Source organism: Nesterenkonia sp. Act20, assembly GCF_019173455.1.
Classification (GTDB): Bacteria; Actinomycetota; Actinomycetes; order Actinomycetales; family Micrococcaceae; genus Nesterenkonia.
Genome location: NZ_JADPQH010000001.1, coordinates 1,662,547 through 1,893,232, shown reverse-complemented (window position 1 = coordinate 1,893,232; position 230,686 = coordinate 1,662,547). Strand labels below are relative to the sequence as shown.

213 protein-coding genes, 3 tRNA genes and 3 pseudogenes (2 of these 219 running past the window's edge) are annotated in these 230,686 nt (G+C 64.5%); 109 read left to right on the top strand and 110 right to left on the bottom strand.

The genetic code is table 11. The features are described from left to right. The 4 genes in view from rhaS to IY716_RS08705 are tightly spaced (at most 14 nt apart) and all read right to left on the bottom strand, a layout consistent with a single transcriptional unit that may run on beyond the window. Positions 1-414: the beginning of a rhamnose ABC transporter substrate-binding protein gene (gene rhaS, locus IY716_RS08720; RefSeq protein WP_218221138.1), read on the bottom strand. It extends 627 nt beyond the left edge of the window; only the first 414 of its 1,041 coding nucleotides appear in the window; the start codon lies at positions 412-414; the stop codon falls past the left edge of the window. 14 nt (positions 415-428) lie between these two features. Continuing rightward, positions 429-1,649 carry an ABC transporter permease gene (locus IY716_RS08715; protein ID WP_218221137.1) on the bottom strand — a complete coding sequence of 407 codons (1,221 nt, stop codon included), beginning with the start codon at positions 1,647-1,649 and terminating at the stop codon, positions 429-431. Continuing rightward, on the bottom strand, positions 1,646-2,680 hold the full coding sequence (locus tag IY716_RS08710; protein ID WP_218221136.1) for an ABC transporter permease: 1,035 nt from the start codon (positions 2,678-2,680) through the stop codon (positions 1,646-1,648). Before IY716_RS08710 ends, IY716_RS08715 begins: the two co-directional genes overlap by 4 nt. Continuing rightward, positions 2,677-4,206, bottom strand: coding sequence for a sugar ABC transporter ATP-binding protein (locus IY716_RS08705; RefSeq protein WP_218221135.1), 1,530 nt, complete (start codon positions 4,204-4,206; stop codon positions 2,677-2,679). Before IY716_RS08705 ends, IY716_RS08710 begins: the two co-directional genes overlap by 4 nt. Before the next feature lie 169 nt (positions 4,207-4,375). On the opposite strand from IY716_RS08705, the gene IY716_RS08700 reads away from it, so the two are divergent. Continuing rightward, on the top strand, positions 4,376-5,389 hold the full coding sequence (locus IY716_RS08700; protein ID WP_218221134.1) for a LacI family DNA-binding transcriptional regulator: 1,014 nt from the start codon (positions 4,376-4,378) through the stop codon (positions 5,387-5,389). Positions 5,390-5,405: 16 nt separating this feature from the next. Here the strand turns inward: IY716_RS08700 and IY716_RS08695 are convergent, their stop codons facing one another. The 18 genes from IY716_RS08695 to IY716_RS08610 all read right to left on the bottom strand — a co-directional run bounded on the left by IY716_RS08695 (position 5,406) and on the right by IY716_RS08610 (position 27,115). Then, positions 5,406-6,959, bottom strand: coding sequence for an alpha-N-arabinofuranosidase (locus IY716_RS08695; protein WP_218221133.1), 1,554 nt, complete (start codon positions 6,957-6,959; stop codon positions 5,406-5,408). 100 nt (positions 6,960-7,059) lie between these two features. Further along, entirely contained in the window at positions 7,060-7,989 is a 930-nt protein-coding gene (locus tag IY716_RS08690; RefSeq protein WP_218221132.1) for a carbohydrate ABC transporter permease, read from the bottom strand. Further along, positions 7,986-8,960, bottom strand: a complete 975-nt coding sequence (locus IY716_RS08685; RefSeq protein ID WP_218221131.1) for a carbohydrate ABC transporter permease — start codon at positions 8,958-8,960, stop codon at positions 7,986-7,988. Before IY716_RS08685 ends, IY716_RS08690 begins: the two co-directional genes overlap by 4 nt. Then, positions 8,957-10,282, bottom strand: coding sequence for an extracellular solute-binding protein (locus IY716_RS08680; RefSeq protein ID WP_255316478.1), 1,326 nt, complete (start codon positions 10,280-10,282; stop codon positions 8,957-8,959). The genes IY716_RS08685 and IY716_RS08680 overlap by 4 nt, the downstream gene beginning before the upstream one ends. A gap of 111 nt (positions 10,283-10,393) precedes the next feature. Continuing rightward, positions 10,394-11,428, bottom strand: coding sequence for a LacI family DNA-binding transcriptional regulator (locus IY716_RS08675; RefSeq protein ID WP_369699675.1), 1,035 nt, complete (start codon positions 11,426-11,428; stop codon positions 10,394-10,396). A gap of 150 nt (positions 11,429-11,578) precedes the next feature. Then, positions 11,579-12,700, bottom strand: coding sequence for a Gfo/Idh/MocA family protein (locus tag IY716_RS08670; protein ID WP_218221129.1), 1,122 nt, complete (start codon positions 12,698-12,700; stop codon positions 11,579-11,581). After that, positions 12,697-13,389 carry a ThuA domain-containing protein gene (locus tag IY716_RS08665; protein ID WP_218221128.1) on the bottom strand — a complete coding sequence of 231 codons (693 nt, stop codon included), beginning with the start codon at positions 13,387-13,389 and terminating at the stop codon, positions 12,697-12,699. Before IY716_RS08665 ends, IY716_RS08670 begins: the two co-directional genes overlap by 4 nt. A 49-nt stretch (positions 13,390-13,438) precedes the next feature. Further along, entirely contained in the window at positions 13,439-14,662 is a 1,224-nt protein-coding gene (locus IY716_RS08660) for a Gfo/Idh/MocA family protein (protein WP_369699647.1), read from the bottom strand. A gap of 148 nt (positions 14,663-14,810) precedes the next feature. Beyond that, positions 14,811-15,314 (bottom strand): DUF421 domain-containing protein, encoded by a 504-nt coding sequence (locus tag IY716_RS08655; RefSeq protein WP_218221127.1) that lies wholly within the window; start codon positions 15,312-15,314, stop codon positions 14,811-14,813. 13 nt (positions 15,315-15,327) lie between these two features. Continuing rightward, the gene (locus IY716_RS08650) at positions 15,328-16,599 is read right to left on the bottom strand and encodes an FAD-binding protein (protein WP_369699646.1); all 1,272 of its coding nucleotides are present in this window, start codon (positions 16,597-16,599) and stop codon (positions 15,328-15,330) included. A gap of 89 nt (positions 16,600-16,688) precedes the next feature. After that, positions 16,689-17,669 carry an SMP-30/gluconolactonase/LRE family protein gene (locus tag IY716_RS08645; protein WP_218221125.1) on the bottom strand — a complete coding sequence of 327 codons (981 nt, stop codon included), beginning with the start codon at positions 17,667-17,669 and terminating at the stop codon, positions 16,689-16,691. Positions 17,670-17,821: 152 nt separating this feature from the next. Further along, complete coding sequence (mmsB, locus tag IY716_RS08640; protein ID WP_218221124.1) at positions 17,822-19,003, bottom strand: multiple monosaccharide ABC transporter permease; 1,182 nt, start codon at positions 19,001-19,003, stop codon at positions 17,822-17,824. 3 nt (positions 19,004-19,006) lie between these two features. Further along, positions 19,007-20,548, bottom strand: coding sequence for a multiple monosaccharide ABC transporter ATP-binding protein (mmsA, locus tag IY716_RS08635; RefSeq protein WP_218221123.1), 1,542 nt, complete (start codon positions 20,546-20,548; stop codon positions 19,007-19,009). Positions 20,549-20,681: 133 nt separating this feature from the next. Continuing rightward, a complete protein-coding gene (chvE, locus tag IY716_RS08630; RefSeq protein WP_218221122.1) occupies positions 20,682-21,836 on the bottom strand; it encodes a multiple monosaccharide ABC transporter substrate-binding protein in 1,155 nt (384 codons plus the stop codon). A gap of 79 nt (positions 21,837-21,915) precedes the next feature. Beyond that, complete coding sequence (gene araA / locus IY716_RS08625; RefSeq protein WP_218221121.1) at positions 21,916-23,457, bottom strand: L-arabinose isomerase; 1,542 nt, start codon at positions 23,455-23,457, stop codon at positions 21,916-21,918. Further along, the gene (locus IY716_RS08620) at positions 23,454-24,206 is read right to left on the bottom strand and encodes an L-ribulose-5-phosphate 4-epimerase (RefSeq protein WP_218221120.1); all 753 of its coding nucleotides are present in this window, start codon (positions 24,204-24,206) and stop codon (positions 23,454-23,456) included. Before IY716_RS08620 ends, araA begins: the two co-directional genes overlap by 4 nt. Continuing rightward, positions 24,203-25,900, bottom strand: a complete 1,698-nt coding sequence (araB, locus tag IY716_RS08615) for a ribulokinase (RefSeq protein ID WP_218221119.1) — start codon at positions 25,898-25,900, stop codon at positions 24,203-24,205. The genes IY716_RS08620 and araB overlap by 4 nt, the downstream gene beginning before the upstream one ends. 186 nt (positions 25,901-26,086) lie before the next feature. Next, positions 26,087-27,115, bottom strand: a complete 1,029-nt coding sequence (locus tag IY716_RS08610) for a LacI family DNA-binding transcriptional regulator (RefSeq protein ID WP_218221118.1) — start codon at positions 27,113-27,115, stop codon at positions 26,087-26,089. Between the two features lie 148 nt (positions 27,116-27,263). On the opposite strand from IY716_RS08610, the gene IY716_RS08605 reads away from it, so the two are divergent. Together IY716_RS08605 and IY716_RS08600 are read left to right on the top strand one after the other, a co-directional pair. Next, a complete protein-coding gene (locus IY716_RS08605; protein ID WP_218221117.1) occupies positions 27,264-27,692 on the top strand; it encodes a universal stress protein in 429 nt (142 codons plus the stop codon). Between the two features lie 35 nt (positions 27,693-27,727). After that, positions 27,728-28,861: a glycerate kinase gene (locus IY716_RS08600; protein ID WP_369699645.1), complete on the top strand. Its 1,134-nt coding sequence runs from the start codon at positions 27,728-27,730 to the stop codon at positions 28,859-28,861. A 44-nt stretch (positions 28,862-28,905) separates the two neighbouring features. On the opposite strand, the gene IY716_RS08595 is transcribed toward IY716_RS08600, so the two are convergent. The 5 genes and pseudogenes from IY716_RS08595 to IY716_RS08575 all read right to left on the bottom strand — a co-directional run bounded on the left by IY716_RS08595 (position 28,906) and on the right by IY716_RS08575 (position 32,263). Continuing rightward, on the bottom strand, positions 28,906-29,685 hold the full coding sequence (locus IY716_RS08595) for a SurA N-terminal domain-containing protein (RefSeq protein ID WP_218221116.1): 780 nt from the start codon (positions 29,683-29,685) through the stop codon (positions 28,906-28,908). 84 nt (positions 29,686-29,769) lie between these two features. Beyond that, positions 29,770-30,096 carry a DUF202 domain-containing protein gene (locus tag IY716_RS08590; RefSeq protein ID WP_218221115.1) on the bottom strand — a complete coding sequence of 109 codons (327 nt, stop codon included), beginning with the start codon at positions 30,094-30,096 and terminating at the stop codon, positions 29,770-29,772. Beyond that, positions 30,096-30,473, bottom strand: a complete 378-nt coding sequence (locus IY716_RS08585) for a DUF202 domain-containing protein (RefSeq protein ID WP_218221114.1) — start codon at positions 30,471-30,473, stop codon at positions 30,096-30,098. Before IY716_RS08585 ends, IY716_RS08590 begins: the two co-directional genes overlap by 1 nt. Positions 30,474-30,552: 79 nt before the next feature. Next, positions 30,553-31,743 (bottom strand): pirin family protein, encoded by a 1,191-nt coding sequence (locus IY716_RS08580; RefSeq protein WP_218221113.1) that lies wholly within the window; start codon positions 31,741-31,743, stop codon positions 30,553-30,555. Positions 31,744-31,841: 98 nt separating this feature from the next. Beyond that, positions 31,842-32,263, bottom strand: a pseudogene (locus IY716_RS08575) (organic hydroperoxide resistance protein). A 118-nt stretch (positions 32,264-32,381) separates the two neighbouring features. Between IY716_RS08575 and IY716_RS08570 the strand changes: the two are divergent. After that, positions 32,382-33,743 (top strand): galactokinase family protein, encoded by a 1,362-nt coding sequence (locus tag IY716_RS08570; RefSeq protein ID WP_218221112.1) that lies wholly within the window; start codon positions 32,382-32,384, stop codon positions 33,741-33,743. 137 nt (positions 33,744-33,880) lie between these two features. Next, positions 33,881-34,072 carry a hypothetical protein gene (locus IY716_RS08565; RefSeq protein ID WP_218221111.1) on the top strand — a complete coding sequence of 64 codons (192 nt, stop codon included), beginning with the start codon at positions 33,881-33,883 and terminating at the stop codon, positions 34,070-34,072. 45 nt (positions 34,073-34,117) lie between these two features. On the opposite strand, the gene IY716_RS08560 is transcribed toward IY716_RS08565, so the two are convergent. Further along, positions 34,118-34,417: a hypothetical protein gene (locus tag IY716_RS08560; RefSeq protein ID WP_218221110.1), complete on the bottom strand. Its 300-nt coding sequence runs from the start codon at positions 34,415-34,417 to the stop codon at positions 34,118-34,120. On the opposite strand from IY716_RS08560, the gene IY716_RS08555 reads away from it, so the two are divergent. Next, on the top strand, positions 34,416-34,730 hold the full coding sequence (locus IY716_RS08555; protein WP_218221109.1) for a hypothetical protein: 315 nt from the start codon (positions 34,416-34,418) through the stop codon (positions 34,728-34,730). The two genes, IY716_RS08560 and IY716_RS08555, sit on opposite strands and share 2 nt — an antisense overlap. Here IY716_RS08555 and IY716_RS08550 read toward each other — a convergent pair. Continuing rightward, positions 34,711-35,709, bottom strand: coding sequence for a YafY family protein (locus IY716_RS08550; protein WP_218221108.1), 999 nt, complete (start codon positions 35,707-35,709; stop codon positions 34,711-34,713). The genes IY716_RS08555 and IY716_RS08550 overlap by 20 nt on opposite strands. 85 nt (positions 35,710-35,794) lie before the next feature. Here IY716_RS08550 and IY716_RS08545 point away from each other — a divergent pair, with 85 nt between their 5' ends. Further along, the gene (locus IY716_RS08545; protein WP_218221107.1) at positions 35,795-36,751 is read left to right on the top strand and encodes an SDR family oxidoreductase; all 957 of its coding nucleotides are present in this window, start codon (positions 35,795-35,797) and stop codon (positions 36,749-36,751) included. 49 nt (positions 36,752-36,800) lie between these two features. Here the strand turns inward: IY716_RS08545 and dnaB are convergent, their stop codons facing one another. Together dnaB and IY716_RS08535 are read right to left on the bottom strand one after the other, a co-directional pair. Further along, entirely contained in the window at positions 36,801-38,162 is a 1,362-nt protein-coding gene (dnaB, locus tag IY716_RS08540; protein ID WP_218221106.1) for a replicative DNA helicase, read from the bottom strand. Beyond that, a complete protein-coding gene (locus tag IY716_RS08535; protein ID WP_218221105.1) occupies positions 38,159-39,760 on the bottom strand; it encodes a peptide synthetase in 1,602 nt (533 codons plus the stop codon). Before IY716_RS08535 ends, dnaB begins: the two co-directional genes overlap by 4 nt. Before the next feature lie 84 nt (positions 39,761-39,844). Between IY716_RS08535 and IY716_RS08530 the strand changes: the two genes are divergently transcribed. Beyond that, positions 39,845-40,627: an alpha/beta fold hydrolase gene (locus IY716_RS08530; protein ID WP_369699644.1), complete on the top strand. Its 783-nt coding sequence runs from the start codon at positions 39,845-39,847 to the stop codon at positions 40,625-40,627. 701 nt (positions 40,628-41,328) lie between these two features. Continuing rightward, positions 41,329-42,339 (top strand): glutaminase A, encoded by a 1,011-nt coding sequence (gene glsA / locus IY716_RS08525; RefSeq protein ID WP_218221104.1) that lies wholly within the window; start codon positions 41,329-41,331, stop codon positions 42,337-42,339. A 67-nt stretch (positions 42,340-42,406) separates the two neighbouring features. Here glsA and IY716_RS08520 read toward each other — a convergent pair whose 3' ends face one another. The 6 genes from IY716_RS08520 to IY716_RS08495 all read right to left on the bottom strand — a co-directional run bounded on the left by IY716_RS08520 (position 42,407) and on the right by IY716_RS08495 (position 47,062). Then, positions 42,407-43,528: an LLM class flavin-dependent oxidoreductase gene (locus IY716_RS08520; protein ID WP_218221103.1), complete on the bottom strand. Its 1,122-nt coding sequence runs from the start codon at positions 43,526-43,528 to the stop codon at positions 42,407-42,409. 229 nt (positions 43,529-43,757) lie between these two features. Continuing rightward, the gene (gene rplI, locus IY716_RS08515) at positions 43,758-44,210 is read right to left on the bottom strand and encodes a 50S ribosomal protein L9 (RefSeq protein WP_218221102.1); all 453 of its coding nucleotides are present in this window, start codon (positions 44,208-44,210) and stop codon (positions 43,758-43,760) included. A 34-nt stretch (positions 44,211-44,244) separates the two neighbouring features. Then, entirely contained in the window at positions 44,245-44,484 is a 240-nt protein-coding gene (gene rpsR / locus IY716_RS08510) for a 30S ribosomal protein S18 (RefSeq protein ID WP_036475751.1), read from the bottom strand. A 110-nt stretch (positions 44,485-44,594) separates the two neighbouring features. Beyond that, entirely contained in the window at positions 44,595-45,152 is a 558-nt protein-coding gene (locus IY716_RS08505) for a single-stranded DNA-binding protein (RefSeq protein ID WP_218221101.1), read from the bottom strand. A gap of 57 nt (positions 45,153-45,209) precedes the next feature. After that, positions 45,210-45,509 carry a 30S ribosomal protein S6 gene (gene rpsF, locus IY716_RS08500; RefSeq protein WP_218221100.1) on the bottom strand — a complete coding sequence of 100 codons (300 nt, stop codon included), beginning with the start codon at positions 45,507-45,509 and terminating at the stop codon, positions 45,210-45,212. Between the two features lie 233 nt (positions 45,510-45,742). Next, a complete protein-coding gene (locus tag IY716_RS08495) occupies positions 45,743-47,062 on the bottom strand; it encodes a M18 family aminopeptidase (protein WP_255316477.1) in 1,320 nt (439 codons plus the stop codon). Between the two features lie 39 nt (positions 47,063-47,101). On the opposite strand from IY716_RS08495, the gene IY716_RS08490 reads away from it, so the two are divergent. Further along, the gene (locus IY716_RS08490) at positions 47,102-47,293 is read left to right on the top strand and encodes a hypothetical protein (protein ID WP_218221098.1); all 192 of its coding nucleotides are present in this window, start codon (positions 47,102-47,104) and stop codon (positions 47,291-47,293) included. 38 nt (positions 47,294-47,331) lie between these two features. Here IY716_RS08490 and IY716_RS08485 read toward each other — a convergent pair whose 3' ends face one another. From IY716_RS08485 to IY716_RS08465, 5 genes are all read right to left on the bottom strand, one after another. After that, positions 47,332-48,117 carry a response regulator transcription factor gene (locus tag IY716_RS08485; protein WP_255316698.1) on the bottom strand — a complete coding sequence of 262 codons (786 nt, stop codon included), beginning with the start codon at positions 48,115-48,117 and terminating at the stop codon, positions 47,332-47,334. Between the two features lie 92 nt (positions 48,118-48,209). Then, entirely contained in the window at positions 48,210-49,589 is a 1,380-nt protein-coding gene (locus IY716_RS08480; protein WP_218221097.1) for a histidine kinase, read from the bottom strand. Between the two features lie 64 nt (positions 49,590-49,653). After that, positions 49,654-50,535 carry an ABC transporter permease gene (locus tag IY716_RS08475; protein WP_218221096.1) on the bottom strand — a complete coding sequence of 294 codons (882 nt, stop codon included), beginning with the start codon at positions 50,533-50,535 and terminating at the stop codon, positions 49,654-49,656. Next, the gene (locus IY716_RS08470) at positions 50,532-51,443 is read right to left on the bottom strand and encodes an ABC transporter ATP-binding protein (RefSeq protein WP_218221095.1); all 912 of its coding nucleotides are present in this window, start codon (positions 51,441-51,443) and stop codon (positions 50,532-50,534) included. Before IY716_RS08470 ends, IY716_RS08475 begins: the two co-directional genes overlap by 4 nt. A gap of 34 nt (positions 51,444-51,477) precedes the next feature. Beyond that, positions 51,478-52,734, bottom strand: a complete 1,257-nt coding sequence (locus tag IY716_RS08465) for a DUF418 domain-containing protein (RefSeq protein WP_218221094.1) — start codon at positions 52,732-52,734, stop codon at positions 51,478-51,480. A gap of 75 nt (positions 52,735-52,809) precedes the next feature. On the opposite strand from IY716_RS08465, the gene IY716_RS08460 reads away from it, so the two are divergent. After that, a complete protein-coding gene (locus IY716_RS08460) occupies positions 52,810-53,676 on the top strand; it encodes a potassium channel family protein (protein WP_218221093.1) in 867 nt (288 codons plus the stop codon). A gap of 103 nt (positions 53,677-53,779) precedes the next feature. On the opposite strand, the gene IY716_RS08455 is transcribed toward IY716_RS08460, so the two are convergent. Further along, a complete protein-coding gene (locus IY716_RS08455) occupies positions 53,780-54,865 on the bottom strand; it encodes an inositol-3-phosphate synthase (RefSeq protein WP_218221092.1) in 1,086 nt (361 codons plus the stop codon). 144 nt (positions 54,866-55,009) lie between these two features. Here IY716_RS08455 and IY716_RS08450 point away from each other — a divergent pair, with 144 nt between their 5' ends. Continuing rightward, complete coding sequence (locus tag IY716_RS08450) at positions 55,010-56,431, top strand: glycosyltransferase family 87 protein (protein WP_218221091.1); 1,422 nt, start codon at positions 55,010-55,012, stop codon at positions 56,429-56,431. Here IY716_RS08450 and IY716_RS08445 read toward each other — a convergent pair. Continuing rightward, the gene (locus tag IY716_RS08445) at positions 56,403-57,827 is read right to left on the bottom strand and encodes a CCA tRNA nucleotidyltransferase (RefSeq protein ID WP_218221090.1); all 1,425 of its coding nucleotides are present in this window, start codon (positions 57,825-57,827) and stop codon (positions 56,403-56,405) included. The two genes, IY716_RS08450 and IY716_RS08445, sit on opposite strands and share 29 nt — an antisense overlap. A gap of 76 nt (positions 57,828-57,903) precedes the next feature. Between IY716_RS08445 and IY716_RS08440 the strand changes: the two genes are divergently transcribed. From IY716_RS08440 to trxA, 5 genes are all read left to right on the top strand, one after another. Further along, positions 57,904-58,458: an NUDIX hydrolase gene (locus tag IY716_RS08440; protein ID WP_218221089.1), complete on the top strand. Its 555-nt coding sequence runs from the start codon at positions 57,904-57,906 to the stop codon at positions 58,456-58,458. Positions 58,459-58,512: 54 nt separating this feature from the next. After that, positions 58,513-60,267: a murein biosynthesis integral membrane protein MurJ gene (gene murJ / locus IY716_RS08435; RefSeq protein ID WP_255316476.1), complete on the top strand. Its 1,755-nt coding sequence runs from the start codon at positions 58,513-58,515 to the stop codon at positions 60,265-60,267. 70 nt (positions 60,268-60,337) lie between these two features. Then, positions 60,338-62,191, top strand: a complete 1,854-nt coding sequence (locus tag IY716_RS08430; protein ID WP_218221088.1) for a discoidin domain-containing protein — start codon at positions 60,338-60,340, stop codon at positions 62,189-62,191. Positions 62,192-62,322: 131 nt separating this feature from the next. Continuing rightward, positions 62,323-63,333: a thioredoxin-disulfide reductase gene (trxB, locus tag IY716_RS08425; protein WP_369699643.1), complete on the top strand. Its 1,011-nt coding sequence runs from the start codon at positions 62,323-62,325 to the stop codon at positions 63,331-63,333. Between the two features lie 14 nt (positions 63,334-63,347). Continuing rightward, positions 63,348-63,674, top strand: coding sequence for a thioredoxin (trxA, locus tag IY716_RS08420; RefSeq protein ID WP_192591660.1), 327 nt, complete (start codon positions 63,348-63,350; stop codon positions 63,672-63,674). Positions 63,675-63,759: 85 nt separating this feature from the next. Here trxA and IY716_RS08415 read toward each other — a convergent pair whose 3' ends face one another. The 8 genes from IY716_RS08415 to rpmH form a co-directional block, all read right to left on the bottom strand. Further along, positions 63,760-65,094, bottom strand: a complete 1,335-nt coding sequence (locus tag IY716_RS08415) for a ParB/RepB/Spo0J family partition protein (RefSeq protein ID WP_218221086.1) — start codon at positions 65,092-65,094, stop codon at positions 63,760-63,762. A 423-nt stretch (positions 65,095-65,517) separates the two neighbouring features. Next, complete coding sequence (locus IY716_RS08410) at positions 65,518-66,567, bottom strand: ParA family protein (protein WP_255316475.1); 1,050 nt, start codon at positions 66,565-66,567, stop codon at positions 65,518-65,520. A gap of 8 nt (positions 66,568-66,575) precedes the next feature. Further along, complete coding sequence (gene rsmG, locus IY716_RS08405) at positions 66,576-67,232, bottom strand: 16S rRNA (guanine(527)-N(7))-methyltransferase RsmG (protein WP_218221486.1); 657 nt, start codon at positions 67,230-67,232, stop codon at positions 66,576-66,578. A 92-nt stretch (positions 67,233-67,324) separates the two neighbouring features. Then, positions 67,325-67,966 (bottom strand): R3H domain-containing nucleic acid-binding protein, encoded by a 642-nt coding sequence (locus IY716_RS08400; protein WP_218221085.1) that lies wholly within the window; start codon positions 67,964-67,966, stop codon positions 67,325-67,327. Positions 67,967-67,968: 2 nt separating this feature from the next. Beyond that, a complete protein-coding gene (yidC, locus tag IY716_RS08395) occupies positions 67,969-68,928 on the bottom strand; it encodes a membrane protein insertase YidC (protein ID WP_218221084.1) in 960 nt (319 codons plus the stop codon). Positions 68,929-68,996: 68 nt separating this feature from the next. Further along, positions 68,997-69,284 (bottom strand): membrane protein insertion efficiency factor YidD, encoded by a 288-nt coding sequence (gene yidD, locus IY716_RS08390; protein ID WP_218221485.1) that lies wholly within the window; start codon positions 69,282-69,284, stop codon positions 68,997-68,999. A gap of 182 nt (positions 69,285-69,466) precedes the next feature. Further along, a complete protein-coding gene (gene rnpA / locus IY716_RS08385; RefSeq protein WP_369699642.1) occupies positions 69,467-69,862 on the bottom strand; it encodes a ribonuclease P protein component in 396 nt (131 codons plus the stop codon). Positions 69,863-70,040: 178 nt separating this feature from the next. Then, positions 70,041-70,178, bottom strand: a complete 138-nt coding sequence (gene rpmH, locus IY716_RS08380) for a 50S ribosomal protein L34 (RefSeq protein WP_192591653.1) — start codon at positions 70,176-70,178, stop codon at positions 70,041-70,043. A gap of 213 nt (positions 70,179-70,391) precedes the next feature. On the opposite strand from rpmH, the pseudogene IY716_RS08375 reads away from it, so the two are divergent. From IY716_RS08375 to IY716_RS08315, 13 genes and pseudogenes are all read left to right on the top strand, one after another. Beyond that, positions 70,392-71,371, top strand: a pseudogene (locus IY716_RS08375) (ABC transporter ATP-binding protein). Continuing rightward, positions 71,368-73,020 carry a hypothetical protein gene (locus IY716_RS08370; RefSeq protein WP_218221082.1) on the top strand — a complete coding sequence of 551 codons (1,653 nt, stop codon included), beginning with the start codon at positions 71,368-71,370 and terminating at the stop codon, positions 73,018-73,020. Before IY716_RS08375 ends, IY716_RS08370 begins: the two are co-directional and overlap by 4 nt. Next, positions 73,017-74,804, top strand: a complete 1,788-nt coding sequence (gene dnaA / locus IY716_RS08365; protein WP_304413975.1) for a chromosomal replication initiator protein DnaA — start codon at positions 73,017-73,019, stop codon at positions 74,802-74,804. The genes IY716_RS08370 and dnaA overlap by 4 nt, the downstream gene beginning before the upstream one ends. Before the next feature lie 654 nt (positions 74,805-75,458). Further along, the gene (gene dnaN / locus IY716_RS08360; RefSeq protein WP_218221081.1) at positions 75,459-76,586 is read left to right on the top strand and encodes a DNA polymerase III subunit beta; all 1,128 of its coding nucleotides are present in this window, start codon (positions 75,459-75,461) and stop codon (positions 76,584-76,586) included. Positions 76,587-76,607: 21 nt separating this feature from the next. Further along, entirely contained in the window at positions 76,608-77,831 is a 1,224-nt protein-coding gene (gene recF / locus IY716_RS08355) for a DNA replication/repair protein RecF (protein WP_218221080.1), read from the top strand. Further along, on the top strand, positions 77,818-78,375 hold the full coding sequence (locus IY716_RS08350) for a DUF721 domain-containing protein (protein WP_218221079.1): 558 nt from the start codon (positions 77,818-77,820) through the stop codon (positions 78,373-78,375). Before recF ends, IY716_RS08350 begins: the two co-directional genes overlap by 14 nt. A 311-nt stretch (positions 78,376-78,686) precedes the next feature. Next, a complete protein-coding gene (gene gyrB / locus IY716_RS08345; RefSeq protein WP_218221078.1) occupies positions 78,687-80,768 on the top strand; it encodes a DNA topoisomerase (ATP-hydrolyzing) subunit B in 2,082 nt (693 codons plus the stop codon). 70 nt (positions 80,769-80,838) lie between these two features. Further along, positions 80,839-83,514: a DNA gyrase subunit A gene (gene gyrA / locus IY716_RS08340; protein ID WP_218221077.1), complete on the top strand. Its 2,676-nt coding sequence runs from the start codon at positions 80,839-80,841 to the stop codon at positions 83,512-83,514. Between the two features lie 12 nt (positions 83,515-83,526). Beyond that, positions 83,527-84,165: a DUF3566 domain-containing protein gene (locus tag IY716_RS14035; protein ID WP_218221076.1), complete on the top strand. Its 639-nt coding sequence runs from the start codon at positions 83,527-83,529 to the stop codon at positions 84,163-84,165. A gap of 127 nt (positions 84,166-84,292) precedes the next feature. Beyond that, positions 84,293-84,366: transfer RNA gene (locus IY716_RS08330), tRNA-Ile, on the top strand. 153 nt (positions 84,367-84,519) lie between these two features. Then, positions 84,520-84,592: transfer RNA gene (locus IY716_RS08325), tRNA-Ala, on the top strand. 286 nt (positions 84,593-84,878) lie between these two features. Beyond that, on the top strand, positions 84,879-86,240 hold the full coding sequence (locus tag IY716_RS08320; protein ID WP_369699641.1) for a hemolysin family protein: 1,362 nt from the start codon (positions 84,879-84,881) through the stop codon (positions 86,238-86,240). Beyond that, positions 86,237-87,313, top strand: a complete 1,077-nt coding sequence (locus IY716_RS08315) for a CNNM domain-containing protein (protein WP_218221075.1) — start codon at positions 86,237-86,239, stop codon at positions 87,311-87,313. Before IY716_RS08320 ends, IY716_RS08315 begins: the two co-directional genes overlap by 4 nt. 214 nt (positions 87,314-87,527) lie before the next feature. On the opposite strand, the gene IY716_RS08310 is transcribed toward IY716_RS08315, so the two are convergent. Both IY716_RS08310 and IY716_RS08305 read right to left on the bottom strand, forming a co-directional pair. Next, the gene (locus IY716_RS08310; protein ID WP_369699640.1) at positions 87,528-88,283 is read right to left on the bottom strand and encodes a rhomboid family intramembrane serine protease; all 756 of its coding nucleotides are present in this window, start codon (positions 88,281-88,283) and stop codon (positions 87,528-87,530) included. A 127-nt stretch (positions 88,284-88,410) separates the two neighbouring features. Beyond that, positions 88,411-88,944, bottom strand: a complete 534-nt coding sequence (locus IY716_RS08305) for a peptidylprolyl isomerase (RefSeq protein WP_218221074.1) — start codon at positions 88,942-88,944, stop codon at positions 88,411-88,413. Between the two features lie 137 nt (positions 88,945-89,081). Here IY716_RS08305 and IY716_RS08300 point away from each other — a divergent pair, with 137 nt between their 5' ends. Further along, positions 89,082-89,993, top strand: coding sequence for a hypothetical protein (locus IY716_RS08300; RefSeq protein ID WP_218221073.1), 912 nt, complete (start codon positions 89,082-89,084; stop codon positions 89,991-89,993). Positions 89,994-90,187: 194 nt separating this feature from the next. Here the strand turns inward: IY716_RS08300 and IY716_RS08295 are convergent, their stop codons facing one another. Genes IY716_RS08295 through IY716_RS08285 form a run of 3 tightly spaced genes read right to left on the bottom strand, consistent with a single transcriptional unit; the run spans position 90,188 to position 91,782 of the window. Continuing rightward, positions 90,188-90,835 (bottom strand): aminodeoxychorismate/anthranilate synthase component II, encoded by a 648-nt coding sequence (locus tag IY716_RS08295; protein WP_218221072.1) that lies wholly within the window; start codon positions 90,833-90,835, stop codon positions 90,188-90,190. Beyond that, complete coding sequence (locus IY716_RS08290; protein ID WP_218221071.1) at positions 90,828-91,031, bottom strand: hypothetical protein; 204 nt, start codon at positions 91,029-91,031, stop codon at positions 90,828-90,830. The genes IY716_RS08295 and IY716_RS08290 overlap by 8 nt, the downstream gene beginning before the upstream one ends. 1 nt (position 91,032) lies before the next feature. Beyond that, positions 91,033-91,782, bottom strand: coding sequence for a class E sortase (locus tag IY716_RS08285; RefSeq protein ID WP_218221070.1), 750 nt, complete (start codon positions 91,780-91,782; stop codon positions 91,033-91,035). A gap of 145 nt (positions 91,783-91,927) precedes the next feature. On the opposite strand from IY716_RS08285, the gene IY716_RS08280 reads away from it, so the two are divergent. Beyond that, positions 91,928-92,224, top strand: coding sequence for a cell division protein CrgA (locus IY716_RS08280; protein ID WP_369699639.1), 297 nt, complete (start codon positions 91,928-91,930; stop codon positions 92,222-92,224). A 13-nt stretch (positions 92,225-92,237) separates the two neighbouring features. On the opposite strand, the gene IY716_RS08275 is transcribed toward IY716_RS08280, so the two are convergent. Genes IY716_RS08275 through IY716_RS13890 form a run of 9 tightly spaced genes read right to left on the bottom strand, consistent with a single transcriptional unit; the run spans position 92,238 to position 104,378 of the window. Then, positions 92,238-92,990: a type 1 glutamine amidotransferase gene (locus IY716_RS08275; RefSeq protein WP_218221068.1), complete on the bottom strand. Its 753-nt coding sequence runs from the start codon at positions 92,988-92,990 to the stop codon at positions 92,238-92,240. After that, on the bottom strand, positions 92,990-94,330 hold the full coding sequence (locus IY716_RS08270; RefSeq protein WP_218221067.1) for a Mur ligase family protein: 1,341 nt from the start codon (positions 94,328-94,330) through the stop codon (positions 92,990-92,992). The genes IY716_RS08275 and IY716_RS08270 overlap by 1 nt, the downstream gene beginning before the upstream one ends. Next, positions 94,320-96,599, bottom strand: a complete 2,280-nt coding sequence (locus tag IY716_RS08265) for a PASTA domain-containing protein (RefSeq protein WP_218221066.1) — start codon at positions 96,597-96,599, stop codon at positions 94,320-94,322. Before IY716_RS08265 ends, IY716_RS08270 begins: the two co-directional genes overlap by 11 nt. Next, positions 96,596-98,428: a protein kinase gene (locus tag IY716_RS08260; RefSeq protein ID WP_218221065.1), complete on the bottom strand. Its 1,833-nt coding sequence runs from the start codon at positions 98,426-98,428 to the stop codon at positions 96,596-96,598. Before IY716_RS08260 ends, IY716_RS08265 begins: the two co-directional genes overlap by 4 nt. Then, on the bottom strand, positions 98,425-99,867 hold the full coding sequence (locus IY716_RS08255) for a penicillin-binding transpeptidase domain-containing protein (RefSeq protein WP_218221064.1): 1,443 nt from the start codon (positions 99,865-99,867) through the stop codon (positions 98,425-98,427). The genes IY716_RS08260 and IY716_RS08255 overlap by 4 nt, the downstream gene beginning before the upstream one ends. Beyond that, positions 99,864-101,306: an FtsW/RodA/SpoVE family cell cycle protein gene (locus IY716_RS08250; RefSeq protein WP_218221481.1), complete on the bottom strand. Its 1,443-nt coding sequence runs from the start codon at positions 101,304-101,306 to the stop codon at positions 99,864-99,866. The genes IY716_RS08255 and IY716_RS08250 overlap by 4 nt, the downstream gene beginning before the upstream one ends. Positions 101,307-101,365: 59 nt before the next feature. Continuing rightward, on the bottom strand, positions 101,366-103,063 hold the full coding sequence (locus IY716_RS08245) for a protein phosphatase 2C domain-containing protein (RefSeq protein ID WP_218221063.1): 1,698 nt from the start codon (positions 103,061-103,063) through the stop codon (positions 101,366-101,368). Positions 103,064-103,066: 3 nt separating this feature from the next. Next, positions 103,067-103,573, bottom strand: coding sequence for an FHA domain-containing protein (locus tag IY716_RS08240; protein WP_218221062.1), 507 nt, complete (start codon positions 103,571-103,573; stop codon positions 103,067-103,069). A gap of 13 nt (positions 103,574-103,586) precedes the next feature. Next, positions 103,587-104,378 (bottom strand): DUF3662 and FHA domain-containing protein, encoded by a 792-nt coding sequence (locus IY716_RS13890; RefSeq protein WP_218221061.1) that lies wholly within the window; start codon positions 104,376-104,378, stop codon positions 103,587-103,589. 259 nt (positions 104,379-104,637) lie between these two features. On the opposite strand from IY716_RS13890, the gene IY716_RS08230 reads away from it, so the two are divergent. The 7 genes from IY716_RS08230 to IY716_RS08200 all read left to right on the top strand — a co-directional run bounded on the left by IY716_RS08230 (position 104,638) and on the right by IY716_RS08200 (position 113,095). Next, complete coding sequence (locus IY716_RS08230; protein ID WP_255316473.1) at positions 104,638-106,020, top strand: ABC transporter substrate-binding protein; 1,383 nt, start codon at positions 104,638-104,640, stop codon at positions 106,018-106,020. A gap of 2 nt (positions 106,021-106,022) precedes the next feature. Continuing rightward, positions 106,023-107,024, top strand: a complete 1,002-nt coding sequence (locus IY716_RS08225; RefSeq protein ID WP_218221060.1) for a carbohydrate ABC transporter permease — start codon at positions 106,023-106,025, stop codon at positions 107,022-107,024. Next, positions 107,021-107,998, top strand: coding sequence for a carbohydrate ABC transporter permease (locus IY716_RS08220; RefSeq protein ID WP_218221059.1), 978 nt, complete (start codon positions 107,021-107,023; stop codon positions 107,996-107,998). Before IY716_RS08225 ends, IY716_RS08220 begins: the two co-directional genes overlap by 4 nt. Beyond that, on the top strand, positions 107,995-109,440 hold the full coding sequence (locus tag IY716_RS08215; protein ID WP_218221058.1) for a GH1 family beta-glucosidase: 1,446 nt from the start codon (positions 107,995-107,997) through the stop codon (positions 109,438-109,440). Before IY716_RS08220 ends, IY716_RS08215 begins: the two co-directional genes overlap by 4 nt. A 62-nt stretch (positions 109,441-109,502) precedes the next feature. Next, positions 109,503-110,510 carry a LacI family DNA-binding transcriptional regulator gene (locus tag IY716_RS08210; RefSeq protein ID WP_218221057.1) on the top strand — a complete coding sequence of 336 codons (1,008 nt, stop codon included), beginning with the start codon at positions 109,503-109,505 and terminating at the stop codon, positions 110,508-110,510. Positions 110,511-110,630: 120 nt separating this feature from the next. Beyond that, a complete protein-coding gene (locus tag IY716_RS08205) occupies positions 110,631-111,164 on the top strand; it encodes a YceI family protein (protein ID WP_218221056.1) in 534 nt (177 codons plus the stop codon). A 617-nt stretch (positions 111,165-111,781) separates the two neighbouring features. Then, on the top strand, positions 111,782-113,095 hold the full coding sequence (locus tag IY716_RS08200) for an ice-binding family protein (protein WP_218221055.1): 1,314 nt from the start codon (positions 111,782-111,784) through the stop codon (positions 113,093-113,095). 63 nt (positions 113,096-113,158) lie between these two features. Here IY716_RS08200 and IY716_RS08195 read toward each other — a convergent pair whose 3' ends face one another. The 6 genes from IY716_RS08195 to IY716_RS08170 all read right to left on the bottom strand — a co-directional run bounded on the left by IY716_RS08195 (position 113,159) and on the right by IY716_RS08170 (position 120,448). Further along, a complete protein-coding gene (locus tag IY716_RS08195; RefSeq protein WP_218221054.1) occupies positions 113,159-114,487 on the bottom strand; it encodes an APC family permease in 1,329 nt (442 codons plus the stop codon). A gap of 48 nt (positions 114,488-114,535) precedes the next feature. Further along, positions 114,536-115,543 (bottom strand): sugar phosphate isomerase/epimerase, encoded by a 1,008-nt coding sequence (locus IY716_RS08190; RefSeq protein ID WP_218221053.1) that lies wholly within the window; start codon positions 115,541-115,543, stop codon positions 114,536-114,538. Between the two features lie 4 nt (positions 115,544-115,547). After that, complete coding sequence (locus tag IY716_RS08185) at positions 115,548-116,753, bottom strand: Gfo/Idh/MocA family protein (RefSeq protein ID WP_255316472.1); 1,206 nt, start codon at positions 116,751-116,753, stop codon at positions 115,548-115,550. 11 nt (positions 116,754-116,764) lie between these two features. Next, positions 116,765-117,817 carry a substrate-binding domain-containing protein gene (locus IY716_RS08180; protein WP_218221052.1) on the bottom strand — a complete coding sequence of 351 codons (1,053 nt, stop codon included), beginning with the start codon at positions 117,815-117,817 and terminating at the stop codon, positions 116,765-116,767. A 64-nt stretch (positions 117,818-117,881) separates the two neighbouring features. Further along, positions 117,882-118,931, bottom strand: a complete 1,050-nt coding sequence (locus IY716_RS08175) for an ABC transporter permease (RefSeq protein ID WP_218221051.1) — start codon at positions 118,929-118,931, stop codon at positions 117,882-117,884. Beyond that, positions 118,928-120,448: a sugar ABC transporter ATP-binding protein gene (locus tag IY716_RS08170; RefSeq protein ID WP_218221050.1), complete on the bottom strand. Its 1,521-nt coding sequence runs from the start codon at positions 120,446-120,448 to the stop codon at positions 118,928-118,930. Before IY716_RS08170 ends, IY716_RS08175 begins: the two co-directional genes overlap by 4 nt. Before the next feature lie 106 nt (positions 120,449-120,554). Here IY716_RS08170 and IY716_RS08165 point away from each other — a divergent pair, with 106 nt between their 5' ends. Further along, positions 120,555-121,772: an ROK family protein gene (locus IY716_RS08165; protein ID WP_218221049.1), complete on the top strand. Its 1,218-nt coding sequence runs from the start codon at positions 120,555-120,557 to the stop codon at positions 121,770-121,772. On the opposite strand, the gene IY716_RS08160 is transcribed toward IY716_RS08165, so the two are convergent. Then, entirely contained in the window at positions 121,762-122,028 is a 267-nt protein-coding gene (locus IY716_RS08160; protein ID WP_218221048.1) for a hypothetical protein, read from the bottom strand. The genes IY716_RS08165 and IY716_RS08160 overlap by 11 nt on opposite strands. A 71-nt stretch (positions 122,029-122,099) precedes the next feature. On the opposite strand from IY716_RS08160, the gene IY716_RS08155 reads away from it, so the two are divergent. Then, positions 122,100-122,813: a dienelactone hydrolase family protein gene (locus tag IY716_RS08155; protein WP_218221047.1), complete on the top strand. Its 714-nt coding sequence runs from the start codon at positions 122,100-122,102 to the stop codon at positions 122,811-122,813. Further along, entirely contained in the window at positions 122,806-123,690 is an 885-nt protein-coding gene (locus tag IY716_RS08150) for a LysR family substrate-binding domain-containing protein (RefSeq protein WP_218221046.1), read from the top strand. Before IY716_RS08155 ends, IY716_RS08150 begins: the two co-directional genes overlap by 8 nt. On the opposite strand, the gene thiE is transcribed toward IY716_RS08150, so the two are convergent. From thiE to IY716_RS08130, 4 genes are all read right to left on the bottom strand, one after another. Beyond that, positions 123,587-124,315: a thiamine phosphate synthase gene (gene thiE / locus IY716_RS08145; RefSeq protein WP_218221045.1), complete on the bottom strand. Its 729-nt coding sequence runs from the start codon at positions 124,313-124,315 to the stop codon at positions 123,587-123,589. The genes IY716_RS08150 and thiE overlap by 104 nt on opposite strands. A gap of 109 nt (positions 124,316-124,424) precedes the next feature. Next, a complete protein-coding gene (locus IY716_RS08140) occupies positions 124,425-124,979 on the bottom strand; it encodes a type 1 glutamine amidotransferase domain-containing protein (protein ID WP_218221044.1) in 555 nt (184 codons plus the stop codon). A gap of 100 nt (positions 124,980-125,079) precedes the next feature. Further along, on the bottom strand, positions 125,080-125,691 hold the full coding sequence (locus IY716_RS08135; protein WP_255316471.1) for a malonic semialdehyde reductase: 612 nt from the start codon (positions 125,689-125,691) through the stop codon (positions 125,080-125,082). A gap of 106 nt (positions 125,692-125,797) precedes the next feature. After that, entirely contained in the window at positions 125,798-127,060 is a 1,263-nt protein-coding gene (locus IY716_RS08130) for a phosphatidylserine/phosphatidylglycerophosphate/cardiolipin synthase family protein (protein WP_218221042.1), read from the bottom strand. Between the two features lie 131 nt (positions 127,061-127,191). On the opposite strand from IY716_RS08130, the gene IY716_RS08125 reads away from it, so the two are divergent. From IY716_RS08125 to IY716_RS08115, 3 genes are all read left to right on the top strand, one after another. Next, positions 127,192-127,262: transfer RNA gene (locus tag IY716_RS08125), tRNA-Gly, on the top strand. Between the two features lie 467 nt (positions 127,263-127,729). Further along, a complete protein-coding gene (locus IY716_RS08120; protein ID WP_218221041.1) occupies positions 127,730-128,092 on the top strand; it encodes a hypothetical protein in 363 nt (120 codons plus the stop codon). After that, on the top strand, positions 128,082-128,768 hold the full coding sequence (locus IY716_RS08115; protein ID WP_218221040.1) for an RES family NAD+ phosphorylase: 687 nt from the start codon (positions 128,082-128,084) through the stop codon (positions 128,766-128,768). Before IY716_RS08120 ends, IY716_RS08115 begins: the two co-directional genes overlap by 11 nt. 80 nt (positions 128,769-128,848) lie before the next feature. Here IY716_RS08115 and IY716_RS08110 read toward each other — a convergent pair whose 3' ends face one another. Further along, entirely contained in the window at positions 128,849-129,151 is a 303-nt protein-coding gene (locus tag IY716_RS08110) for an Lsr2 family protein (protein WP_218221039.1), read from the bottom strand. A gap of 480 nt (positions 129,152-129,631) precedes the next feature. On the opposite strand from IY716_RS08110, the gene IY716_RS08105 reads away from it, so the two are divergent. After that, entirely contained in the window at positions 129,632-130,189 is a 558-nt protein-coding gene (locus IY716_RS08105) for a MarR family winged helix-turn-helix transcriptional regulator (RefSeq protein WP_369699638.1), read from the top strand. A gap of 237 nt (positions 130,190-130,426) precedes the next feature. On the opposite strand, the gene IY716_RS08100 is transcribed toward IY716_RS08105, so the two are convergent. Further along, the gene (locus IY716_RS08100) at positions 130,427-130,846 is read right to left on the bottom strand and encodes an ATP-binding protein (protein ID WP_218221038.1); all 420 of its coding nucleotides are present in this window, start codon (positions 130,844-130,846) and stop codon (positions 130,427-130,429) included. A 144-nt stretch (positions 130,847-130,990) separates the two neighbouring features. Continuing rightward, a complete protein-coding gene (locus IY716_RS08095; RefSeq protein ID WP_369699637.1) occupies positions 130,991-132,139 on the bottom strand; it encodes a PP2C family protein-serine/threonine phosphatase in 1,149 nt (382 codons plus the stop codon). A 317-nt stretch (positions 132,140-132,456) separates the two neighbouring features. On the opposite strand from IY716_RS08095, the gene IY716_RS08090 reads away from it, so the two are divergent. Then, a complete protein-coding gene (locus tag IY716_RS08090) occupies positions 132,457-133,032 on the top strand; it encodes a recombinase family protein (RefSeq protein WP_218221036.1) in 576 nt (191 codons plus the stop codon). Positions 133,033-133,061: 29 nt separating this feature from the next. On the opposite strand, the gene IY716_RS08085 is transcribed toward IY716_RS08090, so the two are convergent. Continuing rightward, the gene (locus tag IY716_RS08085; RefSeq protein WP_218221035.1) at positions 133,062-135,401 is read right to left on the bottom strand and encodes an AAA family ATPase; all 2,340 of its coding nucleotides are present in this window, start codon (positions 135,399-135,401) and stop codon (positions 133,062-133,064) included. A 682-nt stretch (positions 135,402-136,083) separates the two neighbouring features. Between IY716_RS08085 and IY716_RS08080 the strand changes: the two genes are divergently transcribed. After that, positions 136,084-136,659 carry a DUF3887 domain-containing protein gene (locus IY716_RS08080; protein WP_218221034.1) on the top strand — a complete coding sequence of 192 codons (576 nt, stop codon included), beginning with the start codon at positions 136,084-136,086 and terminating at the stop codon, positions 136,657-136,659. A gap of 27 nt (positions 136,660-136,686) precedes the next feature. Continuing rightward, complete coding sequence (locus tag IY716_RS08075; protein WP_218221033.1) at positions 136,687-137,136, top strand: hypothetical protein; 450 nt, start codon at positions 136,687-136,689, stop codon at positions 137,134-137,136. Between the two features lie 415 nt (positions 137,137-137,551). Here the strand turns inward: IY716_RS08075 and IY716_RS08070 are convergent, their stop codons facing one another. From IY716_RS08070 to IY716_RS08035, 8 genes are all read right to left on the bottom strand, one after another. Then, entirely contained in the window at positions 137,552-138,349 is a 798-nt protein-coding gene (locus IY716_RS08070; RefSeq protein ID WP_218221032.1) for a cytochrome c oxidase assembly protein, read from the bottom strand. A 27-nt stretch (positions 138,350-138,376) separates the two neighbouring features. Further along, positions 138,377-138,868, bottom strand: a complete 492-nt coding sequence (locus tag IY716_RS08065) for a DUF2243 domain-containing protein (RefSeq protein ID WP_218221031.1) — start codon at positions 138,866-138,868, stop codon at positions 138,377-138,379. Positions 138,869-138,985: 117 nt separating this feature from the next. Continuing rightward, positions 138,986-139,171: a hypothetical protein gene (locus IY716_RS08060; RefSeq protein WP_218221030.1), complete on the bottom strand. Its 186-nt coding sequence runs from the start codon at positions 139,169-139,171 to the stop codon at positions 138,986-138,988. Positions 139,172-139,243: 72 nt separating this feature from the next. Beyond that, entirely contained in the window at positions 139,244-139,705 is a 462-nt protein-coding gene (locus IY716_RS08055) for a DUF2892 domain-containing protein (RefSeq protein ID WP_218221029.1), read from the bottom strand. A 702-nt stretch (positions 139,706-140,407) separates the two neighbouring features. Further along, positions 140,408-141,073, bottom strand: a complete 666-nt coding sequence (locus tag IY716_RS08050; protein ID WP_218221028.1) for a haloacid dehalogenase type II — start codon at positions 141,071-141,073, stop codon at positions 140,408-140,410. A gap of 539 nt (positions 141,074-141,612) precedes the next feature. Then, a complete protein-coding gene (locus IY716_RS08045) occupies positions 141,613-142,884 on the bottom strand; it encodes a hypothetical protein (RefSeq protein WP_218221027.1) in 1,272 nt (423 codons plus the stop codon). After that, the gene (locus IY716_RS08040; protein WP_218221026.1) at positions 142,881-143,753 is read right to left on the bottom strand and encodes a cytochrome c biogenesis CcdA family protein; all 873 of its coding nucleotides are present in this window, start codon (positions 143,751-143,753) and stop codon (positions 142,881-142,883) included. The genes IY716_RS08045 and IY716_RS08040 overlap by 4 nt, the downstream gene beginning before the upstream one ends. Next, positions 143,753-144,538 carry a thioredoxin domain-containing protein gene (locus IY716_RS08035; protein WP_255316470.1) on the bottom strand — a complete coding sequence of 262 codons (786 nt, stop codon included), beginning with the start codon at positions 144,536-144,538 and terminating at the stop codon, positions 143,753-143,755. Before IY716_RS08035 ends, IY716_RS08040 begins: the two co-directional genes overlap by 1 nt. A 110-nt stretch (positions 144,539-144,648) precedes the next feature. On the opposite strand from IY716_RS08035, the gene IY716_RS08030 reads away from it, so the two are divergent. The 4 genes from IY716_RS08030 to IY716_RS08015 are packed head-to-tail and all read left to right on the top strand — an operon-like array spanning position 144,649 to position 147,115. Next, the gene (locus tag IY716_RS08030) at positions 144,649-145,248 is read left to right on the top strand and encodes a hypothetical protein (RefSeq protein ID WP_218221024.1); all 600 of its coding nucleotides are present in this window, start codon (positions 144,649-144,651) and stop codon (positions 145,246-145,248) included. Continuing rightward, positions 145,245-145,643 (top strand): BlaI/MecI/CopY family transcriptional regulator, encoded by a 399-nt coding sequence (locus IY716_RS08025; RefSeq protein ID WP_218221023.1) that lies wholly within the window; start codon positions 145,245-145,247, stop codon positions 145,641-145,643. The genes IY716_RS08030 and IY716_RS08025 overlap by 4 nt, the downstream gene beginning before the upstream one ends. Before the next feature lie 5 nt (positions 145,644-145,648). Beyond that, complete coding sequence (locus tag IY716_RS08020) at positions 145,649-146,635, top strand: M56 family metallopeptidase (protein ID WP_255316685.1); 987 nt, start codon at positions 145,649-145,651, stop codon at positions 146,633-146,635. 60 nt (positions 146,636-146,695) lie between these two features. Then, on the top strand, positions 146,696-147,115 hold the full coding sequence (locus tag IY716_RS08015; protein WP_218221021.1) for a DUF302 domain-containing protein: 420 nt from the start codon (positions 146,696-146,698) through the stop codon (positions 147,113-147,115). A gap of 65 nt (positions 147,116-147,180) precedes the next feature. Here the strand turns inward: IY716_RS08015 and IY716_RS08010 are convergent, their stop codons facing one another. Beyond that, complete coding sequence (locus IY716_RS08010; RefSeq protein ID WP_218221477.1) at positions 147,181-148,473, bottom strand: MFS transporter; 1,293 nt, start codon at positions 148,471-148,473, stop codon at positions 147,181-147,183. A 117-nt stretch (positions 148,474-148,590) separates the two neighbouring features. Between IY716_RS08010 and IY716_RS08005 the strand changes: the two genes are divergently transcribed. The 6 genes from IY716_RS08005 (at position 148,591) to IY716_RS07980 (ending at position 153,507) form a co-directional block, all read left to right on the top strand. Next, positions 148,591-149,310: a metalloregulator ArsR/SmtB family transcription factor gene (locus IY716_RS08005; protein ID WP_218221020.1), complete on the top strand. Its 720-nt coding sequence runs from the start codon at positions 148,591-148,593 to the stop codon at positions 149,308-149,310. 263 nt (positions 149,311-149,573) lie between these two features. Then, complete coding sequence (locus tag IY716_RS08000; protein WP_218221019.1) at positions 149,574-150,965, top strand: rhodanese-like domain-containing protein; 1,392 nt, start codon at positions 149,574-149,576, stop codon at positions 150,963-150,965. An 88-nt stretch (positions 150,966-151,053) separates the two neighbouring features. Next, a complete protein-coding gene (locus IY716_RS07995) occupies positions 151,054-151,722 on the top strand; it encodes a rhodanese-like domain-containing protein (protein WP_218221018.1) in 669 nt (222 codons plus the stop codon). Continuing rightward, entirely contained in the window at positions 151,719-152,669 is a 951-nt protein-coding gene (locus IY716_RS07990; protein WP_218221017.1) for a sulfite exporter TauE/SafE family protein, read from the top strand. The genes IY716_RS07995 and IY716_RS07990 overlap by 4 nt, the downstream gene beginning before the upstream one ends. Positions 152,670-152,774: 105 nt before the next feature. Further along, positions 152,775-153,053, top strand: a complete 279-nt coding sequence (locus IY716_RS07985; protein ID WP_218221476.1) for a metal-sensitive transcriptional regulator — start codon at positions 152,775-152,777, stop codon at positions 153,051-153,053. Positions 153,054-153,204: 151 nt separating this feature from the next. Continuing rightward, positions 153,205-153,507 (top strand): rhodanese-like domain-containing protein, encoded by a 303-nt coding sequence (locus tag IY716_RS07980; protein ID WP_218221016.1) that lies wholly within the window; start codon positions 153,205-153,207, stop codon positions 153,505-153,507. 435 nt (positions 153,508-153,942) lie between these two features. Here the strand turns inward: IY716_RS07980 and IY716_RS07975 are convergent, their stop codons facing one another. From IY716_RS07975 to IY716_RS07965, 3 genes are all read right to left on the bottom strand, one after another. After that, a complete protein-coding gene (locus IY716_RS07975) occupies positions 153,943-154,125 on the bottom strand; it encodes an alpha/beta fold hydrolase (protein WP_218221015.1) in 183 nt (60 codons plus the stop codon). A 304-nt stretch (positions 154,126-154,429) separates the two neighbouring features. Beyond that, positions 154,430-155,065 (bottom strand): alpha/beta fold hydrolase, encoded by a 636-nt coding sequence (locus tag IY716_RS07970; protein ID WP_369699636.1) that lies wholly within the window; start codon positions 155,063-155,065, stop codon positions 154,430-154,432. Between the two features lie 182 nt (positions 155,066-155,247). Further along, entirely contained in the window at positions 155,248-155,712 is a 465-nt protein-coding gene (locus tag IY716_RS07965; protein WP_218221013.1) for a CBS domain-containing protein, read from the bottom strand. Positions 155,713-156,169: 457 nt separating this feature from the next. Between IY716_RS07965 and IY716_RS07960 the strand changes: the two genes are divergently transcribed. Continuing rightward, positions 156,170-156,688: a DUF4383 domain-containing protein gene (locus tag IY716_RS07960; RefSeq protein WP_218221012.1), complete on the top strand. Its 519-nt coding sequence runs from the start codon at positions 156,170-156,172 to the stop codon at positions 156,686-156,688. Positions 156,689-156,862: 174 nt separating this feature from the next. Further along, positions 156,863-157,306 (top strand): CBS domain-containing protein, encoded by a 444-nt coding sequence (locus IY716_RS07955; RefSeq protein ID WP_218221011.1) that lies wholly within the window; start codon positions 156,863-156,865, stop codon positions 157,304-157,306. 487 nt (positions 157,307-157,793) lie between these two features. Here IY716_RS07955 and IY716_RS07950 read toward each other — a convergent pair whose 3' ends face one another. Both IY716_RS07950 and IY716_RS07945 read right to left on the bottom strand, forming a co-directional pair. Then, a complete protein-coding gene (locus IY716_RS07950) occupies positions 157,794-159,230 on the bottom strand; it encodes a sodium:solute symporter (protein ID WP_218221010.1) in 1,437 nt (478 codons plus the stop codon). Between the two features lie 123 nt (positions 159,231-159,353). Then, entirely contained in the window at positions 159,354-160,196 is an 843-nt protein-coding gene (locus IY716_RS07945) for a MurR/RpiR family transcriptional regulator (protein ID WP_218221009.1), read from the bottom strand. A gap of 84 nt (positions 160,197-160,280) precedes the next feature. Between IY716_RS07945 and IY716_RS07940 the strand changes: the two genes are divergently transcribed. Further along, positions 160,281-161,504 carry an amidohydrolase family protein gene (locus tag IY716_RS07940; protein ID WP_218221008.1) on the top strand — a complete coding sequence of 408 codons (1,224 nt, stop codon included), beginning with the start codon at positions 160,281-160,283 and terminating at the stop codon, positions 161,502-161,504. 124 nt (positions 161,505-161,628) lie between these two features. Here IY716_RS07940 and IY716_RS13780 read toward each other — a convergent pair whose 3' ends face one another. Continuing rightward, on the bottom strand, positions 161,629-161,943 hold the full coding sequence (locus tag IY716_RS13780) for an EcsC family protein (RefSeq protein ID WP_369699635.1): 315 nt from the start codon (positions 161,941-161,943) through the stop codon (positions 161,629-161,631). 906 nt (positions 161,944-162,849) lie between these two features. Here IY716_RS13780 and IY716_RS07930 point away from each other — a divergent pair. Both IY716_RS07930 and IY716_RS07925 read left to right on the top strand, forming a co-directional pair. Next, the gene (locus IY716_RS07930) at positions 162,850-163,152 is read left to right on the top strand and encodes a transposase (RefSeq protein WP_218221007.1); all 303 of its coding nucleotides are present in this window, start codon (positions 162,850-162,852) and stop codon (positions 163,150-163,152) included. Continuing rightward, entirely contained in the window at positions 163,149-163,535 is a 387-nt protein-coding gene (locus IY716_RS07925) for an IS3 family transposase (protein ID WP_218221006.1), read from the top strand. The genes IY716_RS07930 and IY716_RS07925 overlap by 4 nt, the downstream gene beginning before the upstream one ends. Positions 163,536-163,967: 432 nt before the next feature. Here the strand turns inward: IY716_RS07925 and IY716_RS07920 are convergent, their stop codons facing one another. The 4 genes from IY716_RS07920 to IY716_RS07905 are packed head-to-tail and all read right to left on the bottom strand — an operon-like array spanning position 163,968 to position 168,987. Further along, positions 163,968-165,635, bottom strand: a complete 1,668-nt coding sequence (locus IY716_RS07920; protein WP_218221005.1) for an ABC transporter ATP-binding protein — start codon at positions 165,633-165,635, stop codon at positions 163,968-163,970. Then, positions 165,635-166,474, bottom strand: coding sequence for an ABC transporter permease (locus IY716_RS07915; protein WP_218221004.1), 840 nt, complete (start codon positions 166,472-166,474; stop codon positions 165,635-165,637). Before IY716_RS07915 ends, IY716_RS07920 begins: the two co-directional genes overlap by 1 nt. After that, positions 166,467-167,408, bottom strand: a complete 942-nt coding sequence (locus IY716_RS07910) for an ABC transporter permease (protein WP_218221003.1) — start codon at positions 167,406-167,408, stop codon at positions 166,467-166,469. Before IY716_RS07910 ends, IY716_RS07915 begins: the two co-directional genes overlap by 8 nt. Positions 167,409-167,430: 22 nt before the next feature. Next, complete coding sequence (locus IY716_RS07905; protein ID WP_369699634.1) at positions 167,431-168,987, bottom strand: ABC transporter substrate-binding protein; 1,557 nt, start codon at positions 168,985-168,987, stop codon at positions 167,431-167,433. A gap of 168 nt (positions 168,988-169,155) precedes the next feature. Between IY716_RS07905 and IY716_RS13775 the strand changes: the two are divergent. From IY716_RS13775 to IY716_RS14030, 22 genes and pseudogenes are all read left to right on the top strand, one after another. Further along, positions 169,156-169,709, top strand: a pseudogene (locus IY716_RS13775) (IS3 family transposase); the annotation flags it as partial. 354 nt (positions 169,710-170,063) lie between these two features. Beyond that, positions 170,064-171,014: a LysR family transcriptional regulator gene (locus tag IY716_RS07895; protein ID WP_369699633.1), complete on the top strand. Its 951-nt coding sequence runs from the start codon at positions 170,064-170,066 to the stop codon at positions 171,012-171,014. A 146-nt stretch (positions 171,015-171,160) separates the two neighbouring features. Further along, positions 171,161-172,444 (top strand): ABC transporter substrate-binding protein, encoded by a 1,284-nt coding sequence (locus tag IY716_RS07890; protein ID WP_218221001.1) that lies wholly within the window; start codon positions 171,161-171,163, stop codon positions 172,442-172,444. Between the two features lie 216 nt (positions 172,445-172,660). Continuing rightward, positions 172,661-173,488: a carbohydrate ABC transporter permease gene (locus IY716_RS07885; protein WP_255316469.1), complete on the top strand. Its 828-nt coding sequence runs from the start codon at positions 172,661-172,663 to the stop codon at positions 173,486-173,488. A 2-nt stretch (positions 173,489-173,490) separates the two neighbouring features. Further along, positions 173,491-174,330, top strand: a complete 840-nt coding sequence (locus IY716_RS07880; protein WP_218220999.1) for a carbohydrate ABC transporter permease — start codon at positions 173,491-173,493, stop codon at positions 174,328-174,330. Positions 174,331-174,396: 66 nt separating this feature from the next. Beyond that, a complete protein-coding gene (locus IY716_RS07875) occupies positions 174,397-175,191 on the top strand; it encodes a TIM barrel protein (RefSeq protein ID WP_218220998.1) in 795 nt (264 codons plus the stop codon). Next, on the top strand, positions 175,188-176,735 hold the full coding sequence (locus IY716_RS07870) for a GMC oxidoreductase (RefSeq protein WP_218220997.1): 1,548 nt from the start codon (positions 175,188-175,190) through the stop codon (positions 176,733-176,735). The genes IY716_RS07875 and IY716_RS07870 overlap by 4 nt, the downstream gene beginning before the upstream one ends. A gap of 78 nt (positions 176,736-176,813) precedes the next feature. Beyond that, positions 176,814-177,218 (top strand): DUF6379 domain-containing protein, encoded by a 405-nt coding sequence (locus IY716_RS07865; protein ID WP_218220996.1) that lies wholly within the window; start codon positions 176,814-176,816, stop codon positions 177,216-177,218. Continuing rightward, entirely contained in the window at positions 177,215-178,330 is a 1,116-nt protein-coding gene (locus IY716_RS07860) for a sugar phosphate isomerase/epimerase (protein ID WP_218220995.1), read from the top strand. The genes IY716_RS07865 and IY716_RS07860 overlap by 4 nt, the downstream gene beginning before the upstream one ends. A gap of 5 nt (positions 178,331-178,335) precedes the next feature. After that, entirely contained in the window at positions 178,336-179,364 is a 1,029-nt protein-coding gene (locus tag IY716_RS07855) for a sugar phosphate isomerase/epimerase (protein ID WP_218221472.1), read from the top strand. Between the two features lie 14 nt (positions 179,365-179,378). Continuing rightward, the gene (locus IY716_RS07850) at positions 179,379-179,795 is read left to right on the top strand and encodes a DUF6379 domain-containing protein (RefSeq protein WP_218220994.1); all 417 of its coding nucleotides are present in this window, start codon (positions 179,379-179,381) and stop codon (positions 179,793-179,795) included. A 20-nt stretch (positions 179,796-179,815) separates the two neighbouring features. After that, positions 179,816-180,976 carry a Gfo/Idh/MocA family protein gene (locus IY716_RS07845; protein WP_218221471.1) on the top strand — a complete coding sequence of 387 codons (1,161 nt, stop codon included), beginning with the start codon at positions 179,816-179,818 and terminating at the stop codon, positions 180,974-180,976. Next, positions 180,973-181,977: a sugar phosphate isomerase/epimerase gene (locus tag IY716_RS07840; RefSeq protein WP_218220993.1), complete on the top strand. Its 1,005-nt coding sequence runs from the start codon at positions 180,973-180,975 to the stop codon at positions 181,975-181,977. The genes IY716_RS07845 and IY716_RS07840 overlap by 4 nt, the downstream gene beginning before the upstream one ends. Before the next feature lie 114 nt (positions 181,978-182,091). Then, entirely contained in the window at positions 182,092-183,108 is a 1,017-nt protein-coding gene (locus IY716_RS07835) for a VOC family protein (protein ID WP_218220992.1), read from the top strand. 60 nt (positions 183,109-183,168) lie between these two features. Then, on the top strand, positions 183,169-184,119 hold the full coding sequence (locus IY716_RS07830; RefSeq protein WP_218220991.1) for a fumarylacetoacetate hydrolase family protein: 951 nt from the start codon (positions 183,169-183,171) through the stop codon (positions 184,117-184,119). Further along, positions 184,116-185,123, top strand: a complete 1,008-nt coding sequence (locus IY716_RS07825) for a cyclase family protein (protein WP_218220990.1) — start codon at positions 184,116-184,118, stop codon at positions 185,121-185,123. The genes IY716_RS07830 and IY716_RS07825 overlap by 4 nt, the downstream gene beginning before the upstream one ends. Positions 185,124-185,149: 26 nt before the next feature. Beyond that, positions 185,150-186,283: an FAD-dependent monooxygenase gene (locus tag IY716_RS07820; RefSeq protein WP_218220989.1), complete on the top strand. Its 1,134-nt coding sequence runs from the start codon at positions 185,150-185,152 to the stop codon at positions 186,281-186,283. Next, positions 186,280-187,314: an amidohydrolase family protein gene (locus IY716_RS07815; protein WP_218220988.1), complete on the top strand. Its 1,035-nt coding sequence runs from the start codon at positions 186,280-186,282 to the stop codon at positions 187,312-187,314. The genes IY716_RS07820 and IY716_RS07815 overlap by 4 nt, the downstream gene beginning before the upstream one ends. After that, positions 187,311-188,285: a fumarylacetoacetate hydrolase family protein gene (locus IY716_RS07810; RefSeq protein ID WP_218220987.1), complete on the top strand. Its 975-nt coding sequence runs from the start codon at positions 187,311-187,313 to the stop codon at positions 188,283-188,285. Before IY716_RS07815 ends, IY716_RS07810 begins: the two co-directional genes overlap by 4 nt. Before the next feature lie 24 nt (positions 188,286-188,309). Then, complete coding sequence (locus IY716_RS07805) at positions 188,310-189,809, top strand: DUF6379 domain-containing protein (RefSeq protein WP_218220986.1); 1,500 nt, start codon at positions 188,310-188,312, stop codon at positions 189,807-189,809. Next, complete coding sequence (locus tag IY716_RS07800; RefSeq protein WP_218220985.1) at positions 189,799-191,328, top strand: MDR family MFS transporter; 1,530 nt, start codon at positions 189,799-189,801, stop codon at positions 191,326-191,328. The genes IY716_RS07805 and IY716_RS07800 overlap by 11 nt, the downstream gene beginning before the upstream one ends. After that, a complete protein-coding gene (locus tag IY716_RS14030) occupies positions 191,325-192,890 on the top strand; it encodes a GMC oxidoreductase (protein ID WP_218220984.1) in 1,566 nt (521 codons plus the stop codon). The genes IY716_RS07800 and IY716_RS14030 overlap by 4 nt, the downstream gene beginning before the upstream one ends. Here the strand turns inward: IY716_RS14030 and IY716_RS07790 are convergent. The 4 genes from IY716_RS07790 to IY716_RS07775 form a co-directional block, all read right to left on the bottom strand. Next, positions 192,870-193,817 (bottom strand): LysR family transcriptional regulator, encoded by a 948-nt coding sequence (locus tag IY716_RS07790; RefSeq protein WP_218220983.1) that lies wholly within the window; start codon positions 193,815-193,817, stop codon positions 192,870-192,872. The genes IY716_RS14030 and IY716_RS07790 overlap by 21 nt on opposite strands. Positions 193,818-194,063: 246 nt before the next feature. Beyond that, positions 194,064-195,233 (bottom strand): acetyl-CoA C-acyltransferase, encoded by a 1,170-nt coding sequence (locus tag IY716_RS07785; RefSeq protein WP_218220982.1) that lies wholly within the window; start codon positions 195,231-195,233, stop codon positions 194,064-194,066. Beyond that, positions 195,230-195,880, bottom strand: a complete 651-nt coding sequence (locus IY716_RS07780; RefSeq protein WP_218220981.1) for a CoA transferase subunit B — start codon at positions 195,878-195,880, stop codon at positions 195,230-195,232. Before IY716_RS07780 ends, IY716_RS07785 begins: the two co-directional genes overlap by 4 nt. Before the next feature lie 4 nt (positions 195,881-195,884). Then, a complete protein-coding gene (locus tag IY716_RS07775; protein WP_369699674.1) occupies positions 195,885-196,529 on the bottom strand; it encodes a CoA transferase subunit A in 645 nt (214 codons plus the stop codon). Between the two features lie 207 nt (positions 196,530-196,736). On the opposite strand from IY716_RS07775, the gene IY716_RS07770 reads away from it, so the two are divergent. Then, positions 196,737-197,504, top strand: a complete 768-nt coding sequence (locus tag IY716_RS07770) for an IclR family transcriptional regulator (protein ID WP_369699632.1) — start codon at positions 196,737-196,739, stop codon at positions 197,502-197,504. Between the two features lie 522 nt (positions 197,505-198,026). Here IY716_RS07770 and IY716_RS07765 read toward each other — a convergent pair. After that, complete coding sequence (locus IY716_RS07765) at positions 198,027-200,384, bottom strand: FdhF/YdeP family oxidoreductase (RefSeq protein ID WP_218220978.1); 2,358 nt, start codon at positions 200,382-200,384, stop codon at positions 198,027-198,029. Between the two features lie 310 nt (positions 200,385-200,694). Here IY716_RS07765 and thiO point away from each other — a divergent pair, with 310 nt between their 5' ends. The 17 genes from thiO to cydC all read left to right on the top strand — a co-directional run bounded on the left by thiO (position 200,695) and on the right by cydC (position 220,373). After that, positions 200,695-201,978: a glycine oxidase ThiO gene (thiO, locus tag IY716_RS07760; protein WP_255316468.1), complete on the top strand. Its 1,284-nt coding sequence runs from the start codon at positions 200,695-200,697 to the stop codon at positions 201,976-201,978. Positions 201,979-202,095: 117 nt separating this feature from the next. Further along, the gene (gene thiS / locus IY716_RS07755) at positions 202,096-202,335 is read left to right on the top strand and encodes a sulfur carrier protein ThiS (protein ID WP_218220977.1); all 240 of its coding nucleotides are present in this window, start codon (positions 202,096-202,098) and stop codon (positions 202,333-202,335) included. Positions 202,336-202,345: 10 nt separating this feature from the next. Next, positions 202,346-203,161: a thiazole synthase gene (locus IY716_RS07750; protein ID WP_369699631.1), complete on the top strand. Its 816-nt coding sequence runs from the start codon at positions 202,346-202,348 to the stop codon at positions 203,159-203,161. 14 nt (positions 203,162-203,175) lie between these two features. Then, complete coding sequence (gene moeB / locus IY716_RS07745; RefSeq protein ID WP_218220976.1) at positions 203,176-204,357, top strand: molybdopterin-synthase adenylyltransferase MoeB; 1,182 nt, start codon at positions 203,176-203,178, stop codon at positions 204,355-204,357. Positions 204,358-204,385: 28 nt separating this feature from the next. Continuing rightward, positions 204,386-205,408: a carbohydrate kinase gene (locus IY716_RS07740; protein WP_218220975.1), complete on the top strand. Its 1,023-nt coding sequence runs from the start codon at positions 204,386-204,388 to the stop codon at positions 205,406-205,408. A 4-nt stretch (positions 205,409-205,412) separates the two neighbouring features. Then, positions 205,413-206,363: an HAD family hydrolase gene (locus IY716_RS07735; RefSeq protein ID WP_255316467.1), complete on the top strand. Its 951-nt coding sequence runs from the start codon at positions 205,413-205,415 to the stop codon at positions 206,361-206,363. Further along, the gene (locus IY716_RS07730) at positions 206,364-207,197 is read left to right on the top strand and encodes a glycerophosphodiester phosphodiesterase (RefSeq protein WP_218220974.1); all 834 of its coding nucleotides are present in this window, start codon (positions 206,364-206,366) and stop codon (positions 207,195-207,197) included. A 133-nt stretch (positions 207,198-207,330) separates the two neighbouring features. Continuing rightward, on the top strand, positions 207,331-207,708 hold the full coding sequence (locus IY716_RS07725; RefSeq protein ID WP_218220973.1) for a PLD nuclease N-terminal domain-containing protein: 378 nt from the start codon (positions 207,331-207,333) through the stop codon (positions 207,706-207,708). 3 nt (positions 207,709-207,711) lie between these two features. Next, a complete protein-coding gene (locus IY716_RS07720; RefSeq protein ID WP_218220972.1) occupies positions 207,712-209,121 on the top strand; it encodes a sensor histidine kinase in 1,410 nt (469 codons plus the stop codon). Then, positions 209,118-209,807: a response regulator transcription factor gene (locus tag IY716_RS07715; protein WP_218220971.1), complete on the top strand. Its 690-nt coding sequence runs from the start codon at positions 209,118-209,120 to the stop codon at positions 209,805-209,807. The genes IY716_RS07720 and IY716_RS07715 overlap by 4 nt, the downstream gene beginning before the upstream one ends. A gap of 129 nt (positions 209,808-209,936) precedes the next feature. Then, positions 209,937-210,593 carry a cyclodeaminase/cyclohydrolase family protein gene (locus IY716_RS07710; protein ID WP_218220970.1) on the top strand — a complete coding sequence of 219 codons (657 nt, stop codon included), beginning with the start codon at positions 209,937-209,939 and terminating at the stop codon, positions 210,591-210,593. A 120-nt stretch (positions 210,594-210,713) separates the two neighbouring features. Next, positions 210,714-211,463, top strand: a complete 750-nt coding sequence (locus IY716_RS07705) for an ABC transporter ATP-binding protein (RefSeq protein WP_218220969.1) — start codon at positions 210,714-210,716, stop codon at positions 211,461-211,463. Beyond that, positions 211,460-214,093, top strand: coding sequence for an FtsX-like permease family protein (locus IY716_RS07700; RefSeq protein ID WP_218220968.1), 2,634 nt, complete (start codon positions 211,460-211,462; stop codon positions 214,091-214,093). The genes IY716_RS07705 and IY716_RS07700 overlap by 4 nt, the downstream gene beginning before the upstream one ends. A 251-nt stretch (positions 214,094-214,344) precedes the next feature. After that, complete coding sequence (locus IY716_RS07695) at positions 214,345-215,763, top strand: cytochrome ubiquinol oxidase subunit I (protein ID WP_218220967.1); 1,419 nt, start codon at positions 214,345-214,347, stop codon at positions 215,761-215,763. Between the two features lie 54 nt (positions 215,764-215,817). Continuing rightward, complete coding sequence (gene cydB / locus IY716_RS07690; protein WP_218220966.1) at positions 215,818-216,834, top strand: cytochrome d ubiquinol oxidase subunit II; 1,017 nt, start codon at positions 215,818-215,820, stop codon at positions 216,832-216,834. Positions 216,835-216,849: 15 nt separating this feature from the next. After that, complete coding sequence (gene cydD / locus IY716_RS07685; RefSeq protein ID WP_218220965.1) at positions 216,850-218,571, top strand: thiol reductant ABC exporter subunit CydD; 1,722 nt, start codon at positions 216,850-216,852, stop codon at positions 218,569-218,571. Continuing rightward, the gene (gene cydC / locus IY716_RS07680; RefSeq protein WP_218220964.1) at positions 218,568-220,373 is read left to right on the top strand and encodes a thiol reductant ABC exporter subunit CydC; all 1,806 of its coding nucleotides are present in this window, start codon (positions 218,568-218,570) and stop codon (positions 220,371-220,373) included. Before cydD ends, cydC begins: the two co-directional genes overlap by 4 nt. 287 nt (positions 220,374-220,660) lie before the next feature. Here cydC and IY716_RS07675 read toward each other — a convergent pair whose 3' ends face one another. From IY716_RS07675 to ectA, 4 genes are all read right to left on the bottom strand, one after another. Further along, the gene (locus tag IY716_RS07675) at positions 220,661-221,809 is read right to left on the bottom strand and encodes an ABC transporter ATP-binding protein (protein WP_218220963.1); all 1,149 of its coding nucleotides are present in this window, start codon (positions 221,807-221,809) and stop codon (positions 220,661-220,663) included. Positions 221,810-222,077: 268 nt separating this feature from the next. Beyond that, on the bottom strand, positions 222,078-222,476 hold the full coding sequence (locus IY716_RS07670) for an ectoine synthase (RefSeq protein WP_218220962.1): 399 nt from the start codon (positions 222,474-222,476) through the stop codon (positions 222,078-222,080). Between the two features lie 58 nt (positions 222,477-222,534). After that, positions 222,535-223,821, bottom strand: a complete 1,287-nt coding sequence (gene ectB / locus IY716_RS07665; RefSeq protein WP_218220961.1) for a diaminobutyrate--2-oxoglutarate transaminase — start codon at positions 223,819-223,821, stop codon at positions 222,535-222,537. A gap of 60 nt (positions 223,822-223,881) precedes the next feature. Then, complete coding sequence (gene ectA / locus IY716_RS07660; protein WP_218220960.1) at positions 223,882-224,439, bottom strand: diaminobutyrate acetyltransferase; 558 nt, start codon at positions 224,437-224,439, stop codon at positions 223,882-223,884. A gap of 285 nt (positions 224,440-224,724) precedes the next feature. On the opposite strand from ectA, the gene IY716_RS07655 reads away from it, so the two are divergent. Together IY716_RS07655 and IY716_RS07650 are read left to right on the top strand one after the other, a co-directional pair. Then, the gene (locus IY716_RS07655; protein ID WP_218220959.1) at positions 224,725-226,101 is read left to right on the top strand and encodes a uracil-xanthine permease family protein; all 1,377 of its coding nucleotides are present in this window, start codon (positions 224,725-224,727) and stop codon (positions 226,099-226,101) included. Between the two features lie 113 nt (positions 226,102-226,214). Next, positions 226,215-226,409 (top strand): CsbD family protein, encoded by a 195-nt coding sequence (locus tag IY716_RS07650; protein WP_218220958.1) that lies wholly within the window; start codon positions 226,215-226,217, stop codon positions 226,407-226,409. Between the two features lie 151 nt (positions 226,410-226,560). Here IY716_RS07650 and IY716_RS07645 read toward each other — a convergent pair whose 3' ends face one another. Beyond that, positions 226,561-228,030: an amidase gene (locus tag IY716_RS07645; RefSeq protein WP_218220957.1), complete on the bottom strand. Its 1,470-nt coding sequence runs from the start codon at positions 228,028-228,030 to the stop codon at positions 226,561-226,563. A gap of 86 nt (positions 228,031-228,116) precedes the next feature. Here IY716_RS07645 and IY716_RS07640 point away from each other — a divergent pair, with 86 nt between their 5' ends. The 3 genes from IY716_RS07640 to IY716_RS07630 form a co-directional block, all read left to right on the top strand. Beyond that, positions 228,117-228,446, top strand: coding sequence for a rhodanese-like domain-containing protein (locus IY716_RS07640; RefSeq protein ID WP_218220956.1), 330 nt, complete (start codon positions 228,117-228,119; stop codon positions 228,444-228,446). Beyond that, positions 228,443-229,393, top strand: coding sequence for a prephenate dehydratase (gene pheA / locus IY716_RS07635; RefSeq protein ID WP_218220955.1), 951 nt, complete (start codon positions 228,443-228,445; stop codon positions 229,391-229,393). Before IY716_RS07640 ends, pheA begins: the two co-directional genes overlap by 4 nt. Before the next feature lie 270 nt (positions 229,394-229,663). After that, positions 229,664-230,686, top strand: the 5' portion of a protein-coding gene (locus IY716_RS07630; protein ID WP_218220954.1) for an endo-1,4-beta-xylanase. Its footprint extends 435 nt past the window's final position; only the first 1,023 of its 1,458 coding nucleotides appear in the window; the start codon lies at positions 229,664-229,666; the stop codon falls past the right edge of the window.

Below are 230,686 nucleotides of genomic sequence, written 5' to 3'. Positions count from 1 at the left end.
GGCGTCGGTGTCCGAGTCGAAGGTGACCACGGCGACATCGACATCACGCGCTTCATTCAAGGCACCGCAGATCGCGCTGGGATCGTTGGCGGAAAGGACGAGAGCGTCCTCCCCCTGCTGAGCCGCGGTGTTGATGTACTCGACCTGACCATCTGGTGTGGCCTCCTGCGGGCCGACCTCGGAATAGGTGCCGCCGAACTCTTCCACGGCCTCCTCGCCGCCGGCGTTGGAGGTCTCGAAGTAGGGGTTGCCCAGGTTCTTCGGCAGGAAGGTGACGCTCAGCGCTTCTCCTCCCGAATCACTTTCGCCCGAGTCGCCTTCCGCGGAGTCGCCCCCGCAAGAGGTCAGCGCAAGTGCTCCGACCGCGAAGACCGCCAGTGCTGGGATGGACCGCTTATGTGTTGTGGTGCGCATGGTATTTCCTTTCATCAAGGCGTAGCAGTCGGCTTCGATGCCGAATCTGCTGGAGCCGATTCTCGGTTTGCTGTTTCTCGTGATGTTGTCTCGTGCGGTGTTGAGTTCTGCTGTGCCGGAGCATCCGGCGATTCAGAGGGTTCAGAGCTGGGCGGCAAACCGTCCGGTCTCGCAGAGGGTCCGCTGAGGCGCGCGCGGATCCGCTGGACGCCTGCCACCAGAGTGGGGGCGAGAACCGAGATCACGAGCAGCAGGCCGATGATGATGTTGATGACATTGACCGTCACCCCCTCCAGGCGCAGAGCCGAGGAGAGCACTCCGATCAGCAGGGCACCGGCGAGGACGCCGTGGATGGCGCCGCGACCGCCGAAGATGAGCACTCCGCCCAGCAGCACGGCGGCGATGACCTCAAGTTCGAGCCCGGTGGCGTTGTCTCCGCGGGAGTTGCCGAAGCGCAATGTGTAGAAGATGCCGGCCGCGGCGGAGACCGAGCCGGTGAGAATGAAGGTGGTCATCTGTGAGCGGGCCACATTCACACCACTGAAACGCGCGGCCTGTTCGTTGTGGCCGATGTCGTAGAGTCCTCGACCGAAGGGCGTGAAGTGCAGCAGCACCACGAAGATCAGGATGAGGATCGCTACCGGGATCATGATCGCCGGGATGCGTGACTCGCCGACGCTGGAGGTCGCCAGATCTGACCACCCCTGGTCGAAGTCGGTCAGCGCAGTGGTGCCCAGCAGGCCTACGGCGATCCCTCTGTAAAGCGCGAGGGTGCCGATGGTCACAGCCAGCGATGGCAGTTTCACGTAGGCGACGAGGAATCCGTTGAACATCCCGCAGAGCACGCCCACCAGGATGGCGAGCAGGCCTGAGATGGGGATGCTCAACCCGACCTGGACATGAAGGATGCCGACGATCACGGTGGAGAGCCCCATGGTGCTCGCCACCGACAGGTCAATCTGACCGGTGATGATCACCAGGGTCATGGGCAGCGCGATCATCATCAGAGGGGCGATGTCCATGAGCAGGTAACGCACGGTCAGCGGGCCCGAGAAGTTGTCCACCGAGGTGGTGGCAATGATCCATACCAGGACCAGCAGGGCGATGATCAGGAATTCGGCGCTGATGAAAGTGCGGAACCACCAGGGGCGATGGTAGGCGGCGTAGGTGCGGCTCTCCTCAGCGGGACGTTCGGTCGTGGAGGTGCGCGTGTGGGCGCGAGTTGCAGCGGTCATGCCTTGTCCCTCGCTTCTTGCAGCTTGCGGTGTCGTCTCACGGAGAGATAGCGATCAAGCACGATCGCGCCGATGATCAGCGCGCCGACCACGGCGCGCTGCCAGAAGTCCGGGATTCCGACGATGGGAAGTGTGCGGTTGATCGTCATCAGCAGAATGGCGCCGAAAGCCGCCCCCCAGACGCTGCCAGAGCCGCCGAAGATGGCGACCCCGCCAATGACGGCGGCGCCGATGGCGTCGAACTCCCAGCCCATTCCGGCCCCTGAGCTGACGGTGCCGTAGCGAGCGGCGTACATGACGCCTGCCAGACCGGCCAGGGCGCCACCCAGGATGAACGCCGTGATCACTCGCTTGGTCGTCGGTAGCCCGTAGAGCTTTGCCGCCTCCGGGTCCGAGCCGATGGCGTACATCTCGCGTCCGCTGCGCGTGGAGGAGAGCCAGTACCCCGCGACGATCAGCACCAGAACTGCCACGATCGTGAGGAGCGGAATGCTGAGGATCTGCATGGTGCCGAGGTTGAGAAAGTTCCCCGGCATGTCAGAGGCGTTGATGCGGTCGCTTCCCGCCCAGGTAAGCACCACGCCGCGGTAGATGTACATGGTGCCGAGGGTGACGACGAGCGCGGGAACCTTGCCGAAAGCGACCAGGGCTCCGTTGATCAACCCCAGGCCCGCCCCGACGAGGATGCCGAGCAGGACCACGATGAAGATCGGCATCCCCGGCACGTCGACGAAGAGCCGCCCGGTCATATAGGCGGTGATGGCAAGCGTGGATCCCACAGAGAGGTCCACGTTGCGGGTGATGATGACGACTGCCGAGCCGACCGCCATCACCATCAGGATCGAGGGCGTGAGCAGCAGGTCCCGCCAGCCCTGACCAGTGAAGAGGAAAGATTGGTTGAAGGAGGTGGCCACCGCGATGATCAAAAGGATGACCACCACGATCGCCGTCTCGCGGGAGGCCAGCAGGGCGCGGACCGTGCGCATCGATGCGCTCTGCCGCTTGGCGGGGGTGAGAGTCTCGGCGCTCATGCGGCGGCCTCCTGTCGGTTCTTCTCATGCCGCGCCGTCGCAGCGTGCATGACCTTCTCGGCGGTGGCTTCCTCACGGTCCAGCTCAGCACTGATGCGACCCTCTCCGACGACCAGGATCCGATCTGCCATCCCCATGACTTCGGGAAGCTCTGAGGAGATCATCAGGATGGCCATGCCCTCGCCGGCCAGCTGGGAGAGCAGACGGTGCACTTCAGCTTTGGTGCCGACGTCGATCCCCCGGGTGGGTTCGTCGATGATCAGCAGACTGGGATCGGTGGCGAGCCACTTCGCGATCGCGACCTTCTGCTGATTGCCTCCACTCATCGTTGCGGCATTCATGGACAGCGCAGAGGTCTTGACCTCCAGGCGCCCGGCCCACGGACCGGCCGCGCGATTCTCCGCCGAGGTGGTGATCAGACCGAAGCGGGAGAGCCGGCGTCGCATCGCTGCCCCGATGTTGCGGGCCAAGGAGGCATCCACCACCAGCCCCTGCTGACGCCGGTCCTCGGGCACCAGCGCCATCCCGGCGCGGATGGCGGCGGATGGTCGACCTTTCGGGACGGGACTTCCGTTGAGCGTGACCGTGCCCGAGTCATAGGAGTCGACGCCGAAGACCGCGCGAACGATCTCGCTTCGCCCGGCACCGACGAGGCCCGCGAGACCCACAATCTCCCCGGCACGCACGGTGAAGCTGACGTCGGAGAAGGTACCGGCTGACTTCAGGTTCTCCACCTCGAGCACAACCTCACCGAGTTCTGCTGGGGTCTTCGGGTAGAGGTCTGAGACCTCCCGCCCGACCATCATGGTGACGAGCTCGTCGTTGCTGGTCTCGGCGGTAGGAGTGGTGGCCACATAGGAGCCGTCGCGCATCACGGTGATGGTGTCGCAGAGGCTGAAGATCTCATCGAAGCGGTGGGAGATGAAGACGATCCCGCGGCCTTCGTCGCGCAGGCTCCGCGCCACGGCAAAGAGCCGTTCGACCTCCACTCCGGAGAGTGCGGCGGTCGGCTCGTCCATGATCAGCAGGTGTGCGTCCAGCGAGATGGCCTTGGCGATCTCGATGATCTGCTGGTCGGCGATCGACAGTCCGTCGGCTGGACGGTTCAGATCCAGGTTCACTCCGAGCCGGGCGAAGATCTCGGTGGCCTCCTCCTGCATCGCCTGCTTGTCGATCCGTCCACCGCGGGACCTCGGCTGCCGCCCCATGAAGATGTTCTCGGTCACCGAGAGGTCTGGGAAGAGCGTGGGCTCCTGATAGATCACCGCGATGCCGGCGCTCTTGGCCTCTGCGGTGGAGCTGAAGGCGGCGTCTGCGCCTCGAAAGCGGAAGGTGCCGCGGTCACGGCGATGAAGACCGGCGACGACCTTGATCAGCGTTGACTTGCCGGCGCCGTTCTCCCCGACCAGCGCGTGGATCGACCCGGGATAGACGGTGATGCTGCCGTCAGCAAGCGCTGTGACGCTGCCGAACGTCTTGCGCACGCCCTCAAGTTCCAGCACGGGTGTGGAATCGCTGAGCGACATGGGACCTCCAGGGACGACAAGAATTAAATCGTTTCAATTAGTGATGCTGATCATATGATTCAGCTCACAGCGTGTCAACACCCGGATGCATTCTTGAAAACCACGGTGTGGGCCGCAGACGCAATACTGTGCGGTCCTGGGCCCCGAGACGAAAGGTATTCTGAGGCCCATGGCAGTGGCGCAGGTGAGAGACGTGGCAGCTCGGGCCGGGGTGTCCCCTGCGACCGTCTCGAACGCGCTGAACCACCCGGACAAGGTCTCGGAGAAGACCCGGCTGCGAGTCCACCGCGCCATCGAGGAGCTTGGCTACGTCCGCAATGATGCGGCTCGCCAGCTGAGACAGCAGCAGAACCTGGCTGTGGGGATGATCGTGCTGGACATCGGCAACCCGTTCTTCGCGGACGTCGCCCGGGGCGCGGAGAACAGCCTCGCCGCTCTTCATCGACCGCTGCTGCTCGGGAACTCGAGTCAGAATGCCGAACGGGAATTGACTCAGCTTCGGCTGTTCGAGGAACAGCGCGTCGACGGAATACTCATCACGCCCGTCGGAGATGTGTTGGCTCGCCTGGCCCAGATCAAGCAGCGAGGAATCGCCGTGGTGATCGTGGACCGCGAAGCGGGCGCAGACCAGTTCTCCTCGGTGTCCACCAACGACCGGCTAGGAGGGCGACTTGCGGTCCAACACCTTCTGGACCTGGGTCGACGTCGTATCTCGGTCATCGGTGGCCCGCAGATTATCCGCCAGGTCGCCCACCGCCATCAGGGCGCTCAAGACGCCGCTGCCGGCGTGGAGGGTGCGCAGGTATCGCTCTTCGACACCGGCACCATGGATTCACAGGCAGGGCGGGAGGCGACCCGAGCTGTGCTTGACCTCCCCCGCGGCGAACGCCCCGATGCAGTCTTCGCCACCAACGACCTGGTCGCTCTGGGCGTGCTCCAGGAACTCTCGCGAGCAGGGGCGAAGGTGCCTGAGGACATCGCACTGATCGGCTACGACGACATCCAGTTCGCGGCATCGGCCACCGTCCCCATCAGCTCGATCCGTCAGCCGGCTCAAGAGATGGGCGCGAAGGCGGCCCGACTGTTGGTGGCAGCCATTGAGGACCCTTCTGCTCCCGTGCAGCATCCGGTGTTCACCCCGGCCCTGGTGGCACGGGAGTCGACTCTGGGACATCGCGAGTGATCAGCTGCCCACCCCCTCAGCTCACCTTCAGCTGCACCACCGACCAGGAGAGCGCCGGAAGACTCAGCCGCACGCCACCCTCGGCGGAGTCCTCGATCCGGACCCCCTCCAGCGCCACCAGACCCACGGCGTCCTGCTGGGTGAGGTCGTTGGCGGTATGCCGGTCTCCGCCCTCAGGAATACGCAGCACCTCGGCGCGGAGGATCTCCGTGGCAGTCAGCCCGCGCAGATCCAGAGTCACCTCCGCGTCCTCGTCCAGCCCACGGTTCGCCACGAAGATCGACACCGTCCCGGCCTGTGCGTCATAGGTGCTCGCGGCGTCGATGACGTCCACGTTCCCGTACCGCTCGGTGTGCATCTGATCCGCGTGCACCGCGAGTCGCATGATCTCTCCGGTGGCCAGCTCGGCGATCCGCGCGAAGGGCCAGAAGATGCTCTGCCGCCACGCAGGTCCGCCCTCTTCGGAACGGATCGGGGCGATCACGTTGACCAGTTGGGCCTGGTTCGCGATCCGCACACGGTCACCATGGCGCAGCAGCGAATGCATGAGCGTCCCGACGACGACGGCGTCCGTGACCGAGTACTTGTCTTCGATGAGCCGCGGATGGGTCTTCCACCCCTTGGCCACCTGATCTGGTTGGTCCTCGGAGTCCAGGCCCTCCTGGTACCAGACGTTCCACTCGTCGAAGGAGATGTCGATCTGCTTCGAATGCTTGCCAGCCGCCTTGACTGCATCGACGGTGGCGATCACGCCCTCGATGAAGCCGTCCATGTCCACCGCCTCGGCCAGGAACGAAGCGGCGTCGCCGTCATGCTCCTGGTAGTAGGCATGCATGGAGATGTAGTCGACCTCCTCGTAGGCGTGGGTGAGCACCGTGTGCTCCCAGGAACCAAAGGTGGGCATCCGTCGGTTTGAGGAGCCGACGGCAACCAGCTCGATGTCCGGGTCCACGAGCTTCATCGCCTTGGCCGCCTCCTGAGCGATCCTTCCGTACTCTTCAGCGGTCTTGTGACCGATCTGCCAGGGTCCGTCCAGCTCATTTCCCAGGCACCACAGCTTGATCCCGAACGGCTCTCCGCTGGTCCCCATCGCTGCGGCGTTCTTGCGGCGAAGATCGGACCAGTAGGTCCCGGAGGGGTGGTTGGCGTACTCCACCAGCGCTCGGGCTTCATCGACCCCTCGCGTGCCGAGGTTGATCGCCTCCATGACCTCCATGTCAGCGCGCCGCGCCCACTCGACGAACTCATGCAGGCCGAAGGCGTTGGTCTCGATGGTGTGCCAGGCACCGTCGATCCGTACCGGGCGATCCTCCCGCGGACCGACTCCGTCCTCCCAGTTGTAGCCCGAGACGAAGTTGCCCCCTGGATAGCGCACCACGGTGGCCCCGAGTTCCTTGGCCAGGGCCATCACGTCCTTGCGGTATCCCTGGTCATCGGCTTCCGGGTGTCCGGGCTCGTAGATCCCGGTGTAGACGCAGCGGCCCATGTGTTCCACGAAGGAGCCGAACAGGCGGGGCGGAACATCGGCGATGGTGAAGTCACGGTCGAGGGTGATGCGTGCGTGAGACATGGGGCTCCTTGGATCGGCAGTGCTCGTGAAGAAGGCAGTGCTGGTGAAGAGGGCAGTGCTGATGGGTGCGGGGGTGCGGTGTTCGTGCAGCTTCGACGGCTCACTGTCCGCCGAAGCCGGTGGTGGCGACCCCCTTGACGATCTGACGCTGGTAGAACAGGAAGACGATGACCAATGGAAGGGCAGCAAGCACCGCCTGCGCCATGACCTGGGAGTACTGCACGCCATAGGCGCTCAACACAGTCTGCAGCCCCACCGGGAGCGTCATCAGCGTGGTGTCGTTGATGATCAGGAAGGGCCAGAGGAAGTTGTTCCAGGCCTGGATGAACACGAAGATCGAGACGGCCCCGAGGATCGGACGCGAGAGGGGCAGCACCACTGAGAAGAACACGCGCAGCCGCCCGGCGCCGTCGACACGGGCCGCATCTTCGAGCTCCACGGGTACCGCGTCGAAGAACTTCTTGAGGATGAAGATGATCGGTGCCATGACGATCTGCGGAAGGATCAAACCCCAGTACGTGTCCACCATGTTGAACGTCAGCATCTGGTAGTACAGCGGGATGATCAGCGCCTGCGGGGGCACGATGATCGAGGCGATGACCGCCAGGAAGATCCAGCGGCTGCCCTTGAAGTCGAGCCGGGAGAACGCATAGGCGGCCAGCGCGGAGATCGAGACCGTGATCAGCGTGATCACCGCGGAGGTCCACAGGCTGTTGAGTGCCCAGACATAGACATTGCCCTCGGCGAGGATCGCTTCGTAGGCCTGGGTGGTGACCCCGTTGGGACCGATCAGGTTCAGACCCCCGGAGGCGGCGTCGGTCTCGGTCTTGAAGGAGGTCACGATGGCCCAGAGCATCGGCAGCAGCCAGAGCAGCGCCATGAACGCCAGGGCGATGAAGGCCAGGATGCGCGCCGGGCCTAGCGGCCTCTCCCCCGGCATCCGGTTGGTGCGTCTGACCTTGGTGACATCGACCGGTGTGATGTCGACCTGCGCGTCGTCGGTCCTCGTGGCGGTGGCTGTGGAACTCATGAGTTTCCCTTTCGATTCCGAAGCACGACCATCTGGAAGATCCCGACGATGAGGATCAGCACGAAGAAGATGTACGAGATGGCGGAGGCATAGCCGAATCGGTAGCCGACGAAGCCCGCCTCAAAGATGTATTGGACGATGGGGCGGGAGGTCTCGGAGGAGCCGCCCTCCATCATCTGATAGGCCTGGTCGAAGAGCTTCAGCGAGGCCAGCATCTGCAGCACCAGGATGACTCCGGTGACCGGTCCGAGCTGAGGGATCGTGATCGAGAACAGCTGACGCCAGCGGCCCGCACCGTCCACGGCCGCGGCTTCATACTGGAGATCGGGGATGTTCTGCAGCGCCGCGAGATAGAGCAGGAAGTTGAACCCCACGGTCCACCAGATCGTGGCGATCGCGATCGAGATCAGATCGACGTGCGCGGTCTGCAGCCAGGCGATCGGCTCGATGCCGATCGCTGAGAGGATGTCGTTCGCCGCGCCGATCTGTGGATTGAAGATCCACACCCAGATCTGCGAGATCACCGTGGAGGCGAGCAGGAAGGGCATGAAGAAGGAGAGCCGCCAGAGCCACTGACCCGGCAGTCCGGTGTTGACCAACAGCGCCATGATCAGCGCGAGCAGCACCAGCGGCACGGTGGTGATGACCGTGAACCAGACGGTGTTCCCGATGGAGCTCCACATCACCGGGTCGGAGAGCGCCTCGGAATAGTTCTCGAGCCCGACGAAGCTGCCACCCGCTCCGGTGAGCGACTGGTCGGTCAGGGAGAGGTAGATTCCGTGGATCAGCGGCCAGATCACGAAGAGCAGGAAGGCCGCCATGAACGGGCCAAGAAAGGCCCAGGCGACAAGCTGCCCACGTCGGCTCGCCTGCCCTCGGGTGGGTGAGGTGCGGCGACCCTTGGAATCCTCTCCCGGAGTCACTCGGGGCTCGGGACCCGCAGCGCTGCGACCTGCCATCACGTCTGTCATGACCGTCCTCCCTGTGGGTTGGCCGGATTGGGCTGGGCGAGAAGGTTATTCACGTAGCGACGGAACTCCTCCAGCGCCCGGTCATATCCGCTTCCGGAGGTGATCGCACTGCCGACGATCTGGCCGAACTGCTGGACGAAGTTGGACCCCGAACCGGTGAACCAGGCCACCGGGTCATAGACCAGGTAGTCCGCCGCCTCGGCGTACTCCGCCTGCGGTGTGAGCTCGGCGTAGTCCTCGTTCTCGGTCACGGGAAGATAGGCGGGTATATGCCCGGCTCCGGCCCAGGTGATGGAGTTCTTCAACAGCTCGGCGACCACGGTGTAAGTGTCGCGGCGCATCTGTTCATCCGGATCAGCCTGGTGCGGCAGGACGAACGAGTGGGAGTCCGCATAGACGGCCTCGTCTCCGAAGATCGGCGGGATCATCGTCGCACCCACTGGAACCCCGGCCTCCTTCATCGGAGGGAGCTCCCAGACGCCCGTGAAATGCATCCCCGTCCGCTGTGCGGCGAATTCTGCGACGGCGGCGTCGATGGTCCCGCGTGGCGAGGCGACCTCGCCGTCGACCAGGCGATGCATGAACTCCAGCACAGCGGTGAACGCGTCGCCATCCACCTCGACAGAGCCTCCTTGGGGGAAGGTCATCTGTTGACCGTGCTGGCAGTAGAGCGTGTAGAAGAGCCGCCACATCTGGTTCCCGTCTCCGATGAACCCGTAGGAGAGTCCATAGGTGCCGGTGACACCGGCGATCTCCCGACACATCTCGAGGAAGTCCTCTGGATTGTTGGGACGCATGAGCTGCCCGTCGGAGTTCAACACTCCGGCTTCCTCGCAGATCTCAGTGTTGTACAGCGCGATGAAGGGGTGCGCGTCCAGTGCGACGCTGTAGAGCTCCCCGTCGACCACGCTTGAGTTCCAGACGGGATCAGTGAAAGTGGACTCCGAGACTCCGAGTTCATTCAGCTGCGTCAGGTCCCAGGGATCGAGAAGTCCCCCGGGGACATAGCCGGGGACCCGCGAGGAGTGCATGACTGCGAGATCCGGTGCCCGTCCACCGGCACCCGCCATGGCCAGCTTGGTGTAATACGGGGCACCCCAGGCCAGCACGGTGGGTCGCACGTGAAAACCACCGTGTGCCGCATTGACGCGGTCGATCATGCCCTGCATCGTGATGCCGTCACCACCGCTGAGCAGATGCCAGAACTGCAATGTCGTCGTCTGTGAACCCTGAGCCGGGGTGCAGCCCGAGAGGGCCGCCAGACCTGCCGTCGCCAGGCCCCCGGCAAGGACGCTTCGGCGGTTGATGCGTGTGTCGATCATGAGTCACCACTTACGGACGTACGCGGAGTCAAGCTCCGCCACCCGGAGCCTGCGTCTTTTACATCGTTGTAAAGACTGCGCCCATCCTACATAAATGTGTGCTGAATCACACTACTTCTGAGATTTTCTTCTGCCGGCTCCCGCGGGAGGGCCGAGCGTGCTTGAACGGATCAGCAGCTGGTGGGGAATCTTGTGCGCCCGTGGCTCCAGGGTTCGGTCCCCCATGCGCGAGGAGAGCAGATCCAAGGCGGCGGCCGCGTAGCGCTCGTGATCGAAGCCGATGGTGGTCAGTGGTGTCCCCGCGTATCGGGCATGTTCAACGTCATCAAACCCGCAGATCAACACGTCCTCAGGCACGCGGATTCCTGCATTGTTGAGCTCATGCAGGGCCCCGAGGGCGATCGAATCGGTGAAGGCGAGCACTGCATCGAACTCGACTCCGCTGGCAAGGAACTCCCGCATGCCGATCGCGCCGCCAGCGATCGTCCAGTCCGGCACCTCCAGCTCCAGGGCAGCGCTGGAGCTCAAACCGGATTCCGTCAGTGCATCCCGATAGCCCTGCAGTCGCTGCCCCACCGTCGCTTTGCCCAAGACCGCTCCAGCTTCCGCACCGCCGAGCGCCAGGATGCGCTGCGCTCCGTTGGACACCAGATGAAGCACCGCCTCACGGGCCGCCGCCCGGGAATCGATGAAGACACGGTCGGTGCGATGCTGCTCCACCTCACCGATCAGCACGATCGGGGGCAGATGGTCCAGATGCTCGACCACGCTGTCCTCGAGCCGCACCGGGTTCAGGATCATCCCGTCGATCTGGTGCGTGCGTGCGCGCGTGACAAGGTCGTGCTCACGGGCAGGCTCGGCAGCGGTCTCCTCCACCTGCACCACCAGTCCCCGCGCGTGAGCGGCCTCCACCACCGCGTGGGTGATGCTCGCGGAGAACGCCGTCCCCAGGTCGGGCAGCGCCAGACCGATCACCCCGGTCCTGCCGTTGCGGAGTCCACGAGCGCTGAAGTTCGGGACGAAGTCCAGCTCCCGCATGGCCTGTTCCACCCGAAGTCGAGTGGGCTCACGGACCTGCGCGGTGCCAGTCAGCACATTCGAGACCGTCTTCGGAGACACCCCCGCACGCTCGGCAACATGGCGCATCGTCGGCCGAGCGCTCGGAGGAGTCATAGGGTCAAGCTTAGGCGGGTACGGCGACACCAGCGACGCCTGACCACCGGCTCCCCGCTGGCCGCCGCGTCACGGCGGATTTCGGTGTCACGGCCGAGCCCGGTGTCGCGGCAGACCGCTGCGTCACCGCTGATCCAGAGGCACCGCGCTCGGTCGCTCGGCTCGCGAGGTGATCGCCACCGAAGTTCCGGTCTCGGCGGCAGTGAGCACGCCGGCCATCACCTCGAGCACATGCAGCCCCAGCGCACCCTGCGTCCGGCCGAGCGTGGGGTCGCCGTCGAAGGCTCCGGACCACAGCAGATCCGCCAGGCCATAGCCGCGCGCAGCACCGACATAGCCGCCGGCGACCTCCAAGGACTCCCATTCGCCCCGATCCCGGGCCAGCTGCACCTCTCCAGCGAAGTGGTTAGGATCCGGGACCGCCAGGGAGGCCTCGGTGCCATGCACCTCGATCGGTGGGGCCTGACTGGCAGTGCCGTCGAAGCTCATCACGAGAGTGGAGATGGCGCCGGACTCATGGATCAGCGCACCGGTGATGTGGCTCGGCGTGGAGACCGGCAGGCGTTCCCCGGCGCGCGGGCCCGAGCCGATCTCACGTTCGGTGCGCAGCGCGCTGGCCGCACCGATGACAGAGACCACAGGACCGAGCAGGGTGACCAGACTGGTGACGTAGTACGGCCCCATGTCCAGCAGCGGGCCGCCGCCGGGCTGATAGTAGAAGTCCGGATTCGGGTGCCAGCGCTCATGGCCCGGGGTGACCATCGTGGCCACCGCGCTCATGGGCGTCCCGATCCGACCTGCGTCCACCGCCGCGCGGGCGGTCTGGATGCCCGTGCCGAGCACGGTGTCCGGGGCGCTGCCCATCACGACGCCGGCTCCCTCTGCCGCAGCGAGCATCTGCTGACCCTCGGCCACCGTGGCGGCGAAGGGCTTCTCCACATAGACGCCCTTGCCCGCAGCGATGGCCGCGAGCGAGGTCTCGGCGTGGGCGCGCGGGATCGTCAGGTTGATCACGGCCTCGACCTCGGGGTCGGCCAGGAGCTGATCCACGCTCACCCCCCTGGCTCCGCCGGTCTCAGCGACCTGCCGGGCGCGGTCGAGATTCAGGTCTGCCACGGCGAGCAGGTTCAGATCCTCCACGCGGTTCAGCGTCTCGATGTACTGGCTGCTGATATTGCCGGCACCGATGAGACCGACGTTGAGCCGACGCTGAGGTGCTTGCGATCCCTCCGCTGCCCCGCTCATCGGCTCGCCCACAGCATGCCGCGCTCGATCATGGTGCGCACATTCGGATTCTCCAGCACCTCGACCCGGTGCCCCGGGGTGGAGACGAACACGCGACCGCTGCCCCAGCGTCGGGTCCAGATTGCCGGGTTCACATGCGGCTTCTCCCAGTCATCGAACTCGCGCTTCGGCAGAGTCGTGGTGGCGAGGACGTCGATGAGCTGATCATGGAGCACCCAATACTGCTCAGTGACCAGATCGAAGCTCTCGATCCCCCGCGTGATGGGATGATCCGCGGCCTCAGGGAGGATATCGATGCGGTGCGGGGTGTAGTAGTCGGACTGCTCACCGGTGCGCTCATCGGGGTGCACCGCGGGATGGTGGGCGAACTGCCCGCCCACCAGCTGCAGGTACGCATCACTCGCACGGTAGGAGTCAGCGATCCCGCCGTGCCATCCGGCCAGCCCGGCGCCGCCGGCCACGGCGGCGCGCAGCCCGGCGACCTGGTCCTTCTCAATGGTGGACATCGTCATGCACTGCACGATCAGATCGACCGAGTCCATAGTCGAGGAGTCGGCGTAGATCTCCGGGGACTCATGGATCTCGGTCTCGTAGCCGTTCTCCTTAAGGAATGGCAGGAACATCTCGGTGGCCTCCACGGGCTGATGCCCGTCCCAGCCGCCGCGGACGATGAGTGCTCTTTTGGTCATGTTCTCTCTCAGTGTCGTGTTCTCGCTGTTGATCGGTTTCCGCTCCGAGCTACACGGACCGGTCCACCAGGGTGTACCGGCTGCCGTCGCCGGCGCTGGCCTCTACGGCGTGGAGCACGCGCTGGACGGTCAGGGCGTCGCCGAAGTCGGGGCGCGGGCTGAAGTCTGACTCCAGAGCGGCGACGACGTCGGCCACCTGGTGCACGAAGAGGTCTCCGTAACCCAGTCCATGCCCCACCGGCCACCAGTGATCGGTATAGGGGTGGACAGCGTCGGTGACCTGGATCGTGCGGAATCCCTGTGCCGCCTGATCCTCGCGTCCGTCGAAGTACTCGAGCTGGTTCATCCGCTCGAAATCGAAGGCGATCGACCCAAGGCTGCCGTTGATCTCGAGGCGGTTGGCGTTGCGTCGTCCCAGCGCGAAGCGGGTGGACTCGAAGACGCCGATCGCTCCGCCGCTGAACCGTGCGGTGAAGGCAGCCGCGTCGTCGACCGTCACCGGGCCGCGCTGCGCTCCTGCCGCTGCGCTGCCGCCCAGGCCTTCGGCGGTGCCCGCCACCGGACGGGTCTCGACGAAGGTGTGCATCATCGCGGAGACGCCCTCGATCTGCTGCCCGGAGACCCACTGGGCGGCGTCGACAGAATGCGCACCGATGTCACCGAGCGCGCCGCTTCCTGCCTTGTCCTTGTCCAGCCGCCAGTTCAGCGGGGCGTCAGCATCGCTGAGCCAGTCCTGCAGGTACTGCGCGCGCACGTGGCGGATCTCCCCGAGCCGGCCTTCTTCGACGAAGCGCTTCGCCAGAGCCAGCGCCGGGGTGCGGCGGTAGCTGAACCCGCAGAAGCTGCGCACACCATGGGCTGCCGCCCTTTCTGCCGCCGCGGTCATGGCTTCAGCCTCGCTGACCGAGTTCGCCAGCGGCTTCTCGCAGAGCACGTGCTTGCCGGCGGCGAGGGCCGCCAGGGCGATCTCAGCATGTGTGTTGCCGGGCGTGCAGATATCGACGACGTCGATGTCCTCGCGTTCCACGGCGCGGCGCCAATCGGTCTCGATCTCGGCGATCTCCAGACGCTGAGCAGCTGCGCGGGTGCGTGCTTCGTCGCGACCGACCAGCAGAGCGACCTCCGGGACGGCGGCCATCGGAAAGAAGCGTGGCGCCGTGCGCCAGGCGTGGGTATGCGCCACTCCCATGAACGCATGACCGATGATCGCGACGCGCAGTCCAGATGTTTCGGTTCGTACACTCGACGGCTGGTTTTCTGTCGGCTCAGTCACTCAGACTCCCTTGCATCGGCAGGACTGTTCTCTGAAACAACCTTACGCTCTGTGGCGCGAGACACGTTGCCGTGAAACTCGATGCGGTGAAACGCGTGTCCTGCGCTTTCGGGTGATCCCGGCGACCGGCGTCACCGGTCGCCCACGCTCAGGCGAGGTCCTCGAGCGCTGAGCCGTCTCCGAGGTTCTGTGCCGAGATCACGCTCAGCTTGCCGTTGGTCTCGAGCACCACCGCGGCGACCGAGGACAGATCCCCGGCACCGCTGCTGCGCACCGCCTGGTAGACCTCGGACTCCGCCAACCGGTTTCTGCGCAGCGCCTCGTGGCGCAGCTCCCCGTGCCAGACCACCACTGCTGGGCGCGCCGTGACGACAGTGCGGAACGCGGGTGCCCGGGAGGAGATCCACGCCAGCACGAACTGCAGGCCGGCGAGCAGGATCAGCGCCAAGGCGCCTTCGGTCCAGGAGACGTCGCTGCTGAGCAGGATGGTGGCCAGCGTGGAGCCCAGGGCGACCGTCACGATGAAGTCGAAGGCATTGAGCTGACTCAGGGTTCGTTTGCCCGAGAGCCGAATCACGAGGACGAGCACCGCGTAGGCGGCGACTCCGACAAACAGGATCCGTCCCAGGTCCGCCCAGGTGTCAAACCACATAATGCACCTGCTCCTATTCTGTCGAGGCGGCGCCGAAGAGCATCCGCTCCAGGAAGTCATTGCGGAAGGTGCCGGTGGGATCCAGGCGCCCCGCGAGTTCTGTGAACTGGTCCAGCTGCGGATACAGCGCGGCGATGTCGGTGGTGACGAAGCGCTTGCCCCAGTGCGGCCGCGCACCCAGCGGAAGCAGCTGCTCCTCGATCTTCACCAGCACCTCGGCGACCTCTTCCGGGAGCTGACGCCAGGTGAAGTGGAAGCCGACGGTGTCGCGGCCCGAAGCCCCGCTCATCCACTGCTCATCGGCCGCCATCGTCCGGATCTCGGTGATCAGCAGCAGAGGCTCGATATCTGCGGCGAGCTGGCGGACCTTGCGCAGCCCCTCCTTCGCATGCTCGCGCGGCAGCAGGTACTCGCTCTGCAGCTCCTCGCCGTTGCTCGGTGTGAAGTCCAGCCGGAAATGCGGCAGGCGCTGGTCCCAGCTGCCCCACTGACCACACTGGTCCGTGGCGTACTCGGCGGGCCCCTCGGCGAGACCGATGTCCTGGGTCAGGGCCGAGACCCCGAGCACCTCGGCGGGCGGCTCCTGCGTGGACTTCATCCACACCATCCCGAAATCCTCCCCGGCCCACCGGGTGAACAGGCTCACGCTGTACGCGGAGCTGGTCAGGTCATCGAACTCGGCCAGCACGCCGTCCCAGCTGACTCCTGCATAGACGTCCTGGCGCACCTGGAAGCTGGGAATGACATCGAGGGTGAGCTGGGTGACCACGCCCAGGGCGCCGAGGCTGACCACCGCGCCGTCGAAATCTGGTTCTCCGCGGGTGAAGGTGCGCAGGCTGCCGTCGGCGAGGACCATCTCCAGACTGCGCACGGAGGAGGCCAGCGGCTGATTGCCGTCCCCGGAACCATGTGTTCCGGTGGCGACGGTGCCCGCCACGGTGATGTGCGGGAGGGAAGCCATGTTCGGCAGCGCCCAGCCTTCGGCCTGGAGCGCGGCAGCGAGGTCACCGTACCGGGTGGAGGCGTCAAGGGTGACCGTGCGCGCTTCCGCGTCCAGTTCGAAGATCCGCGGCATCTCCATGAGTTCGATCAGCGTGCCGGTCGTATCTGCCACGGAACTGAAGCTGTGCCTGCTGCCCAGGGCCTTGACCCGGGAGCAAGCGGCGACGATTTCGCTGAGCTCGGCCACGGAACGTGGCCGCTCCAGTCGACTGGCGGAGTACGTCAGGTTCTTCGCCCAGTTCAACTGGATCTCCTGCGGGTCCTGGCTGCTGCTCTTATCCACGCGGTTCCTTCCTGGAACGTTCAGCTCATCAAGTTCTTCGGGCCGGTCGCAGCTCACCCGTGACGGGGACGCCATCGGATGCGACGGACCTACTGGGGCCTGCGGTTGTAGCTTACGGCGGGTCGGCCCGCGACGCTGACCTCGGCGGTGATCACGCGCCCATCATGACGCGTGGGTGCATCGAGGTGCTGCGTGGCGGAGGTGACGATGGCCCGGTAGGGAGCCACGGAGGTGATCGCGATGCTCGTGGGTTGACGCACCGGCACCTCGATGCGCTCGAGGAGCTCCCCCTCCGGTGAATACCGATGCAGACAGGACCCGCCCCAGATGGCGGACCACAGGCACCCCGCGGCGTCCACGGTCATCCCGTCGGGTCCACCCTCGCTGACGTGGACGAACTTTTCACCGGGGCCCAGGTCTCCGGTGGCCGGGTCCACGGGGAAGCGGCGGATCCAGCCCGTGGTGGTCTCCGCGAGGTACATGGTGGCGCCGTCGGCGGTGAAGGCCGGCCCGTTCGGGATGGCCAGGTCCTCCAGGATGATGTGGATCGAGCCGTCCGGGTCCAGACGCAGCAGGAAGCCGTGGGCAGGGTCGCCGTCGTAGGTCATGGCGCCGGCCCAGAACCGTCCGTGCGGATCAGCCACCGCGTCATTCATGCGCAGCGGAACTTCGGCTCGGTCAGCCGCCGGCTCGCCGAGTCGCTGCACGATCTGCAGTCCTGCGCCACCGCGCTGACCGAGCAGCACAAGCCCCTCGCCGAGCGCGGCCACCCAGCTGGCAGACGCCTCGGCAGGATCCCCTTCCTGATGCAGGGGTGCGACGGCGCCCAGCGGCTCGCTCAGCGCAGCGCGCTTCGTGAGCCCGGATCCGGGACGGCCGGTGGTGGAATAGAGGCCGCCATCGATGATGTCGACGACCACGAACTGGTGTTGATCTCCGACACCAGCGTCTATTCCCGGAAGTCCAGTCTCGAGGAAGCGCGCTCCCTCACCGAGGTGGAGCCGTCGGTCATCCACCGGCGTCCATTCGGAGGTGACCACGGAGGGCTGTGACGCGTCATGGGTATTCACGAGATCATCCTGTCAGACGGCTCACGCATCGAGGTGAGCCAGAGATGGAAATTTCAAGCCGGCCTGGGCACCGGATCGGGGGGTCATCTGCCCCGCACGCACGAGGCCGCCCCCGTGACTTCACCGGGGGCGGCCTCGCACACAGAGAAGGATCAGCTGCTCACGGATGCCTTCTTCTTGCTCCAGACGTCGTAGGCCACGGCGAGCACGAGGACCACGCCGCGCACCACGTTCTGCGTGGACTGGTCGATGCCCATGATCTGCATGCCGTTGGACATCACCGCCATGATCAGGCCGCCGATGATGGCGCCCTGGACCTTGCCGACACCACCGGTGACCGCCGCGCCGCCGATGAAGGCCGCAGCGATCGCGTCCAGCTCGAACATGTTGCCCGCCGCGGGTTGCGCCGAGTTCGAGCGGGCCGAGTAGACGATGCCGGCGATGGCTGCCAGCACGCCCATGTTCACGAAGAGCATGAAGTTCACGCGGCGAGTCTTCACACCGGAGAGCTTGGCCGCCTCAAGGTTGCCGCCCATGGCGTAGATATGACGACCGAAGACGGTGCGCTGGGTGACGAATCCGTAGATCAGCACCAGCGCTGCCAGCAGGACCAGCACATAGGGCATGCCGCGCGAGTTGGCGAGCTGCCAGCCGAAGGCCATGATGACCGCGACCACCAGCACCACCTTGACGGCGAAGAGCCACAGGGCCTCCACCGTCTGCTTGTACTCGAGCTTGCGCATCCGCGCCCGCCACTGCTGCACAGCGAAGCCGACCGAGGCCAGCGCGAAGATGACCAGCGTGAAGAGGTCGTAGCCGGGTCCGCCCAGAAGGCCGTTGGAGAACCCGCCAGCGATCTGTCGGTACTCCTCCGGGAACGGGGAGAGCGAGACATTGTCGAGCACCTGCATGGCCAGACCGCGGAAGATCAACATGCCGGCGAGTGTCACGATGAACGCTGGGATCCCCACGATCGCGACCCAGAAGCCCTGCCAGATGCCGACCAGAACGCCGGTGATCAGGGCCGCGATGACGCCGACCCACCAGGGCATCCCCTCGCGGATCACCACGACGGCGGCCACACCACCGGTGAGTGCCACCACCGAACCGACGGAGAGGTCGATATGACCGGCGACGATGATCATCACCATGCCGATGGCGAGGATCAGGATGTACGAATACTGCAGCACCAGGTTCGTGATGTTTCCTGGGCTCAGCAGCGTGCCCCCCGTGAGCACCGTGAAGAGCAGGACGATGAGCACGAAGGCGATGTAGATGCCGCTCTGACGCAGATTCCGCGTCAAGAGCTCAATGATGTTTGATGTACCGGTCATGCCTCAGTCCTTCTCCATAGTCATGAGCTCCATGAGGCGCTCCTGGGTGGCATCTTCCACGGGGACCTGCCCGGTGATCCGACCAGAGGACAGCGTGTAGACGCGGTCGCACATGCCCAGCACCTCGGGCAGCTCGGAGGAGATCACGATGATCGCCTTCCCGGAGGCCGCCAACTTATTGATGATTGAGTAGATCTCGTACTTCGCGCCGACGTCGATGCCACGGGTGGGCTCGTCGAGGATCAGCAGCTCGGGCTCGGTGTAGAGCCATTTGCTCAGCACCACCTTCTGCTGGTTGCCTCCGGAGAGCTTTCCGATGACCGACATGACCGTGGGCGCCTTGATGTTCATCGAAGTGCGGTAGCGATCGGCCACCGCGATCTCCTCGTTCTCGTTGATCCACCCGCGCGGAGCGATCCGCTTCAGGGCCGAAGCGCTGACGTTGCGGCGGATGTCATCGATCAGGTTCAGCCCGTAGCGCTTGCGGTCCTCACTGACATAGGCGATGCCGGCATTGATCGCGTCGGAGACGCTCTCGATCTTGACCGGCTTCCCATGCATGTAGACGGTGCCTGAGATGTCGCGGCCGTAGGACTTGCCGAACACGCTCATGGCCAGCTCGGTGCGTCCGGCACCCATGAGCCCGGCGATTCCGACCACCTCGCCGGCGCGGACGTTGAGGGACGCACCGTCCACCACCTTGCGATCGCGCTGCGTCGGATGACTCACGTGCCAGTCCTCGATGCGGAAGACCTCCTCGCCGAGCGTCACGTCCCGTCCGGGGTACATGTTCTCCATGTCACGGCCGACCATGTCGCGGATGATGCGCCGGGTGAGATCCTCGCCGTTGTTCGAGGCCTCCGCCATATCGATGGTCTCCACCGTGCTCCCGTCACGGATGACAGTGGTGGAGTCCGCCACGGCAGCGATCTCGCCAAGCTTGTGCGAGATGATGATGCAGGTGACGCCCTCCTCGCGCAGGTCTCGGATGAGACCGAGCAGATGTGCGGAATCGTCGTCGTTCAGTGCGGCGGTGGGTTCGTCCAGGATGAGCAGCTTCACGTCCTTGCTCAACGCCTTGGCGATCTCCACCAGCTGCTGCTTACCCACACCGAGGTGGCCCACGGGGGTGACCGGGTTCTCACGGAGCCCGACCTTCTCCAGCAGGGCAGCGGCCGCCAGGTTGACCTCGTGCCAGTTGATGATCCCAGCTCGACTCTTCTCATTGCCGAGGAAGATGTTCTCTGCGACCGAGAGGTGGGGCACCAGCGCGAGCTCCTGGTGGATGATGACGATTCCGAGTTCCTCGGAGTCGTTCAGCGAGGAGAAGCTCACCTGCTTGGACTCGAAGTGGATCTCGCCCTCGTAGGTGCCGGCGGGGTGTACGCCGGAAAGCACCTTCATCAGAGTGGACTTTCCTGCACCGTTCTCCCCACAGACGGCGTGGATCTCGCCGCGACGCACCTGCAGGTTCACGTCTTGGAGCGCCACCACACCGGGGAATCGCTTGGTGATGGAGCGCATCTCAAGGATGTTCTCATTCATGGGCCCTCCTTAGGACCTCTGCCGAAAGTCGGGCCCGGGGCATTCACCCCGGACCCGAACGGCGAAACTGGTGAGCAGTGCTCAGCTCAGTGATGGATCAGCATCCCGGCCTGAGCAGGGTCGCTGATTCGAATCACTGCTGACCGGACTCGACCTGCTCCTCGGTGTAGAAGCCCGAGTCCACGAGGATCTCCTCATAGTTCTCCTCGAGGATCATCTCCACCGGCAGCAGGAAGGAGGGGATCACCGCGGAGCCGTTGTCGTAGCTCTCGGTGTCGTTGGCTTCGGGCTCTTCCCCGTTGAGGAAGGCGTCCGCTGCCTTGACTGCCTCGTCCGCCAGGTTGCGGGTGTCCTTGAAGATGGTGGAGTGCTGCACGCCCTCCGCGATCAGCGAGACGGACGCGATCTCAGCATCCTGGCCGGTCACGATCGGCAGTCCATCTTCGATGGTGTCACCCATTCCGGCACTGCGCAGGGCGTTGATGATGCCACGGGACAGCGGGTCTGCCGGGGAGAGAACTCCGTCGAGCTCCTCCTCACCGCGGTAGTCACTGGTGAGCAGGTTCTCCATGCGCTCCTGGGCAGTCTCCTGCTCCCAGCGCTGAGTGGCAGCCTGCTCGATCGTGGTCTGGCCGGAGGGAACTGCAAGCGTCCCGTCCTCGATGTACGGCTCCAGGACGTCCATCGCACCGTCCCAGAAGAAGCGAGCGTTGTTGTCATCCAGGGATCCTGCGAAGAGCTCCACGTTCAGCGTCTCCTCGGGGGCGTCGTCCGCGGGCTCGAAGTTCTCATCCAGCACGCCGAGCCCATAGAGCAGGGCGTTGGCCTGATTCTGACCCACCGCGAAGTTGTCGAAGGTGACGTAGAAGTCGACGTTCTCGCTGTTCGTCAGCAGTCGGTCGTAGGAGATCACCGGGATGCCTGCTGCCTCGGCGGCGTCGAGCTGACTGGTCAGCGCCGAGCCGTCGATGGAGGCGATGATCAGCGCGTCGTATTCCTGGGTGATCATCTGGTCGATCTGCTGCTGCTGGGTGGGGATGTCATCATCGGCGAACTGCAGATCAGCGGTGTAGCCCAGCTCCTCGAGGCCTTCCTCGACCGAGGCGCCGTCATTGAGCCAGCGCTCGTAGGTCTGCGTCGGCATGGCCACGCCGACTGTCATGTCCTCCGGTGCGGCGTCCCCTCCGCCGTCACCCTCGTCGCTTCCGGCCCCTCCGCCTGAACAAGCGGTGAGTCCCAAAACCAGGGCAGCCGAGGCGCCCAGCATCTTCATTGATCGGTTTTGCATCGTGTTTTCCTCCTGAGTTGGTGCCTGCCCCTGCGGTAGGCACTTGGTGCGAATGAGTGGGTTCGTGCTGCGCGAGGGGTCAGAGCCCCTGCGCAAGTCGGTAGTACGCCGCGTTGTGTCGCAGCTCGCGGGCGAAGCCCCGGGCCGTGGTGTCCGCGTCGATGATGGCGAGCTCCATGCCGGCGATCTCGGCCAGATCTTCGAAGGCCTCAAGCCCGGCAGCGGTGGAGAGCACCGTGTGGTGCGCCGCCCCGGCAGTGAGCCAGCAAGCAGCCGAGGTCGCGAAGTCAGGCTGTGGCTCCCAGACCGCGCGGGCCACGGGGAGGTTCGGCAGCGGCTCGTCCGGAGCCACCACGTCGACCAGGTTCGCGGTGAGTCGGAAGCGTTCGCGCAGATCAGACATCGCGACGACGACGCCCTCGCCGGGGTCGGTGTCGAAGACCATGCGGACCGGGTCCTCGCGGTCGCCGATGCCCAGCGGATGGATCTCGATCCGCGGCGTCGTGGTGGTCAGCGAGGGGCAGATCTCGAGCATGTGCGCCCCGAGGATCTTCTCCCTGCCCGGGGTCATCTCATAGGTGTAGTCCTCCATCAGCGAGGCACCCCCGTCCAGGCCATGTCCCATGACTTTCGCGGCGCGGACCAGCAGCGCCGTCTTCCAGTCGCCCTCCGCACCGAACCCGTAGCCGGCGGCCATGAGGCGCTGCACTGCCAGACCGGGAAGCTGGCGCAGTCCGCCGAGGTCTTCAAAGTTGGTGGTGAAGGCCTCGAACCCGCCCTCTTCAAGGAAGGACCGCATTCCGGCCTCCTGCCGGGCCGCGTAGGCCAGCGACTCGCGGCGCGCCCCGCCTGCCTGCAGCTCCTCAGCGACCTCGTACTCGGCGTCGTATTCGGCCAGCAGCGCGTCCACCTGGTCCTGGCTGACCGACTCGACGCGTTCGACCAGGTCGTTGACCGCCCAGGTGTTGATCGAGGTGCCCAGCCGGATCTCTGCCTCGGTCTTGTCCCCCTCGGTGACGGCGACGTTGCGCATGTTGTCCCCGAAGCGGCACACCCGCATGTTCTGCAAGGCGTTCCATCCGGCGGCGGCGCGGGCCCAGCTGGCCACCTCGGTCTGGACCCGGGGGTCGGTGCTGTGTCCGACCACGGTCTTCCGGCGCACCCCGGTGCGGGTGGCGATGTAGCCGAACTCGCGGTCGCCATGGGCGGCCTGGTTCAGGTTCATGAAGTCCATGTCGATGTCCGCCCAGGGCAGCGTCATGTTCGCCTGGGTGTGGAAGTGCAGCATCGGCTTGGCCAGGGCTTCGAGCCCGGCGATCCACATCTTCGCCGGGGAGAATGTGTGCATCCACACGATCACGCCCAGGCAGTTCTCATCAGCATTGGCTTCAAGCGCGGCGGTGCGGATCGCGTCGCGCTCGGTGAGCACCGGCTTCCACACGATCTCCACCGGGATCTGGTCTGCGGCATCCAGGGCAGCGGCGACCTGCTGGGACTGCTCCGCGACCTGATCCAGCGTCTCGGGCCCGTAAAGCCCCTGCGATCCGGTGAGGAACCAGAGGGTCTTCGCCTCGAACGGAGAGGTGGTCGGGTTCGTGGTCTGTGAAGTACCGGCGCTCATGTGTTGTCTTTCTGTCCATAGACGTTCTGATACCGCGCATAGAGCGCGTCGACCTGATGTTGTGCGATGCGCTCGGGCTCCCCGTAGGCACGGGCCAGGTGCACGGTCCGCGCGACCTCTTCACAGAGGACCGCCGCCTTGACCGCGTCCTTGGCATCGGCACCGATGGTGAAGGGACCATGACGATCCATCAGCACGGCCCGGGATCGGGAGTCCTCCAGGGTCTCCACGATGCCGCGACCGATGGAGTCATCCCCGATCAGCGCGAACGGCCCGATCGGGATATCACCGCCGAACTCATCGGCCATCATGGTCAGCACGCACGGGATGGGCTCCCCGCGGGCCGCCCAGGAGGTCGCATAGGGCGAGTGGGTGTGCACCACTCCCCCCACGGCGGGCATGTTCCGATACACATAGGCGTGGGCCGCAGTGTCGGAGGAGGGGGAGAGCCCGATGGAGGTGTCGTCGTCGATCTTGGTGCCGTCCAGGGTGCAGACCACCATGTTCGCAGGCGCCAGCTCGTCATAGCTGACCCCGGAGGGCTTGATCACGAAGACCCCCGCCACGGGTTCATCGGCGGTGGGTCCCTCGGTTCCGGACAGCTCCACCTTCTGTGAGACGTTGCCCGCGGTCCAGGCCACCAGGTCATTGCGCGGCAGCTCGGCATGAAGTCGGGCCACGGTCTCCCGCGCCGCCGCGATGGCCTGGCTGGCCGAGTCGGAGAAATCATTCAGGTGCAGGGTGCTCATGCGGTCACCACCTCCTCATGGGGCGCACTCTTGCTGTGCGCGTTGCGCCGGATCGCCTTGAGTCGACGCATCACATCGTTGGTGCCCCGGCCGAAGTAGTCGTGCAGCGTGCGGTATTCGGCGAAGAGCTCGTCATAGGCCGCCGCCGCCTCGGGCTGCGGGGTGTAGGCATTCTTGCGCCGTCCGCCCATGAGCGACCCGGCGGTGGGGACGTCGGGATGCGCGCCTGCTGCCACCGCGGCGTGGATCGCAGAGCCCAGGGCCGGTCCCTGCGCGGAGGTGATGGTGGAGATCGGCAGTCCGGTGATGTCCGCGTAGGTCTGCATCAGGAACGGATTCTTGAGCAGTCCTCCGGCGACCACCAGTTCGGTCACCGGGACGCCGGAGGCGTTGAAGGCTTCGATGATGGTGCGCGTGCCGAAGGCGGTGGCTTCGAGCAGCGCCCGGTAGCCGTCCTCAGGCTTGGTGGCCAGAGTGGCACCGAGCATCAGCCCGGAGAGTTCATGATCCACCAGCACGGAGCGGTTTCCGGAGTGCCAGTCCAGAGCGATCAGGCCGTGGGCTCCCACGGCCTGTGCCGCGGACTTCTCAGTGAGCAGCTCGTGGATGCTGATGCCACGCGATTTCGCCTCTGCGCTGTAGCTGCCCGGGACCTGGTTCTCCACGTACCAGGCGAAGATGTCCCCGACCCCGGACTGGCCGGCCTCGTAGCCCCAGAGCCCCTCGGTGATGCCGCCCTGGACCGCGCCGCACATCCCGGGCACCTCGGCAAGGCGCTCTCCGTTCATCACGTGGCAGGTGGAGGTGCCCATGATCGCGACCATCTGTCCGGGAGCGACGGCGTCCGCCGCCGGTGCGGTGACGTGCGCGTCGACATTGCCCACGGCCACGGCGATGCCCTCGGGGAGACCTGTCCATCCGGCGGCCTCGGCGGAGAGCCCGCCGGCGCGGGCGCCGAGCTGACCGATCTCATGGTCGAGCTTCTCGGCCACAAAACCGGAGAACTCGGGATTCAGCGCGCGCAGGAAGTCAGCATCCGGGTAGGAGCCGTCCTGGTAGATGCCCTTATAGCCGGCGGTACAGGCGTTGCGCAGGTATTCGCCGGTGAGCTGCCAGACGATCCAGTCGGCGGCCTCGACCCAATGATCCATGGCGGCGTAGATCTCTGGGTCCTCTTCCAGGATCTGCAGGCCCTTGGCGAACTCCCACTCGGAAGAGATGAATCCGCCGTAGCGCCCGATCCAGGGTTCGTTCCTGGAATGGGCGAGCTCGTTGATGCGGTCCGCCTGGGCCTGCGCCGCGTGGTGCTTCCACAGCTTGACGTAGGCGTGGGGGCGATCGGCGTACTCGGGGAGTTCGCTCAGCGGCGTACCGTCCGTCGTCGTCGGCACCATGGTGCAGGCGGTGAAGTCTGTGGCGATGCCGATGACGTCCCCCGGGTTGACGCCGGCCTCGCGCAGCGCCTCGGGCACCGCGTTCTTGAGCACCTCCACGTAGTCTCCGGGGACCTGAAGAGCCCACTCGGGGGGCAGCGCCTCGCCGTGGTGAGCGGTGAGGCGCTCATCCATCACCGCGTGGGAGTAGGGGTGCACGGCCGAACCCAGCTCAGCGCCATCGCTGACCCGGACCACAAGTGCGCGTCCGGAGAGCGTCCCGTAGTCGACTCCGATGACGACCGCATCCGCAGCTGGCATTGAACACCGTTCTTCCTTGCACTGAATCGGACCGTGGACGGTCTGGCGTGGGAACTGCCTGTCTGACGCGCGAACCGGTGTCTTGGAGTACGGCCGCTGATCGGGTGAGCTGAGTCACGTGATCCACGTCTCAGTCATGTTAACGTTAACATCACAGGTTTCGTCAAGCCACGCCCAAGATTTTTTTCAGCTGCGGAATGCGGTGGAGCCACGCTCGATGAGTTCGGGGGAGATGAAGTTCGGGACGTGGGTCAAGCCGTCACTGACATCGAGCAGCAGCTCCAGGGCGGCCCACCCTGCTTCTTCAAACGGCTGACGCACGGTGGTCAGCGGCGGAGAGAAATAGCCGGCGGCGTCGACATCGTCGAATCCGACCACGGAGATGTCGTCCGGGACGTTGAGGCCGTGCTCCTGCAGGGCGCGGATCAGCCCGAGCGCGATGAAGTCGTTGGCGGCGAAGACAGCGTCGGGCAGCTCATCGACGTCGAGGAGCCGCTGGGCAGCCTCGTAGCCGGCTTCGGCGGTCCACCCGCCCGCGCGGATCATCTGCGGCGCGCTGAGATCGGCGACGGCGAGCGCCTGCCGCCACCCGACCACTCGGCCGCGCGCATCGAACCAGTCCATCGGCCCGGCGATATGGGCGATCGAGCGGTGGCCGCGGTCGATCAGGTGCTGGGTGGCGCGGCGCGCGCCGAGTTCCTGGTCGATTCCCGCCACGTTCATGTTGTCCGCAGGCCACAGCCCGGAGGTCACCAGGACCAGCGGCAACTGGGCGGAGAGCTGTTTGGCGGCCTCGGCCAGCGCCGGGACAGGGGTGATCACCACGATGCCGTCGATCCCGTGGCTGAGGAAGAAGTCGAGGGTGGAGTCGATGGTCTCCGGACGCGGATCGCGCACGACGCTCAGCGCCGTGGCGTATCCCCGCTCCCGAGCGGCGTTCTCGATCGCCCAGGTCATCCGGGTCGGTCCGAAGTCCGTGTCTCCCTGCCCGACGACGCCGATCAATCCGTTGCTCTGCGTCTTCAGTGCGCGGGCCTGGCTGTTGCGCCGATAGCCCAGCGCGGCCATCGAGCGTTCGATCCGCTCGCGGGTGTCGGGAAGCACAGCCTCGGGGGTGTTCAGCACCCGGGAGACGCTCTGATGCGAGACGCCAGCATGCTTGGCGACGTCGACCATCGACGGCCGCCTGGCACCTTTGCGCTTCGCCCCGCTCACCGGCAGCTCCTCTCCCTCGCTGCAGATGATCCTGTCATACCAAGAGTGTGGGCCTCGCCACTGCGGGGCACCAGCCTGAGCGGCACGTGGGGCGCGGCTGGTCTAGGCTGTTTCGTGGCATTCGTCACTCGTCGACAAGGAGTTCATCATGACCGGATCGATCATCGTCGGTGTGGACGGCAGTCCCACTGCAGAGAAGGCTGCCCAGAAGGCCCGGGACCTGGCGCGTCGCCTGGAGGTGCCGCTGCACGTGGTCTCCGCGCACACCGATGCGACCATCGAGCACGTCAACAGTGGTTCCGATCAGTGGGTCGTTTCGGGTGCGGACAATGCGCTCTACATCGCGGAGCAGGTGGTCAAGGGACTGCGCACGCCCGGACTGAAGATCGTGGCAGGCTCCACGCACGGCAAACCCGCCGAGGCGCTCATCGCCTACGCCGAGAAGGTCGGCGCGGAGATGATCGTGGTGGGCAACCAGCGCATGCGCGGAGCCCGCCGGGTACTGGGCAGCGTGGCCAATTCGGTGTCCCACAACGCCAGCTGCGACGTGTACATCGCGAACACCTATTCGGAGTGAGCATCGGCTCGACCGGACCCCGCCGCGTCGTCTGCGTGCCTGACTCCTTCAAGGGTTCGGCCTCGGCGTCCGAGGCGGCGACCGCCATGGCGCGCGGGGTCCGTCAGGTCTTCGCGGAGGCGGAGGTTCTGCAGCTGCCTTTCGCCGACGGCGGTGAGGGCACGCTGGACGCGCTGCTCGCAGCCTGGGGAAGGACGGCGGAATCCGTCGAGGTCTTCGACGCGATCGGCAGGCCGGTGACCGCTCGGTACGGCCGCTCCTCCGACGGTCGGATCGGTGTCATCGAGGCTGCGCAGGCCAACGGGCTTCCGCAGGTGGCCGATCAGCCGCTTCAGCCGTTGCGCGCCGACAGCTGGGGAGTGGGTCTCATCGCTCGCGAGCTGCTCGCGGACCCACACTGCGAAGAGATCCTGCTCTGCATCGGCGGCTCGGCCACCACCGACGGCGGCACTGGGCTGCTCGGCGCCTTGGGCGTGAGGTTCCTCGATGAAGAAGCGCAGCCGGTGCGCCCCGGCGGTGAGGGGCTTGCTCGGATCGCCGCAATCGACACCGCCGAACTGGATCCACGGGCGCGGGCAGTCCGCTGGCGCATCGCGGTGGACGTGGAGAACCCGCTCACCGGGCCGCGTGGGGCGGCTGCGGTCTTCGGACCACAGAAGGGGGCGACGGCGGAGCAGGTCCAGCTCCTCGACACCGGCCTGGAGAATCTGGCCGGCTCCCTGGCGACGCTGGGCGAACTGGACCCGCAGCAGCTGCAGACTGCCCCGGGCTTCGGTGCCGCGGGCGGAATGCCCGTGAGCCTGTCGGTCCTGCTCGGTGCCGAGATCCTGCCAGGGGCGCAGATGGTCGCTGAGGCGGTGGGACTCGAAGCGGCTCTCGCTCAGGCGGACCTGGTGCTCACCGGGGAGGGGTCGCTGGACACGCAGTCACTGGACGGAAAGGTGGTCCACGCGGTGCGCCGCTACGCCCCGGCGAGCGCCGCCGTCGTCGTCATCGCTGGTGCCGTCCAGCTCAGTCCTGCCCAGTGTCGCGCCGCGGGGCTTGCCGGGGCTTTTTCGATCGCCGCGGGGCCGGCGGGGCTCGATGAGCTGCTCTGCCGGGCGCCCGAGCTGATCGAAGATGCCGCTGCACAGGTCTGTGGGCTGCTGCAGCACAGCGTCGGCAGCTAGCATCCGCTCCTAGAAACGGGACGGTGCGCCCCAGTCTCAGACGCTCAGAGGTGCGTCTCGATATCACCTTCGGAGCGGAGCTTCTCAACCAGGTCGATGGCGGCCTCGTTGCGTGCATCGGAGGTCGCCTGTTCCTCCACATCCTCACGCGCGTCCTCGAAGGAGGGCAGCTCGGCCTGTTCTTCGCTGTCCGACTCTTCCTGGGCGGCGACGGCCTCATCATAGATCTCGCGGAGCTCCTCCTCGGAGGGCTCCTCGACCTTGAGGTCCTCAAGCAGCTGGTTGATCAGCACCTGGCTGCGCGCGTCCTCGGTCAGCTGCTCCGCCGACATTCCCTGCTCTTCGTAGGCCTCGATGAACTCATCGGCTGATTCCATGCCGTTGGACTCGGCCTGCTCGGTGATCAGCGCATCAACATCTTCTTCAGAGGCCTCGAATCCCTGCTCCCGGGCTTCCTGGAGCAGCAGCTCATTGCCGATCATGGACTCCAGGGTCTGCTTCTTGAGCTCATCCTGGTCCAGCTCCTCGCCGGTCATCTGTGACTGCATGGCGAGCTGCTGGAACTGGGACTCGTAGAGCACGGTGAAGTCTTCGCCGCTGATCTCATCACCGTTGACCTCGGCGACGACGTCCGGGATGTCCTCGGTGGCGGCCTCAGGCATTTCGGGCTGCTCCCCTGCGGCGCCTTCTTCTGCGCCCTGTCCCTCCTCCGAGGCGCTCTGGGACGCGGCAGCGTCCTCAGGCTCGGACTCGGATGCGTCGCCGCATGCGGCGAGGGCCAGCACTCCGGCCAGGGCAAAACTTGTCATCAGTTTCTTCGACATGACAAGGACCTCCTCATTGGTAGTCGAGCGGGAAACGTAGCACTCCAGCCACAACGGTCAAACCAGCCAACGTCCTGCTGGCGTTCAGGCCAGGACTGCGAGCAGGCCCATGACTCCCAGCGCGATCGTGGCGCAGGTGGTGGCCAGCACAGCACGAACATCAGCCTCCACCCGGCCCTCGGCGATTCCGCGGGACTGCCGCGAATAGCGCAGCTTCTGTGTGAGATAGATCCCGCCGGCCACCAGGGCGCAGCCTGCCGCAAGCGCGAGGGTCCATAACCCGTAATAGGGCATCCAGCGCAGGAACACCGCTCCGACCAGGGCGAACAGCAGCATCGTCCGACCCCAGGACAGCACGGTCCGTTCGGGCTGGAGGCCCGGGTCGGCATGCAGCGGGACCGCTGGGCGCATCAGGTCAGAACCACCAGCACGATGACCACAGCCATCGCGACGCCGCAGGCGAAGCTCAGCAACGGGATGATCAGCGGCATCGGCAGCGGCCGGCCCTGGCGCATGCTGCGTTCGATGTGGAGCCAGCGCAGGGCCGCGCCCACGCTGATCAGCAGTCCGACGCCTATGGTCAGCACCGAGATGATGGTCCGGTAGGGGTCTTCGAAGACATCAGCGGCGAAGGCCTCCACGGCGACGCCGCCCGCCAGGAACGCGAGCGCCGTGCGGATCCAGGCGAGGAAGGTGCGCTCGTTGGCGAGGGTGAACCGCGGATCGGGCTCCTGCCCCTGGGAGAGCAGGCGACTGGACAGCCGTCCTCGCTGCGGATTCTCGCTCACTGTTCCTCCTGCTGCTCTCCTGTTTCGCGGCCCCACCCATTGCGCGAGCCAAGTGTGTCACAGGCGCAGGTGCTGCGGATCAGCCGCGCGGCTTCATTCGGGTGCTGGGCAGCGCGGGGGCCGGAAGCGGCGCCGCCTGGCCTGGAGGGAAGTCCCCGAACTGCGGGAACGGCCTCCCGTCGGCATATCGGGAGCCCGCCAGAGCGTCCCTGAGCTCTCCGTGCACAGGCTCACCGAGCGCCCCCTTCGGCACCGACACCTGGTGCTCGGATCCATCGGGCCGCGCTGCCCGCTCGGATCCGCCTGTCTCTGAGCCGGTGCCGGCATGACGGCCCAGCGGCGAGTCCTGCGCGGGTGTTTCGAAGCCCATCTCCGCCTGGTAGGCATCACGGAAGGTGACGATCTCCTCATGGCTGCGGCCCACGAAGTTCCACCACATCACGATCTGCTCCCCCAGCGGCTCCCCGCCGAGCAGCAGAGCCAGTACAGGCTCATCCAGCGCCTCGATGCGCAGCGTGGTGGCGCCGGTCTCGCTCACGCCCAGGTGATCCTCCGGCAGCAGCGCTCCGTTGAGCCGCACGCCGCCCGAGATGCGCAGCAGTCCATGCTCATGCTCCGCAGGCACATCCAGCTCGAGGACCGTGCCGGGCTCAAGTCGAAGCTCGGCCCCGGTCAGCGGGAGGTAGGTCTTGACCGGGGACCGCTGTCCGAGCAGCTCGCCCAGGAAGACGCGAGCCTCCCAGCCCTGGCCCTGCACCGGGTCGGTCCGGTGAGTGGCCAGCGAGGGTTCCACGAACCGATGTTGATCCGGGAACGCGTACCAGAGCTGCGCTCCGTGGAGCACCGTGGTGTCCGTGGTGGAGTACTCCGAGTGGCTGATGCCGCTGCCGGCGTTCATCACCACCACCTCCCCCGGCCGCACCGTGGCCCAGTTCCCGGCAGAGTCCATATGATCGATCCGGCCGTCGAAGAGCCAGGAGACGGTGGCCAGTCCTGTGTGCGGATGGCGGGGCACACGCATGGGGGTGGCTTCGGTCAGATCATCGGGGCCGTAGAAGTCGATGAAGCACCACGCCCCCACCAGCGAACGTGCGCGCTGCGGCAGAGTGCGGCGAACGTTCATGGCACGCGGTCCGCCCAGCGGAACGGTGCGGGGTTCCAGAAGCTCCACCCCGTCATCGGCCCGGACGACGCCGTCGCGCAGACCCTCATAGGTATAGGGCCCGTTGATGCAGACCTGTTCCTGATGTTCGAGGTCGGTGCTGCTCATTGCGTCTCCTCTTGGTGATGACCAGGCGTCCCCTTGAGTGTTTCAAAATTCAAGCACTCTGCCCAGGCTGTCCGCCCCCGGCGCAGAGCGCTCGCTGCTCAGTCCTCGGAAACGCTGACCCGTACCTCGATGTTGCCCCGGGTAGCCTTGGAGTACGGACACGAGGCGTGGGCCTTGTCCGCCAGCTGCTGAGCCTGGGCCTGATCGAGATGGGGGATGACCACCTCGATCTCCACGGCGAGACCGAAGCCGCCGTCCTCGTCCTTGCCGATGCTCACCCTGGCCCCGACTGAGGAATCCGTCACATCGGCGTTGTCCTCCGAGGCGGCCTTGCGCAGCGCACCGTGGAAGCATGCAGCGTAGCCCAGCGCGAAGAGCTGCTCCGGGTTCGCCCCCTCCCCGAGCCGCCCATGGCCTCCGGAACGGCCATATTCAGGTCGACACGGCCGTCTGAGGTGCGGCTGCGTCCATTGCGGCCGTCACCGGTGGCCAATGCCTCGGTGGTGTACATAGGTTCGATCGCCATGCAGAAGTCCTCTCGCTCGTCACGGTGGACCACACCGCCGCGGTGATTTCGGGACGGCGCCGGTCAAGGAACAAGAACATCACAGCGTTGGTGAGTGGCACAATGGACCACCGTGCGAACTACCGATGCCGTCTGGCTTGCTCCTGGCGAGCCCCAAGAGATTCAGTCTGACCTGGTCAGCCGCTTCCATGAGGAATACGGTCGGCCAGCTTCCGGCACCTGGTTCGCCCCCGGGCGGGCAAACCTCAATGGTGAGCACATCGATTTCCATGCCGGCCGCTGCCTGCCGATGGCGCTGACCCACGGCACCTATGTCGCCGCCGCACCGCGCGAGGACGGCCTGCTCCGGATGCGCACGCTCGACGCCTCCTTGGACGACGGGGTCACCACCGTGTTCGCGGATCAGATCGGCCCGCAGGCGAAGCCGGCCGCAGACGACGCCCTGAAGGACGACTCCTCAGGTCACTGGAGCCAGTACGTGCATGGGGTCCTCTGGTCGCTGCGTGAGCTCGGCGCCTCCCACCCGGACTTCCACGTCACCGAGGGCTTCGGCGCCGACATCCTGGTGGTCTCCACGCTGCCGATCGGTGGCGGCCTGTCCTCCTCGGCCGCGCTGGAATGTGCCAGCATTCTGGCCTTCGTCGCCCTGGGAACTCCGCTCGGGCTGCAGAACCCGCTCGATGATCTGAACGCGGCCTTGACTCGCGAACACCGTAAGCAGCTCGCGGCGGCCTGCGTGCGCGCCGAGGTGGAGGTCGTGGGTGCAGGCACTGGCGGCCTGGATCAGACTGCCGCCATGCGGGCCCGGGCGGGCAAGGTGCTCTCCCTGGACTGCCGGGACTTCAGCGTGCAGCCCCTCGACATCGGCTGCATCCTCCGCGGCTACCGCCTGATCGCCGTGGACACGGGACAGGCGCACCGCCTGGCCGACGGACAGTTCAGCGATCGCCGCGCCGAAGCCGAAGCGGCTGCGCAGCTGCTGGGCTTCGATCGGCTCCGCGACGCCCTCCCGGAGAAGCCCCGCAAGGCAGACGTGCTTCATGTGCTCGAGGAGTTCGATCGCCTGGCCGAGCAGCTCGAATCCGTGGCCGGACGCGATATCGAAGCCTGCCGACGTCGGCTGCGTCATGCTCTCACGGAGATGGTGCGGTCGGAGAAGCTGCACCACCTGCTCTCCGGCGAGGCCTACGGCGTCCGCCACATCACCTCCACGGTGGGAGACATCCTGACCGCAGGGCATATGAGCATGCGCGACGACGCCGAGGTCTCCTTCACCGTGGCGGACCTCGTGGTGGAGACAGCGCTGGCCCAGGGGGCCGAGGGTGCTCGGCTGATCGGGGGCGGCTTCGGCGGATCGGTCCTGCTGCTGATCGCACCTGCGGGCGTCCCCCGGCTCACCGCCGCCTTGGAGAAGATCAGCCGCAATATCCGGCTGATCGACGTCGCGCCCTCTTCCGCCGCCCACGCCCTCTGACGCACCACGAAGTTCCAGCTCAGATACAGGCAAGGTCCCACCTTGCGCACAGGTCCTTCTCAGCGACGCTTCCTACACTCGGGATCAGCGCGCCCGAACCTATCCTCCGGCGCATCCCTGCCAAGCGAGGTGTACGAATGTCATCTCATCGAGCACGTCGCGACCGAACCAAGCCCTCCTCGGAACGGGCCGTCCCGCCAAAGACTGCCGATCGGGAAGAGCCCACGCTCGGTCGCGCCAACTCGAGCCAGACGGTCGCAGTCACCCTTGGAGTGGGCATCGGACTGATCGTGTTCCTGCTCGCCCTGCCTTACCTCGGCTGGCTCTGAACCCCGAGGCGCTCCGCTCTGGTCATGAGGGCAGACGGTACGCTGTCAGGCTGTGAGCACCCCGAAGAAGAGCCCCGCCAGGAAGTCTCCCGGCAGTTCCCCTGCTGGCGCGAAGAACACCAGGACCGCTGGTAGAAGCACGGCCGCCAAGAAGAACACGCCAGCGAAAAAGACGACGACGCGGCGCCCGGCTGCCTCCAGGTCCGCCTCCAAGCCCCGCGCGACCACCTCGGCTCCCCGCTCCCCAGCCTCGAAATCTCGGGCCTCTGCCTCCACGTCTCGAACCTCATCCTCTCGGTCCGCCTCCGGCCGCGCCGCGGCCGCTCCGAGCAGCCGGCGAACCATGCTGCGGCGGCTCGGCGGCGAGTGGGGGCGCTACCTCTGGGCCATCGTCGTCGCCGTGATCATCGCCGCCCTGATGTTCGAGTTCACCATGGTCTGGACCATCGGGGTGGGCTTCTACATGCTTGCCCTGGGAGAGTTCACCGGCCTCTGGCTGCTCGTGGGCGGGTACGCGCTGGCCTGCACCCCCGCCGCATTCGGACTGCTCATCGCCACAGGCAGGTTCTGGACCGCGCTGACACACTCGCTCTGGATCGGCCTGCTCTACGGCGGGCTCGGATTCGTCTTCCTCGACGTCATCCTCGGGATCGTCTAGGTCCTCCGCCAGACGCCGCGGGCTGCCGGTTGTCTGTCGCGAGCTGTTCCCCGCGCCGGAAGAGCTCCAGACGCAGGGCCGCGGGCGCGAGAACCTCGACCTCAGGCACTCCGAGCAGAGCGGTCGTCGCGACCTCCAGGCTCTCCATGCGCAGTTCGACCGTGAGCTGGCCCGCGCGTTGGGCTGCATCGTCGATCGCGCGGCGGGTGTGGGGTCCAGGCACCGCGGCCGCCAGTGCGGCGGCGGAGCCGCTGGGGATCCGCAGCGTGACCGGCAATCTGCCCAGCGAAGCCTCGAACGCCTGGCGGGAACGGCCCCAGTGTTCCGCAAGCGAGAACTCCGCGGGGCGCCACCCTGGTTCCTCCAGCACGCGAGCCTCACGGACCCGGATCAGTCGATAGGTCCGCAGACTGTGCCGATGGGCGGCGACGAGGTACCAGGCCTCGGTCTTGAGCACCAGGCCCAGAGGATCAAGTGTCCGGGTCACCGCGGTCGAGGCCGAGCGTGGACTGTCATAGCGGATCCGCAGCCGCTGTCCCGACCAGACAGCGCGCGCCACCTCGGCCAGCGCCTCCGGGCGCTCGGGTTCAGTGAACCATCGCTCATTGTCGACGAGGAAGCGCTCCTGCACAGGCTGCACGGCATTCGACTGCAGACGGTTCGTGGTCAGCATCTTCAACCTGGCCGTGGCGTAGTCCGACTCCAGTCCCAGGCCCCGGGAACCGGCCTCTCCCAGAAGCAGCGCCTGCAGCTCCGCGGCAGTCATGCCGGTGAGCGGTGACCTCCATCCGTCCACGAGACCCACGCCGCCACCGGGTCCGGTTCGTGTCCAGATCGGCACGCCGAGCTCATGCAGTGCAGTGATGTCGCGCTGGATCGTGCGCGGCGTGACTCCGTGTCGTGCTGCCAGCCGCCCCACCTTCAGCGAAGGCACCCGGCTGAGCTCCATCAGCAGGGCGAGAAGCCGGGTGGAACGCATGAACAGAGTCTAGGCAATTGACGACACAGGATGTCGCCAATACCTGCGAACCTGATGAGGAGACCCCCGCAGCAAGGAGAATCCCATGACCGAACAGCAATCCGAGGGCGCCCTGCAGGATCGCATCGCCCTGGTGACCGGGGCGACCCGGGGCGCAGGACGGGCCATCGCACGCATGCTTGCCGATGCCGGCGCCGTGGTCTATTGCACCGGACGCTCGACTGCTCAGGCACCTTCCGACTACGGACGCGCGGAGACGGTCCAGGAGACCGCGGCGCTGATCGCCGCGGCCGGAGGCACAGCGATTCCGATCATCACCGACCATCTGGATCCCGACGCCATCCACGCACTGATCCAGCGCATCTCCACCGAGCGCGACCGGCTCGACATCCTGGTCAATGACATCGGCGGGGAGGCGTACGTGAAGTTCGGGCTCCCCCTGTGGGATTACGACCTCAGGGAGGGGATGAAACTGTTCCAGACGGGCTTCACCACACATCTCTACACGAGCCACGCGGCTCTGCCGCTGCTGGTGAAGAATCCAGGATCCCTCGTGGTGGAGGTCACCGACGGCACCCGCGGCTACAACGCCACACACTTTCGTGAGAGCGTCTTCCTCGATCTCACCAAGACCACGGTGGATCGCTTGGCCTTCGCCCAGGGTCACGAACTAGCCCCCCACGGCGGCACTGCGGTCTCAGTCTCCCCCGGCTGGCTTCGCTCCGAGATGATGCTCGATGCCTTCGGCGTCACCGAGGAGAACTGGCGCGAGTCTGCGGAGGCCAACCGTGGAAAGTCCGAGGCGCTGCCGCCGTATGAGTTCGTGATCTCAGAGACCCCGGCGCTGCTTGCTCGCGGGATCACCGCTCTTGCAGCAGACCCCCAGCGCGCCCGGTGGAACACACAGTCACTGAGCTCATTCTCGCTGGCCGAGCACTACGGGCTCACCGATGTGGACGGTTCGCGGCCCGATGCATGGAGCTTCATCACCGCCATGGAGACCACCCCGGTGGAACAGCTGGAGGTCGAGAACTACCGCTGACGGAGCACGCGGGCCAGGAATCCAGTCTGCCCGAGCTGGGCAGCGGCCCCTAGAAGTCCCGGGCCATGTCCTGGAACCGTGCGTAATGGCCCTGGAAGGCCACGGTGATATCCCTCGTGGGACCGTTACGGTTCTTGGCCACGATGATGTCTGCCTCACCGGCGCGCTCGGTCTCCTTGTCGTAGACCTCGGGGCGGTGCAGCAGCATGACCATGTCGGCGTCCTGCTCGATGGAGCCGGATTCACGAAGGTCGGAGACCTGGGGCTTCTTGTCCGGGCGGGACTCAGAACCACGGTTCAGCTGCGAGAGCGCGATGATCGGCACATCGAGCTCCTTGGCCAGGAGCTTCAAGGTGCGGGAGAACTCGCTGACCTCCTGCTGGCGGGATTCCACGCGCTTGCCCGAGGAGAGCAGCTGCAGGTAGTCCAGCACCACGAGCTTGAGGTTGTTGCGCTGCTTGAGCCGACGGCATTTCGCGCGGATCTCCATCAGCGACATGTTCGGGGAGTCATCGATGAACAGCGGCACGTCATTGAGCCGGTCTACGGCCTCGGACATCTTCTCCCAGTCCTCGTCCCGGATGTTGCCCTTGCGCAGATCGGAGAACAGGATCCGCGACTCGGCCGAAAGCAGTCGCATGGCGATCTCATTGCGACCCATCTCGAGCGAGAAGAACGCGGCGGTCATCCCGTTGGTCACCGCAGCGGCGCGAGCGAAGTCCAGTGCGAGGGTGGACTTACCCATGGCGGGACGGGCGGCGATGATGATCATCTGCCCGCCGTGGAAGCCGTGGGTCAGGTCATCGAGATCGCGGAACCCCGTCGGGATGCCGGTGAGCCCGCCGTCGTGGGCCGAGTTCGTCTCGATCTCGTCGATGGTCGGGCCCAGCACCTCAGACAGCGAGACATAGTCTTCGCTCTGTCGATTCTCGGCCACGTTGTAGATCTCGGACTGCGCCTGGTTGACGATGCCCTCGACCTCGCCGTCGGCGGTGTGGCCTAGCTGAACGATCTTGGTCCCGGCCTCGACCAGTCGGCGAAGAATCGCCCGTTCACGCACAATCTCGGCATAGAAGCCGGCATTGGCCGCTGTCGGCACCGATTGAGCCAGGTTATGCAGATACGCGGGCCCCCCGATGCGCTGCAGCTCGCCGCGCTTGGTGAGATGATCCGAGATCGTCACCACATCGGCGGGCTCCCCGCGGCCGTAGAGATCGATGATCGCGTCATAGATCAGCTCGTGCGCGGGCCGGTAGAAGTCGGAGCCGCGGAGCACCTCGACGACGTCGGCGATGGCGTCCTTGGAGAGCATCATGCCGCCCAGGACCGACTGCTCCGCCACCATGTCCTGAGGAGGCGTGCGGGAGTCCACCCCTGCCGGGGAACCGGTGTCGTAGAGCTCTGTAGTCACCCCTCCACGATACTCGGTGCACGCAGTCCCTCGACCACCGCGTCGAGCCAGTTGTGCATAGTCTCTCGGGCCCGTGCGGTATCGGGATAGCGGCAGCGCAGATGCAGGCCCGTCTCATTGACCACGAACCAGATCATCACGCCGTCGGTCTGCACCACGGCGGAGACGTGCTGGGCATTGAGCGCCTCGTCGACGTTGATCGGCAGGCGCCGGTGGTCGAGCCAGCTCATCGCGAACATGCCAGGTTCAGCCGGCATGCCGCCGTAGGGCCGCATGATCGGGGACATCGGGTGCGAGCCGAGCCGGATCGCCTCCTTCACCGCCTGATAGCTGGCGAGCAGGTCGTCGTCGTCGTTCTCCAGGACGGCGTTGGTGATGAACCAGCCCACAGAGTCGAACCAACGCGGTTCGTCGCGGCTGTGCACCGGGAACACGGTGCGCAGCGGCTGGTCCCCCAGCTCTCGGAAGAGGCGGGTCATCACGGATACGGCGACGGCGATGAGTCGGACCCCAGCCGCCTTGGCGTGGTCTTCGAGCCGATCCAGCTCCGCAGTGTCCAGCACATCGCGGACTTCGACCTTCTCACTGACCGGCAGCGAGATGTCGCCCAGCGGCAGCGGAAAGGTGGGCATCACCCCACCTCCGGCATCGAGGATCTCCTGCCAGCGGGTACGGATCTCCGCGGGGGGCATCGGCTTGTTCTCCCACGCGGCCGTATGAGCGGCGAACGGCTCCGGGATCGGAAGCTGCGCCGCGGGAGAACGACCAGCGCGAAGATTGGCGAGCACGGCGGTGAAGTCGCGGACCAGAACCAGCAGCGACCATGCGTCCACGTGCGAATGGTCCGAACCGATGATGATCTGGGGCGAACCGGCTGTATCCCGGACGGCCGCCGACTCGCCGTCGTCGATGACACAGAGGCGGTGCGAGGGTCTGCCGAACGGATCGCAGACGGAGTCGAAGTGGGCCCGCAGCGCAGCCTTGACCTCGGCGGCGCTGAGGTGTTCGCGCGCGGAGCGCAGACGGGAGGGGTGGGCCTCCGTGGTGAAGCCGACCACCTGATGCTCCGCGTCCGGGGCCATCAGCTGCTCCCAGGCCCCCGGACGAATCCCCACCTCACGAAGCAGCAGGTCTGTGTCGGGGCCTCCGGAGCGTTGCCGAGAACCCTCCGCCGAGGGAGTCTGCGGGGAATCCGTGCTGGCGTCATCACCCGCGGAAGCGAGGTGATCTGCGCCACCCTGGCTCGGGCCGGCAGGCTCGCGCCAGTCGAAGACGGTGCGCAAGGTACCGTGCCGGTGGATCACCTCCAGCCAGGCCTGGGCGATCTCCTCCAGCGAGGCGGGCCCGTCGAGCTGAAAAGAAACCGCCATCCAGGATCCGGGGCGTGACCCGAAGCTGACATGGCGGTTCTGATCGAAGGAGACCGGCAGGCTGACCTGTGAATCAGGCGGGCTCACTTCCGGAACAGGCTGTCCCACGCCGAAGCCGACTCGACGGTCAGGAACCGCGTCACTCGCGGGCGCGGGCGCGGCCACGACCGAGTAGCTGGAGAGCCGTCCGGGTCGGGTGTGCATCTGCGCCACATTCGTCAACCGCATACGGCGTAGTCTAGGGGGCGTTCATCGCGCCTGGACCAATCAGACGCAACTTGTTGTTCAGCTGAGACGCAGGAGTCGAATACCGTGGGGCTTTTCCAGACAGCCGGGGCGAAACTTGCCTATGAGATCTCTGGGGAGGGTCCCACATTTGTGCAGCTCCATGGCCTGACGTCGTGCGCCTCCCGGGAGCAGCGCGCTGGTCTGGACATGACCCTGAGCCTCCCCGACTGCCGCGTGCTGCGCTATGACGCACGCGGACACGGATCCTCCACCGGACGAGCTGTCCCGGAGGACTATCTCTGGCCGCGCCTTGCTGAGGATCTGCTCGATCTCCTGGACGAGGTTGCACCTGGACAGAAGGTCCACGCCGCAGGACCCTCAATGGGGGCGGCCACGCTCCTCTATGCCGCGCTGCGCGATCCGCAGCGGTTCAGCACCCTGACCCTGCTCGTACCGCCCACCGCCTGGGAGACTCGCGCCGGACAGGCTGACACCTACCAGCGTTCAGCCGCACTGGTGGAGGATCAGGGTATCGGGGCCTTTGTGCGTGTGGGCCGGCAGGTGTTGCCGCCGCCGGCACTGGCGGACCGGCCCAAGGAGCGCGTGCCGGCGGTGAGCCAGGAGCTTCTCCCGTCGATCTTCCGCGGGGCAGGCATCACCGATCTTCCGACCCCCGAGCAGATCGCAGCACTTGACGTTCCCACACTGATCCTGGCCTGGGTGGATGACTACGCCCACCCCGTGTCGACCGCGGAGGAGCTGCATGAGCTGATTCCGGGCTCGGAGCTGCAGATCGCAGAGACGCCTGAAGAACTCGACTCCTGGCCGCGCAGAGTGGCTGATTTCGTCGCCGCACACCCCGCCTGAGGATGGTCCGCTCGCAGGCTGATGCTGGGAACGGATCGCCGGGAGACGCAGCAGAATCACGTGGCGTGAGCGCGTGATTCCCTTCCCTTGGCCGGTCTCCCGGCGACCCGATGTGTTGAGATCCAGCTGCTCACCCTGCTGAAGCGCGTCGGCTCACAGGCTGCGAGATCTGGATCTCCTCGGATTTCCCGAGTCCTCGGAAGCGGTGATCACGGGCCGACCCGCGAATCGCTTCCCGGCCCTCGTATCTCCGCTCAGACCGCAGTCGGCGGCCCTTGTGAATGCGCGCTGAGCAGTGCCCAGCCAATATCCACATCCGAGGGACTTTCCACACTTTAGGTCCAGAGAGGAGTCGGGGCAATAGATCAAAATTCAACCCCTGTGGAAAACATGTGGACTACGCGGCGTGTCTTGTGCACAACATGTGCAGCAGGTTGTGGATATCAGTGGATAAGTGACCTGTCCTCGCCGCTGACCTGCAGCGATGTAACGACACGCCTGTGCAGCAAGAAACTACTGAGCAGTTTTCCAAGCCTTCTAGTCACCTTGCCGTAACCCTGCTGTTAGGTGTATAGGCAACGTAGAGCGCAGTTTTCCACAGACTCTCCACAACCTGGGAGGAACGCCTCCAGGAAACCCCCAGATCAGCCGTCGGGCTTCACCAGGTAGCGTAGGCAGACCGATACCCCAGGAGTATTCCAGTGCACAAATCGATCAACACCTACCTCCGCGAGGTTCTGCGCGAGTCCAGTCAGGACGTCAGCGGCACGCTTGCTTCCTATATCCCCCGGTTGCGCGACGCCGACGAGAACCTTCAGGCGCTCGCCTTGGCCACTACCGATGGGCAACAGTGCTCCGCCGGCGATGACGAGCACCGGTTCACCATCCAGTCGATCTCCAAGCCCTTCGTCTACGCACTGGCGCTGGACGACGTCGGCCTGGACCGCGTGCGCGAGATGGTGGGCATGGAGCCCTCTGGCGAGGCCTTCAATGAGCTCTCACTGGAGGGCGGCACCGGACGACCTCTGAACCCGATGATCAATGCAGGTGCCATCGCCACCCACCAGCTGGTGGACCACACCCGTCATGAGTCGCACCCAGGGGGCCGGGTGAGCGATTCTCGGACCTCTGCGGTGCGCAGTCGCACCGCCCGCATCCTGGAGGGCATGGCCGGCTTCGCCGGGCGCGAGCTCGAGGTGGACTGGGATGCCGCCGAGGAGGAGTTCGCGACCACGTACCGCAATATGGCGATAGCGCACATGCTGAAGTCCCACGGCTCGCTGGACATCGAGCCAGACGCGGCGGTGCGCGGCTACATCGACATCTGCTCGGTCCTGGTCACCGTCAAGGACATCGCGCAGATGGCGGCCACGCTGGCGAACAACGGCGTCAACCCGGGGACTGGCCAGCAGGTCGTCTCCGCCGAGGCAGCCCGAACCACGCTCGGCGTCATGGCCACCTGCGGCATGTATGACGCCTCGGGGCGGTGGCTGACCCAGATCGGCATCCCCGCAAAGTCTGGGATCTCGGGAGGGATCATCGGGGTGCTGCCCGGTCAGGTCGGCATCGCTTCCTTCGCGCCCCGCCTCGATGAAGAGGGCAGCAGCGTCCAGGGAGTCAGCATGTTCCAGCATCTCTCCAACGAGCTCTCGCTGCATGTGCTGAGCAACCAGCGCATCAACGTCATCGAGGAGCTTCAGGCCCGCGCCTGAGCCGGTGCCCGGCGTCTCCCGGGGCGGCACCCCGGGGCGGCACACCCGGGGCCGGGCGATCGCTGGATCAGGCGGCGTTCGCTCTGCCGCCGCCCGGCACGGGGTCGAGACCCTCACGACGACGCCGGGTCAGGGTCTCGTGCGTGGGTGGCTCGGGAGTGCCAACAGGTGCCCGGGCGGCCACTTCTCGACGCAGGACCGGCACGACCTCTTCACCGAGCATGTCGATCTGTTCTAACACGGTCTTCAGCGGCAGCCCCGCGTGATCGATCAGGAAGAGCTGGCGCTGGTAGTCACCGGCGTACTCGCGGAAGCTCAGTGTGCGCTCGATGACCTGCTCGGGCGTGCCAACGGTCAGCGGAGTCTGTGCGCTGAAGTCCTCCAGCGAGGGCCCTCCCCCGTACACGGGGGCCCTGTCGAAGTAGGGGCGGAACTCTCGAACCGCGTCTTGGGAGTTGTGACGCATGAAGACCTGTCCGCCGAGCCCCACGATGGCCTGCTCCTCGGTGCCGTGTCCATAGTGCGCGTAGCGGCTGCGGTAGAGCTCGATCATCCGTCCGGTGTGTTCCTTGTTCCAGAAGATGTTGTTGTGGAAGAAGCCGTCACCGTAGTATGCGGCCTGCTCAGCGATCTCCGGCGAACGGATCGAGCCGTGCCAGACGAAGGGCGGCACCTCATCGAGCGGCCGTGGAGTGGAGGTGAATCCCTGCAGCGGGGTGCGGAAGCGCCCGGACCAATCGACATCGGTCTCTCGCCACAGACGGTGCAGCAGCGCGTAGTTCTCGACCGCCAGCGGGATTCCCGCTCGGATGTCCTTGCCGAACCAGGGATAGACCGGTCCGGTGTTTCCGCGACCGAGCGTGAGATCGATGCGGCCCTCTGCCAGATGCTGGGCATAGGCGTAGTCCTCCGCGATCCGCACCGGGTCGGTGGTGGTGATCAGCGTGGTGGCGGTGGAGAGCTGGATCCTGCTGGTCTGTGCTGCGAGATGGGCCATCAGGATCGGTGGATTCGCGGGCGCCACGAACGGGGGGTTGTGGTGCTGACCCATGGCGAAGACGTCCAGACCGACCTCTTCAGCCTTCTTCGCGATGGCCACCATGGAGGTGATGCGCTCGTGCTCGGTGGGCACCTGTCCTGTTTTCGGATCAGGCGTGATGTCGCCGATGCTGAAGACTCCGAACTGCATAGCTGCTCCCCGTGTTGCACTGGATGATTCATGTGACGAGCCGTGTGCTGGCTCTCGGCATCTTACTACTCAAAATTTGAAGCACTAAGGGCTCAACGCCCCGTCGACGCCGGCCATTCCCCTCCGTGCGCCGGGCCCCGGGTCCCGGGCATGACAATGCCCCGGTCCCTGAAGAGGGAGGCCGGGGCATTCTCAGCGTCAGCCGCACAGCGGCCGCAGCATCGCGCGATTACTTCGAGCCGACGACCTGAAGGTCGAGGGTTGCCGAGACATCGGCGTGCAGACGGACAGTCGCGGTGTAGTTGCCGACTGCCTTGATGCGGGTGGGGATCTCCACGGTGCGCTTGTCGATGGAGCCGAGACCCGAGGTCTCGACGGCATCGGCGATCTGTGCGGCACCGACGGTGCCGAACAGGCGACCGGAGTCGCCGGTCTTCACGGTGATCTTCACGGGGGCAGACTGCAGCTTGGTGGCCACTGCCTGTGCTTCCTCAACCGTGGCGATCTCGCGAGCCTTGCGAGCGGAGCGCAGGCGCTCCACGTCCTTTTCGCCGCCCTTGGTCCAGGTCATTGCGAAGCCACGCGGCAACAGGTAGTTGCGTGCGTAGCCGCCCTTGACCTCGACCACGTCGCCGGAAGCGCCGAGTCCGGTCACTTCCTGAGTCAGGATGAGCTTTGCCATTGGGTTGTTCCTTTCCTTCCCAGTCAGTCCCGGATCAGCCGCGGCCCGCGCCGGCGTACGGCAGCAGTGCGACTTCGCGAGCGTTCTTGATCGCCTGGGCGATCTTGCGCTGCTCCTGGACAGTCACGCCGGTGACGCGGCGTGCGCGGATCTTGCCTCGGTCGGAAATGAACTTCCGCAGCAGGGCGGTGTCCTTGTAGTCAATGACCGTGATGTCAGCAGCCTTCAGCGGATTCGCCTTGGGCTTTGGCTTCTTGAGTTCAGCCTTTGCCATCGTGGTGCTCCTTTTCATAAGCGGAGCCCGCACCCTGTGGGATGCGGGATGGTGAATGTGTTCAGATGAGCCTTAGTTCTCAGGCCGAGAGCGCAATGCGCTCGTCGGGATCAGAACGGTGGCTCGTTGTTGTCAGGGGTGCCCCAGCTTCCGCCGCCGGAGGGCTGTCCGCCCCACGGGTCCTGCGGTGCAGAGTCATTGCTCCACCCGCCGGACTGCGAGCCGCCGCCTCCGCTTCCTCCGCCGAAGGAGTCTCCTCCTCCGCCGAAGCCTCCACCGGACCCGGAACGGCCGCCTTGGCCACCGCCCGAGCGCTGGACGCTGGCAGTGGCGAAGCGCAGCGAGGGACCGATCTCATCAACGTCGAGTTCCCAGGAGGTGCGGTTTTCGCCCTCCTTGGTCTGAAACGACCGAGCCTTCAGGCGGCCCTGCGCGATGACGCGGGTGCCCTTGGTCAGGGATTCAGCAGCGTTCTCTGCAGCTTCACGCCACAGTGAACAGCGGACGAAGAGAGTCTCTCCGTCCTTCCACTCATTCGCTTGTCGGTCGAAGAACCGGGGTGTAGACGCAATGGCGAAGTTGGAGACCGCTGCACCTGATGGGGTGAAGCGGAGTTCCGGGTCTGCCGTCAGATTGCCTACAACGGTGATGATGGTCTCGCCGGCCATGGCTCTGCTCCTTGGTTGCTGGTTCGCCCTGACAGGTGGATAGCTCCACCTGGAGGATTAATCGATCTTCTGTTCCTCGGGGCGAGTGATCTTGGTGCGCATGATCGTTTCGTTCAGGCGCAGCAGTCGGTCGAGCTCGGCGGCCGAGTCGGGAGTCGCATGGAAGTTGACGACGGCGTAGACCGCTTCCGTCTTCTTCTGGATCTCGTAAGCCAGCCGGCGACGTCCCCAGACATCGACGTTGTCCACGGTGCCGCCGTCTTTCTTGACGACCTCCATGTACTTGCCGAGTGTCGGCTCCACGGTGCGCTCATCAACCTCGGGGTCGACGAGCACCATCAGTTCATAGTGACGCATGAGTGAACCCACCTCCTTCGGACTTGCGGTCACGGGATTTCCGTAACAGGAGGTTCTATTTGCATCTGTTGCTGGACTCCTCCGACATGCCCTCAGATTGTGGGCAGGACGGATCGAGGTCAGACAACCTGCACCATGCTACAGGTTCTCCCCGCCGAGATGAACCCGAAGCCCGTAGGCGAATCCACCGGGTTCGATCATCTGAGCCCGGGTGGTCCCACCGAGGCAGGGATTCACCCGGGCAGATCGAGGGTGAAGAAGCTTGCGACCGCGTCCCGCAGATGGTGAAGGTCCTGCACCCCGCACATTTCTCGGGCGGAGTGCATGGACAGAAGCGCGATCCCGACGTCGACGGTGCGGATACCGAGCCGGGTCGCGGTGATCGGTCCGATGGTGGAACCGCAGGGGAGATCGTTGTTGGAGACGAACTCCTGGGTGGGCACCCCGGCGGCACGGCACACGGCGGCCCACATCGCGGCGCCGGCCGCATCGGTCGTATAGCGCTGATTGGCGTTGATCTTCAGCAGCGGCCCGCCGTTGGGCAGCGGACGGTTTGCCGGGTCATGGCGTTCGGAGTAGTTCGGGTGTACGGCGTGACCCGCATCGCTGGAGAGGTGCCAGGACCCAGCCAGCGCCTGCGCGCGCTGCGTGGCGGAGGCTCCGTCCTGTCCGACAGCTCTTCCCAGCCCCTCATAGATCCTCCCCAGGACCTCTTCCAGGAACGGGCCCGCAGCACCGGAGCGTGAGGCGGAGCCAAGCTCCTCGTGGTCAAAGGCCGCCAGCATCGGGATGACCTGACCCTGCTCAGCCTCCGGCGTGACCGCCTCCAGCGCACTCAGTCCGGCGTGGACAGACGAGAGGTTGTCCAGTCGGCCGGAGGCCAGAAATTCCTCCTTGATCCCAAAGGTGCCCGGAGCCTGAGCATCGGCCAGGACGACGTCGTAGCCGTCCACCTGGTCCGGCTCGACGCCTGCGGACGCGGCGAGGACTGCCAGCACGTCTGCGGCGGCAGCCTGCTCGGAGGACCCGGCGAGCCCCAGCACCGGAGCGGTGTGGGACTGCCTGCTCAGCGTCAGTCCCTCGTTGACCTGACGATCAAGGTGGATGGCGAGCTGCGGGATGCGCGCCACCGGTCCCGTGGAGACCAGGTGGGTGACGCCGTCGCGCGTCACGAGTCGTCCCGCCAGGCGCAGTTCGCGGTCCAGCCAGGAGTTCAGCAGCGGACCGCCATAGATCTCCACACCGGCCTGCAGCCATCCCTGCCGGAGGAGGGTGGACTTGGGCTTCAGCTTGAACCCGGGGGAATCGGTATGCGCTCCGAGGACGCGCAATGCGGTGGTGGGTCCCGCGCCCTCGGGCACAACCCAGGCGATCACCGCCCCGTCGCGCAGGACCACATAGCGCCCCGGTTCCACCGGCCAATCCTGGTGCTCGCCCAGCTGGGTGAAGCCGGCCTTCACCAGGCGCTCCGCGGCCTCGGCTGCTGCATGGTAGGAGGAGGGCGAGGCGGCGACGTAGTCCGACAGGTCTTCGATATGGTCCCGAGTGGTCATGACCGCCATCCTAATCGGCGGCTTTGCTAGCGTTGCTCCATGTCAGTGATGTGGACAGGCCTTGTAGTGAACCTCTTGATCTTCGCTGGGCTCCTGGTGGTGATCACCTTCGTGCTACACGCCATCATCAGGGCAGCGGTGCGCAATGGGATGCGCGATCATCAGGAGTACCTCGAACAGCGAGGACGGGACGCGCGTCCGGAGGACCCCGGTGTGGACAGCTCTGCGTGAGAGGTGACTGCGGCTGACCGGCGGCGGGTCCACCTCGGCTAGGAGGGCCCGATCAGCCCGGTCTGGAACACGTAGACCACCACCTGCACCCGGTCGCGCAGCTGCAGCTTGGTCAGGATTCTGCGCACATGGGTCTTGACGGTCGCCTCGGAGAGGAAGAACTTCGAGGCGATCTCGGCATTCGAGAGCCCCTCGGCCACGGCGAAGAGGACCTCGGTCTCGCGCTGGGTCAGCGGGTCTCGCGGGACGCCGTCGTCCATGGCCGCGGCGATCTCTTCACCATTCGGCAGAGACGCCCCCGCCCTGTCTCGACGCGCCGCCTCGCGGCGCACGGCGGCACCCGAAAAGCTCGGGGCGGCAGTCGCGGTCCGATCTGCGGCGATCCCAGCACTGTGCGGTTCGGCTCCGCGCAGATAGACATCGAGCAGTCGCTGCGTGATCCGGGGGGCCACCACCGCGTCACCTTCGGCCACCACGCGCACCGCATGGACCAGATCCTCAGGGGTCACGTCCTTGAGCAGGAAGGCACTGGCCCCGGCCTGCAGCCCGGAGAAGGCGTACTCATCCAGGTCGAAGGTGGTCAGGATGATGACCCGAGTCTGCGGAAACTCGGCGACCACCGTGGCGGTCGCCTCGATCCCGTCCATCCGAGGCATGCGGACGTCCATGAGCAGCACATCGGGTCGCTGCTCCTGGGGCAGCCCGCGCAGCGTCTCCAGCGCCTCCACGCCATCGGCGGCCTCGGCCACGACTCGGAGATCCTCCTCACCCTCAAGGATGAGCCGGAACCCCATTCGGAGCAGGTGCTGATCGTCGACCAGCATCACGTTCAGTGGTGTCCGCCCGGGCGGGTGCCCAGGGCCTGGCGCCTGCGCACGTGCGGCCGCGTCGTCGTCGTCCATGGTGTTCACCTGGTTCATCCCTTCTGCGGCGGTTCGAGATCCGCTCGCACCATCCAGCCCCGGCGAGGCGCCGGACCTGCGTAGACCGATCCGTTGTAGAAACCTGCACGCTCCTCCATCCCGTGGATCCCCTGTCCGCTGCCCAGCGATTCGCGGCGTTCGCCGTGGGCGGGGTGGAGGCCGTCATCGGTGATGGTGAGGACCACCTGCCCGGCGGCGGGCATGCCCAGGGCGGCCTGATCTGCGGAGCTGAGGCCTTGAGAGCGCAGCCGGCGGGCCTCCTCGGCGTCTGGACCCGGACGGTGCTCGATGGTCACGGTGACCTCGGTGACCTGGCGGCCGTAGCGCAGCACGTTGGTCAGCGACTCCTGGATGATCCGGTGCACGGTGAGCCCGAACCCCGCGTCCTCGGGAAGCTGCGGACCGGTCAGGCTCACGGTGAGCGGGAGGCCTGCCTGCCGAAACCCTTCATAGAGCTCCTCCAGGGAGTCTCCGATGGGTCGTCGCGCTGCTTCGACGTCCTGGCCCTCGCGCAGCACCCCGATCACCCGACGCATGTCTCCCAGGGCGGTGCGCCCGGTGTCGGAGAGCTCCTCGAGGACCTCGCCGGCCCGCTGGGGATCCTTGCGCGCCACGATGCGCGCGCCGTCGGCCAGGGAGATCATCACCGAGAGGGAATGGGCGATCACGTCATGCATCTCCCGCGCGATCCGGTTGCGCTCGGCGACCCGGGCGTAGGACTGCGTCCGCCGTGCCCACTCCAGGACCTCCTGCTCGTGGCTGCGCCCGCGGCGGACCGCAGCGCCGATCCCGGCCGAGCTCCCCACGCTGAAGAACAGCGTCACGGCGAGGACGCCGAAGGACTGGATCTCACTCAGGCCCATCGGCTCGTAGTAGTTCTCCATCCACCAGCTTCGCCCGTGCTCGGCGTTCCACTGTTCATTGCGCAGGAAGGGCAGATACCCGAGCACGCAGGCCGGCAGCGAGATGAGCAGACCGATGAGCAGACCACGATGCCTCGCCACGGCGTAGGCCGCGAAGCACAGGCCCAGCATCTGGCCGCCCTGCCAGGGGTAGAGCAGCAGCATCGACGCCTCGGCGAGGGTGATCAGCGCAAGCGCCGGAATGGGGTGGGACCGCCGGAAGAACAGCGACCCGGCGATCACCCCGTAGCCGAGCAGCAGCCACCACGCGCGATCGCCCAGATCATAGAAGGCGTAGGGGTAGACCCACAGACTCAGCAGCAGGTAGACCCCGACGACGACGGCGTCCATCCACCTCGGGTGTCGTCGGAACCAGCCGCGCACGCCCCGTCGGCGCACGATGCCCAGCTCCTCGAAGCCCGCGGGCATCGACTGCCCCGCTGAGGGTTCGGGCGCGGCCTGAGTCTTCACATCTTCGACTGTACCGAGCGTCTCTGCCCGATCAGAGCGATCTCGGTCTCGCCAGGCGCGGGATTCAGGCATCCCTGCGGCTGAAGACCAGCCACCCCGGCACCACGGCGGCAGCGGCCCACACCATCAGCAGCAGTCCTGCCAGCGGCACCGGGAGGTCGGTGCTCATCGAAGCCGTGCCCGCGGTGAACTGACGCTGCAGCGCAAAGATCTCGAAACGCATCAGCTCGGTCACCCACATGGCACCGCCGCTGACGGCGAGCAGCAGGCCCAGCGCGATGGGTCCGCTGAACAGCAGCAGGCAGTAGGTCACCACGGCCCCTGCCGTGCTGCGCAGCAGCGCACCCAGGCCGAAGCCGATCGCGGACGTGATCACCACCACGGCCCAGCTGCTGAACACCAGCCACCAGATCTCGGGTCCCAACAGCTCCGGCAGCACGTCGTAGAAGCCGCTCAGCGGCAGGAGCACCGCGAAGCTGAGCACCACGAGCACCGCTGTGAGCGCACCGATGAAAACCAGCACCGCGAGCAGCTTCGCGAAGAAGAACACCGTCCGGTTCGGCACCGCAGCCAGCGAGGACCGGATGGAGCCCGAGGTGTGTTCCGTGGTGATCGCCACGGCCGCGAGCGCCCCCATCAGCAGCGTGACCAGAGTGAAGGTAGAGAAGACGTTCTCGAAGAGGTTCAGACCAGTCTGGCGGGCGTCCCCACTGGTCAGCGAAGCATCCGCCATCAGGAACCGAGTGCTGAGCACAGTGGCGATCAGGGTCACGATCAGCAGCGCCACGGCTGCGGCGCAGAGCCACCAGTTCAGTCGCAGCGCGCGCAGCTTCAGCCACTCGGCGCGCAGCGCCCGGGAGAAGGTCACCTCGGCCATCTGGGGTGCGGCCCGCTCCGGCTCCGCTTTGCCCGTGGTTCCGGTGGCGTGAGAGATGTGGGCGTTCATGAGAGTCCTCCGGAGCGATGTTCGACGTAGTCCCCGGTCAGCTTCAGATAGGAATCTTCCAGGGAGGAATGCAGCGGCGTGAGCTCGTGGATCACCAGGCCCAGCTCCAGGGCACGGCGCCCGATGCTGCGGGCATCGAGGCCCCGCACCTCGAAGGTCTCCGCATCCTGACAGACCAATGTGACCCCAGGTCCGGCGAGTCCGTTCATGAGCTCTTGGGAGCTCTCGGTGCGCACCAGCACCCGCGTCTCTCCCGTGGCATCGATGAAATCACCCACCGGCTGATCGGCGATGATGCTCCCGCGACCGAGCACGATCAGGTGATCCGCGGTCTGCGCCATCTCGGACATCAGGTGTGAGGAGATGAAGACCGTACGACCTTGACCGGCCAGCCGGCGGACGAGCTGACGCACCCAGCGCACACCCTCCGGGTCCAGGCCGTTGATCGGCTCGTCGAAGATCAGCACGCCGGGATCGCCGAGCAGCGCGGCCGCGATGCCCAGCCGCTGAGTCATCCCCAGGGAGTAGCCCTTGATCCGTTTGGACGCCACCGAGCTCAGACCCGTCATCTCGATGACCTCATCCACCCTGGCGTGGCTGATGTCATGTGTGGCGGCCAGAATGCGCAGCTGCTGACGACCGGTCCATCCCGGATGGGCCGCTCCGGCGTCCAGGACGGCGCCGACCTCACGCAGCGGCGCGCGGTGCTCGGCGAAGGCCTTTCCGTTGATCGTGATGCTGCCCGCAGTAGGGCGGTCCAGCCCCATGGCCATGCGCATGGTGGTGGACTTGCCCGCCCCGTTGGGGCCGAGGAAGCCGGTGACCTTCCCCGGGGCGAGCGCGAAGCTGATCCCGTCCACTGCCGTGGTCGCCCCGTAGGTCTTGCGCAGACCGTTCGCTGTGATCATGCCTCCACGCTATGCCGCGCCGCAGCAGTGCACATCACGCTGAAGGATGATTCCGGCGCCTCGGCTCGGCGTAGGTCCAGGCACGCAGCGGAAACTCCACGGGGCCTCGGCTGAACCGACGCAGCCACAGCCCAGAGAGCCCGAGCTGCACCGTCCACAGTCCGACGACGACGAGCCCCACCTGGCTCGCACTCAGCTGACCCGCCAGGCCGAGCCCCAGCGGGGCGCCCAGTACGGAGAAGAGCACCGCAAGCACCAGCGACTGGCCGAGGTAGTTGCTCAGAGACATACTTCCGGCCGGAGCCAGCGCCCGCACGAGCCAGCCGAACTGAGGCTGCCGCAGGATCAGCAGCGCCACCACCACGTAGCCGGTGGCCTGGATCGGGCCGGCGAGGAAGATCAACCCTCCGCCGAGCGTCTCCATGCCCAGGCCGCCCACGCTGCGCTGCCCTGGTTCCTGCGGCGTCCATGGTGCACCCCAGGTCAGCCAGGCGGCGGTGACGCTCAACGCCCCGCCCACTGCGAGCGCGAGGAGCGCGAGGCGGAGCAGCCGCGCCGTCGGGATCTCGCCCGCCATGATGCGTTCCAGCAGGCGTCCGCGGCCCAGCACCAGGCCGAGCAGGAAGGCGGCGAAGGCCACCGGACCCTGCACGATCAGCGTGGAGGGCGCAACAAGCCCGTAGGCAGAGAGCTGGAAGGCCAGATAGCTGCCCAGACCACCGGTGTAGGCCTCCCGAGCCGCCTCCGCCGAGGTGCTCATGGCCGCGGCGTCGAGCGCTGCTGGATCCACCATGGAAGAGGACGCCAGCGCCAGGGTCAGCCCGCCGAGCCCGAGGATCGCCAGCGCGACGATCAGCCAGAGCGCCGCAGCCAGCGTGAGCGCGGCGCGGGTCCCGATTCTGCGCAGGCCCAGCAGCGCGAAGCCGAGCAGGGCATAGGCGAGCAGGATGTCCCCGACGAACAGGAAGATGCCATGGAGCAGTCCGAGGACGATCAGGCCGATGAAGCGGCGGACCGAGCGGGTGACCTCGCTGGCACCTGAACGGTGGGCGGACCCCCACTGCAGCACGAAGGAGAGGCCGAAGAGAAAGGAGAAGACCACATAGGACTTGCCCTCGAAGAGTGTTGTGGCGGCGAAGGCGACCCATTGGTCAGCAGGAGCCGTCTCGGCGCCGGCGGAGCGGCCTGAACCGCTGAGGTTCTCGGGGAAGGCGAAATACCAGATGTTGACCGCCAGGACGCCCAGCAGCGCCAGGGCTCGCAGCGCGTCGACGGCATGAAGTCTCTGCATCCCTCCAAATTACGGGAATCCCCACCTCCCCCAGCGGTAGGGTCGGGAGGGATTCGTCGAGAGTGGAGGGTGGCTGTGGAGATTGTGCTGATCATCGCGGGTCTCGCCGTGATTCTGTTCGGGCTGTGGGACATGTTCCATCAGCTTCTCCACCCGCGGGGGCAGGGTCCACTCAGTGGACTGGTCTTCTCCGGCGTGTGGAAGATCGCGCGGGCCAGCGGCCACCGGCTCGGCTTCGCCCTCGGGCCGGCCACAATGGTGGGAATCGTGATGCTCTGGGTGCTGATCCAGGGCGTGGGCTGGGCGCTGATCTACTACCCGCACGTGCCTGCCGGATTCCTCTACTCCGACGGGATCAACCCGGCGGACTACGCGCAGCCCGCCGAGGCGCTCTACATCTCACTGGTGACGCTGGCGACCCTGGGCTTCGGCGACGTGGTCGCCATCGAACCGACCCTCAGGATGGCGGCCCCGATTCAGGGCCTGACCGGGTTCGCGCTGCTCACAGGCGCGCTGACCTGGTTCATGCAGATCTATCCGCCGCTGCTGCGCCGGCGCTCCGCGGCGCTGACGCTGAAGGGTCTCTCCGATGCCGGTTATGCCGAGAGGCTCTCGGAACTGGATGCTCCCGCGGCCTGCGCGCAGCTCGACCTGATTGCCGAACAGATCTCCCAGGTCTGCGTGGACCTGGACCAGCACAGCGAGACCTACTACTTCCAGGTGAGCACCCCTGAGATCTCGTTCTCACACCACCTGCCGTACGCGCTCGAGCTGCAGCGCGCGGGCGCGAAGTCCACCTCTCTGGAGGTGCGGATGACCGCGACGAAGCTGGAGACCATGCTGAGCCAGCTGGGCGATGCACTCAGCCCTGGTTTCGTCTCGGGGGATCAGCTCGAGGACATCTTCTCGGCCTACGCCGCCGACCATCCGTCCCGCGGCTGACCCTCCACCCCCAGCGTTTTACCGGGGCGTGCACGAATTACCGGCCTGACCGCAGCCCAGGTAATCCACGCACGCCCCGGTAAAACGGTGGGAGCGGGTCGGATCAGCGCTCGACTTCGCCCCGGATGAAGGCCTCGACCTTCTCATGGGCGACGTCATCGTGGAACTGCTCCGGAGGAGACTTCATGAAATAGCTCGACGCCGAGAGCAGCGGGCCGCCGATGCCGCGGTCCAGCCCGATCTTCGCCGCACGGATGGCGTCGATGATGACACCCGCGGAGTTCGGCGAATCCCAGACCTCGAGCTTGAGCTCGATCGACACCGGAGCGTCGCCGAAGTTTCGGCCCTCGAGGCGGATGAACGCCCACTTCCGGTCATCGAGCCACTGGATGTAGTCGCTGGGACCGATGTGGACATCGCGCTCGGCCAGCTTCGCCGAGGTGTTCGACGTGACGGCCTGGGTCTTGGAGACCTTCTTGGACTGCAGGCGGTCGCGCTCAAGCATGTTCTTGAAGTCCATGTTGCCGCCCACATTGAGCTGGTACGTGCGGTCCAGGTGGACACCGCGGTCCTCGAAGAGGTGTGCGAGCTCGCGGTGGGTGATGGTGGCACCGATCTGGGACTTGATGTCGTCCCCGACGATCGGGACACCCGCTGCGGTGAACTTCTCCGCCCACTCGGGGGTGCCGGCGATGAACACCGGAAGCGCGTTGACGAAGGCCACACCGGCGTCGATGGCGGCCTGCGCGTAGAAGCGGGCCGCGTCCTCCGAACCCACCGGAAGGTAGCAGACCAGCACCTCGACCTGCGCCTGCTTCAGCGCTGCGACGACGTCCACCGGCTCGGCGTCGGACTCTTCGATGGTCTCCCGGTAGTACATTCCGAGCCCGTCGAGGGTCGGGCCGCGCTGCACGGTGACGCCGGTCTCCGGCACATCGGCGATCTTGATGGTGTTGTTCTCGGAGGCGGAGATGGCCTCAGCCAGGTCCAGACCGACCTTCTTCGCGTCGACGTCGAAGGCAGCCACGAATTGCACGTCGGAGACATGATAATCGCCGAAGCGCACGTGCATCAGGCCTGGAACCTTCTGATCATCGGGGGCGTCCTTGTAGTACTCCACACCCTGAACGAGGGATGCGGCGCAGTTTCCGACACCGACGACGGCGACACGGATAGGTAGTTCTGCCAACTTGTTCTCCTAGTGGTTCAGCTGCTTCATGGTGATGACACGGACAGGTGGGGAAGGTGATCCCGGTCATGCCTGTGTCTCTGATCGAGAAGCCTATAGCCCCACAGAGCTCCCCGTGATCAGCCGAGCGTTATCGTTGAGCCGATGACTCCAGCTGAGAAGGACCGACGCCCGGTGGCGCCGAGCCGGGACGATCCGCTGCTGCGGCACCTCTCGGACCGTATCGGCGGGCCTGCGGGCCGGCGGCTGCTTCCACGCTGGCGCCCGGCTCCGGTGTTGCTCGGCCTCACCGTCGTCGCCGTCCTGCTCTCCGCGCTGAGCAGCCAATATTGCCGCATCAACGGCTGGGGCGGGGTGGAGGTCTACCACGCAGGCTGCTACTCGGACATCAGCGCGCTCTACGGTCAGCGGGGTCTCGCGGAGGCCCCTTGGAGCCCGCTGATCTCCCCGGGGTACTTCGAATACCCCGTGCTCACCAGCGTGGTGGCGGCCCTCGCGGCGGCCCTGACCCACTTCCTGCTCGGGCTGGAGTCCCTGGAGGGCATCGTCTGGGAGGCCGGACGCGCCTCGCTGCTGTACTGGGATCTCAGCTTCGCGGCCGCAGCGCTGGTCTGGCTGGTGCTGGTGCTGATCGTGATGAAGGCCGCCGGGGGGCGACCCTGGGACGCCGCGATCGTGGCGACCTCTCCGGCGATCATCTTCGGCATCGGCATCAACTGGGACATCTGGGCCGTCACCGCGCTGGCGCTGGCGATCCTGGGCTTCAGTCGCGGAGCCCATGTGAGCGCCGGAGTGATGATCGGCGTCGGAGTCTCCTTCAAGCTCTTCCCGCTGTTCATGCTGGGCGCGGTGCTGGTGCTGGTGCTGCGCCGTGACTCGGGTCTCGGCGCAGGGGTGTTTCTGCGCACCCTGCTCGGCGCTGTGGCGAGCTGGTTGCTGCTCAACGTGCCGGCGATGCTCGTCAGCTTCAGCTCCTGGTCACAGTTCTTCGAACTCTCCGCAGAGCGCGGGGCGGGATACTCCTCTCCCTGGCACATCTGGCAGGCGATAGCCGAGGAGGCAGGAGGCAGCGGGCTGGCGGCGGAGACCATCTCGGTCTGGTCCTTCGCGCTCTTCGCCGCAAGCTGCGTCGCGATCCTGATCCTGGGGCTGCTCGCCCCGGAGCCACCTCGGATGGTGCAGCTGCTGTTCCTGATCCTTGCGGCGTTCCTGCTGGTCAACAAGGTCTATTCGCCGCAGTTCATGATCTGGCTGGTGCCGCTGATCGCGCTGGCAGCCCCGCGCTGGCGCGATGCGCTGATCTGGCAGGGGTTCCAGGTGCTGCACTTCTGGGCCATCTGGATGTACCTGGCAGCCGGCGTCGGAGACCAGGATCCGCAGCACTCCTTCGACTCGATGCTCTACGTGGCCGCGGTGCTCGGTCATATCGGCGCGACCCTGTATCTGATGATCCAGGTGGTGTGGGACGTGCTCCGTCCCTGCCGTGACCCGGTCGCGCGCTCCGCAATGCCGGCCCAGACCGAATCATCCGCGTTGCCTACTGCCGGGCCGCGGACCATTCCTTGAGAATCTGGACTGCCTGGTCCTGCGGAACTGGACCATGTTCCATGCGGTGCTCGAGCAGGAACCTGTAGGCCTGGCCCACCTCCGGTCCCGGCGCAATCCCCAGGACCTCCATGATCTGTTCGCCATCGAGGTGGGGGCGAATCCGATTCAGCTCCTCGCGCTCAGCAAGTTCAGCGATCCGCGCTTCGAGATCGTCATAGGCATGGTCCAGGCGCGCGGCCTTCTTGCGGTTCCTGGTGGTGACATCCGAGCGGGTCAGCCGATGCAGCCGCTGGAGCTGATCCCCGGCGTCGGTGACGTAGCGGCGCACGGCCGAATCGCTCCAGCCCTGGTCGCCATAGCCGTAGAACCGCATATGCAGCTCCACCAGGAGGCAGACGGCAGTGATCGTGGCCTTGTCGAACTTCAGCGCCTGCATGCGACGCCGGGTCTGCTTGGCGCCCACCACGTCGTGATGCCGGAAGCTGACTCCGCCGCCCGGCTCGAAGCGGCGCGTCTTGGGCTTGCCCACGTCGTGCATCAGCGCCGCGAAGCGCAGCACGAAGTCGGGACCGGGCACCGGGCCGTCGTCGTCGGTCTCCAGCGAGCAGGCCTGTTCGAGCACCTTGAGCGAATGCTGGTAGACATCCTTGTGCCGGTGATGCTCGTCATCGGTGAGCTTCAGGGCTGGCACTTCGGGAAGCATGATCTCCGCGAGCCCTGACTCCACCAGCAGGTCGATCCCTGCACTCGGGTTGACTCCACAGATCAGCTTCACGAGCTCTTCGCGCACCCGTTCGGCCGAGACGATCTCCACGCGCGCGGCCATCTCGATCATGGCGTCCCTCACCTCGGGCGCCACCTCCATGCCCAGCTGGGAGGTGAAGCGGGCCGCGCGCATCATCCGCAGCGGATCGTCCGAGAAGGACTCCTCAGGCGTGGCCGGGGTGCGCAGCACACGCTGGTGCAGATCCGACACGCCCGAATGCGGGTCGATCAGTTCGAAGCTGGGCAGCTTCAGCGCCATGGCATTGACGGTGAAGTCGCGCCGCACGAGATCCTCGCCGAGGTCGCTGCCGAAGTTGACCTGTGGCTTGCGGGAGGTTGGGTCATAGGCCTCGGCACGATAGGTCGTGACTTCGATGGTGTCCTGCCCCTTGCGCAGCCCGATGGTGCCGAAATCACGCCCGATGTCCCAGTGGGCCTCGGCCCATCCCGAGACGGTCGCGATGATCTGGTCCGGGTTCGCGTCGGTGGTGAAGTCCAGGTCCGGCGAGGTGCGCCCCAGAAAGAGGTCACGCACCGGCCCGCCGACCAGGGAGAGCTCAAATCCGCGCGCAGCGAAGAGTTCGCCGAGTTCGACGACGACGTCCGGCAGCCAGGCGCCGTCAGGGAAACCAGAAGGGAGGTAAGGCATAGCGAAGACAGTGTCCCATATGCCCGCAGCACGGGCTCGCCGTGCTCAGACCGGCACTCCCATTAGAGTGTTCTGTATGAACAGACCGGAGAGCGGTGGTGAACGACGCACCCCATTGACAGTGTCAATGGGTGCACGTCGGCTGCCGAACCGGCAGTCCTCCCGGCAGCAGGGAAGCCTCCCCACGGTCGAAGAGGTCAGCGCCGGCGGGGTCATCATCCGGTCCGCGGCCACTGGATTCGATGTCGCGATCATCGCCCGCTACAACCGCGGCGGTCGGCTGGAGTGGTGCCTGCCCAAGGGCCACCCCGAGGGCGCGGAGACCCACGAGCAGGCGGCCCTGCGCGAGGTGGCCGAAGAGACCGGCGTCGAAGGTGCGATCCTGACCTCGCTGGGCAGCATCGAGTACTGGTTCACCGTCCCCACGCACCGGGTTCACAAAACGGTGCACCACTATCTGATGGAGGCGGTGGGCGGGGAGCTGAGCATCGAGAACGATCCAGACCATGAGGCCGTGGACGTCGCCTGGGTGAACATGGACGACCTGGACCGCACCCTCTCCTTCCCGAACGAACGGCGCATCGTCGCGCTGGCCCGGCAGGTCATCGATGAGACGGTGCAGTCCAGCTGAGCGGTCGAGCCGCCGTGCCGGGCGCTCGGTCGACTGGGCTATAGTCCACTGACGATGACAGCTACTTCCCCGCAGCAGACCGACGCCGCGTCGCCACCACCGCCCTCCGCAGAACCTCCAGCCGACCAGGGCCACCTCCCGGCAAAGGGGCTGGCCCGCGCCAGCGCGATCATGGCGGCCGGCACCCTGGTCTCGCGAGTCCTGGGCTTCGTGCGCACGGCGCTCCTGGGCATCGCCATCGGCGGCACCACCCTCGTGGGCGATGTCTTCGAGAAGGCCAACACGGTCCCCAACGTCGTCTACCTGCTGCTCGCCGGCGGCATGTTCAACGTGGTCCTTGTTCCCCAGCTGATCAAAGCCGCCCGGCGGCCCGATCGGGGGGCGGACTACACGTCCCGATTGCTCACGCTGACCGTCACCGTGCTGGCAGTCTTCACCGTGCTGCTCACCCTGGCGGCCTATCCGATCATCGTCACCCTCACCCGTGGCTGGACCGAACCGATGCTGGCCCTCGGCACGGCCTTCGCGATCTGGACGCTGCCGCAGATCTTCTTCTACGGGCTCTACGCGGTGACCGGCCAGGTGCTCAACGCCAATGCCCGCTTCGGCTGGTACATGTGGGCGCCGGTGCTCAACAATGTGATCGCCATCGGCGTGATCATCAGCTTCATCATCACCTTCGGCCAGTACGCGGCAAGCGACGACCAGCTCACCGAGTGGACCGCGCAGCAGACCATCTGGCTCGCGGCCGGACACACCGTAGGCATCATCGCGCAGGCCCTGCTGCTTCTGTGGCCGCTCTCCCGCCTGGGGATGCGTCTGCGCCCGAGATTCGGGCTCAAGGGCATGGGTCTGGCCTCCACCGGCAAGATCGCCGGATGGACCCTGGTCACCATGCTGATCGGCAATCTGGCCAACCTCGCCTATATGCGGCTGATCTCCGGCGCGACGGCGGCTCGTCAGGAGCTGGGGGAGCTCGGTTCAGCCGTGCCTGGTGAATATGCGGCCAACGTCGCCGAGCTCATCGCGATCCTGCCGCACTCGGTCTTCGTACTCTCCATCGCCACGGTGCTGTTCAATCAGCTCGCCCGCGCCATGGACCTTCGACGCTACGGCCGTGCTCGAGAGATCATGAACGAGGGGCTGCGGATCTTCGCCATACCGGTGATGTTCTGCATGGTCGCAGTGCTGGTGCTCGCCGGCCCCCTGGGGCGGATCTTCGCCGGAGCGGCGGCGGACGCCGACCTTGCCGGCGCGGCCATCGGTCAGCTGTTGGTGCTGCTCGCCCTGGGCATGCCCTTCCGCTCGGCCAGCTTCTATCTGATGCGCGTCTTCTACTCCGCTGAGGATGCGAAGACTCCCATGCTGATCTACGCGATCATCGCCGTGGTGGGCCTGACCACCGCCTACGGACTCGCCAACGTCGTGCCCGAGCAGGACATCGCCTACCTCGTCATCGGGCTCTTCTCCGCCCTCCATGTACTCCAGTACCTGATCGCTCACCTGCTGGTGGTGCGCCGCTGGGGCGGGTTCGACTTCGCATCAGTGCTCAGCGCCTATCTGCGCTCGGGAGCCTGCGCCGCAGTCGCTGGAGTCGGCGGGGCCGGGACGCTCTGGCTGCTCGGCGGATACTCCTGGGGCTTTGCCTGGGAGTCGATCATCACCGCCGTGGCGAGCTGCGCCGTCGTCGGGGTCGTGATGGCCCTCTTCTACGTGCTGATGCTGCGGTGGCTTCGGGTGGATGAGTTCACCGCGGCGATCGCGCCGCTGGCGCGCAGGATCCCTGCATTGTCCAGGCTCGCCCGGTAGGCTTGCCCCCGATGTGAACCTGACCGCTTGCAATGAGCGGACAGGATGTTTCCCGGACCCAGGAGGACTTGTGGCGCAGCCTTTCGGCGTCGGCGATGTTGTTGGTGGGCGATATCGCATCACCCATCACGTGGTGACGTCTGCCGATCAGGACATCGTCTTCCAGGCGAGCGACGAGGTCCTCGACCGCGATGTCAGCATTCTGCTGGCCTCCCGGTCCAATGCCAAGCAGGTCGCCACCTCGGCGCGTGAGCTGGCGATCGGTGCGCGCGACTCCGATGTGCAGGTCCTGGATCTCGGCCTCGCCGACGAGCGCACCTACCTGATCTCCTCCCTGGTGGACCCCAATCACCTCCTGGACCTCGTGGTGCCGGACTCCGCGCCCTACGTCGAACCGTTCTTCACCGACTCCCTGGGCTCCGAGCTCTTCGGGCAGTCCCGCGTGATGGAGCCGGAGACCTTCGACGACGACGACGAGTACTACGCCGCCCTGCACGGGGACTCTGATCGCCCCGAGGATCCGGCGCGACGCTTCCGTCGGCGCCGACCCGCCTTCCTCGACAAGGTCTCGGATTCGTTGAACCGCCGGCTGAACTCGGAGAACGACGCCGCAGCGCTCGCCGTGGCCGCAGAGCAGGTCGATCAGGTGCGCGAAGAGGCCGCCACGTTCCTGCGCCATGACATGGAGATACTCGCTGCGGACCCCGCGGGCGACAGCGATGAGGCCTTCTCGGCCCATCTCGAGGCCGACCCGGCCACGTCTCGCGACTCCGTTCACCCCCGTGAGACAGACCTTGCCGCTGCCAGCGCTTCCGCGGCAGGCTCCGCCACACTTGCCTCCTCCAGCGTTGCTGAGCAGTCGGCGGACGAGAACCACGACGATCCAAGCCCATACGGCGACGAGGATGTCCTGCCTGACGGTGAAGAGGTCGTGGACAATCCGCCGGCTTCACCCGTCGACGACTTTGATGCGCCTCCCACTGCGCCCTCCGCCGCAGGTGAGAGCACGCAGGCCGTGCCAGCTCGACTCCGTGATGCGCTCTCCTTCACCGGACTGATCCGCCCGGTGCCCAGTCTGGAAGAAGAGGCCGCACTGCAGTCTCCCCAGCCGGCAGCTCAGCACCAGGGTGCACCGCAGCAGCAGGCAGCTCACAGCCTCCCCGCCGACGCCGCATCCAGCCACGCCCCGCTCGGCACGAGGGACGATGAGGATGAGGCCCCCGATCCTGACTTCCGCGATGAGAAACCAGGTCCACGACGCTGGCTCCTGGCAGCTGCGCTCGCGGCGGTGCTCGTGGTGGTCGCTGTTGTGATGTTCTTGAGCCTGCGCGGCGGCGAGGTCGAAGACGCCTCCGCCCCTGCGGAAGAGGAGCAGGACGCTGCTGAGGAACAGCCGGGCGAGGAGCCTGCTGAATCGGAAGAGGCCTCCCCGAGCGAGGAGCCCTCGCCCAGCGCGGAGACCGGCCCCGAGCCCGCGATCGCCGGTGTCACCCGCGTCGTCCCCGACTCTCCAGAGCTCATCGCGGACCGCGATGGACAGCTTCCCAATCTCTTCGATGGGGACGACTCGACCTCCTGGGTCACCCTCTCCTTCGCCACGGAAGACTTCGGGGGCTTCAGCTCCAATGTGGCGCTGGTGGCGGAGCTCGAGGAGCCCACCACGGTCTCCTCCGTGACACTCACACAGCAGGGAGAATCCTCCGGTGGCAGCTTCGAGGTGCTGACCAATGACACAGCGAGTCTCGACGGCGCCCAAGAGGTGGGTACCGGCACGCTGAACTGGAACGAGACCACCGTCGAGTTCGACAGCGAGACCGAGGCGGCCTACGTCATCATCAACATCACTGAGCTGCCCACACAGGAGTCTCCCGATCAGGCGGGACTGCCCTACAGCGTGGAGCTCAGCGAGCTCAGCGTCGACTGATCATCCGCCCGCCGCAGGGCGGCTGATCAGTAAGGCTGCAGGCATGGCTCCAGTAGGCTGATGGAAGAAGGAATAGGTTGAACATCGATGATGTTCAATATTCCAGACACCACGACCGTTGCTAAGGACATGTGATTGTGACTGAACAGACCCCTGACCAGGTACATGATGTGGTCATCGTCGGCTCCGGCCCGGCTGGCTACACCGCAGCCGTCTACATGGCTCGCGCGAACCTGAATCCCATCGTGCTGACAGGCTCCGTGACTGCCGGCGGCGAACTCATGAACACCACGGATGTCGAGAATTTTCCAGGCTTCCCCGATGGCATCATGGGCCCCGATCTGATGATGAACATGGAGCAGCAGGCGCGGCGCTTCGGCGCCGACATCCGTCACGAGGATGCCACGGAGCTGGTCCTGGACCGCCCCATCAAACAGATCACCACCGGTGCCGGAGATGTGTTGCATTCCCGCGCCGTAGTGTTGGCGACCGGGTCTGCCTACCGCGAGCTCGGCGTCCCCGGGGAGAAGGAACTCTCGGGGCACGGAGTCAGCTGGTGCGCGACCTGCGACGGCTTCTTCTTCCGCGAACAGAACATCGCCGTGGTCGGCGGGGGCGACTCCGCCATGGAGGAAGCCTTGTTCCTGACGAAGTTCGCCTCCCAGGTCACCGTGCTGCATCGCCGCGAGGAGCTGCGCGCCTCGCAGATCATGGTGGACCGTGCCAAGGCCAACGAGAAGATCTCGTTCGTGTGGAACACCGAGGTGACCGAGGTCCAGGGAGAGGGCAAGGTCAGTCGGCTGATCCTCCGTGACACTGTCACCGGAGAGCCTTCAGCTCTGGATGTGACAGGACTGTTTGTGGCAATCGGGCATGACCCACGAACGGCCCTCTTCAAAGACCAGATCACCCTGACCGAAGACGGAACTGCCTGGGTCGACGGTCGCAGCTCAAGGACCTCGCTGCCGGGTGTCTTCGCCGCCGGTGACGTTCTCGACCCCACCTACCGCCAGGCCATCACGGCCGCTGGCTCCGGCTGCGTGGCCGCATTGGATGTGGAGCACTGGCTCGCGGACAACGTTCCCACCGACGCCGCAGAGGTCCCGGCCGACGAGACCCATAACGCCCCTGTACCTCTCTAAGGAAGGAGATCTATATGTCAGATCTCAAGAATGTCACTGACGCCAGCTTCGAGCAGGACGTCCTGCAGGCCGATAAGCCCGTGCTTGTCGACTTCTGGGCCGAGTGGTGCGGTCCGTGCCGCATGCTGACCCCCATCCTCGAGGAGCTCGCCGCAGAGAACCCGGAGAAGATCCAGGTGGTGAAGGTCAACGTGGATGAGAACCCCGGGACCGCCGCAAAGTTTGGCATCACATCGATTCCAGCGGTCTACGCGTTCAAGGACGGTGAGCACGTCCAGTCCTCCATCGGCGCCAAGCCGAAGCAGGTGCTGGAGCAGGAGTTCGCTGACCTGCTGAGCTGAACAGCTGACACACCGTCTTAGACGGCAAACAGTTCGGGCCCGGAACGAATCATCGTTCCGGGCCCGATGTGTTTCACGTGAAACGTCAGCCTCGACTGCCGATCATATCCATCAACCGGTGCAGATCGTCGATGGACCCAAAATCGATCGCGATACGTCCCTTCTTTGCCCCCAGGGTGATCTTCACCTGGGTATCGAGTCGATCGGTCAGTGCATCGGAGAACTCCTCGAGCTGCTGCACCCGAGGGCTCTTCGTCCGCTCACGTCCCAGATCCCATGACGAGCGTTGGTCTCGCTGGGCAAGCGTCACCGCCTCTTCAGTCGCGCGCACCGAGAGTCCCTCAGCGACGATGCGCCCCGCCAGCTGCTCCATCTGCTCCGGCGACTTCAATCCGAGCAGCGCCCTGGCGTGTCCCGAGGAGAGCACACCCGCAGCGACGCGTCGCTGCACCGCAGGAGGGAGCTTCATGAGCCTCAGGGTGTTGCTGATCTGAGGTCGGGACCGACCGATCCGCTCCGCCAGCTCATCCTGAGTGCAGTTGAAATCATCCAGGAGCTGCCGATAGGCCGCCGCTTCTTCCAGCGGATTCAGCTGAGACCGGTGGATGTTCTCCAGGAGAGCGTCCCGCAGAAGATCGTCATCCTTGGTCATCCTCACGATCGCCGGAACGGTCTCAAGGTTCGCAGCCTTCGAGGCCCGCCAGCGGCGTTCTCCCATGACGAGCTCATAGAGACCCGCACCCGCCGGACGAACGACCACCGGCTGCAACATGCCGATCTCCCGTATGGAATGGATCAGCTCATCCATGTGCTCTTCGTCGAATTCCTGACGCGGCTGGCGCGGGTTGGGCACGATCGAGTCCACCGGAACGGAGCGGAACTCGGCACCGTCCACCTTGCCGCTGGTTTCACGTGAAACAGAGTTGGTCCACGCGCCCTCAGGTCCCGCGTCCAGTCTCGAATTGTCCTGAGTCTGCGCGGGGGCAACCGACGATTCTTCCCGGCCCTGGCGCTCTTTAGTCTCATCGTCCGTGGTCGCCTCGGCGCCGGCCTGCGGCGTCATCGGACGTTCAGCACTCTTGCCGGTCCCACGGGAGAGAACGTCGGGCATGGGTGCCCGCTGCCCGGCACTCGGTCGTCGGGATGACGTCGCGGATCGCTGAATGACCGTGGATTCCCGGGCTACATAGGGTCCTTCGAGGTCTGATTTTGCGGAGAAGAACACGTCAATAGGGCGTGGGGTGCTGGACCGCACGTCAGATGTTTCACGTGAAACCGCGCCCGAGGAATCGGGGCCTCCCGAATCAAGAGGGGACGATCCAGTCTCCGAAGCCGCCTCTTGCTGCTCTTGATCTTGCGAGTCACTGTTGATCAGCGCACCTAACCCTCGTCCCAAACCGCGCCGTTTGCGTTCCGCCATGCAGGAGCCTCCTAGAGACATCGACCTCGACCCGCGTGAGCTCAACGCGGTAGATCTCATTCTACGGAGATTTTGCACGCGGTTATGCCAAGCAAGGTTCTAGGACGTCGTTTCACGTGAAACTGGCGGGCTGGATGCAGCCGAACCTTTGCTGCAAAGGGGAGACCAGCTGCGCTCACGGTTCGCATCCAACGTCACCGCGTTTCACGTGAAACCTTGATGGCAGACCAGACAAGCGCAGGTCGGGTTTCACGTGAAACGGTCGCCGTGAAGACGTCCTACCTCACAGGCACTGTGCCCATGACGTCTTGAACTGGGAGCGCATCACCCTACGGGGCAATGACGCTCGGAGGCTAGCGTCGGATCACACTGTTTCACGTGAAACGGCGAATCCGCACTCGACCTGGGCGAGCGGGCGCGGGATCAGGAGCGCTGAACCAGTTCTGCCGCCGCTTCAAGATAGGCAAGCGCTCCCGTCGAAGATCGGTCATAGCTGATCACCGACTGCTGATATGAGGGGGCCTCTGAGATGCGCACGCTGCGCGGGATCACTGACTTGAGCACAGACTCCGGAAAATGCTCCCGGACCTCCTCCGCGACCTGCGACGCCAAGTTCGTCCGCCCGTCGTACATGGTCAGCAGAATGGTGGAGACCTTGAGCGGCGGGTTCAGATGCTTCTGGATCATACCGATATTGTTGAGCAGCTGGCTCAAGCCCTCGAGGGCGTAGTACTCGCACTGGATCGGGATCAAGACCTCTTGCGCCGCGACAAAGGCATTGACCGTGAGAAGCCCGAGGCTGGGAGGGCAGTCGATGAAGACAAAATCCAGTCGCTCAAGGCCGTGATCTTCTCGGTAGCGGTAGTACTCTGCCAACGCGCGTTGGAGACGCTGTTCGCGGGCCACCAGAGACACCAGCTCAATCTCTGCGCCGGCGAGATGGATGGTTGCTGGAACCACCTGTAGGCGAGCAATGTCTGGGCAGTCAGCCACGACGTCCGCGAGGGCGAAGTCCTCGATCAGCACGTCGTACACCGAATCGGTATCGGCCGAGTGCTCAACTCCCAACGCGGTCGAGGCATTGCCCTGCGGGTCGATGTCAATGACCAAGACGTTGAAACCCTGATCGGCCAGCGCTGCCGAGAGGTTGACCGTACTGGTGGTCTTTCCAACTCCACCCTTCTGATTCGAGACGGTGATTGCCCGAGTGTGATCCGGACGATCCAGCTCCGTAGAGACCAGTTTCTTGCGGCGCCGATTCTCGTCAGCCAGCTCTGCGGCCAGGGGAGAAGAGGCGGCGAACGAATCGAGGATCGAAGATCCTTCGGCCGCGCTGGCAGCGGCGCCGGCAGCCTTCGCAGTACCACTTGTTTCACGTGAAACACGGTTCTCTTGCACGCGCCACCTCTCCTTAGTCACGAGTCGTTCCTCCACGCCCGTCAGGCGTACTGGCAGCGCGCGCCGCCCGGGCATGCACGAGTCTAGGCCACCCGAGCGGCGCGGCGCCGGCAGCGAACCACCGTACTCGGCTCCTCGAGCAGTCCTTCGCCCAGCAGCTCAACGGTCGGTTTCTGCAGTTTGTACCGGCTGAAAGACTTGGACGCCGCTTCGATCTCGCTGTGCACACTCCGGCCCTTGAGCAGCAACAGCTCGCCATCATCGTCCAGCAGAGGAACAGTAAGGGGCAACAGTCGCTTAAGAGCTGTCACCGCTCGAGATGTGACGACGTCCGCCATCACCTCATCGGTGACTTCCTCCGCCCGAGCACGGATGAGCTGGACATTGTCCAGGTCGAGATCCTGCACCACTGTGCTCAGCCACTCAACTCGGCGCTCCATCGGTTCGATGAGGATGAATTCCACGTCAGGGCGCGCAATTGCGAGGGCAAGTCCAGGGAGTCCCGCCCCTGACCCCACATCGGCCACAGTAGTGTCGGCGGTGAGCTCCGGTGCCAGGATCGCGCAGTTGAGCACATGACGGGACCAGATGCGGGGTACTTCACGCGGCCCGAGCAGACCATGCTCGATTCCGGTGGAGCACAGGTGACCCACGTAGCGTTCGGCAAGATCCAGCCGGTCGCCGAATATCGCCGAGGCTGCTGCGCGTTCCGGTTCGGTGAGCTCAGGAGTCTGCTGCATCCCCTGGAGAGCATCCGCTGAGTCCCCCTCAGGGGAGCGAGTCTGCGGAGACTCTTCGTCCATAGAGGTGTCGCTCTCCGGCTGGTGTTCGCTCATGATGCTGAGATCACGACGTGGCGGCGTTTTCCTTCGCCCTCAGATTCGCTGATCAGCCCGGAGTCGGCGACGAAGTCGTGCACGATCTTCCGCTCGTAGGCGCTCATGGGTTCGAGGTGCACGTCCTCTCGGCGATCCTGAACCTTCGCGATCGCGTCCTCCGCGAGCTGCTTCAGCTCTGACTGACGACGGTCGCGATGTCCTGAGATGTCCAGCACGAGACGTGTCCGATCACCTGTGGCGGTCAGCACGGCCAGACGGGTCAGCTCTTGCAGGGCGTCGAGCACCTCGCCGTTGCGGCCGACCAGATCGTCGAGCTCGTCGCCGCCATCTTCCGTGAGGATCGAGACATAGGTTCGTCCACCTCGGACCTCGATATCGATGTCCCCGTCGAGGTCGACGATGTCGAGCAGCTCCTCGAGGTAATCTGCAGCAATATCGCCCTCGTCCGTGGCACCTTCTGCCGGGGGCTGCTCCTTCACCGCCTCGTCTGGCGCCTCAGAGTCATGGCCTGCCTGCTCCTTGGAGTCAGGTGCCGGCGACTCGACCGCGCCAGCGGGTGCTTCCTCGGCCTCGGCGGGGACAAGCTCCTGCTCTTCCCCGTCCGCCTGGCTCAGCTTCGTCTCATTCTCGCTCATGACTACTTCTTCCTCTTCTTCTTCTTCGCCGGCTGCGAGGTCTGGCCCAGATGCTTGCCAGTCGGCTTAGGCTGCTCCACGGGCTTCGCGGCCTCGTTGAACGGCGGGAGGCCGCGGGCGGAACGACGAAGGTTCAGCTCCTTCTCTGCCAGGGAGCCCGGTGTCGGGTTGTTCCGGATGACCCACCACTGCTGGCCCATGGTCCAGAAGTTCGTCGCCGTCCAGTAGACGAGCACACCCACGGGGAAGTTCACGCCGCCGACGACGAAGACCAGCGGAAGAACATAGAGCATCATCTTCTGGGTCTGTGCGAACTGCCCCGTCAGCGCAGCCTCAGACATGTTCTTGCTCATCAGCTGCTTCTGGGTGAAGAACTGGGTGGCCACCATCGTGACGATCATGATCGACGTCAGGATGACGACGTCCCAGCGCGTAGGGTCTGCGCTGAAGGAGGGCAGGAACATGTCCGACATGCTCACGCCGAAGATCGATGAGCCGTCGAAGCTCTGCACCTCATTGGCGCTGAGCGCACCGTAGCCCTGCTGCTGGTTCTGCTCCTCACGCATCCGATTGAGCATCCAGAAGAGCGCAAAGAAGATCGGCATCTGGGCCAGCAGCGGAAGACAGGTCATGAACGGATTGACGTTGTGCTTCTTGAACAACGCCTGCTGCTCCTGGGCCATCTGCTGGCGGGAGACAGCGTCCTTCTTGCCCTTGTACTTGGCCTGAAGCTTCTGCACCTCAGGCTGGATGATCTGCATCCCGCGCTGGGACTTGATCTGCTTGACGAACAGCGGGATCAAGATGATGCGGATCACGAGCACGAGCAGGACGATGGACAGAACCCAGTTCCATCCCGAGCTCTCAGGCAGCCCGATGGCCGACAGCAGGCCATGGAAGGTGCTGAGGATGAAGGAGACGGCCCAGGTGAAGGGCCACATGATTGTGTCGAAAAAGCCCATGTATCTCTCAGATGTAGTGGCCAGGCATCATGCCGAAGCAGCCTGCCGGCTCAAGGGTGAGGAGGACGTCAGTCATCATCACCGCGGGGAATCGGTGGGTGGTTTGTCTCTATGATCGTCGGTACTGCACCCTGCGGCCAAATCCTCGAACTGGCCGGCACCGGGTCCACCCCGCCTCCGGTGAACGGATTGCACCGCAGCACCCTCCACCCGGTGAGCGGAACTCCACGAATCACTCCGTGGGCCGTCACTGCTTCGAGCCCATATGCGGAACAGCTGGGATAGAAGCTGCAGACCTGCCCATACAGCGGCGAGATGACCTTTCGGTATCCCTTGATCAACAGGGCCAGCAACATCGACGGGCCCGCGCGAAACCAGCCCCAATACCCGCGGCGCAGCTGGGTCGCGTCGACACCCGTGGTGGGCAGTCCGGGAGTCTCACCTGGTGCCACGTAGTAGCTTGAATGCTTGACCCAATGGGATTCCGAAGAGCCGGACCCTTCCGGGAAGTCGAAGGCTCCACGCGAGGAGTCAGCGCTCACTGCTGGACCCGCCGCAGAGCAGTCTTGCGCAGCGCCCGCTGCGCGGCACCCTGCACAGCCGCACTCAGCTGCGCGTGGTCCAGGTCGACGATCTCTGGGAATGCCCGGATGACCATGTCCAACTGGCCTCCCTCGGGTGTTGCCAGAGCATCATCTCGCATGAGATCGAAGATGACGTGCCGCAGGCGTCGCTGGACACGATGCCGAACGACGGCGTTCCCTACGGCCTTGGAGACGACGAGCCCACACCGCCAGGGATCAGTTTCTGCAGCGGAACGCTGTGGAGCGATCCGCACAGCCACCAGCACGCCGCCGCCACCGGCGCGCGAGCCCTGCCGCATGGTGTCGCGATGATCGCGCGAGGAGGTGAGCCGGTGTTCTTTGGGGAGCACGGAGCTCGGCCTCCATTCGCTGCGTCCTGGTTGCTGCGGACTGTGCCTTCGGTAGCGGCACATGCGCACACCAGATGCACGAACGGCCCGCTCCCAATTCTGCGGGACGGGCCGTATGTGGGTCCAGATGCGGTGCACCGGAACCAGCTGACCGTGGGTCAGCGTGAATTGCTCTAGATCAGGCCGAAAGTTCCTTGCGGCCCTTGTTGCGACGCGTCGAGATGATCGACCGGCCGGCACGGGTGCGCATACGGGAACGGAAGCCGTGCTTGCGGCTGCGACGGCGGTTGCTCGGCTGGAAAGTCCGCTTGCTCACTGTGTACTCCCACTTGGATGGTTTGAAGTCATTCGGGCCCCGGACAAGTTCCTGCGTGCAGGCACGGCAGAACCGTGGGGCGACCTGTCAACACTAGGGTTTCCTCGGCGCGTCGTCAAGTCTGCCGGGGCAGCCTGTGCGCCATTGGCTGCCGCGCCACCGAGATCTATCGTAGTATCCCCGGCTGCCGCTGGGTCCGTGGAGGGACGAAACATGACTTCCGATCACCCTGTCATTCACGTGGAAGGTCTGGTCAAGAACTTCGGACGGGTGCGCGCTCTGGACGGCCTGTATCTCAGCGTCGCAGCCGGTGAAGTCCATGGTTTTCTCGGCCCCAATGGCGCTGGCAAATCGACGGCGCTGCGTGTGCTGCTGGGGCAGTTGCGAGCCGACTCTGGAATCGCACGGGTGTTCGGCGGGGACCCGTGGCGTGACGCCGTGGCACTGCACCGACGACTCGCCTACGTGCCGGGCGACGTCGAACTCTGGCCGAGCCTGACCGGCGGCGAAGTGATCGACCTGTTCCTGCGGTTGCGCAGCCGTGATGCGGGCGCCCGACATACGACGCGTCGCCGGGACGATCTCATCGAACGCTTCGATCTGGATGCACGCAAGAAGACGCGCACATATTCGAGGGGAAACCGCCAGAAGGTCGCACTGATCGCGGCTTTGGCCGCCGACGTCGACCTGCTGCTCCTCGACGAACCCACCTCCGGATTGGACCCCTCATGGAGGTGGTCTTCCAACAGGTCATCGCTGAGAGGACGGCCCAGGGCACGTCCGTCCTGCTGTCGAGTCACATCCTCGCGCAGGTGGAGGTGCTCTCAGACCGACTGTCGATCATTCGCGGCGGTCAGATCGTGGAATCTGGAAGCCTCGCAGAGCTTCGGCACATGACTCGCACCACGGTGGAGGTGGAGACGGAGCAGCTGCCGGAGAGACTGTCTGAGCTCGAGGGCGTCCACGAGATGCGCTTGGACCCGGGCTCGCGCCGCGCGGTCGTCGAGGTCGATGCGGAACATCTGGGGACGACGCTGCAGTATCTGACCTCCCTGGGGGTCCGCTCCCTCACAGCTCACCCGCCCACTCTTGAACAGCTGCTGATCCGCCACTATGGAGCCGTCGCTGGAGACCAGGTCGAGGGAGCGGATCCGAGGAGCACGTCCGGAAGCATCACTGCGGAGGCATCGTGAACACACTGTCGCGGTCGGTCCCCACGAGAACGAACTCCTCCGTCCAGGGACGTCTGAGCGGAACCGGGGTGCTGCTGCGTTTCATGCTGCGGCAGGATCGTCTCCGCCTGAGCCTCTGGGTCCTCGGAATCGGCCTGATGAGCTTCTACGTGGCCAATGCCGTCCAGGCCATCGTCAGCGACGAGGATGAGCTCGTGCAGATGGCCGGGGTGTTCACCGATCCGGTGGGCCGGCTCATGACCGGGCCGGCATACGGGATGGCGGAGCCCAGCTTCGAACGCTTCTACGCCGCCGGCTACGTGTTGTTCATCTATCTGCTGATCGCTTTGATGAGCATCTTCATTGTTGTTCGTCATACCCGGGGTGAAGAAGCGTCCGGCCGTGCGGAGCTGCTTCGAGCGAGTGTCCTGGGACGTCACGCGACGCTGGCGGCCGCTGTTTCGCTGGCCTTCCTGAGCAACGTCTGCGCAGCACTCCTGGTCCTGCTCGGGGCCCTCTCCGGTGGCTTCGCCGTCACCGGTTCCCTGCTTGTCGCGAGCTCGGGGGCCGCCGTCGGCCTGTTCTTCACCGCAGTCGGTGCCGTATCCGCCCAGCTGACCGAAGCCTCTCGCACCGCATCGGCCGCGGCAGGCTCGGTGCTCGGTCTGAGCTATCTGATCCGGATGGGTGGGGACGCTGCGGCAATCGGTGGCACGAGGCTTTCCTGGTTCTCCCCCCTCGGGTGGTCTCAACAGACCGCCCCCTACGTTCAGGACCGCTGGTGGCCGCTGCTGCTGCCAGCGCTCCTCGCGGTGGCAGCCCTGCTCTGGGCCTTCTTCCTGAGCACCCGCCGGGACCTCGGGGCAGGCCTGCTCCCCAGCAGACCCGGACCGGCGAGTGCCAGGCCCTCGCTGGGAACCCCCTTGGGCATCTCGCGGGAGAGTCTCCGCGGGGGTCTGCGCGGGTGGGGGCTTGCCCTTGTCCTGTGCGGGGCGATGTTCGGTGGCTATGCCCAGACCATGGTCGATTCTGCCGATGATCTGCCCGAACAGTTCCAGCGGGTATTCACCGGCGAATCCCTGATGCTCGGCTACCTGGCCTATATCAGCATCTTTCTGGCGATCTTCGTGGCTGCCGCAGGCGTGAGCGCGGTGCAACAGATCCGGGGTGAAGAATCGCAGGGTCGCGCCGCACTGATGCTCACGGCCCCGATGAGCCGAGGAAGCTGGCTTCTCGCCCACGTGATGGTCCTTCTGCTGGGCCTTGCCCTGATCCTGCTGCTCGTGGGCCTGGCGACCGGAGGTGCGGCGGCTTCTGTGCTCCATCAGGCCCGCGCGCAACACTTCGCCGACCTCCTTCTCGCCAGCCTGCATCAGGGTCCTGCGGTGCTGGCCGTCCTGGGACTGGTCGTCGCCGTCTTCGGCTGGGCACCCCGGTTCACTGGGGCCATTGGGTGGGTCGTGCTCGGTTATGCCGCGATCATGACAAACTTCGGACGACTCTTGGACCTGCCCCCCGTGATGCAGAACTTCAACGTCTTTTCTCACCTGTCCCAGTACCCGGTGGAACCTGTCACGTGGGCCCCTGTGCTCGTGCTGAGCCTGCTCGGTGTGGCCGGTCTCACGCTCGGCGTCATCGGCTGGCAGCGCCGGGAGGTCACCAGCGGATGAGCCGGGATGACGCGGGAGATCTCACTTTTCCCACAGCTCTCTCCACAGAAGCTGTGGAATACTATGTGCAGAATTTCGCCGATATCCACGAGGGGAGCAGCGTGCCTGCTGAGTCAGAGGTCGATGTGCCGCGCAAGTGGCAGCAGGTGCTTGCCGAGCTCCGAGAGAATCATGGCATCGCCGGCCTGCGGCTGACCGATGTCGGGCGGGCAGTGCCCCAGGGGGAGCAGCTTCTGGGCGAGACTCTGCTGCTCACCGTCGCCGTGCCCCATGAACGGGTGCGGGAGCTGATGCAGTCGACCCTGGCCGCTCAGCTCGGTGACGCGATGCGCACGGTCTTCGGCAAGGACGTCCTCTGTGCCTATGTCATCGACCCGGAGCTCGCGACGCGGCAGCGCGAACTCGGAATCGCACCGAGCGCGAACTCGGCGCCCTCGGCGGCTTCAGCCTCTTCCACTGCGGTCGATGATCTCTATCCCAGCGAAATCCCCACCGAGAACCCTCGACGCCGCCCGGACTCTGACACCTACGACCACCCGGAACGATCTGAGCTTCCCGACCGCCCGGAACGGGTCGGGATCGGTAGGAGCCGAGAACGGGACGAATTCGGCGAGCCCAGCTTCGCCCCCACAGACTATTCACAGTACGAACGCACTGCACAGCCACAGCGGGATGCACGACTGGCCGAGCGCCGTCCCCCCAGCCGACCAGCTCCACCGGCCTCCTTCACCGCGAGCGGCAGCGAGCACTACGAGACCTCCCGGCTGAATCCCCGATACACCTTTGACACGTTCGTCATCGGATCCTCCAACCGCTTCGCCCATGCAGCGGCGAATGCAGTCGCGGAAGCTCCCGCCAAGGCGTACAACCCGCTGTTCATCTATGGCGACTCGGGCCTGGGCAAGACGCACCTGCTGCACGCCATAGGCCATTATGCGCAGCGCCTCTACTCGGGGATCCGTGTGCGCTACGTGAACTCGGAAGAGTTCACCAACGACTTCATCAACTCGATCCGTGACGACGAAGGTGCAAGCTTCAAGCACCTCTACCGCAATGTCGACATCCTGCTGCTGGACGACATCCAGTTCCTCGCCGATAAAGAGCGCACCGTGGAAGAGTTCTTCCACACCTTCAACACCCTCTACAACAACAACAAACAGGTCGTGATCACCTCGGACCTGCCTCCCAAACGTCTCTCCGGGTTCGAAGAGCGGCTGAGATCCCGGTTCGAGCTGGGTCTCATCACCGACATCCAGCCCCCCGAGCTCGAGACCCGCATCGCGATTCTGCGCAAGAAGGCCACTGCCGAGAACTTCTCCTGCCCAGATGACGTCCTCGAGTACATCGGTTCGAAGATCTCCTCGAACATCCGTGAGCTGGAGGGGGCGCTGATCCGTGTCACCGCCTACGCCGCGTTGAACAAGCAGGAGGTGGACCTGGCGCTGGCGGAGCAGGTCATGCGCGACCTGATCTCCGACGACCACGCTCAGGAGATCACGGCCGACCAGATCATCAACGCCACGGCGGACTACTTCACGTTCAGCGTCGAGGAGCTGATCTCGAAGTCGCGGAACCGCAAGCTGGTCAATGCCCGGCAGATCGCGATGTACCTGCTGCGCGAACTCACGGAGATGTCCCTTCCCAAGATCGGACAGGCCCTCGGCGGTCGAGATCACACGACGGTCATGTACGCCGAGCGCAAGATCCGCGAACTCATGGCAGAACGCCGAGCGGTGTTCAACCAGGTCACGGAACTGACGAACAAGATCAAGCAGCAGCGGTAGCTCACCCGCGGTTGACCTTCGACCGAAGCATCACACGGCATCACGACGCTGGGTGAACAGCTGTGGACAAAGCAGTGCTCCACAACTCACACGCATGTCATTCCGCATAGAGCTTGGGATCAGCGGTACCCCTGCCACCGTATCTCCACAGGTTTTCCCACATATCCACAGGGTTCGGTGGAGTTCTCCAGGTTTTCGTTAACAGCTGTGGATAAAACGGTGCAGTATGCGGTGCACAAAGCGCTGACATTGGGGACTAGCGGGGTTTTCCTGGGGAGAGCCAACAATGAAGCTGTTGAAATCTCCACTGCCCGTACACAGCCCACACGAGAATCCTCCACCGCATGGTGCACAACGGGATCCGGCCAGACACCGACAAGCAGTGCCTTATCCACAGTTTCCACAACACCTGTTAACACTTCTGACCCTTAACCCTTTAAATGACAGAGAACAGTCACGCTCCGAAGCCGACGCCTCACCGAAAATCCCAGATCTTGTGGGCGAACACCTCCTTCGAGGCTCATATGGTGCTGGTCTCCATCCTTGCTAGCTTCTGCGGTTCGATTGCAGGTAAGCTCGACACTCGACACAACCCGCAGATGCTTGACATTCACCGACCCGGCTGTCGAAGCTCAACAAGGAAGGCAGGGATCAGTGGAGTTCACTGTTGAACGGGATGTTCTTTCAGAAGCGGTTTCCTGGGCCGCCCGTTCCCTCTCCCCTCGACCACCTGCACCGGTGTTGGCGGGTCTTCACATCACTGCAGCTGACCAGACAGTGACCATCTCAAGCTTCGATCACGAGATCTCTGCCCAGCTTCATATCGAGGCTGATGTCACTCAGCCGGGAACGATCCTCGTCTCCGGACGTCTGCTCAACGACATCGTGAAGTCCCTGCCGAATGCTCCCGTCACGGTGCAGCTGCAGGACTCTCGAGTGCAGCTGACCTGCCGGTCCTCAAAGTTCACCCTGTCCACGATGCCGGTGGACGAGTATCCAGAACTCCCAGGCATGCCCGAAATTGCAGGCACCGTAGATGGAGCCGCCTTTGCCCGTGCCGTCTCCCAGGTGATCACCGCTGCCTCGAAGGACGACACTCTCCCGATCCTCACTGGCGTGAAGGTCGAGATCGAGGGCGACACGATCACCTTCCTGGCCACTGACCGCTACCGCCTCGCAATGCGCGAGATCAACTGGTCACCCGCGGCGCCCGACACCTCCACCTCCGTGCTGATCAAGGCGAAGACGCTGAACGACGTCGCAAAGTCCCTCGCCGGCGCCGGTTCGCTGCAGATCGCCCTCTCCGAGTCCGCAGAACTGGTCGGGTTCTCCTCCGGAGGACGACGCACCACCTCGGTGCTGGTCGACGGGGACTACCCCAAGATCCGTCAGCTCTTCCCCGAGGACACCCCGATCCATGCGGTGGTCAATACCGCAGAATTCATCGAAGCCGCCCGCCGCGTCTCGCTGGTGTCTGAGCGCAACGGCCATGTGCGGCTGCAGTTCACCCAGGACAACGAGGTCATCCTCGACGCCGGAGTAGACGACGCGGCCTCCGCCTCGGAGGTCATCCCTGCCACGCTGAACGGTGAATCGATCACCGTGGGTTTCAACCCCGCGTACCTGAATGAGGGTCTCAACGTCATCGATTCAGAGTTCCTGCGCTTCTCCTTCGTCTCCGCGCCCAAACCCGCGATGATCACCGGACAGGCCGAAGCCGAGGGTGAGAAGTCCATCGATTTCCGGTATCTGCTGATGCCGGTGCGTCTGATCAACCAGTAGCTGCGGGCAGCCGAGGAGACCATGCGGCTGTCACAGCTCACACTCACCGACTTCCGCAGCTACGCGCACGCGCAGCTGCAGCTGCAGCCTGGGCCGAACGTCCTGTTGGGGTTCAACGGTGTGGGGAAGACCAACATCGCCGAGGCCATCGGCTATCTCTCCACGTTGAGCTCTCACCGGGTGAGTCAGGATGGGCCGCTCGTCCGTCATGGCGAGAAGCAGGCCATCATTCGCGCCGACGCCCATCGGGGCAGCCGGCAGGCCCTGCTCGAGGTCGAGATCAATCCGGGACGCAGCAATCGCGCTCGGATCAATCGCGGGAATCCGGTCCGTGCCACCGATGTGCTGGGCATACTGCGCACTGTGCTCTTCGCCCCGGAGGATCTGGAGCTGATCAAGTCAGGTCCCACGCTTCGGCGCAGGCTCTTCGATGATCTCGCGGTTCAGCTGCGGCCAGCGCTTGGGCGAGTGCGTCTGGACTACGAGAAGGTGCTCAAACAGCGCAATGCACTGCTCAAGTCCATCCGCCATGAGGGATTCACCTCTACCCATGAAGCCACGCTCGCGGTCTGGGACCATCAGCTCTCCGAGGCCGGTTCCCAGCTGCTCAAGGCGCGCCTGGAGATGCTCACTGCACTGCGTCCCCATGTGGCCACGGCCTACGAGCAGCTCTCCGGGAGTGTGCGCACCGCGAGGGTGCAATATATGAGCTCACTGGAGGAGGATCTCCCCCAGGACTCGCCCTTCGAGGCCGGAGCGGGCGTCCCTGGTGACGCTTCCAGGCCCGATGTCTCGGCCTTGGAGAGCCTCACCCGCCACGAGCTGGCAGGCCTGATGCTGCAGCGGCTGCAGAGTTCTCGACGGGCCGAGCGGGACCGCGCGATGACCCTGGTGGGCCCGCATCGTGACGATGTGAACTTCAGCCTGGACCAGGTGCCGGTGAAGGGATTCGCCTCCCATGGCGAGACCTGGTCCTTTGCATTGGCCCTGCGGCTCGGTGCCTACCGGGTGATGGTCGATGACGATCCCGAGGAGGGTGCCCGACCGGTGCTGATCCTTGACGACGTCTTCGCAGAGCTGGATGCGCGCCGTCGTCGTCGTCTTGCCGAACTCGCCGCCGAGGCCGAGCAGCTGATCGTGACGGCCGCAGTGGACGACGACGTGCCCGAGGCTCTGCTGGGCAATGCGCTGCGGGTCGAATCGGTGGACCAGATCAGCCAGGTGTCAGCCCATGAGCAGCCTTGACGATCGGCTCCAGGATCACGAGGACGCCGCCAAGATTCTGTTGGCAAGGATGCGCGCCGCAGCGAAGGGACGTGGCGAACATCGGCTCCGCGGCACCCCCAAGGGCACCTCGCTGGCGGGAGATCCGCGCAGCAGCAGCTCGGACAAGCAGAAGCGAGCCGCGGCGGCGGGCCCCCGGTCTGCTGATCGGCGAGATCCCAACCTGCTCGGCGGCGTGGTCGACGGACTGATCAAGACTCGAGGCTGGAGCTCTCCGGTGGCGGTGGGGTCGGTCGTTGCTCGCTGGGAGCAGCTGGTCGGCACCGCGATCGCCGAGCACTGCAAGCCGGAGAAGTTCGAGAACGGGGTGGTGGAGGTGATCTGTGATTCCTCGGCCTGGGCGACGAATCTGAAGCTGATGCAGCCCCAGCTCATGGACGTGTTCAACCGCGAGCTCGGGCCAGGGATCGTGACCGGGCTGAGCATCCGGGGTCCGCAGGCGCCGAGCTGGAAGAAGGGCCTGTACTCCGTGCGCGGCAGGGGGCCGCGCGACACCTACGGCTGAGTCCACAGCAGGCCGCGTCCGCAGCGACCGGAGCGGCGGCGGCCCGAATCGCCAGGCTGCGATATGCCGCACTGGGGACCACAGGGTGGAACCGATCCCTACCGGGATGCCTCCGAATTGCTTCCAGGCCCCTTCGCTGGTCTCCAGACGTGAGATCTATGCCCTCAGAGCGGCCGAAAAATGCAGATTTGGCCTCAGAGCGCGGTAGACTGGAACAACGGCCCGAGAGCATCCGCCACTCGGGCTGGTCTGTGTCATGACAAGGTCAGCTTCCACGACCTTCCCGGCGACTCAAGGAGACGGCATAGCCCGTGACCTCGGCTAACGAGAACAAGCAGCACCAGGGCACCTACGGCGCCTCGGACATCACCGTCCTGGAGGGCCTGGAAGCAGTCCGCAAGCGTCCCGGCATGTACATTGGCTCCACCGGAGCGCGTGGCCTGCACCACCTGGTCTATGAAGTCGTCGACAACTCTGTCGATGAGGCCCTGGCCGGCTACTGCTCGCACATCCAGGTCGCGCTGCAGGAGGACGGCGGCGTGCGCGTCGAGGATGACGGACGCGGCATCCCTGTGGACATGCACCCCAAGGAGGGGCGCCCCACGGTCGAGGTCGTGATGACCGTGCTGCACGCGGGCGGCAAGTTCGGCGGCAGCGGCTACGCGGTCTCCGGGGGCCTGCACGGCGTGGGCATCTCTGTGGTCAACGCGCTCTCCTCCAAGGTCCGCACCACTGTGCGGCGACAGGGCTACGAGTGGAGCATCGGCTTCGGCAACGGCGGCGAGACCACCCATGAGCTGACCCGCGGAGCTGAGACCGAGGCCACCGGCACCACCCAGATCTTCTTCCCCGATCCGCAGATCTTCGAGAGCACCGAGTTCGACTTCGAGACGCTGCGTGCCCGGTTCCAGCAGATGGCCTTCCTGAACAAGGGCCTGCGCATCACTCTGCGCGACGAGCGCAACATCGCGGGCAACGAGGTGGTCCACGACGAGATCCTCGAGGGACATCACGAGGAGGAGGCGGCAGCCGAGCTGGAGCCCACAGAGGCCGGTGGCGGCCATGACGGCATCGTCGAGACCTCCAAGGGCCGGGTCGTCGTCTACCAGTACGACGCCGGACTGCTCGACTACGTCAATCACCTCAACGCCACGAAGCGCGCCGAACACGTCCACGACGACGTCATCGCCTTCGAGGCTGAGGACACCGAGCGTGGCATGGCCGCGGAGCTCGCGATGCAGTGGACCTTGTCCTACTCGGAATCGGTGCACACCTATGCCAACACGATCAACACCCACGAGGGCGGCACCCACGAAGAGGGCTTCCGCGCCGCGATGACCACGTTGATCAACAAGTACTCGCGCGACAAGCAGATCCTGCGTGAGAAGGACGACAACCTCACCGGCGAGGACATCCGTGAGGGACTGACCGCCGTGATCTCGGTGAAGCTGCGCGAGCCGCAGTTCGAGGGTCAGACCAAGACCAAGCTGGGCAACACCGAGGCGCGCGGATTCGTCCAGCGCGTGGTCAACGACTACCTCGGTGACTGGTTGGAGCGTAACCCGGGCCCCGCCCGAGACATCGTGCGCAAGGCCCAGTCCGCCGCGCACGCCCGCGTGGCCGCCCGCAAGGCCCGTGAGAATGCTCGGCGCAAATCGCCCCTGGAGACCATGGGCATGCCCGGCAAGCTGGCCGACTGCTCCTCCAAAGACCCCTCCGAGTCCGAGATCTACCTGGTCGAGGGCGATTCGGCCGGCGGTTCGGCCAAGCGCGGCCGCGACCCGCGCACCCAGGCGATCCTTCCGCTGCGCGGGAAGATCCTCAACGTGGAGCGCGCCCGGCTGGACCGAGCCATGGGCAACCAGGAGGTCCAGTCGATGATCACCGCCTTCGGCACCGGCATCGGCGAGGACTTCGACCAGACCAAGCTGCGCTATCACAAGATCGTGCTGATGGCCGATGCTGATGTGGACGGACAGCACATCACCACCCTCATGCTGACCCTGCTCTTCCGCTATATGCGACCGCTGATCGAGCATGGCAACGTCTTCCTGGCCCAGCCGCCGCTGTACAAGATCAAATGGCAGTCCGGCCCCATGGACTATGTCTACACCGATGCCGAACGCGACAAGGCGCTGACCGAGGGCCGCGCCAAGGGCCGCAAGCTGCCCAAGGAGCTCGGTATCCAGCGCTATAAGGGCCTGGGTGAGATGGACTACTCGGAGCTGTGGGAGACCACCATGGACCCCGAGCACCGCACGCTGCTTCAGGTCTCCATGGAAGACGCCGCTGCCGCTGATGAGGTGTTCTCCATCCTCATGGGTGAAGACGTCGAATCCCGCCGCGGATTCATCCAGCAGAACGCCAAGGACGTCCGCTTCCTCGACATCTGATCCGCTGCACGCCCCGCAGGCCGCAGCCCGAGCTCAGATGCCGAATTCCGCATAAGGGAGAACACCACACGTGAGTGACAACACCGAAGAACCCCAGGATCCGCAGGGCGGTCCCAGTGAGGCCGTGGAGGGCGTCGTCGTCGACGACATCGTGACCCACGACCGGATCCGGCAGATCGATCTCCAGACCGAGATGAAGCGGTCCTACCTGGACTACGCGATGGCCGTGATCGTCGGCCGCGCGCTGCCCGACGTCCGCGACGGGCTCAAGCCCGTGCACCGTCGCGTGCTCTACGCGATGTACGACGGCGGCTACCGCCCGGACCGCTCCTTCAACAAGTGCGCGCGCGTGGTCGGCGACGTGATGGGCAACTATCACCCGCACGGCGACTCGGCGATCTACGACGCCCTGTCCCGGCTGATCCAGGACTGGGTCATGCGTTACCCGCTGGCCACCGGCCAGGGCAACTTCGGCAACCCCGGCGACGACGGCCCTGCCGCCCCGCGTTATACCGAGACCAAGATGGCCCAGCTGGCCATGGAGATGGTCCGGGACATCAACGAGAACACCGTCGACTTCCAGGACAACTATGACGGCAAGCAGCAGGAGCCCGTCGTCCTGCCGTCTCGCTTCCCGAACCTGCTGGTCAACGGCTCTTCCGGCATTGCGGTGGGTATGGCCACTAATATTCCTCCGCATAACCTGCGCGAGGTCGCCGATGGCGTGAAGTGGTACCTGCAGAACCCGCAGGCTTCCCGCGAGGAGCTCCTCGAGGCGCTGCTGCAGCGGATCAAGGGACCCGACTTCCCCACCGGAGCGCAGATCCTGGGCACCCGCGGGATCGAAGAGGCCTACCGCACCGGCCGCGGCTCGATCACCATGCGCGCAGTGGTCAACGTCGAGGAGATCCAGGGCCGCACCTGCCTGGTCGTCACCGAGCTGCCGTACCACGCGAACCCCGACAACCTGGCCCGGAAGATCGCACTGCTGGTCAAGGACGGCAAGGTCTCCGGCATCGCGGATCTGCGCGACGAGTCCTCCGGACGCACCGGCCAGCGCCTCGTCGTCGTGCTCAAGCGCGACGCCGTGGCCAAGGTGGTCCTGAACAACCTCTATAAGCACACCCAGCTGCAGGAGAACTTCTCCGCGAACATGCTTGCCCTGGTGGACGGCATTCCACGTACGCTGAGCCTGGACGCCTTCGTGCACCACTGGGTGACCCATCAGATCGACGTCATAGTCCGGCGCACCCAGTTCCGCCTGGACAAGGCTCAGCGCGAGGCCCACATCAAGGTGGGTCTGCTCAAGGCGCTCGACGACCTGGACCGCGTGATCTCCACGATCCGTGCCTCCTCCACCGTCGAAGAGGCCCGACAGAACCTCAAGGCTCTGCTGGACATCGACGACGATCAGGCCCAGGCCATCCTCGATATGCAGCTGCGCAAACTCGCCGCTCTTGAGCGGCAGCGCCTGCAGGATGAGTACGACGAGCTGATGACCATGATCGCCGACTTCCAGGACATCCTCGCCTCTGAGGACCGGCAGCGCCGGATCATCAGCGCCGAGCTGGACACGATCGTGGACAAGCACGGCGATGACCGACGCACGCATATCCAGCTCGGCTACGACGGTGACATGTCCATGGAGGATCTGATCCCCCAGGAGGATGTGGTCGTCTCGATCACCCGCGATGGCTACGTCAAGCGGACCAAGATCGACAACTACCGGGCCCAGCACCGCGGCGGCAAGGGCGTCCGAGGAGCCCAGCTGCGTACCGATGACATCGTGGAGCACTTCTTCGTGACCACCACGCATCACTGGATCCTGTTCTTCACCAACCTCGGACGGGTCTACCGCACCAAGTGCTACGACCTGATGGAGTCAGGCCGCGATTCCAAGGGCCAGCATGTGGCGAACATCGTGGCCTTCCAGCCCGATGAGTACATCGCCGGGGTGCTGCCGCTGCGCACCTACGAGGACGCCCCGTACCTGGTGCTTGCAACCAAGCGCGGCCTGGTGAAGAAGACGGTGCTCACCGACTACGACACCCCCCGTCAGGCTGGTGTGATCGCCATCAACCTGCGTGAAGATGACGAGCTGGTCTCCTCCAAGCTCGTCTCCGCGGAGGACGACCTGATGCTGGTCTCCCGCAAGGGCCAGTCGCTGCGCTTCACCGCCACCGACGAGGCGCTGCGTCCCATGGGACGTGCCACCTCGGGTGTGACCGGCATGAAGTTCCGCGAGGAGGACGAGCTGCTCGCCGCCGATGTGATCACCGAGAATTCCTATGTCTTCGTGGTGACCGAGGCCGGTTACGCCAAGCGCTCCGACGTCAGCGAGTACCGGGTGCAGGGCCGCGGAGGCCTGGGAATCAAGGTCGGCAAGCTGGTGGAGGATCGCGGCGACTTGGTCGGTGCCATGGTCGTCGAGGACGACGACGAGGTGCTCGTCGTCATGGAGTCCGGCATGGTGGTGCGCTCGCCCGTCTCCGGCGTACCCTCCAAGGGACGCGACACCATGGGGGTCATCTTCGCGAAGCCACGCAAGAAGGATCGGATCCTCAAGGTGGCACGAAGCTCCGGAGTCGCGCTGGCCGCGACCGGTGAGGTTGAGGCGGTTGAGGCACCAGAATCCGAGACACCGGAGGCCGGCCCAGGCTCGGCTGACAGCCCAGACTCCGCCGATGCAGTAGCGTTGGTCCCTGATGAAGCGGACCGAGATGAAGCGGACCGAGAGAACGCCTGATGGAGGTCTTCAGTGAGCGCAAGCAACGGCGCAGGTAATTCAGGGAGCCAATCGGGCTCTTCCGCGGCGCGTCCGGCCAACCGGTTCCCCGCGCCGCGGCCCCGCGCCCAGGCAGCTGGGGGGGCCACCACGGCGAATCGACCGCAGAATGCTCCGGCGGGCACCGCAGGTGCTCGTCCCACGGCGGGTTCGCGTCCGCCGCAGACTCGCCCCGTGGCGGGTCAGCGTCCGACCGGGTCCCGCCCTCAACCGGGGCTCGTGAGACCCACGCCCAAGGCCAAGGTGCGCAAGGCGCGGCTGCTGATCTCCAAGGTCGACCCTTGGTCGGTGCTGAAGATGAGCTTCCTGCTCTCGGTGGCGCTCGGGATCATGACCGTGGTCGCTGCGGTCACCCTGTGGTCGGTGATGGATGTGACCGGCATCTTCAACCGGGTCAATGAGCTGCTCGGCCAGATCCTCGGCACCGAGGGCGGCGGGGGGACCTTCCGGGTGGAGGAGCTGGTCACCATCGGACAGGTCGCCTCCTTCGCCACGATCATCGCGGTGATCAATGTGGTGCTGCTGACGGTCCTCTCCATGCTGGCCGCTGTGCTCTACAACCTCTCCGCCTCCCTGGTGGGCGGGGTCGGGGTCACGCTGACCGACGACTGAGTCTGCTCCTGGGACGGGCGCTGTCCTGCGCCGGTCGGCAGGCCGTCGATTTGGTCCGGCCGAGGTCAGCGATGTAATGTGTAGTGGTCGTCCTGATGAGGATGACGCACCTTTTATGAGGTGTCGGGGGCGTATAGCTCAGGCGGTTAGAGCGCATCGCTGATAACGATGAGGTCGGAGGTTCAAGTCCTCCTACGCCCACCCCGGACTCCAGGAGGAAGCGATGAAGCGCATTGTGCTGATGGCTTTCTCGGTGGCGGGAATCCTCGGTTATCGCCAGTGGCGACGGGCTGAGGATGCTCGAAAAGTTTGGTCTCGGGCCACAGATTCCGTCTGATAGCCTGAGGAAAATCTGGGGGCATGGCGCAATTGGTAGCGCACCTGCTTTGCAAGCAGGGGGTTAGGGGTTCGAGTCCCCTTGCCTCCACCGGATGAGAACACGCTGAAGAAAACGGCTCCTCGCACCTCTTGGTGGGAGGGGCCGTTTTTCTCTCTGCATCGGCGGGGCCGGCTTCGGTGCTGTGCAGACCATCCGGCTCCGAACCCCGTTCGGCTATGATTTGCCATGAGCAGCCATCCACACGACTGAAGAGGTGCCTCACACAGGTGTACGACTTACCAAGCGCAGTACTTGATCGCCGACGACACCGTCCCCCGAGTACTGCGAATGAAGGTCATACCGACCGCCGCAGCGCCGCAATGGTGGTCGCCCGGTGATCGCCCTCCTGCTCCTGCTCCTCGGCATTGTGCTGATCCTGCTGATCATCGCGGCCAACGGCTATTTCGTGGCCCAGGAGTTCGCCTACATGTCGGTGGATCGCAATCGTCTGCGCTCCATGGCCGCCGGCGGCGACAAGTCCGCTCAGCGCGCACTCGATGTCACCGGACGCACCTCGTTCATGCTCTCGGGTGCCCAGCTCGGCATCACCGTCACCGGCCTCATGGTCGGCTATGTCGCGGAGCCGCTGGTGGGCGAAGGTCTGGGCGAGCTGCTCGGCGGCGTCGGCATCCCTGCAGCACTGGGCATCACCATCGGCACGATCATTGCGCTGGCGGTCTCCACCGTGGTGCAGATGATCTTCGGGGAACTCTTTCCGAAGAACTATGCGATCGCCAACCCCACGCCGCTGGCTCTCGGGCTGGCTCGCTCCACCAAGTTCTACCTCGGTGCGTTCGGCTGGCTCATCGCCATCTTCGACTTCGCGGCCAATGCGCTGCTAAAGCTGCTGCGGATCGAGCCGGTCCACGACGTCGAGTCCAGTGCCACCGCGAAGGATCTGGAACACATCGTCTCCAGCTCGCACGAGAGCGGCGACCTCGCCGAAGAGATGTACCTGACGCTGGATCGGATCCTGGACTTCCCGGAGCACGACGTGGAACACGCGATGGTTCCCCGCTCCCGCACCGGTCTGATCCATCCCGACACCACTCTGGGGGAGATCCGCACCCTGATGGCGGAGGAGCATACCCGCTACCCCGTGGTGGACACCCACGATGAGCCCGTCGGAGTCGTACATATGGTGGACCTGCTCGGCAGCGACCTCTCCGATGACCTGCCCGCGTCTGAGCTCATGCGCACACCGGTCATCGTGCCCACACTGATGCCGCTCCCCGATGCCGTGCGCACGCTGCGCGACGCCAATGCCAAGCTCGCCTGTGTCATCGACGAATACGGTGGCTTCACCGGCGTGGTGACCATGGAAGACCTGGCCGAGGAGATCCTCGGCGACATCACCGATGAGCACGACGACGAGGCGCCGAGCGGGATCGAACCCGTGGAAGAGAACTTCTGGCGCGTGGATGGTGATCTGCACCTTGATGAGGTGGAGCGCGTCATCGGACGCAGCTTCCCCGAGGGCGACTATGAGACCCTCTCCGGCCTGCTGATGGCCCAGGAGGGCTCGCTGCTGACCGAAGGGCAGGAGGTTCGCGTGGAGCTGCCGGCAGATCCGGCGGACTACGCCGAATCCTCACCACCGCGCCGCTGGCTCGACGTGACGGTGCTCAGCGTCGATCGACATGTCCCAGAATCCGTCCACCTTCGCCTCGGCGAAGAGTCTGAGGAGGAACGATGAGCGACTGGCTGATTCCACTGGTGGCCACTGTCGGCATCATCATCATCTCCGCCTTCTTCGTGATCCTTGAGTTCGCGCTGCTTGCCGCTCGGCGGCACCGGTTGGAGGAGTCGGCAGAGCACAGCCGCTCCTCACGTGCAGCCCTGCGCGGGCTCAACGAGCTCACCGTCATGCTCGCGGGTGCACAGCTGGGCATCACCGCCTGCACGTTTGCGCTCGGTGCTGTTAGCAAGCCGGCGGTGCACTACGCGCTGACGCCGATCTTCGAATCCTGGAGCCTGCCCTACTGGGCTGCGGACGCCCTGGCCTTCGCCCTGGCTCTGCTGCTGATGACCTTCCTGCACCTGGTGGTCGGGGAGATGGCTCCGAAGTCTTGGGCCATCGCTCATCCCGAGCGAGCCGCGAAGCTCGTGGCACTGCCTGCTCAGATCATCCTCTGGGTCTTCAGACCCCTGCTGCTGTGGATCAACAGCATTGCCAACCGGCTTGTCTCGGCCAGCGGGATCACCCCGGTGGATCGTGCGGCAGCCGGCGGGTACGACTCCGAGACCATCAGGCATCTGGTGGAGCACTCCACGCAGACCGGTGCCCTGGACGAGGCCTCTGCCTCGCAGATCTCCCGGGTCATCGACCTGGAGACTCTCACAGTGGACGACGTCATCGCGGGGCGCACCCGGCAGGAGACCACGACGGTCCCCGCCGGTGCCACCGCCGCTGATGTGCAGGCGGCGGCCCGCAGGACGGGGCATCTTCGGGTGCTGATCATTCCGGAGACGGGCACAGACCCGCTGGTGGTCCATGTGCGCGACACCCTGACCGTGGAGCCGACGCACCCGGTCAGCGAACTCGCACGGCCGGCACTGGTGGTTCCCATGGGTGCCTCGGTCTATCAGGCCTTCCAGAGCATGCGTGAGGCTGGCGAGCAGCTCGCGGTCGTGTATTCAGACACCGGACTCGCCGGGGCGATCACCTGGAACGACATCCTCAAGCGGATGTGGCCCACGATGGAGGAGCAGTGGAACGGATCAACCGCTGCCCAGGTCCGCCAGCAGGGCGCCGCCGCGCGACAGTAGCAGACCCTGGCTCAACCAGGACAGAGATGCCGGATCCACCGACGCGTGGGTCCGGTATCTTTGGTTCGTGACCTGGAGCAGACAAAGCTGTCCACAGGGTTTATCCACAGTGTGCATAAGTTACATGCGTGTATTTCGTCAGGTCAGAGCGGTATCCACAGGCATCTGTGAACTACCGGGAAAACTGTGGAATAGTTCTGCACAGGGCGTTCGCTCACGCGTACGGGTTGACCAGCTGCATGCCCAGGGCGGTCAGCGCGATCAGCAGCACGGCGACCCCGAGAAGCCCCAGGCCCTGCCACAGCGAGCGGCGGCGGGCGTTCCTCTGCGCGTCACCGGTGCGGCCGCGCGGAACCTTGGAGAGCAGCAGCGCGCAGATCGCTCCGGTCACCAGGCCGCCGAAGTGGCCCTGCCAGGAGATGCCAGGGATGACGAAGCTGATCACCACGTTGATCGCGATCAGGGTGAGAATCCCCCCGGTCTGCGCCCCGGTGGCGCGCATCAGGATGAACAGGGCTCCGAAGAGGCCGAAGACGGCACCGGAGGCACCCAGCGTGGGAGTCATCGCGGGAGTCAGGAACAGCACGGCCACGGAGCCGCCAAGTGCGGAGAGCAGCAGCAGGGCACCGTAGCGGGCGCGGCCCAGGGCGGGCTCGATGGCGCGGCCCACGAACCAGATGGCGAACATGTTGAAGAGCAGGTGCATGGCGCTGGACGGTGAATGCACCAGCGCAGAGGTGAGCATCCTCCAGGGCTCGAAGACCCAGGCGGAGGTCTGCAGCGGGGCGTACCAGAGGGACGCGGTGACCGTGTCGCTGAGCAGCTGCAGGACATAGACGGCTATGCACAGCCCGATCACGGTGAAGGTGACGATGGGGCGCTGCCCCGGTCGGATCACTGCACCGAACTGCGAACGAGCAGTGGGGCGGCGGCGCTGCCACTCGCTGCGTGCGCGCTCGAGGCAGTCCACGCACTGGAACCCGACGGGGGCCTCCCGCAGGCACTCCGGACAGGCCGGCCGGCTGCAGCGCTGACACTGCACAGAGGCCGGCCTGTCCGGATGCTGCGGACAGAATGTTGCGGTGATTCTAGGATCCTCAGAGCTTCTCGACGTCGATCTTCTCGATGACGACGTCTTCCTTCGGGCGATCCCGGTTGTCGGTGGGCACGGTGTTCAGCGCATCAACGACTCTCTGTGACTCTGCGTCGCTGACCTCGCCGAAGATGGTGTGCTTGCCCTGGAGCCAGTTGGTCGCCACGGAGGTGATGAAGAACTGAGAACCATTGGTGCCGGGGCCGGCGTTGGCCATGGCCAGCTTGTACGGCGCGGTGAAGTCCAGCTCGGGGTGGATCTCATCGCCGAACTTGTAGCCGGGTCCCCCGACGCCGAGGCCGAGCGGGTCTCCGCCCTGGATCATGAAGTCGGAGATGATGCGGTGGAACACTGTGCCGCTGTAAAGCGGAGTGTCGACCATCTTCTCGCCCGACTCCGGGTGGGTCCACTCCTGCTCGCCGGTGGCCAGACCCACGAAGTTGTCCACAGTCTTGGGTGCGTGGTTGCCAAAGAGCTCGACCACGATCTCGCCCTTGGAAGTTCGGATAGTTGCCTTATGTGTTGCGATAGCACTCATGGGCCCCATTGTCTCACTATTGGTGGCGCGAGGTGCCAGCTCGGGGGATGATGGGGGGAGATGGGCCGTGCCATAGCAGGTCACCGGCAGACCACGTAAGCTGATGTGAGCAACCGATCCGGATTCGGAGGACATGCATGTTCGGCAAGAAGAAGAAGCGGAACCACTCCTGGGAGCACGTCGTGCTCGCGGGAGTCGAGACCGCACGTGATTGGACCGCCCCCAAACTGGGCGCGGCCGCAGATTGGGCCGAAGGCACCTACCGCAAGAGCGCTCCGAAGGTGCAGGACGCCTCCGGGCGTGCACTGACGGCAGTCAACGACGGCGCCTCAGTGGCGGGCCAGAAGATCAAGCAGTACTCCTCGGTCGCCGGTGGGGGAATCGCCTCGCAGTACGACAGGCTCCCCCCTCAGGCTCGCGCCGAGGTGGCCAAGGTCCTCGCCAAGTACGACACCGCCAAGACTCAGTTCACCTCGGAGTATGTTCCGGCGACGTCGGCGCGTCTGGGTGGCTACGCGGACAAGACCGCGAAGCTCATCCATCGGGCCGAGCTGGATCCTCGGGTGGAGAAGGCGCTGATCAAGGCGACTGGCGATAAGAAGATCGTCAAGAAGCTGCGCAAGAGCTCCGAGCGCTACGCCAAGGGCACAGCGAAGACTCTGAAGAAGCAGCAGCGTTCCAACAGCCGCAAGAAGGGACTGCTGATCTTCGGTCTCGTGGCTGCCACCGTCACGGCAGGCGTCGCCGCGTGGCGCGCCAGCCAGCCTGTGGAAGACCCGTGGAAGAAGCCGGAGCCGGTCACCCGTCCGGCCACCTCTTCGACGGCGGCGCCCAAGCCGGTGACTTCTGCTGAGAAGCCATCCGTGCAGGGAACTCCGGCGGCTCCCGCGAAGCCAGCGAGCTCGGCTCCGCAGACCACGTCGGCCGCACCCAAGCCTTCCGGCTCCCCGGAGACCAAGGCTGGGCCCTCGGGAGAGACCAACGTCAATGCCCAGGACGCCGGCGAGGCCAAGGGCAACAACGTTCCTTCACCGAAGCCGGCCACCTGAGTCGAGCGCGTTGTAGGACGCAGATGACCTAGGTGCACGGGCGTTGCAGGAGGCAGAACCTCGGCAGCGGCCCAGCACACGAAGCGGACCTGGCGATCACGCCAGGTCCGCTTCGTGCATCTGCGTCAGGAGGGTCGTGGAGCGTTGCTGGGTGCGGGAGCCTCAGAGCCCCAGATTCTCAGAGCCCCAGATTCTCAGCGGATCGGGTTCAGCTGGGCGGCCTTCTCGGCGGCGCCATGCTGGCCCATGGACTCCAACCAGTTGCCCAGCATCCGGTATCCGCCCTCGGTGAGCACGGATTCGGGGTGGTACTGCATCCCCCACAGCGGTGCGGTCCGGTGGGCCAACCCCATGATCACTCCGTCCTCGGTGGAGGCGGTGACCTCGAGGATCTCCGGAATGGTCTCCGGCGCCACGGTGAGCGAGTGGTACCGCGTGGCCACGAAGGTCTCGGGGAGTCCCGCGAAGGAGGCGTGGCCCGTGTGGGTCACCGGTGAGGTCTTGCCGTGCATGAGCTGCTCGGCGTGCGTCACGGTCGCTCCGAAGGCCTCGCCCAGGCCCTGATGGCCCAGACACACTCCGAGCATCGGCTCCTGCGCCTCCGCGCACCAGCGAATGAGCTCTACCGACACGCCAGCCTCACCGGGGGTGCCCGGGCCGGGGGAGATGAGCACGCCGTCGTGTTCCGCAGCGAGCTTCTTGGCCTCGGCCACTGTCAGGTCGTCGTTGCGGATCACGGTCGTCTCGGCGCCGAGCTCACGAAGGTACCCGACCAGCGTGTAGACGAAGCTGTCGTAGTTGTCGACCACGAGGATCCGAGCTGCGGAGGAGGTCTCACTCATGGGGGGTCCCTTCGCCTCGGCCACATGCCGAGGAGGTCATCGTTTCGAGTGTGGAATCGTTGAGCGGGCTGTACTGACTCAGCCACGGGAAGACGAACTGCATCAGGACAAATACGATACCGGCCAGAATGAGCAGGCTGAGCAGGATCTGCACGGCCAGGGGCCCGGGAAGATGGCGGAAGAGCCAGGCGTACATCTCAGGAACCTCCCTGGGCGACGGCGGCGGGCGCCTGCGCGGACAGTGGAGACCAGTTCACGAGTTCAGCGTGGGTGATCAGCCGTTCGCGATTCGAGAACAGTGGGTGGCAGGTGGTCAGCGTCAGCAGAGAGCGATCCGCTTCCGCGTCCGGTTCGCCCGGAACCGGGAGGATCACCTCGGACTGCTCGGGAAGCACCACATAGCTCTCGGTGACTTCATAGGTGTAGTAGCCGTCCGGAGATTCCACGTAGATCTCATCCCCGGCGGCAAGCTGATCCTGGTCTCGGAGGACGTCGCCATAGGTCAGTCGATGCCCCGCCACGGCGAAGTTTCCTGCCTCGCCGGGAAGCTGCGTGTCGGGATAGTGACCCACGCCTCCGCTGTTCAGCGTCGCGTCATCAACCCCGGAGCGCACCGGAGCAGACCAGTCCGAGCCGAGGGCCGGCGCGTAGAGCACCGCGATGGCGCCGCTGTCCACCGCGGACATCTGCTCCGGGCACGCTGCAGCTCCGCCCGCGGGCAGCTCCTGACAGTCCGGCGGCGCGGGGTTGGAGTCCGCACCGGGGTCCACCTGTTCGATCCGGCTGTGAAACTCCTCCTCGAGCGCCTGCGCATCGCGGTTGGCGTCCAATCCGGTCCACCACACCTCCCACACCACGAAGAGGAGTCCCAGCACGCCCAGGGTGATCAGCAGCTCGCCGGTGACGCCCAGCACGCGGGCGCCTGCGCCGCGGCGGTGTCCCGACATGAGTCCTCCGAACGGCAGGTGGGGCGAGCATCACAGTTCGACGGATAGAATGGCGCGCAGACCAGGGCCGGCGCCGCGTGTGCTCGGTTGTGGGAACAGAATACCGAACCGAGGTCAGTGCGAGATCCAGAGGAGCCGAATCGACGTGGCAGAGTCCAAGCAGCGCAGGAATCGTAGGAAGAACGAGAAGACGGCAGCCAAGAAGTCTCCGCTCAACGATGCCGAGCCCATGGAGCTGAAGGATCTCGAGCTCGAGGACGAGTCGCTGCCCATGTGGTACCGCGTCACCATGATCGGTCTGATGATCCTCGGTCTGCTCTGGCTGATCGTCTGGTACATCACCCAGGGCGCGTTTCCGATTCAGTCCGTGGGCGGCTGGAACGTCGTCATCGGTTTCGGCATCATCATGATCGGCTTCTTCATGACCATGCGGTGGAAGTGACGAGCAGCTCCTCCTAGCGCGGCCGCTTGGTGGCGTGCATGCGCGCCTGACGGGTCAGCTCATCGATGGGCTGCGCGGAGCCCGCAGGCTCGATGGCTGGCTGGACATCCTCGCCGTAGCGGTTCTGCACGGCGGTGGCGATCAGGAAGTCGGCGATCGCCGGATTCTTGGGCAGCAGCGAACCATGCAGGTAGCTGCCGAGGACATTCTTATAGCGGGCACCCTCATGGGAGTCTCGAGCGTTGTTGCCCTCTCCCTTGGTGACGCGCGCCAGCGGCTGCACGCCTTCGCCCAGGTAAGTCTGGCCGGAGTGGTTCTCATAGCCGAGGATCTCCCCGAACTGCCCGGATTCGGCGACCACATTGCCGATCAGCCGGGTGTCGGTCCCCTCGGTGTGCAGGTCCAGGACACCGATCCCCTTGATCTCGCGGCCTTCTCGGGTGCGGAAGGAATGCCCGAAGAGCTGGTAGAGGCCGCAGATCATCAGCATCGGGGTGTTTCGCTCGGTCAGTTCGTGGAGCCTGTCACCGAGGCGCAGCAGGTCCTGTTGGATCTTGTCCTGACCACTGTCCTGCCCACCTCCACCGATGAGAAGGTCGACCTCCTCGGGAAACTCGTCCTCCGGGTCGTAGCTGTGCAGGATCGGCTCGTACCCGCGCCACTGCAGGCGTCGTGTGAGCACCAGCGCATTGCCGAAGTCCCCGTAGATGTTCATGTCTCGGGGGTAGAGCTGGAGCACGTGGATGGGTTTGGCTGCGCCGGTCATCAGAAGGCCTCCACTTCGGTGTAGGCGCTGAGCTGCTTCCGGAGCGCCAGCATCGCGGTATAGGTGCAGAAGATGCGGGCCGGCTGGCCAGGATTGTCGTCCAGGAACCGGGTCAGCGCCGCCTGGAGGTCAGGCTCCACGGCATCGAAGTCGACGTCGTCGTATTTCAGCCGCAGCGCCATGTCGTAGGCACGCACTCCCGAGATCATCCGCACGCCCTCCTCGGCCAGCGAGGAGAACTCCACATCCCAGAGCCAGCTCATATCGCGGCCATCGGCATAGTTGTCATTGATGGCGATCATGGTGGCCACCCCGGATGAGGCGAAGGAGCTCAGCCCCAGCCGGAAGCCGGACGGGTTCTTCACCAGCACCAGGTCCAGTGATCGGCCCTGCACCGTGAGGCTCTCCCCGCGGCCGAACGCGGGAGACACCTTGGCCAGGGAGGCGATCAGCGCCGCCGAGTCCACCGTCTCGCCCAGCGCCTGGCGGACCACGGCCAGTGCGGCGGCCGCGTTGAAGGTGTTGTAGGCGCCGTTGACCGTGAGTGTCGTGGTGATGGTCTCACCGTCGAGCGTGAATCGGCCGCCCCCCTCGGTGAGCTCCTCAAGGACCACGTCCGCGTCGGGACGGTCGGCCGCCGCGGCAGGACCGGCATGGAAGTCATCGTCACTGGGGAAGTGGCTGAGCAGCGATTCGCTGAGCCCGAAGTAGTCGACACGCTGATTCTCGAGGCTGTGCGCGATGGCACGGACCCGCGGATCTTCGCGGTTGAGCACCACACCCTGATCGGTGTGCTGCGCGATGGCACGGAGCATGCCCGCCGTGGTGTCGATCTCGCCGAATCGGTCGAGCTGGTCGCGCATGACATTGAGCAGCAGGCTGTGGTCCGGCCGCACAGCTTTGACGAAATGCACCGCATGCGCCTCGTCGAGCTCCAGCACCGCGATGTCTGCATCGAGCCGACCGTTGAGCCGGACCTCGCCCACTATGGAGGCGACGACGCCGCGGGTGAAGTTTGAGCCGCTGCGGTTGGTGAAGACCTTCAGGCCCTGACCGCGGAGAAGCTCCACGACCATCTTGGTGGTGGTGGTCTTTCCGTTGGTCCCGGAGACCACGATGACACCTCGCGGCAGCCGGCGCAGCGTCCTGGCGAGGAAATGAGGGTCGATCTTTTCCACGACCAGGCCGGGAAAGGCCGATCCGCCCGATCCGCGGAGCTTCGAGACGGCGCGGGCTGACCGTCCCAGAAGCACCGATCCGACCGAGCTCAGCCCAGCGGCGGCGGAGCCCACGCGCCCGAGCCGTGACGGCGGCGGCGAGCTTCGGAGATCACTGCTCATCGCCGGCGCCTCCGCCATTGCCGTTGTTGCCGCCGCCGCTGTTCCCCTGATTGCCGCCATTGCCGTTGTTGCCGCCATTGCCGCCGCCGTTGTTCTCCTGATCGCCGCTGTTTCCCGCACCCTCGCCGTTGGTGCCGCCATTGCCGTTGTTATTGCCGCCGTCGTCGTCGTTATTGGCGTCGCCTGCGGGTTCGTCCTCGGGGGCATCGTCTCCACCGCCGTTCCCGCCGTCCTCGGAGGGCTGCTCGGGTTCGGGCTCATCGCTGGGGTCTTCGGAGGGTTCCTCCTCATCGGGCTCATCTTCGGAGGGAGTGGGTTCCGGCTCGGGAGCCACCGCCACCACGAGGGTGACCTGGGAGCCCTGCGGGATGTCGTCTCCGGCGCGAACCGATTGACCGTTCACGCGCTGGCCCACTACGGTGCCTTCGGAGTAGTCGGTGCGCTCGTCCTCGATGGCGTTTACACTCAGCCCGAGATCCTCGAGGATCGCCTGAGCCTCGGCGCGGCTGCGGTTGAAGACTCCTGGCATCTCCACCTGACCGGTGGACAGGACCAGGTCGACCTCGGACCCTGGGCTCACCGAGGAGCCCTCGTCGGGGTCGGTGCTGATCAGCATGTCTGCTTCGACTTCCGGGTCGTTCTCCCGGCTGACCTCGCCGACCTCCAGACCGACGCCCTCCAGAGCCTCACGGACTTCGTCTTCCGAGGAGCCGCGCAGATCATCGGGGACCCGGACGCTCTCGGGTCCTGCGGAGAGGTACAGCACCACTGCGCTGTCAGCGGGGACCGTGGTGCCGGAGGCCGGATCGGTACGGACCGCGCGATCCTCCTCGATCTCAGGGTGCGGCTCGGTCTCTAAGGTGTAGTTCAGATTCGCGTCCTCGAGTTCGGCGATGGCCTCCTCGCGGGCGGTGTCTTCCACATCGGGTATCGAGACCTCGGAAGTCTCCAGCATGTTCATCAGGGCGTAGGTCCCGCCTCCGAGCAGCGCCAGGATGAGCAGCGTCCAGACCAGGATGAGCCCGCCGCGTCGTCGTCTCGGACGCGGAGCGGGCTCGCTGTAGCTTTGATAGAGGTCCGGGTCCTCGGGTGTGCGGGCAGAAAGGCGCGTGGCCATAGGTGCGGCCCCCGCAGCGAGGACCTGGTTGAAGTCCTGCCGTCCGCCGACTGCCCCCAGCGCGGCGGTCGGGTGATCGTCGTCGTCGACACCGATGCCGATCAGCGCCTTCTGCAAGGCCTGGTTGAACTCCTCTGCCGTCTGGAACCGACGCGCCGGATCCTTGGTCAGGGCCTTGCCCACCACAGACTCCATCGCAGGGCTCACCCGCGGGTTGAAATCGCTGACCTGGGGCGGTGCTTCGCGCACGTGCTGGTACGCCACGGAGACCGGAGATTCGCCCTGGAACGGTGGGCGATTGGCGAGGAGCTCGAAGAGCACACACCCGGCGGAGTAGAGGTCCGAGCGGTGATCCACCACCTCGCCGCGCGCCTGCTCGGGGGAGAGGTACTGGGCGGTTCCCACCACGGCGGAGGTCTGGGTCATCGTGGAGGCGGAGTCTGCCAGGGCGCGGGCGATGCCGAAGTCCATGACCTTGATCTGACCGGTCTGCGACACCATCACGTTGGAGGGCTTGATGTCCCGGTGGACGATGCCCTTCTCGTGGCTATAGCCCAGGGCACCCAGGATGCCGTGCATATACCCGGCCGTCTCGTGCTCCGAGAGGGGCTTGTTCAGCGCATGATCGATCTTCGACTGGAGCTGTGATCCGACCTGGTGCGCGGGCAGGTGGTCCTCGCCGGCATGCACCCGACCGGTGTCACCGAGCGAGAGGACATCCTCGTCCTGCTCAGGAGGCGGTGGCGGGGTGGAGCCCGCGGCGACCCGCGTCTCCTCCTCGTCGACGTCGGAGGTGTCGGTGATCTTCGGAGTCCCATGCAGGATATGACGCAGGGTCACACCATCCACGTACTCCATGACGATATAAGGGGTCTTGACCTCGTGATGGGTCTGGTCCTCGACCTCTTCACGCCCGGAGTCGTAGACGGCGACGATGTTGGGATGGTTCAGCGAGGCAGAGGACTGGCCCTCGCGGCGGAAGCGGCCCTGGAACTGGGGATCCCGGGCCAGATCCGGGCGCAGCATCTTGACGGCGACCTTGCGATCAAGCGAGAGGTCGTGGCCGAGATAGACATCGGCCATCCCGCCCCGACCGATCAGCGAGCTGATTCGGTAGCGGCCGTTGAGAATACGCTCAGCAGGCTCGGTCATAGTTCAGTTCCTGTCTCCGATCCTGGACCATCCTGGTCTGCGACGCCAGCCCAGGCGGGATCGCTGGAGGGTCGGGCACCCGGTTCTGGGCTCGCCGGGTCAGCGTCTGCGTTCTGCCCAGCGTCGGGCGCGGCATCTGCGGAATCCGCATCGGTTCCGGCGTCGGTCGGCGCGTCGGTCGGCGCATCGGACGGGGCCTCGGTGGTGGGCTCGTCAGCGGGCTCATCGGAAGGGCTCTGCGGCTCCTGCTGCTCAGCGCTGTTCTGCTGACCTCCGGGAGCCTCCTGCTCGCTGTCCTGCCCCTCGTTCTGACCGCTATTCTGCTCGAAACCCTGTTCAGCGTCCTGTTCCATGTCCCGTGGACCGGAGGAGTAGAGCACGGTGATGGTCGACCCCACCGGGACCTCGCCCTCCGGTGAGATTCCGGTGACGACGCCGGCGGGTTGGTTGGACACCACCGCTTCGGCCTGGACCTGCATCCCCGCCTGCTGCAGCGAGACTGTCGCCTCGTCCAGGGAGAGACCCAGGTAGTTGCCCTCCAGGATCTCGACCAGCTCGGTCCCCGGCGTGATGGTCTCGGTGACCGTCGGACTGGGTTCTGACTCCTCGGACGGGTCTCCTGCGCCTCCCTGCGGGAAGAAGTAGGAGGCCACCAGCGCGAGCAGCACCAGGGCGAGCAGACCCATGAGCGGCCAGTACCAGCGGCGGCCTCCATGCGGTCGGGGCTGCGCGTAGCCGGAGGCAGGCGCTCGTGTGCCTGATTCAAAGGCCTGATGATGAGATGTGGCGGTTCCTGGGGTGGTCCCGTATTGAGCCGTGTGTTCATTGGCGGCGGGCTGCTCGGGCGTGCGCGCCGAGGCCGCGCCGGCACCCGCCGCGCCTGCGCTGGCCGCCGGGACCACGGCGGTGGGCTGGGTGTCATGACGCGGTATCGCCTGGGTGGCGTCCTGCGCGTCGGCACCGCCCATATGGGCGGCCATGGCCGGTACGGCCTTGACCGCGGCCTCCGGGTCATGGCGCAGCAGCGCGTCTGCCGCCTCCGCGAGCTTGGTCGCGGTCATGGGACGCTGGGAGGGATCCTTCTCCAGCATCGACATGATCAGCGCACGCACCGGTTCGGGCACAGTCTCGGGCAGGGCGGGTGGCCGCTCATTGACCTGCTTCAGTGCAATCGCGATCTGTGACTCGCCCGTGAACGGTCGGTGGCCCGCGATGGCCTCGTAGCCGATGATTCCCAGCGCGTAGATGTCGGAGGATCCCGTCGCGTGCTGTCCCGTGGCCTGCTCCGGGGAGAGGTACTGGACGGTGCCCATGACCTGGCCGGTGGCGGTCAGCGGGACCTGATCTGCCAGCCGGGCGATGCCGAAGTCGGTGATCTTCACCCGGCGCGTGGGGGTGATGAGCAGATTGCCCGGCTTCACGTCACGGTGGACCAGACCCTGATCGTGGGCCACCTGCAGGGCGCGCCCGGTCTGCGCGATGATGGAGAGGGTCTTCTCCCAGGACAGCGTCTTGTCCGTCTCCAGCAGGACCGAGAGCGGCCGTCCCGGAACCAGCTCCATGACCAGATAACCCGAACCCGACTGCTCGCCGTAGTCGTAGATGTCGGCGATGCCGGGGTGGTTCAACAGGGCGGTGTGGCGCGCTTCGGCGCGGAATCGGCGCAGGAACGCCTCATCTCCGGTGTATTCCTCCTTGAGGATCTTGATCGCCACAGTGCGCCCCAGCACCTGGTCAGAGGCCTTCCAGACCTCGCCCATGCCGCCGATGGCGATGCGTTCGGTGAGCTGGTAGCGCTCACCCATCAGGATGCCGACGACTGGCCTCATTCGATCGCCGCCTCGAGCATGGTCAGCAGCCCGGGGGCCGTGAGCGAGGAGCCGGTGTCATAGTCGATCCGCTCATACGCAACGGTCACGGCGTACTGCGGGTCATCGGCCGGGGCGAATCCGGTGATCCAGGAATTGACCTCTTCGCTGTCGCCGATCTCTGCGGTCCCGGTCTTGGCCGCCACGTCGAAGCTGCCGGTCTGAGCGCGGGTGCCGGTGCCGGACTCCACCACTCCCACCATCATCTCGGTGATCTCGTCAGCGATGTCCTCGCTGGTCACTTCGGAGAGCACCTCTGGTTCAGTGGTGGAGAGCAGCTGGAGGTCCGATCCGCGGATCGCATCTACGAGGGTGGGCTGCATCAGCGTGCCGCCGTTGGCGATGGCGGAGGTGACCATGTTCATCTGCAGCGGCGTTGCGGTGACGCTCTGTTGCCCGATGGCGGACTGTGCCAGGGCTGCGTCCGAGAGGTCCTCTGGGAAGGCCGAGGTGGCGACTTCCAGAGGTATTTCGAGGTCTCCGGAGTTCCAGCCGAAGGCCTCGGCGCTGTCGCGGATCGCGTCCTCGCCGAGCTCCATGGCAGCTTCGGCGAAGGGGGTGTTGCAGGACTGAGCGACGATCCAGGACAGCTCGGCCTGCGGACGCTGAGCGCAGATCCCGCGGTCGAAGTTCTGCAGCTCGGTGCTGGACTCAGGCAGGGTGATCGAGTTCGGGTTCTCCAGCACCGTGTCCGGCTCGTAGTCCCCGGATTCGAGCATGGCGACGAGGTCGATCAGTTTGAAGGTGGATCCGGGCGCGATGGTGGTGGAGATGGCCCGCGAGGTGTAGCGAAAGTCCTCGTCCGCCTCCAGCGCTTCCTGGTTCTCCACCAGTTTGCTGGAGTCCTGCACAGCCAGCTTGTTGTTGTCATAGCTGGGCTTCGAGGCCATGGCCTTGATGTCTCCCGTGGCGATCTCGCTGACGATGATGCTCCCGCGGGTCCCGTCGGGGATCTGGTCGTAGGCGAGCTGCTGCAGGTCGGCGTCGAGGGTGAGCTCCACCTGACCTCCATCCATGGTGTCCCCGGTGAACACCGAGGCGATCCGGTCGAAGAACTGGCTGTCGGACTGTCCGGAGAGGTACTCGTTGAGTGTCCGCTCGAGACCCGTGGCGTTGGCGATGGAGTAGGTCCCGGTGATCCCCGAGTACAGCTCGGGCGCGTTGTAGACCCGCTGGTAGTCGAAGCTCGAATTGTCCGAGGGCACCGATTCGGCGATGGCGCTGCCGTCCACGGTGATCGCACCGCGAGGGGCACCGCGATCCTCGTAGAGCTGGCGCACGTTGTTGGGGTTGGCGTTGAGCTCGTCGGTGACCCCGACCTGGATGATGGACAGCGCGGCGAAGAGCGTGATGAACAGACCCACGGAGACGACCCAGGTATGGCGAATAGCGTTGTTCACTGGGTTCCTCCTCGCGGTGCGTGATCCAGACGGGTGTGTTCCTCATCGGCGGTGGACGGAGCCGGCGGGGCGCTGTGCCGGCGCACCGCGGTTTCGCGGGCGCCTGGACCGTCCGACTGCAGTCGAGATTCGGTGCCGGAGGAGGCCTCCCCGGTCGCATTGACCATCGGGCCCACGATCACCGGCTGGCGGGCAGCATGGGAGATCAGCAGCACCAGTGCGACGATCAGCCAGTTCGCCAGCAGGGCGGAGCCGCCCGCTGCCAGGAACGGAGTCGCAAGACCGGTCAGCGGAATGACCCGGGTGATGCCGCCGACGACCACGAAGACCTGCAGCACGAGCACCACCGCCAGACCCACCGCGAGTAGCTTGCCGAAGGTGTCCCGGGTGCCCAGTCCGGCGCGCATATACCGGCTGAACAGCAGCAGGTAAAGCAGCAGCATCGCGGAGAGGCCGATGAAGCCCAGCTCTTCGCCGAAGGCGGTGATGATCATGTCGGAGTTGGCCAGTGAGACCATGTTCGGATTCCCCGAACCCAGGCCGGTGCCGGCCAGACCGCCGTGCGCAAGCCCGAACAGACCCTGCACCACCTGGTGGGAGCCGCCGAAGGCCCGGTTGTAGACCTCGGGATCAAAGGCGTTGAGCCAGATCTCCACCCGGTCCCGGAAGTGGCCGACGAATTGATACGCCAAGGCAGCGCCGAAGAGCATGAAGACCGCGCCGATGGCTATCCAGGAGAACCGTGAGGTGGCCACGTAGATCACGGCCACGAACAGGCCGAAGAACATCAGCGCGTTGCCCAGATCGTTCTGCACGACCAGCACTCCGATGGCCACGATCCAGGCGATGAACATGGGCGCGAGGTCGCGCAGCCGGGGGAAGGTGACGGGTCCGACCTTCCGACCCGCGAGGAGGATCAGGTCGCGGTTATTGGCCAGGAAGCCGGCGAAGAACACCGCCAACGTGATCTTGGCGATCTCGCTGGGCTGGAAGGAGGCGAAGCCGAGATCCACCCAGATGCGGGCGCCGTTCTCCTCGGAGCCGAGTCCAGGGAGGATCGGCATGAAGAGCAGCAGCACGCTGACCGCGAGCGAGATGTAGGTCAGCTGCCGCAGTCGTCGGTGGTCCTTGAGCAGCCAGAGCAGCACGATGGCGGCGACGATCGAGACGCCGGTCCAGAGCAGCTGCCGGTCCGCGACGCCGGAGTAGCTCGCGGTGAAGTCGAGCCGATGGATCATCGCGATGCCGAGACCGTTCAGCGTCACCACGATCGGAAGGATGAAGGGGTCCGCATACTTGGCGCGCAGGCGCAGGACCACGTGGAAGGCCAGGACCAGGCCGGCGTAGACGGATCCTTCGATGAAGTAGTCCGTGGTGATGGGCTCATCGAGGGCGAAGGCGACAAGCATCTGGGCGCCGATCGCCACAGTCAGTGCCATCAACAGCAGCACGAGCTCGAGGTTGCGTCGGGGCTTGTACACCTGGTGGGTCTGAGTGCTCAATTCTCGCCTCCTTCGTCCTGCTCGGCATTTGCCTCGGCCATGGCGGCGAGCTGGCTGATGATGTGCTCGGCATGGTCGCGATCATCGGCGGCGATCCCGCGCTCCACACGCTGGCGGTGATACTGCGTCAGGTCCTCCACCGCGATGCCCGCGTGTTCATCCACCTCGGAGAGCTGGATCGGACCCAGCGACTGGGAGACGCCGCTGTAGATCGCAACCTCGCCATTGTCATCGCCCACGTAGTACTGGGTCTGCGTCCAGACATAGCCCAGGAAGGTGACGACGGCGACCAGGACCGCCAGCAGCGCGACAAAGGTGGGCAGGAACCACGAGCTGCGTCGACGCGCGGTGCCCAGCGCCTCAAGCTCGTCCTCGTCCAGGACCAGCTCCTCCTCCTGCAGGCTCTCCGGGTCTTCGTCCAGTCCGGCTCCGGCTCGGTGCGGACTGGCTTCGGAGGCGTCGTCGACCCGCTGTTCGCCGCTGCCCTGAGGGCGGTCGGCTTCCACGCTGGATTCGGTGGCGGCGACCTCGGAGTCGGTCTCGCTGGTCTGCCCGGACTCGCTGGAGTCAGCCTCCATGGGAGCCTCGGGGCTCGATTCGCCCTGGGTGTGGTGGTCGTCGAGCAGCTCGGAGTAGGTGTGGCGGACCGGGCGCAGCGGCTGCCCGGTCAGCAGCGAGGCCATGGGGTGCTCATCGACATTACGGCCGACCACGGGGATCGTGCCGGTATCGGCGGCCTTGTTCGCGGCCCCGATCAGCAGGTGCGGCCGTGCACCGAGCTTCTTGCGCACCATCGCGGCGGAGAGCGGGGAGAGGGTCTCGTCGTCGTCGTGGGCGGAGAAGGCCTCGGTGTTGACCACCGGGACCACGTCCATCTCCATGGTCTCGTCGGGTCCGGGGTAGTCGTAGGAGGCGGCGGCGACGGCAGCCTCGCTCAGCGGGAGGTCATCGCTGGGGGCCAGTGCGGCGTCGTCAGCCTCGACGACCTCCAGACACACCACGGTGACGTTGTCCGGGGCACCGCCGCCGAGGGTGAGATCCACGAGGTCATCGACGATGGTCTCCAGGGACTGCGTGGACCGGAGCTTCTGTTCGATCAGTCGTTCGGAGACGACGGCGTTGAGCCCGTCCGAGCACAGCATCCAGCGTTCGCCGGCCTCCAGTGGGAAAGAGGTGATGTCGAGTTCCGGGGAGGCGTCGACGTCGCCGAGCACGCGCATCAGGACGTTCTTGTGCGGATGATATTCGGCCTGGTCGGGGTCCAGCCGGCCCTCATCCACGAGACGCTGGACGAAGGTGTGGTCCTTGCTGACCTGGCGGAAGCGGCCACGCTTGAGCCGGTAGGCGCGGGAATCGCCGATATGTGCGAACTGCAGTCGGTCCTCGGTGATCAGCAGCGAAGTGATCGTGGTGCCCATCCCGGAGAGCTTGGGATTCGCCTTGACCAGCTTGTTCAGGAAGGAGTTCGCCGTCTGGATCTCATCCGGCAGGACCGTCTCTGGGTCGGCGAATCCGCGCGTGTCCAGATGCGCCAGGTCCAGCACCGTGGAGGCGGACGCGACGTCACCGCCGGCGTGACCGCCCATGCCGTCGGCGACCACTGCGAAATAGCGCCCCGCGTAGCCGGAGTCGTCGTTCTTGGAGCGGACGGCACCGGTGTCGGAGCGCGCTGCAAAGCGAAATACCAGGGGCACGGGCTAGGTCCTCAGCTCCAGGACGGTCTTGCCGATCCGGATCCGATCTCCGGGCTCCACCGTGGAGGCCCGGGTGAGCTGCTCATCGCCCAGCCAGGTGCCGTTGGTGGATCCCAGGTCTTCGAGGAACCAGCGTGATCCCTGCGGGAAGAGCCGGGCGTGCTTCCCGGAGGCGTAGTCGTCGTCGAGCACCAGGGTGCACTCCTGGGCGCGGCCCATCATGATCGATGCTGAACCCAGCGGCAGCTCAGTTCCAGCCAGCGGACCCTCGCTCACCAGCAGCCGACGTGGCCGAGGGCGCGGCGTCGGACCGCTGTGGCTCGCGGCCGCAGGCGCCGGGGGCCCGTTGCGCGGACCCGGCGCCGCGCTGGGACCCGATGCTGCGGCGCGGGCGCGGGAGCGCTTGGAGATGGTCATGTCCCGGCCCTGGGCTCCGATGATGGAGAGGATCAGGATCCAGAGCAGCAGCAGCAGACCGAACTGCAGCACGGTGACAGCGAGTTCACTCATATCCCAGAGCCCTTCAGCTCAGGCGGAAGCGCAGGCGCGCATTGCCGAGCGAGATGAGGGCGCCGTCGGTGAGCTGAACCTTGGAGTGATCCCCGGTGAGCTGTTCACCGTCCACATAGGAGCCGTTGGTGGAACCGAGGTCGCGGGCATACCAGGTGCCGGCAGTCCGGAACAGCTCCACATGCTTGCGGGAGACGCCGGTGTCGGGAACGGTGACATCCGCGGAGGTGGACCGGCCGATCACCGTGGAATCGGGGCGGAGCGGGTAGGTGCGCTCCTCGTATTCCAGGCTCGCCGCACGTTCCGGGGCTGGTGCTGGCGCGGGTGCAGGGCGTGAGGCGACGGCGGGCTGAGCCATAGTGGAGGGCAGCGGCGCTCCGGCGGACGGCCCAGCAGCGGGGGAGGACGCCTGCGGCGCGACCGGGCTGGACGCGGCGTCCTTGTCCGTGCGTGATTCGATGCTGAGCTGGCCGCGCTTGAGCTCGGTGTTCTTCACGAAGGTCGCCCTGACCGGCCCCAGCAGGGTGTAACCCTGGGACTCGGCATGGCGCAGGATCTCCTCGCAGAGCTCCTCGGCGAGTGTCACGCCGTACTTCTTGGCCTCGGCGAAGTCCTCTTCGGCGAGGCGGATCTTGTACAGGTTCGGTGCCAGGCTTTGACCTTCTGCGACGGTCTTGGACTCTCGGTCCATATGACGGCGTACGGCGGTGGCGATCTCCACGGGTCCGAGACTCCCTCCTCGTCCTGAGAAGGCACCGCGGACGGCCTTTTCGATGCCGCGTTCGAGGTTGTCAAGCAGTCCCACCGGCACCTCCTTCTGCTGATGAATGTCTGCCCTGTCCCGGGATCGCTACGTCCAGGGGCGGGCGCTAAATGCTGAGTCTACTGTCTCACCCTGGGGCCGTGCCGCTCATCAGCCCTGGGGAGAAGCTAACGATCGGGTGAACCTGACTGTGACGCTTGCCACATCGAGAAGATGGTGTTACTTTCATCTCACCGTGAGAGCGCTCTCATAAGAGGCTATGAGGAATCGCTCGCACCTCACATCGAAGGAGATATCCGTGATGAGGACAACTGATCACAACCAGGAGGACCACAGCTCCTCCGCGCGAGCTGGAGCCCAGCCCGCACCGGCGCGAGCGAGTCGCGGCTCCCGCCGTCGCTCCCGTGTGCTGCAGGGGGTGGCGCTCACCTCGGTGATGACGCTGGCACTGACAGCCTGCGGCGGTTCTGCCGAGGGCGAGGACTCTTCAGGAGGCGGCGCCGAGGGTGAGGATGTCACCCTCAGCGTCACCACGTTCAACGAGTTCGGCTACGAGGACCTCTTCGAAGAATACGAGGAGATCAACGACAACATCACCATCGAGCACAACAAGATCGACACGGCGGAGAACGCCCGCGACTCCCTGCGCAACAGCCTCGGTGCTGGCCAGGGCGCCTCGGACATCGAACCCATCGAAGTCGACTGGCTCGCAGAGTTCCAGCAGTACCCAGACCGCTTCGAAGATCTCACCGATCCCGAGCTCGAGGATCGCTGGCTGGATTGGAAGTACGACGACGCGGTCCTCGAAGACGGCCGACTGATCGGCTACGGCACCGACAGTGGCCCCCAGGCGGTCTGCTACCGGGCCGACCTCTTCGAAGAGGCGGGCCTGCCCACCGACCGTGAAGAGGTGGCTGAGTTCCTCGGGGACAGCTGGGAGGACTACTTCGCCGCGGGTCGCGAGTTCGTCGCTGAATCGGACTCCGCCTGGTATTCCGGCTCGGACAACATCTGGCAGGGCATGATCAATCAGGTCGAGGTGCCGTACCAGAATGAAGAGGGCGAAATCATCGCCGATACGAATCCCGAGGTCAAGGATCTCTACGATCAGCTGCTCGAGGCCTCCGTGGAGGACGAGCTCTCCGCAGGTCTGGCCCAGTGGAGCGGCGACTGGTCAGACGCCTTCCAGCGTGAAGAGTCCTTCGCGACCATGATGTGCCCGGGCTGGATGCTCGGCATCATCGAGGGCAACGCCGAGGGGGTCGAGGGCTGGGACATCGCCAACACCTTCCCGGGTGGCGGCGGAAACTGGGGCGGGTCCTACCTGACCGTCCCGTCCCAGGGCGAGAACATCGAGGAAGCCAAGAAGCTGGCAGCCTGGCTGACCGCTCCTGAGCAGCAGCTCAAGGCTTTCGACGTCGTGGGCGCATTCCCTTCCACCACCGAGGCGCTCGAGTCTGAGGAGCTGCGCTCCTCCAGCGAGGAGTTCTTCAACGACGCACCCACCGGTGAGATCCTCGCCGAGCGGGCTGACGCCGTGGAGACCCAGCCGCTGAAGGGCACCGAGTACCTGACCATCAACGTGGCGATCCAGGACGCGATCAACCGGGTGGATGTCGATGGGATCGATGACCCCGAAGCCTCCTGGGAGAAGTTCGTCAACGACATGGAAGCCCTGCGCTGATCATGTCCGCCCCTGCTGCGCACGCACCAGTCACCACCGCACGCAGCGGCGGGTCGGCGCCAGAACCGAGGACCGGTCGCCGGAAGCCGAAAGTGAGCTTCCGGCACCGGGCCTCGGCCTGGGACCGCCGGTACTCGCCGTACCTCTACATCAGTCCGTTCTTCCTCCTCTTCGCCGTGGTCGGGCTCTTTCCGCTGGTCTACACCGGTTGGGTCGCCACCCATGACTGGGATCTGATCATGGGTCAGGGCGAATTCATCGGCGCCGAGAACTTCATGGCGGTGCTGGGGGAGCGGGCGTTCTGGATCTCGCTGCGCAATACCCTCTCGATCTTCATCCTGTCCTCAGCGCCCCAGGTGGTGGCCGCGATCCTCATCGCGTACCTGCTGGACTACAACCTTCGCGCCAAGACGTTCTGGCGCATGGGGGTGCTGGTCCCCTACGTGGTCACCCCCGTCGCGGTGGCGCTGATCTTCTCGAACCTCTTCGGTGACCGCTTCGGTCTGGTCAACTCCATCCTGGAGACCGTGGGCATCGATGCCATCGGCTGGCACTCGGGCACGCTGCCCAGCCATCTGGCCATCGCCACCATGGTGAACTTCCGCTGGACCGGCTACAACGCGCTGATCTTCCTGGCGGCCATGCAGGCAGTGCCGCGCGACCTCTATGAGGCAGCAGAGATCGACGGCGCGGGCAAGGTCCGACAGTTCGTCTCGGTCACCATCCCCAACCTGCGGCCCACCATCATCTTCGTGATCATCACCTCCACCATCGGCGGACTGCAGATCTTCGATGAGCCGCGGATGTTCGATCAATACGGCCGTGGCGGCACTGACGGGCAGTGGCAGACCATGACCATGTATCTCTACGAACTCGGCTGGACCCGCTCGGACTTCGGACAGGCCTCGGCGGTGGCGGTGCTGCTCTTCCTGCTGATCGTGGCCATCGGGCTGGTCAACTTCATCATCACTCGCCGCATATCTAGCTCGGAGGTCAAGCGATGAGCGCGCTCGAAGAGAAGCCGCTGCCGATCATCCCGCGCACGGGCCCGGCGACGGCGACCAAGGATGACGGCGACCCCAGCCGGCGCAGAGGGTCGGGATCCGGGGCAGGATCCCGGGCCGGCGGACGCAGACGGCGTCCCGGAAGCTCCCGGGGGCCCGGTCGCGGACCGGGGTGGATCGTCTACGGATGCCTTGCCGCGGTCATCCTCGGCGGGATGTTCCCGCTCTGGTGGTCCATCCTGATCGGCAGCCACGATTCCACGATCCTGTCCCGGGACTCATTCCCGCTGATCCCGGGCGGCAACTTCTTCTCCAACGCTGCCGCAGTGATCGACACAGTGCCGTTCTGGCAGGCCACGATGAACTCGGTGATCGTCTCCACCGTCACTGCGGTCTCGGTGGTGTTCTTCTCCACACTTGCCGGCTACGCCTTCGCCAAGCTGCGGTTCAAGGGTGCGGTGCCGCTGCTGGTCTTCGTCATCGCCACGATGGCGGTGCCCACCCAGCTCGGTGTGGTGCCGCTCTACCAGGTGATGGCCCGGCTGGGTTGGACTGGTGAGCTGCAGGCCGTCATCGTGCCGGGTCTTGTCACGGCCTTCGGCGTCTTCTGGATGACCCAGTACCTGCGTCAGGCGATCCCCGATGAGCTCATCGAGGCCGCCACCGTGGACGGGTGTTCCATGATCCGCACCTTCTGGCATGTGGCGCTGCCCGCGGCCAAACCAGCAGCCGCGATGCTGTTCCTCTTCACCTTCGTCCTGAACTGGACGAACTTCTTCTGGCCGTTCATCGTGCTGGGCCCACAGAACCCCACCCTTCCGGTGGCCCTGCAGCAGCTGCAGGCGGCACATTTCGTGGACTATTCGCTCGTGCTGGCCGGCGCCACGATGGCGACCGTTCCGCTGCTCATCCTGTTCATCTTCACGGGCCGTCAGCTCGTATCCGGAATCATGCAAGGAGCCGTCAAACAATGAATCCCTCAGTCGCCGCAGAAGTGGCAAGCTCACCGAGCACCGTGGCGTTCCCCGCCGATTTCCTCTTCGGTTCGGCCACCGCCGCGTATCAGGTGGAGGGCGCCGTGGCAGAGGGCGGACGCGGCCCCTCAGTGTGGGACACCTTCTCCCACACTCCCGGAAAGGTGCATGAGGGGGAGACCGGCGATGTCGCCTGTGACCACTTCCATCGCTTCCGCGAGGACGTGGCGCTGATGAAGCGTCTGAACCTCAAGGTCTATCGCTTCTCGGTCAGCTGGTCCCGCGTCATGCCCGACGGGGAGACGGTCAATCCACAAGGTCTGAAGTTCTACTCTGACCTGGTGGACGAGCTGCTGGCGGCGGGGATCCTTCCATGGCTCACGCAGTATCACTGGGACCTGCCCCAGGCCCTGGAGGATCAGGGTGGCTGGGCGAACCGGCGGACCGCAGAGCTCTTCGCGGAGTACGCCGTCGTGCTGCACAAGGCGCTGGGAGGCCGGGTGCGACACTGGACCACGCTGAACGAACCCTGGTGTGCGGCCTTCCTGGGATACGCGAATGGGCACCACGCTCCGGGACGGACCTCGCCGGAGGATTCCCTGGCGGCGGCACATCACCTGTTATTGGGGCACGGGCTCGCGGTGGCGGAGCTGCGGCGTCGTGATCCGGAGCTGGAGCTGGGGCTGACGCTGAACTTCACCGACTACCGCCCCGCAGATCCGGAGGCTCCGGGGGACGTGGATGCCGCCCGTCGCCTCGACGGCAGCTTCAACCGCTTCTTCGCCTCGGCCATCTTCCACGGCGCCTACCCGGAGGACGTGCTCGAGGATCAGCACGGTCTCTGGCGGGAGGGTCTGGTGCAGCCGGGGGATCTGGAGATCATCTCCACACCTATCGACGTGTTGGGCGTGAACTTCTACACCGGTGAGCTGCTCACCGGGGTGGAGCCCGAGCAGGCTTCGGCAGCCGCAGCTGCGGCCCGGGCCGGCGGTGCACCGAACCCGAATGTGGGCTCCGAGCACGTCGCCTCGGTCTCCCGCGGTCTCCCGGCGACCTCCATGGGGTGGGAGGTCTTCCCACAGGGGCTGAAGGACCTCCTGATGCGGCTGCATCGCGAATACACCGGCCCGGCGGGGGTGGCGCTCTATGTCACCGAGAACGGGGCGGCGTATCCGGATCAGCCCGATGCCCAGGATTTCGTCCAGGACGATGACCGCCTCAGCTATATCCGTGAACACCTGCGCGCCGTGCGGGACGCGATGGATGCCGGTGCCGATGTCCGTGGCTATTTCGTGTGGTCTCTGCTGGACAATTTCGAGTGGGCGTTCGGCTATGACCGCCGCTTCGGGATCGTCCGGGTGGATTACGATACGCTTCAGCGCACGCCCAAGGCGTCGGCACACTGGTATGCCCAGGTCGCCGCTACAGGCGTGGTGGACTGAGCCCCCGGCGTCGTGGTCGTGTGGGTATGAGGTGATGGGGCCGGACGACCAAGGAGGAGACCATGCCTGCTCGGCGACTGCCGACTCTGGAGGATGTGGCGGCCAGAGCAGGCGTTTCCCGCGCGACGGCCTCGCGCGCGGTCAATCTCGATCCCCGAGTGCGTCAACAGTCCCGGGTCGCGGTGGCGGCGGCGGTGTCCGAGCTCGGGTACCGGCCCAATCGAGCGGCGCGCTCGCTGGTGAACCGGGAAGCGGACTCGATCGCCGTCGTCGTGCCGGAGGCCGAGGACCGGGTGTTCGCGGATCCCTTCTTCGCGGCGATGCTGGCCTCCATCACGCAGCGGCTTGCTGACTCCCCGGTGCAGGTGCTGCTCGCGATGGGTCAGCCGGGCGATGGTCGGCAGAAGATCGAACGCTACCTGCGCGGCGGTTATACCGACGGCGCGATCATCGTCTCTCACCACCGCGACGACGATCTCTCCGGTGTGCTTCATGAGACGAAGCTGCCGGCGGTCTATGTCGGTCGTCCCTACGCCGGCGACGTCGGGATTCCTTGGGTGGATGTGGACAACGGCTCCGGGGCAGCGCTGGCCGCGGAGCATCTGATCGCACAGGGACGCCGCCGACTGGCCACCATCGCCGGGCCTCAGGACATGGCCGCGGGCGCCGACCGTCTTGCGGGATGGTCCACCGCCCTGCGGGCGGCCGGGTTGGATGCAGGGCTTGTGGAGTATGGCGACTTCTCCTCCTCCTCCGGAGCCACCGCCATGCAACGGCTGCTGGAGACGGCACCGGATCTCGACGCGGTCTTCGTCGCCTCGGACCTGATGGCGGTGGCCGCCATGCATGAGGTGCAGTCCCGAGGGATCGCGGTGCCGGAACAGATCGCCCTCGTAGGCTTCGATGACACGCACGCGGCGCAGCTCACGAGGCCTCCGCTGACCACAGTGATCAACCCCGTGGGCGAACTCGCAGGCAGGGCGGTGGATCTGCTGATGGAGATGATGAACGGCGGCAGCGTGGAACCTGTAGTGCTTCAGACATCCCTGGTCCGACGTACCTCAGGATGACCTCCACGTTAACTTGCTTCAGTTTTGAAATAAATTGAGGCACACTGTGGTTGAGCAGGTTGTCACATACCGTAGCTCTGCGCGGACAGCGCAGCACCGCAACACTTAGGAGCCCTATTCATGGCACATCTGACCACCGGTACCTGGAACCTTGACGCTTCGCACTCCGAGATCGGCATGACCGTGCGTCATGCCGGCATCTCCAAGGTCCGCGCGATCTTCGAAGAGGCCGACGCCACCCTGACCGTCTCCGAGGGAGATGTGGCGACCCTTGACGCCAGCGTCAAGGCCAACTCCTTCAACTCGAAGAACGCCGACCGCGACGGTCACGTCCGCGGCGAGGACTTCCTCGATGCTGAGAACCACCCGGAGCTGACCTTCAAGGCAGACAGCATCACCGCCAGCGGTGAAGAGTTCGAGATCACCGGTGACCTGACCATCCGCGGCGTCACCAAGACCGTGACCTTCGAGGTCGAGTTCGGTGGACAGGCAGTGGATCCCTTCGGCGCCACCCGCGCAGGCTTCTCCGCCAACACCGTCATCTCCCGCAAGGAGTTCGGCCTGACCTGGAACGCCAGCCTCGAAGCAGGCGGGGTGCTGGTCGGCGACAAGGTCTCGATCGATCTCGAGGCAGCCTTCGTGCTCGCACAGTAATTGATTGTGGAGAGCGTGAGCTCTCCTCGAAGAAATGCCCGGCCCCGCGCTGGTGGAAGATTCTCCACCGTGAGGGGCCGGGCATTTTTCTGTGCCCGGCCTGACCCCGGCTCCCTCCACTCTCGCGAGACCCAGGTGTCCTTCGGTCCATCAATGATCCTGGGGAACGGTACGCACCGTCACACTGGTGATTCGATATGTCTTGGGCTGGAGCTGATGGCCCGAGCGCCGGGACGAAATGGCGACACGGAATCACGAAGGATATGGACTTAAGTACCTAGTAACAATCGCTAGGCATCGACGGAAGTTTACTCAACGTGAACCTTCTCTGTGCACCGCGACCTCAGTTTTTTCATCATCTCCCCACGTCACCGTCGACCTGGCGACTTTCACGGGTCTCCACCGAGAATTTCAGCTTGTAGATCCTCAATTCTCACCGTAATGTCGGTAATCAGTGACCCAGATCTCCCGTCATTTTTTCGGGTGCAGAATCTGCTGGGCCATGTGCGCACGATAACTTTCGATCGGCGCCAACCGCATTCCTTTCTGGGGGAAAAATGAATAAAACGACTGCCTCAGCCCCATCTGCGTACGTGGTTCCACGGCTCACTTTCAGCATGCGCCTGAAGCTTGGGCTCAGCGCCCTCGTAGTCGCCTTCATCGCTATGGCAGTCGCCCTGTCGTTCTCCTCCGCAGCCTCGGCCGCGACGACACCCGCAGGACTCGGGACCACAGAGTCTTATTCGGTGCTGGGAGGACAGACCGTCACCAACACCGGTCCGACAACATTGAGCGGTGACCTCGGGGTCAGCCCAGGGGAGGCCGTCACTGGTTTCCCACCGGGACTCGTGAGCGGCACAGTCAACGCGGGAAATGCGGCGGCGGGTCAGGCGCAGTCGGATCTGGTCATCGCCTATGACGATGTCGCCGGACGGGCGCCTACTGCGAGCGTCAGCGGCGATCTCGCTGGACAGACCTTCGTGGACGGTGTCTACAACTCCAGCGGTCCGCTCGGCCTCACTGGCACCGTCACCTTGGACGGCCAGGGGGACCCCAGCTCGGTGTTCATCTTCCAGGTCGGTTCGACGCTGATCACCGGTACGGGCAGCAACGTGGCACTGATCAACGGCGCTCAGGCCTGCAACGTCTACTGGCAGGTGGGGAGTTCAGCAACGCTGGGCACTGCATCGACCTTCGCGGGATCCATCTTGGCGCTGACATCGATCACCGCAACCACTGGGGCGACGGTCCAGGGCCGGGCGCTTGCACGAAATGGTGCCGTGACGCTGGACAGCAACGTGTTCACCACCCCGGGTTGCGAGACGGACCCGCCAGTTGAGACGGACGAGCCCACAGGGCCCCCGGTCGAGACGGATGAACCGACGATACCGCCGGGTGAGACGGACGAGCCCACAGAGCCGCCCGTCGAGACCGAAGAACCGACGGTGCCGCCGGTCGAAACGGACGAGCCCACGGTTCCCCCGGTCGAAACAGATGAACCCACCGAAGGTCCCAGCGAGTCAGACGGGCCTACCGAGTCGGCCAGCCCTTCGGACAACCCTTCCGAATCAGATACTCCTAGTGACAACCCGACGGAGTCTGAGGCCCCGACAGAATCTGGCACACCCACAGCCGAGTCGGACGCCCCAGATGATGAGGCCTCCGAGTCGGACGCCCCGAGTGACGGGCCTTCCGAATCCGAGGCACCTTCTGACGAGGCCTCTGAATCGGATGCCCCCAGTGACGAGGCTTCGGAATCGCAGGCCGCGGCCGCTGCTGACGAGGAGCGTTCGGCTTCCGATTCCTCCGACCTGCCAGCAACCGGCCCCGGACCGCTCCTCAGCGCGCTGATCGGACTGAGCGCTCTGCTCATCATCACAGGCAGCGCTCTGCTGATCACCAAGCGCCACCGCTCCGGCTCCTCGGACTAGCAGCCGAGCTCGAACACGGGAGGCCCCTGGCGTTGGTTCGCCAGGGGCCTCCCATGTTCACCATCAACGGTGGTGGGAATCTTCGGCTGGTTCGTGCTGACTGCGCCGTCGGACGATGATCCACTGGGACAGCAGGATCAGCAGCGCCACCGCTGCGGTGACCCCCAAAGTGTAGGGATCCGATGTTCCCTTGAGAATGACGAAGGGGACCAGGACTGCGACGTCTAGGACGATGGCCACCCAGGGGATCCAGATCTTGGCGTCCACCTCGTCCTTCAGGTGGCGCACGATTCCGTAGTGGATCGCGATGTCCATGCAGAGGTAGAGGATGGCTCCGAGTGAAGCGATCTGGGAGAGGTCGAACAGGGCCGCCATCGCGATCGCCAGTCCTGCGGTGATGAACAGGGACTGGTGTTCGCGTCGGCCCGGCAGCCCGGGAACCTGCCCCATATCGCGGAGCATGTCGTAGAGCTTGGAGACCGCGAACAGGCTCGCGATGAGTCCGGAGACGGTGGCCACCACCGCGACGAGCACCGTCAGCCCCACACCCCAGGAGCCGAAGAGCGGTTCTGCGGCCTCGGCCAGCGCGTAGTCCCGGGCCTCGATGATCTCTGGCACGCTCAGGCTGCTGGTGACGGCAATTGTGATGAGCAGATAGAGCACGGTGCACAGCACAATGGAGATGACGATGGATCTCCCGAGATTACGCTTCGGGTCTTTCAGATCGGCACCCTGATTGGTGATCGTGGTGAAGCCCTTATAAGCCAGGATGCAGAGCGTGATCCCGGCGAGGAAGCCCATCCACCCTTGCTCCGGTGCGGCGCTCTGCGAGGTGGACACCAGCTGGCCCAGTGAAGAGACCCCGGCGGCCACCAGGCCTGCGACCGCCAGCGCCGCGATGCCGATGATCTTGATCGCGGCCGTCGCGGTCGCAGAACGCTCGACCCAGCGGTTGCCCACCAGGTTCACCAGCGCAGCCGTCGCGATGACAGCCACGGCCAGCACCGGGACCAAGATCGCGGAGCCCTGCATCCCGAAGGGGCGCAACAGGTAGGTGCTGAAGGTGCGTCCGAGCAGGGCCTCCGCGAGGATCATCGAGACATACATGAACAGAGAGAACGTCCCCGCGATGATCCCGGGCCCGTATGCCGCCTTGAGAAGCATGGCGATGCCACCGGAGGAAGGGTTCGCCACCGAGTAGCGAATATAGGAGTACGAACTGAACCCGACGACGACCGCGCCGGCGAGAAAGGCCCAAGGGACCCACCCGCCGGCCAGCTCCGCCACTTGGCCGATCAGCGCGAAGATTCCCGCCCCGATCATCACCCCGGTGCCCAGCGCGACGGAACCGGTCAGTGAGATCTTCTTTTCGGTCTGCTCATGGTGGCCCATGTACCGGATTCTTGCTCATCTGCCGCCCGGTTGCACGCCCCGCTTCAATCAGGAACTGGAGGAGAACGCGGCGTCGAACGCTGCTTCAGACGGGTCGAAGGCGTTGGCCCGAACGAACTCGAGGGCCTGGGGTGCGCCGATGAGCCTGTCCATGCCGGCGTCCTCCCACTCCACGGAGAGCGGACCGGTATACCCGATCGCATTGAGCATGCGGAACGCGTCCTCCCAGGGCACGTCTCCGCGCCCGGTGGAGATGAAGTCCCAGCCTCGCCGTGGATCGGCCCACGCCAGATGCGAACCCATCCGTCCGTTGCGCCCGTTGTTGAGCCGCTTCTTCGTGTCCTTGCAGTGCACATGGTAGATCCGGTCCTGGTAGTCCCAGAGGAATCCCACCGGGTCGAGGTCCTGCCAGACCATGTGGGAGGGATCCCAGTTCAATCCGAAGGCCTCACGATGTCCGATGGCCTCCAGCGTGCGCTGGGTGGTCCAGTAGTCATAGGCGATCTCTGAGGGGTGGACCTCGTGAGCGAAACGCACACCGACCTCATCGAAGACGTCGAGGATCGGATTCCACCGATCAGCGAAGTCGCGATACCCGGCGTCCACCAGCTCTTCGGAGACCGGGGGGAACATCGCGACGTACTTCCAGATGGCGGAGCCGGTGAAGCCCGTGACGGTCTTGACTCCAAGCCGTGCCGCCGCGCGGGCGGTCAGCTTCAGCTCCTCGGCGGCGCGCTGGCGTACGCCTTCAGCGTCACCGTCACCCCAGATGTGGTCCGGCAGGATGCCGCGGTGTCGGGCATCGATCGGATCGTCGCAGACGGCCTGCCCCTTGAGGTGGTTCGCGATGGTGTAGACCTTCAGGCCGTTCTTCTCCAGGATGTCCAACCGGTTCTGCACGTAGGCGTCATCCTCCGCGGCCCGGGCTGGGTCCAGATGGTCTCCCCAGCAGGCGATCTCCAATCCGTCGTAGCCCCATTCTCCGGCGAGGCGGGCGACTTCCTCGAAGGGCAGATCCGCCCATTGTCCGGTGAACAGTGTGACTGGTCGTGTCATGGTCTCAACTCCGCTCGAACTCGTGGACTGCGGTCCACTGATTGGCTGCGCCGCTGGAGCGCTCGATCGCGTCCAGCACACGCTGTACATGCAGGCCGTCCTCAAAGGATGGCCGCGGGTCCTCGTCGGCTGCGATCCCCCGCACCAGGTCAACGACCTGATGGGTGAATCCATGTTCGTAGCCGAGACCGTGGCCGGGCGGCCACCAGGCTTCTACGAAGGGGTGGTCCGGTTCGGTGGCGAGGATCCGGGTGAACCCCGCGGTGCGAGCCGAGGTGGTGGCGTCGTAGTAGTGCAGGACGTTCATCTCCTCGAAGTCGAAGCAGAGGGCTCCACGGGACCCGGAGATCTCGATGCGCATCGCGTTCTTGCGACCCCAGGCGAAGCGGGATGCCTCGAGGATCACCGGTGCCCCCGATTCCAACCGTCCGGTGACCAGCGCTGCGTCGTCCACGGTCACTGGACCCCGCTCTGCTCCGGCGACGCCGCCAGCGAGTCCGGCACCTGTGCCGTTCTGCTCCGCCACCGGGCGCTCGGCCACGATCGTGTCGAGGAGCCCGGAGACTCCGGCGAAGCGCTGGCCGGTGAGGAAGTACGTCAGGTCGATGATGTGCGCTCCGATGTCGCCGAGGGCGCCTGAACCGGCGCGCTCCTTGTCCAGCCGCCAGGACAGCGGGGCTGACTCGTCCGCGAGCCAGTCCTGAAGATACTGGGCGCGCACCTGCCGCACCTCTCCGATCTTTCCTTCGAGAATCAGCTCGCGTGCCAGCTGAAGCGCGGGCACCCGCCGATAGGTGAAGCCGACCATGGCGTGAACCCCCTGCGGCCGTGCTCGCTGCGCGGCGGCGTACATCCGTTCCGCCTCCGCCACGGAGTTCGCCATCGGCTTCTCCACCAGGACATGTTTTCCTGCCTCGAGGGCCGCCTCGGCGATCTCCGCGTGGGTATCGCCCGGGGTGCAGATGTCGATCAGGTGCACATCTTTGCGTTCCAGGACCGCGCGCCAGTCCGTGGAGACCTCCGCCCAGCCCAGGGTCGAGGCGGCGGCCTCGGCCCTGGGCTGGTCACGGCCCACCAGCACCTTCATCTGTGGATCCAGCGGAAGGTCGAAGAACCGAGGTGCAGATCGCCAGGCGTGGGAGTGGGTGCGTCCCATGAAGGCGTGGCCGATCATGGCCACGCCGAGGCGCGGCTTCGCTCGCTCTGCCATGACGGCCTCTCTCAGGACTCGAAGGCGTTGGGCAGGTACTGGTCCACGTTGTCGGCGGTCACGACCGGGGCGAAGAGCTGGATCTCGCGCGGAACCTCGATCTGAACCAGGTCGCCCATGGCCCGGTCCTGGGCCAGCAGGCGAGCCAGTCGCACACCGTCGGCGGCCTGCGTCGCGGGGTAGACGACCGTGGCCTCGACCACGGAGTCACCGGATTCGATCTCGCGCATCATGTTCGCCGATCCCGCTCCACCGACCATGAAGAACTCGTCGCGTCCGGCATTCTCGATGGCGGCCAGGACACCGACGCCCTGATCGTCATCGTGGTTCCAGATGGCGTCGATCTCAGGGGCTGCCTGGAGCAGGTTGGCGGCGGCACTCTCACCGCCGGCCACCGTGAAGTCGGCGGCGACGCGGTTGTCGACGTCGAGGCCGCAGTCGCTGAGGGCCTCTTCGAACCCGTCGCTGCGCTCCTGGGTCAGCGGCAGCGAGTCAATGCCGGCGATCTCCGCCACAACGGCGTCCGGGTCATCGCTGAGCTGCTCGCAGATGTACTCACCGGCCGAGACGCCCATGCCGTAGTTGTCGCCGAGGATCGTGGTGCGGGCGGCGAACGGGCTGGAGAATTCGCGGTCGACGTTGACCACGGGAATGCCGGCCTCCATCGCCTCGATGGCGATCTCGGTCAGCGCCGCCCCATCGAAGGGGAGGACCACAATGGCGTCGACTTCGTCATTGATGAACTGTTCGATCTGGCTGATCTGCTGGTTGACGTCGTCGGTGCCTTCCGAGACACGCAGATCCACATCGTCGAACTCGTCCCCCTGGGCCTGGGCACCTTCGGTGATGGCGCCGATCCAGCCGTGCCCGGCTGCGGGTCCGGAGAAGCCGATGACGACATCTTCGCCGGGCTCCGAGTTCTCACCGGCGGGCTGGGCTTCCGCGGCTCCGGAATCACCCTCGGCCTCCACCTCCTCGGGGTCATTGGAGAGGCAGCCGCTGATCAGCAGCGTGACGGAGACGAGGGCGGCGGCTGAGAGGTAACGCGGGGTGATGCGAGACATGATTCCTCCTGATGAGTGGTGATTCAGCTGTGCGAGTGGGTTGATTCGGGAGATGTTGATCGGGTCAGGTTCGGCTGTGGCTGGAGAAGCGCTGTTGCAGCAGCACGGCCCCGACGATGATGGCGCCCTTGACCACGGCCTGGACCGAGGAGTCGAGGTTGTTCAGGACGAAGACGTTGGTCAGGACCTGGAAGACCAGCACGCCGAGGACGGTGCCGAAGATGGTGCCGCGGCCACCTGCCAGCAGGGTGCCCCCGACGACGACGGCGGCGATCGCGTCCAGCTCGTAGAGGTAGCCATGCGTCGAGGAGCCGGAGGTGGTCCGGCTCAGCATCATCACGGCCGCGATGCCCGCGCAGAGCCCGGCGAGGCTGTACACCATCACCAGATGTCGCTTCACCTTGATGCCGGCGAGCCGGGCAGCTTCGGGGTTGCCGCCGACGGCGATGGTGCGGCGGCCAAAGGTCGTGCGGTTGAGCAGGAACCAGCCCGCTGCGGCGACGAGCAGGAACACCCAGACGATGACTGGTATCCCAAGAATGTCCCTGCGGAAGAAGCTCAGGAATCCTGGGACGGTGACGATCTGGGTCTGTCGGCCCGAGATGAGCTCGGCGAACCCACGTGCCGCGACCAGCATGGCGAGCGTCGCGATGAAGGGCACCACGCGTCCATAGGCGATGATCAATCCGTTCAACAGCCCGGCTGCCGCACCCACCCCCATAGCGGTGAAGACCATGATGATCCAGTGGAGATCCGTGGCGATGGCCTGGGTGCCCAGCGTCGACGCCCAGATGGTGGCGAGCCCCATGACGGAGCCCACCGAGAGATCGATGCCTCCCGAGGTGATCACGAAGGTCACCCCGATGCTGATGACCCCGACCACCGCCGCCTGCTGCAGGATGACCATGAGGTTGTCCAGACTCAGGAAGCGGTCTCCGCCGGTGATGATTCCCAGGACCACCAGAGCGCCCAGAGCGAGGATCAGACCGAGACTGTGTCCGAGGCTCAGGTTCGAGCCCGCGACGGACTTCTTGGGCTTGCTCTCCTCCGGGCTCAGATCGCGGCCCGGGGTGTCGGCACCGGTGTGGGCCCCTGTTGCTGTTGTCTCACTCATGTGTGAGCTCCTTCCATGACCAGATCAAGCACCCGGTGTTCGTCGATGTCGTTGGAGGGGCCGGTGTGGACGACTCGGCCATCGGCGACGACGAGGATCCGGTCAGCGAGCCCCAGAACCTCCTCGATCTCGCTCGAGACCATCAGCACGGCGGTTCCCTGCCGGCTCAGCTCCCTTACGAGGCTGTAGATCTCCGCCCGAGCGCCGACGTCGACGCCGCGGGTCGGTTCATCCAGAAGCAGCACGTCGCACCCGTGCACCAGCCAGCGCGCCAGCATCGCCTTCTGCTGGTTGCCTCCGGAGAGTGTGCGAATGTTCGGTGTCACATCAGCAGGGGAGAGGTGCAGCGACTCGGCCTGTTTCTGTGCCGCCGCGCGCTCGGCCCGTTCGTTGAGCAGCCCCGATCTGCCGAAGCGAGCGAAGGTGGAGAGCGTGATGTTGCGGTAGATGGGCTGGTCCAGCAGGAGGCCCTGGCTCTTGCGCTCCTCGGGTGCCAGACCCACCCCCTGGTCCACCGCACTTGCGATCGAGCCTCGGCGCAGCTTCTTGCCCTTGATCCGTACCTCTCCGGCGGTGGCTCGGCGAGCTCCGTAGACCGTCTCCAGAATCTCCGACCGCCCGGCGCCGACGAGGCCCGCGAGTCCGACGATCTCGCCGGGACGGACGTCGAAGGTGACCGGTTCGAAGACGCCGTCGATGGCGAGCCCGTCCACCTCCAGCAGCGGATCAGAGCTGGTGGGGCCGCTCGCGGTCCCGCCGAAGTCGGAGGTGACCTCATGGCCGGTCATCAGCGAGATGAGTTCTCTGGTGGGCGTGTCTGTGACGGTGAGACTGGTGGCTGCCGTGCGTCCATCTTTGAGAACGGTGATGCGGTCACCGATCTGGCGGATCTCATCGAGCCGGTGGGAGATGTAGACGACTGCCACGCCCTGATCTCGCAGCGAGCGGACGACTCGGAACAGATTCTCGACCTCTTCGGGGTCAAGCACTGCCGAGGGTTCGTCCATGATGATCAGCTGCGCCTCATGGGACAGCGCGCGAGCCATGGAGACGATCTGCTTCCCTGCCGCAGAGAGTCGCCCGACCTCGCGCTGCGGTGGAATCTCGGGGTGACCGAGCCGCTGGAGCAGCTCACGCGTCTGTTCGAGAGCGGCCGAGCGGTGAAGCACCCCGCCGGAGCTGAGCTCATGGCCGAGGAAGATGTTCTCGGCGACCGTGAGACCGTCGACGACGTCGAGCTCCTGGTACATCGTGGCGATGCCCATGCGCAGCGCCGCCATCGTGGTGGGAATGGTGACCGGCTCGCCCTTCCAGCTGATCTGCCCGGAAGTGGGCTGATGCGCTCCCGCGAGGACCTTGATCAGGGTTGATTTGCCGGCTCCGTTCTGGCCCAACAGGCAGTGGACCTCGCCGGCACGGATATCGAGGTCGACGCCGTCGAGGGCCTTGGCGCCGGGGAAGTGCTTGACGATGTCTCGCATGCTCAGAAGCTGGTTACCACTGCTTTGTGTGACCATGCTCACAATCTAGGGCCACTTCTGTCGCGAGTCAATCAAAAGATAGTCGCAAGTTGAAAAACTTCTGATATTCCGAAGACGGAAGTTCGGGTGGTTTACTTGGGCCATGGCGTACGTGTCCGTGATCGAAGAGCAGAACAGCGCAACAGTGGCGTCCGCAGGGAACAATCTGCCGAACAGCGCAGGTGCCCTGTTCCAGCTGCTGCGGGACGGTGTTCCGCGCACCCGCGCCGATCTGGCGGAGATGACCGGCTTCGCGCGCTCGACCATCTCCGCGCGCGTCGAAGAGCTGCTGGCGTCTTCACTGATCGCCCCCGCGGGAGAGACCACGTCCACCGGGGGCCGACCGCCGAGCACCTTCGCCTTCAACCCGGAGGCACGCTCGGTGCTAGCGGTGGATCTTGGCGGAACACATGCGAGGATCGCCGTGACGGACCTGTCTACCCGCGTGATCGCTGAGCGGGAGCAGGACCTCGACATCACCCAGGGGCCCGTGGCGGTTCTGGATGCCGTGGGCAGAATAGCCTCGGAGCTGCTCACCGAGGCCGGGCGCACGCCTGGTGATCTGCTGGGGGTCGGAGTCGGCGTGCCCGGCCCGGTGGAATTCGCCACGGGGCGCCTGACCAGTCCGCCGATCATGCCGGGATGGGATCACTTCGATATCCCGGGACACCTGCGCCAGTGGTTCCCCGTGCCGATTCTGGTGGACAACGACGTCAATGCCATGGCGCTGGGTGAGCACGCCGTGAAGTATCCGGATGTCTCGAACATGATGTTCGTGAAGGTCGCCACCGGCATCGGTGCTGGGATCATCAGCGATGGCCGGTTGCAGCACGGCGCGCAGGGCGCGGCAGGGGACCTTGGTCATATTGCGATCCCGGACGGCAATGAGACGCCGTGCACCTGCGGCAATACCGGTTGCCTCGAGGCCGTGGCCTCCGGCCCGGCAGTGGCCGCGCAGCTTCGCGCGAGTGGATTCGACGTTCCACATCATGCAGCGCTGCTCGAGCTGGTGCGCTCCGGTGACCTGGAGGCCCTGCGCACGGTGCGTCAGGCCGGTCGCGACGTCGGTTCCGTGCTGGCCAGCTGCGTGAACCTGCTGAACCCTTCTGTCATCGTGATCGGTGGCGTGGTCTCCACTGCGGGGGAGCACTTCCTCGCCGGGATCAGGGAAGCCGTGTACTCACGGTCTCTGCCGCTTGCCACCCAGCACCTGCGTATCCTCGGCACGCAGACCCGTGGACAGGCGGGGATCCTCGGCGCTTCAGCGCTGGTGACCGGTCACGGCCTCTCGATCAAGAACGTCAATCGACTCATCGGCTGACATCTTCGGCAGCAGCAGCACCTTGCTCGGATTCGGCGGCAGCGCCTCGTTCGGCACCGGGTGCGGCAAGTGGTTCGGCATCGGGCTCTGCCCGGCGGCCACGCAGCGCGAGGAGCAGGGCCGCCAGCAGCATGGCCAGCGTGAGGCACCATCCGAGCACCGGTGCGACGTCGGGCGCCTGCGGAATCGCCGAGAGCACGACCCCGATGGGGGCGAAGAACAGCAGGGCGTTGACGGCGTTGCGGTGTCGTCTCATCCATCCAACCTAGCCGACCGTCTAACGGCGCACCTGGTTGTGGTGCAGCGCGGATTCGTTAGAGTCGGGGCATGAGTGAACAGACCCCACACCAGAACACCACCTTCGCGATCACCCCATCTGCCGAGGGACCGAGTACGGGCCACGGCTACCTGGCGGTCCCCGAGAGCGGCTCCGGGCCCGGCGTCATCGTCATCCAGGAGTGGTGGGGTCTCACCGACCACATCAAGGACATCGCCGATCGACTCTCGGCAGCAGGATTTGTGGCGCTGGCGCCGGACCTCTACGGGGGTCGGATCACCCACGACGGCGAGGAGGCCGGCGAGATGATGTCTCAGCTGCCGGCTGAGAAGGGCGCGCAGCTGCTGGCCGGAGCCACCGACTACCTGCTGGGCCTGGACTCCGTCACCTCCAAGACCGTGGGCACCATCGGCTTCTGCATGGGCGGCGGCTTCGTTCTCGCCATGGCCGCTCAACAAGGTGACAAGGTCTCCGCGGCGGTGCCGTTCTACGGCGTGGGCCAGGGTGTGCCCTCGAGCTTCACCGGTCTCGCCGCGGCAGTGCAGGGACACTATGCCGAACAGGATCAGAACTACCCGGTGGAGAAGGCCCGCGAGCAGGAAGAGCAGATCCGTGCGGAGTCCGGCGCCGATGTCACCTACTTCTACTACGACGCCGGCCACGCCTTCCACAATGACGAGAACCTCATTGGAACGTATGACCCGGAGAAGGCCCAGCTGGCCTGGGACCGTGCGGTGACGTTCCTTCGGGACAACGTTGTCTGAAGCCCCCTCCTCGGCAGACTCGGAAGCGTCTGAACCCGCACGCGGCCTGCGCTTGGGGGCCATCCCCGGGGCAACGCCGGATAAGTGGGTGACCCGGTGGCGGGAACGCTATCCGGACTTCACGCTGAGCGTGGAGAACTTCGATGAAGCCGGTCAGCTGGAGCGGGTGCGGGCCGGGACCATCGACGTCGGCTACATCCGTTTTCCCGCCGAGGCGGAGGTCAGCACCGGCGATGACCTGCACCGCGTGTGGCTCTACCGCGAGGACCCGGTGGTCTGCGCCGCCCGCGAGCACTGGGTCGCGGCGGCCGAGGAGTCGGTGAGCTGGCAGGAGATCGCGGCAGAGCCGTTCTTCGATGCGGCAGCGATGCTGGAAGATGCGGCAAGCCGCGATGCTGGCAACGCTGGTAGTGCCGTCGGGGTCGACGGCTTGGGCGGCTCAAGCGGCGCGCAAGATATCCACACACCGAAGCTGGGCGTTGACCTTGCTGCCGGGGAGCGTATGGCGCTGGAGGTCGTGGCCTCCGGCGCGGGGTTGCTCATCCTGCCCCACTCAGTGGCGCGGATGCTCTCACGTCGAGATGTGGTCATCCGCCAGGTCGAGGACCTTCCGGGCTACGACGTCGGACTTGCCTGGCTGCGTGACGCAGACGGGCCGGTGATCCAGGAGTTCATCGGAGTTGCCCGTGGACGCAAGGCTGGCAGCGGCCGCAGTGAGATCATCGCGGCCGCTGAGCCCAGGAGCAGTGCGAAGCAGGCGAACCCCAAGGACTCTAGGCGGGGAGCTGGTCGCGCAGCGCCCGGGCGCTCGCGGCAGGGTCCGAAGCCTGGGTCACGGCGCGGACAACCACCACGCGGTCGGCGCCGGCCGCGGTGACCTCGCCGATATTGGTCTCATCGATCCCACCGATCGCGAAGAAGGCCTTCGCGCTCTCCAGCGCTGCGGCCTGAGCAGGCAGCTCGAGACCGACGGCGGCGCGGCCGGGTTTGGTCGGCGTCTCCCAGATCGGACCTGTGCAGAAGTAGTCCAGGCCGATGTCTGAATCGGCTTCGCGCACCTGCTCGATGGTCTGACAGGACCGGCCGATGACGACGTCGTCGCCCAGTATCATTCGGGCCTCTTCCGTGGACAGGTCATCCTGCCCGACGTGGAACACATCGACGCCGGCGATCGCAGCGACATCGGCACGGTCGTTCGCTGCGGAGAGCCCGGCGTATTCATCCGCGACCTGCCGCAGCAGGACCAGCGCGGCGATCTCCGTCTGCACGGTGACATGCTTGTCTCGGACCTGGATGATGTCCACGCCACCAGTGAAGGCCGCGACGAAAAACTCGCGCAGGGCATCGAAGTCCAGCTCATCTACGGGTCCGGCCTCGGGGCGCGTGATGAATCGCTGCAGGTCGGTGCACACGTAGAGACGAGAGGCGAGCAGGCGCTCCCGTCGCATGCGCCCCAGGTGTTTGGGGTGCGGAGTCTCTGCCATAGGCTCATTGTCAGTCATGACTCCAGATTAGGGCACCTCCACCTAGCTCGCCGCGCCCAGCGCTCAGATACACAGAAACGGCCAGGACCTGTTGCAGGTCCTGGCCGCTTCTCGTCGAGCTGGGGTATCAGCCTTGGGCGACCAGCGTGAGGAACGCCTGGTTGAAATCCTCCAGGTCATCGGGAGTCCTGGAGGTCACCAACCCGTCGCTGGTCACGGCCGACTCGTCGACCCATTCGGCGCCGGCGTTGCGCAGATCCGTCTTCAGCGAGGGGAAACTCGTGACGCGACGGCCCTTGACCTGATCCACCTCGGTGAGGATCCACAAACCGTGGCAGATGGCGGCCACCGGCTTGCTCGCGGAGAAGAATGCAGACACGAACTTCTGGGCATCCTCATTGATCCGCAGGGTGTCGGCGTTGAGCGTGCCGCCGGGAAGGACCAATCCGTCGTAGTCGCTCGCCGCGGCGGAAGTCAGCTGCACGTCGATGTCGAAGTGCTCGGAGTGCTTCCAGTCGCCCTCCATCGCCTGCAGCGACTTTTCATTGGGGGAGACGATCTTCGCTGTACCGCCCGCTGCCTTGATGGCGGCGATCGGCTCCTTGAGCTCTGGAAGCTCCACGCCGTCGGTGACCAGCAGTGCGATGGTCTTGCCGGTGATCTGTGGTGAGTTCTCTGTCATGATGATGCTCCTTCTTCCTCGGTACTTCATCTCTGTCACTGGCGTCAGGTTTTCACGTGCTCAGTGACCTGTCGAATCTTGGAACGTCACTCTCGAAACCTCAGAGGACCAGCGCGGCTTCGGTGAAGTCGAAGCGTGCGCCGCGCGGGTACTGCGCATCCTCATGGTCGCTCGGGCCGTGGCCGACATTGAGCACCATGAGCGTCTTCCACCCGGTCTCGGCGTGTACCTCAGCGTCGACCCCGGGTGCATCCAGTCCAGCCATGGGGCCGACATCGAGACCATGTGCGCGCAGTGCCAGGATGAAGTAGCCGGCCTGAAGGAACGCGTTGTCCCGACCCATCTTCTCGCGGAACTCGACCCTCTCGGCGAACTTCTCGCGCAACCCTTCCACGTGGGGAAACAGCGTCGGCATGTGCTCATGCCACGCGGGGTCGTAGGCCACGACCACGGTCATCGGTGCAGCGGAGGTCTTCCGGCTGTTGTCACCCTTGAAGTGTTCGACGACGGCTTCGCGCCTGGCTCCGGGCTTCAGCACTGTCAGCCGCATCGGCTGAGAGTTCATCGAGGTCGGCGCCCAGCGCGCGTCGGCGTAGGCCCGCTCAATGAGATCCAGGTCGACCTCCCCGTCGGAGAAGAGGTTCGTCGTGTGCCGCCCCTCGAAGAGTTGATGCATCGTCTCGCGGTCCACGGTGCTCAGTGCTGTCGGCATGGCTTCTCCTGGTTTCTTCATCGATCAGCGCTCGGAGGCGGCTGCGTCATGTTCCGAAGAGCGTCAACGCACAGACAACCGGCGATCTTCCCTGCGGGCGGCTGAATCAGAGCACGGGACGGAACGGGGTGAGCGCGAACTCCGTGGCGCGTGCCATGGGGTTGCGATCCCGCCAGGCGTGCGGGTCCACGATCTCGCAGTGTTCCGCGTCGCTGTGGAAGACCTTCTCCATCTCAGCCGCGAAGCCTGGATCGACGATCTCGACATTGGACTCGTAGTTGAAGGAGAGCGAGAGTCGGTCGATGTTCGCGCTGCCGACGGTGGACCATTCGCCGTCGATCGTCGCGGTCTTGGAGTGCATCATCGACGTGGCGTAGAGCAGGATGGTGATTCCTGAGTCGAGCATCTGTCCGTAGAAGCCGCGGGACACCCAGTCGCCGAGCACATGGTTTGACACCTTCGGCACCATCACCCGCACATCCACGCCTCGTTCGGCCGCCCGTTTCAGGGCGCGCAGGATCTGCTGGTCAGGAATGAAGTAGGGCGTGGAGATCCAGACGTGGTGCTGCGATCGCTCGATCGCCTTGAGGTACATGTTCCGGATGGGATATACGAGGTCGATCGGCAGGTTCGCGGCCACCCGCACGGTGGGGTCCCAACTGGTCGGCGGAACCCAAGGAATCTGCTCCTCGGTGGCGCGGTCCTCGTTCCACTTGCGCGCGATAGTCTGGCGAAGACCCCATGCGGCGGGGCCCACCTCACGCAGGTGGGTGTCCCGCCATTCGCGGGCGAAGAGTGAGCCGATGTTGTAGCCGCCCACGAACCCGGTCATGTCATCGACCACCAGCACCTTGGAGTGGTTCATCCCGGTGTAGCGCAACGGCCCCTTCCACACCTTCCGGCCCACCGCCGGCAGCCGAAAGACGTGGACGGAATCCTCGAGCTGACGATAGAAGGCGCTGGGCACCACGAGGTTCGCGAAGCCGTCGTAGATGACATAGGTGTCGACGCCGCGGCGGGCCGCCGCGTTGAACGCTTCGATGAACCGCTGCCCCACCTCATCGTTCTTCCAGATGTAGGTCTCCATGAAGATGGAGCGCTCGGCAGAGTCGATGGCCGCGATCATGTCCTCATAGAGCGAGGCGCCGTCGGTGTAGATGCTCAGCTGTGACCCCTCGGCCTGGGCCTGGAAGGTCCCCGGCCGGGGAGCTCTGCGCTGTTTGCGACTTCGGCGCTTGACCAGGTCCAATGCCACCACCGAGGCGGCGGCCACGGTGGGCACCGCGGCAGCCGTGGCCGCTAGGGTGCGCAGTGTGAGGGGAAAGATGCGCGTGTGACCGGGACGGCGCCTGGACCGGGATTGCCTCATGGCCTTACTCTAGCTTTTCGGCGATACGGGACCTGAGAAGAAGCCACGTTGAAACCCACCGGGGTCTCGGTGCTGCAACTCACCTGGTAATCTCGAGTCAGGTCATCACGCCTCGTGCTGGCGACCGAATTGCGGGCGTAGCTTAATGGCAAAGCTTCTGCTTCCCAAGCAGACGACGCGGGTTCGATTCCCGTCGCCCGCTCTCGAAGAACCAGGGCTGGTCGAGAACCAGGTCTGGGCTAGAAATTCTACAAAACCACTGATCAGGACCCCTCTCCGACTCCGGAGAGGGGCCCTTTCTGCGTAGTGTGGAGGCTTAGGATCTTGGTGTCGTGATGGTGAAATGGCGAAGAGTGGTAGTAGTAAGTGTTGGGTACGGTGCGCCTTGTGTGCCCCGGAATCTCGCGGATCTTATCTGGCAGATCTAACCGGTGCGCCCCGGTGCGCCCCAGGCTCTCCTGATAGCAAGGTTGAGGAATCAACTCGACGACAGGGACTTCTGACGCGTCTAGGTAGACCTCGGCGTCGTGGCCCAGGATGAGCACCTGGCGACAGTGACGCCTCGCCCTCCGGATCAACTTCTCTTGGAGAACGGCGACCTAAAGGGGAGACAAATTAGCGACTTTAGTGCGACAATAGGTTGCAATACAGCTATAGGAGGTGGCATCGATGAGTGAGACTGTTCGTACGCACTCAGCCGCGGAGTTCCCGATCAGGGGGGTCGCGGAGATCGTCCAAGAGCTCATAGAGGTCTTCGGTCCCTCGTTGCTGTCCTTCATCATGGAGGTCGACAACCGGTCTTTGCAGCGTTGGGCCGGTGGTCACGGCATTCGGTATGACTCAGAGAAGAGAGTTCGGGATCTCGATACCGTGTTCACGTTCCTGCGGCAGAAGGAGGAGCCTGCCACGATCAGGGCATGGTTCATGGGGATGAATCCCCAGCTCGATGATGCTTCTCCGGCTGAAGCGATCCGCGATGGAGCTGCCCGGGACGTCATGGCCGCAGCGCGCGCGTATCTCAATGCTGCCTGAACACCTCGGAACCCCCGCCATCAAAGACCTCCACGACGCGCGGCTCTTTCGAGTCGCTCGAGCGGAGAATCCCTTCTACTGGTCTGAGATCTCTGCTGAAGACAGCCCGCGCAAGCATGCGGGCAACCGTTTCGACGTCCCCGGTCATGGGGTGCTGTATTTCGCGAGTTCCCTTGAGGGTGCCTACGCGGAGACTCTGGCTCGGTTCCGACCATCACCTGCCATCAGGAAGCACGTGGCAGAACAAGACGCAGGCTTCATGATGGTCGGAGGAGTGCCGCGGGATTGGCGAGACAAGCGTACCGTCGCAGAGGCCGTGCTCAGCGACCCTTTGCCTTTTCTTGATGTGGAGAGTGCGAAGACTCACGAGGTTCTTACCACTGCGATGGCGGCAGAGCTGGTCGACCTGGGGGAGGGGGTGATTGACGTGGCCAGTGTCCGCGGACGCAACCGACTACTCACGCGGGCTATCGCTTCGTGGGCCTTTGATCAGCGCGACGCCGCTGGCAGGCCCGTCTATGGGGGTCTGCGGTATCTCTCCCGCGTGGATACTCGGTTTGAGTGCTGGGCCGTCTTCGGCGGGGCGGAGTTCCGGGAGACCAAGACCAGCCCCATCGATCCCCAGGCGCCCGAGCTGGTGTCCATCGCGGAGCTCTACAAACTACGAGTCTTCTAATCGCCGGTCAGATTGGGGCGGAGTCTGGAAGCGCACATGCGCTTCCAGGCCCCACCCGTCTGTGAAGAGCGTGTCGTGGGTTAGCGCTTCTTGGCGTTGCGGTAGGCCTCGACGATGTCACGGTGCAACCGGCCACGGGCGGAGACCTGATACCCGTTCTTCGTTGCCCACTCACGGATCTGCCGGGCCTCATTCTGTGGCGACGGGGGCGCGATCGCGCGACCCTTACGGATGTACTTCTTCAGCGTCTCGCGAAGCTCCTTCGCGTGCTCATCGCTGAGGTCGATCTCATAGAACCGAGAGTCCAAACCAAAAGTCACGGTCTCGTTTGCTTGACTGGCGTCGAGATCATCCACGAGCACCACTTCTACTTTCTGAGCCATCTTCAAACACCTCACTGCGTCAACGAGGGTGAGGCAGTCACTGCCTCACCCTCTGGGTCATTCTCTACAGGGAACGTTCCCTCCAGAAGCTTTTTCTGATATTCGATGCTAAGAAAACTGTAATCTATGCCAAGAAGTGTGGCGTGCAGTTTTTCTTCAGCTAAAAATTGGTTTCTATGCATCGATGAGAGATTGGTAGTAGCGGTCCGTTACTCGTCTGTTCCGTGAGCTTGCTTGGGGTTCTCGGTACATGCTGTGAGCGAGACTGCCCATACCGGTGACTGTCGCCGAAGCCCAGGGAGCTGTGTGGCAGCAATGGCGTCGACCGCATGGACACGATCGGTTCTGAGCGGGCTATCTATATAGTCAAATATGATCAACAGCTATGTTGCCTAGGGCGGCCAGCATGTTCATAGGCATCAATGCGGTGGGCATCTACGTGGAGGGATTCACGCTGGTGGAGTTCAAAGAAGGAGCACCGTGAATTCAGAAGGTTCTGACGCGACTAGTAGCGAGAAGACGGCAGAAGAGCCTGCCGAACAGAGTGGGTATTGGTATCAGCACAATGACGAGTCGGGCTCCTCGATTGAGTTGCTGAATCTGTTGCGCCAGTACCAAGAGGCTCAGAGGCAGATGCAGGTTCGGACCCGCGAACTGATGCGGATGAGTGAGAAGGATCTGACAGCTCTGCGTTTCCTGATTCGCGAACGTGAGGCTGGCCGTATGCTCCGGCAGACGGACCTGGCGTTCGAGTTGAAGATGACGACTGCCTCAACAAGCGTGTTGGTCGACCGGCTCTGCCGCGATGGTCATCTGCTCCGGGTGCCCCACCCTCACGACGGTCGGTCCGTGGTTCTGGAGATCACCGCTGAAGCGCACGAGAAGGTCAAGGCGACTCTTGGTGGGATGCGCTCCGGGATGCTCGAGGCTACGGAGGCTTTGACGGAACAGGAACGCGCCGGTGCAGCGAAATTCCTGCAGGGACTGGTGAGAAGTGTCAGCGACACTGGGACGTACGGCCGGTTGAGCAGCAACTGAGCCTGCCGAAGAGAGCCCCACACGACCTGCCGGAGAAGGGAAAGCTCGGACAGGTGGTGAGAAGTGGACCATCAAGAGTCGCCTCCGATTAGAGGAGTCTTCTCGCGAGGGCTTTGGTTTGGTGTTACACCGGACCCAGACCTTCGTATTGCCTCAACCTGCGGGCACTCTGTGAAGGGGACTGCTCAGCTTCACGCGTGTTGATGCCATCAACCCTCGGGTTTATGTTCCCGGCCGTTACCTCGTTGGGCGGCGGTTTCTGACCAGTGTCCAGATGTGGCCGTCGTTGACTTTGTGGCTGAGCTCGTCGAGTGCCATTTTCGCGATGGCCAGGCCTCTGCCCGACTCGGCCAGTTCCTCTGGCATCACCGCTTCGTCCAGCGGAATGTCGACGGGCTTGGCGTCATCGTGGAACTGAGCCCTCAGAGTTTCCTGGTTTACTGCAAGATCAGCTCTCACCGTGACACCGGAATCTTGGTCGCAGTGGGTGACGATGTTCGTCACGACCTCACTGACCGCTAGGGAAAAGAACGTGCGGTCCTCATCCGAAATGTCCCGAGGGGCACTGCAAAGATCCTCTACGGCGTCCAGAACCTGATCGACGAAGCCGATCTCAGCAGTCCCCACCAGGGAGGCGTGTGATGTCTGGTCCTTCATTGTTCAATAATACAACCACGCCGCAATAGCCCATTGTCGCTATAGATATTCTGAGGCCACTCCCTCCACGACACGCAGCCTGGTAGGTCCGCATCGAGCTACCCGTGCAATGCGAGTGGCCCCGAGTTGGGTCAGGGGGAAGTCTCAGTGATCTCTTCTGACCACGACGGCGGTGACGTCATCAGTAGCTTTACTCACTACCGCGCGCCGCAACGCTTCCTGCACGGCCCCGTCCACACCGTATTTGGCCAGGATTTCATCGACCTGGGCGAAGGGATCTTCGAGGTCGAGCATGTCCAGCACTCCGTCGCTGCAGCACATGAGTGCATCCCCGGGCCTCAGATGCGCCGTGGCCAGTCTATGGGGATCTCCCATGCCCATCGCCAAGGGCAGGCCGGTGGAGTTCAGGTGCTCCCAGCTGCCGTCTGTACGGTGAATGAAGCTGAGACTGTGTCCGCCATCGACATAGCTGACCTGCCCGGATGCGGTGTCGATGTCGGCGCAGAAGAGGGTGGCGAACATATGCAGATCCCCGATGTCTTGTTCCAAGATCGCATCGATCTCGGCCACAACAGTCAGCAGTGGGCGTTCTGGTGCGGTGCGCATCGACGCGCGGATCGCGGAAGCGATGATGCCGGCACCGGTGCCTTTGCCCATGACATCAGCCAGGGTGACGCGCAGCTGACCGTCGCGGAGCACCACGTCGTGGAAGTCGCCCGAGACGCAGCCAGCCGGGGCGGAGCCTGCCGTGACGGTGAACCCAGCGGGCTGGGGCAGGTCGCGGGGCGTCAGTGCCCGCTGGACGACGGCGGCGTGGTCGAGTTCCTGCTGCTGGGCCAGCTCGGTTTGGACCCAGAGAGCGAGATCTTTCAGCAGATCTCGTTCGCTCTTGTCCAGGGTGCGTGGCTTGGTGTCGAGGATGCAGAGTGTGCCTACCTGCTCGCCGCCGGCTGCTTGTAAGGGATGGCCTGCGTAGAAGCGCAGATGGGGATCTCCCGTGACGAAGGGATTCGAGGCGAAGACTTGGTCTTGGGAGGCATCTTCGATGACCATCGTTCCGGTCTGGCGAATGGCGGCGTCACAGAAGGCGTCTTGTCGTGGGGCTTCGGGTCCACCGAGGCCGATTTCGGATTTCCTCCATTGGCGATCTCGGTCCAGGAGGGTGACGCTGACCATGGGGACGTTGAAGATCTGCTGGGCCATGCGTGTGATTCGGTCCACGCGTTCATCCGGAGGGGTGTCGAGGACTTTAAGTGCATCGAGTGCTTGTTGTCTGCGTGTTTCATCCAACACGAGCTACCTCTATTTCACCGATCAGAAACGTGGCTGTCCCATTCAGGACGAAATTTAGCATGGGGACTATAGATACTTCTGTCGAAGGTGGTGGAGCATGCGAGCTCGGACCAGCTGTGTGGCTACTCGCATTTCAGTTGAGCGGGTTCGGCCGAGTTGTTCTATAAATCAGTAGTTTTATAAGACACTCGGCAGGGGCTCTGCTGCTCACTTCCAGCTTCGCGTGAATCCGGCGTTCGCTATGTCTCGTTAACTTGTCTCGACGTAATTCGTCTCAGAAGGCGTCTCTGGCCACGTTTGTGAGGCATTCTTGTCCCATGAGGCTTCTGGGGTACACGCGGGTCAGCACGGCGAGTCAGGATTCACAGCTGCAGGTCGATGCTCTGCTGGGGGAGGGGGTGCAGCGTCGGGATGTGTTCTTCGATGTCACCTCCGGATCGAAGACCGCAGTCTCCCGTCCAGGAATGAAAAGGCTGCTCGAGTATGCCGAGTCCGGGGACACCGTGGTGGTTTGGCGAGTCGACCGGTTAGGCAGGTCGTTGATCGACGTGTTGAACACGGTGAATCTTCTCCGGGATAGGGGAGTGGCGGTGAAGTCCATCAGCGATGGGATTGACCCTGCGACCTCGACGGGCCGGCTGATGTTGAACATGCTGGCCACGCTGGCGGAGTACGAACGGGAGCTCATCACTGAGCGAGTCAACGCCGGCATCGCGGCTGCAAAACAGGGCGGCACACGGTTCGGCCGTCCACCAGCGGATCCCGCGGTGATCGCGGAGAAGCTTCGGGTGGTTCAGGAGGCTCGAGCTCGAGGTCGGACTGCGACTGAGGCGGCCAAGCTGGTCGGGTGGAGCAGGGCGACCTTCTACCGTCACCAGCAAGCAAAAGGGTAGGAGTCTAGTAGGCATCTCCTAGGTGTGGCCTACGGGGCGCCGTGGACCACACGGAGTGCTCGACTGGCAAAAGCTAGAACTTCGTGTTCGTCAGGTTCATGCTCACCTGCGTCGGATTTTGAGTCGTGGTGATAACGCAGACCGAAGTTGTTCAAGTGGTCGAGTTCTTCGAGGAGGGGTTTAGCGTAGGCGACGACATGATGACTGGGTGAGTCGCGGATGTGTCCTATGGCTTGTCCAAGCATCCGTTTGTCCTTCGGGATGAGTCCTCCCGGGAACCTTCTGTGGAGGTAGGACTCGATAAGAGGCCGAATGGCTTTGCCTGCGTCGGCATGAGTTACCGGTCTGCCGTTGAACTCCTGTCCTTCCAAGAAGTGAGTGATCGTCTGATGGTTGACGAAGTATCTACTCGCACACTCAAGATCTAGGTCGATATTCGCAAAGGACGAGTGGCCTCTATGGTTTCGCTTCAGTTGTATCTCGGTCGACAATCGGGGTTGCCCTGATTGGTCCGAGCCGGAACTGGCGACTCGGTCCCTGGTGTCCCTGAGGAACGTAGCGTCGTGGGAGAACACGATGACCTGAGCGCCCCGTCGAGAAATCTCATTCAGGTGATCGATCGCATGTGTGCGGCGATGCTTATCGAGACTCGTTACAGGGTCGTCAACGATAACTACCCGGCCCTGGAGGTTGGTCTCGGAAAGGATTACGGCACAGAAAAAGGCGAAGGCTAGAGTTCTCTTGTCCCCTTCGCTTAGCGCCAAGCGGAAGGGCGGGACCCCACTGGACACATCTATAGATTGCCCCTGAAGCTTCAGTGCGTAACTTCCTCGACTCCCGCCTCCGGCAAAGGTGGCAGTTACTTTTTCCACCGAGAACCCAGCGTGGAGTTCAAGCAGATGCTTGTTGATCGACTGCTCGAACTCAAGGAGCGTGGAGTTCATGGTTTCTTTTATTGTGGCCCTGGCCGCCCTTGCGTTGGCCTCATAAGTCTTGATGTCTCCCTGGAGTCGCGCTCGAGCAGCAAAGAGCTCTTGGATCTCTCGGGTTCCACGCAGTTCCTGTAATCTCACCGCCGCTAGATCGGCTTCCAGCTCGGAGACACTGCGTTTTACGAGAGACTCCTTGTAGGCTCCGATCTTTTGTTGGGCATCCCTTATAGTTTCGTTCGTCCTCACAGTGGTGGCGAGGACTGCATCTTCCAAGTCTCGACCGAACTGCCTCTCGTTGCTGAGGTCCGAAGCAAGGTCCATGCGTTCTTTCTTTGCTGCTAGGGACGCATCCAGCCAGTCACCCAAGGCTGCGAGGCGTTCATCCAAAGACTCCAGAGATGGCAATGGAGGCAGGTCGAGATGAGTTCTCCACGCCCTCAGCGACTCGTCCGCTTGTCGCCAAGCCGCATTGAGCTCTTTCAGCCGACGAGTCCTCGCTGAAACTCCAAGAGTCGCTTCGAGCGCCTCTAGACGTGACCACAGGTTGTTGTAAGCCTCGTCGAAGTAGGCGGCGTACATATCCACCAGATCGGTGCCCTCGAGACCCTGGCCGCAAAAGGGGCACTTGGAGTCATTGGGGAGTTTTGTGCCTTGCGCCAACCACGATTCTGGGTCGACTCGGGATCCGCGCTCTTCAAGATGCTTTACATGCCTCTTGACGCGTTCCCGAGCCTGACGATGGACCCCAGGAAGACCACTTTCCAGTACATCGAAGAACTCATCGGTGAGGAGACGTAAACCATCGATTTCTCGCGGTAGTGATTGACCATAAATTCGAGCTGCGTTCTTCCCATCGTTTAGAGCTACCTCAGCCTCGGAGATCTTCTCAGCTACCTCTGGAGGAACTGCTACTTTCTTGAACGAATCCACAGTGCACGAGCTGTCGACCACGTGCGCTGCACTTAGGATGTTGGATTCGTTTTGCCGAAGTTCCTCCTTGGCCGTTGCGAGGTTGCTCTGCGCCGTTTCGAGGACCGCCTCATGAGCAACGGCAGTCTCCCCTATTGCGAAAGCGAGAAGCTCAGCGCGGTGGGAGGGGCGCACTTCGCCGCCGGTGTGCACATTGCGCTCAACAAAAGCAGTGTCGAACACGGAGGTGTTCAGCGGTGCTCCGATCCATCGCTCTTTCGCGTATACGAGAGAGTCGCCGCTACCGTTCTCGAGTTTGATGAGCGCTGGTTGGTCGGTGCCGATCGCTTGTCGCTCAATAATTTCGTCAGTCCCACCTGTGCCCGCAGCTGAGAGGGCTGCGCAGAGTGTGGATTTGCCTTGTCCATTCCCCGCGTAGATCAAGGAGAGACTCTCGAGGGGGAAGCTCGTGCCGTCGGCGTCGTTGAACACGCCGACGCGAGAAATCCGGCGGATGAACTTGAGCATTTTGACTCCGTCTGTCTGTGCCGGGGCGGACTTTGCCCCTTGAATCCTGAGCTGAATTGGACTCCGGGATGGTGGAAACAGTACGTCAGACGATACCCAGTTGGATTCCTTGGTAACAGGCCGAAATTGAACACGCATAATGCGGAGGCAGTTAGGCTCGCCAACGTCGGGGTTATGGATGCTGGCCCAACCGTCCGACCCTTCGATAGGTGAGTTGTGCAGGATGTGCAGCTCTAAGCACGAAGCCGTCCTCTGCGTATAGGGGACCTTCATCGTGCTTTTAATCGGGCGGGGTATCCGTGCATTCCGATCCCAGCGTCTGTATGGCGTGATTTTGGTGTGGGGGAGTGCCCGGTGAGCGACCGGCTTACGGGCACTGGAGTGGACTTGAGTTTCAGGATCGCTGGCTCGTCTCTTTGATTCAGGCACCAGGGTCGGCAGCGAATGATGTGGCGCGTGTCGTTGCGTCGTACAGCAAGGTGTCCAGCGGGAATGTGCCGTCAGACCACCACGAATGGAGGCATGCTCTTTCAATCCAGATTTCTGGGACGGCGGTGCGCCGAAGTTTCTTATGCAGGGGATATCTACGAAACACGTTTCAGAAACAGCAAACTGGGACAGCGTCCAACCATTGGCCGCCCACTTATTGTTCGCGCCGTAGGCTTCTCTCTAACGTCAACCTATGGTTGACTTCTCAGGTGTGGAGGAGATTCGAGAAGCGAACCGCGAGTTGCTAGAAGCCCGCGCTCGTTTGTCCGTGGTCGTTTGGAACGCTCGACAGCGCGGAGCCACATGGGAAGAAATCGGCGAAGTTCTCGGAACCACGAAGCAGGCGGCGTATAAACGGTTCGGCAAAGCATGGACAACTTCAGGAGCGGCAATGGGCAAGACCAAAATCGAAGACGTTCTGACACTCACGGAATCGACGTACACCCATATCGCCCAGGGACAACCTCTAAAGGTCACTGAGCGGATGACGCCGGAGGCTGCTCAAGAACTTCAGCCCGAGACTCTGACGCGAGTGTGGGATCAGGTAGTGGCAGAGCTGGGCAAGTTCCTCAGCTGCACGGACACCCACGCACAAACCAGCGACGGAACAGTGCTGCCTGAAGATGAAGAAGTTCTAGGAACTGTCATCGGTGTGACGACGCTTCGCTTCGAAGCCGGCCAGATGATGGGAAGAGTCGCCATCAACTTCGAGGGCAACATCGCCGGGATCCTGATCATTGACCCTTCCTCGACCTCCTACCCCTTCTGAACTCAACGATCGTAGGACAAGCGCACTATGCCTCAAGAAGAGTGGTTTGGCCCCGTGGTCTGTTTCGACGGGAAACTCATCGTTGGCGACCCCGCGGAAGAGCACGTGACCCTCACCCCAGAAAGCATCGTCGGCCGGCCCAGCGACGCTCATTACAGGTGGGAGGAGGTCTACGAGATAGGACTCGTCGGAAAAACGAGTCCAAGACTATGGTCGGCCCTAGCCGCGAGCCCGGTGTGGTTACTTGCTGCCGCAGGGCTGGAGCTCGGATTTCCCGCTGCACGAATGCGCATCACGGTCCAGTCGAGTCAGGGCAAGGTAGAACTCCCCATTACTATGCGCGGACGACTTCGCCTGACCAGAAAAGAGGTCGAAACCATCGATACGCTGCTGCGGTGGTTAACTGCAGACTCATCGCATACTGAGGTGTTGAAGTCCCCGGAACGGGTTATCCAGAGGCTTCATCGATCCAGCTAGTTCACCGTAGAGACATACCCCTTTCGCCGAACAAGTATCCGAGCCAGTCTCCGCGCCTCCCACCCTCCTCACGAGGCAGTAAGCGGTGCAAGAGCGGCGCCGCTTACTGCTGCGTGTCACGCTCGGAGGTAAGAGCGCGATCGGTGAGCGATCGTTGACGCTGCTCGATAGCCGGGCGTCTTCCGGTCGCCCATGCTTCTTTCGAGGACTCCACGCGCGCTGAGGGATCCGTCTGCGGGCACCGCGCCCTCGGGTGGCACGTCAGTGCCCCCAAGACGACCGGGTTACGGGTACCGGCACGCACAAGAGGACAGTCCACACTAGGCCCAGGACGGTCCATGCCCTAGGCCTTGGCTGCCCGCCAACCGGGCAAACGAGAACTTGCCGTGGGTGGGGACGGCAATTCGCGCTGCTTTTAACCGGCGTGGTTCATCCCTTCGCGGTGGACGGATGCTGACTTTGGAATCGGTTTACGCCGGCGATACCACCACGCAAAAAGCATCACGGCCAGTGCAACCTCAGCGATGTCCCCTCCGTAATACATCCACTGAGCGGCAGCCTCCATGGTCGATCCGCCACTGTGGCTGTGGCCGTCTGTGAATTGTGCTGCATTGGCGTAGAGAAACTTGGCGAGAAACGCGTGGGCACCCGCAGCGAGAATGAGCACTGTTACCCGTGTGACCATCCCTGGGCGCCGAGGCGCTGGATCAGGACCGGCGATCGCCCACGTGTAGAGATAACCTGCGAGAAGGAAATGAGCCATGATCAGCCAATGGACCTCCGTACGTTCCATGCTGATCAAGTAGAGCGGAGTGAGGTAAAGGACGAACATCCCCCCGATATTGAGCAGGGCAGCCGCGATCGGATGGGATATAACGTGGACCAGCGTGCTGCGGAGAACTCGTGTCACTCCCCGCTGACCTCGTCGAGGCAGGCAACCCAGCAGAAGTGTCAGTGGGGCACCAAGGACAAGGCCCAGGGGGGCGTACATCCCTAGCAACAGGTGTTGAGCCATGTGGTAGCGGTGATCGTGGTGTGCGAGTTCGCTCAGAGGTGGGCTGAGAGCGGTGATCACCACAAGCACTCCGGTTATCCAGGCGAGGCTCCGCCACACAGGCCACGCTGGCAGGGTGCCAGGGCGCTTCAGCAGTGTCAGGGTATAGCCGCCGATAAGTGCACTGCCAATGAACGCCGGAATCCACCAGGCCGTCATCGTTGCTCAGACACCTGCGAGTGAGAATCAGAGACTGTGCTCACGCGCCTGCCGCACTCTCTGTCCGGCCCTCCAAGTGATGATCACACCGATGATGAGTAGGGCGGCACCGAAGAGATTCCATGCCAAGTCATAGGGAAGAATACTCTCAACGTCGTACCGGATCTGGTGCAGGCGCAGGACCTTGTGATTGACGATCCCATCGAAGAGCTGGAACGTCCCGGCCCCGAGACAGAACCCACCCCATGCTGAGGCCATACCCAGAGCCTGGCGACGGCTGAGGTCGGCAATCAGGAAGATGCCGGCCACAAGCATGATGAGCTCGGCGGAGTGGAGAAGGCCATCCGACAACAAAGCGATATCGGAGGTGCCGCGGTCATAGAAGTGGTGCCACGCAAGAATCTGATGAAAAACGATCTGGTCAACCGCCGCCATGATGGCGAACCCTAGAAGGCCCGCCACCCAGACGGATCGACGGTGATCAACTCCATGAACCCTCGGGTTCTGTGTCTGACTCATATTTCCGCCTCGTGAGATCGTCGGCGCTGAGGAGGCCAGTTCAGAACAAGTACCTCCCCCGCTCCCATCCTGCCCTCGTTGTCATCGACTGGCAACGAGGCTGGCTAGTCCGGGGTTTCAGGCGCCGAGGATCACGTAGTCACCGAGGGCCTCGGCGGATTCTGTAACGAGTTTCTGTTCAAAGGTGGCCTTGACCTCGATCCTGCGCAGGATGCCGACACCCTTTTCTGCCAAACCTTCGCGGGGAAGTTCTCCGGCTCGGGCGTAGGGCGACCGGACAGTGATGGTGCGGGTATAGGACATGATTGGGTCCTTCTCGAGGTGCTTCTCCTGGCTTTCTCTGGTTACGTGCAGAGCTTCTCCAGTGTTGGGTGTCTAGCGGGTGGCTCGGCGAAGCGCACCTTCGGCGTCGGGGGTGCCTGTGGGGGAGTCAAAATCACCACGAAGGACTTTAAGGGCGTACTTCTCTAGCTGGATCTCTTTCTGGGTGCGCACACCCAGGCGCCGGAAGAGCACCACAGGCGGGCACCAGCCTCGGACGGCGTGCTGGAAGAGAAATGGGAGAACCGTGCCTGGCAGTAGCAGCCATTTTTTGTTGACGGTCACCCCGAGCACCGTCCCCACCAAGGCCAGGGACGACGCGTTGAGTTCAAGGACGCGCTCGATGTCCCACTCACGTTCTAGGTGGCGGATGCGTGCGGAGACTTCCGACGCAGGTTTTCCCGCGTACCGCTGAAGACGCTCGATGATCTCCCGGTCCAGATCGGCTTGGGCGGAATCCGAGGTGACAGAGCGCACTGGATCAGTGAGATCGACAGTCGGCTGGGTGTTCTCCATAGCTTTCCCTCCATTGAGTCCTGACCGTCACTCGCAGAAGAAGAGACCTGAAGGATGGGCAGGAGTGTCGGCAACGACGCTAACCCCGCGTTTTTCATCCCTTCCTTGATGAGGCTTGAGCGTCACCCTACTCCCACGCCATAACCGGCTCAAGATGTTCAACCGGTGCAGTGCGGAGTCTTGTGCGCTGCACTAGGACGGGCGCTGGCGGGGTCCTGGGCCGGCCCTGCGCTCGTTCATGTCGTGCTGTGCTGTACTCCGGATCGTAGGCCCGCGCTTCGTCATCCAAGACTTTTCTCGGTGCTCATTCCTCGCCTATCTGGAGGCATTGGTCCGCCGGTCTCGGAGATCGCGGCCGAGTGGGAGCTGTTCAATGACCCCGAAGTTGTCGGCAGTTGGTATGGTCGGAGCGATCATGCTGGCTCTAGGTACCTCAGGACAGGATCCGTCCGAGTTCTCTGACTCCCGTGACGCACAGTTCCCGCGAGGGCCTCCGCTTATGTGACGCAGAAGCGGACATGTGGCGTCAGCGTGGGGTTCAGTGCACGTATACCCTGCCCGGCGGAAGCCCCGTAAGCCGACCGTCTTACGGGGAGTGCGAGATCAGATGCCCATTCGGTTGCTTATAGTCACCTGTATGAGGAGCCCGGCGGTGCTCGATGAGGGCCGCGTCTCGAGCTGATGCGTCGATCGAGGTTCTGGTTAGAGCGCGAGAAGCCCGTCGACCACCTCGACAAGATCCGCTCCCGAGACTTCAGCAGGAAGGAAGATCTCGCCGGGTTCGCCCTCGAGGCGGGAGCACCAGCCTGCCAGGGCGCCTGCCTTCATCGCCCCATGGCAGTCCCAGGCATGGACCGCCACCAGTGCCAGGTGGTCCATGGCGCAGCCCAGCGTCTCCGCGGTGTAGTGGTAGACATCGGGAGCTGGCTTCCATACCCCCACCGCATCAGAGGTGACGACGTGATCGACGTAGGAATCTAAGCCTGCTCCTTGCAGGAAGGAGCGCGTGTTCTCAGGGTCGCCGACCGTCAGGCACCCCACGGTTACTCCAGCCTCGGAGAGTTTCTTCAGGGCGGGAGCGGCATCGGGGAACGCGGGCATTGCGCTGAAACCCTCGAGCACGTAGTCGATTTCGGTGTCTGACATGGCCTGCTTCGTCTCGGTGCGCAAAGCCTGGCGTGCTGTACGTGTGAAATCGGCGTTGTCACCGGCGAGGGAGAGCGCCATGGCGTCGCGTTGAAAGCGCATGAAGAACGGGCCAAGTGTCGAAGCCGGTTGGCCGACCTCCTGCAGTCTGGAACCAATGGGGTCCAGATCGAGCAACGTCTCTAAGACGTCAAAAACCACTGCTTCAACGCGACCAGCCATGCGTGACTCCTTGTCAGCGAGAACTTCTACTCGTCGGCCACCTCTGGCCTTGTTCGCGCCAGAGGTTGTGTCGGTGCCGGCAGACCCATGATCTCCGCTCGACTCCTTGGTACACAATAAGCGCGCCCTCGAGACGACACCACTGGTTGAGCATCCGAAGTTCCTGAGCGGCGCCTCATCATCGTCAGCGGCGAGGATTGGTCAGCGTGAAGGTCGATTCTGCTATGGGCGCGCTGATGCGAATCGTCTCGCACATAGGCCCCTGGCCCTGACAGTCCATTCAAGGTCGCGGCTCGCTCCGCGTGGCGGCTGATGAACGAGCGCGACGAAGCCCCCAGGAATGCCCGGCGAGGCAGTCACGGGGCTCCGCCGCTTGCAGCCGGGCGAGATTCAGCGCCGCGAACAGACCGCCATTATGGCTGTGAATCACAGGAGTGACCCGTCCTGACCAAACACCTTCAGAGTCGGCGTAGCGGCCTTCCCACAAATCTCCCGGGCTCAGCCTCATCGACAGCGCCCCTCTTTTGCCAGTCGATCTTTCAGGGTTGCCCCCCGAGCGGGTCGTTCTGGTCTTCATAGTCTTCGGCGGCTCGTGGCTGGTCAGTGACCAGCAACAGCTCCGACCCGGTATCGACGACAGTTGCGGCTCCTTCAGTAAAGGCCAGTGGGACCGCGGTTTCTCCGTCTTCGAGGGGATCATAGACACGCGCCTCGTTGCCGGTCACAGTGTTGTAGATGCCAAGGTCTTTCCCCTCAGTCAGGACGTAAGCCATGACCCCGCCGGCACTGAGGAGCTGAGGCTCCTGGTCGAAATCGGTAGACCAGAGCTCCTCGCCGCTGGGGTCGAGCCCGATCAGTGTCTCGTCGCGGACGGCGACCCATGTCTGGGCCATGATGTCGAACATCGCATCATCGAGGTCAGACTCCAGAAGCTTTCCTTCGTTGAGGTCCCAGAGACCGTAGCCGTCCTCTGGTGAACCGATCAACGCGCTGCCCGGTGGCAGTCGACTTGTCGCAGGACTTACTACTGGCTCCGAGTCGAGGTCGGCCGCCCCATCATCGGCAGGTACCCGCCATTGATCGCCGGCACTGCCGCTGGCAGAGGCAGCAAGATCTCCATCGTCGGTGACCACGACTGTGCCGTAGAACTCCCCGACAACATCGGCTCCGTCGCCGACGCGTTCCCCGGTCTGCGCATCCAGTGCGACGCGCTGGCCGGTGTCCCCGAGTGGTTCATCACCACGTTCCGCGAACACTAGGCCCGGACCCTGATGCGGTCCTGGGACCTCCACGGGCCCCCACACCTCTTCCCCGGTGTGTAGGTCATAGGCTGTCGCGGTGGTGGTCCCCAGCGTTTCAGCCGACTGGCCTGGTTCGGTGAGATCTGTCAGCACAGCCAGAGAGCGGTCGCCGGCGCTGGTCAGGGCAAAGCCTGAGCAGCTCAGCGGACGCTCCGCGGTCCACAGCACGGTCCCGTCGGCGGCCACGGCGCTGAAGACCAGACGTCCGTCTTGTTCTCCTGGAGCGAGGAACACGTCATCGTGGACCTGCGGGGGCGTATCCCACTGGGGATCCACGCTGACCAGGTCCGTCAGATGAACGGGGAGGTGGACGTCATCGAGCTCAGCGTCTTTGGCTGCGGACTCGACACGGACCGGATCGGGGTCCACCGAGACGGAAGCCGGCGCCGCCTCCTCTTGCGAGGTGGGCTCCTGCGCCTGCTCGGTGGCACACGCTCCCAGGCTCAGCGCGAGGACGCTAATAAGCGCGGTTATCCGGGCACGACGAGGGGCATATGGGCTCGAACTCATCGCAGAGTCTCCTTCTGGGGGGATTCAGTGCGGTCCTGGGTGCGCCCGGCGCGGCGATGGTTCATGATCCAGACAAGAAGGACCGCCCCAGAGATCACAAGGATCAAGACAGTGTCGGCGACTGGTCCAGAGACTGTGGAGCTCATCGCTTGCAGCCACCCCTGGGTCTCACTGGGGACCAGGGAGGGGGCAGTCACCAGGCCGTTGGTCGTCCAGAACAACACGCCGACCCCGGTGATCAGGGCGCCTGCGATGACTGAGGTGGTGTGGAGCTGGCGACCCAGAACGGTGAACCCGCGTCCTCTGATGAACCTCATCGACCGGTCGCCGATGCGTCCCCACAGTGCGGCGAGAATGATCAAGGGCACGACCATCCCAGCGCCGTAGACCCCCAGCATCAGCCCGGCTTGGAGGATGCTTCCCTGAGCCACCGCCAGGGTGAGGATCGCTCCCAGGATCGGTCCTGCGCAGAAGCCGGCCACGCCGCTGGCCGCGCCGAGCAGAAAAGTGCGCACCAGGCCCTTTCTGGTGTGTGCTTGCTGCTGCAGCCGCTGAGTCCCGGGCAGGGCTTTGGAGAAGTCGAACCCCAGGCCGAGCATCTGGGCCAGTCCGAGGAGGATGAGTATCACTGATGTGCCCATGATCAACGCCTGGCGATGATCGATGAACAAGGTGCCGACCGCACCCAGGCCCAGCCCCAGGGGGACAAGTGTGAGCACCAGTCCCAGGTAGAAGATGCTCCCGTGGACCAGCAGCTTCAGCCGAGCCCCGATGGTCGAGGCGAAGAACGCCGGCAACAACAACGCGCTGCACGGGCTCAACAGCGCCAGCATTCCGCCGAGGAAGGCGGTGACCAGACTGATCTCCATCAGCGGTCCTGGGCCAAGGCGTCATCCACTGCGGAGACGAAGACCTCAGTGGGCTGGGCACCGATAATCGGTTCTCCCGCCACGATGAATGCTGGAGTGGAATAGGCCCCGATGTCCAGGCCCTCCTGAGCGTTGGCCTCGACCTGCTCGGCGACCTCCGGGGAGTCCATGTCCTTCTCGAACTCTGCGGTGTCGAGACCCACCTGCTCAGCCAGGTCCACCAGTCCGTCCTCGGTGAGGTCAGACTCGGGCAGAGTCTCACCACCGTCAAAGAGTAGCCCCTGGTACTCCATGAATTTGTCCTGCATCGCCGCGGCGTAGGTGGCTCGGGCGGCTCGTTCGGAGGCTTCGCCGAAGACATTGACATCACGCCACTCGATGCGCAGCTCTCCTGCCTCGACGTATTCCATCATCGTAGGCAGCGTCTGGTCATGCCAGGCGGCGCAGAAGGGACACTGCGCGTCGCTGAACATCACGATCGCCACCGGGGCGTCTACAGGACCGACTGCCAGAGGGTCCTCGGAGTCTCGGCGTTCGATGTCGCTCATGTCCTGCTGCTGCGGCTCGGCGCCGCCCTCGGGCACCGCGACCGGCCCCTCTGGCTGGACACCTTCGTCAGGGGACTCCTGCTCCACGGCGGTCTGCGTCGAGTCAGCAGCGTCGTCGCCGGTGTTTTGCCAGACGACGAAGGCGATCAGAGCAGCGGCAACGATGATGACGATCACCGGAAAAATCGGGGAGAACCTCGTGACAGGTTTCTCTCGCGTGGAGGTGGCGTCAGACATCATGGGGAACCTTTCACAGAAGAACAACTCACAGCGGAACAACGATCACCCATAGTAACTATGCCGCATAGTAACTATGCAAGTTAGTTGGCGTGCGGCATAGTGGACCCATGGCTTCTCTCTCCTTGAAACGTGGCACCTGGCGGGCCTCGACGGTGCTTGCTGTGCAGGCTCTGCGCTCGTGGACTCCTCGACAGATTCTCGTGGCGGCCGTGGCGAGCCTGGTCGTCGGTGTGGTTGTGGGGGTCGCCACGGTCTTGATTCCCAATTCCTTCTTCGCCCGGGACATCCCACCGGTGTGGTGGAACTATCCGGTGTGGATCCTGACCTCGGTGCTCAGCGGCATGCTTCTGGCGACCTATGTGCGGTCTTCGACCCCGGACCCGGTGGGCTCAAGGAGTCCATCCAGTCCAGAAGACTCCGGCGCGGCCCTCACCACTGAAGAAGGAATCTCCTCGTCTGAGGAGCGACGCAGCAGCCGCTTCGGGATGATCGGTATGGTGCTGGCCTGGTTCGCCGTGGGCTGTCCGGTGTGCAACAAGATCGCGCTGATCGCTCTCGGATACTCTGGAGCCATCACCTACTTCACGCCCCTGCAGCCGATCCTCGCTCTGGGCGCCATGGTGCTCACCGGCGTCGCGCTGATCTGGAGACTCAAGGGTCAGGTCGCCTGCGCTGTGCGACCCCGGAAGGAGCTGGTCACCGCATGAATGAGAAACCACAGCACGAAGCATCTGCCGGGCGGCTCGGCCCTCTGGAGCAGAAGGTCATGGACCTGATCTGGGATCACTCGGGATGTACCGTGCGAGAAGTCATGGATCACCTCCCCAGTCGACCCGCCTACACCACCATCGCCACGGTGATGGGAAATCTCGAGCGCAAAGGCCTGGTCTCACCGAACCGCGAGGGGCGCGGGGTGCGCTACCTGCCGCAGCGCTCCCGCGAGGAACACGCCGCAGGCCTGATGCGCCAGGCATTGGGGGTCAGCCGAGACCGGACCGCCTCGATCCTCCACTTCGTCGACACCATGCCCGATGATGAGCGGGACCTCCTGCGCGCCTATCTCTCCGGGGCAAATTCCCAAGACTTCCAGGGCTCACCGTGAACCCGATGGTGCTCTCCGGGCTGATGGTCTTTGCTGTGCTGGCCACGGCAGTCATCGGACGCCCGCTGATCCGCGCTGCCGCACCCGCCTTGATCCGCTTTCCGCGATTCGCGGTGCTGGGCCTGGGACTGAGTCTGGTGCTCTGGCTGGCGTCGGTGATGGCCGCAGGCCTGTTTTTGGCCTGGTCGCTGACGGGCCCCAGTCCGCTGCCGGCCCCAGTGGCCGAGGTCTGCCAGCGCTGCTTAGAAGCATCGAACCCCTTCTCCGCGGGTTTCGCGACGCAGACCGTCGTCCCCGCTGCCGCGTTCCTCTTCGCTCCGGCAGCGGCGGTGCTGCTCGTGCTCGGTCTGGGTGGAAGGGCGGCGTGGAAACGACAGGCCCAGCTGCGTGAGACCTGCCGTTCGCTGCTGCCGGTGGGTCACCGGCGCATCATCGACGGCCATCAGGTCACCGTGATCGATGATCCACACCGTTCGGCCTTCGCGCTGGGCCGGGACCGTTGGGGCATCGTGGTCTCCACCGGCCTGCTGGCGGGGCTGGGTGATCAGGAGCTGCGCGCTGTGCTCGCCCATGAAGCAACACACCTGCGCGAACGCCACCACCTGGTCCTGGACTTCATCGGAAGCATCACCAGGCCCCTGCGCTGGGTGCCCTTCGCCGCCGCAATCGCTGACGCGGTGCCGCACTATCTGGAAGTCTCGGCCGATAATGCCGCCCAACGCCGCGCGGGCACCCGCTCCCTCGCCTCTGCCCTCCTGGCCATGGGGGAGGCCAGCAGTGCACAGCGCACCGCCAGCGACCAGCCAGGCCCTTCGCGCATGATGCTGGCGGCCGGACCAGAGCGCGTGCGACAGCTGATCTCACCGGTGAATCCGCGCCGGGGACTCCTGGGAGCCGCCGCGATCACCGCGATCATGGCGGTGCTGATCGTCACCAGCGTCACCGCCCACGGTGCGGCACTGGCCGCCCTCGCCTCCGGGTGCGTCATCTGAGAACCTGAACCCAGCCGGCCCTCTCCGGGTCCGGTGAACCGTGAGTCGAAGGAGTACCCCATGAGCTACACCCACACCATCACCGTCCCGATGACCTATGACCAGGCGGTGGAGGCCACTCGCGCGGCGCTGGCCGAGCAGGGTTTCGGTATCCTCACCGAGATCGACGTCAAAGCCACCTTCACCACAAAGCTCGGGGCCGACGCCGGGGACGCCGTGGGTGACTACATCATCCTCGGCGCGTGCAACCCCACGCTGGCAAGCAAGGCCCTCGCGGCAGAACCTGAGCTCGGCGCGCTGCTGCCCTGCAACGTGGTCGTGCGCCGTGGTGCGACCGAGGATCACGCCACTATCGACGCGATTGACCCGCAGACGATGGTTCAGCTCAGCGGGGCCCCCGCGGTTCGAGAGGTCGCTGAGGACGCAGAACAGCGGCTGCGTGCGGCGTTGAATGCTCTCAGCGGTACCGCGCAGGAGTAACCGCAGGACTGAGTGCAGGGCCGGGTGAGATGTCCTCCATGGTGGACGTGTGTACTGAGGGCGCCTCAGCTCGTTGGTGTCCTCTGGTGAGTCTCATACATTCGCGCGGCCACCACTAGAGCGGATATCGCGCTCACGACTGCTGCGGCCCAGACTGCGGCAGAAAGGTCCAGCGCATCAGCCACGACACCACCCAGCACCGCGCCTGCCGCGTAGCCGAGATCACGCCAGACCCGGTAGACACCGACGGCTCGACCACGCCAGGCGGGGTGGGCGACATCGCCCACCACGGCCAGCAGGGTCGGATAGACCATCGCGGTGCCTGCCCCGAGTAGCACCGTGCCGGTGGCCCAGTGGGTGAACCCATCACCCGAAGCGATCACCATCAAGGCCATGGCCTGGGTGGCCATCCCGGCGGTGATCAGGTGCTTGCGACCGATGCGATCCGAGAGCGCTCCAGTGACCAGCTGTCCCGCTCCCCACACCCCCGGATAGAGGGCGAAAAGAACCGAGACCTGGCTGAGCGTGAGGTCAGCGGTGGCGAAGAGCAGCGGAAAGAGGCCCCAAGACAGGCCGAAGTTGAGGTTGTTGACCAAACCGGCCTGACTCGCCGCAGACAGAGCAGGCTCCTTCAGGCTCGTCTGGATCGTGACCTGTCGGTTGGTGAGATCCGCGTGGAGGTGATCATGGATCCCATCTCGTCGGGGCAGGTGCTGGGCGGCCTCTAACTGGGCGTGCCCGCGCGTCTCGCGCACGAACGCTCCGGAGAGCAGCAGTGCCAGCGCCGTATAGGCCAAGCCCAACAGGAAGGGTGCCGGGCGCAGCCCGTACTGCTCGGCAAGATACCCAGCCAGCAGAGAGGTCACAGCGACCGCGCCATATCCAGCGGCTTCGTTCAGTCCCATGGCCAGGCCACGTTTGGCAGGCCCCACCAGGTCGATCTTCATCACCACAGTGGTCGACCAGGTGAGCCCCTGATTGATGCCTAGAAGCACATTCGCCGCGACGACCCAGCCCCAGTTTGGAGCGAAGATGAGCATCAGCGGGACCGGCACGGCAAAGAGCCACCCGATCAGCAGGACCGGCTTGCGCCCGTACTTATCGGACAGGGTCCCGGCGAAGTAATTGGCGATGGCCTTGGTGATTCCGAAGGCCGCAACATAGGTGAAGATGAAGCTGTAGCCGGTGAGCTCGAACTCCGATTCCGCCAGCAGCGGCAGCACCGTCTGCTGCTGGCCCACCATGCCTCCGACCAGCGCATTGACCGCAACCAGGAGAGTGAACTGAGCAAGGTTGGCGCGCAGTCCCAGCCTCAAGAACCGGCCGCCCGAGCCGCCGTCAGTCCCTCGTCCTGGCATGTCCATGGTGCTCCGTTCTCCGATAGTCGCCAGAGAGGCGACAGCATATAGTCCAGTATTCCAAAGAAGTCTAGAATAGTGGATGTCGCGTTATGTCGGAGATGACTGGGGGAGCAAATGGGTGACCGGGAGAAGAAGACGGTGCTGTTCGAGCAGGTCGCGCGAGTGGGAAAAGCTCTGGGCAGCGGCAAGCGTCTGGAGCTTCTGGACTTACTCGCCCAGGGTGAGCGCAGCGTGGAGCATCTTGCCGCGGCGGCTCAGCTGGGGGTGAGCACAACCTCGGCACACCTGCAGGTGCTCAGGCAGGCTGGACTGGTCAACGCCCGCCGCGAGGGCACGTGGGTCCATTACGGACTGGCGGGACTCGACGTGTACCGCCTCTTTGAGCAGTTGCGCAATGTCGCCGGAGACCGTGTCGCTGACGTAGGCCGCGCCCGCGAGGACTATCTCGACAGCGGACGACCCGCAGCCATTCCCCCGACTCAGGAGGTCAGCCGCGACGAGCTCCTCACCCGGGTGGGCGCAGGAGATGTCACGGTGCTCGATGTGCGACCCGTCGAGGAATACGCGGCGGCGCACATCCCCGGGGCGATCTCCATCCCGGTGGAAGAGCTTCCACGACGCATCGACGAACTGCCCTCAGGCCAACAGGTGGTCGCCTACTGCCGTGGCGCCTACTGCGTCCTCGCCTATGAAGCAGTAGCCCTTCTCCACGCCGCAGGACGAGACGCCCTACGGCTTCATGAGGGAATGTTGGAGTGGCGCGTGCATGAACTTCCCGTCGAATCCGGCACCACTGCCACTGCCACTGCCATCGCTGCCGACCCGGCCAGGTAAACGGTCTCGTCGACGGGGAAAGTGGCGTCCGGGCTTCGTTCGGCAGCTGAACACGGGTGATGCCCGGGCCCACGTCTGCACCCCCACTGTCAGGCGGGCTCGAGCGCGCCTGGTGGTCCTTGGCCGGGGCTGGCGCCGCGTCGCATGGGCCTCGGCTGTGGGTGGTTCTCCAACCTCACCTTGCATACCCCCAGGGGTATATGCGACAGTAGTGACATACCCCCCGGGGTATCCAATGACTTTCAAGGAAGGGGAGCGATCACATGCTTCTGGAACGGATCTACGACGAGGACCTGGCCCAGGCCAGCTACTTCATCGGCTGCCAGGCCACCGGCGAGGGCATGGTCATCGACGCCCGCCGCGACGTCGGCGAGTACTTCGACCTCGCCGCCCGCCACGGCATGCGCATCACCAAGGTCGCCGAGACCCATATCCACGCTGACTACCTCTCCGGCACCCGCGAGCTGGCGACTGCCGCAGACGCCGAGGCCTTCATCTCCGGCGAAGGCGGCGAGGACTGGCAGTACGGCTTCGACGCCACCCGGCTCACCCACGGTGACACCATCAAGCTTGGCAACATCACCATCGAAGCCCGCCACACTCCCGGTCACACCCCGGAGCACCTGATCTTCCTGGTGACCGACGGTGCCTTCAGCGAGGACGCCGGCTACATGATCTCCGGAGACTTCGTCTTCGCCGGAGACCTGGGCCGCCCGGACCTCCTCGATGAGGCCGCCGGGGGAGAGGACACCCGCTTCGAAGGTGCCAAGCAGCTCTACGCCAGCCTGAAGAACGAGTTCCTCACCTTGCCCGATCACATCCTGGTCTACCCCGGCCACGGCGCCGGCAGCGCCTGCGGCAAGGCCCTGGGCGCGCTGCCTGCCACCACGGTCGGCTACGAGCGGGCCAACGCCTGGTGGTCCAAGCACCTCGCCGCCGATGACGAGCAGGGCTTCATCGACGAGCTCCTCGACGGCCAGCCGGATGCCCACGCCTACTTTGGCCGGATGAAGCGGGAGAACAAGGACGGCCCCGCCGTGCTGGGCCCGCTGAACCCGCTGGAGGCATTTACCTCGGACCAGGTGCGCAGCGCCCTGGAGGAGGACCGGGCGATCTTCGTGGACACCCGCGCCAATGACGAGGTCAAGCAGGGCACCGTGCTCGGTGCGCTGAACATCCCGGCCGGCGGCAAGTTCGCCAGCTTCGGCGCCTGGGCCTACGACCCCGAGACCCAGCAGCAGCCCCTGATCCTGCTCGCCGCAGATCAGGACCAGGCCGAGGACATGCGGAACCACCTGATGCGGGTCGGCATTGACGCGGTCAAGGGCTTCACGATCAGCCTGGCTGATCTGCCGCAGACACAGCCGGCCACGATCACCCCGGAAGAGCTCGAAGACTTTGAGCCTGCCCTGCTGCTGGATGTCCGCAACAAGTCCGAGCACTCGGAAGGCCACATCCCAGGGTCGAAGCAGCTCAGCGCCGGCCGGGTGCTCTGGCACCAGGACCAGCTTCCCGCCAGCGGTCCAATCGTGACCTACTGCCAGTCCGGGGTCCGGAACTCCGTGGCGGCCAGTGCGCTGCGCCGGCAGGGCCACGACGTCCGTGAACTCGTCGGCAGCTACGCCGGCTGGTCGGAATACAAGCACTCCAGCTAAGACCCACGCTGAAACCCCGGCGGGCACCTCGGGAATCCGAGGTGCCCGCCGGCACCCCCATCAGTTTTCGAGAGGAACGTCCCGCTTCATGGCTACCACCACCACAACCCCCGCTCCTGACACCAGCGCCCCGACGACGACGGCGCCCGCGTCACCGATGAGTCCCACCGAACTCGCGGAGAAGCTGCGCTCACAGAACGCCCCGCTGCTGGTCGACGTGCGCACACCTGCGGAGCACGAGTCGCTGCGGGTCCCCGGGTCCCACAACGTCCCGCTGGACCTGCTGCAGAAGAACAAGGAGACCCTGGCCGAGCAGTTCACCGGGGAGATCGTGCTGATCTGCCAGACCGGCAACCGCGCCAACCAGGCCCTGCAGCACCTGCGCGCCGCAGGAGTGGACACCGCACGGGTGCTCGAGGGCGGCGTCGTCGCGATGGAAGCCCAGCACAGCCAGCACACCCAACGTGGTCAGCAGCGCTGGGCCATGGACCGCCAGGTCCGCATGGTCGCCGGCTCCCTGGTCCTCACCGGATTCTTAGGCAGCAAGCTGATCTCCCCGAAGGTCGGCTACCTGGCCGGAGCGATCGGCGCCGGACTGACCTTCTCCGCGCTGACCGACTCCTGCGCGATGGCCGCAGCGCTGAACAAGATGCCCTGGAACAAGGTCGAAGCTGACCCCACAGTGGAGAAGCTGCTGGCCGAGATCCCCCGCTCCACCGCGATCCAGGCAGCTCAGACTCCGGCGCCGCGGGGATGAGCGGCGGCCTGATTCTGGCGATGGTCCTCGCCGTCGGGATCGGGCTCTCACTGGGCCTGCTCGGCGGCGGAGGCACCATCCTCGCCGTGCCCCTGCTGACCTACGTGGCAGGGTTCCCTGCCCATGAGGCCATCGCCGCGTCGATGTTCATCATCGGAGTCACCTCCCTGGTCAGCGTGATCCCCCACGCCAGGCGCGGGAACGTGCAGTGGCGCACCGGATTCATCTTCGGCGCCGCCGCGATGGCAGGAGCCTTCGGTGGCGGATTGATAGGAACTCAGTTGCCCAGTGTGGTGCTCATGGTGGCCTTCGGGATCATGATGGTCGCCACCGCGCTGGCCATGATCCTGGACCGCCGGGCCGCGTCTGTCGGCGGGCCGAAGAAGAAGCTGCCCTTGGGCAAGATCATCCTCGAAGGACTCGTGGTCGGGCTGGTGACCGGCGTGGTCGGCGCCGGAGGAGGATTCCTGGTCGTTCCGGCGCTTGTGTTGCTGGGCGGGCTCTCGATGCCCGCCGCGGTGGGCACCTCGCTGCTGATCATCTCGATGAAGTCCTTCACCGGACTCGCGGGGTACCTGACTGACGTGAGCATCGACTGGGGGCCAGTGCTGATGATCACCGCGATCACCGTGATCGGCGCACTGATCGGCTCCGCACTGGGCAAACATGTCCCCGAGAAGGCACTGAAGAAGGTCTTCGGGTACCTGGTGTTGGCCATGGGCATTGTGGTGTTCCTTCAGGAGCTTCCGCTGGCCTACGGGGCGGGCGCCGCAGCGCTGATTCTCGCACTGCTGGGATTCCTTCTCTACCGCCGCAGAGCAGTCCGCCGCGCCACGGCAGAGCACGAACCTCGCTCAGAACCGGTGACCACAGGATCCTCGGTCAGCACCCCAGACGAGCCGACGAGACGGCGAGATCTACACCGCGGGACCAAGGGAACCGGATAGATCTGAACGAACCGGCGCAAGCCACCGACCAGGCGCGGAACACGCCGGTCCGGATGAGCGCCTGGGCGATCAACACACCACATCGCGACAAACAGAGAGATCATGATGAGAGAAGCCGACGCAGAGAACCGACGCCGCATCGTCAACCGGCTCAAGAGAGCCCGCGGCCAGCTGGACTCGGTGATCAACGCCGTGGAGAACGGCGGAAGCTGCCGCGATGTCGTCACCCAGCTCTCGGCGGTCTCCACCGCCCTGGACCGCGCCGGGTTCAGCGTGGTCTCCTCGGCGATGCAGTTCTGCATCACCGAACCAGAGCGCGCGGCCGAAATCGAAGACGGACTCACAGTAGATGAGCTGGAGAAACTCTTCCTTTCCCTTTCCTGATCGACTCAGATCGCTCGCCGGGCCCACCGTGGTGTTGCCGCATACTCGACGACATCGCCGAGCTGTTCGGTCCGGTGAGGCCCGATCACGACTCGTCTCAGTGTGATGCCCTGAGTCGCTATCCATAGAACCAAGGCTAAGGAGTCTAACTATGCAGGAAGTTTCGCCCGCAGCGACTGTCAATCGACTGGACGCTGTGCAGATCGTTGATGTTCGAGAGGACAACGAAGTAGCCGCCGGGATGATTCCTGGTGCTGTCCACATCCCTCTCGGAGAGTTGAGCACACGGTTGGCTGAACTCGATTCGGCACGTGAGACGATCACCGTCTGCCGGAGCGGGAGGCGCAGTCTCGATGCCGCTCAGGTACTGACCGACGAAGGCTTCAACGTTGCCAGCATGCGAGGCGGGATGAATCAATGGTCCGCAGAGAATCACCCGGTCACCGCTCCCTGACTGGCAAAGAATCCTGGTTGGCCTGACACCGAGCGTCCTCACGGGTGTGATCTGTCCTGAGAGGGAGTGTGCACCGAGCCTGGGTTCGGTCTTGGTCACAGGGGTACCTGCCATATGACCGCAACACTGTCTCGCACGCTTTCATCCCATATGGAGGTTCCGGCTCTTCGACGGTCGCAGTATTAGAGCTGCGGGACCGGGAGTTCTCCGTGGATCTCAGCACTTCCATGACCGCACGCTGAGGGGCGTCTTGCGTGCATTCGTCTTCCAGTTGAGGACTCGGTGCACGCTGAGGGATCTTCTAGCGTGCGACCGTGGAAACGACGATTCCCGGAATCCCCGACATGGCAAGGTCCCCTGAACCGGGCGGCCTGGTGAGCCCTCAGTGTTTCAGGACTCGACGGGCCCGTAGCGACATGAGACCCGAGGAAGGACCTACGCCTGAAGATGTTCGAAGATGGCAACTGAGACTTTTTCTGGTGAATCTTCCGTGGGGATGTGCTTGCCAGCTACTTCAATGAGGTCGCTGGCGGGGAGCTCACGGACGTAGCGTCGCGCGAATTCGATCTTCTGGAACTCGTTGTCGCGTCCCCACACCAGCCGGGTCGGCACGGCCATCGCCATCCAGGACCCTGAGCGGGTCGAGTCCTGCCAGGGGAAAGGTAATCGGCGAGCTCTTCCTCGGTCAGCTCCCGGCTCACGGCCCGCCGTGTCGCCTCACGGAGTCCCTCCTGCAGTTGCTCGACGGTCACCGACTTGCGCATTCAGCTTATGAATCTCGCAGAAGCCCTACTCTGCGCGTCCCCGTTGACTGCAATGCAGGGAGACTGTCCCGCTGGGGAGATTCCGAGCCACTCTGGAGAGACTCGGCTGACCTTCTCGGTGCGAGGAGCAACCCAGCCCCGCAGTGCCGTTCTGGGGGTCATGTCGATCGCGCTGACCGGCTCAGTTGTTCTGCAAATTGCCGGGGCGCGCTGCGGTTACTCTCGTGAGTCCCACGCTGGAGCTTCACCCGTTCACTATGGGGGACCAGTTGCGCGATGTCGACAGTCGGCCTGTAGTGGACGCGGTCTTTGCGGCCCACCAACACCAGGACTGGGCTGGTGATCTTGGTGAGGTCTCCCCGGAGGTCCAGTGTCAGGTAGGCCTCGAGGATGCTGGCTACCTTCTTCGGCTCTAGTTTCCGGCCGGTGCGGAACTCGATATATCGGTGGATCAGTCGGCGTCTGCGCAGCAACATCCGGCTGGGCCATCCGCGCGGATTCATCTGAGGCGCCGCGAGCACATAGTGGTGATCACGGCCAGATGTGTACGTGGCCGCGTGCTTGGCGGCGATCACCGCACCGGAGGAGAGCCCACAGATGACAGCATCTGCCTCTCCGATATGGCTGTCCAGTTCCTGTGCGGCGCGCGACCAGGAAAACTGATCGCCCTCGAACCCCAGCGTCAGCATGTCGATCGCCGTCACCGGGACATCCTGAGGCAGGTGCGTCAGGACTTTGTCCCAGTGGCTCATATTTTGGGCCAGTCCTTGAATCAGATATACACGTCGAGGCACACGCCTCACCTTATGGGACTTCAGGCGCACTGTTCTGCGGGACTGGTCTGCGGTGAAAGATGGGGTCGTCTACCACGGTTCGGGCTGGACTGCCTCTAGACATCATGATGATGGGTGTAGCAGAAGCGTCGGCGTGAGCGGGCCGTGTGGTCGCTTCGATCCGCGGACCCGTGGAGTGGGTGCTAACCGTGGCTGGGCTGGAGGTTCTCGTGTCGGGCATGGCGGGCCAGCTGGTCCAAGGCGGCGGGCCAGTATTGCGCGCACCATTGAAAAACCTCGGTCGGCCGCAGCACACCGAGGGCTTCACGGCCCTCGAGAACCAGAAGAGGGCGAATCTCGGTGTGACTGAACAGTTCGACCACCTCAGCCATCGTCACGTCGGCCTGGAGCGTGGGATGAGGGTGGACTGCGCAGGCACACCGTCGGGAGGCCCACTTCTCAGGTCTGGCGAGTTGCAGTTCGGCGATATCTCGTTCGGTGATGATCCCGATGGCGTGGTCGGAGAGGTTCGTGATCACCACATAATCGAGGCCCACCTCTCGCAGCAGTCGGTCAGCGCTGTCCAGGGAGCGAGTTTCACAGAGAGTCGACCCTAGGGGCTGGATCAGGTCACGTGCTTGTGTCGCCGGTGTGTCGCGGGGTGCCATGGTGCTCACCTCATCAGTTGTATTAACCCGTGGACTTACTGAGGACGTCTGACCTGGTGCAGTGGAGCCAAACCTGGTCGTGGTGACCGGTTGGGGCGTGTGGTTGAGGGCCTTCAGAGTACGCCGAGCCCTGGTGTGGTTGTCTACCCCTCGAGCCTCGAGCCGAGCAGAGGCGGCCTTCTGCACGGCGTTCAGATCACCACAGGTGTCGCCTCTGCCGTGCCCGACCAAGGGTCTGAGGTGTTGCGGGAGATGCGGCGCCGGGTGCCTCGCGGGGGACGCCCCAGCCAGGGGGGCTGAAAGCTTCCCCCAGGGTCGGCACACGAAATGCGGGACCTGAATTGAATATTGAAACATCAGTGCACTAATGAGGCCTATCGCGTGGATTCCCGCCAGATGTAGAGTCAACATGTAGGTCCTTTTGGTTCCCACTGGAATGTTCAGGGAAGGAAGAATCATGACTGCCTCCTCCGCCCGCTCGACTGGCTACAGATCACCTCGTCGGACCCCGGTGCAAATCGTCGCTGCGATCTACGGGGTCGTTTTCCTCATCGTGGGGGTCTTGGGGTTCATCCCCGGGGTGACCACCGGCTATGAGACGTTGCAGTTCGCGGGACATCACTCTGAAGCGATGCTTCTGGGGATCTTTCAAGTCTCGATCCTGCATAACATCGTGCACCTGCTCTACGGCGTCGTGGGGTTGGTCTTGGCGCGGTCTAGTACCTCGGCGCGGCTCTACCTGCTCTTCGGCGGCATCGTGTACCTGATCCTGTGGGTGTACGGGTTGGTCATTGACAAGGACTCTGCCGTGAACTTCGTTCCTCTGAACACGGCTGATGACTGGCTGCACCTGGTGTTGGGCGTCACGATGGTCGCATTGTCATTCCTGCCAGGGAGAAAGAAGCACACCGGGGTCGATGACACGGCCCTTGATGACCCGGCACGTGATGACCCTGAGCTGGGCCGCCGTCGGTAATACCACCAGCGAGAGACTCCGCCCTCAGCGTGTAGTAGGTCGATGACGCTAGCCCCCAACTCGCCTCGGAAGCGCGAAATCTCTGCGCGAGAAGTCGCTGTGGAGGGACGTGGCATGCGAGCGAACAGTGCTGGGCCGTGTCTGGGTTCTCACCGCGACTGAGAGGAGCATGCAATGACGACGGTGCGCGAGATCATGACCGAAGGTGCCCAGTGCCTGGGTGAGCACCAGAGCCTTGAAGAGGCAGCACAGAAGTTGAAGGATCTGGAAGTGGGTGCGTTGCCCATCTGTCTGCGTGATGGCCGGGTCATAGGTCTTCTCACTGAGCGGCATATTGTCCGCAAATGCGTCGCGATCGGCACCGACCCCAGCCATGTCACGGCAGGAGAGATCGGTGAGGACGAACCGGTGACCATCGCAGCTGATGAACCCGTCGAAGGTGCCATCGAGATGATGAGCACTCACCAGGTCAGCCTCCTGCCGGTGGTAGAGCGTCACACGCTGGTAGGGATGCTCAGCGAGGCTGACATTGCACGGTCAATGCCGGGGCAGCGCTTCGGTGAGCTTGTCGAGGAGGAACCGACGTGGTTACGCCAAATCCCGGAACCGCCCGATTAGCGATCGGCTCCTGTGCGTACTTTTTAGATTCTTGTGCTGCCGGGTTGTTGGCTCCAGGGAGTGCCCAGGCGACGACCACGGCGCATTCAAGAAAGCTCTCTAGTGTTGTAAGTACCTCTTGAAGGTGCGAGTGATTCAGTAGACCCCGCGTTCGGAAACAGTGTTCCCTCACACTCCGACCGCGGGGTCTACGCGTGCCTGGAGTAACGCGCGCGATCTTGGCGCCAGGACCGGGGGCAGCATCCCCCAGCGCCCACTAGGACATCCCTCCTCGAACGTTCTTCCACGCCAAATGGTGCAGAGGCGTCTCGCAACTGAGGACGAGTGCACGGATCCTGCGAGACACTGTTGCGAGACGCTTGGAGAACTCGTCCGCTGCGGGATTCCGTGAATCTCCATCCGGGGCAGAAGTGTCTCGTCCGCTGCCTCGCGACCTAAGGGTTATGAGACGGGTGGAAGCGTTAGTACCGCTGGACTTCCCTCGTATTTAGACCACGGAAGTCTCTCGCTCCACGGCGGTGCTGTCTTCAAGTGCCGGGGCAGGTTTGGTGGCGAGAGAGACGACGACCAGCATCACGAGTGCCACCGGGAAGGCGACGACGACGGAGTTGACTCCCTCGCCGAAAACTTCCCAAAGGACCGTCACCACACCGCCGGTGAGCATCGATGCTGTGGCGCCGGCTGCGCTGACTCGCTTCCAGAAGAGCGCTGCGAGTACTGCGGGAGTCACTGCTGCGCCATACATGGTGTAGGCGTACATTTGCAGGTCCAACAGGGTGGGGAAGAACTGGACGAGGATATAGGCGCAGATCGCAATCACGGTCACCGCCAGCCGAGCCGTGAGCACCTGTCTGCCCGGGGTCGAAGCATCCGCGCGGGCCGTATTGCGGAAGACCAGGTCATAGACGATGTTCCCCGAGCAGGTAAGTAGATATGACGAACCGGTGGTCACGATCAGCGCTAGTGCAGTCACGAGGATGACCGCGCCGACCAATTCGGGGGTGAATCCGCCGGCGGCGAGTCCCAGTACCGCCATGTCGGGTTCAGACTCGGGGTTCACGATTGTGGCGGAGGAGGCCAGCAAGATGATGGGGATGATCATCATCAGACCTCCAGCAAAGAACAGGAAGGCGGCGCGCTGAGCCGTCCGGGGGCTTTTCGCCGCCGAGAGCCGCTGATGCATGTTCTGATCACCCAGGCAGAGCAGAAACAACGGCAGGAAGTAACCCAGCATCTGAATCGGCGTCAGCGGCCCGGTGAAGGTGCTCAACGTCGGGTCAAGGCGGTCCACGTAGCTGCCGAAGCCCCCGAGGTCCTGGACGAAGACGTACCCGACAGCGATTACCAGACCGATGATGATGACGATTGCGGAGATAAAATCTGTCCAAGCCACGGACTTCAGCCCCCCGGCAAGGGCGAGGAACGTAATCAACAGCACTGCCACGATGGCGCCCTGCGTCTGGCTCAGGGGTGTAATGAGGCTGAAGATGTAGCCGGCACCGGTGAACTGTGTGGCGGCGATCCCCATGAACGCGATCAGAACAATGACGGTCCCGATGATCCCGGTGTTCTTGCCGAAGCGTGTGCGCAACAGCTGAGGAACAGTGTGGAACGACTTGCGGCGAATCTTCTTTGCCAGGAAGCCAAGAGTTAGGGCCCCGAGCAGCGTGCCGAGGAAGAAGAAGATTCCGGGCAGCGGTCCGTTCTGGAACACGAAGCTGGCACCACCGATGATGGACCCGGAACCGACGAACGTGGTGAGCATAGTTCCCGCGAGGACCCAGGCAGGCAGAGACTGCCCGGCGAGGACGAAGTCCGTTCCGGTTTTGATCTTGGCGCGCTTTCCCAGCCACGCTGCGAAGGCCACCATGAGTAGCAGATAACAGATGAGAACGACGATGTTGGTCACGGTGCGGTACTCCATCCAAGGGGCGAGTGTGACGTGGAACTCACCTATACTGACGTTCCACAGACAGCATTGCAACATCTATTGCATTGCCGCCGTGTTTCGCCCGTTCACTTTTGATTGGAGCCTCGACCGCACGGATTACTCCACGACGACTCCGACCCGGTTCCACATCTCATCTGCCTCACGCAGATTGGCCTCTGCTCCGGCTCTGTCCCGTTCGGCGACTCCCATCAGTAATGCCTGGATCACTGAGGTAGCGGGAATGGTGGATGGCAGGTACCGCGAGGATTCGCTGGGCACCGTGATCGCTACTTCTGCGCGCTGCGCCACCGTTGTCGAGCGATCCACGATCGCTAGCAGCGGCACCCCACGCTCCGCGGCCAGCAAAGCCAGTTGATTCACTGCCTCTGTGGTCTTCCAGATGTTGAACGTGATCACGAGGTCCTCAGCTCGGAGCTGCCGCACCGCTGTCATCTGCGCGGAGACCGCGCCCGTCTGAAGGGACAGGTCATAACCGAGGAGCTGAGCTCCATGAACCAGTTGCGCCGCGGGGCCCGCGTAGATTCCAGTCGCCAGCACGACAGCTCGCCGGGACCTTCCGATGAGTTCGGCTCCGGCGTTGATCAGACTCTCGTCGAGAGTCTCGCTGAGTAATTCCAGCGCCCGCACGTCTTCCATGATCGACGCGAGCCCCTGTACTCCAGAGCTGGAGGCACTGAGAATCCTGTCTGCAGTAAGTGTGGCGAGATAGCGCCCGCGGTAGTCGAGGATCAGGTCCGGCCACCCCGAGAAGCCGAGGAACTGTGCCGTTCTGGTCACGGTGCCGATATTGACTCGGGCGACTGTGGCCAGCTGTTGCGTGGTGGCGAAGGCGCACAGCTCAGGGTCTGCTCGAAGGACCGCCACCACCCGGGCCAGCGCGGGCGAGGGGCTGCGGCCGTCGACCAGCTTGTCGACCCAAGTTGAGACACTGTGGCCCATGCGTTGCAAAGTCCTTTGCGTATCGTTATGTTGTCGTCACCGCGCTAAACGATCAGCGGTGCCGGATTCCAGAAAGGCTGTTGGATGAAACTCGACCATTCCCACCGTGCGATTACCAACGTGCGGCTGCTTGATCCTGAGACAGAGGCGATTTCTGAACCGACCACGCTGCGGATTGCTCACGATCGTATCGCTTCGATCGGTGGGCCGGCCGAGGACGAGGCCTTGGATGCCGGTGGACGCATTGCGATGCCCGGTCTCATCGACTGCCACGTTCATGTGCTGGCGAACACTGCGAATCTCGGACAGCTTGGCGAGGAATCTCCGTCATATCTGGCGGCTACGGCTATCAACTCCATGCAGGACGCCTTGCGTCGTGGTTTCACTGCCTTGCGTGATACCGGCGGGGCTGATTTCGGTCTGGCCCGTGCTGCTGAGGAAGAGCTCTTTACGGCGCCTCGGCTTTTCTATGGGGGCAAGGCGATCTCTCAGACCGGTGGTCATGCGGACATGCGTGGGCCCGGTAGTTCAGTTATGGATACTCACCAGTGTTGTTCGCACATTGGCGTGGTGTGCGACGGTGTCTCAGAGGTACGCCGAGCCGCGCGGCATCAGCTGCGCACGGGCGCTGATCACATCAAGCTCATGCTTTCTGGGGGAGTTGCGTCCCCCACGGACCGAGTGGACTCCACCCAGTTCGCCGATGATGAGATCCGAGCGGCAGTAGAAGAAGCAGAGGCTGCGAACAGGTACGTTCTCGGGCACGCCTACACAGCCAAGGCCATCAACCGGGGCCTTCGACTTGGTGTGCGGTCGATCGAGCACGGCAACCTCCTCGACGAAGAAAGTGTGCGACTGTTCCGTGAGTTTGAGGCCTTCCTGGTGCCGACCCTCGTCACTTACGAGCGTCTGCAAGCGGACGGTGCGGAGAACGGGCTTCCCCGGGAGAGCCAGGACAAGGTGGAGAGCGTGCTTCATGCCGGGCTGCAGGCTCTGCGGCTTGCCGACGAAGGTGGAGTGAACATCGCTTACGGGTCTGATCTCTTAGGTGGTATGCGAGGTTGGCAGAGCCACGAATTTAACATTCGTGCCCAGGTTCAGACACCTGGATCTATCTTACGATCCGCGACGACTACGGCTGCGAAGCTGCTCCGTAGGGAAGGTGAACTGGGTGTGCTTGCCGAAGGCGCCTTCGCGGACCTGCTGCTTCTTGAGCGGAATCCGCTCGAGGACATTACCGTGCTCAGCGCGCCGGAGACCGGAATCGGTCAGGTGTTCAGCCGGGGTGGACTTGTGATCGACCACTGAGCGATATTCATCTCGAGGGAGTTAGTCCTAATAGCCCATAGCTGAGAAGTGCTCCCGACTGATTTCAGTGTGTTCGATGAGATGGCAGCGCGGGCCGACAATTACTGAGACCCCTCAGCTTGAGTTAGCAAATATCTGGCCCGCCGGCCTCGAGGACTTCGCTAAGTACGCCAATTGCTTCGTCGTCAGCGTGGGTATCTGCATCTGCATCGGCACCTGGGAATGGTAGGGATGCGTCTTCGTCACGGAGGTGCGGGTACTTCTCGAGAAGAAAGCGCTGCCGGTAGGCGATATCGGCAGCGTCGACGACCCCTTCGAAGATCGCCCAGTTGAACGTGCCGCCAACAATGATTCCAGCTGCAGGCACGACCTTGACCATGGACTGCTTGGTGAAACGGTTGCCGAATGCTTTCGCGAATTGCTCCGAGGCCAGCGACACAACTGATCTATCCAAGACGGCCCAGGTTCTACCTCGGACGAGTGCCTGGGTGAGGCGCGAGATGTCATGCTCCGAAAAATACGCGGCTGGCGCTGTGGTGATCCTGCCATTGAGCAGGCCCGGACGACGCGTGAGAAGTCCACCTCGCCGGCCGGCTTCCACAAGTAGGGGGTTCTGTCGTTGAGGCGGGATAATCCGCGGTCAGCGGTGATCGTGCCGTCCCTGAGAACCAGCCGGGCACTTGGCAATCCGCTGATCCAGACGGTATGTCTCGTTGAGACCCAGATAGTCATGCTCTGATCGCGGGCATATCGATCGGTGCGTTCTTGGCCTTCCGCGATGGTAATCCCCGCCAACTGGATTTCGAACGCCACGCGCCGTCCCGAGGGGGCCGTACCGAGTACATCGGCGCGCCACCCGCCGGAATCATCCACATTTGGTGTGGCCTCGACGGTTGCTTCGAATCCTGCGTCTCGAATCATCAGGGCGATGCGGTGCTTGAGATCGCGGTGTGCGGGGGATTCCCTTTCCATGGTGCAAGTCTCCGGTCTGCGCAGGTGGGCGAAGACCCATAGGCCGTTTCGAGACACTTTGGCGAGCATGATTCCGTCACAGTCCCTGCAATGAGGACGGCAGGGGCAGGGGCCCGGTATATGGATTGTCACACCTCGTCAGTGCAGGCTGCGGAGTCGAGGAGGGCCTTTTCGGGGGATATCGCGGTGAGTGGCAACGAAGGCGACCTATCGGGCTCGCTGCGTCATCGACGTGCGCTCATGACCCGTCGTTCCATGTTCCATCAGTTCGCCATTGGGGCAGCCACTGAGTCGGTCCGGTATGAACGTCGATCGGGTCTGCTGACGGTTCTGTTGACTTCCTGACTGCTAAGAAGGCAGAGAGAATAGTCCCATGCCGAAGATCTACTCCGAGGAGTTCAAGGCCTCCGCACTGGAGCTGCTCGATTCCGGGATGACACAGAAACAGGTCTGCGAAGACCTGGGCATCTCGAAGTCAGCCCTGCCAATGTGGGTGAGCAAGAATCGAGCACATCACCACGGTGTCGAGCCTGCTGAGGATGCTGCTGGCCAAGCAGACCAGTCGAAGGTGCTCACACGTATCCGCGAACTCGAACAAGAAAACGAGATCCTGCGTCGAGCCACCGCGTATCTGTCCCAGGCGAACTTGAAGGTCGGGCAGGCCCGCGCAAAATGATGTTCCCGCTGGTCCGTGAGCTTGCCGCCGCCGGAATCCCGGTAGCGGTGGCCTGTCGGGTGTTGGGCTTCTCGAAGCAGGCGTTCTATCAGTGGGCGGCGAACCCCGTCTCGGAGCGTGATTGGCAGGAGGCCGAGCTGCTCAATGCCGCCTATGACATCCACGCCGATGACCCCGAGTTCGGGCACCGGTTCATCGCTGATGAGCTCCGCGCGGCCGGGCCTCGTGTCTCGGAGCGCCGGGCCTGGAGGCTGTGTTCTCAGCAACGGATCTTCTCGGCCACAATCCGCAGAGCCAGACGGATGAACAAGAAGCCAGGCCCTCCGGTCTGTGATGATCGGGTCCAGCGGAACTTCACAGCGACTGCGCCGAATCAGCTGTGACTTACCGATATCACGGAGCATCACATCGAGGAAGGCAAGATCTACGCCTGCGTGGTGAAGGATGTGTTCTCTCGGCTCGTGTGCGGTATGAACGCGTCCATCACACGCAGCGGCGCCCTACATCCTGGTCGCTTCAGACGAGACGACCAGAACATCGGCGTGGTACTGGAGCTCAGGGGGCCCTCCACGCTTTTGTCCATGTCAGGGACCGCGATCTCTGCTTGGACGACGGACTCGAAACCTCAGGACTGTCACTTGTTTCCCGAGCACTTGGCCAAAATGGGGGATGCCACCCGCTGCCCCGAATAGTGTTCGTCCTGACGAGATCCCTCGGGGCTCCCGGTGCGGACCCCGGACCCGTCCAGGAGAGAGCTGAGGCCTCTTGAGGCTTTGGCCCTGAAACTGCCCACGACCCCTGGGGGTCATCGTGGGTCATCTCGGCGAAGAGTCGAACCGCTCTGGGGGCGGGGCGTTGTGTCCGACGTTGAGGAAACTCGAGCGGCTCTGTGCTGCGTCCCAGGCGCCGAGGGCGCGGCAAGGAATCGACGCCGAGACGAGTGCCTGGCTGTGCGGGTGCTGAGGTGCGGTGAAGAAGTCCCCGGTCGCCGCGACCTCGATGACCTGTCCATCCAGCAGCACCGCGACCCGGTCACACATATACCTGATCACGTCCATGTCATGAGAAACCATGATCACAGAGAGCCCTCGGCTCCGCTGGAGATTGAGAAGCAGGTCAAGGATCCGGCGTTGAGTCACGGCGTCCAACGCCGAGGTGGCCTCATCGCAGATGAGGACCTCTGGTTCCAGGAGCAACGCTCTCGCGATGGTCGCACGTTGAAGCTGCCCGCCGGAACACTGACCAGGATGTCTGTCGAGCAGTACCGGGTCGAGCTCCACCTCGTTCATCGCAGTCTGAATCTGCTCGACGCGCTGTTCAGGAGTCAGATGACGGTGGGATATCAGTGGCGCGTGCAAGCTCGTGCCCAGTGTCATGCGTGGGTCGAACGCGTGGTGTGGCTCTTGGAACACGAGTTGCACAGCGGTGCGTCGATGCGGCTGTCCCGCTTCCAGATGTCGGGAGATGACCCCTGTGCTGGGGGCTTCAAGCCCCACGATCGTCTTTGCCAGAGTGCTTTTTCCTGACCCCGACTGTCCGAGTACTCCCAGGACCTCTCCGCGGCCCAGGCTCAGCGAGACGTCTTCCAGAGCGGGCCTCTCCCCCTTCCGCTTTCGCCCAAATCGTTTGCCGACGCCTTCCAGGGCCAGGACGGGGCCTTCTGCAGGCAGCGGCCGACGCCGAGACTTCGGCGCCAAGAGCGCCGCGTCCAGGAGCTCTCGAGTATAGGAAGATTCGGGACGGCGCAGAACCTCCTCCACACGCCCCTCCTCGAGGATTGAGCCGGCACCCATGACCAGCACTCGGTCCGCATAGTCAGCGACAGTTCTGATGTCGTGAGTGATGTAGAGGATCCCTAGCCCGCGCTCGTGACGTTCGCGATTCAAAAGCTGCAGAATCTGGGTCTCCAACCCCTTGTCCAGTGCAGAAGTCGGCTCATCAGCTAAAAGCATCTCAGGCTGTCCTGCCAAAGCCAGGGCTGTCATGGCGCGCTGAGCCATGCCCCCGGAGAGTTGGTGGGGGTAGGCCTTGGAGCTTTTCAACGGGTCATGGAGGCCGACCTCGTCAAGAAGGTCAAGAGCCTTCGCGCGAGCCCTCAGGCCTCGAACGCCTTGATGCAGACGCAACGGCTCCTGGAGGTGCTCTCCTATGGTGCGGTTGGGATTGAACATCCGTTTCGGCTGTTGGAACAGCATGCCGAGCCGACCGCCCCGCGCCGAGTTCAGCTCTCGTTCCGAAGCCGTTGTGATCTCGAGGTCACCTATTGTCACCGATCCCCCCGTGACGCCCAGACCCTTGGGGAGCAACCCCAGGCAGGACAATGCGGTGAGGGTCTTTCCCGAACCAGAACTGCCCACCAACGCCACGAACTCGCCAGGCGCTACAGAGAGAGACACGTCGTTGACCAGCAACGTGCCTGCCTTCTGACTGACAGGTGACTGGACGCTCACCTGCAGCCCGTCGATAACCAGCTCCGAGGTCATCAGGGTTGCGTCCGTTGTTCGGCAGAAGGAGCCAACAGAGGGACGGCGCTCATATGGGCTGCGCGTTGGCCGATCACAGTCACGCATAGTGCCACGGTGAAAATCACGATTCCGGGGGCAAGGATTCCCAGCGGTGCGCGATCTGCATAGGGTTGCGCCGCGGCCAGCATCGATCCCCAGTCCGACTGCGGGGGCTGGACGCCCAGACCAAGGTAGGACAGTGCTCCCACACTGATCAGAAGGTGTCCGAACCGCAGGGTCGCTTGCCCGAGCACAGGACCAGCGAGATGCGGCAGGATATGGCGGAAGATGATGAACCTCGGCGAGCATCCCACCACTCGGGCGGCATCCACGAAACCGCGTGCCGAGACGTCATAGGTCAGAGACCTTGCCAGACGCGCAAAGGGGGTCCAGCCTGTGACTGTCAGCGCGAGAAGCAGCGGCCAGAAACCGGTCCCCAACGCTGCGACGATGAACAGCGCCACCACCATCTCGGGAAGTGCGAGCAGCACGTCGTTCGTCCGGGTGAGCAGCTCATCGATCCACCCGCGACGCCGTGCGCTGAGGATACCGATTCCCACTCCTACGATGCAGGTCAGCACAGTGGCCAGCGCGGCCACGGAAAGCGAAAAGCTGCCGCCGTCGAGGAGCCGGCTCAGGATGTCGCGGCCCAGATGATCGGTACCGAGCCAGTGAGCAGACGACGGTGCGGCCAGCCGTTCGGAAAGACTCTGCTCAGAGGACTGATGCGGCGAAATCCATGGCGCCAGAGCCACCGCACCTACGATGGCCACCAGCACAAGCACGCTGAGTGTTGTTGCGGTCAGTCGTTTACGCAACGGGTCCTCCCACCGTTTTGGTGAGGAACCGGTGGATGAAATCTGCCAAGGTCGTCACCGCAACAGCCAGCGCAACCACGACGACGACTCCCCCCTGAGCCAGCGGGATATCGCTGTTGACCACGGCGTCGAAGAGAAGCTTCCCCATGCCTGGAATCGCGAAGATCACCTCCACAATCACTGAACCTCCCAGCAGGCCCGCAAACCACACAGCCAACAGGGTGGAGACCGGGACGAGGCTGTTGGGCAAGACGTGGCGCATGACGGTCTGGCGCGCACTCAGTCCTCGCGCGCGGGCCGCCTGGATATGCGCGGCGGCCGCGGCGTCGAGGACGCCGGTGCGGACAGCCGAGGTGAAGAAGGCGATCGGCCGCAGGGCAAGTGTCAACGCGGGCAGCACCACGGATGTGGGATCCGTCCACCCGGCGGTGGGCAGAAGGGTCAATTTCACCGCGAGGACCAGCACGAGGAGCGGGGCAGCCCAGTATTCCGGCACGGCGATCAATGCCTGGGTCACGGTGGTGACGGCACGGTCCGTCAGACTTCCCGGTCGCAGACCAGAGAGGACGCCCAGAGGCAGAGACACCACTACGGCCAGCACCAGCGCCGCGGTCACCAGGCTCAAGGTGACGCCCATGGCGGAGATCACCTGATCTGCCACAGGCGTGCGGCTTCCGAAGGACAGCCCCATGTTTCCGCTGATGAGCTCGCGCAACCAACGGATGTACTGCACCAACAGTGGATCATCCAGTCCGAGGCTCTGACTGAGCTGTCGAACCGAAGAATCGTCGATGACCTCACCGGCGACCCGGGAACGGATGATCTTCCGCACAGGGTCACCCGGGGTGAGATACGGGACGAGGAAGACCGCGAAGGACGCGACCACGACCGCTATCACGAGGGTCGTGGTCCGCTTGGCGGCGAAATGCAGCATCAGAGCAGGTTCGCGATGTCCGTCAGGAGCTCGCTTTCGCCGTCTCCGCTGTCAGGACATAACGGGAAAGCGGATCCTGCTCATAGGAGAGGACATCATCCCCGATAGCGTCGATGGCCTGTTCATTGACCAACCACGCGTTGACGGCCTGGTCGTCGAGGATCTTCCCAGCTTCGGCGTAGAGCTCGTAACGCTCGGAGGCCTCTTTTGTCGTGACCGCCTCAGCGAGAATCCGGTCGAAGGCCGGGTCACAGAAGTGACTCAGGTTATAGGCGCCATCACAGGTGTAGTCGGCGGTAAGAAATCCGATCGGATCAGCGATGTCGATCAGTCGATTGCGCTGACTCAACAGCATGTCGTAGTCCCCATTGAGCACGTCAGGTTCCGCCGAGGCGTATTCTTTGGACTCGATCGTCACAGGAATGCCGATCTCGTCGAGATTCTCTTGGATGACGGCAGCAACGTCGCCGAACTCAGCTCGCTCCACAATGGCGATGATCTCCAATGGCCGGTCGGAGGTGTACCCGGCATCGGCCAGCAGCTCGCGGGCTTGATCAAGATCCTGAGGGGATCGGTTTGCCCCTTCTGCCCAAGGTTCTGACGGCGCAAAGGGCCCTTCGGAGGGAAGGGCCGCGCCCTCGTAGACACTCCCGGACAAAGCTTCGAGATCCAGTGCGGCTCGGATCGCCCGTCGCACCTCAACATCATCCAGCGGGGCGCGATCGTTGTTCATGTAGAGCGTCGAACTCCTCGGCGAATCCGCACTCAGAACACGAACACTGGGGTCAGCCTCCAGCGTGGCAAGACTCGCCACGGGGACCGACAAAGAGATATCGGCTTCGCCTGTCTGCACCTGGGTTGCGCGGGTAGCGCCGTTGGTGATGAACCGGATCTCTGCCCCCGCGAGCTGGACATCACCACCCCAGTAATCCTCGTGGCGATCGAGAGTCAAGGACTGCTTCACTTTCTCTGAGACGGGCGTGAATGGTCCAGTGCAGTGACCGAAGGGATCCACACCCTTCTCGGCGTAGGCGGCCGGGGAAAGGATCCCCGTGTTGACGCTGGCCAATCGGTAAGGAACCAACGGATTTTCTTCCGGGGTGCTCACTCGGACGGTCTGGTCATCGAGCGCGGTGACCTCGCGGATCATGGTCCGGTTGAATGCTCGAGCCGGAACTTCAGCATCGAGAACGTGATTCAACGCGACGACGACGGACTCAGCGTCCAACTCACTTCCATCCTGGAACTTCACACCGTCACGAATATTGAAGTCCCAGTGCAGCGGGCTCGTTTGCTCCCACTCGGTGGCCAGTGAGGGGAGAACCTCGCCCTCATCCTGATCGAAGGTCGTGAGCGTTTCGAGGCATCCCGAGAGGGACAGAATGTAGGCGTCGTCGGATTCCACCGCCCAATTCGCGGTAGGGGCGCGGAAATTGTCCACGACGATGCGCTGATCAGTATCTGGTGTCCCGCTTGCAGTCTCGGATGAGGCCGCGTCTCCGGTGAATCCGCAACCGCTTAACGTCAGGGTCGGGGCGGCGAAAGTGACGAAGAGGACACGGGGTATGGAAGTGCTCACAGGGAAACCACCTTGGGGGTGTCAGCAGAGACGATCAGTTGAAACGACAGCTAAGGATAGCCTTAGTAGGTGTCAGCGCAAAAAGCGCATGTCCATGTTTGTTATCACCGACAGCTTTCGTGGTGGTTCTTCGGTCCGTGAGTGGGCTTGCCACAAGGCTGCGCCGACACCGGCCTCATCAGAGCAATACACATCGCATCCGGCGGCAATCACTGTTGGCGGCAGATCCACGCCGAGCTCACTCTCGGGATGGGGAGCAGCTGCTTCAGTCGGCTCGTTGAGATGCTGTTGAGCCGGGCAGGAGTGAAGAGGGCTACCAGGGTCAAGCGCCTCAAAGTTGTGGCCACAGCTGGTGCCCTGGTCAACCGAAAGTTCACCGGCTCGCGCTCAACACACTGTGGCTCACGGACAACATGGAACATCCCGCCGCTGGAATCCACGTCAGAGAAGGCAAGATCTATTGCGCCGCTGTTCTCGACGCCTGCAGCCGCAGGATCAGCGGGTGGGCGATCGACTCCAAGCAACACTCAATCCTGGCCGTCAATGCCCTGGATGATGCGATGACGGAGTCCTTCTGGTCCTCGATGCAGATCGAGGTGCTCCATCGCAGGAAGTGGCGGACCCGGGTCGAGTTGGCGAACGCGATCTCTGACTACATCGAGGTGGGATATCACCGTCGACGCCGCCGGTCGAGCCTCGCATACACCACGCCGCATGACTACGCCTCGCCCGCACCATTCAACTGCTCGCCGCCAGAAGCTAGTCAGGGCGAGTGGAAACCAAACTGTCGGGCACGTGAGACTGCCACCTATTCGTGCGGCAGACCCGTTCGCTGTTTGGCGGCGTAGCTTGGAGACCAAGATGCGAGATGGTTCATCATTGTTCGGAGTATGGCGTTCCCTGCTGTGGAATTGTGACCGCACCCGTTCGTCACGGATCACCCTCGCCTGCGGCGGCCAAAAACCCCCGGAAGCCCGTCGTCTCATGCCCCAGCTCGTGGCTGCCAACAGCGAAGGAGACCACTTGTCGTAGAGTGTGGGCGCGCGGGAGATCCGGCAACAACCAGGAGGCTTGAAGTGGCTGATGTGGGACGTTCGATGTCGCGCTTGGATCTCAATCTGCTCCTCGCGCTGGATGCTCTGTTGACGGAGCGCAATGTCACCAGGGCGGCCTCGCGACTCTGGCTCAGTCAGCCAGCGCTCTCTGCCTCTTTGGCGCGCCTGAGGGAGCATTTCGACGACGAACTCCTCATTAGGCGCGGGTCCACTAACGAGCTCACGCCGCTGGCGGCGGAGTTGATAGACCCTGTAAACACGGCCCTTCGCGCCGCCGTTCGCGTGTTCGACGCCAAGGTTGACTGGGATCCGCGACTTTCTCATCGCGAGTTCGTCTTCTACGGTTCTGACCACGCGTTCACTCAGATCGGCGCGGAGCTATCTCGCATCGTTTCCGCGCAGGCGCCTGGTGTGCGGCTACGTTTCATGCTCCATGACCAGAAAGTCGTCGAAGACGCGACGCGGTCCTTGCGTGCCGTCGATGCCATGTTCCTCCCCCACGGTTACGTATCCGGATTCCCACACCTCGATCTGTGGCGTGACCGATGGGTGGTCATCGCTGACCCAGAGAATCGCCTGGTAGAGGAAGGCGACGTAACAGAGGCCCTCTCGCAAGCGACCTGGGTCGCCACCCTCGACGGTCTTGCGGACTGGACGGTGCCGGGAGGCCAGTTGCGGGCTCTCGGAGTTGAGCCGCGTGTGGCGATGCTGGTGGAGAGCTTCTCAGCTCTTCCCCATGTCGTCGCCGGAACGAATCGGCTTGCCGTTATGCAGGAAGGCGTGGCGACCGAGGCTGAGGCTCGGGGGACTATCAAGATCCTGCCGGCGCCGCTGTTTGAGGCGGAGCTCTTGAATGCCGTGTGGTGGCACCCCGCGCACGAGGGTGATCCCGAACATCAATGGCTGCGAGCACAGCTTCGCAAGGCCGCGCAAGCCCTCGGTACCCGATTGGCTCACAACCGCCGTCAGTAACGCCCTCACCGCACTTTCGGGGCCTACCCCCGACGAGTCGCGTGATGTCCGGTATCGCTGAGCCTGATAATGATGTGACCCAGACCACAGGATACTGAGATCAGCACCACTAGTTGAATCTCAATCCGACGATGAAGGGCTGGATCATGACCACTGACAGATCGCGATACCTAGGACGGTGGATCGGAGTCTCCACCGTTGCTGCTCTCGGACTCACCGCTTGCGGCGGTGGGTCCGAAGGTGAAAACGGCGCCGAGGAGCAAGCGTTCTCTTTCACTTACGCCGCGGCGAATAATCTCGAGAGTCCTTGGGAGGCCCTTGCCGAGGCGTATATGGATGAGAACCCTGACGTTGAGATCACGCTGAATTCTCAGCCCCAGGATAGCTATGGCGAATCCTTGCGCACTCAGTTGCAAGGAGGCAACGCGTCTGACGTCATGCAGACGGTCCCCGGTGCCGGACAGACCAGAGGCGTGGTCTCGCTGGCTGAAGCAGGATTCCTGGCACCTCTGGATGACTCAGCTGGAGATCTCCTGCCGGAAGGCAACCATGAGCAGTACACGTTTGAAGACGAGTACTACGGCGTCGCACCCGGGCTGGCACTCAACGGTCTTGTGACGAACCAGACCACAGCTGAGGAGCTCGGACTCGAGACCTTCCCAGAAACCTTTGAAGACCTCATCGCTGCCTGCGGCGAAACTGCCGAGGGTGGAAACAGTCTGCTGGTCCTTGCCGGCGGCACTCCGCAAAACTCCGGCGTAACCGCGCTCATGGCGGCGTCCACCGCTGTGTATGCAGAGGATCCAGAGTGGAATGAGAAGCGGGCTGCGGGTGAAGTCACTTTCGCTGACAGTGAGGGTTGGCAACAGGCCTTGGAGAACGTTGTCGCCATGATCGATGCCCAGTGCTTCCAGCCAGGTGCTGAAGGTGCGGGATTCGACGTGCTGACTAATTCGCTTGTACAGGGCGAGGCCATGGCCATGTTTGGGCCCGGAGGCGCCGCCCCCGAGCTCGAGCAGGCAAACGAGGACCTTGAGTTCGTACTCAATGCCTTCCCTCCCGCTGAGGGAGGGGAACCGTCTCTTCAGGTCGCCGCCAACTACCTGGTCTCCCTGAATGCCGAGGCCGAGGACAACCAAGCCGCGAACGACTTCATCGCTTGGCTGCAGGAGGATAGGGCCTTGGAGATCTACGCGGAGGTTTCTGACGCTCTCCCGGCAGACCTCGAAAACTACGATTTCGAGGGCAGCTCCTACGAACCAGTACAGGATCTCCTCCTGGAAGGTGACTACTACGCCCCGTTCGCCAATGATGAGTGGCCCAACCCAGCTGTCTATGAAGAACTGGGCGCCGGGATCCAGGGGCTGCTTACGGGTCAGTCCACCCCGGAGCAGGTACTCACCGCTATGGACGACGCCTGGGGAGAGTAACCGATGACTAGGGCTGAGATCCGCCGTCGACGAGACCCTGTCTCGTCTGACCCGGTCGCCGAGGTACAGGTACCGAACCTCGCGAACCAGACCGGAACCGCCGAGAACGACGCCGCATCACTCCCCGCGGACCCTGTCGGCGAGCGAGCACCAGGTGCCGCCAGCCGTCAGGGTCCGCGGGGGACCCGGACGCGATTCGGGCGATGGTGGTGGGCTATGCCCGCTGTGCTGCTGGTCTTCAGCATCCACTATGTCGCGACCGCCTTCGGGGGGTTTTACGCCTTCACCGATTGGACTGGCATTGGCAGCTTTGAATGGATCGGTGTCCAGAACTTCACGGAGATCTTCGCAGACGCCGAGATGCTTCTTGCACTGGGAAACACGTTATTCCTAGCTTTCGGCTCTGTCCTTGTTGCGAACGTGATGGGCCTAGCGCTTGCACTGGGACTGAACCGCGGCCTCAAGACGCGCTACTGGCTTCGAGTCCTGTTCTTCATGCCGGTAGTGCTCTCTCCGTTGGCCACCGCGTACGTCTGGCGCTATATCTTCGATTTCGACGGCCCCCTCAACGCATTCCTTACGGCGGTCGGCCTGGGTGATTTCGCGAGGGCCTGGGTTGCTGATCCGACCTTCGCGATTTGGGTGGTGCTCCTAGTGATTGCCTGGCAGACCACCGGGATCCCGATGGTCATCTTTATGGCAGGCCTGGCCGGAGTTCCACAGGAGATGGAAGAGGCGGCGGCCATCGACGGCGCCTCCACGCTTCAACGTCTGTGGTTCGTAGTTTTGCCCTCGCTGCGACCGGCAATTGCCATCTCAACCATCCTCGGCATTGTCAACGGATTGCGGATTTTTGACCCCATTCTGGCCATCACGGGTGGAGGGCCCGCAGGAGTCACTGAGAATCTTGCCACTGTCGTTTACAAGGAGTCATTCGCCCTGGGGAACTTCGGCTACGGCGCGGCGCTGGCGCTGGTCCTGACCCTCATCATCATCTTCTTCGCGGTGGTCCAACAGCGCCTCACCCAAGAACGCAAGGACTGATCATGTTCCGATACACCACATTCACGGCTGTCCGTGAGGTCGCTCTCTGGCTGATTGCGGTTCTGTACCTCCTGCCCTTCTTCTTCGTGATCTCCATGTCGTTGAAGGACGACTCGGAGGTCTTCGGAACCTCGCCATTCGCCCTACCCGAGACGCCAAGCTTGAGCAGTTTCCAGACCGTTCTGACGGCCGCGGGCAACTCTGATGTCCTTGGGGGGTTGAGGAACAGCGTCATCATGACGGGCGGTTCGGTGCTGTGCCTCATCGTCCTAGGGTCTCTCGCTGGATATGTCATCTCCCGCAGCGCGTCGCCGCGTTGGAGCAAGTCTATGTACTACCTCTTCCTTGTGGGCATCATCTTGCCACCGCAGTTAGCGACGGTTCCGCTGTACATGGGCGCGTCGACTCTAGGGCTGACTGGGACGGTGTGGGGAATGATCGTGCTGTACACCGGCATGATGCTGCCCCTAGCAACCTTCTTATATTCAGGGTTCTTCCGAGGTCTCGGAATCGAGTACGAGGAAGCGGCGCTAATCGACGGAGCCAGTCGGGGCCAGATCTTCTTTCGCATCGTGCTCCCCTTGATGTCCCCCGCGACCGGGACCGTCGCGATCCTCGGGGGCCTCATCATCTGGAACGACTTCTTCACGGGCCTCGTGTTCCTGGGAGGGTCCGAGGTCCAGACCCTCCCGGTGGCCATGTACTACTACGTGGGGTCCCTCGTTTCTCAATGGAACCAGATTTTCGCCATCGTGATCATCTCCATGATCCCAATCCTCGCGCTGTACATGTTCGCCCAAAAGAAGTTCATCCAAGGATTTGCCGGCGGGCTCAAAGGCTGACGAGTGCTCCAAGTCGCTAGCGCTGGCGTGCCATTTTCCAAACTCACTGACAGGAGTTAACTCCCCATGTTTCAACTCGCCCCCAATATTGAGCTCATCTTCCACGAAGCTGGTGACTACCCAGCGCGGGTTCGTGCCGCGGCTGCGGCGGGGTTCAGCGCCGTCGAGATGTGGGGCCCAACAGGGGTTGACGCTCCCGCCCGTCCCAAGGATATTCCGGCGCTGAAGAATGCGCTCGAGGAGACCGGCGTGAGCTTGATCGCGCAACTCGCGGAACCCCGAACGCAATTCATGATCCCGCCCAAGGACCACTCCGAGTTCTATCGCAAACTCGACGAAGGAGTTGAGATCGCCCGAACTCTGGGCTGCCCCCGAATCGTAGTAGGCAGTGGCACCGGTTTCGGAGGCATGAAACGGCAAGCCCAGTTGGACGAACTCACTGAAATCTATCGGCGGGCTGTATCTCAGATCGATGGGTCCGGCATCACCTTGGTGTTAGAACCGGTCAACATACGTGTGGACCACCCCGGTGCTTTGCTGGACCGAACCTCAGAAGCCGTGTATGTAGCGCGAGGCGTGGACTCCGAGTCGTTTGGAGTGCTCTACGACATCTACCACTCAGCCGTTGAGGGCGAAAATATGGCCGCAGAGCTGGCCGAGGCCGGCGATCTCGTGCGCTACGTGCAACTCGCCGACAGTCCAGGGCGCGGAGAGCCTGGTTCAGGACAGCTGGACTGGCCAGAGCGGCTAAAAATCCTGCAAGCCTCAGGCTACGACGGGCCGATCGGTCTCGAGTACTACCCGACACAGGAGAGCCTGGCCTCGACACGCTACATCTCGGACCTGGCGGGGATCGCATGAGTGGCCGCTACCCGGAGGCTGTGGAGGTGGCGATTATCGGTAGCGGACCGACGGGGGCTACCTACGCACGCGTCCTGGCAGAGAACCGCCCTGGAACGAAGGTTGCAATGTTCGAGGCTGGACCTACTGTCTCCACGCCTCCCGGTGCGCACGTGAAGACTATTGCCGACCCTGAGGCACGACGGCAGGCGCAACGTCTTTCAGCCGGGCCAGCCGCAGACGCTGAGACCGTTGCTCATCCGGGAGAGGTCAAGGGTGGGCAGCTGCGTGCGCGGCCCGGGACCTTCCTACTCGGGGACGGCTCAACGGGTTCAGGCACCGATGATGGTATCGACGGGGAGGACGGTCTGCCCGTCGCCGCTATGTCCTGCAACGTCGGAGGCATGGCTGCACACTGGACAGGGGCGTGCCCGCGGCCTCAGGGTGGGGAACGAATCGATTTCTTGCCCGATCTCGACGAGCTGCTCAGTGAAGCGGAGCGTATGCTTGGGGTCACTTCGGAGGCATTCGACAGTTCTCCATTCAGCGAGCTTGTACGCACACGACTGGCCGCTGCCGTGAACGGATCACGACCCGCCGAGGCCGGGGTGCGGCGAATGCCGCTGGCCGTAGAGAGGCGTGAGGATGACGTTCTGGTCTGGGCGGGCTCCGACGTCGTGCTCGGAGACGTCACGCGAGCGGACGCCGGATACAGCCTCTTCGACGAATCTGTGGTCACGCGGATCCTAGTTGAGTCAGGCCGTGCCGTCGGCGTGATGGTGAGAGACCGGCTCAGTGGAGAAACTCATGAGGTTCGCGCACGGCACATCGTCGTCGCGGCGGACGCGATACGGAGCCCTCAGCTGCTTTGGGCATCCGGTGTTCGCCCGCTCGCTCTTGGCCGGTACCTCAACGATCAGACACAGATCGTATTCGCGGTCAGACTCCGAGATGCAGAGCAACCCGATGCGCACAGCCCTGCGGATGGTGCCCCTGCCGTTGGAATCTCAGTCACCAGTGGCGTGACATGGGTGCCTTATACGGACGACGAGCCCTTTCATGGTCAGATCATGCAATTGGATGCCTCTCCGGTTCCGGTCGCCGAAGACGATCCTGTCGTCCCCGGCTCTGTGGTCGGGATTGGTGTCTTCTGCGCGAAGGAACTCTCGCCAGATGACCGCGTCGAGTTCTCCGATGATCGCGTTGACCCCTTCGGGCTCCCCGCGCCACGCATTCACTACAGACTCTCGGACTACGACCACGCCGAGTTGGCCCGAGCGCGCGAGGCCATCGTCAAATGGGGCCGGGCCATCGGCGATCCGCTGGATGAAGCCTCATTCACCCTCCCGCTGGGATCTTCGCTGCACTACCAAGGGACCACCCGTATGGGACTTGTAGATGACGGGTCGAGCGTCTGCGGACCCGACAGCGAGGTTTGGGGAGTCGCCGACCTGTTCGTGGCCGGCAACGGCGTCATCCCCACCTCGACAGCGTGCAATCCCACGCTCACATCCGTTGCGCTGGCCGTCCGCGGTGCGCGCGAGATCGCTCGGCGCCTTTCATGAGGCCCCCGGCGCGGTCGACCCAGATATACACATACCCGGCGGGAGCTTCGCTCGCGCCGCTTGGACAAGGAGGACCAGATGATTCCTGATCGCATCATTGAGCAAGGCACGCTACGCACTGCGGGATCACGAGCGTCCGTAGAGGTACGGATTCCCTGGTACCGAGCGCTGCCAGCCTCATGCATAGAGGACGCACGTCTGACGGTTGACGGTGTCACGGCCCCCGCCGAATCCGTGCGTTGGGAGATGAACGGCCGGACCTTCACCTTCGCCGAGATGCGAGATGAAGTGGATGAGTGGTGGTTCCCGGTTGACTCAGCGGTGCTCTCCGGCGAGCTCGCGGTCGCTTCCGCTAATGAGCACACGGTAGCCGTCCACCTGTCGCTCTACATTCCCTACATCATCATCGGCGATGGAGAAGTCCTACGAATCGATGAACACGACGAGAAGCTCATGACGACCAAGGAAGAGGTTCCCGCATGAATGACCAGCTCGGCACGCCAGTTCAAGGCGTCACCCTTTACAGCTTCACCCGGCCATTCCACGCGCGTGAATATGATCTCGAATCATTGATCCGCAAGGTGGCAGCCGAAGGATACGGCCCTGGCCTCGAAGTCATTGGGTTCTCGAGTCTCAAGGGATTTCCTGCAGTCGAAGACCGCTTCGCTGGATGGTTCCGCGATCTGCTTGAGGAAGTCGACTTGGTCCCGACCTCACTAGCGATCAACGCGGACATCGGTATCCACCGGGACCGGCTCCTCGACCAGGATGAGCTGGTGGAGTACATGCGTCCCCAGATCGAGGCTGCGGCGAAGCTTGGCTTCCCCGTGGCGCGGGTGCAGATCTCCATCACGCCGGACTCAATGGAACGGCTCGTCCCGATCGCTGAGCAGAACGGCGTGACTCTCGCACTTGAGGTACACGCTGACCAGTACGCTTCCCATCCGAGAATCCTGGCGCTGCGGGACCGCTTTGAAAAGGTGGGTTCACCCCTGTTGGGATTCACGATGGACTGGGGCGCCACGGTGAAGGGATTTGCCCCGTCCCGTGTGGAAGCCTACCGGCGCAGGGGTGCCACAGAAGAGTATCTGACGGCGCTCGTCGACCTCTGGGATGAGTACTACCGGCAGGGGCCGCCTGTAGATCAAGATGACCACAATGGACGCTTTGGTCGATTCATCGGACTGGCCGCGCAACACGGTCACCCCGAGTTCGGCATTGACAGCGGGATCGCGGCCACTGGCTTGTTCGGTCCGGCGCCCGTGGATGACTGGCTCGAGATCATGCCCTGGGTCCGCCATGTCCACGGCAAGTATTTCGGCATCGACGAGCACGGGGAGGAACCTTCGGTCCCCGTGCGAGAGCTCATCGCTCTGCTGGTCGAAAACGGCTATTCAGGCGCTGTCTCCAGCGAGTACGAAGGTTGGCACTGGAACGACTGGCAGAGTCCATTCGACATCGTGCGGGACGAGCAGGCTGTACAGCGGTCAGCGGCAGAGACGGCCGGGTCCCGCATGGTCACAAATCCGGCCGAAGCTCGGGCAGTCCTGAAACGACACCACGCCACCGCCCAGCAGGAAGGAGCCGCACGATGAGCCAACTGAAGAACGGTATTGCAGGAACAGACATTCAACTTGGTACGACCCTCTACTCCATGACGAGTGAGTTCGCGGCAGGACAGTACACCCCAGAGAGCCTGATAAATGCTGTCGCCGATGAGGGCATCGGTCCTGGGGTTGAGTTCAACATCGCGCAGCTACTGCGCACATACCCTGATGTGGACACTGAATTTGTCGACATGTGGTTTCGCACATTGGATGAGCGGGGTCTCGAGCCAAGCGCCATCGGTACCAACCTAGATATGGGCCGACGCAAAGAGCGGGACATGACGAAGGAAGAAGAGTACGAGTTCTTCGCTCGCCAGCTCAAGACCGCCCACACCCTTGGGTTCAAAAGGGTGGTGATCCGTTCCGCCGGCCGCGAGCTGTTGAGGCGTCTCCTGCCTTTGGCCGAAAAGTACGACCAGCTTCTTGGGTATGAGATTCACGCCCCCAAGGGGCCCAACTCCCCGGAGATCCTGGAAATCCGCGAGATGTACGAGGATCTTGGCTCCGAGCGTCTGGGCTTTACTGCGGACTTCTCTTCGACCATGCACAGCCTCTCACCAACTCTTCTATCCCAGTTGCGCAAAATGGGGCTGCAAGATCCTGACTTCACGGTGATGGACGAGATCTGGCGACGACCGACGCCAATGCACGAGCGCAACGAGCAGTTCGAAGAGTACCTCCGTGGCGAGGGCGTCGACCCGTTGCGCTTCGGGCCCTTCACTCGGCTCGCTTTTAACATGCACGGACTTGTGCCGCCAGAGGAATGGCTGGACATCATGCCTCAGACGTTCCACGTCCATGCGAAGTTCTACGACATTGGCGCCGACGGGCATGAGCCGGCGATGGACATCCCGCGGATCGTGCGCCAGTTCGTAGCGGGCGGATTCAAGGGCTTTATCTCCAGTGAATGGGAGGGTCATGCCTTTTCAGACCTGGGGGAGGCCGATCCTATCGATCTGGTGAAGAAACAGCATGCGCTGATGCGGCGCGCAATCGAAGAATCCGCCACTGTTCAGGCTTGAGGAGAGGACACTAGATGGCTACACATAACTCGCTATTTTCAGACCAGGACGTGCAGCGCGTTGAGGACGGTATCGCAGTGTCCGTGCAGCTGCCCTGGTATCGGAGTCTCTGGCTATCGGCCGTAGACGACGTTGCGGCCAGCGTCGACGGCGTAGAGATTGCGCGGGACCGACTTCGATTCGTGCTACAGGGGCGTTCCTACAAGGTCGATGAGCTTCCCCACCAGTGGGAGACTCTTTGGTTTGTCGCCGACCGGCCGGATGTCGTCATCGCGTTGGACGAGGTTCCCTCCGTTGGGGAGCGCGTCAGCGTTGAGGTCGTCCTCACCATGAGACTGCTGTACATGCAGATCGCTCCGGGACTCGACGGGGGGCCGGGACGCTACGTCACCAACCGTGTCCCAGTCCAGCGTGAGGTGGTGTTGTCGTGAGCCGTCCGCTGCGAGTGGCGATGATTGGTCACGGATTCATGGGTGCCGCGCATTCCGTTGGATGGCGCCAGGCGCCCGCGGTGTTCGATCTCCCCCTCGATGTGGAGATGGCCGTCCTCGTCGGGCGCAACGCACAGACCGTCGAACAATCAGCACGCAGGTGGGGGTGGTCTGAGACGGCCACCGACTGGCGGGAGGTCGTCGCCCGGGGGGACATCGACGTCATTGACATCGTGACGCCAGGGGACTCGCACGCGGAGATCGCACAGGCGGCTCTCGATGCTGGTAAGCACGTGCTCTGTGAGAAACCCCTGGCCAACACGGTCCCTGAGGCAGAGGCGATGGTCGGGTCCGCTGCGCGGGCTGGGACCCACGCCATCGCCGGATTCACGTATCGACGCCTGCCGGCCACCACGCTCATTCGGGACATGATCAGGAATGGTCGCATCGGACGTGTGCAGCAGGTACGCGCAGCCTACCGCCAGGATTGGCTGGTGGACCCCGACGCTCCCCTCGTGTGGCGGTTGCAGAAGGAGCATGCCGGTTCGGGCGCCCTGGGCGACATCGGGGCACACATCATTGACATGGTCCATTACGTGACCGGACAGACGGTAGACGCTGTCACCGGGACCCTCGAGACGATCGTCAAGCGTCGCCCGTTGCCCGCAGACAACAAGCTGGCCGCTGAGGGGCGCGAGGAGTGGGGCGACGTCACAGTCGATGACGCAGCGCTATTCACGGGACGTCTGTCCGGGGGTGCGCTCGCTTCCTTCGAGGCGACACGTTTCGCCGCCGGGCGCAAGAACGCGCTCACGATTGAAGTCTCCGGAACCGAGGGAGCGCTCGCGTGGGACCTTGAGCGTCTCAATGAAGTTAAGTTCTACGATCGTACGTCCGATCCCGCATCTCAGGGCTTCACCACGATCCTCGCCACAGAGCCCGATCATCCCTATGTCTCGGCTTGGTGGCCTCCCGGGCACGGACTTGGCTACGAGCACGGTTTCGTGCACCAGGCCAAAGACCTTGTCGAGGCGATCTTCACCGGAGAACCTGCACATTCGACTTTCGTTGAAGGGCTTCAAGTCCAGCGGGTTCTCGCCGCCGTCGAACAGAGCGCCCAGCACGAGTCTGCGTGGACCCGAGTGGGCGCGGCGCCGAGCCAGGACGGAAGAAAATCATGAGCCGACCGATCACGCTGTTCACTGGGCAATGGGCGGACCTGCCGTTCGAAGAAGTATGTCGTCTCGCCGGTGAGTGGGGTTACGACGGACTAGAAGTCGCCTGCTGGGGTGATCACCTGGATCCGTGGCGCTGGGACGAAGACGACTACATCGCTGACCGCCTTGCGCTCTTGGAAAAGCACGGCCTGAAGGTTTGGGCTATCTCGAACCACCTGACGGGGCAAGCGGTCTGTGACGATCCGATCGACCAGCGACACCAGGACATCCTTTCCGAAAAGGTCTGGGGGGATGGAGATCCAGAGGGTGTCCGTCATCGCGCCGCGGAGGCGCTCAAGAACACCGCTCGTCTGGCAGCCAGACTTGGGGTGAAGACCGTGACGGGGTTCACCGGTTCTTCCATCTGGAAGTACGTGGCGATGTTCCCACCCGCCTCCGAGGACATGATCGCCGCAGGGTACCGGGACTTCGCTGACCGCTGGAATCCCATCATCGACGTGTTCGACGAGGTCGGTGTGCGGTTCGCGCTGGAGGTACACCCCTCAGAGATCGCCTACGACTACTGGACCACCCGCCGCACACTCGAAGCAATCGGGCACCGGTCAGGTTTCGGGATCAACTTCGACCCATCGCACTTCATGTGGCAGCAGCTGGACCCAGTGGCCTTCGTGCTCGATTTTGCTGACCATATCCGCCACGTCCACGTCAAAGAGTCGGTGACGTACCTGGATGGTCGCAACAGCGTGCTCGGCTCCCATCTCCCATGGGGGGATCCGCGACGTGGCTGGACATTCGTCTCGACCGGTCACGGTGAGGTGCCCTGGGAGCGGCTCTTCCGCGCGCTGAACGCCATAGGGTACGACGGCCCGACGAGCGTGGAATGGGAGGACGCCGGTATGGATCGTCTGCACGGTGCACCTGAGTCGCTCCAATTCGTGCGTCGCTTGAACGCGATCACGCCATCAGGTGCCGCATTCGACGCAGCGTTCTCCACCCGGGAATGAGGCCGATCGGCGTCACCCATAAATCTCTGTGATCCCGTGTATACGCAATCCCCCCGAATCAGTGTGGCGCAGGTCACCGATAGTGGAGGAAGAACCGAATCGAAAGGATCGACCATGATCAGCCTTCTCTCCCACCTCTCCTACGTGGCCATCACAACTCCCGACGTCGAGGCTTCCGTCTCCTTCTATGAAAAGCAGGTGGGCCTTCACGTTGTCGACCGGACCGACGACGCCGTCTACCTGCGCTGCTGGGGGGACTACTACCGATACAGCGTCGTCGTCATCCAGGGCGAGGAACCCGGCCTGCATACCGCCGCGTGGCGCACTACGAGCCCGGAGGCTCTCGAAGAGGCGGTAAGGCGTGTCGAGGCTGAAGGCGTCCAGGGCGAGTGGTTCGACGGCTACACGATCGGCCGCGCCTATCGCTTCACCGGCCCGCAGGGGCATCCCATGACTCTGCACTGGGAGGTCGAGCACCACTCCAGCGGGGGCGAAGTTGCCTCCATCTACCCGGACCGTCCGCAGCGCCGATCCTCCCACGCCGGTGCTCCTCGCCAGCTGGATCATGTCACGGTCGCTGCCCGCGATGTTGACGCGTTCTGCGAGTGGTACACCCGCGTGTTCGGATTCAGGCATATGGCTCGCACTGTGTTGGATGAAGCTCCGGTGTCGGTCTTCTCGGTCCTCACTACCAACGAGAAATCACATGATCTCGGTGTCGTCCTCGATGGTTCGACGCGTGCTGGCCGGGTGAATCACTACGCGTTCTGGGTCGACACTCGCGAGGAGCTGCTCATTGCGGCCGATGTGCTCATGGAGAACGGGACTGACATCGAGTACGGCCCCTCTATCCACGGCATCGGCGAACAAAACTTCCTCTACTACCGAGAACCGTCGACGCTGCGCATTGAGTTGAACACCGGCGGCTACCGCAACTATGTGCCGGACTGGCAGCCGAACACCTGGACTCCATCCCAGGGCTCGAACAACTTCTACCGGAATGGCGCCATGCCGATGTCCATGACCGAGTCTTTCCCTGCTGCCGACGGGCCCAGTGCCACAGAGGAGGGAGTCCCGGAGGAGGTCAAGGACGCTCTGCTCAACCCGTATGCCGTCCAGGGTCGAGGCTGAGGGCGGCATGCGCAGCAACGTCGTGACAGTCAGCGGATGTGGAAGGAGCGAGTGAAATCAATGGATTGGAGTCTCGATGTCCCCTACGCACTCGTTCGTATGCGGGATGGACGCACTGGACTGATCCGAGACGGGGCCGTCCACCCACTCACCGAAGCTGAGTTGGGGGCGGGAAGCCTCAACGATTTCCTGGCCGACCCAGACTGGGATCACTTGGGCGACGTGGCGGCGGCGACGACGCAGTGGCACAGTCTCGACCAGGTTCAACTCGCCGCCCCGGTAGAGCCTCGTCAGGTGCTCCAGACCGGCGCGAACTACCGAGAGCACGTGATCGAGCTCGTGGCCGCCGGGCTCACCCAGGACGGCAGCCGGACTATGGAGGAAGCACGCGCCTTCGCTGCGGACCTGATGGACCGAAGGAAGGTCGAAGGCGAGCCGTACTTCTTCATCGGGCTGCCTGCCTGCGTAGTGAGTGCCGACGAGGTGCTGGAGCTGCCTCATTACAGCGATCAGCACGACTGGGAGCTGGAGCTGGCAGTGGTCATCGGGCGAGCTGCGTACCGCATCGAGGCCTCCGAGGCGAGGTCCCATATCGCTGGGTACACAATCGTCAACGACATCACCACGAGAGACCTCGTCTTCAGACAAGACATGAAGGAGATCGGCACCGACTGGTATCGCGCCAAGAACGCCCCCGGTTTTCTGCCCACCGGCCCGTACCTCGTGCCGGAACACTTCGTAGAGCCAGGGGATCTGGGAATTCGTCTGACCCTGAACGGAGAGTTGATGCAGGACTCTCGCACCTCCGACCTACTGTTCGACGTACCCACGTTGGTGGCGCACGCCTCACAGACGATGCCTCTGCTGCCCGGAGACCTGCTGCTCACCGGCAGCCCCGCCGGAAATGGCATGCACTGGGGTCGGATGCTGCGCGACGAGGATGAAATGGTCGGATCCATCGAACATCTGGGAAGCCAGATCGTCCGATGCCGGACCGAGGAGGACCGATGACTGGGAACCCTCACTCTCCCACCCGTCTTCCTCGTGAGCTCGACCGCCTGGCGCCAGAGCGAGAGATCGCTGAAGCCGCCAAAGCTTGCAGCAATTGGAACCGTTGGGGACAGGACGACGTACTTGGCACGTTGAACTTCATCGACGCCGCCAAGCGTGTAGAGGCCGCCGGACTCATCAGCGAGGGTCGCACGGTCTCCCTGGCCCAGCGTTTCGACATGGATGGACCGCAGAAGGGATGGCGCCGGCGGACCAACCCCGTCCACACGATGCTGGACACCGGAACCGACGCCGAACGGGGGGCTCAGGGCTTCCCCCATGGGATCGGGGGAGCCGACGATGTCGTCTCCATGCCTCTGCAGTGTTCTACGCAGTGGGATGGGCTGGGTCACATCTTCGACCATGGTCGGGCCTGGAACGGCCGTCGTGCCGGTGACGTGGTCACCAGTGATGGAGATCTTGTCACTGGCATCGAGCATGCGGCTGCAACCGTGGTCTCCCGAGGGGTCCTGTTGGACCTTGGTCGGCATCTGGAGCCGAAGACGGGTGCACTTGCCGACGGACATGCGATCACCGAAGAGGAGCTCAAGAGCTGCATCGCGGAGCAAGGAGCCACCAGTGATGTGCGCCGTGGAGACGTTCTCCTGGTGCGGACCGGCCAGTTGAGCCGGGTGGGGCCTGGCGCTTGGGGGGATTATGCGGGCGGACCCGCGCCGGGACTGTCGTTCACAACGGCGAGCTGGCTCCACCGTTCTGAGATCGCCGCGGTTGCGACAGACACATGGGGATTCGAAGTGCGACCCAACGAGTTTGACCAGGCATTCCAACCGCTTCACCAGGTGTGTATCCCCAATATGGGACTGACTATCGGAGAGATGTGGAATCTGGAGGATCTCGCTCGGATCTGTGCAGATGCAGGCCGATATGAGTTCTTCCTCTCCGCCCCGCCACTGCCCATCACAGGAGCTGTCGGCTCGCCCATCAACCCCATCGCCGTGCTGTGAGCGGCCTGAACCGAAGGAGTACCCCGATGTCAGCAGTCACCAATGTAGCCGTGGTCGGAGCCGGCGTCACCGGCCTCGCGGCGGCAATCGGACTCGCCCAATCGGGTGTCTCCGTCGATGTGTACGAAGCCGCGTCTGAGATGAGTACACGCGGATCCGGCATCACGCTGCAGGGAAACGCTTTGCGGGCCCTGCGCGCCCTGGGCCTCTGGGATCAGGTCCGGCAGAGCGGTTATCCCTTTGAGGGCCTGAAGCTACGAGCGCCCGGCCCCGCCGCCGATATCATCGCTGACCTGCCTGACGTCAAAACTGGCGGACAGGATCTGCCAGCGGCCATGGGGATGCCACGTGCTGACCTTGCACGCATCATGCATCGGGGGGCGATCGACGCTGGCGCCCGCGTCCATCTGGACGCACAGGTCACCCGGCTCGAGGAGAGCGGTACCGAGGTCCGACTTTCGGTGAACGGGGAGGACCGAGGAGGTTATGACCTCGTCATCGGGGCCGACGGACTGAATTCCACCGTTCGTAGAGAGCTGGGGATCACCGAGAAGCCTGAGCCGACGGGAATGGGAATCTGGCGCACCTTCGTCTCTCGGCCCGCGGAGGTGACTGAAACGCAGCTGTACTATGGCGGCCCCGTGTACATCGCGGGCTACACGCCTACCGGTGAAGACTCGATGTACGCATTCCTCGTGGAGAAGGCCCAGGACCGTACGAACGTCGACGATGCCGAGGCAATCCGCATCATGGAAGAGCTCTCTTCCGGCTACGGCGGACCGTGGGAGCATATTCGAACAGACCTCCGGCAAGGTGCCAAGGTTAATTACACCTGGTTCACCTCCCACATTGTCGAGGCTCCCTGGAACCGGGGTCGTGTGGTGATCCTCGGTGACGCGGCCCATAGCTGCCCCCCGACGATCGCTCAAGGTGCGGCGCAGGGGCTGGAGGACGCCACCGTGCTCACTGAACTCCTGACGGGGGCCGAGAAGCTCGATGACACGCTCTGGGACGCGTTCCACGACCGTCGGACTTCCCGAGCCGCCGCCGTGGTCGAAGCATCTGTACAGCTCGGACGCTGGCAGCTCGAGAGCGACCGCGAGGCGGACGCCCCTGGGCTCATCGTCGCCACGGCGAAGAAGATGGCGGTGCCAGCATGAGTGTCGACGTGCACGCCCATCTGCTGATGCCAGGTATCCAGGCAGAGGTGGAGCGTCGGGATCCAGAGGGTGCCGCGACTGCCGCCGTCCTGGAGGCCACCCGAAACGGGGCAGCGAGCCTCAGGACCTCGGCATCCATGATCGGTGAGCGCTTCGAGCAGTTGACAGCTCTCCAGGCTCGACTGGACACCATGGATGCCCAAGGTGTCGAGCGGCAGTGGGTGAGTCCTTCACCGAACCACTACTACCCATGGGCGGACGCTGAGTTGGCGGAGTGGGTCGTCTGCGAGGTCAACCGGCAGATCGGTCAGCATGTATCTGGTGCCCCGGAGAGGCTGATCGGCCTTGGACTGGTCCCGTTGCAGCATCCGGAGCTCATGGTCTCCTGCCTGGACGACGCTGTTGTCGAGAATGGCCTTGCTGGAGTCGAGCTTTCTTCCTTTGCTGGCGACGTGGAGCTCTCCGATGAACGGCTCGAGCCCTTCTGGGCCCGGGCTGAAGAACTCCAGGCGGTCGTCTTCTTACATCCCTTCGGCTGCAGCCTTGATGCTCGTCTCGACCGGTTCTACCTGTCAAACACGGTGGGTCAGCTCACCGAGAACGCGGTGGCTCTGTCCCATCTGATCTTCGCTGGGGTCTTGGATCGGCACCTGGGTTTGAAAGTGATCGCCGCGCACGGTGGTGGGTATCTCCCGAGCTCCATTGGACGCTCCGACCGGGCCTGGCACCTCCGACCGGAGGCTCAAGGGTGCGCCGAGCCGCCTTCGAGCTACCTGCGACGCCTATGGTTCGACAGCGTCGTGCACGACTCCGCAGCGCTGCGGCACCTGATCTCGATCGTCGGGGCGGACCGCGTCCTCATGGGCAGTGATTACCCGTTCGACATGGGTTGCGAGGATCCAGTCTCAGCCGTGCTGGCCGCAGACTTGGGCGACGATGAGACCCGCAGCGTTCTCAGCGAAAACGCAGCTGAACTGGTTCCCTTCTCGGGTGCCCTCGTCGACGTCGAGACCCAGGAGGCCAGTACATGAGACTGGGACGATGGTGGAATGACGGACGTCTCGAAGAAGGCTTCATTCGCGACGGGGGTGTCGTTCCCTTTCCGGGCGGCATCACGATGCGCCAACTCTTCATCGATGGGCTGGCTCTAGTCGACAGCGTCAGAGACCAGGTTGCGTCGGCGCCGCCGACACCCTTGCGTCAGGTGACGCTCACGTCTCCCCTCGAGCCCACTTCGGTGCGCGACTTCGTGGCCTTCGAGGAGCATGTCGAGGGGGTGAGCGCCGCCGTCGATGGCCGCAGCGAAGTTGTACCTGAATGGTACGAGGCCCCCACCTACTATTTTGCCAACCCGCACACGATTCTTGGTAGCGGAGATCTTTTACGGCCCCCGATGACAGACAGGTTGGACTTCGAGCTCGAGCTGGCTGCTGTGGTCGGCGGAGTCGCCGGTTCTAGCGGCGTGTCTCTAACCCCCGAGGAGGCGGACGGGCACATCTTCGGCTACGTCGTCATGAATGACTGGTCGGCCCGTGATCTGCAGAGCAGGGAGATGCGGGTGCGCCTCGGTCCGTGTAAGGGAAAAGACTTCGCCACCACCCTCGGGCCATGGATCGTCACGGCGGATGAGCTCCACCCCCGGCGCACTCCGGAGGGGCTGCTCCCACTGAAGGCCGAAGCGTTCGTCAATGGTGTGAGGGTCGGCCACGACACGTTCCTGCACATGGGATGGACATTCCCGGAACTCGTCGCCTATGCCTCGCGCGACTCTGTCGTCCGCCCCGGTGACGTCCTCGGATCAGGCACCGTCGGCAACGGGGGCTGTCTGGCCGAACTCTGGGGACGCAGCGGAGTGATGGAACCCCCGCCCCTGAAGCAGGGCGACGTGGTCACTCTGTGGGTCGAAGGCGTTGGAGAGATCACCAACATTGTTGGGCACGCCCGATCTGCACCGCCCCTCCGCAGCGCACGTTCCGTCGCACCTGCACGACACGAAACCTGAATCATCCATAAGGAGAAGCAACCCATGGCCACGCACGACGTTCTCATCACAGACTCAAGCCTCCACCCCCATGAGAAGGGGCTGGCGCTCGAACTGCAGCTACCGTGGTACCGCAGCCTCTGGCTTTCTTCGGTTCAGACAGTACGCGTCAGCGTGGATGGGGAAGCCGTCCCTGGCGAGGACCTGTACCTCGAGCTGGACGGTCAGACCTATCCGGTTCATGAACTGCCCGAACGGTGGGACGTCCTTTGGTTCGTAGGTGACCATCCCCTGCTCGTGATACCGCGGCTTGAGCCCTCCTCTGAAGGAACTGCCTACGAGATCGACCTCGCCATGGAACTCCGTCTGCCGTACATGCAGATTGCGCCGGGCAACGAAGAGAAGCCCGGGGTTTACGTGCCTAACCATGTCAGCGTCGCGCAGGAGATGGTCGTGACAGCTGACGGGGAGAGGCAGAACGGAGCATCACGGAACGCGTCTGCCATAGACCGGCCGGAAGTGCCACAGGAGAAGGCGGCCGGAAGTGTGGAGCTGCCGTTCGGGCTCGGGCTGACGTTGTATTCCGCCACCGCTGAGCTCGTCGCGGGATGGCTGGACATGGATTCGGTGTTAGACCGTGTTGCGAAGCTGGGGATTGGGCCCGGCATCGAGATCGTGGGCTCCCAGACGCTCCGGACCTATCCTGACGTCACCGACGAGTTCGTAGACCGATGGAGGGACACCTTCGATCGCTACGGCTTCACCGCGACTGCGTTCGGGGCAAATCTGGACATGGGGCGACGCAACGATCGGGACATGACTCCGGACGAGGAATTTGATTTCACGAAGCGGCTGTTCGAATCGGCCCACCGCCTGAGCTTCCCCTTGGTGCGCATCCAGTCTGCCAAACCTGAGCTGCTGCGTCGTTTGTTGCCCCTCGCGGAGGAGCTTGAGCTCAAAATGGCATACGAGATACACGCCCCGAATGGTCCGAATTCCGAACCCATCCAGCGAGTGCGCGAGCTTTACGAAGAGTTGGACTCGCCGCTACTCGGGTTCGTCGCGGACTTCTCCTCGACCATGCACAGCATGGCACCGACCCTCCTGCGCACTATGGGCCGTATGGGCCTCGACCAAAAGGCGCTGAATCGGCTTCAGGAGATCTGGGCGACTGACGAACCGATACAGTCCAGACAGGAGGAGTTCATCGAGTATCTAGGTTCTCGAGGAGTAGACCCCGCCACACTGGGCCCGTTCGCCCGACTGGCCTTCAATATGCAGGGACACGTCGACGTCGAAGAGTGGCGAGAAATTATGCCTCAGATCATGCACGTTCACGCAAAGTTCTACGACATAGACGAGAGGGGCCAGGAGCCCGCGATCGATTATCCCGAGCTCGTCCGGACTTTTTCGGACGCGGGCTTCCGGGGATGGTTCTCCTCCGAGTGGGAGGGCCACGCTTTTGCCGATCTGGGCGAAGTTGATTCGTTGGAGCTCGTCCGTCGGCAGCATGACCTCATACGGAGGAGCGCCCTTGCGTGGTGAACACGCTGTCCGGGACGTCGAACGCCTGTCGCCTTGGCGACTTCGCGTGGTGATCTTGACCCTCCTCGGGGCAGCGTTCCTGGGGGCGATCGACCACACGATCGTCTCCACGGCATTGTCGACGATCGCGGGAGAGCTAGGAGCCGTCGAGCAACTGAGCTGGATCGTCGTCTCCTACACGATGTCTGCGGCCGTCCTACTGCCCGTGCTGGGCCGGTTGGGGGATCGTTGGGGCGTTCGTAGAATCTTCGTCACCGGTCTCGTGATCTTCGTGACGGCCTCACTGCTGTGCGGGTTCGCCCAGTCATTGCCGCAGCTTGTGGCGGCACGGGTCATACAGGGCTCTGGAGCGGCCGCAATGCAACTGATGTCTCAGACGATCATTGCCTTTGTGGCGCCTCCCCAGCAGCGGGCCAAGTACCTGAGCATCGTGGGTGCAGCCTTTCCAGTGGCCATCGTCGTTGGACCAGTCCTTGGCGGTCTGATCACTGAGAACTGGGGGTGGCCCTGGATCTTCTGGATCAATGTCCCGCTCGGCGCCCTCGCTGTCCTTGGGGCTTGGGCCTTTATCCCTCAGATCTCCGGCGACCGAACTGTTCGTATCGACCCATTGAGTGTCCTGCTGTTCATGGTCTCCTCTGTCTCACTGATCCTCCTAATTACATGGTGGGGGGAGAGCGTCTGGCAACCGCAGGTGGGGGTAGCGGCTGTTGTCGTTCTGCTGGCCGGCGGCGCGTGGATCTTGCGAGAACGACGTCTTGAGCACCGGTTAATCCCGTTATCTGTGCTCACAGAGCGGGGCGTGGTGCTGGCGGCGATCCTGGCCGCCGTGATGGGCATCGGCTTCTTTTCTGTTGTGGCCTACGTCCCGACATACATACAGATGGCATTTCTGGTTCCACCGACCATGTCTGGGCTCGTCCCGATCGCCACGGTGTTCGGAATGCTGGTGACGTCGCTGGCGACAGGGTGGCTGGTTGGACGCACGGGGAGATACAGGAGATATCCCCTCATCGGTACAGCCATAGCGTCGATGGGCTTGCTTGCGATGGCGCTGATCCCGCCGTCGACATCATTGGCTGCGCCGATGGTCGCGATGGCGCTGGTCGGCATCGGCACGGGCTGTTTCATGAACATCATTGTCGCCGTTGCGCAATCGGCAGTGCCGGCAAGGGAGGTGGGTGCGTCTACGGCCGTGGTGAATCTGGTGCGCCAGGTGTGCGCGGCAGCCGGGGGAGGGTTCGTCGGAAGCATGATCGGCTCCGGGGTGGTCTCGCTTCTTCCGGATCGACTTGTTGAAGCTGGTCTGACTCCCGCGCAGCTCGCTGGCGCTAGCGAGGCGGACCAAGCAATGATCGCCTACGCATACGACGAGGTGCTCTCCACCGTCTTTTTTGCGCTCGCCGGCGTCTACGCCCTTGGGGTCGTAACTGCCGCCCTGCTGCCGCGGGACGCACTGGCAGCAACCGAAAACATGACCACTCGTGACTCAACAAAGGAATCGGACTCAAGGATATGAAGACCATCTGCATCGTCGGAAGCGGACCAATCGGGGCCACCTACGCGCGAATTCTCTTGGAGACCACCCCGGACATTCAAGTCATGATGTTTGAGGCTGGACCGCAGCTCACCTCCACTGCCGGAGAAAACGTGCGAAATCTGTCGGATCCCACGGCCAAGGCGGAGGCTAGGACGAAGTCACAGGGGCCTCTGGCTGGTGAGCATCGGGCAGCGCTTGGAATTCCTGAGGACACGGTCGTCGAAGGCAGCTTCACGGCACGTCAAGGAACTTTCCTGTTGGATTACGGGGGTAAGGGTGCAGTAGAGGCCACAGACTTCCCGGCTGCCGCCGCGTCGTCGAACGTGGGCGGTCAGGGCGTGCATTGGACCTGTGCCACACCTCGGCCTGCTGACAGTGAACGTGTCGCCTTTGTCGATGACAGTGAGTGGGGCGAGCTCCTGGATGTTGCCGAGGAGCTCCTCCATGTGCGCACGGCTCCCTTCGAGGATTCCCCGATAGCGAAGGCGCTGCAGAAAGTACTCGAACGCGAGTTCAACGATGAGCTTCCCGATGGGCGAGGCGTGAGCACCTTGCCAGTTGCAGGGGACCCGCAGCCAGATGGCTCCATGCGGTGGGCAGGCGTTGACGCAGTCCTTGGACCACTCATCGAGTCGTCGCATCCGCTCTCTCGCAGGTTTCGGCTCCGTGATCTGACGTTGGTCCGGGAGGTCCTCCATGAGGATGGGCGAGTTCATGGCGTGAAAGTTGAGGACCTGCGCACTGGGGAGACAGAGGACGTCGCTGCCGACGCCGTCGTGGTCGCAGCCGATGCCTTCCGCACTCCGCAACTCCTCTGGCACTCTGGGATCCGACCTCAGGCCCTTGGTAGGTACCTCACTGAGCATCCGGTAGTCGTGTCCACCGTCGCACTCGAGGGGGAGACTTTGCGGGAGTTCTTGACCGAGGAGCAACGAGACACTGAGCTCGCTCACCGCGCCCGTCACGCTGATCCCGTGGCGGCGGTCAAACGGATCCCATTCTCGGAGCCGGATCACCCATTCTCCGCACAGATTATGTACTCAGAAGAGCCTCCGTTTCGTCTGCCGGAAGACTCCCCGTTCTGCGGCAATCCTTGGGGTTTCGTCAATATGGGTTTCGGGCTGCGGAAGCGACCCCGTGTCGAAGATGGGGTGATATTCGACGACGAGCTCAAGGACTACCTCGGCTTCCCCAAGATGACCATCCGGTATTCACTCACCGATATCGAGGGTGCAGAGATCGAGGAAGCAACTCGTCGTCTCCGGCGGGCAGGGGCCGCCCTGGGCCATTTTGTGGCGGAGCCACGGTTGATGCCAGCAGGGTCCAGTCTGCACTACCAGGGCACCACGAGATTGGGGGAGGAAGACGATGGCGCCAGCGTCGCCGACCCCTGGTCGACAGTGTGGGGCTTCAACAACCTGTTCGTCGGCGGAAATGGTGTGATTCCCACCGCCACGAGCATGAACCCAACCCTCATGAGCGTGGCCCTGGCCGTACGAGGCGCTAGGCGCCTGGCGCACTCAGTCGGCGTCGAGCGCTGATTCCCTGGACGGTTCGACGTCCGCGGCGGCGTCCTGAAGCACTTCGCGGAACCAGCGGTGCTCCGGGTCGTCGTCGTACACGGGATGCCACCACAGGGCGGACATCACTGGCGGAACATCGAAGGGCAGTGGATGGAGCTCCAGACCGTGCAGTGGCAACCGCTCGGCTATCCCTCTATGCACCACAGCTAGCCGCTGCGTCCTCCGCACGAAGTTTGGCAGGGCAAGGAAGCTCTCAACCACAGCCTCGACTCGAAGTTCGAGTCCCAGATGTTGCATCTGGCGGTTGGCCGCAGTGAAGGCCGAGCGGGTCAGATAGGTTACTACCCACGGGCAAGCAGCAAGCATGTCCAAGGTCAGCTGAGCCGTGATGTGCGGGTTATCGGCCGCGGCGAGAATCACCCACTCGTCCTGCCACAGGTCGCAATGGGAGAGCCCGGACAGGAACCCGTGGGGAAGAATGATGCCGTCGACCGAGCGCAGCTGATGTGCCGCGTCCTCAACGATCGTCGGGTTGTGGAGACGCATGCGGACTCGGGCGTGAGGTGCTGTCTCCGCCATGCGCCGCGAAACCTGAGCCCCAATCATGGCAATTCCGTAGTCGGAGCCGTACAGGGAGAACTCGCGGGTAGATTGCGCGGGACGACGATGAGGCGTGAGCTCGAAGACCCTCTGGGCCGCCTCGAGGGCGGTCGTGGTGTGTTCCTTGAGGCGTTCAGCTAATGGCGTCAGGTGGTATGAATTCCCCTGGCGGGTCAGAATTTCATCGCCAAAATCTCGCCTGAGGCGCCCGAGGGAGGCGCTCAGTGCTGGCTGGCTGAGGTGAAGCCGTTCTGCTGCGCGAGTCACGCTCTTCTCCGTAAGGAGAGCGTCCAGGGCGACGAGTAGGTTGAGATCAAGACGAGAGACCCGTTCATGAGCACCCATGATCTACGCCACCTCCTGATGCCGACGATGACCGATGCTATCAGTGTCCTGCAGAGGGAGAGTGCCGCGAGTTTGACGCAGCTGGTTTTGATCATCTCCGCCCACTTGCGTGCCCCGTGCGACTGTTGCTGATATTTCCTCCCGTCTTAGAATTACGAGCACGGTTCCACGTCGGGGACTGGTGTTCTATGGCAGTCGGAAATAACTAGATCCGGTCTCAACCAACCCGCAGGGAGCTGGTTTTTTTCACGACGCTCGCAAGATCACCGCGCTGCCCTGTCCTCCGCCCCCGCAGATTCCTGCCGCGCCGAGAGCTCCGGAACCTGTCTCTGCCAGCTGCCGGGCAAGGGTGCCGATTAGACGAGCGCCTGATGCGCCGATCGGGTGGCCAAGCGCTATCGCGCCACCCTTCGGGTTGACGATCGAGAGGTCGACCCCCAGGGACTCGGTCGACTGGACGGCGACCGCTGCGAAAGCTTCATTGATCTCCACGACCGCCAGGTCGGAGGGCGTCAGATGCGTTCCGGCCAACGCTGCGCGGATGGCATCGGCAGGTTGATCATGCAGCGCTACTCCCGGCCCCGCCACCATGGAGTGGGAGATCACCTCTGCCAGTGGCGTGATTCCGAGAGTTTCTGCTGCCTTGGGACTGACAAGAACCAGTGCAGCCGCACCGTCGGTGATCTGAGAGGAGTTCCCGGCGGTGATGGTGCCTTCACGGCTGAAGGCCGGACGCAACTTGTTCAGAGTCGCCATCGTGGTGTTGGGTCGGACTCCGTCGTCGGATGAGACGAGGACTTCGCCCTTTCGGGTGACCAGCGTGTAGGGGGAGATCTCTGCGGCGTGGAAAGACTCTGCGGCTGCGGCGAGCCTGTGTGAACGGGCGGCCCACTCGTCCTGAGCCGTTCGGGAGATTCCTCTGGTCGTATTCCCATCTTCGGTAGAGGAACCCATAGAGCGCTTTTCGAAGGCGTCGGTGAGACCGTCCAACTCGAGGGTGTCGACCATCTCGATGGCTCCGTACCGGGTTCCTGCCCGTGCCGTCTGCGCGTGGGGGGCGAGCGACATGGATTCCTGCCCGAGAGCAACCACCACGTCCGCCTCTCCTGCAGATATCAGGCGTTCTCCGGCAGTCACAGCCTCCATGCCCGACAGGCATACCGCGTTCACCGTCATCGACGGGGTCCTGAAGCTGATCCCAGCCCCGACCGCGGATTGTCGGGCCGGGTTCTGCCCGGAGCCCGACTGAAGCACCTGCCCGGCGTAGACCCGCTGGACGATCTCCGGCGAGATCCCAGCGCGCTCAAGCGCTGCGGTTGTCGCGTGGGCCCCCAGCATGGTCGCGGGAACTGAAGCCAGTCCACCGTTGAAGCGGACGAAGGGGGTGCGGGCATAGCCAGCGATCAGCGCGCTCATAGGGCTACCCCATCTTCGAGGTCAACTGTGAATTTCGCGCCCGTGGTCTTCTTCAGCGACTCGATGTCCTCACCAGGAGCCACGGCTCGCAGTATGAGCTTCGAATCGATGATGTCGAAGACCCCCCGGTCCGTAATGATCCGATCGACTACACCGGATCCAGTCAGGGGCAGGTCGCAGCGCTCAACAATCTTCGGGGAGCCGTCTTTGGTCAGGTGGTCGGTGATGACGATGACTCGGGGGGCACCCACGACGAGGTCCATTGCCCCTCCCATGCCCTTGACGAGCTTGCCAGGGACGGTCCAGTTCGCCAGGTCGCCGTTGGCAGATACCTGCAGAGCGCCGAGGATCGCAGTCTGGACGTGACCGCCCCGGATCATTCCGAAGGAGGTGGCCGAATCGAAGTAGCTGCCACCAGGAAGGAGAGTCACCGTTTGTTTGCCGGCATTGATCAGATCGGCGTCCTCTTCACCCTCGTAAGGGAACGGCCCCATTCCCAGCAACCCATTCTCGCTCTGCAAGGTGACGCGCACCCCTGAAGGTAGGTTGTTAGCTACCAGTGTCGGGATGCCGATCCCGAGGTTCACATACTGGCCGTCGGTCAGCTCGTTCGCAGCGATGGCCGCCATTTCGTCTCGCGTCCACATGGTTCTAGACCTCCTGTCGGACACGCACGGTCCGCTTTTCGATGTCCTTGGTCTGATCGGCGGCGACGAGACGCTGTACGAAGATCCCCGGCGTGTCCACCAGGGAGGGGTCCAAGTAGTCCTGCTCCAGCATTTCGGCCTCAGCAAGAGTGATGCGCCCAGCCATCGCGACCAGCGGATTGAAGTTCCGCGATGTCATCCTGTAGCTGAGGTTGCCCTCCGCATCAGCTCGATGTGCGCGCACCAAAGAGAGGTCGGCGATGATCCCTCGTTCCAGGACGGAAACCCTTCCGTCGAACTCGCAGGTGGGTTTGCCTTCTGCAACAGGAGTGCCCACACCAGTAGGCGTGTAGAACGCAGGGATCCCGACGCCTCCAGCTCGCAGTCGTTCGGCCAGTGTTCCCTGCGGGACGAACTCGACCTCAAGATTTCCGTTCAGAAACTGTTTCGCGAACAGCCTGTTCTCACCGACATATGAGGCAAGCACCTTCGAGACCTGGCCGTTCTCTAGCAGCAGCCCGAGCCCCTTGCCATCCACACCCATGTTGTTCGAGACGATCGTCAGGCCTGTCGCACCTGAGTCCCGAAGTGCGGTGATAAGACGGGTGGGTATGCCGCTGAGTCCGAAGCCTCCCACTGCAATGGTCATGCCATCCTGCACAACCGAAGTGAGCGCCTCGGTGGCGTTTTCCCTGATTTTGCTCGACAAAGTGTCTCCCTCCGTCCACAACGCGGACGCTTCCGTTCGTAGGGAGAACCTAGCTAGTAGTCTTTAATGAAGGCAACGAGGGAGTGCCGATAGCCCCTATATTGGTCGTTGCATGGCGAATTCGGACCTTGACGTCATAATATGAACATGTCCAGTTCCATTCCGGGCGCGCAAATGGTCGGTCGCCTCGCGAAAGTTCTCCGTGCGGTCAGCACGTCGATGCCAGAAGGCAGTTCCACGATTCAGATAGCCCGAGTTGTCGATCTGCCACGCCCCACCGTGCATCGTCTGCTCAGTGCCCTCACCGAAGAGGGGTTCTGCGACCATGACCATCGGAAGGGGTTGTGGTTGCTGGGCCCGGAGGTTTACCTCATGGGAGCTGTGGCGGCGGAGCGCTACGACATCACCTCGATTGCTCGCCAGCACGTCGAAGCACTGGCGGACGCTACAGGAGAAAGCGCGTTTCTCTCAGCGAGACGAGGGGATGAGACTGTCTGCCTGCTCAGGCAGGACGGTTCTTTTCCAATCCGCTCCTTCGTCCTCTACGAGGGCAAGCGATTCCCACTGGGAGTGGCCTCGGCAGGATTGGCGATCCTTTCGTTCCTTGATGGGGATGCGATTGATCGGTATCTCGCGAACCACAGCCTGGTGGTTGAACATGGTGAGAGCCATGATGTCGATACTCTCCGGCAACGGATCGTCCAGACCCGAACGCACGGTTGGTCACTGAACCCGGGACTCATCGTGGAGGGAAGTTGGGGAATGGGTGCGGCAGTCTTTGACCCGTCAGGGCAGCCGGCCTGGTCCTTGAGCCTCACAGGGATCGAATCGCGCTTCTCCGCAGCGCGGCGTCCTGAGATGGGGAGGCTTCTGTTGCGTCATGCTCACGAACTCACTAAGAAGCTGTGCCATTGATGGAGTGGAGCATCGTGTGAGTCGAATCGATTCCAGGCCTCTCTGGAGCATGCAGCTGAGGTCTGCGATCTGCATACCGTCCGTGATGCTGCATCGGCGGTTCAGCCCCGCCCCTAAGTAGTAGATCCGAGGGGTCCTACTTGGCAGCTATGGAGTGGTAGGACGGATTTCTCGGGCCATGGGTCACGCCAAGACTTCGATGACTCTAGACGGTTGCGGGCATCTCGCACCTGCTGGTCTGGCCCCGTCAATGGCGAGGATCGACGAGCGCGTCTCGCCGCATGAGTCTGACCAAATGCACTCCACGTGCGCGCCAGTGCTCGGTTGGCCTAAATCTGACTAGGAGTGATGAGCCCATCAGAACTGCTTCCCAAGCAGACGACGCGGGTTCGATTCCCGTCGCCCGCTCCGCTGAACATCAGGACTGGGAGAGAACCAGCGCAAGTCCTGAAACGCGCAAAACCGCTGATCAGGGCCCTTCCTAGGTTCACCTAGGAGAGCCCTTCTTGTGTCTGTGTGAGCTCAGACCGTGGCAGGCATGTCCTCACGCTTATTCTCCTCGCCGCTGCCGCCGGCGGGTCCGTCTCCGGCTGGCTCTATCCGGATGATCACGCCCTTCGAGACGGGCGTATTGCTGCCTTGGACGGTGTCATCCAGCGGCACCAGGACATTGCCTTCGGGGTAGTACACGGCGGCGCAGCCCCGGGCCGTCGGGTAGGACACGAGGCGGAACTTTCGCAGCATGCGGTCCTTGCCGTCAGCGTACTCACCGTGGACGTCGACGAGGTCTCCGTCGCTGAAGCCCAGCTGCGCGAGGTCCTCAGGGTTCACGAAGATCACGTGCCGGCCCTTCTTGATCCCGCGGTACCGATCGTTATAGCCGTAGATGGTGGTGTTGAACTGGTCATGTGAACGCATGGTCTGCAGGATCAGTCGATCGGGTGGGCAGTCCAGGAGGTCCAGCTCATTGACGGTCATGATCGCTCTGCCGCTGGGGGTGTTGAACGTCCGGGAATCACGTGGTCCGTTCGCCAGCAGGAAGCCGTCCTTCTCCCGGATCCGTACGTTGTAGTTCTCGCATCCCGGGACTACATGCGAGATGTGGTCGCGGATGAGGTCGTAGTCGCCCTCAAACCCACTCCAGTCAGCTGCCACGCGGCCGTCAAGGGTCGCGTGTGCAAGGCGGCTGACGATGGCGATCTCGGAAAGCAGGTTCGGTGCCACCGGTTCGACTCTGCCTTCGGAGGAATGGACAGCGCTGACGGTGTCCTCCACTGAGACGAACTGCGGACCGGACGCCTGCACGTCGATTTCGGTGCGGCCCAGAGTCGGGAGTATCAGGGCTTCCTGCCCGACCACCGTGTGGGAGCGGTTCAGCTTGGTGGAGATCTGGACGTTCATCTCCAGGTTCTGCATGGCGGACTCGGTCGCTGCGGTGTCAGACATCGCGGCCGCGAAGTTGCCTCCCAGGGAGAGGAAGAACCTGATGTCGCCCTCGCGCATTCCTCGCACGGCGTCGACCGAATCGACACCGTGCTCACGCGGAGGGTCGAACGAGAACTCACGCCCGAGCGCGTCGAGAAACGAGGCCGGCATCTGCTCCCAGATTCCCATCGTGCGGTCACCTTGGACGTTGGAGTGCCCGCGAATCGGTGACGCCCCCGCTCCAGGTCGGCCGAAGTTTCCACGCAGCAGGAGCAGATTGATGATCTCCTTGATCGTGCCGACCCCGTTCTTCTGCTGCGTGACGCCCATCGCCCAGGTGATGATGACCGCCTCAGCATTGATGTACCGCTGGGCAAGCTCGTCGATCTCTTCGGAGCGCAGTCCTGTCGCCTCCAGCACGGTCTCTTCGTCCAGCTGGGACAGGTGTTCGCGCAGCTCGTCGAGCCCTTCACAGTGCTCGGCGATGAACTCGTGGTCGAGCACGCTGCCGGGGCTGTTCTCCTCTGCTTCGAGCACACGTTTGGACACTGCCTGGAGCAGCGCCATGTCTCCGCCTGCTCGGATCTGCAGGAACTGATCCGCCAGATCCGTGCCCCGGCCGATGACTCCCTTGGGCTTCTGCGGGTTCTTGAACCGGCGCAGTCCGGCCTCAGGCAAGGGGTTGACGGCGACGATCTGGCCGCCATTCTCCTTCTGCTTCTCCATGGCACTGAGCATGCGCGGGTGGTTGGTCCCCGGATTCTGACCGATCAGGATCAGCAGATCGCAGTGGAGGAAATCGTCGTAGGACACCGTCGCCTTGCCGACGCCGATGGTCTCTCCCATCGCCACCCCGGATGACTCATGGCACATGTTCGAACAGTCGGGCAGATTGTTGGTTCCGAATCCGCGGATGAACAGCTGGTAGATGAACGCCGCCTCGTTCGAGGCGCGGCCACTGGTATAGAACGCGGCTTCGTCGGGGGACGAGAGGCTCTTGAGCTTCGCAGACACGATCCTGATCGCTTCGTCCCAGCTCACGGGCCGATAGTGATCGTCGCCGGCGGCCTTGTAGACCGGTTCAGTGAGTCGTCCCTGCATCCCCAGCCAGTACTCGGAGCGCTCACGCAGTTCGCTGATCGAGTGTTCAGCCCAGAAGTCCGAGGCGACCGTGACCGGTGTGGCTTCCCAGGTGACGGCCTTGGCCCCGTTCTCGCAGTACTCGAACGTGCTCCGGTGGCCAGAGGGGTCCGGCCACGCGCAGCTCATGCAGTCGAATCCCTGCTTCTGGTTCATTGCGAGTAACGTCCGCGCGCTGCGCTCGATGCCCATGTGTTTGAGCGCGGGCTGCATCGAGTGGTAGACGCCCGGCATTCCGGCCGCCCAGTCCTTGGGCTTGTCGACTTCGAGATTGTTCTCGTCGGCTTCATCGACGGGAGGGTTCGAGCGAGTCATGAGATGACCTTTCCGGAAGACATTCAGCGTCGAGTTGTTCTCCGTCAAGCGGTGTCGCGCGAGAGCCGGCGCTTCAGCACCTTCATCCTGTCAGACGATGGGTGCACGGAGAAGACCTTGCTCTGCCTGTCCAGATGCATCGCGTCGCGCCAGCAACGCCAGGGGGACCGCCCGGAGCCTTAGGATGGACTGGTTGTGGACGTCTGTGTGGCCAGCCCATCCGGGCCGTCCCGCGTGCCGGATTCACAGCTCATGCGAACGTGACAGGCGGTATCGGAGATACTGCGCAGTGAACTGCAGCAGGAGTGAAATGTCATCTGACGCTGCTTCCCCAGCAGGGGACTCGGGTTCGGCTCCCGTGACCCTCTCTGGGCACACCGGAGTGGACACAGCCGTGATCGGCGCGGGCGTGGTCGGGCTGCTGACCGCCTGGCAGCTGCGTCTGGCAGGCCACGACGTCACCGTCATTGCGCCGGACATCGCCCAGGACGCCTCGTACGCCGCCGCCGGCATGCTCGCTCCCATCAGCGAGGTCCAGTACGGCCAGGACGAACTTTGGCCCATCATGACAGCCTCTCGGACGGAGTATCCCCAGCTTCTGGCCACCCTGTCCCGAGCCACCGACGTGCCCACCGGCTACCGGGAGAATGGCACCCTGCTGATTGCGGCCGACCGCTCCGACCGGGACGCCGTGGCCGAGCTTGCTGTGCTTCAGCGCGAGCACGGCATGGAGGTCACCGCGCTGACCAGCTCCACCCTGCGACGTCGTGAGCCGGCCCTGGCCCCGGCCATCTCCAAGGGCTGGGATGTCCCCAGCGACCACCAGATCGACCCGCGACAGCTCGTAGCCGCGGTGCGCGCCGCACTCGACGCCGACCTGGATCCACGGGACTTCCCAGAGGCCGGGGAGCCCGCCCAGTGGCTCACCGCGTCGGTCACCGCGGTGGAAGAGGTGCCCGGTGGATCACGCGGGTTCACCGTCACCACCGACGACGACCTCGCCCGCCCGTTCTCCGCCGTCGTCCTTGTGCCGGGCCTGGGCTATTCAGCGATCCGCGGACTCCCGGAGACCTGCCCGCTGGACCTGCGCCCCATTCACGGCGACGTCCTCCGGCTGCGCGTGAACCCCGCCCAGCTGATGCCCGGGGAGACTCACGTCCTCGACGCGACCGTCCGCGCCAAGGTCAACGGCCGTTCCGTCTACCTGGTCCCACGGGCCGATGGTGGGCTGGTCATCGGGGCATCCTCCCGGGAGGACAGTCTCACCGGCACCCATGCCGGGTCGGTCCAGGAGCTGCTCAGCGACGCCGTGGCCGTGCTCCCCGGAGTCAAAGACATGGAGCTGACCGAGATCACCACCCGGGCCCGCCCCGGCACTCCCGACGACCGCCCGTACCTAGGTGCCCTTCGACCTGGCCTGGTGGTCTCCACCGGCTACTCCCGGCACGGGATCCTGCTCGCCCCGCTGGCCGCCCGGCTCGGGGCCGCGCTGCTCGATCATTCGCTCGCCGGCACACCAGCACCGGTCGCTCCGCTGACCGCAGCCGACGAGCAGCTGCTGGCCAGCATGAGCTTGACCCGGGGCAGGTCCTGACTCACTAGACTGGTCACGGCCCGCGCTCGCAGGCCCGAGGCCTGGATCGGACCAGGAACACGCGCGGCCCGTGCCGTGTTGTGCCAAGACCACCCGCACCAGATGACGTGGAGAATCATGCTCACCGTCCGCATCAACGAAGATCATGTGAAGCTGCCCGAGAACGCCACGGTGGTCGACGCCGTCGCGCAGACCATCGGACGCAGCCTCAACCCCGACGGCACCCCCGCCGACGGCGGTCGGCTCGGCGTCGCCGTCGCGCTGAACGCCGCAGTGGTTCCCCGCAGTCGCTGGTCAGCCACCACGCTGACCGGAGGCGAAGAGATCGAGATCGTCACTGCCGTCCAAGGCGGCTGAGGAGAGACCTATGAGCACAGCACCCGGCATCAAGTCAGAGATGCTTCCTCCCCTGCAGGTCGGGGACTACACCTTGGAGAACCGGCTCATCATGGGCACCGGCGGCATCACCGACCTCGACGCCCTCGAGCGAGCCCTGGTGGCCTCCGGCACCACGCTGACCACCGTCGCGATGCGCCGCTACAGCGCCGAGACGAAGACCTCGGTGTTCTCCATGCTGCAGCGCCTCGGCATCGACATCCTGCCCAACACCGCAGGCTGCTACACGGTCAAAGACACCGTGCTCACCGCCGAACTGGCGCGTGAAGCCCTGGAGACGAACCTGATCAAGGTCGAGGTCATCGCCGATGAGCACACCCTGCTCCCCGATGTCATCGAGACGCTGGAGGCCACGGAGCAGCTCGCCGACCGAGGCTTCACCCCCATGGTCTACACCTCCGACGACCCTGCTGTCGCGCTGCGCCTGGAACAGGCGGGCGCCGCCGCGGTCATGCCGCTGGGCGCTCCCATCGGCACCGGGCTGGGCATCCTGAACCGGCACAACATCGAGCTCATCACCTCCCGTGCAGGGATCCCCGTGGTCCTGGACGCCGGGATCGGCAGCTCCTCTGAGGCCGCGCTGGCCATGGAGCTCGGCTGCGACGCAGTGCTGGTCGCCTCCGCCGTGACCCGCGCCCAGCACCCGACCGAGATGGCCACTGCGATGCGCCTGGCGGTCCACGCCGGTTACCTCTCCGCCCGCGCCGGGCGGATCCCGCGTCGCGAGCACGCCCAGGCCTCCTCCGCGATGGATGGCCGTATCTCCCCGATCGACGAACTGACCTGAGGACCCACGCACCGATGAATGATCTCTCCCAGTTCTCCGCCTCCCAGATGGAACGGTTCCAGCGGCACTTCTCGCTGGAGGGCTTCGGCATCGAGGCCCAGGCCAAGCTGCTGAACTCTCGCGTCGTGGTGATCGGCGCCGGCGGTCTCGGTGCGCCCATTCTGACCTACCTGGCCGCTGCCGGCGTGGGCACCATCGATGTGATCGACCATGACGTGGTGGACCGCTCCAACCTGCACCGGCAGGTGATCCACTCCGAGGACAGCATCGGTGAGCCCAAGACGGCCTCAGCCGCCGCCGTCATGCGCGGCCTGCACCCCGAGATCGTCATCCACGAGCACCGGGAGCGGATCACCGCGGCCAACGCGCTGGAGCTCATCGCCGAGGCGGACATCGTGGTCGACGGCTCGGACAACTTCGCCACGCGCTACGTGGTCGCCGACGCCTGCGAGATCGCCGACAAGCCGATGGTCTCCGGATCCATCCTGCGCTTCGCCGGACAGGTCAGTCTCTTCTGGGCGGGACACGGCCCGACCTATCGCGACCTCTACCCTGAGGCGCCCGACGCCGGGGAGGTCCCTACCTGCGCGCAGGCTGGCGTGCTCGGCGTGCTGCCCGGTGTCATCGGCTCGATCATGGCCACCGAGACCATCAAGTTCCTCACCGGGATCGGCCGCACCCTGCTGGGCCGCGTGCTCACCTATGATGCGATGAACTCGAGCTTCCGTGAGATCACGCTGCATCCGGACCCTGCTCGGGAACCCGTCACCACTATCGGCGCCGATGTCACCGGGCTCGGCGGATTCAATCCAGACCCGGAGCCGGTGGTCGAGGACCTCGAGTTCAACCCCTACACCGGGGAGCCTAAGCTCGCCGACGAACTGAGCCCCGCGCAGCTGCGCGAGCTCATCGACGCCGGTCAGGTCGGTGGCATCCTCGACGTGCGGGAGCCCTGGGAGCATCAGATGGGCACCATCGAGGGGGCGGTGAACCTGCCGCTGAGCGGTCTGCTGGGCGGCGTGACAGCGGACGACGCCGCCTCTTCCGGACTCGAGCAGACTCCCGGAAAGCCGGTGGTGCTCTATTGCAAGATCGGCGTCAGGTCTCGGCAGGCTCTTGAGCTTCTGCGCGAGCGGCACCCGCAGGCGGATCTGCGCAACCTGATCGGTGGCTACGAGCTCTACAAACAGCTCTGAGTACGGGGGCGTGCGGTAGTTTAGTGGGGTGAGTTCATACCTAGCGGTCATCGGCGAGTGCTTGGTCGATGTCGTCCAGTCCGAGACATCTGCCCCCAAGGCGCACGTCGGGGGCTCACCGTTCAACGTGGCGGTAGGGCTCGCCAGGTTGGAGCACGAGGTCGTCTTCGCCGGTCGCCGCGGTGACGACGAATATGGACGCATGATCGCGCGCAGTCTCCGGGCCCAGGGCATCACCGCCCTGCTCGAGGCGGACGCCTCTCCGACCTCCGTAGCGCGGGCCACGCTGGATCCCACCGGGCAGGCCAGCTACGAGTTCACCCTGGACTGGACGCTGCCCAGCGCCGATGAGCTGGAGGCGAAGTTCTGCACCCTCGCCAGCCAGAGCGGCCAGAGCGGGACTGCCACCGAAGGCCAGCACTCCCAGAATCAGGACTCCCAGAATCAGGACTCCGGCCCGCTGGAACACCTGCATGCAGGCTCCATCGGGGCGATGCTCCAGCCGGGCGCCGAGACCGTCAAGAACGTGATCGACCGCGCGTACGCCGTCGCCACGGTCTCCTATGACCCGAACTACCGGCCCACCCTGGTGCCCAATAGGGATGAGGCGCGCCGCCAGGCGGAGGAGTTCATCTCTCGCGCCGACATCATCCAGGCCTCCACCGACGATCTCGACCTGCTCTACCCCGAGCGCAGCCACCGCGAGACCATGGACGCCTGGCTGCAGATGGGCCCCTCGCTGGTCACCGTCACCCGAGGACCCTCCGGCGCAATGGGCCTGACTCGCGCTGGCTTTGCGGAACAGGAAGCCTTCTCCGTCGAGGTCGCTGACACGGTGGGCGCGGGCGACTCCTTCATGGCGGCCACGCTCTCCACGCTGCGCGGCATGAACCTCCTCGGCGCCGCACGTCGTCCGGCGCTGCGCGAGATCACCACCGACCAGCTCAGCACCGTGCTGCGCACCGCAGCACGTGCCGCCGCCATCAACTCCTCACGCTTCGGGGCTCAGCCGCCGACCGCCGATGAACTCGACCACGCCCTCCGGGACTGACCCCATGACCGAACTCTCGCTTCCCGCGTCCACCGCAGCGCTCGGAGAGGTGCAGCTGATCGCCAGCGACATCGACGGGACCATTCTCAGCTACACCCATACCCAGACCGGCTCCGTCTCCGCCAGGACCGTCGAGGCGTTCCAGGCGGCTCAGACCGCCGGGATCCGCGTGGTGCTGGTGACCGGCAGGCCAGTGCGCTGGCTCAGGCACATCAGTGCCACCCTCGGCGAGCCGGGCACGGTCATCGCCTCCAACGGAGCAGTCATCTACGATCTCGCCACTGACCGGGTGGTGCATGAGACGGCGCTGGAGGCAGCCGCGCTGTTCACCGTGAAGGACATCATCTCCGAGATCGACCCTCAAGCCTCCTTCGCCGCAGAGACCCTTGAGCACCTCCACATGGAGGAGCCGTTCATCGCTGGCTCGCTCTTCTTCGAAGCGGACCGACGCCGTGCCGCCGGTGTCACCGAGGAGGAGCTTCGGCTCGGCCCCCTGGACGAGACCCTCGAGCGCGAGGCGCTGACCCACGCGGCACAGACCCCGGGCAGCGATGTCACCAGCGCCCACGTGACCGACCGAGTGGTGAAGCTGCTCTGCAAGACCGAGGCCATGGCGCCGGATGAGTTCCTCGGCAGGGTCCAGGCGGAAGTGGGAGACCTGCTCACCGTGACGCACTCGGCTCCCGGGATCAGTCTGCTGGAGCTCTCCGCGCAGGGTGTGAACAAGGCCTCCGGTCTGGCCCGGTATGCCGCCAGCCATCAGATCGACCGCGATGGTGTGATCGCCTTCGGGGACATGCCCAATGACATCGAGATGCTGCGCTGGGCAGGCACCTCCTGGGCCGTAGGCTCTGCACATCCGCTGGCCCGGTCCGCCGCGAACTACACCGCGGCCTCCTGCGACGACGACGGCGTCGCCCAGGTCATCGAACAGCTCCTCGCCGGTGAGCTGTAGATGGCCACGCCCTACCGTCGGCACACCTATCGCGAGATCCCATATCTGCTGAACTCCCGGCCGGGTCCGCTGCACCACAGCCCGCTCGCCTTCGCTCACCGCGGAGCCGATCCGCGCCGAGAGAACACCATGGGCGCCTTCCGGCGTGCGGTCGACCTGGGGTATCGGTATCTGGAGATCGATGTGCGCACCTCGGCCGACGGCACACTGGTGGTCTTCCATGATGAGGAGCTCGATCGGGCGACCACTGGCACCGGGAGGCTGAGCGAGAAGACCTGGCGAGAGCTCTCCGAGCTCCGTGTCGGAGCCGAGGGAGAGTTCACCGAGGAGCTGGTCCGCTTCGAAGAGCTGCTGACCACCTGGGAGGACGTCCACTTCAACGTGGACCTCAAGGACGCGGAGTCCGTCCCCGAGTTCACCCGCATCGTGGAGGAGCATCAGGCCCACGACAGGGTGCTCGCCGCGAGCTTCAATGACGCCCGTCGGCACCGCGTGCGCAGACTGCTCTCCCGCCCGGTGGCCACCTCGGGGGGCTGGGCGGCCACGGCGCTGATCGTGCTGCTGGGCCCGCTGGGATTGATGCGCCGGCTCACCGGACGGATCGCCGAGATCGACTGTGTGCAGGTCCCGATCTCGCAGGGGCGCATCCGGGTGGTGACCCCAAGGTTCGTGCAGCGTTGCCACCGGGCGGGCCTGCAGGTCCACGTCTGGGTGGTCGATGACCCCGCCCAGATGCATGAGCTGCTGGACATGGGAGTGGACGGCCTGATGACCGACGACGCCGAGGCCCTTGCCGGCGTCATGCGCGAACGCTCGGTCTGGCCGCAGCGCTGACCCCAGGTCCTCCTGGTCAGTTGAGCAATCCGGTACGAACGTCGCGACCGGATTACTCAACTGACCAGGACAGGCTCAGGATCTGGTCCTGCAGTATGAGGACACCCCTAGCGCCGGCTTCTAGACTGGAGCCGTGAATCCTCCAGTCCTCTCCGCCATCGGCCGCCTGCTCTCGGACGGCAACTCCGTGTGGGCCTGGGCGATCGCGGTGGCCGCAGTAGGCCTGCTGGTCGCCGCGCTGATGGTCCTGGTCCAGGACAAGGCGCTTCCGCCGCATAGGGGAGCCATCTGGGCCGTGGTGATCTTCGCGCTGCCGATCTTCGGACCCGCTGCCTACCTTGGCTGGGAGACCATCCGATTCCGCCGCGAACATGGCCGCGACGAAAAGGGCCCTGTGGAGAAGTACGCCCCCGAAGAAGTGGCGCAGCGCAGAGAGGCCGCCCGGACCAAGGAGCAGCCCGACCAGTCTGACCACCCGCGCCATTCGAACCATCCGCACCAGCCGGGCTGAGCGATGACTCTGCTCACGGATATCCACGAGGCTGAGAGTTGCAATCGCCAACGGCTGATCGACACGTTGGTCAAGGTCCTTCCGTTGCTGGCGCTGGTGCTCTTCTTCCAGGTCAGTGGGGGAGGGTCCACGACGGGCATCGGGCTGACCATCCCGTGGTCGGCGAGCGTCCTCCTCGAGCTCCTCACCGTGTTGCCGCTGGCCTTCTCGCGGACCAATCCGGGGCCTGCCGCCGGCGCGATGGCAGCCCTGTGCGTCGCACAGTTGATCACGGGCACCGCACCAGGCGCCTCTGGCTTCGCCGTGCCGCTGATGGTCTACGCCTGCGCGAAGTACGGCACGCCGCGCGTCTCGCGGTCATACCTGGTGGTGGCGCTGCTGGGTGCTCTTGCGCTTGGCGTGTATTACGTGCTGATCGACCTCTCCTTCGCGGGCCAGTATCCGGACACTGGCATCGTTGAGACCACCTTCTTGGGTGTGCCTCTTCGCACCTGGGGCAGTGCCGCGTTCACCGGAGGTTTCGCCGCCGCCGTCGTCCTGGTCTTGTGGCTTGCCGGGCATCTGGCGGGGCGCCGTCGTCGTGAGCTCAGTGCGGTCTTCGAGCGCAATCAGATGCTCATGCGGGAGCGTGACCAGGAGGCCCGGCTTGCCGCCGATGCCGAACGCATGCGCATCGCCCGCGAGATGCACGACGTGGTCTCCCACTCCATGTCAGTCATGATCGCCCAGGCCGACGGCGGTCGCTACGTCTTGCAGCAGAGCCCGGACCGCGCCGCGCAGGCCTTTGAGACCATCGGGGAGACCGGTCGCGAGGCGCTCACCGAGATGCGCCGGATGCTCGGGGTGCTGCGCGAGGGCGACGGTGAGTTGCAGAAGCGACCGGCGCCGGGCGTGCAGGACCTGCACCAGCTCATCGAGGATGTGAGCGCCTCGGGGCTCGAGGTGCGGCTGAACATGCTCAGCGATTCCATTCCGCGGCTGCCCGAAGGTGTGGGACTCGCCGCCTATCGGATCGTCCAAGAGGCGCTGACCAACACGCTCAAGCATGCCGGCCCGGGGGCGCGCGCCGAGGTCTGGGTCGCCGTGGCCAGTGAACCGGACCCGGCCCTGATGCTGGAGGTCCGCGACGCCGGCCGCGGGGCGGCCGCACAGAGCGACGGCGGCGGCTCCGGCCTGCTGGGGATGGTGGAGCGCGCCCGGCTCTATGGCGGGACCCTGCAGACCCGCGCCCATGAATCAGGATTCGATGTGCTGGCCCGGTTCCCGCTGGACGCGGCGCGCACCTTCGCGAGCAGGCCGGACGTGAGACTTGAGAACGCGCCAGAGACCCCAGCCGCACCTGCTTCCGAGCCCCCGGCGACCCGAGCCGCCCCCGTCGAACACCCCAAAACCCACCAGGAGGACGCCGGATGAGCACCGAGCAGACCCCGCTGCGCATCCTGCTCGCCGACGACCAGGCCCTGCTTCGGGCGGGCTTCGCCATGGTCATCGATTCCCAGCCGGACCTCCGCGTGGTCGAGCAGGCGGGCAACGGCCAGGATGCTCTCACCGCCGCCAGGGTGCACCGCCCCGATGTCGTGCTCATGGACATCCGGATGCCGGTCATGGACGGGCTCGAGGCCACCCGTCTGATCACCGAGGATCCGGCGCTCAGCGGCACCCGGGTGATCGTGCTGACTACCTTCGACACCGATGAGTACGCGCTCCAGGCGCTGCGCGCCGGGGCCGCCGGCTTCCTGCTCAAGGACGTGAAGCCCGAGACCCTGCTCGACTCCATCCGCACGGTGACCACCGGCGGTGCGGTCATCGCGCCCTCCACCACCCGGCGGCTGCTCGACGCCACACTGGGCAGCGGCGCCCAGGCGCGGCGACGTTCCCCGGACGCCCACCAGCAGGAGAAGCTTGATCGACTCACCAACCGGGAGCAGGAGATCCTGCTCGAGCTCGCCACCGGAGACTCCAACGGCGAGATCGCGGCGCGACTCTTCCTCTCCGAGGCCACCATCAAGACCCACGTGGGACAGGTGCTGGCGAAGCTCGAGGTGCGTGATCGCGTGCAGGCCGTGATCTTCGCCTATGAGACCGGGCTCGTCTACTGAGATACGCAGCTACTGAGGGACAGGGCTTCTGAGGGACAGGGCTTTGAGAGACGGATTGCCTGCGAGCTGAAGAACCCGGGGACTGCCGCGGCGGTGTGCATCTGCGCCGGAGCAGGGCAGACTTGGTCCATGGCTGACGCAGCAGAGATCACGACCCAAGACTCCACGCTTGAGAAGTGGACGCGCGCACTCGCAGAACCCGTCGGTTCGCCCGGGGGCGGCGCCGGCGCCGGGGTGATGTTCGCGATCGCCGCGTCGCTGACCTCCATGGTCGGCGGGTACACCGAGCCGACCGAAGAACAGCGGGACGTGCTCGACGCTGTCATCGCCCGGGCGCAGAAGCGCCGACAGGTGGCCTTGCAGCTCGCCGATGAGGACGCCGAGGCTTCGAAGGCGTTCGGCGCGGCATTCGCCATGGAGCGAGGTGCGGAGCGCAGGAGGGCGATCCGTGACGCCTCGCTCGGCGCCGCCCGCTCTTCGGTGATCCTCGGCGAGCACGCCGCCGAGGCGATCGATGACCTCTGTTGGCTGGCCGAGCACGGGAACTCGGCCCTGATCGCCGACGTCGTCGTCGCCTTCGGTGCGCTCCGCGCGGCTGTGACCGGTGCCCGCACCAACGCGAGTTTCGACCTCGCGGCACTGAAGTCCTCCGGCTCCACGCTCGAACAGGTTCAGAACCGGCACCCGAAGCTCTGGGCCAGCGTCGAAGCGCTGGATTCCGCCATCGTACGCATCGACGCAGCCACGGCCGCGGTGGACGATCGAGCCGCGCCCACCGACGCGTAAGGGTTGAGGCCGGACGGACTGAGGCCCGGCGCGATAGGCCCACCTCATCCTGCAGGATGAGGTGCAGACCGGCCTGTAGTCCGATGTGGAAGACCCTGGTTGGTTCGTAGGGTGAACAGCATGACGACTGCACTGATCCCCGCGCTGCGCGCCAGGGACCTGAACAAGACCTACGGCTCCGGAGACGCGGCCGTGCACCCGCTGCGCTCACTGAACATCGACTTCCCAGCCGCGCGCTTCACCGCGGTGATGGGGCCCTCGGGCTCCGGAAAGTCCACCCTGCTGCATGTGCTGGCGGGACTGGACACCGCCGACGACGGTGAGGTCATCCTCTCCTCCTCTCGCGGCGAGACCACGCTGAGCGGACTCAATGAGAAGCAGCTCACCCGCGTCCGCCGCGAGTCCATCGGGTTCATCTTCCAGGCCTACAATCTGGTCCCGGCGATGACCGCCGAGGAGAACATCCTGCTGCCCACGAATCTGGGCGGCAACGCCGTGGACAAGGCGTTCTATGCACAGGTCATCGAGCGGCTGGGACTGGAGGATCGCTTGGGGCACCGCCCCTTTGAACTCTCCGGCGGACAGCAGCAGCGCGTCGCCGTGGCCCGCGCTCTGGTCTCGAAGCCCGCAGTGATCTTCGCCGATGAGCCCACCGGAAACCTGGACCAGGCCACCGGCGCGGAGGTGCTGGGACTGCTGCGCACCGCCGTCGACGAGTTCAGCCAGACCGTCATCATGGTGACCCACGATGCCAATGCCGCCGCCCAGGCGGACCGCACGGTGCTGCTCGCCGACGGCCGCGTCGCAGGCACCCTGGAGAACCCCACGGCCGCACAGCTTGCCGCGGCACTCGTCGAGGCCGGCTCATGAGGCGCAACCCCGTGCTGCAGGTCAATCTGCGCTCAGCCGGGAAGAAGCTGTTCGCCGCAGGGGCCGCCGTCGCCATCTCGGTGGCGTTCATCGTGGCCGGGATGCTCATGGTGGACTCCTTCAACCGCGGCCTGACCCAGCAGATCGAGGCTGAGGCCGCCGGCAGCGACCTGATCATCGACACCGCCATGGCATTGACCTGGGATGAGGACACCGAAGACTATGTGCGCGACGACGTGCCGCTGGCCGAGGAGATCGACGACCTCGACGGCGTGGACGTCGCCGACGCCATCAGCGGTGCCTACCTCAGCAAGGTGGAAGAGAACGGCTCCTCCACCATCGGACTTCCGGTGAGCGAGCAGTCCGAGACGCGGGAGGGCGAGATCAGCGCGGGACGCGAGGCCCGGGCTGAGGATGAGGTCGTGATCAGCTCTGCAGCGGCCGAGGGTCAGGGAATCGAACTCGACACCACGCTGACTGCGCAGGAGTTCGTCTACGAGGAGGGCGCCGCAGAGGATGCGGAGCCCACCGTGATAGAAGAGGACTACACCGTGGTGGGCGTGATGGACACCCAGGGCGCGCCGCGCGGATTCCTCACCCCTGAGGGGATGGAACGCGTCCCCGCCGGCGGGAGCCCGGTCGAGATCCGCGTGAAGCTGAGTCCCAACGGTGACGCGACCGAGGTGCAGGAGCAGATCCGCGGGCTCATCAGCGACGCGGCCGCAGGTCTGGAGTCCACCCGGGCGGCGGACCTCGCATCCCTCGAGGTGAGGACCACCGAGGAGATCGTCGAGACTCGCATGGCGGAGCAGACGGGCAGCGGCGATGCCCTCGCCTATTTCGCCATCGGCTTCGGCGGCATCTCGGTGTTCGTCTCCGCCCTGGTCATCTCCAACACCTTCCAGGTGCTGGTGGCCTCGCGTCAGCGCACGCTGGCGCTGCTGCGGGCGGTCGGAGCCACCTCGGCGCAGCTCAAACGCGCCACGCTGACGGAGGGCGCCGTGCTCGGACTTCTCGGCGGCGCTGCCGGCGTGATGCTCGGCACCGCAGCGGCGCTGGGCTTCTCCGCCATCGCCCGGGCGACGTTCGCGCCCGAGCTTCCCCTGGCGGGACCCACGTTGCTGGCCACGGCGGTGGGGCTCGGCCTGGGACTGATCGTCACCGTGTTCTCCGCCCTGCTTCCGGCGCTGAAGGCCGGCCGGGTCTCTCCGATGGCAGCGCTGCGCCCAGTGGGGCTGAGTCCCGCCGCACCGCGGATCTCGATCCTGCGGGTGAGCATCGGACTGATCCTGACCCTGGGAGGCTTCGGTGCGGTCCTGACCGCCGCTCTGCTGGCCGATCCCGACGGCCCGCTCCCAGCACCTGCTCCGCTGATCGGCGTCGCCGGTGCCGTGCTGGGCTTCTCTGGGGTGCTCGTGCTGGCTCGGCTGGTGGTGCCCGAGCTGGTGGCCCAGGGTGGCCGCCTGCTTGGGCGGTTCCCGGGGCTGCGCGTCAATGCGCGTCTGGCCGGTCAGAATGCTCGGCAGGTGCCAGGACGCACGACGGCGACCGCCTCAGCACTGTTGGTGGGCGTCACCCTGGTGGGGACCATGATGGTGGGGGCCTCCACAGCACAGACCGTGCTCTATGACGAGCTCGCCGAACGGTACCCGGTGGAGGCCTCGGTGGCCGCCGTGGGTGAGGATCTGGAATCGGATCTCGCCGAGAGTGATCTCGTCGAATCTTTCAGCAGCGCCCAGGGTGCCGCTGCCACGGTGGAGGGCGAGCTGGGAAGCACCGAGGGTCGAGTGGTCCTGGTGGACGAGGAGACCTTCGCCGGGGTGGCTCGTGTTGAGGGCCTCGCTCCGGCAGCTGGCCAGGCGCTCGTCGCCGGGCAGCTCAACGGCGAGGTGTACTCCGGGAGTGGTGCTGAGCTGGAACTCACGCCCTATGGCACGGCGTCCTCCGGCGCCGAGGAGCAGGCGATCACCGTCGAGGCCTCCATCGCGTCCTGGCTGCCCGGGGGGACGGTGCTGATCACTGCGGAGTCTCTGCCTGACGAGGCGCTGGCCGAGGAAGGGTCCCCGTGGACCGTCAGCGATGCGCAGGGCCTCACGCTCATCCGTGTCGCTGAGGGTGTCAGCCCGGATGAGTCCTACGGTCTGGCGTCGCTGCTGGACGATCACTCGGAGGAGTTCAACGACACGGGCGCGGTGATGCGAGCCAGCTACTCGCAGAGCATCGATATGGTGCTGCTGATCGTCCTCGTGCTGCTCGGCGCCTCGGTGCTGGTGGCGGTCATCGGTGTCAGCAACACGCTCTCGCTCTCGGTCCTGGAGCGGCGCCGCGAGGCGGCCCTGCTCCGAGCCGTCGGCATGAATCGGCGTTCAGTGGGGCAGATGATCACGATCGAGGCTCTGCTGCTTGCCGGGGTGGCGCTGTTGATCGGCACCGCCCTGGGGGCCTTCCTCGGCTGGGCCGGCGTGGCGTCCATGGTGGCGCGCGAGGACTGGAGTGTGGTCCTGGAGATGCCGTGGCTGCGGATCGCAGGGCTGTGGGCGGTGACCCTGCTGGCCGCCGGTCTTGCGGCGATGCTCCCCGCTCGGGCATTGTCCAAGGTGGAGCCGGCGGCAGGCCTCAGCGAGGACTGAGCCCGCTGTGGCAAGGCCGGCGCGGGGCTGCCCGCGGCTCCCGCGCCGGCGCATTGAGTGCTTGGCCACACTTTTCTACGTCGTGTAGAAGAACTCTTCTACACGACGTAGAATTCAGGCACAGCGGACGTCGCACCTAGCGCGACAGCCTCCGTGGACGACCAGCTCACCTGAGGAAATCTGGACCTCCCTCGGACGCAGGTCTGGCGCCCATCAGCGGATGCCCGCCCGTGCTGTTGAGGTGAGTGTGCATGGAAGAGTTCTTCGACCCGCTGGCCCTGGCCCGGTGGCAGTTCGGCCTGACCACGCTCTATCACTTCATCTTCGTCCCGCTCACCATCGGCATGGCGCTGATGGCGGCGATCATGCAGACCGCGTGGTACCGCACTCATGACGTGAAATACCTCCGGCTCACCCGGCTCTTCGGCAAGATCTTCCTGATCAACTTCGCCATGGGAGTGGTCACCGGGATCGTCCAGGAGTTCCAGTTCGGCATGAACTGGTCGGAGTACTCCCGCTTCGTGGGAGACGTCTTCGGGGCGCCGCTGGCGATCGAGGGGCTTGCAGCCTTCTTCCTCGAGGCGACCTTCATCGGCCTGTGGATCTTCGGCTGGGACAAGCTTCCCCGGCTCGCGCACCTGATGAGCATCTGGATGGTGTTCTTCGCCAGCGCCATGTCGGCGTATTTCATCCTCGCCGCCAATGCGTTCATGCAGAACCCCGTCGGGTACACCATGAACACCGAGCGTGGCCGGGCGGAGCTGACCAGCCTGTGGGAGGTGCTGAGCAACCCCGTGGTGCTCGCGGCCTTCCCGCACACCATCCTGGCCGCGATCATGTTCGCCGCCACGGTGATGATCGCCGTCGCCGCCTGGCACCTGCGCCGGAACCAGCATCTCGAGACCATGCGCACTGCGCTGAAGGCCGGACTCTGGACCAACGTGCTGGCCTTCATGGGCGTCGGGCTCTCTGGAGACCAGCTCTCCCTGGCGATGGTGGACGCCCAGCCGATGAAGATGGCCGCCGCAGAAGGCCTCTATGAGACGACCAACGCGGCCAGCTTCTCGATCTTCACGCTGGGCACCCCCGACGGTGCCAGCGAACTCTTCTCGATCCGGATCCCACACCTGCTCTCGCTGCTGTCCACGCACACCATGAACGGTGAGGTGGAGGGCATCAACGACCTGCAGGCACAGTACGTCACGCAGTTCGGGCCGGGGGACTATTCACCCATCATCTGGATCACCTACTGGGCCTTCCGGTGGATGATCGGCCTGGGAGTCTTCTCCGCGCTGGTGTCCCTGGTGATGCTGTGGATGACCCGCGCCAAGGCTCCGCAGCGCTCGGCGCTGGTCCAGGACCGGCTCTGGCGGGTGCTCATCTGGACGGCTCCGCTGCCCATGATGGCTTCGCTGGTGGGCTGGGTCTTCACCGAGATGGGTCGGCAGCCATGGATCGTCTTCGGCCTGATGAAGACCGAGGCCGCGGTCTCCCCGAACGTCGCAGGCTGGCAGGTGGCGCTGTCCCTGGCAGCCTTCACCGCGATCTACGGGACTCTCGCGGTGGTCGAGTTCAAGCTCATCCGCAAGGCGGCCCAGGAGGGTCCCCCCGAGATCTCGCAGGGAGAGGACGACCATGCCGAGCCCGACTCACTTGCCATCGTCTACTGAGTCTCGCGTGCCAAGCCACACACCGCGCCACGCGTTCAGAAGGGACATCCACTGATGGATATCGAACAGATCTGGTTCGCGCTGGTGGCCTTCTTCTTCATAGGCTACTTCGTGCTCGACGGGTTCGACTTCGGCGTGGGCATGGCGCTGCCGCTGCTCGGCCGCGATGACACCGACCGCCGCGTCATGATCAACACCATCGGCCCCGTCTGGGATCTCAACGAGACCTGGGTCATCGTCGCCGGCGCTGTGCTCTTCGCCGCTTTCCCCGAGTGGTACGCCAGCCTCTTCTCAGGCTTCTACCTTCCGCTGCTGCTGATCCTGCTCGCGCTGATCCTGCGCGGCGTGAGCTTCGAATACCGGCACCAGCGCAGAGAGCCCCAGTGGGCCGCCCGGTTCGACCTGATGATCATCATCGGCTCCTTCCTGCCGGCCTTCCTCTGGGGGGTGGCCTTCGCAAACATCGTGCGCGGAGTCCCCATGGACGCTGATCACCAGGTGTCCATCTCGCTGTTCGGCCTGCTCAACCCCTATGGCCTGCTCGGCGGGCTCACCCTGGTGCTGCTCTGCCTGGTGCATGGGATGATCTTCATCGCGCTGAAGACCGAGGGCGAGATCCGCGCCCGGGCACGTGCCATGATCCTGCGTTTCATGCTGCCCACCATTGCGGTCGCCGCGACCTTCCTCTTCTGGACGGTGCTGATGCACATCCAGGTGCCGCATCTGATCTGGATCATCGCGCTCGCCGGGCTCGCCGCAGGCTCACTCATCGCGGCCGGGCTGTTCAGCCTGCGCGGCCGCGAGGGATTCGCCTTCACAGCCATGGCACTGACGATCGCGGCCGCCGTGGCGACACTGTTCGTCTCGCTCTTCCCCAATGTCATGCCCTCGACGACGACGCCGGCCGGGACGCTGACCATCGTCAACGCGAGCTCCTCGGAGTACACGCTCGGGGTCATGCTCTGGGTTGCGCTGATCACGACCCCGCTGGTCATCGGGTACCAGGCCTGGACCTACTGGGTCTTCCGTCGCAGGCTCAGCCGTGACCATATCCCTGCGGCAGCGCACTGAGCCCGGACGGTCACTATGAAACCTCTTGATCCGCGCCTGCTCCGCTATGCCGCCGCGTCACGGAGCTTCCTCATTCTGGCGGCGCTGCTCGGGCTGGGGCAGGTGACACTGGTGATCCTCTTCAGCTGGCTGCTGGCTTCGATCCTTGCTCGCGCTGCAGCCTGGGTGGGGATCCTCGGGGAGGTGCCTGGCACCGGCAGCGGGGCTCTGCTTGCCGAACTGGCACCGGCGCTGCTGGGTCTGGGCGGTGTGGTCCTCGGGCGTGCGGCGCTGGCCTGGGCGGTGGAGTTCGCGGCAGCTCGGGCAGCGGTGAAGGCCAAGAGCCAGCTGCGCCGGCGCGCCACCCGGGCGCTCGCGGATTCCGTGGCTGCAGGTGAGGCCTCCCCGCGCTCCCGCGACAGCGCCCATGTTGTCACGGTGCTGGGCTCCGGGCTCGACGCGCTGGATTCTTATTTCTCCCGCTACCTTCCGCAGCTGGTGCTCACCATTCTGGCCATCCCGCTTCACCTCGGTGTGCTGGCCTCCCAGGACCTGACCACTGCGGTGATCGTCGCGCTGACCCTGCCGCTGATTCCGGTGTTCATGGCGCTCATCGGCCTCTCCACCCAGGCAGCCCAGCAGCAGCAGTGGAGGCGTCTTGACCGGCTCTCCCGCACCTACCTGGACATCGTGGAGGGGCTGTCCACCCTGAAGGTCTTCAACCGAGCGCATCGCCAACGTGGGAATCTGCGCGAGATCTCCGACCAGCACCGCCGCAGCACGATGAAGGTCCTGCGGATCAGCTTCCTCTCCGGGTTCGTGCTCGAACTCGCGGCGAGCCTGTCGGTGGCCCTGGTGGCCGTCTCCGTGGGCATCCGACTGATCGACGGGCAGATGGACCTCGCCGTGGGTCTCTTCGTGCTGCTCATCGTCCCGGAGGCCTACGCCCCGCTGCGCCAGGTCGGAGCCAACTACCACGCGGCCGCCGAGGGTGTGGCCGCCGCCGAGGACGTCTTCGAGATCCTCGACGACGCCGCTGCTCACCAGGGTCCACCCGCCGGGGAGAGCCCCACGCCGGTGGCCGCTCTGCGCGGAGTCCCCATGGATCTGGTCATCAGCGGGCTTCAGGTGCGTCGCGGAGAGACCGACGTGCTCCAGGGCGTGGACCTGCGGGCACGCGCCGGGGAGCTCACGGTGATCACCGGTCCCAGCGGGATCGGGAAGACCTCCCTGTTCGAGGCGATCATGGGGTTTCTTCCCAGCCGCGGCGAGATCCTTCTCCAGCCGCATGGCAGCCTCGGTGCGACCTCGCGGCTCGCGGGTCCGCAGCGACGCGAGCTCATCGCCTGGAGCGGTCAGCGACATGGCCTGCGCAGCGGGACGGTGGAGGAGAACATCGCGATGGACCAGCCCAGAAACCCGGATCTCACCCGAGAGGTGCTCGACGACATCGGACTCCACGTCCAGCTCGACCACCGGCTCGGAGTGCGTGGGGCGGGGCTCTCCGGAGGCCAGGCGCACCGAGCAGCGATCGCACGGGCATTGTTCCGGGTTCGCAGCCTGGACTGTCCCATTCTGCTGCTGGACGAGCCCAGCGCCGCCCTGGACGCCCGAACCGAGGAGCAGCTGATCCACACTCTGCGCGGCGAGGCCGCCGCCGGCCGCACGGTCCTGGTCATCAGCCACCACCAGACCATGCGTGAGGCGGCAGACCACCTGGTGGAGCTGAGTCCGGCGTATGTGGGGGCCCCGAGATGACCGCCGGAACGGCAGAGCAGAACCCACAGCGACAGGCGCGAAGCCTGCTGGCGGCCTCACGACCCTCCTGGCGAGCCATGGCCCCGGGGCTGATCTTCGGGATCCTCTCCGGACTCAGCGCAGTGCTGCTGCTGGGCAGCTCCGCATACCTGATCACCCGAGCCGCCGAACAGCCACCGATCCTCTACCTGGGGCTGCTCGTGGTCGCGGTGCGCACCTTCGCCCTCTCCCGCGGCTTCTTCCGCTACCTCGAACGGCTGAGCACCCACGACGCCGCCTTCCGGGCCCTGGGCGAGGTCCGGGGGGACGCGTTCTCGCGGCTTGAGCCGCTCGCCCCGGTGAAGCTGGGCCCACGACGACGCGGAGATCTGCTCACCCGGGTGATCCGCGATGTGGACGGACTGGTGGATCTGCCCACCCGAGTGATCCAGCCGCTGACCTCGTCCCTGACCGTGGTCGGGCTGACGCTTCTCGCCGTGCTCTGGTTCTCGCCGCTCTTCGCCCTGGCGCTCGCGGGACTGCTGCTGCTCACCCTCGTGCTGGGAACCCTGGTGACCGAGACGCTGACCGTGGGCGCCGAGCGGCGCACTGCACAGCTGCGCGGAGACCTTGCCGATGAGGTCGTGGATCTCGTCAGTGAGCTCGACGTGCTGATCGCCTACGACGCCGTGGACGCTCAGCTGCAGAAGGTCGCGGAGCTCGACGCCAGGCTGCGCCGGGAGGCGCTGATCGGTGCGCGCGGGGCCGGCCTCCTCGCAGCGGTCTTCTCAGCCGGGACGGGTGCGGCGGTGCTGGCAGCGCTGCTGATCACCGGCCCCACCCTGCAGGCCGCGGTGCCCCTGGGCCCTGACGTCGCGCTGGGCTTCGGCGAGGTGGACCCGGCTGTGCTGGTGACGCTGGCGCTGATTCCGCTCGCGGTCTTCGAACTGGCGGCAGCGGTGCCGCTGGCGTGGAGTGCACGACGGCGCGTGCTCACCCACGCGCGCAGAATCGCGGAGATCGCGCCAGAGCCGGCGCCGCCGGGCCCGGCTCAGGATCAGCCGCTGACCCTGCAGCCGCAGCTGCCGGCGGACGAGCAGCGACCGCATGCCCAGATGGCGCCCACCTCCGGCTCGGAGGTTCTTGCAGACTTCTCTGCCGACGCCGTGCCGACACTGGAGCTGCGCGATGTCACCGTGCGGTGGCCCGAGAGCGATGCCCCGGTGGGGGCGCCCCTCTCGGCGCGGCTGCTTCCTGGGGAGAACCTGCTCATCACCGGACCCAGCGGTGTGGGCAAGACCGCGCTGGCACTCGGGCTCACCGGATTCCTGGCCCTCGAGGGTCGGTACCGGGTGGCAGGTGAGGATGTGACGGGCTGGAGTCCCGAGCAGCTGCGCCGGGAGGTCTGTCTGATCGAGCAGCAGGCGCACATCTTTGACTCCAGTTTGCGCGCGAATCTGGCGCTCGCCCATCCCGGTGGTCCGGAGGCGGCGCAGGATGCGGAGCTCGAGCAGGTGCTGCGCGCCGTCGGACTCTGGGACTGGGCGCAGACTCGTCACGGTCTGCAGACTCCCGTGGGCATGTTCGGGGACTTGATCTCGGGAGGTCAGGCGCAGCGCATCGCTGTCGCCCGCGGTCTGCTCTCTGGGGCGCGGATCCTGATCTTGGACGAGCCGACTGCTCATGTGGATCCGGAGACCGCCGCGCAGATGCTCGAAGAGCTGCTGGGCGCCACCGGTCCCCGGCGCAGCGTGGTGCTGTTCTCGCACACTCCGGTGCCGGACCGGCTGATCAATGCATCGCTGCAGCTTCACCGGGCATGACAGCAGTGGGCATAGCAGGAGGGCGTGACCCGAATGTTCGGATCACGCCCTCCTGTTGCTGCTGGTCTCTGTGGATCAGGTCACCAGGATGACGATGATCACGATGAGCAGGATTGTAGTCAAGCTGATTGGCAGTACTGACTTATGCATAATGGCCCGTTCCTTTCTGTCGTCGACGTCGATGTCGCTGAAGTGACGAACCCGTCAGTCGATGACAGGTTCCCGTGAGCGATGTTCTTCACTCTACGGGGGTTTTGCTGAGCACCGGCTGGACGGCAGCCCTGTGATCAGTCCTCGGAGTCGGCCAGGGCTTCCACATCGGAGAGCGAGGCATGCGGGGTGTGCTCCGGAACGTCACCGTTGAGGCGCAGTCCGTTCTCGATGTCGAACAGATGCACATGATTCGGATTCGGCTTGATGAAGACCCGCTCGCCGCGCATGGGGGGACGGCGCCCGTCCACGCGCACGATGAAGGGCTGGAAGGTCTTGATGCCGTCCGGAGTGCCGAAGATGTAGGCGTCTGCGCCGAGTTCCTCGACCAGGTCAACGGTCATCGGAAGCCCGGTGCCGTCCTCGGTCAGCTCCATGTCCTCGGGACGAACCCCCAGGACGACCTCGTCGCGGCTGCTCTTGGCCAGGTGTCCGCCGGCGACGGGGACGATGTCGTTGCCGAGCACCAGGCCCTCGCCCTGAATCTTGGCGTGGAAGAGATTCATCGCGGGGGAGCCGATGAAGCCGGCCACGAAGACGTTGGCGGGCGTGTCGTAGAGATTGCGGGGAGAGTCGACCTGCTGAAGGACGCCGTCCTTGAGCACGCAGACGCGGTCGCCCATGGTCATGGCCTCGACCTGGTCGTGGGTGACGTAGACGGTGGTGGTCTGCAGCTCGCGGGTCAGTGCCGCGATCTGCGTGCGAGTCTGCACACGCAGCTTGGCATCGAGGTTCGAGAGCGGCTCATCCATGAGGAAGACCTTGGGAGAGCGCACGATCGCGCGGCCCATGGCGACACGCTGACGCTGACCTCCGGAGAGTGCCTTCGGCTTGCGCTCGAGGTAGGGCACGAGGTCCAGGATCTCGGCTGCCTTCTTGACGCGCTCGGCACGCTCCTCCTTGGAGACGCCGGCGATCTTCAGGGCGAAGCCCATGTTCTCGGCCACGGACATGTGTGGGTACAGCGCGTAGTTCTGGAAGACCATGGCGATGTCTCGGTCCTTGGGGGAGACGTGGGAGACGTCCTCGCCGCCGATCAGGATGCGACCCTCATTGACCTCTTCCAGGCCGGCGAGCATGCGCAGCGCGGTGGACTTGCCACAGCCGGAGGGTCCCACGAGGACGAGGAACTCGCCGTCGGCGACCTCGAGGTGGAGCTGGTTGATAGCAGGCCGCGCGCCCGGGGTGTAGATGCGGCTGGCGGAGTCATACGTCACTGAAGCCATGGTGATATGTCCCTTTCACGGGCAGGTACGTGCCCGACGATCCGTTGTGAAGGTGATTGTGTGACAGTTCCCCACGTGCTGTGGGTCACATGTCAGCTGAATCACATCACAACAGGCCGGAGAAGTCCAAACCAGGCGCGGCCGCAAGCTGCCAGCAGAGACGACGACGGCGCCCGCCCACCTGCTCCACGGTGTCTTCCGGGGAGAAGGTGAGGGGCGCCGTCGGACGTTGCGGCTCAGCGCAGCGAAGGCTCAGCCGTTCAGCAGATCAGGCGGTCTCGTCCTCGATGATCAGGGGGTAGACGCCGTTCTCGTCGTGGACCTCACGGCCGGTGACCGGGGGGTTGAAGACGCAGACCACGCGGATCTCTTCTTCAACCTCGACGCGGTGCTTCTCCTGGCCGTCGAGCATGTAGAGGAAGCCGTCGGTGATGGCGTACTCCTCCCCGGTCTCGAGGTCGGTCAGGGTTCCCTTGCCGCCCACGCAGTAGACGGCCTCCACATGGTTGGCATACCAGAACTCATTGGTGGTGCCGGTGTAGAGGGTGGTCTCATGCAAAGAGAAGCCCACCTTCTCCTTGGCCAGAACCATGCGGCGCGAGCGCCAGTTCTCCTGCTGGATGTCGCGGTCCGTGCCGTTGAGGGTGTCGATGTTCATCGTGTACACGCAGATCTCCGATCAGTGGCTGTCAATAATGAGGGGCTCAGTAGCTCCGAGAGCAGGTTCAGCGGGGTGCGCGCAGCCGGGAGGGCTCACCGAGGTTGCCGGTGGCCGCCAGCAGGGACTCCTCGACGATCGCGAGGCCCTTCTGCAGGTCCTCGGACTCGATGTTCAGTGCCGGCATGAGCTTGAGGACCTCATCCTGCGGACCGGAGGTCTCCACCAGCAGGTTGCGCTTATAGGCCTCTGCCGCGGTCTTGCCAGCGGTGTCCGGGTTGGGGAAGTGGATACCGGTGAGGAAGCCGCGTCCGCGGATCGAGGCGCCGGGGACGTGCTCGGCGATCTTCTCCAGGCCGTCATGGAGCTCGGTGATGCGCTCGGCGAGCTGGTTCTCGAAGCTGTCATCGGCCCAGAAGAGCTCCAGCGCGCGCGCTGCGGTGACGAAGGCGAGGTTGTTCCCACGGAAGGTGCCGTTGTGCTCGCCGCCCTCCCAGACGTCCAGTTCGGGCTTGAAGAGGGTCAGCGCCATAGCGAGGCCATAGCCGGAGATCGACTTGGAGACGCAGACGATGTCCGGGTAGAGACCGGCCTCCTCGAAGGAGAAGAACTTGCCGGTGCGTCCGCAGCCTGCCTGGACGTCGTCGACGATCAGCAGGATCTTGTGTCGACGCAGCAGGGACGCCAGGGACTTCAGCCAGTCCATGCGTGCTGCGTTGAGTCCACCCTCGCCCTGGACCGTCTCCACGATCACCGCTGCGGGCTTGTCCACGCCGGAGCCGGAGTCCTCAAGGATCTTCTCCAGCCACAGGAAGTCAGGCATATCGCCGTCGAAATAGTCGTCATAAGGGATCTTCGAGGAGTTCGTCAGCGGAATGCCGGCACCGCGACGCTTCATCGAGTTGCCCGTGACCGAGAGTGCGCCCAGCGTCATGCCGTGGAAGGCGTTCGTGAAGGACAGGATGTGCTGCCGGCCGGTGACCTTGCGGGCCAGCTTCAGGGCAGCCTCCACAGTGTTGGTGCCTGTAGGGCCGGGGAACATGACCTTGTAGTCCAGCTTGCGGGGTTCCAGAATGACGCGCTCAAAGGTTTCCAGGAAGTGGCGTTTGGCCGGGGTCTTCATGTCCATCGAGTGGGTGACACCGTCATTGGCCACGTAGTCCACGATCAGATCGCGAAGTTCGGGGTGGTTGTGGCCGTAGTTCAGCGCGCCGGCTCCGGAGAAGAAATCCAGGTAGCGGGTGCCGTCCTCGGTCCACTGGTAGGGGCCCGATGCCTTGGCGAAGGTCGCGGGCCAGTTCTTGCAGTAGCTGCGGACCTGGGATTCGCGAGTTTCGAAGATATCTGTAGGCATGGTGCTTATCGATTCCTTAGGTTTCGGGGAAGTCGTGCTGGAAGTTCGTGGAGGTGATGCTCAGTCGGTGCGGGAGCCGAGCGGAGCCACCGTGTAGAGGTCCTCGGGGGCGTGCTCCTCCCCGGATTCCTGAGCTGAGGGGAAGTGCTTCTCGGTGAAGAACGTGGTGGTGGTGATCTCGGCACCCTGATCGCGGGCGAGGCCGGTGAACAGCGCGATCGATGCAGCATTGTCCGACGTGATCGTGGTCTCCAGGCGCTGGGGTGCGACCGATTCCACCAGTGTGGTGAGCATCCGCGACGCGAGGCGGCGTCCCCGGAAGCGTGAGTCCACCGCCACCTGCCAGATGAACAGCGTCTCTGGGGCATCGGGTCGGCGGTACCCGGAGATGAATCCCGCGGGCTCTCCGTCGACCTCTGCGATCACCGACGTCTCGGCGAAGTCCCGGGTCCACAGGATGTAGGCGTAGGGGGTGTTCACGTCCAGGACGCCCGTGCCGGCGGCGAGTCGCCAGAGCGAGGTGCCGTCCTCCACAGTGGGCGTGCGGATCTCAACTCGCTCCGAGGTCGAAGAGGACTCGGTGGAGTTCTGGGCAGGGGTGTCTGCGGTGTGAGGCATCGGTCTCCACAGTAGTGAGCTGGTTCGGAGATTCAACCGCGGATCGGGTGAATACCCGGTGAAACAGGGGTTCATGACACGTTCAGGAGTTTAGGCCCAGCGATATCCGCGGCGCCAGAGCCCAGGCATGCCGGGGGAATGCGCGGATCACGTGGATCAACTCCGGCAATTGCATCGAATGTAATCATCATGTGATGGGGTTCAAGATATTGGAAAAGCTGAATGAGGATCCGCCGGCTAGCCGGGACCAGGCAGCCGAGGCCAGGTGCCGCTAATGTGTGTGGGATGAGCACGCAGAAGAAGAACCGGTTTCCCGGATTCGGATGGACGTTGCATGGTGACGGCCGTACCGTCAGGCCAGGGGCGGTGGTGGCTCCTGGAGAGCGTCTCGGTTGGTTCCAGACCACCGGGGTGGGAATGCAGCACGTGGTGGCAATGTTCGGTGCCACGTTCCTGGTCCCGCTGATCACCGGCTTTCCACCGTCGACCACGCTGCTGTTCTCTGGCATCGGCACGGTGCTGTTCCTGATCATCACCGCCGGCCGCATCCCCAGCTACCTGGGGTCCTCTTTCGCCTTCCTCGCCCCAGTGGGTGCGGCGACGGCGCAGTACGGCATGTCCGGTGCGCTGGGCGGGATCTTCCTGGCGGGGCTGGGACTGGTGGTGGTCGGCGTCGTCGTTCACTTCGCCGGCAGCCACTGGATCCAGCGCATCATGCCGCCCGTGGTCACCGGGGCGATCGTCGCGCTGATCGGGCTGAACCTTGCGCCTGCTGCGTGGAACAACGTCAATGAGGCGCCGATCACCGCGACCGTGACCATCGCGTCGATCCTGCTGGCCAGCGTGTTGTTCAAAGGCCTGCTCGGCCGTCTGTCGATCCTGGTGGGAGTGGTCGTCGGCTACGTGGTGGCCGTGCTGCGCGGAGAGGTGGACTTCTCCACCATCGGCGCCGCAGGCTGGTTCGGCCTGCCCCAGTTCACGGCACCCAGCTTCCACATCGGCGTTCTGGGCCTGTTCATTCCAGTGGTGCTGGTGCTCGTGGCCGAGAACGTCGGCCACGTGAAGTCCGTGGCGCTGATGACCAAGCAGGACCTGGACCCACTGACCGGGCGAGCGCTGATAGCCGACGGCGCGGCGACCATGCTGGCGGGCACCGGCGGCGGTTCGGGCACGACGACCTATGCCGAGAACATCGGGGTCATGGCCTCATCCCGGGTGTACTCCACCGCTGCGTACTGGGTGGCGGGTCTCTTCGCCATACTGCTGGCACTGCTGCCGAAGTTCGGAGCCTTGATCGCCACGGTCCCCGTAGGGGTGCTCGGCGGTGCCGGCACGGTGCTCTACGGGATGATCGGCGTGCTGGGCGTGCGTATCTGGGTGCAGAACCGCGTGGACTTCGCCAATCCGATCAACCTGGCGGTCGCGGGGGTGCCGCTGGTGATCGCCATCGCCAACTTCACCATGGTCTACGGGGAGATCGTCTTCGAAGGCATCGCCCTGGGCAGCTTCGCCGCGCTTGCGATCCACCACGTGCTCAGCGCGATCGCCCGGATCCGAGGCACCGATGTCGGTTTCGGGACCGATGACGACGCCGCTCTGGCCACCCCGGTCAACGAGAGAGACCTCTCGCGCGATGAGGAGGATGAGCCGCGCAGGACTTGAACCACCGGGGGAGTTCGCTGTGAGTTCCCTGGGAAACGATTGTTCTGAGTGACAGTCCACGGCGTGATCTGTAGCGTGACAAGGGACTTGTCCGCCGACGAAAGGGGTCACCTATGGGACTCGATGACAAGACTGACAACAAGACCGAACAGGCAACCGGCTCCGCCAAGGAAGGCTTCGGCAAGCTGACCGGCGACAAAGAGACCGAGGCTGAAGGCAGCAGCCAGAAAACCCAGGCCAAGGCCGCAGACGCAGCGCAGGACGCGAAGGACAGCGTCAAGGGCTTCGTTAAGGGCCTGAAGAAGTAATCTGGCTCAAACCTTCACGCCCGCCCACCGGGTGAGACAGTCCGCCGGATGGGCGGTTGTGCACCACTCAGCGTCGGGTCCGAGTTCATCGGGCCCGGCGCTGCTGTGTCTGCACAGGGTGCCCGCATGTTGTGCCGATCGCCATGAGGTCTCAGCCCTGTGCCATGGTGGCGGCGAGTGCCAGCAGCGCCTCCTCCGAGCCGCGGCGACCGATCAGTTGGACAGACCAGCTCAGCCCCTCGGCGTCGGTGTGGGTGGGGACGTTGATCGCGGGCAGTCCCATCACATTGATCACCGAGCTGTACGGGGTGAAGCGGCACTGCTCTCGGTAGTTCTCCTCGGGCGTCAGCGAGGTGAACCATCCGATTCTCGGCGGAGCGAAGGCGAGCATCGGTGTGACCAAGATGTCCCATGGCCCCATGAAAGCCTCCGCATCGGTGGAGAAGGATTCCAGTGCGGCGATGGCCTCCTGCGTCTGAGCCTGGGGTCGCTGGGCCGCCAGGTCGATGAAGTACCGGGTCAGTGGGGCCAGCTTCGCCCGCTCTTCAGCGGAGAAGTCGAGCTGACCCAGTCGAGAGGTCCAGAGTGCCTGGAAGTTCTGGTGGTACTCATCCGGCCAGAACGAGTCCACTCCGGTGCAGTGGCTGCTGCCCTGGATGATGTGCCCGAGCCGTTCCAGGGCACTCAGGCCATCTTCCAGTGCCGTCACGGCCGACTCGGCGAGCACGATGTCCAGATCCGGGGAGAAAGGGGACTCCGTGGTCACGCCGATGCGCAGCGGGGGGAGGCCGTCCCGCAGGGCCTGACGGACTGTTCGCATGGCGGGGCCCTCCGCCAGCCCCGAGGTGCTCTCGGAGAAGCGATGCCCGGCCATCACGTCGAAGAGCAGCGCAGCGTCTTCGGCAGTGGTGGCGAGAGGACCCGAGACTGCGAGGTTGCGCACGCTCGCGTCCTGCTGGTCGTCTGGCAGGCGCGCCCGGCCGGGTTTCAGGCCGATGAGTCCGCAGGCTGCGGCGGGGATTCGGACGGAGCCTCCGCCGTCGTTTCCCGGTGCCAGCGGAAGCATGCCGGCCGCCACGGCGGCGGCCCCGCCTCCGGTGGAGCCCCCCGCAGTCCGGTCGGGGTCCAGGGGATTGCGTGCCGGTGAGGCGAGCTCATTCTCCGAGTAGCAGGGGAGTCCGAACTCGGGGACCTGTGTCTTGCCCAGACTGATCGCGCCGGAGGCGTGTACGCGCCGGGCGAGCGGGTCGTCGCGACCCGGAATGACGGCAGGCATCGCCGCAGTGCCCATCGTGGTGGGCATCCCCGCGACCTGGACGAGATCCTTGAACGCGGTGGGCAGTCCCAAAAGGGGTGTTCGGGCGGAAAGCTCCGCCATGGCCGCCCTGCGGGAGTCTGGGCTGCGTGAGTCCAGCACGGCACGGCGCACCTGGTCGACCTCTTCCGCCCGGCGCAGTGCATACTCCGCATCGAGGTGGATGAACGCGCCCAGCTCAACCTGAACCGCGGCTGCGGTCAGCGCGGCCGTCGCCAGCTCCACCGCAGAGACCTCGCCGTGGAAGAAGTCGCTGCGCAGCTGGACGGCGGTGGACGGTGAGTCTGGATCGGTGGTCTGCTCCATGGGCTCACTCTATGCGTGGCGCTGCGCGCACGCGCTAGTGTTGAGGGCGCACCAGGCCTGTTCGCCCTGCCCTGAAGGAGGCTGAAATGTCGGACTTCGAGACTGTTCGTGCCGCAGATGTTCCCGCCGACGCCGCGCTGCTCGATGTCCGCGAGGACTACGAGTTCGCCGAGGGCCACGCTCCGCGGGCCCTGCACATTCCTGTGGGCGAGGTGCCTGCCCGGTTTGAGGAGGAGCTGGATCCAGATGAGGACTATTACGTGATCTGTCGGACCGGCGGGCGTTCGGTGCAGATCGCCACCTGGCTGACCGGCAAGGGGTATTCGGCGATCTTCGTCGCGGACGGTATGGACGGCTGGCTCGTGGCCGGGCGACCTCTGGAGTCGTCCACCGGTGAGGAGCCCAAGGTTCGATGAGCACGCGCCGCCATGATCAGGCTGAGTCTCTGCGCTATTCCTTCCTGGGGCCTGCAGGCACCTTCACCGAAGCGGCGTTGCTGCAGATTCCTAGCGTGGAGCAGGCAGAGCGTGTGCCGGCGGGCTCGGTTCTGACGGCCTTGAACATGGTCGAGGCCGGGGAGGTCGACGCCGCCATGGTGCCGATCGAGAATTCGGTGGAGGGCGGAGTCACCGCGACACTGGATGCGATCTCTGTGGCGCATCGACTGCACATCGTCCGTGAGGCGCTTGTGCCGATCAGCTTCGTGCTGGCCTCGGCCGCCCCGCTCAAGATTGAGCAGATTCGCACGATCTCCACACACACACACGGCTGGGCGCAGGTCCGGCGCTGGGCTGAGTCCACGATTCCGGCAGCGGAGTTCGTTCCTGCCTCCTCCACCGCAGCCGCCGCCCGTGGGCTGCTTGAGGAGACGCCGAGCGCCGATGCTGCTGTGTGCTCTCCGCTGGTGGCGGCCCAGCTGGGACTCCACGTGGTGGCCAGCGGCATCGAGGATGTGGCCGGGGCTGTGACGAGGTTCGTGCTCGTGGCGCGGCCCGGGGAGATTCCTTCGATCACCGGGGCGGACAAGACGACGATCATGATCCCGCTTCCGCAGGACCGGGCTGGTGCGCTGATGGAGCTGCTCGAGCACTTCGCCACACGCGGGGTCAATCTCTGCCGGATCGAGTCACGGCCGACGGGCAACGGGCTGGGGGAGTACTACTTCTCGATCGACCTCGAAGGCCATATCGCCGAGGCGCGGGTGGCCGATGCGCTCGCTGGCATTCATCGCATCGCACCGGGGATCCGTTTCCTGGGGTCGTATCCGCGCGCCGATGAGAAGCCTCAGCAGACCACCGCAGAGGTCTCCGACGAAGCGTTCACCGCCGCTGCCGCCTGGATCAGCTCACTGAGACGCGCGTAAGAGAGCCCGGCGCAGGCCCCGCTCTCGGCGCCGATGCAAGCCCGACACCGATGGGTACTTCAGTCCCTAAATTGCTGTGACCCTTGACACTTCAAGGGGCATTTTTTAGTCTCCTCGTAATACAAAGTAGTGATTCACATCACATCATGCGGCGTTCGACGCGGTGCATGCCGTTCTTCGTTCGACGCGCGATGGTCGACCTGCTTGGCCTGATCTGTATTGCGGCTTTGCCGCCGTCTAGGTATGTCAATGACGACAACGAGGAGATTCATGTTCAACCGATCGAATCGAGGGGCGCTCGCCGCTGCGGTGGTATGTGTCGGCGCGCTCACATTTGGGACCCCCGCCGCGGCCGGAGCGGCCACGACTTCAGTGCCGAGCGCGCAGAATGCCGCCCTGACGGTCGAGGCTGGAGCAGGCGCCAAGGGCGCTGACAAGCCGGAGCACAAGTCAAAGGGTCGCCCAGATCACGCTGGCCAGTCCGGCAGGCCGGACCATGCGGGCAAACCCGGACCTCCGGACCACGCCAAGGGCAAGGACAAAGGAAAGGGCAACGGGAAGGGCCCTGGAAATGGCGGCGGCGGGGGAGATGCGGCGCAGTGTCAGTTCACCCCCGAGGGAGGGGCCGCCGAAGGCGCCTGGGACCGGGACTCCCTGGCCGGCGTCGCCCCCGATGATCTCCGGATCGGCAACATCGCCGCAGGCGGAGGACATCACTCGGATGCTGAGTACCCGGATCCCTTTCCCTCGGACCCGGAGTACCGGGAGCACCTGGCTTCGGAATACTCCTCAGTAACCCACGAGAACTTTCTGAAGTGGGAGTTCGTCCATCCAGAACCTGGGGTCTATGACTTTGAGCAGGCCGATGCGGTCGTGGCGTACGCCGAGGAGAACGGCATGGATATCCGCGGCCACGCTCTGTTCTGGCACTCTCAGAACCCCGACTGGCTTGAGGACGGCGATTATTCCCAGGACGAGCTGCGCGAGATCTTGGAAGAGCATGTGCGCACCGTGGTTTCCCGGTATGCAGGTTGCATAGATCAGTGGGACGTGGCGAACGAGATCTTCCAGGATGACGCAGAGGCGAGCATTCGAGACAGTGACAACATCTGGATTCGTGAGCTCGGCCCCGGGATCCTTGACGATGTCTTCACCTGGGCCCACGAAGAGGACCCTGAGGCGCTGCTCTTTTACAACGACTACAACGTGGACGGACTCAATGCGAAGGCGGACGCCTACTACAGCTTGATCACCGATCAGCTGGAGCGGGGGATTCCGGTCCATGGATTCGGG

Coding starts and splice junctions, on each gene's coding strand:
- IY716_RS08715 (WP_218221137.1), bottom strand. CDS start 1,649: ATGACCGCTGCAACTCGCGCCCACACGCGCACCTCCACGACCGAACGT.
- IY716_RS08710 (WP_218221136.1), bottom strand. CDS start 2,680: ATGAGCGCCGAGACTCTCACCCCCGCCAAGCGGCAGAGCGCATCGATG.
- IY716_RS08705 (WP_218221135.1), bottom strand. CDS start 4,206: ATGTCGCTCAGCGATTCCACACCCGTGCTGGAACTTGAGGGCGTGCGC.
- IY716_RS08700 (WP_218221134.1), top strand. CDS start 4,376: ATGGCAGTGGCGCAGGTGAGAGACGTGGCAGCTCGGGCCGGGGTGTCC.
- IY716_RS08695 (WP_218221133.1), bottom strand. CDS start 6,959: ATGTCTCACGCACGCATCACCCTCGACCGTGACTTCACCATCGCCGAT.
- IY716_RS08690 (WP_218221132.1), bottom strand. CDS start 7,989: ATGAGTTCCACAGCCACCGCCACGAGGACCGACGACGCGCAGGTCGAC.
- IY716_RS08685 (WP_218221131.1), bottom strand. CDS start 8,960: ATGACAGACGTGATGGCAGGTCGCAGCGCTGCGGGTCCCGAGCCCCGA.
- IY716_RS08680 (WP_255316478.1), bottom strand. CDS start 10,282: ATGATCGACACACGCATCAACCGCCGAAGCGTCCTTGCCGGGGGCCTG.
- IY716_RS08675 (WP_369699675.1), bottom strand. CDS start 11,428: ATGCGCCATGTTGCCGAGCGTGCGGGGGTGTCTCCGAAGACGGTCTCG.
- IY716_RS08670 (WP_218221129.1), bottom strand. CDS start 12,700: ATGAGCGGGGCAGCGGAGGGATCGCAAGCACCTCAGCGTCGGCTCAAC.
- IY716_RS08665 (WP_218221128.1), bottom strand. CDS start 13,389: ATGACCAAAAGAGCACTCATCGTCCGCGGCGGCTGGGACGGGCATCAG.
- IY716_RS08655 (WP_218221127.1), bottom strand. CDS start 15,314: ATGTGGTTTGACACCTGGGCGGACCTGGGACGGATCCTGTTTGTCGGA.
- mmsB (WP_218221124.1), bottom strand. CDS start 19,003: ATGACCGGTACATCAAACATCATTGAGCTCTTGACGCGGAATCTGCGT.
- mmsA (WP_218221123.1), bottom strand. CDS start 20,548: ATGAATGAGAACATCCTTGAGATGCGCTCCATCACCAAGCGATTCCCC.
- chvE (WP_218221122.1), bottom strand. CDS start 21,836: ATGCAAAACCGATCAATGAAGATGCTGGGCGCCTCGGCTGCCCTGGTT.
- araA (WP_218221121.1), bottom strand. CDS start 23,457: ATGAGCGCCGGTACTTCACAGACCACGAACCCGACCACCTCTCCGTTC.
- IY716_RS08620 (WP_218221120.1), bottom strand. CDS start 24,206: ATGAGCACCCTGCACCTGAATGATTTCTCCGACTCGGCCAGCCAGGCC.
- araB (WP_218221119.1), bottom strand. CDS start 25,900: ATGCCAGCTGCGGATGCGGTCGTCATCGGAGTCGACTACGGGACGCTC.
- IY716_RS08605 (WP_218221117.1), top strand. CDS start 27,264: ATGACCGGATCGATCATCGTCGGTGTGGACGGCAGTCCCACTGCAGAG.
- IY716_RS08595 (WP_218221116.1), bottom strand. CDS start 29,685: ATGTCGAAGAAACTGATGACAAGTTTTGCCCTGGCCGGAGTGCTGGCC.
- IY716_RS08590 (WP_218221115.1), bottom strand. CDS start 30,096: ATGCGCCCAGCGGTCCCGCTGCATGCCGACCCGGGCCTCCAGCCCGAA.
- IY716_RS08580 (WP_218221113.1), bottom strand. CDS start 31,743: ATGAGCAGCACCGACCTCGAACATCAGGAACAGGTCTGCATCAACGGG.
- IY716_RS08565 (WP_218221111.1), top strand. CDS start 33,881: ATGTCATCTCATCGAGCACGTCGCGACCGAACCAAGCCCTCCTCGGAA.
- IY716_RS08555 (WP_218221109.1), top strand. CDS start 34,416: ATGCTGCGGCGGCTCGGCGGCGAGTGGGGGCGCTACCTCTGGGCCATC.
- IY716_RS08560 (WP_218221110.1), bottom strand. CDS start 34,417: ATGGTTCGCCGGCTGCTCGGAGCGGCCGCGGCGCGGCCGGAGGCGGAC.
- IY716_RS08550 (WP_218221108.1), bottom strand. CDS start 35,709: ATGCGTTCCACCCGGCTTCTCGCCCTGCTGATGGAGCTCAGCCGGGTG.
- IY716_RS08545 (WP_218221107.1), top strand. CDS start 35,795: ATGACCGAACAGCAATCCGAGGGCGCCCTGCAGGATCGCATCGCCCTG.
- IY716_RS08535 (WP_218221105.1), bottom strand. CDS start 39,760: ATGCGGTTGACGAATGTGGCGCAGATGCACACCCGACCCGGACGGCTC.
- IY716_RS08520 (WP_218221103.1), bottom strand. CDS start 43,528: ATGCAGTTCGGAGTCTTCAGCATCGGCGACATCACGCCTGATCCGAAA.
- rplI (WP_218221102.1), bottom strand. CDS start 44,210: ATGGCAAAGCTCATCCTGACTCAGGAAGTGACCGGACTCGGCGCTTCC.
- rpsR (WP_036475751.1), bottom strand. CDS start 44,484: ATGGCAAAGGCTGAACTCAAGAAGCCAAAGCCCAAGGCGAATCCGCTG.
- IY716_RS08505 (WP_218221101.1), bottom strand. CDS start 45,152: ATGGCCGGCGAGACCATCATCACCGTTGTAGGCAATCTGACGGCAGAC.
- rpsF (WP_218221100.1), bottom strand. CDS start 45,509: ATGCGTCACTATGAACTGATGGTGCTCGTCGACCCCGAGGTTGATGAG.
- IY716_RS08495 (WP_255316477.1), bottom strand. CDS start 47,062: ATGACCACTCGGGACCATATCGAAGACCTGTCGGACTACGTCGCCGCC.
- IY716_RS08490 (WP_218221098.1), top strand. CDS start 47,102: ATGTCAGTGATGTGGACAGGCCTTGTAGTGAACCTCTTGATCTTCGCT.
- IY716_RS08485 (WP_255316698.1), bottom strand. CDS start 48,117: ATGCTGGTCGACGATCAGCACCTGCTCCGAATGGGGTTCCGGCTCATC.
- IY716_RS08475 (WP_218221096.1), bottom strand. CDS start 50,535: ATGAACGCCCACATCTCTCACGCCACCGGAACCACGGGCAAAGCGGAG.
- IY716_RS08470 (WP_218221095.1), bottom strand. CDS start 51,443: ATGATCACAGCGAACGGTCTGCGCAAGACCTACGGGGCGACCACGGCA.
- IY716_RS08465 (WP_218221094.1), bottom strand. CDS start 52,734: ATGCAGAGACTTCATGCCGTCGACGCGCTGCGAGCCCTGGCGCTGCTG.
- IY716_RS08450 (WP_218221091.1), top strand. CDS start 55,010: ATGACTCCAGCTGAGAAGGACCGACGCCCGGTGGCGCCGAGCCGGGAC.
- IY716_RS08445 (WP_218221090.1), bottom strand. CDS start 57,827: ATGCCTTACCTCCCTTCTGGTTTCCCTGACGGCGCCTGGCTGCCGGAC.
- IY716_RS08440 (WP_218221089.1), top strand. CDS start 57,904: ATGAACAGACCGGAGAGCGGTGGTGAACGACGCACCCCATTGACAGTG.
- murJ (WP_255316476.1), top strand. CDS start 58,513: ATGACAGCTACTTCCCCGCAGCAGACCGACGCCGCGTCGCCACCACCG.
- trxA (WP_192591660.1), top strand. CDS start 63,348: ATGTCAGATCTCAAGAATGTCACTGACGCCAGCTTCGAGCAGGACGTC.
- IY716_RS08415 (WP_218221086.1), bottom strand. CDS start 65,094: ATGGCGGAACGCAAACGGCGCGGTTTGGGACGAGGGTTAGGTGCGCTG.
- IY716_RS08410 (WP_255316475.1), bottom strand. CDS start 66,567: ATGCCCGGGCGGCGCGCGCTGCCAGTACGCCTGACGGGCGTGGAGGAA.
- rsmG (WP_218221486.1), bottom strand. CDS start 67,232: ATGCAGCAGACTCCTGAGCTCACCGAACCGGAACGCGCAGCAGCCTCG.
- IY716_RS08400 (WP_218221085.1), bottom strand. CDS start 67,966: ATGAGCGAGAATGAGACGAAGCTGAGCCAGGCGGACGGGGAAGAGCAG.
- yidC (WP_218221084.1), bottom strand. CDS start 68,928: ATGGGCTTTTTCGACACAATCATGTGGCCCTTCACCTGGGCCGTCTCC.
- yidD (WP_218221485.1), bottom strand. CDS start 69,284: ATGTTGCTGGCCCTGTTGATCAAGGGATACCGAAAGGTCATCTCGCCG.
- dnaA (WP_304413975.1), top strand. CDS start 73,017: ATGAGCCGGGATGACGCGGGAGATCTCACTTTTCCCACAGCTCTCTCC.
- recF (WP_218221080.1), top strand. CDS start 76,608: ATGCGGCTGTCACAGCTCACACTCACCGACTTCCGCAGCTACGCGCAC.
- IY716_RS08350 (WP_218221079.1), top strand. CDS start 77,818: ATGAGCAGCCTTGACGATCGGCTCCAGGATCACGAGGACGCCGCCAAG.
- IY716_RS08315 (WP_218221075.1), top strand. CDS start 86,237: ATGAGCGACTGGCTGATTCCACTGGTGGCCACTGTCGGCATCATCATC.
- IY716_RS08305 (WP_218221074.1), bottom strand. CDS start 88,944: ATGAGTGCTATCGCAACACATAAGGCAACTATCCGAACTTCCAAGGGC.
- IY716_RS08300 (WP_218221073.1), top strand. CDS start 89,082: ATGTTCGGCAAGAAGAAGAAGCGGAACCACTCCTGGGAGCACGTCGTG.
- IY716_RS08295 (WP_218221072.1), bottom strand. CDS start 90,835: ATGAGTGAGACCTCCTCCGCAGCTCGGATCCTCGTGGTCGACAACTAC.
- IY716_RS08290 (WP_218221071.1), bottom strand. CDS start 91,031: ATGTACGCCTGGCTCTTCCGCCATCTTCCCGGGCCCCTGGCCGTGCAG.
- IY716_RS08285 (WP_218221070.1), bottom strand. CDS start 91,782: ATGTCGGGACACCGCCGCGGCGCAGGCGCCCGCGTGCTGGGCGTCACC.
- IY716_RS08275 (WP_218221068.1), bottom strand. CDS start 92,990: ATGACCGGCGCAGCCAAACCCATCCACGTGCTCCAGCTCTACCCCCGA.
- IY716_RS08270 (WP_218221067.1), bottom strand. CDS start 94,330: ATGAGCAGTGATCTCCGAAGCTCGCCGCCGCCGTCACGGCTCGGGCGC.
- IY716_RS08265 (WP_218221066.1), bottom strand. CDS start 96,599: ATGACCGAGCCTGCTGAGCGTATTCTCAACGGCCGCTACCGAATCAGC.
- IY716_RS08260 (WP_218221065.1), bottom strand. CDS start 98,428: ATGAGGCCAGTCGTCGGCATCCTGATGGGTGAGCGCTACCAGCTCACC.
- IY716_RS08250 (WP_218221481.1), bottom strand. CDS start 101,306: ATGGCACTGACTGTGGCGATCGGCGCCCAGATGCTTGTCGCCTTCGCC.
- IY716_RS08240 (WP_218221062.1), bottom strand. CDS start 103,573: ATGAGTGAACTCGCTGTCACCGTGCTGCAGTTCGGTCTGCTGCTGCTG.
- IY716_RS08230 (WP_255316473.1), top strand. CDS start 104,638: ATGAGGACAACTGATCACAACCAGGAGGACCACAGCTCCTCCGCGCGA.
- IY716_RS08225 (WP_218221060.1), top strand. CDS start 106,023: ATGTCCGCCCCTGCTGCGCACGCACCAGTCACCACCGCACGCAGCGGC.
- IY716_RS08220 (WP_218221059.1), top strand. CDS start 107,021: ATGAGCGCGCTCGAAGAGAAGCCGCTGCCGATCATCCCGCGCACGGGC.
- IY716_RS08215 (WP_218221058.1), top strand. CDS start 107,995: ATGAATCCCTCAGTCGCCGCAGAAGTGGCAAGCTCACCGAGCACCGTG.
- IY716_RS08210 (WP_218221057.1), top strand. CDS start 109,503: ATGCCTGCTCGGCGACTGCCGACTCTGGAGGATGTGGCGGCCAGAGCA.
- IY716_RS08205 (WP_218221056.1), top strand. CDS start 110,631: ATGGCACATCTGACCACCGGTACCTGGAACCTTGACGCTTCGCACTCC.
- IY716_RS08200 (WP_218221055.1), top strand. CDS start 111,782: ATGCGCCTGAAGCTTGGGCTCAGCGCCCTCGTAGTCGCCTTCATCGCT.
- IY716_RS08195 (WP_218221054.1), bottom strand. CDS start 114,487: ATGGGCCACCATGAGCAGACCGAAAAGAAGATCTCACTGACCGGTTCC.
- IY716_RS08190 (WP_218221053.1), bottom strand. CDS start 115,543: ATGACACGACCAGTCACACTGTTCACCGGACAATGGGCGGATCTGCCC.
- IY716_RS08185 (WP_255316472.1), bottom strand. CDS start 116,753: ATGGCAGAGCGAGCGAAGCCGCGCCTCGGCGTGGCCATGATCGGCCAC.
- IY716_RS08180 (WP_218221052.1), bottom strand. CDS start 117,817: ATGTCTCGCATCACCCCGCGTTACCTCTCAGCCGCCGCCCTCGTCTCC.
- IY716_RS08175 (WP_218221051.1), bottom strand. CDS start 118,931: ATGAGTGAGACAACAGCAACAGGGGCCCACACCGGTGCCGACACCCCG.
- IY716_RS08170 (WP_218221050.1), bottom strand. CDS start 120,448: ATGGTCACACAAAGCAGTGGTAACCAGCTTCTGAGCATGCGAGACATC.
- IY716_RS08165 (WP_218221049.1), top strand. CDS start 120,555: ATGGCGTACGTGTCCGTGATCGAAGAGCAGAACAGCGCAACAGTGGCG.
- IY716_RS08160 (WP_218221048.1), bottom strand. CDS start 122,028: ATGAGACGACACCGCAACGCCGTCAACGCCCTGCTGTTCTTCGCCCCC.
- IY716_RS08155 (WP_218221047.1), top strand. CDS start 122,100: ATGAGTGAACAGACCCCACACCAGAACACCACCTTCGCGATCACCCCA.
- thiE (WP_218221045.1), bottom strand. CDS start 124,315: ATGACTGACAATGAGCCTATGGCAGAGACTCCGCACCCCAAACACCTG.
- IY716_RS08140 (WP_218221044.1), bottom strand. CDS start 124,979: ATGACAGAGAACTCACCACAGATCACCGGCAAGACCATCGCACTGCTG.
- IY716_RS08135 (WP_255316471.1), bottom strand. CDS start 125,691: ATGCCGACAGCACTGAGCACCGTGGACCGCGAGACGATGCATCAACTC.
- IY716_RS08130 (WP_218221042.1), bottom strand. CDS start 127,060: ATGAGGCAATCCCGGTCCAGGCGCCGTCCCGGTCACACGCGCATCTTT.
- IY716_RS08120 (WP_218221041.1), top strand. CDS start 127,730: ATGAGTGAGACTGTTCGTACGCACTCAGCCGCGGAGTTCCCGATCAGG.
- IY716_RS08115 (WP_218221040.1), top strand. CDS start 128,082: ATGCTGCCTGAACACCTCGGAACCCCCGCCATCAAAGACCTCCACGAC.
- IY716_RS08110 (WP_218221039.1), bottom strand. CDS start 129,151: ATGGCTCAGAAAGTAGAAGTGGTGCTCGTGGATGATCTCGACGCCAGT.
- IY716_RS08100 (WP_218221038.1), bottom strand. CDS start 130,846: ATGAAGGACCAGACATCACACGCCTCCCTGGTGGGGACTGCTGAGATC.
- IY716_RS08090 (WP_218221036.1), top strand. CDS start 132,457: ATGAGGCTTCTGGGGTACACGCGGGTCAGCACGGCGAGTCAGGATTCA.
- IY716_RS08085 (WP_218221035.1), bottom strand. CDS start 135,401: ATGCTCAAGTTCATCCGCCGGATTTCTCGCGTCGGCGTGTTCAACGAC.
- IY716_RS08080 (WP_218221034.1), top strand. CDS start 136,084: ATGGTTGACTTCTCAGGTGTGGAGGAGATTCGAGAAGCGAACCGCGAG.
- IY716_RS08075 (WP_218221033.1), top strand. CDS start 136,687: ATGCCTCAAGAAGAGTGGTTTGGCCCCGTGGTCTGTTTCGACGGGAAA.
- IY716_RS08070 (WP_218221032.1), bottom strand. CDS start 138,349: ATGACGGCCTGGTGGATTCCGGCGTTCATTGGCAGTGCACTTATCGGC.
- IY716_RS08065 (WP_218221031.1), bottom strand. CDS start 138,868: ATGAGTCAGACACAGAACCCGAGGGTTCATGGAGTTGATCACCGTCGA.
- IY716_RS08060 (WP_218221030.1), bottom strand. CDS start 139,171: ATGTCCTATACCCGCACCATCACTGTCCGGTCGCCCTACGCCCGAGCC.
- IY716_RS08055 (WP_218221029.1), bottom strand. CDS start 139,705: ATGGAGAACACCCAGCCGACTGTCGATCTCACTGATCCAGTGCGCTCT.
- IY716_RS08050 (WP_218221028.1), bottom strand. CDS start 141,073: ATGGCTGGTCGCGTTGAAGCAGTGGTTTTTGACGTCTTAGAGACGTTG.
- IY716_RS08045 (WP_218221027.1), bottom strand. CDS start 142,884: ATGAGTTCGAGCCCATATGCCCCTCGTCGTGCCCGGATAACCGCGCTT.
- IY716_RS08040 (WP_218221026.1), bottom strand. CDS start 143,753: ATGGAGATCAGTCTGGTCACCGCCTTCCTCGGCGGAATGCTGGCGCTG.
- IY716_RS08035 (WP_255316470.1), bottom strand. CDS start 144,538: ATGTCTGACGCCACCTCCACGCGAGAGAAACCTGTCACGAGGTTCTCC.
- IY716_RS08030 (WP_218221024.1), top strand. CDS start 144,649: ATGGCTTCTCTCTCCTTGAAACGTGGCACCTGGCGGGCCTCGACGGTG.
- IY716_RS08025 (WP_218221023.1), top strand. CDS start 145,245: ATGAATGAGAAACCACAGCACGAAGCATCTGCCGGGCGGCTCGGCCCT.
- IY716_RS08020 (WP_255316685.1), top strand. CDS start 145,649: ATGGTGCTCTCCGGGCTGATGGTCTTTGCTGTGCTGGCCACGGCAGTC.
- IY716_RS08015 (WP_218221021.1), top strand. CDS start 146,696: ATGAGCTACACCCACACCATCACCGTCCCGATGACCTATGACCAGGCG.
- IY716_RS08010 (WP_218221477.1), bottom strand. CDS start 148,473: ATGCCAGGACGAGGGACTGACGGCGGCTCGGGCGGCCGGTTCTTGAGG.
- IY716_RS08005 (WP_218221020.1), top strand. CDS start 148,591: ATGGGTGACCGGGAGAAGAAGACGGTGCTGTTCGAGCAGGTCGCGCGA.
- IY716_RS08000 (WP_218221019.1), top strand. CDS start 149,574: ATGCTTCTGGAACGGATCTACGACGAGGACCTGGCCCAGGCCAGCTAC.
- IY716_RS07995 (WP_218221018.1), top strand. CDS start 151,054: ATGGCTACCACCACCACAACCCCCGCTCCTGACACCAGCGCCCCGACG.
- IY716_RS07990 (WP_218221017.1), top strand. CDS start 151,719: ATGAGCGGCGGCCTGATTCTGGCGATGGTCCTCGCCGTCGGGATCGGG.
- IY716_RS07985 (WP_218221476.1), top strand. CDS start 152,775: ATGAGAGAAGCCGACGCAGAGAACCGACGCCGCATCGTCAACCGGCTC.
- IY716_RS07980 (WP_218221016.1), top strand. CDS start 153,205: ATGCAGGAAGTTTCGCCCGCAGCGACTGTCAATCGACTGGACGCTGTG.
- IY716_RS07975 (WP_218221015.1), bottom strand. CDS start 154,125: ATGGCCGTGCCGACCCGGCTGGTGTGGGGACGCGACAACGAGTTCCAG.
- IY716_RS07965 (WP_218221013.1), bottom strand. CDS start 155,712: ATGGCACCCCGCGACACACCGGCGACACAAGCACGTGACCTGATCCAG.
- IY716_RS07960 (WP_218221012.1), top strand. CDS start 156,170: ATGACTGCCTCCTCCGCCCGCTCGACTGGCTACAGATCACCTCGTCGG.
- IY716_RS07955 (WP_218221011.1), top strand. CDS start 156,863: ATGACGACGGTGCGCGAGATCATGACCGAAGGTGCCCAGTGCCTGGGT.
- IY716_RS07950 (WP_218221010.1), bottom strand. CDS start 159,230: ATGGAGTACCGCACCGTGACCAACATCGTCGTTCTCATCTGTTATCTG.
- IY716_RS07945 (WP_218221009.1), bottom strand. CDS start 160,196: ATGGGCCACAGTGTCTCAACTTGGGTCGACAAGCTGGTCGACGGCCGC.
- IY716_RS07940 (WP_218221008.1), top strand. CDS start 160,281: ATGAAACTCGACCATTCCCACCGTGCGATTACCAACGTGCGGCTGCTT.
- IY716_RS07930 (WP_218221007.1), top strand. CDS start 162,850: ATGCCGAAGATCTACTCCGAGGAGTTCAAGGCCTCCGCACTGGAGCTG.
- IY716_RS07925 (WP_218221006.1), top strand. CDS start 163,149: ATGATGTTCCCGCTGGTCCGTGAGCTTGCCGCCGCCGGAATCCCGGTA.
- IY716_RS07920 (WP_218221005.1), bottom strand. CDS start 165,635: ATGACCTCGGAGCTGGTTATCGACGGGCTGCAGGTGAGCGTCCAGTCA.
- IY716_RS07910 (WP_218221003.1), bottom strand. CDS start 167,408: ATGCTGCATTTCGCCGCCAAGCGGACCACGACCCTCGTGATAGCGGTC.
- IY716_RS07890 (WP_218221001.1), top strand. CDS start 171,161: ATGACCACTGACAGATCGCGATACCTAGGACGGTGGATCGGAGTCTCC.
- IY716_RS07885 (WP_255316469.1), top strand. CDS start 172,661: ATGCCCGCTGTGCTGCTGGTCTTCAGCATCCACTATGTCGCGACCGCC.
- IY716_RS07880 (WP_218220999.1), top strand. CDS start 173,491: ATGTTCCGATACACCACATTCACGGCTGTCCGTGAGGTCGCTCTCTGG.
- IY716_RS07875 (WP_218220998.1), top strand. CDS start 174,397: ATGTTTCAACTCGCCCCCAATATTGAGCTCATCTTCCACGAAGCTGGT.
- IY716_RS07870 (WP_218220997.1), top strand. CDS start 175,188: ATGAGTGGCCGCTACCCGGAGGCTGTGGAGGTGGCGATTATCGGTAGC.
- IY716_RS07865 (WP_218220996.1), top strand. CDS start 176,814: ATGATTCCTGATCGCATCATTGAGCAAGGCACGCTACGCACTGCGGGA.
- IY716_RS07860 (WP_218220995.1), top strand. CDS start 177,215: ATGAATGACCAGCTCGGCACGCCAGTTCAAGGCGTCACCCTTTACAGC.
- IY716_RS07850 (WP_218220994.1), top strand. CDS start 179,379: ATGGCTACACATAACTCGCTATTTTCAGACCAGGACGTGCAGCGCGTT.
- IY716_RS07845 (WP_218221471.1), top strand. CDS start 179,816: ATGATTGGTCACGGATTCATGGGTGCCGCGCATTCCGTTGGATGGCGC.
- IY716_RS07840 (WP_218220993.1), top strand. CDS start 180,973: ATGAGCCGACCGATCACGCTGTTCACTGGGCAATGGGCGGACCTGCCG.
- IY716_RS07835 (WP_218220992.1), top strand. CDS start 182,092: ATGATCAGCCTTCTCTCCCACCTCTCCTACGTGGCCATCACAACTCCC.
- IY716_RS07830 (WP_218220991.1), top strand. CDS start 183,169: ATGGATTGGAGTCTCGATGTCCCCTACGCACTCGTTCGTATGCGGGAT.
- IY716_RS07825 (WP_218220990.1), top strand. CDS start 184,116: ATGACTGGGAACCCTCACTCTCCCACCCGTCTTCCTCGTGAGCTCGAC.
- IY716_RS07820 (WP_218220989.1), top strand. CDS start 185,150: ATGTCAGCAGTCACCAATGTAGCCGTGGTCGGAGCCGGCGTCACCGGC.
- IY716_RS07815 (WP_218220988.1), top strand. CDS start 186,280: ATGAGTGTCGACGTGCACGCCCATCTGCTGATGCCAGGTATCCAGGCA.
- IY716_RS07810 (WP_218220987.1), top strand. CDS start 187,311: ATGAGACTGGGACGATGGTGGAATGACGGACGTCTCGAAGAAGGCTTC.
- IY716_RS07805 (WP_218220986.1), top strand. CDS start 188,310: ATGGCCACGCACGACGTTCTCATCACAGACTCAAGCCTCCACCCCCAT.
- IY716_RS14030 (WP_218220984.1), top strand. CDS start 191,325: ATGAAGACCATCTGCATCGTCGGAAGCGGACCAATCGGGGCCACCTAC.
- IY716_RS07790 (WP_218220983.1), bottom strand. CDS start 193,817: ATGGGTGCTCATGAACGGGTCTCTCGTCTTGATCTCAACCTACTCGTC.
- IY716_RS07785 (WP_218220982.1), bottom strand. CDS start 195,233: ATGAGCGCGCTGATCGCTGGCTATGCCCGCACCCCCTTCGTCCGCTTC.
- IY716_RS07780 (WP_218220981.1), bottom strand. CDS start 195,880: ATGTGGACGCGAGACGAAATGGCGGCCATCGCTGCGAACGAGCTGACC.
- IY716_RS07775 (WP_369699674.1), bottom strand. CDS start 196,529: ATGACCATTGCAGTGGGAGGCTTCGGACTCAGCGGCATACCCACCCGT.
- IY716_RS07770 (WP_369699632.1), top strand. CDS start 196,737: ATGTCCAGTTCCATTCCGGGCGCGCAAATGGTCGGTCGCCTCGCGAAA.
- IY716_RS07765 (WP_218220978.1), bottom strand. CDS start 200,384: ATGACTCGCTCGAACCCTCCCGTCGATGAAGCCGACGAGAACAATCTC.
- thiO (WP_255316468.1), top strand. CDS start 200,695: ATGTCATCTGACGCTGCTTCCCCAGCAGGGGACTCGGGTTCGGCTCCC.
- thiS (WP_218220977.1), top strand. CDS start 202,096: ATGCTCACCGTCCGCATCAACGAAGATCATGTGAAGCTGCCCGAGAAC.
- IY716_RS07750 (WP_369699631.1), top strand. CDS start 202,346: ATGAGCACAGCACCCGGCATCAAGTCAGAGATGCTTCCTCCCCTGCAG.
- moeB (WP_218220976.1), top strand. CDS start 203,176: ATGAATGATCTCTCCCAGTTCTCCGCCTCCCAGATGGAACGGTTCCAG.
- IY716_RS07735 (WP_255316467.1), top strand. CDS start 205,413: ATGACCGAACTCTCGCTTCCCGCGTCCACCGCAGCGCTCGGAGAGGTG.
- IY716_RS07730 (WP_218220974.1), top strand. CDS start 206,364: ATGGCCACGCCCTACCGTCGGCACACCTATCGCGAGATCCCATATCTG.
- IY716_RS07720 (WP_218220972.1), top strand. CDS start 207,712: ATGACTCTGCTCACGGATATCCACGAGGCTGAGAGTTGCAATCGCCAA.
- IY716_RS07715 (WP_218220971.1), top strand. CDS start 209,118: ATGAGCACCGAGCAGACCCCGCTGCGCATCCTGCTCGCCGACGACCAG.
- IY716_RS07710 (WP_218220970.1), top strand. CDS start 209,937: ATGGCTGACGCAGCAGAGATCACGACCCAAGACTCCACGCTTGAGAAG.
- IY716_RS07705 (WP_218220969.1), top strand. CDS start 210,714: ATGACGACTGCACTGATCCCCGCGCTGCGCGCCAGGGACCTGAACAAG.
- IY716_RS07700 (WP_218220968.1), top strand. CDS start 211,460: ATGAGGCGCAACCCCGTGCTGCAGGTCAATCTGCGCTCAGCCGGGAAG.
- IY716_RS07695 (WP_218220967.1), top strand. CDS start 214,345: ATGGAAGAGTTCTTCGACCCGCTGGCCCTGGCCCGGTGGCAGTTCGGC.
- cydB (WP_218220966.1), top strand. CDS start 215,818: ATGGATATCGAACAGATCTGGTTCGCGCTGGTGGCCTTCTTCTTCATA.
- cydD (WP_218220965.1), top strand. CDS start 216,850: ATGAAACCTCTTGATCCGCGCCTGCTCCGCTATGCCGCCGCGTCACGG.
- cydC (WP_218220964.1), top strand. CDS start 218,568: ATGACCGCCGGAACGGCAGAGCAGAACCCACAGCGACAGGCGCGAAGC.
- IY716_RS07675 (WP_218220963.1), bottom strand. CDS start 221,809: ATGGCTTCAGTGACGTATGACTCCGCCAGCCGCATCTACACCCCGGGC.
- ectB (WP_218220961.1), bottom strand. CDS start 223,821: ATGCCTACAGATATCTTCGAAACTCGCGAATCCCAGGTCCGCAGCTAC.
- ectA (WP_218220960.1), bottom strand. CDS start 224,439: ATGCCTCACACCGCAGACACCCCTGCCCAGAACTCCACCGAGTCCTCT.
- IY716_RS07655 (WP_218220959.1), top strand. CDS start 224,725: ATGAGCACGCAGAAGAAGAACCGGTTTCCCGGATTCGGATGGACGTTG.
- IY716_RS07650 (WP_218220958.1), top strand. CDS start 226,215: ATGGGACTCGATGACAAGACTGACAACAAGACCGAACAGGCAACCGGC.
- IY716_RS07645 (WP_218220957.1), bottom strand. CDS start 228,030: ATGGAGCAGACCACCGATCCAGACTCACCGTCCACCGCCGTCCAGCTG.
- IY716_RS07640 (WP_218220956.1), top strand. CDS start 228,117: ATGTCGGACTTCGAGACTGTTCGTGCCGCAGATGTTCCCGCCGACGCC.
- pheA (WP_218220955.1), top strand. CDS start 228,443: ATGAGCACGCGCCGCCATGATCAGGCTGAGTCTCTGCGCTATTCCTTC.